This window comes from Pseudomonas sp. AC239 (genome assembly GCF_979258545.1).
On sequence record NZ_OZ409864.1, the window covers coordinates 2837551 to 3067451 of the forward strand.

General features: G+C 60.3%; 202 protein-coding genes, 1 tRNA gene and 1 pseudogene (2 of these 204 only partly in view). 107 read left to right on the forward strand and 97 right to left on the reverse strand.

The window, feature by feature from the left end; genetic code table 11:
* The 5 genes from truB to ACZ0AZ_RS12825 form a co-directional block, all read left to right on the forward strand.
* On the forward strand, positions 1 to 233 hold the end of the coding sequence (truB, locus tag ACZ0AZ_RS12805; RefSeq protein ID WP_024011571.1) for a tRNA pseudouridine(55) synthase TruB. 685 nt of this gene lie to the left of the window's left edge; 233 of the gene's 918 nt are visible here — the last part of the coding sequence; its start codon lies off the left edge, out of view; its stop codon occupies positions 231 to 233.
* 143 nt (positions 234 to 376) lie between these two features.
* On the forward strand, positions 377 to 646 hold the full coding sequence (gene rpsO, locus ACZ0AZ_RS12810; protein ID WP_016771751.1) for a 30S ribosomal protein S15: 270 nt from the start codon (positions 377 to 379) through the stop codon (positions 644 to 646).
* A 205-nt stretch (positions 647 to 851) separates the two neighbouring features.
* Positions 852 to 2957 (forward strand): polyribonucleotide nucleotidyltransferase, encoded by a 2106-nt coding sequence (gene pnp, locus ACZ0AZ_RS12815; RefSeq protein WP_016771750.1) that lies wholly within the window; start codon positions 852 to 854, stop codon positions 2955 to 2957.
* Positions 2958 to 3114: 157 nt separating this feature from the next.
* Positions 3115 to 3190, forward strand: a tRNA-Thr gene (locus ACZ0AZ_RS12820).
* 230 nt (positions 3191 to 3420) lie between these two features.
* Positions 3421 to 3720 carry a DUF6388 family protein gene (locus ACZ0AZ_RS12825; RefSeq protein ID WP_024011573.1) on the forward strand — a complete coding sequence of 100 codons (300 nt, stop codon included), beginning with the start codon at positions 3421 to 3423 and terminating at the stop codon, positions 3718 to 3720.
* Between the two features lie 89 nt (positions 3721 to 3809).
* Here the strand turns inward: ACZ0AZ_RS12825 and nadC are convergent, their stop codons facing one another.
* Positions 3810 to 4658 carry a carboxylating nicotinate-nucleotide diphosphorylase gene (gene nadC, locus ACZ0AZ_RS12830; protein WP_039759530.1) on the reverse strand — a complete coding sequence of 283 codons (849 nt, stop codon included), beginning with the start codon at positions 4656 to 4658 and terminating at the stop codon, positions 3810 to 3812.
* Between the two features lie 266 nt (positions 4659 to 4924).
* Here nadC and ACZ0AZ_RS12835 point away from each other — a divergent pair, with 266 nt between their 5' ends.
* From ACZ0AZ_RS12835 to ACZ0AZ_RS12850, 4 genes are all read left to right on the forward strand, one after another.
* Entirely contained in the window at positions 4925 to 7102 is a 2178-nt protein-coding gene (locus tag ACZ0AZ_RS12835) for a DUF1631 domain-containing protein (protein WP_463570840.1), read from the forward strand.
* Between the two features lie 64 nt (positions 7103 to 7166).
* Positions 7167 to 7727: a 1,6-anhydro-N-acetylmuramyl-L-alanine amidase AmpD gene (gene ampD / locus ACZ0AZ_RS12840; RefSeq protein ID WP_039759524.1), complete on the forward strand. Its 561-nt coding sequence runs from the start codon at positions 7167 to 7169 to the stop codon at positions 7725 to 7727.
* The gene (ampE, locus tag ACZ0AZ_RS12845; protein WP_463537506.1) at positions 7724 to 8563 is read left to right on the forward strand and encodes a regulatory signaling modulator protein AmpE; all 840 of its coding nucleotides are present in this window, start codon (positions 7724 to 7726) and stop codon (positions 8561 to 8563) included. The genes ampD and ampE overlap by 4 nt, the downstream gene beginning before the upstream one ends.
* A 210-nt stretch (positions 8564 to 8773) precedes the next feature.
* The gene (locus ACZ0AZ_RS12850; protein WP_463572209.1) at positions 8774 to 10804 is read left to right on the forward strand and encodes a methyl-accepting chemotaxis protein; all 2031 of its coding nucleotides are present in this window, start codon (positions 8774 to 8776) and stop codon (positions 10802 to 10804) included.
* Between the two features lie 123 nt (positions 10805 to 10927).
* On the opposite strand, the gene ACZ0AZ_RS12855 is transcribed toward ACZ0AZ_RS12850, so the two are convergent.
* Positions 10928 to 11704 (reverse strand): TatD family hydrolase, encoded by a 777-nt coding sequence (locus tag ACZ0AZ_RS12855; RefSeq protein ID WP_122610854.1) that lies wholly within the window; start codon positions 11702 to 11704, stop codon positions 10928 to 10930.
* A 3-nt stretch (positions 11705 to 11707) separates the two neighbouring features.
* The gene (gene cra, locus ACZ0AZ_RS12860) at positions 11708 to 12703 is read right to left on the reverse strand and encodes a catabolite repressor/activator (RefSeq protein ID WP_016771742.1); all 996 of its coding nucleotides are present in this window, start codon (positions 12701 to 12703) and stop codon (positions 11708 to 11710) included.
* A 305-nt stretch (positions 12704 to 13008) separates the two neighbouring features.
* Between cra and ptsP the strand changes: the two genes are divergently transcribed.
* The 4 genes from ptsP (at position 13009) to ACZ0AZ_RS12880 (ending at position 20345) form a co-directional block, all read left to right on the forward strand.
* Positions 13009 to 15870: a phosphoenolpyruvate--protein phosphotransferase gene (ptsP, locus tag ACZ0AZ_RS12865; RefSeq protein ID WP_243243020.1), complete on the forward strand. Its 2862-nt coding sequence runs from the start codon at positions 13009 to 13011 to the stop codon at positions 15868 to 15870.
* On the forward strand, positions 15870 to 16811 hold the full coding sequence (gene pfkB, locus ACZ0AZ_RS12870; protein WP_281877633.1) for a 1-phosphofructokinase: 942 nt from the start codon (positions 15870 to 15872) through the stop codon (positions 16809 to 16811). Before ptsP ends, pfkB begins: the two co-directional genes overlap by 1 nt.
* Before the next feature lie 11 nt (positions 16812 to 16822).
* Positions 16823 to 18556 (forward strand): PTS fructose-like transporter subunit IIB, encoded by a 1734-nt coding sequence (locus tag ACZ0AZ_RS12875; RefSeq protein ID WP_281120390.1) that lies wholly within the window; start codon positions 16823 to 16825, stop codon positions 18554 to 18556.
* A 247-nt stretch (positions 18557 to 18803) separates the two neighbouring features.
* The gene (locus ACZ0AZ_RS12880; protein ID WP_463537507.1) at positions 18804 to 20345 is read left to right on the forward strand and encodes an alkaline phosphatase D family protein; all 1542 of its coding nucleotides are present in this window, start codon (positions 18804 to 18806) and stop codon (positions 20343 to 20345) included.
* A gap of 119 nt (positions 20346 to 20464) precedes the next feature.
* Here the strand turns inward: ACZ0AZ_RS12880 and ACZ0AZ_RS12885 are convergent, their stop codons facing one another.
* Positions 20465 to 22993: a PepSY domain-containing protein gene (locus ACZ0AZ_RS12885; RefSeq protein ID WP_039759714.1), complete on the reverse strand. Its 2529-nt coding sequence runs from the start codon at positions 22991 to 22993 to the stop codon at positions 20465 to 20467.
* A 236-nt stretch (positions 22994 to 23229) separates the two neighbouring features.
* A complete protein-coding gene (locus tag ACZ0AZ_RS12890) occupies positions 23230 to 25545 on the reverse strand; it encodes a TonB-dependent receptor (protein ID WP_463537508.1) in 2316 nt (771 codons plus the stop codon).
* A 207-nt stretch (positions 25546 to 25752) separates the two neighbouring features.
* Here ACZ0AZ_RS12890 and ACZ0AZ_RS12895 point away from each other — a divergent pair, with 207 nt between their 5' ends.
* On the forward strand, positions 25753 to 26433 hold the full coding sequence (locus tag ACZ0AZ_RS12895) for a Fe2+-dependent dioxygenase (protein WP_434767689.1): 681 nt from the start codon (positions 25753 to 25755) through the stop codon (positions 26431 to 26433).
* Positions 26430 to 27188, forward strand: a complete 759-nt coding sequence (locus ACZ0AZ_RS12900; protein WP_130000132.1) for a tetratricopeptide repeat protein — start codon at positions 26430 to 26432, stop codon at positions 27186 to 27188. The genes ACZ0AZ_RS12895 and ACZ0AZ_RS12900 overlap by 4 nt, the downstream gene beginning before the upstream one ends.
* 186 nt (positions 27189 to 27374) lie before the next feature.
* Here the strand turns inward: ACZ0AZ_RS12900 and ACZ0AZ_RS12905 are convergent, their stop codons facing one another.
* The 5 genes from ACZ0AZ_RS12905 to ACZ0AZ_RS12925 all read right to left on the reverse strand — a co-directional run bounded on the left by ACZ0AZ_RS12905 (position 27375) and on the right by ACZ0AZ_RS12925 (position 32739).
* Positions 27375 to 28538 (reverse strand): type III PLP-dependent enzyme, encoded by a 1164-nt coding sequence (locus ACZ0AZ_RS12905; protein ID WP_034154440.1) that lies wholly within the window; start codon positions 28536 to 28538, stop codon positions 27375 to 27377.
* A 776-nt stretch (positions 28539 to 29314) separates the two neighbouring features.
* Complete coding sequence (locus tag ACZ0AZ_RS12910) at positions 29315 to 30472, reverse strand: osmoprotectant ABC transporter ATP-binding protein OsmV (protein WP_039759487.1); 1158 nt, start codon at positions 30470 to 30472, stop codon at positions 29315 to 29317.
* Positions 30469 to 31122, reverse strand: a complete 654-nt coding sequence (locus ACZ0AZ_RS12915; protein ID WP_024011588.1) for an ABC transporter permease — start codon at positions 31120 to 31122, stop codon at positions 30469 to 30471. The genes ACZ0AZ_RS12910 and ACZ0AZ_RS12915 overlap by 4 nt, the downstream gene beginning before the upstream one ends.
* A 13-nt stretch (positions 31123 to 31135) precedes the next feature.
* Entirely contained in the window at positions 31136 to 32029 is an 894-nt protein-coding gene (locus ACZ0AZ_RS12920) for a glycine betaine ABC transporter substrate-binding protein (RefSeq protein ID WP_016771730.1), read from the reverse strand.
* A 20-nt stretch (positions 32030 to 32049) separates the two neighbouring features.
* A complete protein-coding gene (locus ACZ0AZ_RS12925; RefSeq protein ID WP_166554532.1) occupies positions 32050 to 32739 on the reverse strand; it encodes an ABC transporter permease in 690 nt (229 codons plus the stop codon).
* A 357-nt stretch (positions 32740 to 33096) separates the two neighbouring features.
* On the opposite strand from ACZ0AZ_RS12925, the gene ACZ0AZ_RS12930 reads away from it, so the two are divergent.
* Together ACZ0AZ_RS12930 and ACZ0AZ_RS12935 are read left to right on the forward strand one after the other, a co-directional pair.
* A complete protein-coding gene (locus ACZ0AZ_RS12930) occupies positions 33097 to 34680 on the forward strand; it encodes a peptide chain release factor 3 (protein WP_039759481.1) in 1584 nt (527 codons plus the stop codon).
* 763 nt (positions 34681 to 35443) lie between these two features.
* Positions 35444 to 35707 carry a hypothetical protein gene (locus tag ACZ0AZ_RS12935; RefSeq protein ID WP_039759479.1) on the forward strand — a complete coding sequence of 88 codons (264 nt, stop codon included), beginning with the start codon at positions 35444 to 35446 and terminating at the stop codon, positions 35705 to 35707.
* A 219-nt stretch (positions 35708 to 35926) separates the two neighbouring features.
* Here the strand turns inward: ACZ0AZ_RS12935 and ACZ0AZ_RS12940 are convergent, their stop codons facing one another.
* The 9 genes from ACZ0AZ_RS12940 to ACZ0AZ_RS12980 form a co-directional block, all read right to left on the reverse strand.
* Positions 35927 to 36907 carry a peptide ABC transporter ATP-binding protein gene (locus ACZ0AZ_RS12940; RefSeq protein ID WP_039759476.1) on the reverse strand — a complete coding sequence of 327 codons (981 nt, stop codon included), beginning with the start codon at positions 36905 to 36907 and terminating at the stop codon, positions 35927 to 35929.
* Entirely contained in the window at positions 36907 to 37875 is a 969-nt protein-coding gene (locus ACZ0AZ_RS12945) for an ABC transporter ATP-binding protein (RefSeq protein WP_016771722.1), read from the reverse strand. Before ACZ0AZ_RS12945 ends, ACZ0AZ_RS12940 begins: the two co-directional genes overlap by 1 nt.
* A gap of 10 nt (positions 37876 to 37885) precedes the next feature.
* Positions 37886 to 38812 (reverse strand): ABC transporter permease subunit, encoded by a 927-nt coding sequence (locus ACZ0AZ_RS12950; protein WP_016771721.1) that lies wholly within the window; start codon positions 38810 to 38812, stop codon positions 37886 to 37888.
* Positions 38813 to 38823: 11 nt separating this feature from the next.
* Positions 38824 to 39834, reverse strand: coding sequence for an ABC transporter permease subunit (locus tag ACZ0AZ_RS12955; RefSeq protein ID WP_016771720.1), 1011 nt, complete (start codon positions 39832 to 39834; stop codon positions 38824 to 38826).
* A 73-nt stretch (positions 39835 to 39907) separates the two neighbouring features.
* Entirely contained in the window at positions 39908 to 41503 is a 1596-nt protein-coding gene (locus tag ACZ0AZ_RS12960; RefSeq protein WP_463537509.1) for an ABC transporter substrate-binding protein, read from the reverse strand.
* A 77-nt stretch (positions 41504 to 41580) separates the two neighbouring features.
* Positions 41581 to 42996, reverse strand: a complete 1416-nt coding sequence (locus ACZ0AZ_RS12965) for an OprD family porin (protein WP_130000134.1) — start codon at positions 42994 to 42996, stop codon at positions 41581 to 41583.
* Positions 42997 to 43173: 177 nt separating this feature from the next.
* Complete coding sequence (locus tag ACZ0AZ_RS12970; protein ID WP_415763646.1) at positions 43174 to 44772, reverse strand: ABC transporter substrate-binding protein; 1599 nt, start codon at positions 44770 to 44772, stop codon at positions 43174 to 43176.
* A gap of 300 nt (positions 44773 to 45072) precedes the next feature.
* A complete protein-coding gene (locus ACZ0AZ_RS12975; protein ID WP_016771716.1) occupies positions 45073 to 46698 on the reverse strand; it encodes an ABC transporter substrate-binding protein in 1626 nt (541 codons plus the stop codon).
* A 260-nt stretch (positions 46699 to 46958) separates the two neighbouring features.
* Positions 46959 to 48560: an ABC transporter substrate-binding protein gene (locus ACZ0AZ_RS12980; protein ID WP_463537510.1), complete on the reverse strand. Its 1602-nt coding sequence runs from the start codon at positions 48558 to 48560 to the stop codon at positions 46959 to 46961.
* An 856-nt stretch (positions 48561 to 49416) separates the two neighbouring features.
* Between ACZ0AZ_RS12980 and ACZ0AZ_RS12985 the strand changes: the two genes are divergently transcribed.
* A complete protein-coding gene (locus tag ACZ0AZ_RS12985; RefSeq protein ID WP_129999947.1) occupies positions 49417 to 49779 on the forward strand; it encodes a DUF6124 family protein in 363 nt (120 codons plus the stop codon).
* Between the two features lie 171 nt (positions 49780 to 49950).
* On the opposite strand, the gene ACZ0AZ_RS12990 is transcribed toward ACZ0AZ_RS12985, so the two are convergent.
* On the reverse strand, positions 49951 to 50667 hold the full coding sequence (locus ACZ0AZ_RS12990) for an SIMPL domain-containing protein (protein ID WP_463537511.1): 717 nt from the start codon (positions 50665 to 50667) through the stop codon (positions 49951 to 49953).
* Positions 50668 to 51033: 366 nt separating this feature from the next.
* Here ACZ0AZ_RS12990 and ACZ0AZ_RS12995 point away from each other — a divergent pair, with 366 nt between their 5' ends.
* From ACZ0AZ_RS12995 to ACZ0AZ_RS13010, 4 genes are all read left to right on the forward strand, one after another.
* A complete protein-coding gene (locus ACZ0AZ_RS12995; RefSeq protein ID WP_129999945.1) occupies positions 51034 to 52293 on the forward strand; it encodes an ATP-binding protein in 1260 nt (419 codons plus the stop codon).
* Complete coding sequence (locus ACZ0AZ_RS13000) at positions 52290 to 52850, forward strand: response regulator transcription factor (RefSeq protein WP_003221630.1); 561 nt, start codon at positions 52290 to 52292, stop codon at positions 52848 to 52850. Before ACZ0AZ_RS12995 ends, ACZ0AZ_RS13000 begins: the two co-directional genes overlap by 4 nt.
* Before the next feature lie 96 nt (positions 52851 to 52946).
* Complete coding sequence (locus ACZ0AZ_RS13005) at positions 52947 to 54674, forward strand: ABC transporter ATP-binding protein/permease (RefSeq protein ID WP_129999944.1); 1728 nt, start codon at positions 52947 to 52949, stop codon at positions 54672 to 54674.
* Between the two features lie 186 nt (positions 54675 to 54860).
* Entirely contained in the window at positions 54861 to 55607 is a 747-nt protein-coding gene (locus ACZ0AZ_RS13010; RefSeq protein ID WP_024011597.1) for a FadR/GntR family transcriptional regulator, read from the forward strand.
* Between the two features lie 3 nt (positions 55608 to 55610).
* Here the strand turns inward: ACZ0AZ_RS13010 and ACZ0AZ_RS13015 are convergent, their stop codons facing one another.
* Positions 55611 to 55964: a hypothetical protein gene (locus ACZ0AZ_RS13015; protein ID WP_129999943.1), complete on the reverse strand. Its 354-nt coding sequence runs from the start codon at positions 55962 to 55964 to the stop codon at positions 55611 to 55613.
* Between the two features lie 142 nt (positions 55965 to 56106).
* Positions 56107 to 56487 (reverse strand): hypothetical protein, encoded by a 381-nt coding sequence (locus ACZ0AZ_RS13020; RefSeq protein WP_463537512.1) that lies wholly within the window; start codon positions 56485 to 56487, stop codon positions 56107 to 56109.
* 298 nt (positions 56488 to 56785) lie between these two features.
* Here ACZ0AZ_RS13020 and kdgD point away from each other — a divergent pair, with 298 nt between their 5' ends.
* The 5 genes from kdgD to ACZ0AZ_RS13045 all read left to right on the forward strand — a co-directional run bounded on the left by kdgD (position 56786) and on the right by ACZ0AZ_RS13045 (position 63446).
* On the forward strand, positions 56786 to 57697 hold the full coding sequence (gene kdgD / locus ACZ0AZ_RS13025) for a 5-dehydro-4-deoxyglucarate dehydratase (RefSeq protein WP_039759443.1): 912 nt from the start codon (positions 56786 to 56788) through the stop codon (positions 57695 to 57697).
* A gap of 71 nt (positions 57698 to 57768) precedes the next feature.
* Positions 57769 to 59214, forward strand: a complete 1446-nt coding sequence (locus ACZ0AZ_RS13030) for an aldehyde dehydrogenase family protein (protein WP_463537513.1) — start codon at positions 57769 to 57771, stop codon at positions 59212 to 59214.
* A 153-nt stretch (positions 59215 to 59367) separates the two neighbouring features.
* Positions 59368 to 60732 (forward strand): MFS transporter, encoded by a 1365-nt coding sequence (locus tag ACZ0AZ_RS13035; protein WP_039759710.1) that lies wholly within the window; start codon positions 59368 to 59370, stop codon positions 60730 to 60732.
* A gap of 11 nt (positions 60733 to 60743) precedes the next feature.
* A complete protein-coding gene (gene garD, locus ACZ0AZ_RS13040) occupies positions 60744 to 62297 on the forward strand; it encodes a galactarate dehydratase (protein ID WP_463537514.1) in 1554 nt (517 codons plus the stop codon).
* A 207-nt stretch (positions 62298 to 62504) separates the two neighbouring features.
* Positions 62505 to 63446, forward strand: a complete 942-nt coding sequence (locus ACZ0AZ_RS13045) for an AEC family transporter (RefSeq protein ID WP_039759433.1) — start codon at positions 62505 to 62507, stop codon at positions 63444 to 63446.
* Between the two features lie 99 nt (positions 63447 to 63545).
* Here ACZ0AZ_RS13045 and ACZ0AZ_RS13050 read toward each other — a convergent pair whose 3' ends face one another.
* The 6 genes from ACZ0AZ_RS13050 to gatC all read right to left on the reverse strand — a co-directional run bounded on the left by ACZ0AZ_RS13050 (position 63546) and on the right by gatC (position 68831).
* Positions 63546 to 63926: a carboxymuconolactone decarboxylase family protein gene (locus ACZ0AZ_RS13050; protein WP_039759431.1), complete on the reverse strand. Its 381-nt coding sequence runs from the start codon at positions 63924 to 63926 to the stop codon at positions 63546 to 63548.
* The gene (locus ACZ0AZ_RS13055; protein WP_463538778.1) at positions 63923 to 64933 is read right to left on the reverse strand and encodes a calcium/sodium antiporter; all 1011 of its coding nucleotides are present in this window, start codon (positions 64931 to 64933) and stop codon (positions 63923 to 63925) included. The genes ACZ0AZ_RS13050 and ACZ0AZ_RS13055 overlap by 4 nt, the downstream gene beginning before the upstream one ends.
* A gap of 97 nt (positions 64934 to 65030) precedes the next feature.
* The gene (locus ACZ0AZ_RS13060; RefSeq protein WP_024011604.1) at positions 65031 to 65402 is read right to left on the reverse strand and encodes a septal ring lytic transglycosylase RlpA family protein; all 372 of its coding nucleotides are present in this window, start codon (positions 65400 to 65402) and stop codon (positions 65031 to 65033) included.
* A 217-nt stretch (positions 65403 to 65619) separates the two neighbouring features.
* Positions 65620 to 67065 carry an Asp-tRNA(Asn)/Glu-tRNA(Gln) amidotransferase subunit GatB gene (gene gatB, locus ACZ0AZ_RS13065; protein ID WP_016771702.1) on the reverse strand — a complete coding sequence of 482 codons (1446 nt, stop codon included), beginning with the start codon at positions 67063 to 67065 and terminating at the stop codon, positions 65620 to 65622.
* Between the two features lie 10 nt (positions 67066 to 67075).
* Complete coding sequence (gene gatA / locus ACZ0AZ_RS13070; RefSeq protein WP_024011605.1) at positions 67076 to 68527, reverse strand: Asp-tRNA(Asn)/Glu-tRNA(Gln) amidotransferase subunit GatA; 1452 nt, start codon at positions 68525 to 68527, stop codon at positions 67076 to 67078.
* A gap of 16 nt (positions 68528 to 68543) precedes the next feature.
* Complete coding sequence (gene gatC, locus ACZ0AZ_RS13075; RefSeq protein ID WP_024011606.1) at positions 68544 to 68831, reverse strand: Asp-tRNA(Asn)/Glu-tRNA(Gln) amidotransferase subunit GatC; 288 nt, start codon at positions 68829 to 68831, stop codon at positions 68544 to 68546.
* Between the two features lie 211 nt (positions 68832 to 69042).
* Between gatC and mreB the strand changes: the two genes are divergently transcribed.
* From mreB to tldD, 8 genes are all read left to right on the forward strand, one after another.
* On the forward strand, positions 69043 to 70080 hold the full coding sequence (mreB, locus tag ACZ0AZ_RS13080) for a rod shape-determining protein MreB (protein ID WP_002555108.1): 1038 nt from the start codon (positions 69043 to 69045) through the stop codon (positions 70078 to 70080).
* Between the two features lie 140 nt (positions 70081 to 70220).
* The gene (gene mreC / locus ACZ0AZ_RS13085) at positions 70221 to 71324 is read left to right on the forward strand and encodes a rod shape-determining protein MreC (protein ID WP_463538779.1); all 1104 of its coding nucleotides are present in this window, start codon (positions 70221 to 70223) and stop codon (positions 71322 to 71324) included.
* Positions 71324 to 71815 carry a rod shape-determining protein MreD gene (gene mreD, locus ACZ0AZ_RS13090; RefSeq protein WP_024011608.1) on the forward strand — a complete coding sequence of 164 codons (492 nt, stop codon included), beginning with the start codon at positions 71324 to 71326 and terminating at the stop codon, positions 71813 to 71815. Before mreC ends, mreD begins: the two co-directional genes overlap by 1 nt.
* A 37-nt stretch (positions 71816 to 71852) precedes the next feature.
* A complete protein-coding gene (locus ACZ0AZ_RS13095) occupies positions 71853 to 72449 on the forward strand; it encodes a Maf family protein (RefSeq protein WP_463537515.1) in 597 nt (198 codons plus the stop codon).
* 58 nt (positions 72450 to 72507) lie between these two features.
* Positions 72508 to 73965, forward strand: coding sequence for a ribonuclease G (gene rng, locus ACZ0AZ_RS13100; protein WP_016771696.1), 1458 nt, complete (start codon positions 72508 to 72510; stop codon positions 73963 to 73965).
* A gap of 75 nt (positions 73966 to 74040) precedes the next feature.
* Positions 74041 to 77844, forward strand: coding sequence for a YhdP family protein (locus ACZ0AZ_RS13105; protein WP_463570837.1), 3804 nt, complete (start codon positions 74041 to 74043; stop codon positions 77842 to 77844).
* Positions 77845 to 77902: 58 nt separating this feature from the next.
* Entirely contained in the window at positions 77903 to 78763 is an 861-nt protein-coding gene (locus ACZ0AZ_RS13110; protein ID WP_129999934.1) for a carbon-nitrogen hydrolase family protein, read from the forward strand.
* Between the two features lie 4 nt (positions 78764 to 78767).
* Positions 78768 to 80210 carry a metalloprotease TldD gene (gene tldD, locus ACZ0AZ_RS13115; RefSeq protein ID WP_463537517.1) on the forward strand — a complete coding sequence of 481 codons (1443 nt, stop codon included), beginning with the start codon at positions 78768 to 78770 and terminating at the stop codon, positions 80208 to 80210.
* 51 nt (positions 80211 to 80261) lie between these two features.
* On the opposite strand, the gene yjgA is transcribed toward tldD, so the two are convergent.
* Positions 80262 to 80786, reverse strand: a complete 525-nt coding sequence (gene yjgA, locus ACZ0AZ_RS13120) for a ribosome biogenesis factor YjgA (RefSeq protein ID WP_016771692.1) — start codon at positions 80784 to 80786, stop codon at positions 80262 to 80264.
* A gap of 108 nt (positions 80787 to 80894) precedes the next feature.
* Here yjgA and pmbA point away from each other — a divergent pair, with 108 nt between their 5' ends.
* The 6 genes from pmbA to ACZ0AZ_RS13150 all read left to right on the forward strand — a co-directional run bounded on the left by pmbA (position 80895) and on the right by ACZ0AZ_RS13150 (position 86250).
* Entirely contained in the window at positions 80895 to 82241 is a 1347-nt protein-coding gene (gene pmbA / locus ACZ0AZ_RS13125; RefSeq protein ID WP_415763636.1) for a metalloprotease PmbA, read from the forward strand.
* A 240-nt stretch (positions 82242 to 82481) separates the two neighbouring features.
* Complete coding sequence (locus ACZ0AZ_RS13130; protein WP_310408971.1) at positions 82482 to 82889, forward strand: FagA protein; 408 nt, start codon at positions 82482 to 82484, stop codon at positions 82887 to 82889.
* Entirely contained in the window at positions 82870 to 84246 is a 1377-nt protein-coding gene (locus ACZ0AZ_RS13135) for a class II fumarate hydratase (RefSeq protein WP_463537518.1), read from the forward strand. The genes ACZ0AZ_RS13130 and ACZ0AZ_RS13135 overlap by 20 nt, the downstream gene beginning before the upstream one ends.
* A gap of 27 nt (positions 84247 to 84273) precedes the next feature.
* Complete coding sequence (locus tag ACZ0AZ_RS13140) at positions 84274 to 84714, forward strand: hypothetical protein (RefSeq protein WP_129999930.1); 441 nt, start codon at positions 84274 to 84276, stop codon at positions 84712 to 84714.
* A gap of 1 nt (position 84715) precedes the next feature.
* Positions 84716 to 85327: a superoxide dismutase gene (locus tag ACZ0AZ_RS13145; protein WP_129999929.1), complete on the forward strand. Its 612-nt coding sequence runs from the start codon at positions 84716 to 84718 to the stop codon at positions 85325 to 85327.
* 29 nt (positions 85328 to 85356) lie between these two features.
* Positions 85357 to 86250 carry a ZIP family metal transporter gene (locus tag ACZ0AZ_RS13150; RefSeq protein ID WP_463537519.1) on the forward strand — a complete coding sequence of 298 codons (894 nt, stop codon included), beginning with the start codon at positions 85357 to 85359 and terminating at the stop codon, positions 86248 to 86250.
* A 94-nt stretch (positions 86251 to 86344) separates the two neighbouring features.
* Here ACZ0AZ_RS13150 and ACZ0AZ_RS13155 read toward each other — a convergent pair whose 3' ends face one another.
* The 10 genes from ACZ0AZ_RS13155 to ACZ0AZ_RS13200 all read right to left on the reverse strand — a co-directional run bounded on the left by ACZ0AZ_RS13155 (position 86345) and on the right by ACZ0AZ_RS13200 (position 93348).
* Positions 86345 to 86620: an HPr family phosphocarrier protein gene (locus ACZ0AZ_RS13155; protein WP_039759385.1), complete on the reverse strand. Its 276-nt coding sequence runs from the start codon at positions 86618 to 86620 to the stop codon at positions 86345 to 86347.
* A 15-nt stretch (positions 86621 to 86635) separates the two neighbouring features.
* The gene (gene rapZ, locus ACZ0AZ_RS13160; RefSeq protein WP_016771684.1) at positions 86636 to 87493 is read right to left on the reverse strand and encodes an RNase adapter RapZ; all 858 of its coding nucleotides are present in this window, start codon (positions 87491 to 87493) and stop codon (positions 86636 to 86638) included.
* Between the two features lie 2 nt (positions 87494 to 87495).
* Positions 87496 to 87960: a PTS IIA-like nitrogen regulatory protein PtsN gene (gene ptsN, locus ACZ0AZ_RS13165; protein ID WP_039759380.1), complete on the reverse strand. Its 465-nt coding sequence runs from the start codon at positions 87958 to 87960 to the stop codon at positions 87496 to 87498.
* Between the two features lie 12 nt (positions 87961 to 87972).
* Positions 87973 to 88281 carry a ribosome hibernation-promoting factor, HPF/YfiA family gene (gene hpf / locus ACZ0AZ_RS13170; protein ID WP_007912419.1) on the reverse strand — a complete coding sequence of 103 codons (309 nt, stop codon included), beginning with the start codon at positions 88279 to 88281 and terminating at the stop codon, positions 87973 to 87975.
* A gap of 73 nt (positions 88282 to 88354) precedes the next feature.
* On the reverse strand, positions 88355 to 89845 hold the full coding sequence (locus ACZ0AZ_RS13175; protein ID WP_463537520.1) for an RNA polymerase factor sigma-54: 1491 nt from the start codon (positions 89843 to 89845) through the stop codon (positions 88355 to 88357).
* 166 nt (positions 89846 to 90011) lie between these two features.
* Positions 90012 to 90737: an LPS export ABC transporter ATP-binding protein gene (gene lptB, locus ACZ0AZ_RS13180; RefSeq protein ID WP_024011621.1), complete on the reverse strand. Its 726-nt coding sequence runs from the start codon at positions 90735 to 90737 to the stop codon at positions 90012 to 90014.
* On the reverse strand, positions 90737 to 91282 hold the full coding sequence (gene lptA, locus ACZ0AZ_RS13185; protein ID WP_016771679.1) for a lipopolysaccharide transport periplasmic protein LptA: 546 nt from the start codon (positions 91280 to 91282) through the stop codon (positions 90737 to 90739). The genes lptB and lptA overlap by 1 nt, the downstream gene beginning before the upstream one ends.
* Complete coding sequence (gene lptC, locus ACZ0AZ_RS13190; RefSeq protein ID WP_039759708.1) at positions 91269 to 91841, reverse strand: LPS export ABC transporter periplasmic protein LptC; 573 nt, start codon at positions 91839 to 91841, stop codon at positions 91269 to 91271. The genes lptA and lptC overlap by 14 nt, the downstream gene beginning before the upstream one ends.
* Positions 91842 to 91849: 8 nt before the next feature.
* Entirely contained in the window at positions 91850 to 92374 is a 525-nt protein-coding gene (locus tag ACZ0AZ_RS13195; protein ID WP_016771677.1) for a KdsC family phosphatase, read from the reverse strand.
* The gene (locus ACZ0AZ_RS13200) at positions 92374 to 93348 is read right to left on the reverse strand and encodes a KpsF/GutQ family sugar-phosphate isomerase (RefSeq protein ID WP_039759372.1); all 975 of its coding nucleotides are present in this window, start codon (positions 93346 to 93348) and stop codon (positions 92374 to 92376) included. The genes ACZ0AZ_RS13195 and ACZ0AZ_RS13200 overlap by 1 nt, the downstream gene beginning before the upstream one ends.
* A 272-nt stretch (positions 93349 to 93620) precedes the next feature.
* Here ACZ0AZ_RS13200 and ACZ0AZ_RS13205 point away from each other — a divergent pair, with 272 nt between their 5' ends.
* From ACZ0AZ_RS13205 to hisC, 10 genes are all read left to right on the forward strand, one after another.
* Positions 93621 to 94430, forward strand: a complete 810-nt coding sequence (locus tag ACZ0AZ_RS13205; protein WP_310408986.1) for an ATP-binding cassette domain-containing protein — start codon at positions 93621 to 93623, stop codon at positions 94428 to 94430.
* Positions 94430 to 95227 carry a lipid asymmetry maintenance ABC transporter permease subunit MlaE gene (mlaE, locus tag ACZ0AZ_RS13210; RefSeq protein WP_039759366.1) on the forward strand — a complete coding sequence of 266 codons (798 nt, stop codon included), beginning with the start codon at positions 94430 to 94432 and terminating at the stop codon, positions 95225 to 95227. The genes ACZ0AZ_RS13205 and mlaE overlap by 1 nt, the downstream gene beginning before the upstream one ends.
* Positions 95227 to 95694: an outer membrane lipid asymmetry maintenance protein MlaD gene (gene mlaD / locus ACZ0AZ_RS13215; RefSeq protein ID WP_016771673.1), complete on the forward strand. Its 468-nt coding sequence runs from the start codon at positions 95227 to 95229 to the stop codon at positions 95692 to 95694. The genes mlaE and mlaD overlap by 1 nt, the downstream gene beginning before the upstream one ends.
* 11 nt (positions 95695 to 95705) lie before the next feature.
* Positions 95706 to 96359, forward strand: coding sequence for an MlaC/ttg2D family ABC transporter substrate-binding protein (locus ACZ0AZ_RS13220; protein ID WP_129999927.1), 654 nt, complete (start codon positions 95706 to 95708; stop codon positions 96357 to 96359).
* The gene (locus tag ACZ0AZ_RS13225) at positions 96356 to 96661 is read left to right on the forward strand and encodes an STAS domain-containing protein (RefSeq protein ID WP_039759362.1); all 306 of its coding nucleotides are present in this window, start codon (positions 96356 to 96358) and stop codon (positions 96659 to 96661) included. Before ACZ0AZ_RS13220 ends, ACZ0AZ_RS13225 begins: the two co-directional genes overlap by 4 nt.
* A gap of 115 nt (positions 96662 to 96776) precedes the next feature.
* A complete protein-coding gene (locus ACZ0AZ_RS13230) occupies positions 96777 to 97016 on the forward strand; it encodes a BolA family protein (RefSeq protein WP_016771670.1) in 240 nt (79 codons plus the stop codon).
* A 22-nt stretch (positions 97017 to 97038) separates the two neighbouring features.
* Positions 97039 to 98304, forward strand: a complete 1266-nt coding sequence (murA, locus tag ACZ0AZ_RS13235; protein ID WP_016771669.1) for a UDP-N-acetylglucosamine 1-carboxyvinyltransferase — start codon at positions 97039 to 97041, stop codon at positions 98302 to 98304.
* A gap of 128 nt (positions 98305 to 98432) precedes the next feature.
* Positions 98433 to 99068: an ATP phosphoribosyltransferase gene (gene hisG, locus ACZ0AZ_RS13240; protein WP_016771668.1), complete on the forward strand. Its 636-nt coding sequence runs from the start codon at positions 98433 to 98435 to the stop codon at positions 99066 to 99068.
* 125 nt (positions 99069 to 99193) lie between these two features.
* Positions 99194 to 100531 (forward strand): histidinol dehydrogenase, encoded by a 1338-nt coding sequence (hisD, locus tag ACZ0AZ_RS13245; RefSeq protein WP_463537521.1) that lies wholly within the window; start codon positions 99194 to 99196, stop codon positions 100529 to 100531.
* A gap of 3 nt (positions 100532 to 100534) precedes the next feature.
* On the forward strand, positions 100535 to 101587 hold the full coding sequence (gene hisC, locus ACZ0AZ_RS13250) for a histidinol-phosphate transaminase (protein WP_463537522.1): 1053 nt from the start codon (positions 100535 to 100537) through the stop codon (positions 101585 to 101587).
* 193 nt (positions 101588 to 101780) lie between these two features.
* Here the strand turns inward: hisC and ACZ0AZ_RS13255 are convergent, their stop codons facing one another.
* The 3 genes from ACZ0AZ_RS13255 to algW all read right to left on the reverse strand — a co-directional run bounded on the left by ACZ0AZ_RS13255 (position 101781) and on the right by algW (position 105864).
* The gene (locus tag ACZ0AZ_RS13255; protein ID WP_463537523.1) at positions 101781 to 102500 is read right to left on the reverse strand and encodes a DUF4198 domain-containing protein; all 720 of its coding nucleotides are present in this window, start codon (positions 102498 to 102500) and stop codon (positions 101781 to 101783) included.
* A gap of 12 nt (positions 102501 to 102512) precedes the next feature.
* On the reverse strand, positions 102513 to 104618 hold the full coding sequence (locus tag ACZ0AZ_RS13260; RefSeq protein WP_129999921.1) for a TonB-dependent siderophore receptor: 2106 nt from the start codon (positions 104616 to 104618) through the stop codon (positions 102513 to 102515).
* A gap of 88 nt (positions 104619 to 104706) precedes the next feature.
* Positions 104707 to 105864 carry a Do family serine endopeptidase AlgW gene (gene algW / locus ACZ0AZ_RS13265; protein ID WP_129999920.1) on the reverse strand — a complete coding sequence of 386 codons (1158 nt, stop codon included), beginning with the start codon at positions 105862 to 105864 and terminating at the stop codon, positions 104707 to 104709.
* 104 nt (positions 105865 to 105968) lie between these two features.
* On the opposite strand from algW, the gene ACZ0AZ_RS13270 reads away from it, so the two are divergent.
* The 4 genes from ACZ0AZ_RS13270 to cysN all read left to right on the forward strand — a co-directional run bounded on the left by ACZ0AZ_RS13270 (position 105969) and on the right by cysN (position 110300).
* Positions 105969 to 106727, forward strand: a complete 759-nt coding sequence (locus ACZ0AZ_RS13270; RefSeq protein WP_039759344.1) for a Nif3-like dinuclear metal center hexameric protein — start codon at positions 105969 to 105971, stop codon at positions 106725 to 106727.
* 257 nt (positions 106728 to 106984) lie between these two features.
* On the forward strand, positions 106985 to 107902 hold the full coding sequence (cysD, locus tag ACZ0AZ_RS13275; protein ID WP_007912374.1) for a sulfate adenylyltransferase subunit CysD: 918 nt from the start codon (positions 106985 to 106987) through the stop codon (positions 107900 to 107902).
* Positions 107903 to 108006: 104 nt separating this feature from the next.
* Positions 108007 to 108348, forward strand: a complete 342-nt coding sequence (locus tag ACZ0AZ_RS13280) for a four helix bundle protein (protein ID WP_039759341.1) — start codon at positions 108007 to 108009, stop codon at positions 108346 to 108348.
* 53 nt (positions 108349 to 108401) lie between these two features.
* Positions 108402 to 110300 (forward strand): sulfate adenylyltransferase subunit CysN, encoded by a 1899-nt coding sequence (gene cysN, locus ACZ0AZ_RS13285; RefSeq protein ID WP_039759339.1) that lies wholly within the window; start codon positions 108402 to 108404, stop codon positions 110298 to 110300.
* Positions 110301 to 110496: 196 nt separating this feature from the next.
* Here cysN and ACZ0AZ_RS13290 read toward each other — a convergent pair whose 3' ends face one another.
* From ACZ0AZ_RS13290 to ACZ0AZ_RS13300, 3 genes are read right to left on the reverse strand one after another with little or no spacing between them, the layout of a single operon-like run.
* Positions 110497 to 111402, reverse strand: coding sequence for an acyltransferase (locus ACZ0AZ_RS13290; protein ID WP_039759338.1), 906 nt, complete (start codon positions 111400 to 111402; stop codon positions 110497 to 110499).
* Positions 111403 to 113502 (reverse strand): phosphate acetyltransferase, encoded by a 2100-nt coding sequence (gene pta, locus ACZ0AZ_RS13295; protein ID WP_463537524.1) that lies wholly within the window; start codon positions 113500 to 113502, stop codon positions 111403 to 111405.
* A gap of 51 nt (positions 113503 to 113553) precedes the next feature.
* A complete protein-coding gene (locus tag ACZ0AZ_RS13300; RefSeq protein WP_073473919.1) occupies positions 113554 to 113880 on the reverse strand; it encodes a DUF3565 domain-containing protein in 327 nt (108 codons plus the stop codon).
* Here ACZ0AZ_RS13300 and ACZ0AZ_RS13305 point away from each other — a divergent pair.
* The 3 genes from ACZ0AZ_RS13305 (at position 113849) to ACZ0AZ_RS13315 (ending at position 116198) form a co-directional block, all read left to right on the forward strand.
* Positions 113849 to 114334: an FKBP-type peptidyl-prolyl cis-trans isomerase gene (locus ACZ0AZ_RS13305; RefSeq protein WP_016771661.1), complete on the forward strand. Its 486-nt coding sequence runs from the start codon at positions 113849 to 113851 to the stop codon at positions 114332 to 114334. The two genes, ACZ0AZ_RS13300 and ACZ0AZ_RS13305, sit on opposite strands and share 32 nt — an antisense overlap.
* A 123-nt stretch (positions 114335 to 114457) precedes the next feature.
* Positions 114458 to 114940, forward strand: coding sequence for a glutathione peroxidase (locus tag ACZ0AZ_RS13310; protein ID WP_129999917.1), 483 nt, complete (start codon positions 114458 to 114460; stop codon positions 114938 to 114940).
* 154 nt (positions 114941 to 115094) lie between these two features.
* Entirely contained in the window at positions 115095 to 116198 is a 1104-nt protein-coding gene (locus ACZ0AZ_RS13315; protein ID WP_463570834.1) for an NADH:flavin oxidoreductase, read from the forward strand.
* 127 nt (positions 116199 to 116325) lie between these two features.
* On the opposite strand, the gene ACZ0AZ_RS13320 is transcribed toward ACZ0AZ_RS13315, so the two are convergent.
* Together ACZ0AZ_RS13320 and cysZ are read right to left on the reverse strand one after the other, a co-directional pair.
* On the reverse strand, positions 116326 to 117525 hold the full coding sequence (locus ACZ0AZ_RS13320) for a glycosyltransferase family 4 protein (RefSeq protein ID WP_463537525.1): 1200 nt from the start codon (positions 117523 to 117525) through the stop codon (positions 116326 to 116328).
* A gap of 40 nt (positions 117526 to 117565) precedes the next feature.
* A complete protein-coding gene (gene cysZ, locus ACZ0AZ_RS13325; RefSeq protein WP_042607646.1) occupies positions 117566 to 118318 on the reverse strand; it encodes a sulfate transporter CysZ in 753 nt (250 codons plus the stop codon).
* A gap of 312 nt (positions 118319 to 118630) precedes the next feature.
* On the opposite strand from cysZ, the gene trxB reads away from it, so the two are divergent.
* Positions 118631 to 119593: a thioredoxin-disulfide reductase gene (trxB, locus tag ACZ0AZ_RS13330; protein ID WP_016771656.1), complete on the forward strand. Its 963-nt coding sequence runs from the start codon at positions 118631 to 118633 to the stop codon at positions 119591 to 119593.
* A gap of 190 nt (positions 119594 to 119783) precedes the next feature.
* Here trxB and ACZ0AZ_RS13335 read toward each other — a convergent pair whose 3' ends face one another.
* The 5 genes from ACZ0AZ_RS13335 to ACZ0AZ_RS13355 all read right to left on the reverse strand — a co-directional run bounded on the left by ACZ0AZ_RS13335 (position 119784) and on the right by ACZ0AZ_RS13355 (position 122308).
* Entirely contained in the window at positions 119784 to 120122 is a 339-nt protein-coding gene (locus ACZ0AZ_RS13335; protein WP_463537526.1) for a HopJ type III effector protein, read from the reverse strand.
* The gene (locus tag ACZ0AZ_RS13340; protein WP_039759325.1) at positions 120115 to 120411 is read right to left on the reverse strand and encodes a DUF1244 domain-containing protein; all 297 of its coding nucleotides are present in this window, start codon (positions 120409 to 120411) and stop codon (positions 120115 to 120117) included. Before ACZ0AZ_RS13340 ends, ACZ0AZ_RS13335 begins: the two co-directional genes overlap by 8 nt.
* 114 nt (positions 120412 to 120525) lie before the next feature.
* Positions 120526 to 120897, reverse strand: a complete 372-nt coding sequence (gene folX, locus ACZ0AZ_RS13345) for a dihydroneopterin triphosphate 2'-epimerase (RefSeq protein ID WP_016771653.1) — start codon at positions 120895 to 120897, stop codon at positions 120526 to 120528.
* Between the two features lie 72 nt (positions 120898 to 120969).
* A complete protein-coding gene (gene folM, locus ACZ0AZ_RS13350; protein ID WP_129999915.1) occupies positions 120970 to 121680 on the reverse strand; it encodes a dihydromonapterin reductase in 711 nt (236 codons plus the stop codon).
* 58 nt (positions 121681 to 121738) lie between these two features.
* Positions 121739 to 122308, reverse strand: coding sequence for a putative antibiotic biosynthesis monooxygenase (locus ACZ0AZ_RS13355; RefSeq protein WP_039759321.1), 570 nt, complete (start codon positions 122306 to 122308; stop codon positions 121739 to 121741).
* Positions 122309 to 122518: 210 nt separating this feature from the next.
* Here ACZ0AZ_RS13355 and ACZ0AZ_RS13360 point away from each other — a divergent pair, with 210 nt between their 5' ends.
* Complete coding sequence (locus ACZ0AZ_RS13360; protein ID WP_129999914.1) at positions 122519 to 123478, forward strand: MerR family transcriptional regulator; 960 nt, start codon at positions 122519 to 122521, stop codon at positions 123476 to 123478.
* 3 nt (positions 123479 to 123481) lie between these two features.
* Here the strand turns inward: ACZ0AZ_RS13360 and ACZ0AZ_RS13365 are convergent, their stop codons facing one another.
* Positions 123482 to 124087: a hypothetical protein gene (locus ACZ0AZ_RS13365; RefSeq protein WP_024011639.1), complete on the reverse strand. Its 606-nt coding sequence runs from the start codon at positions 124085 to 124087 to the stop codon at positions 123482 to 123484.
* 54 nt (positions 124088 to 124141) lie between these two features.
* On the reverse strand, positions 124142 to 124618 hold the full coding sequence (locus ACZ0AZ_RS13370; RefSeq protein WP_129999913.1) for a PAS domain-containing protein: 477 nt from the start codon (positions 124616 to 124618) through the stop codon (positions 124142 to 124144).
* A 153-nt stretch (positions 124619 to 124771) separates the two neighbouring features.
* On the opposite strand from ACZ0AZ_RS13370, the gene ACZ0AZ_RS13375 reads away from it, so the two are divergent.
* The 8 genes from ACZ0AZ_RS13375 (at position 124772) to ACZ0AZ_RS13410 (ending at position 138158) form a co-directional block, all read left to right on the forward strand.
* Entirely contained in the window at positions 124772 to 125227 is a 456-nt protein-coding gene (locus tag ACZ0AZ_RS13375) for a flavodoxin (protein WP_463537527.1), read from the forward strand.
* A gap of 176 nt (positions 125228 to 125403) precedes the next feature.
* Positions 125404 to 126186 carry a class II aldolase/adducin family protein gene (locus ACZ0AZ_RS13380; protein ID WP_039759314.1) on the forward strand — a complete coding sequence of 261 codons (783 nt, stop codon included), beginning with the start codon at positions 125404 to 125406 and terminating at the stop codon, positions 126184 to 126186.
* Positions 126186 to 127088: an alpha/beta fold hydrolase gene (locus ACZ0AZ_RS13385; RefSeq protein WP_463537528.1), complete on the forward strand. Its 903-nt coding sequence runs from the start codon at positions 126186 to 126188 to the stop codon at positions 127086 to 127088. The genes ACZ0AZ_RS13380 and ACZ0AZ_RS13385 overlap by 1 nt, the downstream gene beginning before the upstream one ends.
* A 153-nt stretch (positions 127089 to 127241) precedes the next feature.
* Complete coding sequence (locus ACZ0AZ_RS13390; protein ID WP_129999909.1) at positions 127242 to 128153, forward strand: SDR family oxidoreductase; 912 nt, start codon at positions 127242 to 127244, stop codon at positions 128151 to 128153.
* A gap of 506 nt (positions 128154 to 128659) precedes the next feature.
* Entirely contained in the window at positions 128660 to 130453 is a 1794-nt protein-coding gene (locus ACZ0AZ_RS13395; RefSeq protein WP_129999908.1) for a DUF1302 domain-containing protein, read from the forward strand.
* 23 nt (positions 130454 to 130476) lie between these two features.
* Positions 130477 to 131844 carry a DUF1329 domain-containing protein gene (locus ACZ0AZ_RS13400; RefSeq protein WP_039759308.1) on the forward strand — a complete coding sequence of 456 codons (1368 nt, stop codon included), beginning with the start codon at positions 130477 to 130479 and terminating at the stop codon, positions 131842 to 131844.
* Positions 131845 to 131982: 138 nt separating this feature from the next.
* Positions 131983 to 134538 (forward strand): helix-turn-helix transcriptional regulator, encoded by a 2556-nt coding sequence (locus ACZ0AZ_RS13405; protein ID WP_129999907.1) that lies wholly within the window; start codon positions 131983 to 131985, stop codon positions 134536 to 134538.
* 158 nt (positions 134539 to 134696) lie between these two features.
* Positions 134697 to 138158 carry a dermonecrotic toxin domain-containing protein gene (locus ACZ0AZ_RS13410; protein ID WP_463570831.1) on the forward strand — a complete coding sequence of 1154 codons (3462 nt, stop codon included), beginning with the start codon at positions 134697 to 134699 and terminating at the stop codon, positions 138156 to 138158.
* 27 nt (positions 138159 to 138185) lie between these two features.
* Here the strand turns inward: ACZ0AZ_RS13410 and ACZ0AZ_RS13415 are convergent, their stop codons facing one another.
* A complete protein-coding gene (locus tag ACZ0AZ_RS13415; protein WP_463537530.1) occupies positions 138186 to 138965 on the reverse strand; it encodes an IclR family transcriptional regulator in 780 nt (259 codons plus the stop codon).
* A 163-nt stretch (positions 138966 to 139128) separates the two neighbouring features.
* Between ACZ0AZ_RS13415 and hmgA the strand changes: the two genes are divergently transcribed.
* From hmgA to ACZ0AZ_RS13435, 4 genes are all read left to right on the forward strand, one after another.
* Positions 139129 to 140433, forward strand: coding sequence for a homogentisate 1,2-dioxygenase (hmgA, locus tag ACZ0AZ_RS13420; RefSeq protein WP_463537531.1), 1305 nt, complete (start codon positions 139129 to 139131; stop codon positions 140431 to 140433).
* 3 nt (positions 140434 to 140436) lie between these two features.
* Positions 140437 to 141741, forward strand: coding sequence for a fumarylacetoacetase (fahA, locus tag ACZ0AZ_RS13425; protein ID WP_039759299.1), 1305 nt, complete (start codon positions 140437 to 140439; stop codon positions 141739 to 141741).
* Between the two features lie 12 nt (positions 141742 to 141753).
* Positions 141754 to 142392 (forward strand): maleylacetoacetate isomerase, encoded by a 639-nt coding sequence (gene maiA, locus ACZ0AZ_RS13430; protein WP_129999904.1) that lies wholly within the window; start codon positions 141754 to 141756, stop codon positions 142390 to 142392.
* A 124-nt stretch (positions 142393 to 142516) separates the two neighbouring features.
* A complete protein-coding gene (locus ACZ0AZ_RS13435) occupies positions 142517 to 143887 on the forward strand; it encodes an MFS transporter (RefSeq protein ID WP_129999902.1) in 1371 nt (456 codons plus the stop codon).
* A gap of 90 nt (positions 143888 to 143977) precedes the next feature.
* Here ACZ0AZ_RS13435 and ACZ0AZ_RS13440 read toward each other — a convergent pair whose 3' ends face one another.
* Positions 143978 to 144781: a SirB1 family protein gene (locus ACZ0AZ_RS13440; protein WP_039759293.1), complete on the reverse strand. Its 804-nt coding sequence runs from the start codon at positions 144779 to 144781 to the stop codon at positions 143978 to 143980.
* 184 nt (positions 144782 to 144965) lie between these two features.
* Here ACZ0AZ_RS13440 and ACZ0AZ_RS13445 point away from each other — a divergent pair, with 184 nt between their 5' ends.
* On the forward strand, positions 144966 to 145985 hold the full coding sequence (locus ACZ0AZ_RS13445; RefSeq protein ID WP_039759291.1) for a Glu/Leu/Phe/Val dehydrogenase family protein: 1020 nt from the start codon (positions 144966 to 144968) through the stop codon (positions 145983 to 145985).
* Positions 145986 to 146140: 155 nt separating this feature from the next.
* Here the strand turns inward: ACZ0AZ_RS13445 and ACZ0AZ_RS13450 are convergent.
* Positions 146141 to 146395: pseudogene (locus ACZ0AZ_RS13450) on the reverse strand (YebG family protein); the annotation flags it as partial.
* A gap of 346 nt (positions 146396 to 146741) precedes the next feature.
* Between ACZ0AZ_RS13450 and ACZ0AZ_RS13455 the strand changes: the two are divergent.
* Entirely contained in the window at positions 146742 to 147242 is a 501-nt protein-coding gene (locus tag ACZ0AZ_RS13455) for a phosphate-starvation-inducible protein PsiE (protein ID WP_039759287.1), read from the forward strand.
* Here ACZ0AZ_RS13455 and ACZ0AZ_RS13460 read toward each other — a convergent pair.
* Both ACZ0AZ_RS13460 and ACZ0AZ_RS13465 read right to left on the reverse strand, forming a co-directional pair.
* Entirely contained in the window at positions 147239 to 147556 is a 318-nt protein-coding gene (locus ACZ0AZ_RS13460) for a DUF3509 domain-containing protein (protein ID WP_016771632.1), read from the reverse strand. The two genes, ACZ0AZ_RS13455 and ACZ0AZ_RS13460, sit on opposite strands and share 4 nt — an antisense overlap.
* A gap of 263 nt (positions 147557 to 147819) precedes the next feature.
* Positions 147820 to 149196: an L-serine ammonia-lyase gene (locus ACZ0AZ_RS13465; RefSeq protein ID WP_463537532.1), complete on the reverse strand. Its 1377-nt coding sequence runs from the start codon at positions 149194 to 149196 to the stop codon at positions 147820 to 147822.
* A 135-nt stretch (positions 149197 to 149331) separates the two neighbouring features.
* Here ACZ0AZ_RS13465 and ACZ0AZ_RS13470 point away from each other — a divergent pair, with 135 nt between their 5' ends.
* Together ACZ0AZ_RS13470 and ACZ0AZ_RS13475 are read left to right on the forward strand one after the other, a co-directional pair.
* A complete protein-coding gene (locus tag ACZ0AZ_RS13470; RefSeq protein WP_463537533.1) occupies positions 149332 to 150279 on the forward strand; it encodes a LysR substrate-binding domain-containing protein in 948 nt (315 codons plus the stop codon).
* 200 nt (positions 150280 to 150479) lie between these two features.
* On the forward strand, positions 150480 to 150887 hold the full coding sequence (locus tag ACZ0AZ_RS13475) for an HPF/RaiA family ribosome-associated protein (protein ID WP_039759281.1): 408 nt from the start codon (positions 150480 to 150482) through the stop codon (positions 150885 to 150887).
* A gap of 88 nt (positions 150888 to 150975) precedes the next feature.
* Here ACZ0AZ_RS13475 and fecA read toward each other — a convergent pair whose 3' ends face one another.
* The 3 genes from fecA to ACZ0AZ_RS13490 form a co-directional block, all read right to left on the reverse strand.
* The gene (gene fecA, locus ACZ0AZ_RS13480) at positions 150976 to 153309 is read right to left on the reverse strand and encodes a TonB-dependent Fe(3+) dicitrate receptor FecA (RefSeq protein WP_463537534.1); all 2334 of its coding nucleotides are present in this window, start codon (positions 153307 to 153309) and stop codon (positions 150976 to 150978) included.
* Between the two features lie 88 nt (positions 153310 to 153397).
* The gene (locus tag ACZ0AZ_RS13485) at positions 153398 to 154330 is read right to left on the reverse strand and encodes a FecR domain-containing protein (RefSeq protein WP_463537535.1); all 933 of its coding nucleotides are present in this window, start codon (positions 154328 to 154330) and stop codon (positions 153398 to 153400) included.
* Positions 154327 to 154815, reverse strand: coding sequence for a sigma-70 family RNA polymerase sigma factor (locus ACZ0AZ_RS13490; protein WP_129999898.1), 489 nt, complete (start codon positions 154813 to 154815; stop codon positions 154327 to 154329). Before ACZ0AZ_RS13490 ends, ACZ0AZ_RS13485 begins: the two co-directional genes overlap by 4 nt.
* A 188-nt stretch (positions 154816 to 155003) precedes the next feature.
* On the opposite strand from ACZ0AZ_RS13490, the gene ACZ0AZ_RS13495 reads away from it, so the two are divergent.
* The 6 genes from ACZ0AZ_RS13495 to ACZ0AZ_RS13520 all read left to right on the forward strand — a co-directional run bounded on the left by ACZ0AZ_RS13495 (position 155004) and on the right by ACZ0AZ_RS13520 (position 161411).
* A complete protein-coding gene (locus ACZ0AZ_RS13495) occupies positions 155004 to 155309 on the forward strand; it encodes a DUF3649 domain-containing protein (protein ID WP_415763605.1) in 306 nt (101 codons plus the stop codon).
* On the forward strand, positions 155306 to 156889 hold the full coding sequence (locus tag ACZ0AZ_RS13500) for a PepSY-associated TM helix domain-containing protein (protein WP_463537536.1): 1584 nt from the start codon (positions 155306 to 155308) through the stop codon (positions 156887 to 156889). Before ACZ0AZ_RS13495 ends, ACZ0AZ_RS13500 begins: the two co-directional genes overlap by 4 nt.
* Entirely contained in the window at positions 156889 to 157215 is a 327-nt protein-coding gene (locus ACZ0AZ_RS13505; RefSeq protein WP_039759271.1) for a DUF3325 domain-containing protein, read from the forward strand. Before ACZ0AZ_RS13500 ends, ACZ0AZ_RS13505 begins: the two co-directional genes overlap by 1 nt.
* Before the next feature lies 1 nt (position 157216).
* Positions 157217 to 157783, forward strand: a complete 567-nt coding sequence (locus ACZ0AZ_RS13510) for an RNA polymerase sigma factor (protein ID WP_463537537.1) — start codon at positions 157217 to 157219, stop codon at positions 157781 to 157783.
* Entirely contained in the window at positions 157780 to 158769 is a 990-nt protein-coding gene (locus ACZ0AZ_RS13515; protein ID WP_463537538.1) for a FecR family protein, read from the forward strand. Before ACZ0AZ_RS13510 ends, ACZ0AZ_RS13515 begins: the two co-directional genes overlap by 4 nt.
* A gap of 212 nt (positions 158770 to 158981) precedes the next feature.
* Positions 158982 to 161411 (forward strand): TonB-dependent siderophore receptor, encoded by a 2430-nt coding sequence (locus ACZ0AZ_RS13520; RefSeq protein ID WP_463537539.1) that lies wholly within the window; start codon positions 158982 to 158984, stop codon positions 161409 to 161411.
* Between the two features lie 116 nt (positions 161412 to 161527).
* Here the strand turns inward: ACZ0AZ_RS13520 and ACZ0AZ_RS13525 are convergent, their stop codons facing one another.
* Positions 161528 to 162403, reverse strand: a complete 876-nt coding sequence (locus ACZ0AZ_RS13525) for a helix-turn-helix domain-containing protein (protein ID WP_463537540.1) — start codon at positions 162401 to 162403, stop codon at positions 161528 to 161530.
* Between the two features lie 141 nt (positions 162404 to 162544).
* Here ACZ0AZ_RS13525 and ACZ0AZ_RS13530 point away from each other — a divergent pair, with 141 nt between their 5' ends.
* Positions 162545 to 163447 (forward strand): DMT family transporter, encoded by a 903-nt coding sequence (locus tag ACZ0AZ_RS13530; protein ID WP_129999890.1) that lies wholly within the window; start codon positions 162545 to 162547, stop codon positions 163445 to 163447.
* An 18-nt stretch (positions 163448 to 163465) separates the two neighbouring features.
* On the opposite strand, the gene ACZ0AZ_RS13535 is transcribed toward ACZ0AZ_RS13530, so the two are convergent.
* From ACZ0AZ_RS13535 to ACZ0AZ_RS13550, 4 genes are all read right to left on the reverse strand, one after another.
* Complete coding sequence (locus ACZ0AZ_RS13535; protein WP_463537541.1) at positions 163466 to 163975, reverse strand: DUF2165 family protein; 510 nt, start codon at positions 163973 to 163975, stop codon at positions 163466 to 163468.
* A 140-nt stretch (positions 163976 to 164115) separates the two neighbouring features.
* A complete protein-coding gene (locus ACZ0AZ_RS13540; protein WP_463537542.1) occupies positions 164116 to 165090 on the reverse strand; it encodes a 2-hydroxyacid dehydrogenase in 975 nt (324 codons plus the stop codon).
* 823 nt (positions 165091 to 165913) lie between these two features.
* Complete coding sequence (locus ACZ0AZ_RS13545) at positions 165914 to 166288, reverse strand: DUF6124 family protein (RefSeq protein WP_463537543.1); 375 nt, start codon at positions 166286 to 166288, stop codon at positions 165914 to 165916.
* Between the two features lie 391 nt (positions 166289 to 166679).
* Positions 166680 to 167648 (reverse strand): LysR family transcriptional regulator, encoded by a 969-nt coding sequence (locus ACZ0AZ_RS13550; RefSeq protein ID WP_039759257.1) that lies wholly within the window; start codon positions 167646 to 167648, stop codon positions 166680 to 166682.
* A 276-nt stretch (positions 167649 to 167924) separates the two neighbouring features.
* Between ACZ0AZ_RS13550 and ACZ0AZ_RS13555 the strand changes: the two genes are divergently transcribed.
* The 4 genes from ACZ0AZ_RS13555 to ACZ0AZ_RS13570 all read left to right on the forward strand — a co-directional run bounded on the left by ACZ0AZ_RS13555 (position 167925) and on the right by ACZ0AZ_RS13570 (position 172922).
* Entirely contained in the window at positions 167925 to 169424 is a 1500-nt protein-coding gene (locus tag ACZ0AZ_RS13555) for an efflux transporter outer membrane subunit (protein WP_463570829.1), read from the forward strand.
* A gap of 238 nt (positions 169425 to 169662) precedes the next feature.
* Positions 169663 to 171855 (forward strand): FUSC family protein, encoded by a 2193-nt coding sequence (locus ACZ0AZ_RS13560; RefSeq protein WP_463537544.1) that lies wholly within the window; start codon positions 169663 to 169665, stop codon positions 171853 to 171855.
* Positions 171845 to 172045 carry a DUF1656 domain-containing protein gene (locus ACZ0AZ_RS13565; RefSeq protein ID WP_041479478.1) on the forward strand — a complete coding sequence of 67 codons (201 nt, stop codon included), beginning with the start codon at positions 171845 to 171847 and terminating at the stop codon, positions 172043 to 172045. The genes ACZ0AZ_RS13560 and ACZ0AZ_RS13565 overlap by 11 nt, the downstream gene beginning before the upstream one ends.
* Before the next feature lie 10 nt (positions 172046 to 172055).
* Positions 172056 to 172922, forward strand: coding sequence for an efflux RND transporter periplasmic adaptor subunit (locus ACZ0AZ_RS13570; protein ID WP_463537545.1), 867 nt, complete (start codon positions 172056 to 172058; stop codon positions 172920 to 172922).
* Positions 172923 to 172969: 47 nt separating this feature from the next.
* Here ACZ0AZ_RS13570 and ACZ0AZ_RS13575 read toward each other — a convergent pair whose 3' ends face one another.
* The 3 genes from ACZ0AZ_RS13575 to ACZ0AZ_RS13585 form a co-directional block, all read right to left on the reverse strand.
* The gene (locus tag ACZ0AZ_RS13575; RefSeq protein WP_463537546.1) at positions 172970 to 174322 is read right to left on the reverse strand and encodes an NHL repeat-containing protein; all 1353 of its coding nucleotides are present in this window, start codon (positions 174320 to 174322) and stop codon (positions 172970 to 172972) included.
* A gap of 183 nt (positions 174323 to 174505) precedes the next feature.
* A complete protein-coding gene (locus ACZ0AZ_RS13580) occupies positions 174506 to 175330 on the reverse strand; it encodes an SDR family oxidoreductase (protein ID WP_463537547.1) in 825 nt (274 codons plus the stop codon).
* Between the two features lie 35 nt (positions 175331 to 175365).
* Entirely contained in the window at positions 175366 to 175830 is a 465-nt protein-coding gene (locus tag ACZ0AZ_RS13585; protein WP_129999883.1) for a multidrug transporter, read from the reverse strand.
* A gap of 169 nt (positions 175831 to 175999) precedes the next feature.
* Here ACZ0AZ_RS13585 and ACZ0AZ_RS13590 point away from each other — a divergent pair, with 169 nt between their 5' ends.
* Entirely contained in the window at positions 176000 to 178738 is a 2739-nt protein-coding gene (locus tag ACZ0AZ_RS13590; RefSeq protein WP_463537548.1) for an RHS repeat domain-containing protein, read from the forward strand.
* A gap of 80 nt (positions 178739 to 178818) precedes the next feature.
* On the opposite strand, the gene ACZ0AZ_RS13595 is transcribed toward ACZ0AZ_RS13590, so the two are convergent.
* The 13 genes from ACZ0AZ_RS13595 to yaaA all read right to left on the reverse strand — a co-directional run bounded on the left by ACZ0AZ_RS13595 (position 178819) and on the right by yaaA (position 196900).
* Positions 178819 to 180270, reverse strand: coding sequence for a mannose-1-phosphate guanylyltransferase/mannose-6-phosphate isomerase (locus ACZ0AZ_RS13595; protein ID WP_039759241.1), 1452 nt, complete (start codon positions 180268 to 180270; stop codon positions 178819 to 178821).
* Between the two features lie 102 nt (positions 180271 to 180372).
* Positions 180373 to 181029: an alginate O-acetyltransferase AlgF gene (locus ACZ0AZ_RS13600; RefSeq protein ID WP_016771605.1), complete on the reverse strand. Its 657-nt coding sequence runs from the start codon at positions 181027 to 181029 to the stop codon at positions 180373 to 180375.
* A gap of 14 nt (positions 181030 to 181043) precedes the next feature.
* On the reverse strand, positions 181044 to 182216 hold the full coding sequence (locus ACZ0AZ_RS13605; protein WP_016771604.1) for an alginate O-acetyltransferase: 1173 nt from the start codon (positions 182214 to 182216) through the stop codon (positions 181044 to 181046).
* Between the two features lie 10 nt (positions 182217 to 182226).
* Positions 182227 to 183792, reverse strand: a complete 1566-nt coding sequence (locus tag ACZ0AZ_RS13610; RefSeq protein WP_129999882.1) for an MBOAT family O-acyltransferase — start codon at positions 183790 to 183792, stop codon at positions 182227 to 182229.
* A gap of 211 nt (positions 183793 to 184003) precedes the next feature.
* Positions 184004 to 185128 (reverse strand): mannuronate-specific alginate lyase, encoded by a 1125-nt coding sequence (locus ACZ0AZ_RS13615; protein ID WP_463537549.1) that lies wholly within the window; start codon positions 185126 to 185128, stop codon positions 184004 to 184006.
* 8 nt (positions 185129 to 185136) lie between these two features.
* Positions 185137 to 186603 (reverse strand): alginate O-acetyltransferase, encoded by a 1467-nt coding sequence (locus tag ACZ0AZ_RS13620; RefSeq protein ID WP_039759233.1) that lies wholly within the window; start codon positions 186601 to 186603, stop codon positions 185137 to 185139.
* 11 nt (positions 186604 to 186614) lie between these two features.
* Complete coding sequence (gene algG / locus ACZ0AZ_RS13625) at positions 186615 to 188186, reverse strand: mannuronan 5-epimerase AlgG (RefSeq protein ID WP_463537550.1); 1572 nt, start codon at positions 188184 to 188186, stop codon at positions 186615 to 186617.
* Positions 188187 to 188212: 26 nt separating this feature from the next.
* The gene (locus ACZ0AZ_RS13630; protein ID WP_463537551.1) at positions 188213 to 189694 is read right to left on the reverse strand and encodes an alginate export family protein; all 1482 of its coding nucleotides are present in this window, start codon (positions 189692 to 189694) and stop codon (positions 188213 to 188215) included.
* Positions 189691 to 191199: an alginate biosynthesis TPR repeat lipoprotein AlgK gene (gene algK / locus ACZ0AZ_RS13635; RefSeq protein WP_463537552.1), complete on the reverse strand. Its 1509-nt coding sequence runs from the start codon at positions 191197 to 191199 to the stop codon at positions 189691 to 189693. Before algK ends, ACZ0AZ_RS13630 begins: the two co-directional genes overlap by 4 nt.
* A 9-nt stretch (positions 191200 to 191208) precedes the next feature.
* On the reverse strand, positions 191209 to 192378 hold the full coding sequence (locus ACZ0AZ_RS13640) for an alginate biosynthesis protein Alg44 (RefSeq protein ID WP_024011680.1): 1170 nt from the start codon (positions 192376 to 192378) through the stop codon (positions 191209 to 191211).
* A 35-nt stretch (positions 192379 to 192413) separates the two neighbouring features.
* A complete protein-coding gene (gene alg8 / locus ACZ0AZ_RS13645; protein WP_463537553.1) occupies positions 192414 to 193895 on the reverse strand; it encodes a mannuronan synthase in 1482 nt (493 codons plus the stop codon).
* Between the two features lie 99 nt (positions 193896 to 193994).
* Complete coding sequence (locus ACZ0AZ_RS13650; protein WP_039759224.1) at positions 193995 to 195311, reverse strand: nucleotide sugar dehydrogenase; 1317 nt, start codon at positions 195309 to 195311, stop codon at positions 193995 to 193997.
* Positions 195312 to 196120: 809 nt separating this feature from the next.
* On the reverse strand, positions 196121 to 196900 hold the full coding sequence (gene yaaA, locus ACZ0AZ_RS13655) for a peroxide stress protein YaaA (protein ID WP_076565964.1): 780 nt from the start codon (positions 196898 to 196900) through the stop codon (positions 196121 to 196123).
* Positions 196901 to 197225: 325 nt separating this feature from the next.
* Here yaaA and ACZ0AZ_RS13660 point away from each other — a divergent pair, with 325 nt between their 5' ends.
* From ACZ0AZ_RS13660 to ACZ0AZ_RS13685, 6 genes are all read left to right on the forward strand, one after another.
* A complete protein-coding gene (locus tag ACZ0AZ_RS13660; RefSeq protein WP_129999877.1) occupies positions 197226 to 198350 on the forward strand; it encodes a polysaccharide deacetylase family protein in 1125 nt (374 codons plus the stop codon).
* A 338-nt stretch (positions 198351 to 198688) separates the two neighbouring features.
* Positions 198689 to 200083 (forward strand): PhoH family protein, encoded by a 1395-nt coding sequence (locus tag ACZ0AZ_RS13665; RefSeq protein WP_024011685.1) that lies wholly within the window; start codon positions 198689 to 198691, stop codon positions 200081 to 200083.
* A 176-nt stretch (positions 200084 to 200259) separates the two neighbouring features.
* Positions 200260 to 200733, forward strand: coding sequence for a cyclic pyranopterin monophosphate synthase MoaC (moaC, locus tag ACZ0AZ_RS13670; protein ID WP_008080206.1), 474 nt, complete (start codon positions 200260 to 200262; stop codon positions 200731 to 200733).
* Positions 200730 to 200972, forward strand: coding sequence for a molybdopterin converting factor subunit 1 (moaD, locus tag ACZ0AZ_RS13675; RefSeq protein ID WP_039759217.1), 243 nt, complete (start codon positions 200730 to 200732; stop codon positions 200970 to 200972). Before moaC ends, moaD begins: the two co-directional genes overlap by 4 nt.
* A gap of 2 nt (positions 200973 to 200974) precedes the next feature.
* A complete protein-coding gene (gene moaE / locus ACZ0AZ_RS13680; protein ID WP_129999876.1) occupies positions 200975 to 201427 on the forward strand; it encodes a molybdopterin synthase catalytic subunit MoaE in 453 nt (150 codons plus the stop codon).
* A gap of 290 nt (positions 201428 to 201717) precedes the next feature.
* On the forward strand, positions 201718 to 202494 hold the full coding sequence (locus tag ACZ0AZ_RS13685; RefSeq protein WP_463537554.1) for an ABC transporter substrate-binding protein: 777 nt from the start codon (positions 201718 to 201720) through the stop codon (positions 202492 to 202494).
* A gap of 101 nt (positions 202495 to 202595) precedes the next feature.
* Here ACZ0AZ_RS13685 and ACZ0AZ_RS13690 read toward each other — a convergent pair whose 3' ends face one another.
* From ACZ0AZ_RS13690 to ACZ0AZ_RS13710, 5 genes are all read right to left on the reverse strand, one after another.
* Positions 202596 to 203222 (reverse strand): helix-turn-helix transcriptional regulator, encoded by a 627-nt coding sequence (locus ACZ0AZ_RS13690; RefSeq protein WP_016771588.1) that lies wholly within the window; start codon positions 203220 to 203222, stop codon positions 202596 to 202598.
* 84 nt (positions 203223 to 203306) lie between these two features.
* Positions 203307 to 204434 carry an NAD(P)/FAD-dependent oxidoreductase gene (locus ACZ0AZ_RS13695; protein ID WP_463537555.1) on the reverse strand — a complete coding sequence of 376 codons (1128 nt, stop codon included), beginning with the start codon at positions 204432 to 204434 and terminating at the stop codon, positions 203307 to 203309.
* Positions 204435 to 204583: 149 nt separating this feature from the next.
* Positions 204584 to 205528: an ornithine cyclodeaminase family protein gene (locus tag ACZ0AZ_RS13700; protein WP_129999873.1), complete on the reverse strand. Its 945-nt coding sequence runs from the start codon at positions 205526 to 205528 to the stop codon at positions 204584 to 204586.
* Positions 205529 to 205646: 118 nt separating this feature from the next.
* Positions 205647 to 207125 carry an ATP-dependent RNA helicase RhlB gene (gene rhlB, locus ACZ0AZ_RS13705; protein ID WP_310409337.1) on the reverse strand — a complete coding sequence of 493 codons (1479 nt, stop codon included), beginning with the start codon at positions 207123 to 207125 and terminating at the stop codon, positions 205647 to 205649.
* A 96-nt stretch (positions 207126 to 207221) separates the two neighbouring features.
* The gene (locus ACZ0AZ_RS13710) at positions 207222 to 207878 is read right to left on the reverse strand and encodes an alpha/beta hydrolase (protein ID WP_039759204.1); all 657 of its coding nucleotides are present in this window, start codon (positions 207876 to 207878) and stop codon (positions 207222 to 207224) included.
* A gap of 468 nt (positions 207879 to 208346) precedes the next feature.
* Here ACZ0AZ_RS13710 and ACZ0AZ_RS13715 point away from each other — a divergent pair, with 468 nt between their 5' ends.
* The 4 genes from ACZ0AZ_RS13715 (at position 208347) to ACZ0AZ_RS13730 (ending at position 212509) form a co-directional block, all read left to right on the forward strand.
* Positions 208347 to 209378 (forward strand): amino acid ABC transporter substrate-binding protein, encoded by a 1032-nt coding sequence (locus tag ACZ0AZ_RS13715; RefSeq protein WP_016771583.1) that lies wholly within the window; start codon positions 208347 to 208349, stop codon positions 209376 to 209378.
* A gap of 66 nt (positions 209379 to 209444) precedes the next feature.
* Complete coding sequence (locus tag ACZ0AZ_RS13720) at positions 209445 to 210626, forward strand: amino acid ABC transporter permease (RefSeq protein ID WP_463537556.1); 1182 nt, start codon at positions 209445 to 209447, stop codon at positions 210624 to 210626.
* Between the two features lie 10 nt (positions 210627 to 210636).
* The gene (locus tag ACZ0AZ_RS13725; protein WP_039759200.1) at positions 210637 to 211731 is read left to right on the forward strand and encodes an amino acid ABC transporter permease; all 1095 of its coding nucleotides are present in this window, start codon (positions 210637 to 210639) and stop codon (positions 211729 to 211731) included.
* Between the two features lie 13 nt (positions 211732 to 211744).
* Entirely contained in the window at positions 211745 to 212509 is a 765-nt protein-coding gene (locus ACZ0AZ_RS13730; RefSeq protein WP_016771581.1) for an amino acid ABC transporter ATP-binding protein, read from the forward strand.
* A gap of 62 nt (positions 212510 to 212571) precedes the next feature.
* On the opposite strand, the gene ACZ0AZ_RS13735 is transcribed toward ACZ0AZ_RS13730, so the two are convergent.
* Together ACZ0AZ_RS13735 and ACZ0AZ_RS13740 are read right to left on the reverse strand one after the other, a co-directional pair.
* A complete protein-coding gene (locus ACZ0AZ_RS13735; protein ID WP_129999870.1) occupies positions 212572 to 213060 on the reverse strand; it encodes a type II toxin-antitoxin system MqsA family antitoxin in 489 nt (162 codons plus the stop codon).
* Complete coding sequence (locus tag ACZ0AZ_RS13740) at positions 213057 to 213368, reverse strand: type II toxin-antitoxin system MqsR family toxin (protein WP_039759197.1); 312 nt, start codon at positions 213366 to 213368, stop codon at positions 213057 to 213059. Before ACZ0AZ_RS13740 ends, ACZ0AZ_RS13735 begins: the two co-directional genes overlap by 4 nt.
* 166 nt (positions 213369 to 213534) lie before the next feature.
* Between ACZ0AZ_RS13740 and ACZ0AZ_RS13745 the strand changes: the two genes are divergently transcribed.
* From ACZ0AZ_RS13745 to ACZ0AZ_RS13765, 5 genes are all read left to right on the forward strand, one after another.
* Positions 213535 to 214194, forward strand: a complete 660-nt coding sequence (locus tag ACZ0AZ_RS13745) for a FadR/GntR family transcriptional regulator (protein ID WP_129999869.1) — start codon at positions 213535 to 213537, stop codon at positions 214192 to 214194.
* On the forward strand, positions 214184 to 215488 hold the full coding sequence (locus tag ACZ0AZ_RS13750) for a CynX/NimT family MFS transporter (RefSeq protein ID WP_129999868.1): 1305 nt from the start codon (positions 214184 to 214186) through the stop codon (positions 215486 to 215488). Before ACZ0AZ_RS13745 ends, ACZ0AZ_RS13750 begins: the two co-directional genes overlap by 11 nt.
* A gap of 190 nt (positions 215489 to 215678) precedes the next feature.
* Positions 215679 to 216149: a nuclear transport factor 2 family protein gene (locus ACZ0AZ_RS13755; RefSeq protein ID WP_076565988.1), complete on the forward strand. Its 471-nt coding sequence runs from the start codon at positions 215679 to 215681 to the stop codon at positions 216147 to 216149.
* Positions 216150 to 216190: 41 nt separating this feature from the next.
* The gene (locus tag ACZ0AZ_RS13760; protein WP_039759190.1) at positions 216191 to 216493 is read left to right on the forward strand and encodes a GIY-YIG nuclease family protein; all 303 of its coding nucleotides are present in this window, start codon (positions 216191 to 216193) and stop codon (positions 216491 to 216493) included.
* Between the two features lie 84 nt (positions 216494 to 216577).
* Positions 216578 to 217513 (forward strand): glutathione S-transferase family protein, encoded by a 936-nt coding sequence (locus ACZ0AZ_RS13765; RefSeq protein ID WP_463537557.1) that lies wholly within the window; start codon positions 216578 to 216580, stop codon positions 217511 to 217513.
* A 118-nt stretch (positions 217514 to 217631) separates the two neighbouring features.
* Here the strand turns inward: ACZ0AZ_RS13765 and ACZ0AZ_RS13770 are convergent, their stop codons facing one another.
* A complete protein-coding gene (locus tag ACZ0AZ_RS13770) occupies positions 217632 to 217982 on the reverse strand; it encodes a glutaredoxin family protein (RefSeq protein ID WP_463537558.1) in 351 nt (116 codons plus the stop codon).
* Positions 217982 to 218986 carry a nucleoid-associated protein YejK gene (gene yejK, locus ACZ0AZ_RS13775; protein ID WP_039759184.1) on the reverse strand — a complete coding sequence of 335 codons (1005 nt, stop codon included), beginning with the start codon at positions 218984 to 218986 and terminating at the stop codon, positions 217982 to 217984. The genes ACZ0AZ_RS13770 and yejK overlap by 1 nt, the downstream gene beginning before the upstream one ends.
* A 395-nt stretch (positions 218987 to 219381) precedes the next feature.
* Between yejK and ACZ0AZ_RS13780 the strand changes: the two genes are divergently transcribed.
* On the forward strand, positions 219382 to 219663 hold the full coding sequence (locus tag ACZ0AZ_RS13780; RefSeq protein ID WP_003221909.1) for an HU family DNA-binding protein: 282 nt from the start codon (positions 219382 to 219384) through the stop codon (positions 219661 to 219663).
* Between the two features lie 195 nt (positions 219664 to 219858).
* On the opposite strand, the gene rlmF is transcribed toward ACZ0AZ_RS13780, so the two are convergent.
* From rlmF to ACZ0AZ_RS13805, 5 genes are all read right to left on the reverse strand, one after another.
* Complete coding sequence (gene rlmF / locus ACZ0AZ_RS13785) at positions 219859 to 220878, reverse strand: 23S rRNA (adenine(1618)-N(6))-methyltransferase RlmF (RefSeq protein WP_415763576.1); 1020 nt, start codon at positions 220876 to 220878, stop codon at positions 219859 to 219861.
* A 234-nt stretch (positions 220879 to 221112) separates the two neighbouring features.
* Positions 221113 to 223959, reverse strand: a complete 2847-nt coding sequence (locus ACZ0AZ_RS13790; protein WP_463537559.1) for a valine--tRNA ligase — start codon at positions 223957 to 223959, stop codon at positions 221113 to 221115.
* A gap of 128 nt (positions 223960 to 224087) precedes the next feature.
* Positions 224088 to 224495 carry a DNA polymerase III subunit chi gene (locus tag ACZ0AZ_RS13795; RefSeq protein ID WP_129999865.1) on the reverse strand — a complete coding sequence of 136 codons (408 nt, stop codon included), beginning with the start codon at positions 224493 to 224495 and terminating at the stop codon, positions 224088 to 224090.
* A gap of 8 nt (positions 224496 to 224503) precedes the next feature.
* Positions 224504 to 224932, reverse strand: coding sequence for a DNA polymerase III subunit chi (locus ACZ0AZ_RS13800; RefSeq protein ID WP_129999864.1), 429 nt, complete (start codon positions 224930 to 224932; stop codon positions 224504 to 224506).
* Positions 224933 to 224989: 57 nt separating this feature from the next.
* A complete protein-coding gene (locus ACZ0AZ_RS13805) occupies positions 224990 to 226480 on the reverse strand; it encodes a leucyl aminopeptidase (RefSeq protein WP_129999863.1) in 1491 nt (496 codons plus the stop codon).
* 297 nt (positions 226481 to 226777) lie between these two features.
* Between ACZ0AZ_RS13805 and lptF the strand changes: the two genes are divergently transcribed.
* The 3 genes from lptF to lepA form a co-directional block, all read left to right on the forward strand.
* Positions 226778 to 227899, forward strand: coding sequence for an LPS export ABC transporter permease LptF (lptF, locus tag ACZ0AZ_RS13810; RefSeq protein WP_039759170.1), 1122 nt, complete (start codon positions 226778 to 226780; stop codon positions 227897 to 227899).
* Positions 227892 to 228953, forward strand: coding sequence for an LPS export ABC transporter permease LptG (gene lptG, locus ACZ0AZ_RS13815; protein WP_039759168.1), 1062 nt, complete (start codon positions 227892 to 227894; stop codon positions 228951 to 228953). The genes lptF and lptG overlap by 8 nt, the downstream gene beginning before the upstream one ends.
* 173 nt (positions 228954 to 229126) lie before the next feature.
* On the forward strand, positions 229127 to 229901 hold the 5' end (the start) of the coding sequence (gene lepA / locus ACZ0AZ_RS13820; protein ID WP_016771564.1) for a translation elongation factor 4. The gene runs 1022 nt beyond the window's last position; the window shows 775 of its 1797 coding nt (coding positions 1–775); its start codon is at positions 229127 to 229129; its stop codon lies beyond the right edge, outside the window.

The following is a 229901-nucleotide window of genomic DNA, read 5'->3' on the forward strand; positions in this document are numbered from 1 at the left end:
AAGCGGTCGATCGCTTCCTGATGCCATCGGACAGCGGCCTGCAGGATTGGCCGTTGCTGCACTTCTCGGAAGCGAGCGCGTTCTACTGGCTCAACGGCCAGCCGGTACGTGCCCCGGATGCACCGAAGTTCGGCATGGTACGAGTACAGGATCACAATGGTCGCTTCATCGGTATCGGTGAAGTGAGCGAAGACGGGCGCATCGCGCCGCGTCGCTTGATTCGGTCAGAATGACCGGAACCGGTCTGCGTTAAGCGGGCCGGCGAGTGTGGCTGTTAACAGGCATGGTCACTACTCATTTATAGATACAGGGATTTGTCCCTGGCCTGTTGAAGCTGTTTCCCTGAAACAGTTTCCTGATAAGGAAGGATTGCCTCATGGCTCTCGACGTTCAAGAAAAAGCTCAAATCGTTGCTGACTACCAGCAAGCTGTTGGTGACACTGGTTCGCCAGAAGTGCAGGTTGCACTGCTGACCGCCAACATCAACAAACTGCAAGGTCACTTCAAGGCCAACGGTAAAGATCACCACTCCCGTCGTGGTCTGATCCGCATGGTTAACCAGCGTCGCAAGCTGCTGGACTACCTGAAAGGCAAGGACGTAAGCCGGTACGCCGCGCTGATCGCTCGCCTGGGTCTGCGTCGCTAATCAGCGATTGCGCTATGAGGTTGGTGGTCTGTCGGGCGTCAGCGGTTTTCCGCTGGCGCCTTGCAGGCTCCCAGCCTCAAGTTTTATCTGCAGCATGGCTTTAACCTGTAGCACCCGGACAATTGCCATCGGGCCGATTCCCGAGATTGCCCAAGAATTCGCAAGAAACCGTTTCCCCCAAGAGCCACAAAGAAGGTAGGACACCGTGAACCCGGTAATCAAAAAATTCCAGTTCGGTCAATCGACCGTTACCCTCGAGACAGGCCGTATCGCCCGTCAGGCCTCCGGCGCAGTATTGGTCACCGTTGACGACGACGTCAGCGTGTTGGTGACTGTTGTCGGTGCAAAGCAAGCCGATCCGGGCAAGGGTTTCTTCCCTCTGTCCGTGCACTACCAGGAAAAGACTTACGCTGCCGGTAAGATCCCTGGCGGTTTCTTCAAGCGTGAAGGCCGTCCTTCCGAGAAAGAAACCCTGACTTCCCGACTGATCGACCGTCCGATCCGTCCGCTGTTCCCAGAAGGCTTCATGAACGAAGTGCAGGTTGTCTGCACCGTCGTTTCCACCAGCAAGAAGACCGATCCGGACATCGCTGCGATGATCGGTACCTCGGCTGCCCTGGCCATTTCCGGCATTCCGTTCGACGGCCCGATCGGCGCCGCTCGCGTGGCTTTCCACGAAAGCACCGGCTACCTGCTGAACCCGACTTACGAACAGCAAGCCGCTTCGAGCCTGGACATGGTCGTTGCCGGTACTTCCGACGCCGTACTGATGGTTGAATCGGAAGCCAAAGAGCTGACCGAAGACCAGATGCTGGGCGCAGTACTGTTCGCTCACGACGAATTCCAGGTTGTGATCAACGCTGTTAAAGAACTGGCTGCCGAAGCCGCCAAGCCAACCTGGAACTGGGCTCCTGCGCCAGAAGCCACCGAGCTGCTGGGCGCGATCCGTGCCGAGTTCGGCGACGCGATCTCCCAGGCCTACACCATCACCATCAAGGCCGACCGTTACGCTCGCCTGGGTGAGCTGAAGGACCAAGTGGTTGCCAAGCTGTCCGGTGAAGAAGGCCAGCCAAGCGCTGCTGAAGTCAAGGCAGCCTTCGGCGAAATCGAATACCGCACCGTTCGCGAAAACATTGTTAACGGCAAGCCACGTATCGACGGTCGCGACACCAAGACTGTGCGTCCGCTGAACATCGAAGTCGGCGTTCTGCCGAAGACTCACGGTTCGGCTCTGTTCACCCGCGGCGAAACCCAGGCGCTGGTTGTGGCAACACTGGGCACCGCCCGTGACGCGCAACTGCTGGACACCCTGGAAGGCGAAAAGAAAGACCCGTTCATGCTGCACTACAACTTCCCGCCGTTCTCGGTGGGCGAGTGTGGTCGCATGGGTGGCGCCGGTCGTCGCGAAATCGGTCACGGCCGTCTGGCCCGTCGTTCGGTTTCGGCCATGCTGCCAGCCGCTGACGTGTTCCCGTACACCATCCGTGTGGTGTCGGAAATCACCGAATCCAACGGTTCGAGCTCGATGGCTTCCGTGTGCGGTGCTTCCCTCGCGCTGATGGACGCTGGTGTACCGATGAAAGCACCGGTGGCCGGTATCGCCATGGGTCTGGTTAAAGAAGGCGAGAAGTTCGCCGTCCTGACCGACATCCTTGGCGACGAAGATCACCTGGGCGACATGGACTTCAAGGTAGCCGGTACCGCCAAAGGCGTGACTGCGCTGCAGATGGACATCAAGATCAAGGGCATCACCGAAGAGATCATGGAAATCGCTCTGGGCCAGGCCCTTGAAGCGCGCCTGAACATCCTCGGCCAGATGAACCAGATCATTGGCCAGTCGCGTACCGAACTGTCGGCCAACGCTCCGACCATGATCGCGATGAAGATCGACACCGACAAGATCCGTGACGTTATCGGTAAAGGTGGCGCGACCATCCGTGCGATCTGCGAAGAAACCAAGGCTTCGATCGACATCGAAGACGACGGTTCGATCAAAATCTTCGGCGAAACCAAGGATGCCGCAGAAGCTGCTCGTCAGCGCGTTCTGAGCATCACGGCAGAAGCCGAGATCGGCAAGATCTACGTCGGCAAGGTTGAGCGCATCGTCGACTTCGGCGCATTCGTAAACATCCTGCCAGGCAAGGACGGTCTGGTGCACATCTCGATGCTGAGCGACGCTCGCGTAGAGAAAGTCACCGACATCCTGAAGGAAGGCCAGGAAGTGGAAGTGCTGGTACTGGACGTGGACAACCGCGGCCGTATCAAGCTGTCCATCAAAGACGTGGCAGCTGCCAAGGCTTCGGGCGTTTAATTACCCGAAAGCTTTAGCGCAATGAAAATGCCCCCGCCGTGCAAACGGCGGGGGCATTTTTTTATCTGAAATAAAGAAATTGTAGTTCTCAAAAGAAAACCATCAGGCAACCCACAAATTTGCCGCAGCTCGAGACCGGTGCTAGGTTTAGCCCACCGCCCGTGTAGCTCAGCCGGTAGAGCAGCGCACTCGTAACGCGAAGGTCGCAGGTTCGATTCCTGTCTCGGGCACCAACTCCTCAGCGCGCCACGTCGATACATGTTCCGCAGGTCAGCTTTTTTGTGCAAGAGATGTAAAGAGGCATGTAATTCGTCATGCAAACGTCCTATATTCGGTGCCTGCATGAGCATCGCTTAGCAGTTTTCAGATGATCCCGAATGGTTCCGAAGGCCGGCCAGTCCGCGTCAGAGAGATCCTTGATGATCCAGATCCATCCTCCATTCCTAAGATCAGCGAGAACCCCATGACTGAATTGACCCAAGAGCAACGCCACGAACAAGCGCTGGAAAAATACCTTCTGGATGTGCCGGACCTGAAGGAAGAGATCAAGGACCTGAGTCCCGATGATCAGAAAGACCAGATCCAGTGGGCCTTCGAAGACGAAGCCGAAGCGCAGGGCTTGCAGCCGTGGGAGCTGACGCTCAAGTACACCAGCACGCCGGAGGAGTTCGAGGCGCAGCGCCTCGTGCTGCACAAGGAAGCGGCGGAAGTATTGGGTGTCGAGTGGGAAGAGTACTGCGAGATGAACAATCTAGTCGTTTAAAAGCAGCTACAAGTTTCGAGCTGCAAGCTACAAGTCAAAGCAGAATCGCTCAGCTTGTAGCTTGTAGCTTGTAGCTTGTAGCTTGTAGCTCAGAGACTCAGTCTCATCGACAGATCCACCGCTTTGACATCCTTGGTCATCGCGCCAATCGAAATGTAATCCACGCCCGTTTCGGCGATCGGCAGCAGCGTGCTTTCGTTGATGCCGCCGCTGGCTTCCAGTTTCGCTTTGCCGGCGGTCAGGCGTACCGCTTCGCGCATGTCGTCCAGGCTCAGTTCGTCGAGCATGATGATGTCGGCGCCGGCTTCCAGCGCCTGCTTCAGTTCTTCAAGACTTTCCACTTCGATCTCCACCGGTTTGCCCGGGGCGATCTTGTGCGCGGCGGCCACGGCTTCGGCGATGCCACCGCTGGCGGCGATGTGGTTTTCCTTGATCAGGAAGGCGTCGTAGAGACCGATGCGGTGGTTGTGACAGCCGCCGCAGGTCACCGCATATTTCTGTGCCAGGCGCAGGCCGGGCAGGGTCTTGCGGGTGTCGAGCAACTTGACCTGCGTCTCGCCGACGAAGTCTGCCAGGTACTGCGCGCGCGTCGCCACACCGGACAGCAACTGCAGGAAGTTCAACGCGCTGCGTTCACCGGTGAGCAGTGAGCGAGCCGGACCTTCCAGGTGAAACAGCGGCTGATTGGCTTTCACCCGCAGGCCGTCCACCACTTGCCAATGCACCGCCACGCGCGGATCGAGCTGGCGGAACACCGCATCGACCCACGCGGTGCCGCAGATGACGGCGTCGTCACGGGTGATGATGGTGGCTTTGGCCAGGCGTTCGGCCGGGATCAGTTGCGCGGTGATGTCGCCGCTGCCGACGTCTTCGAGCAACGCACGGCGCACGTTGTTTTCGATTTCGGCGGTCAGATCGGCGAGACGTAGATTCGGCATAACGGACTCCACAAACAAAGTGGTTCGATTATAGGGGCAGGGCGCGAGCCAACCCAAGGCGAGAACGCGCGTGCCTGACGCATCTGGTCGATTTTCCTGAGCTGAGTGCGTGGTGCGTGGTGTATAGGGGAAACCCTGAGGCCTATAGCATCGCCGGCCACTTTTGCCAGATAATCCGCCTTGTATTTGACGTCATGGCTTTGACGAACGACTCCACGGGAGCAGTGTCAAAGCGACGAACCGAATCACCGTTCCAGGAGGCTTGGATGCGCAACGACGGGAAAGTGGTGCCTTTGCACCGGGCGACTGCCGATCTGGCGGACCACTCGCCACTTGCCCGCCTGCCGGTGATTCTGCTGCAGGTTCGCGACAAGGCCGCGCAGCAGCTACGCCACGATTTGCAGGAATTGTTCGATAACGCTGATGACACCCTGTTCGAAATGGCCGACCGGGCGCGCAACGACGTCGATCAGAACATCTTTTTCGAAGCCATGCGCGACCTGCGCCTCAAGCGCAAGAACATCGAGCGCGGTTTTCTTGAATTGTTTTTCGAAGCCTTTGCCGGGCTCACTCAATACGATCCTGCCGCCATTACCCTGCCACGCACGCTGGTGGTCGAAGATTCGGCGCCGCGCACCGATGCCATGGAGCGCACCGTCGCCGTGCAGACCATGGTCAGTCGTGTGCTCAAGCGCGACGGCTTCGCTCTCGATCAACTGACCGCACGTTTCAGCTCGATGCTCGGCAAGCGTCTCGATGATCAGCACAATCCCCTCAGCCCGGCGATGCTCTGCGAATACTTCCTGCAGGCCGGACGTAACCTCGGCGTCGAGATCAAGGTCAAGCTGATCCTGCTCAAACTGTTCGAACGCTATGTGCTGGCCGACACCGAGCAACTGTATGCCGAAGCCAATCAGTTGCTGCTCGCGACCGGCGTGTTGCCACATCTGAAACCCGCCGTGGCTCGTCGCATGGTCGAGCCTGCCGATAGCGACACATTCATTGAAGATCTCGACGAGCCGCCAGCGGACGAAGGCATCGAGGAAGTGTTCGCAGCGATGCAGCAATTGCTCGCCCACGTGCGCGGCCGCGTCACACCTACCCTGGAGCCCGGTGCCCCGGCGCATCCGATCAATACCCGCGACCTGCTGCGGTTGTTGTCGCACTTGCAGCAATACGTCCCTGCGCTCGAGGCTCAGGAGGATTTCGATCTGCGCCACCAGCTCGAGCAACTGCTGACCCGGGTCAGCGTCAGAAGCGGCAGATCCCGCGTCGTCGCGACCGCCGACGAAGACGTGATCAACCTGATCGCCATGGTCTTCGACTGCATCCTCGATGATCGCAACGTGCCTGACGCGCTCAAGACGCTGATCGGCCGATTACAGATTCCGATGCTCAAGGTCGCTGTACTGGACAAAAGTTTCTTCAGCCGTAGCACGCACCCGGCGCGGCGCCTGCTCAACGAAATCGCCGAGGCCGCAATGGGCTGGAGCGATTGCGACGGTGCTGAGCGCGACAGCCTCTACGTGCGCATCGAGCAAGTGGTACAGCGCTTGCTGAGCGAGTTTGTCGACGACCCGGCGATCTTCTCCGAACTGCTCGCGGACTTCCTCGCCTTCACCCAGGAGGAACGTCGCCGCACCGAACTGCTTGAACAACGTTTGCGGGACGCCGAGGAAGGCCGGGCGAAGGCCGAGCTGGCTCAGCGGCGCGTCGCGCAGGCGTTACAGCAGGCATTGCTGGGCAAAGTGCTGCCGGCGACGGTGGTGGGTTTCGTCCAGCAGGCCTGGAGCAAAGTGCTGTTGCTGACCTGTCTCAAGCACGGCGATCAGTCCGCCGAATGGCACGCCGACGTGCAGACCATGGAACAGTTGGTCTGGAGCGTGCAACGCCATGACGACGGCGAATCCAGCCTGCGCCTGCTGGCACTGGTCCCGGGGCTGCTCAAATCGCTGCGCGATGGCCTCAGCAGCACCGCGTTCGATCCGTTTGCCACCAGTGAATTCTTCAGCGAGCTGGAGGCTCTGCACGTACGCGTGCTGGAGCGTTCCGACGACGCCGATCACAGCGTTACGCCGCTGATCGAAGTCACGCCCGAGGTCTTGCAGCACAGCGCCGACCAAGCAGCGGCCACCCCGGCGCCGCGCCTGGCGCAAGACGCTGCCGGGCTGTCTCAGGTCGAGCAGTTGCGCGTAGGCAATTGGGTGGTGTTCGACGAGGACGACGAACAGAGCTTGCGTTGCAAACTCGCCGCGATCATCGAAGAGACCGGCAAATATGTCTTCGTCGACCGCACCGGGACGAAAGTGCTGGAGCGCAGCCGCACCGATCTCGCTCTGGCGTTCAGCCGTGGCGTGGCGCGTGCGCTGGATGACACCTTGTTGTTCGACCGCGCACTGGAATCGGTGCTGGGCGACCTGCGGCGACTCAATCGCGGCAAGTGATCGCGCGGTGGGGGCGGATCGCGGCATACTGGGCGCCCACATGGTCGGCGTTGAAGGAATCGGTATGCAGTTGGATCCCGCGAGCGGGTGGTGTCATGGCGTGCAGATCTGCCCGTCGCCCAACTTCAATGAGCGCCCGACGGGCGAAGTGTCCCTGTTGGTCATCCACAACATCAGCCTGCCGCCGGCGCAATTCGCCACGGGCAAGGTTCAGGAATTTTTCCAGAATCGTCTGGATGTCACCGAACACCCGTACTTTGCAGGCATCGCTGACCTGCGCGTCTCGGCGCATTTTCTGATCGAACGTGACGGCAAGGTCACCCAGTTTGTCTCTTGTCTGGAGCGGGCGTGGCACGCAGGGGTTTCAGTGTTCGAGGGTCGTGAAACCTGTAACGATTTTTCCGTCGGCATCGAGCTGGAAGGCACCGATGATCTGCCGTTCACCGACGAGCAATATCGCGCGTTGACTGCGCTGACCCGGCAGTTGCAGAAACGCTTTCCGGCGATCACCGCTCAGCGTATCTGTGGCCACAGCGATATCGCTCCGGGGCGCAAGACCGATCCGGGACCGGCATTCGACTGGGCACGCTACCGCGCAGCCCTGGCAAAAGAGGAAGGACAATGAGTTTTCTGGTGTTACTGCTGGCGGTGTGGATCGAGAAGTTTTCGGCCCTGCGCCATCGGCTTCAACGCGACGGCGGATGGATCCGCGAACTGCACAAACTCGAAAACAGCAATCGACTGGCCAGGCAGCCATGGCTGGTGCTGACGATTCTGGTGCTGTTCCCGGTGGCGTTGCTGGCGCTGTTGTTGCTGGTACTGGAACCGGTGGCTTACGGTCTGCTGGCGCTGCCGGTGCACTTGTTGGTGGTGATTTACAGCCTCGGGCGTGGCGATCTGCTCGGCGGCCTCGGGCCGTTCCGCGATGCCTGGCGTCGTGAGGATCTGCAAGCGGCGGCGCACGTGGCCAAGCGCGACCTGGACATCTGCGCCGACAGTGGCGAGCAATTGCTTGAGCAAGTGCAGGGGCATCTGCTGTGGCAGGCGTATCAGAGTTTCTTCGCGGTGATCTTCTGGTACTTCCTCCTCGGGCCGGTGGCGGCATTGGCTTATCGCTTGTTGGCGCTGGCCGAAGAGCACGGCTGCAATCCGGCGCTGGTCGAGCGTGCTGCGCAGTTGCGTCATGCCTTCGATTGGGTGCCGGTGCGCTTGCTGGCGGCGAGTCTGGCATTGGTCGGCAACTTCGTCGCGGTCAGCCGGGTGATGCTGCATGAGCTGCTGAACTGGAACATCAGCGCTGCGCAGTTGATCAACAAGGTCGGCCTGGCAGCCGGGGAAGTTCCACCGCCAGTGGTCGGCCCGGACGGCATCAACACCCTCGACTGCCTGTGGGAACTGCTGCTGCGTGCGGCAGTGCTGTGGTATGCCGGGTTTGCCTTGTGGACGGTTCTGGTTCACTGATGAGCCAGAGTGAAACTCATTGTGGCGAGGGGATTTATCCCCGATGGGCTGCGTCGCAGCCCTGAAAACCCTGTTCCACCATTCATCAGTAACCATAAGTTACAAAACCTCCCGCCGATTTACGCTATACAGAGATAGCGCCCGATAGTGGCTATCTGCTGTCGCCCCGCGCCTGCCAATAAAAACAAGAAAAACCAAGGGAGACTTCCAGTGAAGAGCTTGCTCTATCCCGCCGTCTCGCTGATGAACCGTCTGAGCTTCGGCATGAAGTTCAGCCTGATCAGCGTGCTGTTCCTAGTGCCGATGCTGGTGACCAATTTCTATCTGGTGCGCGACTCCTATCGCGAATTTCAGGGCACCCGCGTCGAACTGCAGAGCCTCGACCTGTTGGGCAGCAGCTTGAGCCTGCGTCGCGATCTGGAGACCCTGAACAATCTGGTGCAGATCGACGTCACCCTCGGCCAGTCCGGCAAGGCCGGCAACGTCGAAGCGCAGATCCAGACGCTGGAGCAGGCTTTGCTCGCGCGCCTGGAAGGGCTGGCGGCGATGACCGAGGACCCGGAGCAGATCAAGCAGTTCGAGGCGAAACGCGATGAAATGATCGCCGCGTTCAAGGCCCAGCAAGCGGAGAGCTCGCTGCAAAGCAAAAGCGCGTTGATTGGCAAGTTGCTGGCCAATGCGCAGATTTTCAGCCAGATCATCACCAGTCAGGCCGGCCTCAGTCGCGATAACCAGAGCGACATTCGCCAGCTCAGCGAACTGGTGACGCTGATCACCCCCAGCGTCACGCAAACCCTCGGCGAAGGCCGGGCGATGGGCTCGTATTCGTTGGGCCAGGGCTTTCTCAACAGTTCCTCCAGCACGCGTTTTGACGAGCTGCTGGTGCAGATTGAAAAACTCCAGGCCGAGTACGCTCTGAAACTGCAGGACGCCCTCGGTTCCAGCAGCGCTGCACGCGAATCCCTCAGCGCCCAGGCCGACAGCAGCAAGGCTTCGCTCAAACAGGCCAGCGAGCTGTTCGAAGAACAAGTGGTGATGGCCGACACCCTCGATGCGCCGTGGCAGGCATTTTACGATCAGGTCACCGGGCTGATGGAACACACCTACCAGCTCAATCAGGCCACGCTGAAATTTCTCGACAGCCAGTTGCAGCAGCGTCTGGCGCAGAACCGCACGCACATGATTCTGCAAGCCTCGGCGCTTTCGGTGGTGTTGGTGCTGATTTTCTATCTTTATGGCGGTTTCTACGCCTCGACCCGCACCACCCTGAAAAGCCTGGGCGCGATGATGAACAAGGTTGCGGCCGGTGACATGACCGTCAACTTCAAGGCCAGCAGCCGTGATGAGCTGGGCGAGTTGGGCGAGGTGTTCAACGGTACGGTGAAGAAGATTCACGACTTGATCGAACGCGTGGGCCACACCGTTGGCGAAGTCGAGCGACAGGCCGGACAGGTCGAAAGCGTCTCGGCGCAGAGCAATCAGGCCGTGGCCGGGCAGCGCTCGCAGATCGAACAAGTGGCGACGGCGATGAACCAGATGTCGGCGACCTCAATGGAAGTCGCTCGCAGTGCCGCCGCTGCGGTGAGCAGCGCCCACAGCGTCAATGACGAAACCCTCAGCGGGCGCGGCCTGGTGGAATCGCAACAGGGCAGCATTGCCGCACTGGCCAGCGAAATCGACCAGTCGGTGCTGGTGATCAATCAACTGGCCAGCGACAGCCAGTCGATCAGCCGTGTACTGGAAGTGATCAAGAGCATCGCCGAACAGACCAACCTGCTGGCGCTCAACGCCGCTATCGAAGCCGCGCGAGCCGGCGAGCAGGGGCGCGGTTTTGCCGTGGTCGCCGACGAAGTACGCACCTTGGCCAAGCGCACCCAACAATCGACCGAAGAAATCGAGCAGATGATCGCCAAACTGCATGGCGGCGTCGGCGCGGCGGTGAAGGCCATGGGCGTCAGCCATCAGATGGCCAACGGCACGGTGGGCCAGTCGGAAAAAGTCCAGCAGGCGCTGGAAAACATTCTTGGCGCGGTGGGCATGATCGTCGACCAGAACCAGCAGATTGCCGCTGCCGTGGAACAGCAGACCGCCGTGGCCCATGACATCGACCAGAACATCGTCGAAATCAACCGCGCCGGCGAACGCACAGCACAAGGCGCACACCAGACCGAAGATGCCAGCCGCGCGCTGTCGGCGCAGGTGGTTGAGCTCAAACAACTGATCAGTGCGTTTCGCGTCTGAAAGCTGGAACCGGATCAAAAATGTGGGAGCGAGCCTGCTCGCGAAGGCGGTGGATCAGGCACTGGCGATGTCACTGACAGACCGCTATCGCGAGCAGGCTCGCTTCCACAGGGGACGGCGGTGTTACCAGCCGAAGACTTCGCAGCAGTTGGCGGTGCTGGCGGCGGCGAGTTGTTCAGGCGTGATATTCATCAGCTCGGCCAACGCAGCGCAAATCGCCGGCAGATGCGCCGGGCTGTTGCGCTGGCCGGGGAACATGGCGGGGGCCATGTCCGGTGAGTCGGTTTCCAGTACCACCGATTGCAGCGGCAGTTCCGGCAGCACCCGATGCATGCGCAATGCCTGCGGCCAGGTCGGTGCGCCGCCGAGGCCCAGTTTGAACCCCAGCTTGAGGTATTCCCGCGCCTCTTCGCGGCTGCCGGCGAAGGCGTGGATGATGCCGGCGCGTTTGAGCTTGAAGCGCTTGAGCGTGGCGATCACCGCTGCGTGGCTGCGGCGTACGTGGATCAGCGCCGGCAACTCGAAGTCCGCGGCCAGTTGCAGCTGCGCTTCGAACAACGCCTGTTGCCGTTCGCGATCGAGGTTTTCGATGAAGTAATCCAGGCCGATCTCGCCCACCGCACACAACTGCCGATGTCCGCGCAAGCGCGTCAGCCAGTCCCCCAGCGCGCTCAAATCTTCGGGGCGATGCTGATCGAGAAACACCGGGTGCAATCCGAACGCCGCGTACAGGTGGGCATCGCTCTGCACCAGATCCCACACCCGTTGCCAGTTGCCCTGATGCACGCCCAGCACGACGATGCGCCGCACGCCGAGAGCGCGGCTTTCGGCCAGCAACTCGGCGCGATCAGCGTCGAAGTCGGGGAAGTCGAGGTGGGTGTGGCTGTCGATCAGCTCCACGCTTCAGTCCCGATGAATACGCTGCTTGAAGGTCCGCGCAATGGCTTGCACGCCCGGTTGGTAGTCGTCCTGCTCCACGGCGGCCAGCGCCAGTTCCAGCGCCTTGTCGGCGATCAACTGGTGTTGCTGGGACATGGCGTTGACCGGCAGCGGCAGGAAATCCAGCAACTGCGTGTCGCCGAACGTGCCGAGGCGCAGCGGCCGCGATTTCAGCGGGAAATCATGCAGCGCATCGAACACGCCTTGCAGCAGCACGTATGAGGTGGTCACCAGTGCGTCAGGCAAATGCCCCAGCCGCTGCAGGAGTTCTTCCATCAATTGCTTGCCGCACTCGCGGCTGAACGACTCGGCGTGCTCGACCAGCACCTCACCTTTGAAGTCTTTGAGCGCTGCGCGGAAACCGGCGGCACGCTCCTGGCTGATGCTCAGCTCCGGGCGGGCGCCGAGCAGCACGATCTGCTTTGGCTGCGGATCGAGCAGGCTCTGGGTCAGATGCAGGCTGGCCTCGCGGTCGTCGCTGATCACCGAGCAGAAATGCTCCGGCTCCATGACCCGGTCGATGGCGATGATCGGCAGACCCTTGGCCTGCAACTGCCGATAGCTGTCATCACCGGCCGGCAGGCAACTGGCGACGATCAGCGCATCGCAACGGCGGGCGCGGAACAGTTGCAGCAACTGGCGCTCGCTGTCCGGCGCATCGTCGGAACTGGCGATCAGCAATTGGTAACCGCGCGCCCGCGCGCCTTGTTCGAGCAACTTGGCGATCCGCGCGTAACTGGGGTTTTCCAGATCCGGCAGGATAAAACCCAGGGTGCGCGTATGCCGACTGCGCAGGCCGGCCGCTTGCGGATTGGGCGTAAAGCCATGCAGATCGACCACCGCGCGCACGCGCTCGACGGTCGCGTTGCTGATGCGTTGCTGTTCGGCCTTGCCGTTGATGACGTAGCTGGCGGTGGTGACGGAGACGCCGGCCAACCGCGCGATATCACTGAGTTTCAACCCGGTATTTCCTTGTTTTTTCGAGCATGCCGCGACATTTTCGCCAATCCTACCCGATAAGGGCAGTCGACTTATTGCCTGGGCAGATCCGACCAGTTGGACTTCAAGGATGAGACATTATCGAGTAACGTGCCGATCAATCTAGATTAAACGTTTCAGCAAGCGTATTTTCTACGTTTTAGACGCCTTTGGACGGTCCTGCCGTGAAACCGCCAAAACTGCCGCTGAAAAGCGCGGCAGAGCGCCTAAGCTGTGAACCATTCAAAACAATACCTGGCGTTGAACTGCGCCAAAAAGGAGATCGCATGCTCGAGCTCACTATAGAGCAGATATCCATGGGCCAGTCGGCCGTGGATAAACCCGCTGCCCTGCAATTGCTGGCCAGTCATCTGGTCGCCGACGGTCTGGTTGCCGACGGCTACCTCGCCGGCCTGCAGGCCCGGGAAGCCCAGGGCTCGACCTTTCTCGGTCAAGGCATCGCCATTCCCCACGGCACCCCGGAAACCCGCGATCAGGTATTCGCCACCGGCGTGCGCCTGATGCAGTTTCCCGACGGCGTCGACTGGGGCGATGGCCAGATCGTTTATCTGGCGATCGGCATCGCGGCGAAATCCGACGAACACCTGCGCCTGCTGCAACTGCTGACCCGCGCCCTCGGCGAGACCGATCTGGGCCAGGCCCTGCGTCGCGCCAGCTCCCCCGAAGCGCTGCTTAAACTGTTGCAAGGCGCGCCGCAGGAACTGGCGCTGGATGCGCAGATGATCGGCCTCGGCGTGTCGGCCGACGATTTCGAAGAACTGGTCTGGCGCGGCGCACGTCTGCTGCGTCAGGCCGATTGTGTGAGCAACGGCTTTGCCGGCGTGTTGCAGCAAGTCGAAGCGCTGCCACTGGGCGATGGCCTGTGGTGGCTGCACAGCGAGCAGACCGTGAAGCGTCCGGGACTGGCGTTCGTCACCCCGGACAAACCGATGCGCTACCTCGGCCAGCCGCTCAGCGGACTGTTCTGCCTCGCCAGTCTGGGCGAAGCGCATCAGGCGTTGCTCGAGCGTTTGTGCGCGTTGCTGATCGAAGGTCGCGGCCACGAATTGGGCCGCGCCACCAGCAGCCGCAAAGTTCTCGAAGTGCTCGGCGGTGAACTGCCGGCCGACTGGCCGAGTGCACGTATTGCCCTGGCCAATGCCCATGGTTTGCACGCACGACCAGCGAAGATTCTTGCGCAACTGGCGAAGAGTTTTGATGGCGAAATCCGCGTGCGCATCGTCGACAGCCAGGACAGCGCCGTGTCGGTGAAGAGCCTGAGCAAACTGCTCAGTCTCGGCGCCCGCCGCGGTCAGGTGCTGGAGCTGATCGCCGAGCCGAGCATCGCCGCCGATGCCTTGCCGGCCCTGCTCGCGGCGATTGAAGAAGGCCTCGGTGAGGAAGTCGAGCCGCTGCCGGCCGTGAGTCAGCAGCGCGAAGTGATCGCCGACATCGCCGAAGTATTGATCGCGCCGGCCTCCGGCAGCCTGTTGCAGGCGATTCCTGCCGCACCGGGCATCGCCATCGGCCCTGCGCACATTCAGGTGCTGCAAGCCATCGATTACCCGTTGCGCGGCGAATCTGCCGCGATCGAGCGCGAGCGCCTCAAGCAAGCGCTGAGCGACGTGCGCCGCGACATCCAAGGCTTGATCGAACGCAGCAAGGCCAAGGCCATTCGCGAGATTTTCATCACTCACCAGGAAATGCTCGACGACCCGGATCTGACCGACGAAGTCGACACCCGCCTCAAGCAAGGTGAAAGCGCCGAAGCGGCGTGGATGGCGGTGATCGAAGCCGCCGCCAAACAGCAGGAATCGCTGCAGGACGCTTTGCTCGCCGAGCGTGCCGCCGATCTGCGTGACATCGGTCGCCGGGTGCTGGCGCAGCTGTGTGGCGTGCAAACCGCGAACGAACCTGAGCAACCGTACATTCTGGTGATGGACGAAGTCGGCCCGTCCGATGTCGCGCGCCTGGATCCTGCGCGAGTGGCAGGGATTCTCACCGCGCGCGGCGGTGCTACCGCGCACAGCGCCATCGTCGCCCGCGCGCTCGGTATTCCAGCACTGGTCGGCGCGGGTGCAGCGGTGCTGTTGCTCGAGCCGGGCACGCCGCTATTGCTCGACGGTCAGCGTGGCCGTCTGCATGTCGACGCCGATGCCGCGACCCTCAAGCGTGCCGCTGAAGAGCGCGACACCCGCGAGCAACGCCTGAAGATCGCCGCCGAACAACGCCATCAACCGGCACACACCACCGACGGCCACGCCGTCGAAGTGTTCGCCAACATCGGCGAAAGCGCAGGCGTGACCAGCGCGGTGGAGCAGGGCGCCGAAGGCATTGGTCTGCTGCGCACCGAACTGATTTTCATGGCCCACCCGCAGGCACCGGACGAGGCAACCCAGGAAGCCGAATACCGTCGCGTCCTCGATGGTCTGGCTGGACGGCCGCTGGTGGTGCGCACGCTCGATGTCGGCGGCGACAAACCGCTGCCGTATTGGCCGATCGCCAAGGAAGAAAACCCGTTCCTCGGCGTGCGCGGCATCCGCCTGACCCTGCAGCGTCCGCAGATCATGGAAGCGCAACTGCGCGCCTTGCTGCGCTCGGCCGACAACCGTCCGCTGCGGATCATGTTCCCGATGGTCGGCAGCGTCGAAGAATGGCGCCAGGCCCGCGACATGACCGAACGCCTGCGTCTGGAAATTCCAGTCGCCGACCTGCAACTGGGGATCATGATCGAGGTGCCGTCCGCCGCATTGCTCGCGCCGGTACTGGCCAAGGAAGTCGACTTCTTCAGCGTTGGCACCAACGACCTGACCCAATACACCCTGGCCATCGACCGTGGTCACCCGACCCTGTCTGCACAAGCGGACGGCTTGCACCCGGCGGTCCTGCAACTGATCGACATCACCGTGCGCGCCGCCCATGCACATGGCAAATGGGTGGGTGTCTGCGGCGAGCTGGCGGCTGATCCGCTGGCGGTGCCGGTGCTGGTTGGCCTCGGTGTCGACGAACTCAGCGTGTCCGGGCGCAGCATTGCCGAAGTCAAGGCGCGCATCCGTGAACTCAGCCTGACCCAGGCGCAAACCCTCGCCCAACAGGCCCTGGCCGTGGGCAGCGCGAATGAAGTGCGCGCATTAGTGGAGGCCCTGTAATGGCCAAGATTCTTACCCTGACTCTCAACCCGGCACTCGACCTCACCGTTGAGCTGTCACGGCTCGATGCCGGTCAGGTCAATCGCAGCGAGGAGATGCACACCCACGCTGCGGGCAAAGGCGTCAACGTCGCCCAGGTGCTGGCGGATCTCGGCCATCAGGTCACCGTCAGCGGCTTTCTCGGCGAAGACAATCAGCAAGCGTTCGAAACCCTGTTCGCCAAGCGCGGTTTCGTCGACGCGTTCATCCGCGTGCCGGGCGAGACGCGCAGCAACATCAAAGTCGCCGAACAGGACGGGCGCATCACCGACATCAACGGGCCTGGCCCGGTGGTTGATGCAACGGCGCAGCAAGCCTTGCTTGATCGCTTGCAGCAGATCGCACCGGGGCACGATGCGGTGGTGGTCGCCGGCAGTCTGCCGCGTGGCGTCACCGCGCAATGGTTGCGCGAGCTGATTGAAAGGTTGAACGCGCTCGGCTTGAAAGTCGCCCTCGATTCCAGCGGCGAAGCCTTGCGCGCTGCGTTGCAGGCCAGCCCCTGGCTGATCAAGCCGAACACCGAAGAACTGGCCCACGCCCTCGGCTGCGAAGTGGTCTCGCCGATCGCCGAAGCACAAGCCGCCGCACGTTTGCATGCGCAAGGCATCGAGCACGTGGTGATCTCCCACGGCGCCGACGGGGTCAACTGGTTCAGTGTCGGCTCGGCCCTGCATGCCTCGCCGCCGAAAGTCAGCGTGGCCAGCACGGTCGGTGCCGGCGATTCCTTGCTGGCGGGCATGCTCCACGGTCTGCTTAGCGCCGACACCCCCGAGCAAACCCTGCGCACCGCCACCGCGATTGCGGCAATGGCGGTGACCCAGATCGGTTTTGGCATCAACGACGCAGCGCAACTGGCGCAGCTCGAACAGGGCGTGCGCGTGCGCCCCCTGACAGAACAATAAGAGGGTTTGTCATGAAGTTAGCCATTGTTACGGCTTGCCCGAACGGCATGGTCACCAGTGTGCTGTGCGCGCGTCTGCTCGATGCAGCGGCGCAGCGTCAGGGCTGGAGCACCAGCGTTGAAGTGGTCGATCCGGCACACCCGGAACGCGAATTGTCGGCGGCAACCATCGAAGCCGCCGAGTGGGTCTTGCTGGTCACCACTGGCGCGGTGGACATGAGTCGCTTCGTCGGCAAGCGCGTGTTCCAGATCGCTCCGGCGCAGGCCTTGCAGGATGTCGAAGCGGTGCTGCGTCGTGGTGCTGAAGAAGCCGAAGTCTACGTCGCCAGCGCAGTCGAACCGGCGATTGACGCGCCACGTGCGCCACGCATCGTCGCCATCACGGCCTGCCCGACCGGCGTCGCCCACACCTTCATGGCCGCCGAAGCGTTGCAGCAGACTGCCAAGCGCCTGGGCTATGAATTGCAGGTCGAAACCCAAGGCTCGGTGGGCGCGAAAACCCCGCTCAGCGCAACGGCCATCGCCGACGCAGACGTGGTGTTGCTGGCGGCGGATATCGACGTTGCCACCGAGCGTTTCGCCGGCAAGAAAATCTATCGCTGCGGCACTGGCGTTGCCCTGAAGCAATCCGAAGCGACCCTGAAAAAAGCCCTGGCCGAAGGCGCTGTCGAAAGTGCGGCAAGCGACGGCAAGGCTCCGGCCAAGTCGGAAAAAACCGGCGTCTACAAACACCTGCTCACGGGTGTGTCGTACATGCTGCCGATGGTGGTGGCGGGTGGTTTGCTGATCGCGTTGTCCTTCGTGTTCGGCATCACCGCGTACAAGGAAGAAGGCACGCTGGCGGCGGCGTTGATGCAGATCGGCGGCGAAACCGCGTTCAAGCTGATGGTGCCGCTGTTGGCCGGTTACATCGCCTACTCGATTGCCGACCGCCCGGGCCTTGCGCCGGGGATGATCGGTGGCTTGCTCGCAGGCACTCTGGGCGCCGGATTCATCGGCGGGATCATTGCTGGTTTCATTGCCGGTTACGCCGCCAAAGCCATCGCCCGCTATGTGAAATTGCCGCAGAGCCTGGAAGCGCTGAAGCCGATTCTCATCATCCCGTTACTGGCCAGTCTGGTCACCGGCCTGGTGATGATTTACGTGGTCGGCAAACCGGTCGCCGGCATGCTCGCCGCGCTTACGCAGTTCCTCGACAGCATGGGTACCACCAACGCGATTCTGCTCGGCGTGTTGCTCGGCGGCATGATGTGCGTCGACCTCGGTGGGCCGATCAACAAGGCGGCCTATGCGTTTTCGGTGGGGCTGCTGGCCTCGCAGAGTTACGCACCGATGGCCGCGACCATGGCCGCCGGCATGGTGCCGCCGATTGGTCTGGGCATTGCGACGTTCATTGCGCGGCGCAAGTTTGCCCAGACTGAACGCGAGGCCGGCAAAGCGGCTTTCGTGCTGGGCCTGTGCTTTATCTCCGAAGGGGCGATTCCGTTTGCCGCGAAAGACCCGCTGCGGGTGATTCCGGCGAGCATCGCCGGTGGCGCGTTGACCGGTGCCTTGTCGATGTACTTCGGCTGCAAACTCATGGCGCCGCACGGTGGCTTGTTCGTGCTGGCGATTCCCAATGCGATCAACCATGCACTGCTGTATCTGCTGGCGATTGTCGCGGGGAGCCTGGTCACGGCGGTGGTGTATGCGCTGCTCAAAAGGCCTGAGGCTGTCGAGTTGGCGCTGGAACCTGCCAAGGCCTGACCGACAACACCAAATCCCTGTGGGAGCGAGCCTGCTCGCGAAAGCGGAGTGGCAGATAAAAAGTATCGCCTGACACAACGTCTTCGCGAGCAAGCCCGCTCCCACATTCAGTCGCGGTTACTCAGACGGACCGCGATCAATGGTGGGAGCAAGCGAGCCTGCTCCCACATTGGAACTACGGGGTGTCTGGTGTCATGGCGAGTTCATATAGGCATGCTTAAGTTTTCCCTTTTGCAGGGAGAACACCATGAGCGATTTCAATCTCGGCCGGCGTCGCGTCATGCAAGCGGTGGGTGCCGGGCTGTTGCTGCCGGGGCTGGCGCCGGCGGTGATTGCTTCGGTCAAGGATCGTCCGCAGCTCACCGACGGCGTGCAGTCCGGCGACCTGCTCGGCGACCGCGCGATGATCTGGAGCCGCAGCGATCGCCCGGCGCGCATGGTGGTGGAGTGGGACACCGGCAGCCTGTTCGGCAACCCGCGCAAATTCGTCTCGCCGCTGGCCGATGCGCGCAGCGATTTTACCGCCCGCGTCGAACTCAACGGCCTGCCGGCCAACCAGGCGATTTTCTATCGCGTGCACTTCGAAGACGCCCAGAGCGGCGTCGCCAGTGAACCGTGGTTCGGCCATTTGCGCAGCGTGCCAACGACAAAACGCGACATCCGTTTTGTCTGGAGCGGTGACACCGTCGGCCAGGGCTTCGGGATCAACCCGGACATCGGCGGGATGCGCATCTACGAAGCCATGCGCTTGCGCTTGCCGGACTTCTTTATCCACAGCGGCGACACCATTTATGCCGACGGCCCGGTGCCCGCGCAACTGACCACCGAAAGCGGGCGCATCTGGCGCAACATCACCACAGAAGCCAAGAGCAAAGTCGCGCAGACCCTCGACGATTATCGTGGCAACTATCGCTACAACCTGATGGACGAAAACATCCGCCGCTTCAACGCCGAAGTGCCGCAGATCTGGCAGTGGGACGATCACGAAGTGGTCAACAACTGGTCACCGGGCAAGCAACTGGATGAGCGCTATCAGGAGAAAGATATCCACAAGCTGGTCGGTCGCGCCCGGCAGGCGTGGCTGGAATACGCGCCGATGCGTTTGCAGGCGGCGGACGCTGGCGGGCGCATTTATCGCAAGCTCAGCTACGGGCCGATGCTCGACGTATTTGTGCTGGATATGCGCAGCTATCGCGAAGCCAATGACGACAACCTTGGCGCGGCAAAACCGTTTCTCGGCCGTGAGCAACTGGATTGGCTCAAGCACGAATTGAAGGCATCGAAGGCGCAGTGGAAAGTCATCGCCGCCGACATGCCCATCGGCCTTGGCGTCCCGGACGGCGAGGTAAGCCCAGGCGTGGCGCGTTGGGAAGCCGTGGCCAACGGAGACCCTGGCCCGGCGCAGGGGCGTGAGCTGGAAATTGCCGAATTGCTCGGATTTCTACGTGCGCAGCAGGTGCGCAATTTCGTGTTTCTGACGGCGGACGTGCATTACTGCGCGGCGCATCACTACCACCCGGACCGTGCCGCGTTTCAGGATTTCGAACCGTTCTGGGAGTTCGTCGCCGGGCCGCTGAATGCCGGCAGCTTCGGGCCGAATCCGTTGGACAAGACGTTCGGGCCTGAGGTGGTGTTCGAGAAAGCACCGCCCGCACAGAACACCTCGCCGTTTGCCGGATTTCAGTTTTTTGGCGAGGTGAATATCGACGGGCAGAGCGGCGAGATGAGTGTGGTGTTGCGGGATCTGGATGGCATCGCTGTTTTCGAACAGAAACTCCAACCGGTCTGAGCACCGCGTCCCCTGTGGGAGCGAGCCTGCTCGCGAAAGCGGACTTACAGCCAACACCAATGTCGACTGTTAAATCGCCTTCGCGAGCAGGCTCGCTCCCACAGGGGGATGGTGTTGGGTCAGTAAACATCCCGGCGATAGCGGCCCTGTTCGATCAGGCGTTCGACTTCGGCGCTGCCGAGGATATCGTTGAGGGCCTGGTCGACGCCTGAGGCCATCCCCTGAAGGCTGCCGCAGATATAGATGACAGCACCATCTGCCAACCATTTCTTCAATTCATCCGCAGACTCACGCAAGCGATCCTGCACATAAACCTTTTCAGCCTGATCCCGTGAAAACGCCAGGTCCAGCCGCGCCAGATCACCATTGACCAGCCACTCTTCCAGCTCGGCGCGGCAGAGGAAGTCGTGCTCGCGGTTACGCTCGCCGAACAGCAGCCACTGTCGTTGCTGACCGTCGGCAATGCGTGCCTTGAGCAAGCTGCGCAGGCCGGCCAGGCCAGTGCCGTTGCCCAGCAGGATCATCGGCACCGGCTCGTTCGGCAGGTGGAAGCCACTGTTGCGCCGCACGCGCAGGCTGATGCTGCCGCCCACTGGCGCGTGTTCGGTGAGCCAGCCGGAGCCGATGCCGAGGCTGCCGTCGTTGTGCTGTTCCTGACGCACGATCAGTTCCAGCACGCCGTCAGCGGCAATCGAGGCAATCGAGTATTCGCGCATCGCCAGCGGCACCATCGCGTCGACCAGCGACTGCGCATGCAGGCCCACCAGATGCGCGCGGTGTTCGGGCAGTTGGCGTGAGGCGAGGGCCACTTCCAGTGGTTCGTCGATACCATTGACCTTCACCTGAGTTTCGCCACGGATGCCGAGGCCGTCGAGGAAATGCTCGATGGCCCACGGGCAGTTGCGCGGCAGCACTTCGACCAGGTCACCGGCCAGCCAGCTGCGCGTGTCCGGGGCTTTGAGGCCGAGCAGGTAGACCGGCGCGCCACTGCTGTCGGGGTTCATCAGGTCGCGCCGGACCAGTGTCCAGTTGTCGTAGCTGGGTGCTTGCCAGGTTTCGCTCGGCGCCTGTCCGGTGAGCTGGCCGAGTTGCGTTTGCCAGTGACGCAGCGCGTAAGGATCGCCGCTGTCGACTTCCACCGGGGCGAACAGAGTCTTGCCGCCGTGTTCGCCGAGCCATTGATGCAGGCGTTTGGCGAAGCCGCAGAAGTGCGCGTACTGCCGATCGCCGAGGCCGAGGACGGCGTAGTTGAGGCTGTCGAGTGTCGAGGCCTTGGCCAGCACTTTGCGTTCGAAACCGCGGGCGCTGTCCGGCGCTTCGCCGTCGCCGAAGGTGCTGACCACGAACAACGCGTTGTTCGAATCACGCAGATCCTGTTCGCTGAGATTGCCCAGCGGCTGCACGTTGACCGGCAGCCCGGCGGCCTGCAATTGCCCGGCAGTCTGCCACGCCAGTTGCTCGGCGAAACCGCTCTGACTGGCGAAACCGATCAGCCATGCCGAAGCATCGGCGGACGGTTGCGCGAGGCCTTGGCGGGCATCCTTGATCTGCTTTTTCTTGCGCCGGCGATCCAGATACAGCAGCCACCCAGTGATGAAAAACAGCGGCATGCACACCGCCGCAATCGTTACGATAATGCGCCCGACAAGGCCGAAATAGCTGCCGACGTGCAGCGCATAAATGCTGGTCAGCAATTGTGCCTTGAAGCTTTTGTCGGCATAGCGGTCGACGCGTTTGACTACGCCGGTGGCCGGGTCGAGGGTGATCTGGTTCAGCGCGCGGTCATGGGGCGAGCTGTCGAGCAGGTAGAACACCGTCGCCGGCTGGCCGGCCACCGCCGGCATGCGAATGTTGTACGCGGCCAGACCCGGGCCGGCAGCGCTGTAGATGCTGCTCCACATCGCTGCGTAGTCGGCGGTCGGTGCCGGACCTTCTGGCGCCGGGCCGCGACCGCCACGCACGCGTTCGTTTTGCGGTGCATCGGAAAGCAGTCGGGTCAGGCCTTTGTTGTACCACTCGTACGACCATGACAAACCGGTCAACGCCAGCAGCAGATACACCAGCAAACACCAAGTGCCGGCCACCGAATGCAGATCCCAATTGAACGCGCGGCCCTTCTTTTTCCAGTCCAGGGTCAACCACACGCGCCAGCTGTTCCACTGGCGTGGCCAGCGCAGATAAAGGCCGGAGAGGCAGAAGAACAGCAGCATCAAGGTGCAGGCGCCGGTGATGTTGCGCCCGGTGTCGCCCATGGCGAGGAAGCGGTGCAGTTGCAGCATCAGGCCGAAGAAGTCCTGGCCAGTGGCGTCGCCCTTGAACTCGGCGGTGTACGGATCGAAGTAGCGCATCTCGCCACGCCGTTCGCCTTTGGGTGGGGTGAAGTAAACGCGTGCGGCGTGACCGCTGTCGGTCTCGACCCAGAGCATCGCGACTTTCTTGCCGGAGGCGGCTTCAATGCGCTCCACCAGTTCCACTGGCGGCAGCACGCCGGCGACCTGTTTTTCCACCTGCAGAACGGACGGATTCAGCGCGCGCAAGATCTCGTCCTGAAACGAATAGGCCGCGCCGGTGATGCCCATCAGGGCCAGCACCAGCCCTGCAGTGATGCCAAAAAACCAGTGCAACTGGAACAGGGTTTTCTTCAACACGTCACTCGCCGTCCGTTCGGAAATTGTCATCACGGCGCGCATTATGCCGTGGGTTATCAAGAAGCGTTTTGCGTAACACACAAAAGCCCCGTTCAACTGAGTGAACGGGGCCTGATCCGTTTCGCAGATCTCATGTGGGAGCGAGCTTGCTCGCGAAGGCGTCGTGTCAGTCAGCATCGACTTCACTGAGCCACCGCTTTCGCGAGCAAGCTCGCTCCCACAGGTTCTCACATCGGTCAGAAGTGGAAATTGGTACTCAACAGCGCCGTGCGTCCCGCCGCCTGGTTGGCGAAGTGGGTCGAGAAGGCTTTGTCGTAATAGGTTTCGTCGGTCAGGTTCTGCACGTTGAGTTGCAGGTCGACGTTCTTGGTCAGCTTGTAGGCCGCCATCGCGTCGTAACGCACGTACGAATCGACCATCGTTGTGTTGGCGACACTGCCGTAGACGTCGTCGACGTAGAACGCGCCACCACCGATCGTCAGCTTCGGCGTGACCTGATACGTGGTCCACAGGCTGGCGCTGTTTTTCGGTGTGTTCGGCAGATCGTTGCCGTCGTTGGCGCGACCCAGCGGGCCACCATCAACCTGTTCGCTGTCCATGAAGGCGTAACCGGCGAACACCTGCCACTTGTCGGTGATCTTGCCGCTGGCCGACAGTTCGAAGCCTTGCACGCGGGTCTTGCCGGCGTTTTCGTAGGAACTGGTGTCGACCTGCACGCGAGCGTTTTCCTTCTCGGTACGGAAGATGTCGGCGGTCAGCGACAGGCGATCGTTGAGCAGGTCCCACTTGGTGCCGATCTCGTAGTTCTTGGTGGTTTCCGGCTCCATGTCGCTGCTCAGCAGGTTGCCGCTGCGATCCGGTGTGCCGCCCAGCGGGTTGCCTTCCTGGCCTTCGCCCAGGGTGTTGCCCGGCGGCGTCGCCGAGGTTGCATAGGACGCGTAGATGCTGCCGTTTTCCGCCGGCTTGTAGACCACGCCGAACTGGCCGGTGACGAATTCGCTGGTGTCATCACCCTTGGAGGTGGTGGTACCGGCGGCGTTGTAGGTCTTGTAGTCGGTGTCGAAATGGTCGTAGCGCAGGCCCATGTTCACCAGCCATTGTTCGGATAACTCCAGCGTGTCGAACACGTACAGCGCGTAGGTGTCGGCCTGGGTGTCGGTGCCGGCGTAGTTGCGCGAGATCGCGCCGTTCCACGGGTCGTTTGGATTCGGGTTAGACAGCGAGGTGCAGTTGTAACCGCTGGCCGCGCCGATCAGGCCCGGGTTGCAGTTGGTAGTGACAGCGCTGGTGCGCGGCGTGGTGTCGGTGTTGACGTTGTACGAGGATTTCTCGCTCTGCTCGCGGGTGTACTCAACCCCGGTGGAGAAGCTGTTCTTGAAACCGGCCACGTAAAAGGTGCCGAACAGATCGGTCTGGTTGGTGGTGGTTTCGGTGTTGCTCACCCGCGTGTTGGCCCGGCGCCAGACGCTGCCGTTGTTGACGTTGCCCTTGCTGTCGTCCGGCTGGGTCAGGATGTAATCCTGCATGCTGGTGCCGTGGCGCAGGGTGTTCTTGAGGGTCAGCGCGTCGTTGAGGTCGTGCTCGATGGCGAAGGTCGCGGTGTCGGTGCGGCCCTTGCGGAAGTCGCGATCCAGACCATAGAAATTGTCGTGATCGCCACCGGCGTACGGCTTGTCCGGGTTGGACTTGGTGCGCGCGGCCGATCCACCGGTAGGGATGGTGTAAGGGATACCCGAGTCCGGGGTGTCGTTGCTTTCCAGATGGTAGTAGTCGAGGTTTACGCGGGTATCGGTGCCCAGGCCGAAGGCCAGCGACGGCGCGATGCCCCAGCGGTCGTAATCGACCTTGTCGCGACCGGCGACGTTGCTCTCGTGGCTCATCAGGTTGAGACGGCCGGCAGCGCTGTCGCTGAACTGGTAGTTGCCGTCGAGGGTGTAGCGCTGGGTCTGGTCGGAGCCGTAGGTGAAGCCGCCGTCGAACGAGTTGCCCAGATGAGCTTTCTTGCTCACCAGATTGATGCTGCCGCCGGCGGCGCCACGACCGCCAATCGCCGAGTTCGGGCCTTTGCTGACTTCGATGTTTTCCACGGCGAAGATTTCGCGGCTCTGCGAACCGGTGTCGCGCACGCCGTCCAGATAGGTGTCGCCCTGGGCGTCGAAGCCGCGAATGAACGGACGATCGCCCTGCGGGTTGCCGCCTTCACCGGCGCCGAAAGTGATGCCCGGCACGGTACGCAAGGCGTCCTGCATGTTCAGCGCGCCGGTGTCCTTGAGCACTTGTTGCGGGATGACAGTGACCGAGCGCGGCGTGTCGACCAGCGGCGCGGTGTACTTGGGCGAGGAGGCTTTTTCGACCTGATAGGACGTCGAGTCCTGGGCTTCGCCGGTGATGGCGGTGGCGTCCAGGGCGATGGCGTTGCCGGACGCTTTGCTGTCGGTCTTTTCTGCTGCGAAGACCATCTGCCCAGCGGAGCCGGCGGTGATTGCGACACCGATTGCCGAGGCGAGCAGACGTGGTGAACTGACCGGTAATTGTGCGTGTTGACGTGCCATTTTTATTCCCCTCCCCAAGGATTTGAGGCGGCGGAATATAGGGTAAACAGGTATTCGTATCAATTGCGAAACATTGTTATTCGCATTGAATTTACATTCTTTACAATTTGCCCTTACGGTTTCTGCCCGTTCATTCGTCTTGCGGGTTTTACACGGTCAATAAGAATCAATACCATTGCCGCCTTCTTGCCATCAGGTGACATCGCCATGCTGTTGCACATTCCCGGGCTGTTCGCAAAAGACGAAGTGCAGCGTATCCGCCTGGCGCTGGAGCAAGCGGATTGGGCTGACGGCAAGATCACCGCCGGCTTCCAGTCGGCCAAGGCCAAGCACAATCTGCAACTGCCCGAAGGCCACCCCCTGGCCAAGGAAATCGGCGCGGCGATGCTCGAGCGGCTGTGGAAGAATCCGCTGTTCATGTCTGCTGCATTGCCGCACAAGGTCTTCCCGCCGTTGGTGAACTGCTACACGGCCGGCGGCAGTTTCGATTTCCACATCGACAATGCCGTGCGCCAGCCCAAGGGCAGCATCGAGCGGGTGCGCACCGATCTGTCGGCGACGCTGTTTTTCAGCGAGCCGGAAGATTACGACGGCGGCGAACTGGAGATTCAGGACACCTACGGCACCCAGCGAGTGAAGCTGCCGGCCGGCGACATGGTGTTGTATCCGGGCACCAGTTTGCACAAGGTCAACGCCGTCACACGGGGTGCGCGCTATGCGTCGTTTTTCTGGACGCAAAGCCTGGTGCGCGAAGACAGCCAGCGTGCGCTGCTGTTCGAAATGGACGGGGCGATTCAGCAGTTGACTCGGGACGTCCCCGATCACCCTTCGCTTGTCCGCCTCACCGGCACGTATCACAACTTGCTACGGCGTTGGGTCGAGGTATGAGTTTCCAGTTGCGCCGCGAGGAAGTCCTCGACGCCGCCGGGCTGGCGGCGATGCTTGAAGAAAGCCCGGCCCGCGCTGCTCAGGCGATTTTGCTCGCGGCGGGCGAGGGCGAGGTTGAAGCGCAGGCGTTGCTTGGGCAGATCCTGCTGGATGGCCATGGCATCGCCCAGGATCAGCCATTGGCGCTGCGCTGGTTCGCTATTGCCGCCGGTCGCGGGCACCTGATGGCGCGCAACATGCTCGGGCGTTGTCATGAGCATGGTTGGGGCTGTGCGGCGGATGCCTCGGTGGCGGCGCAGCATTATCGAATCGCCGCCGAGGCGGGGCTGGACTGGGCGATGTACAACCTGGCCAACCTGCAGGCGACCGGGCGCGGGGTGACGGTTGATCATCAGCAGGCGCTGGCGTTGTACCGGTGCGCAGCTGAGTTGGGCCATGCGAAATCGATGAATCTGCTGGGGCGTTATCTGGAGGAAGGGCAGGTGTGTCCGGCGGATCCAGTTGCGGCGCGTGAATGGTATCGGCGCTCGGCTGAGGGTGGGGATTTTCGTGGGCAATTCAGTTTTGCTGCAGTTTTAGCGGATGAGGGGCGGATTGATGAGGCGGTCGATTGGCTTGAGAAAGCCTTGGCCGCCGGAAATCTGAATTTTCTGCGGGTGGCGAGTCAGACGCTGGCTGATGCGACAGATTTGCGGATTCAGGCTTTGGCAACTCGGTACCAGCGGCGTGCAGATGAACTGACCCGCACCGCATAACCCTGTGGGAGCGAGCCTGCTCGCGAAGTCGTCGTGTCAGTCACCCACATCTGTACTGACTCACCGCTTTCGCGAGCAGGCTCGCTCCCACAAGGGATCTCCAGTTATTCATGGATCACAAAAAAGCCCATGACACGTCATGGGCTTTTCACTTGCAGCTAGCAGCTCAAAACTTGCAGCTGCTCCTTAAACGTAAAACGACTTCAGCGGCGGGAAGCCATTGAACTCGACCGCGCTGTAACTGGTGGTATACGCACCGGTCGACAGCCAGTACAGGCGATCACCAATCGCCAGGTTCAGCGGCAGACCATACTTGTAGTTCTCGTACATGATGTCGGCGCTGTCGCAGGTCGGGCCGGCGATCACCACTTCTTCCATCTCGCCTTTCTTCTCGGTCCAGATCGGGAACTTGATCGCTTCGTCCATGGTTTCGATCAGGCCGGAGAACTTGCCCACATCGGTATACACCCAACGCTCGACGGCGGTGCGCGACTTGCGTGCAACCAGTACCACTTCGCTGACCAGAATACCGGCGTTGGCAATCAGCGAACGGCCCGGCTCGAGGATGATTTCCGGCAGGTCATCACCGAAGTCTTCCTTCAGGAAGCGAATGATTTCTTCGGCGTAGGTTTCCAGGCTGTTGGTGCGGGTGATGTAGTTGGCCGGAAAGCCGCCGCCCATGTTGATCAGCTTCAGGTGGATGCCGTCTTCTTCTTTCAGGCGTTCGAAGATCACTTTGACCTTGGCGATCGCCGCGTCCCAAACGCTGATGTCGCGTTGTTGCGAGCCGACGTGGAACGAGATGCCGTACGGCACCAGGCCGAGGTCGCGAGCGAGAATCAGCAGGTCCATGGCCATGTCGGTCTGGCAGCCGAATTTGCGCGACAGCGGCCAGTCAGCAGTGGTCGAGCCTTCAGTGAGAATACGCACATAGACTTTCGAACCCGGTGCAGCCTTGGCGATGTTGCGCAGGTCGGCTTCGGAGTCGGTGGAGAACAGACGCACGCCCTTCTCATAGAAGTAGCGGATGTCCTTGGATTTCTTGATGGTGTTGCCATAGCTGATACGGTCGGCGCTGACGCCGCGATCCATCACCTTGTCCAGCTCATAGATCGAGGCGATGTCGAAGCTCGAACCTTTTTCCTTGAGCAGGTCGATGATCTCAACGGCCGGGTTGGCCTTGACCGCGTAGTAGACCTTGGCGAATTCGAAACCGGCGCGCAGGTCATCGTAGGCCTGGGCGATCATCGCGGTGTCGATCACCACGAACGGGGTTTCCTGTTTGTCGGCGAACGCCTTCATTTTGTCGAATGTAGCGCGCGCGAAATAGTCTTCGACCTGGATCGACATGCTGGGTGCTCCTATGGGCAAACTCGTAAAAACAATGGGTGCATGAACGCCCTCCGTATCCCCACTTTGGTTCGCCTACTTCCCAAGGCATTGCCGCCGAAAGCAAAAAGGCCATCCAGATCGCTTGAGAGCTACTGCGCTTGACAATCCTGCGTTGGGAAGAGGCTCGGAATGCTCATTTACAACCAGTAAACTCCGCTTCCTCGCCTCTTCCCGCCTTGTCTTGTCTGCGCTCGCTACGCTCTCAAACGATCTGGACCAAATGTCCCTTGGCCTTGCTGTCTCGTCGTCAGTACTTGAGCCGGATGGATCGTTTCCAGCATGGACGTTCGGCGCGAACTTTAGGGCGTGAGGGGCGCGAGATCAACTAAAAATGTCGCGTTTTTGCACGCTTCTGACGTGCGTCGCGTTCATCACTCCTTTTACCCGACCGAGATGACGGGGAGATGTTCCCGGCGAATTTTCGAGTGTTAAACATATCTGCACGTTCGTCGCTTTTGTCAGCTAGATCGCAGGTAAGTGTGATGGCGGCAACATCGGCGACGTTGGCGTCGAGAGAGGGTGTTGAAGGGGGATTTGGACCTTGAAGAAGCTGAATTGACGACGCGCTTGCAGGAGAGGCTGTTGAGATTCTTTGTCACCCAGTGAAGATCAGCAAAATTGCGTAGATCCTGTGGGAGCGAGCCTGCTCGCGAAGGCATTTTCACAGCCGCCATCAGCGTCGACTGATATTGCGCTTTCGCGAGCAGGGATCGGGTTTCAACCACGCAGACGGATTATGCGACCACCGTCTCAGCCGGCGAGACGATATTGGTCTTCATTCCCCGCGAACGTCCCGAGCTCAGGTACGCCGCAATCGACTCCTGCGTTACCTCGCCGAGGAACACCCGTTCGGCATCCATCACCGGCAGCCAGGCGCGGTTGAACTCGTACATGCGCGACAGCAGGATGCGCAGGTGCTCGTCGTACGCTGCGGTGGCGTTGAACTCACGCAGGAATTGCGCGCAGGTGCCGGTCTGGCGATGCAGGTCGCGACGGCGCACGTAACCCAGCGCCTTATTCTCGGCGCAAGTCACCACGACATAACGGCGATCATGCTCGTCCATCAATTCCAGCGCATCGGCCACCGGGGTTTCCGGGCTCACTGACGGCGCGTTGTCCGCCGCGTCTTCGGCCTTCACCAACAGCAGACGCTTGAGGGTGCTGTCCTGGCCGACGAAGTTGCTGACGAAGTCATCCGCCGGATGCGCGAGCAGGGTGTCCGGGTGGTCGATCTGCAGCAGTTTGCCGGCGCGGAAAATGGCGATCTTGTCGCCCAGTTTGATCGCTTCGTCGATGTCGTGGCTGACCATGATCACGGTCTTGTTCAGCGCGCGCTGCATCTCGAAGAATTCGTTCTGGATCATCTCGCGGTTGATCGGGTCGACCGCGCCGAACGGCTCGTCCATCAACAGCAGTGGGGCGTCAGCCGCAAGCGCACGAATCACGCCGATACGCTGTTGCTGACCACCGGACAATTCCCGCGGGTAGCGATGCAGATACTGCTTGGGCTCGAGCTTGATCATGCTCATCAGTTCGCGGGCGCGGTCGTGGCATTTCTGTTTGTCCCAGCCGAGCAGTTTCGGCACCACGACGATGTTCTCTTCGATGGTCATGTTCGGGAACAGACCGATCTGCTGGATCACGTAGCCGATGTTGCGGCGCAGCGTCACTTCGTCGAGATCGGTGGTGTCTTCGCCGTTGATGAGGATCTTGCCCGAGGTCGGTTTGATCAGGCGGTTGATCATTTTCAGCGTGGTGCTTTTGCCGCAACCCGATGGCCCGAGGAACACGCAGATCTCGCCTTCATTGACGGTCAGGCTTACCGAGTCCACGGCTTTGACGTCTTTGCCGTTGCTTTGGAAGGTTTTGCTGAGGTTTTGAAGTTCGATCATTTGAGGAGTCCTTTTGGAGTCAGCGAGCGTTGCAGCCACTGCAAAACGAGGTCGGCGAAAATCGCCAGAAGACTGACCAGCAGCGCGCCGACGATAAGCATCGACATGTCACTGCGGCTGATGGAGGCGAGGATCAACACACCGAGGCCGCCGGCGCCGATGGTCGCGGCGATGGTCATCACGCCGATGTTCATCACCACCGCCGTGCGTACGCCGGCGAGGATCACCGGCACCGCAATCGGCAACTCGACCATGCGCAGGCGCTGGCCGAAGGTCATGCCGATGCCGCGCGCGGCTTCGCGGATGCCCGGCTCGACGCCGGTGAGGGCGAGGTAGGTGTTGCGCATGATCGGCAGCAACGAATAAAGGAACACGGCAGTGATCGCCGGCAGCGGCCCGAGGCCTTGGCCGAACTTGGAGTAGAACGGCAGCAGCAGGCCGAACAGGGCGATCGACGGCACGGTCAGCAGCACCGTGGCGCTGGCCTGCAACGGGCCGGCGAGGGTGGGGAAACGCGTCATCAGAATGCCCAGCGGCACGCCGATGACGATCGCCAGCGTTACGGCGATGCCGACCAGAGTGATGTGCTGCCAGGTCAGGTGCATCACCTGCTGCCAGTCGAGATGGGAAAAGGCGTTCAGAAATTCCATGACTTCTCCTCTCTTAATTCAATGGATGCTGGCGCAGGAAATCGGCGGCAACGGACGATGGGCTCTCGTGGTCGACGTCGACCCGCGCGTTGAGCTGGCGCATGGTTTCGTCGTCGAACAGTTCGGCCAGCGGCTTGAGTTGTTCGGCCAGTTTCGGGTTGGCGTCCAGCGTGGCCTGGCGCACCACGGGAGCGGCGGTGTAGTCGGGGAAGTAATGCTTGTCGTCTTCCAGCAATTTCAGGCCGAAGGCGTTGAGGCGGCCGTCGGTGGTGTAGACCAGACCGGCAAACACCTGGCCGTTGCGCAGTGCGGTGTAAACCAGGCCGGCGTCCATCTGCCGGATGTTCTTGCGGGTCAGGTTCATGTCGTAGAGCTTGACCATGCCGTCGAGGCCGTCGGAGCGGTTGGCGAACTCGGTGTCCAAAGCCACCAGATGGTTGGTCTTGGCCTCGGCGCGCAGCACTTCGTTGAGCTGGCTGATGTTGCCGATCTGCGGGTATTGCTCGGCGACTTTTTTCGGCAGGGCAAGGGCATAGGTGTTGCTGAATTTTGACGGCGTCAGCCAGACCAGGCCTTTTTTCGCGTCGAGTTCTTTGACCCGGGCGTAGGACTGCGCGCTGTCGAGTTTCTCGGTGACATGGTTATAGGCCACCAGCGACACGCCGGTGTATTCCCAGAGCAGGTCCAACTGGCCGCTTTCGTGGGCACTGCGCGCGAGGTTGCTGCCCAGGCCGCCGGTGATCTGTGCGTCGTAGCCTTTGCTGCGCAGGTATTGCGCGGTGATTTCGGCGAGCAGGGTCTGCTCTGTGAAGACCCGCGCGCCGAGGCGGATGACCGGTTTTTCAGCGGCTTGCGCGATTCCTGCGAACAGCAGGACGCAGCCTAAGATCAAGCTAAGTCGTTTCATAAATATTCCTTCGCAAAGCCTTAAGACGGGCGCAGACCGCGTTCCAGCCAGAGACGGCTGGCGAGGGTGACCACGCCATCGAGCAGCAGCGCCAACAGCGCGGTGCACGCAGCGCCGAGCAGCAGTTGCGGCTGATTGTTCAGGGCGATGCCGGGGAAGATCAGGCTGCCGAGGCTGTTGGCGCCGATCAGGAAGGCCAGCGGCGCGGTGCCGACGTTGATTGCCAGCGCGACACGTACGCCACCGACGATGATCGGCACGGCATTGGGCAATTCGACTTTCCACAGCACCTGGCGCGGGGTCATGCCGATGCCGACAGCGGCTTCCTTCAGCGAGCCCTGGACATTTTTCAGGCCTTCATAGGTGTTGCGCACGATCGGCAACAGCGAGGCGAGGAACAGCGCGAAGATCGCCGGGCCGCTGCCGATGCCGAGGATGCCCAGCGCAATCGCAAGCACGGCCAGCGGTGGCACGGTGTTGCCGATATTGAAGATCTGCATGAAGCGTTCGGCGCGGCCGACCATACTCGGGCGGCTGAGGAAGATACCGGCGGGGATGCCCACGACAAGGGCGGCCAGCATGGAAGCGAGGACGAGAATCAGATGAGCTTGCAGGTAAAACAACAAATCGTCGCGGTAGTGTTCGATCGTGTTGATGCCGATCCAGTGGACCAGCAGGGCCAGGAGCGCGATCACCACCGCACCTCCCATCAGCCCTTTGCCATAGCGGATAGCCACAGGCGGACTCCTTTTTTTGTAGTCGGCGAGCGCTGCTCCGCGTGGCAAGCCATTCCTGGCTGCCGGAGTCAGCGTTCGCGAAAAGTAGCCGTTTTCCAGCACCGGCCAAGCGGTGCGAAAGCGAGCCATGAGCGCAGCCTCGTCAGGCTAACTTGCTGATTTTTCAGCCCCTGACGAAGATTCGTAACAGGGGATGGACGTCTCCATGCTTTAAAAGGTTCCCATCTGAGGCAGCATTTGGCCACCCTTAATGTGCTCAACGGTTCGGTTATTGTCCTGAGTTGGGCTATAATCGCGGCCCTTTTTTGAATCACCGCCAGGCGATTTCCCATGACCCAACAGGCCGCCGAAGTCGCGAAACGCCGCACTTTCGCCATTATTTCCCACCCCGATGCCGGTAAAACCACGATCACCGAAAAGCTCCTGTTGATGGGCAAGGCGATTGCAGTGGCCGGTACGGTGAAATCCCGTAAATCTGATCGCCATGCCACTTCCGACTGGATGGAGATGGAGAAGCAGCGGGGTATTTCCATTACCACGTCGGTCATGCAGTTCCCCTATCGCGAACACATGATCAACCTGCTCGACACTCCGGGCCACGAAGACTTCTCCGAAGATACCTACCGCACCCTGACGGCGGTGGACTCGGCGCTGATGGTGCTCGACGGCGGTAAGGGTGTAGAGCCACGGACCATTGCGCTGATGGACGTCTGCCGTCTGCGTGACACGCCGATCGTCAGCTTCATCAACAAACTCGACCGTGACATCCGCGACCCGATCGAACTGCTCGACGAGATCGAAGCGGTCCTGAAGATCAAGGCTGCGCCGATCACCTGGCCGATCGGTTGCTACCGCGACTTCAAGGGCGTGTATCACCTGGCCGACGACTACATCATCGTCTACACCGCCGGTCACGGTCACGAGCGCACCGAAACCAAGATCATCGAGAAACTCGACTCCGACGAGGCGCGCGCGCACTTGGGCGACGAGTACGATCGTTTCATCGAGCAGCTGGAACTGGTACAGGGCGCCTGCCACGAATTCAACCAGCAGGAATTCCTCGACGGTCAACTGACCCCGGTGTTCTTTGGTACCGCACTGGGCAACTTCGGTGTCGACCACGTGCTCGATGCTGTCGTCGATTGGGCGCCGCGCCCATTGGCCCGGGTGGCCAACGAGCGCACCGTCGAGCCGGTGGAAGAGAAGTTCTCGGGCTTCATCTTCAAGATCCAGGCGAACATGGACCCGAAACACCGCGACCGCATCGCCTTCATGCGCATCTGTTCCGGCAAGTACGAAAAAGGCATGAAGATGCGCCACGTGCGTACCGGCAAGGACGTGCGCATCGGCGACGCCCTGACGTTCTTCTCCTCCGAGCGTGAACAACTGGAAGAAGCCTACGCCGGCGACATTATCGGCCTGCACAACCACGGCACGATCCAGATCGGCGACACCTTCAGCGAAGGCGAAGTCCTCGGTTTCACCGGTATTCCGCACTTCGCCCCGGAACTGTTCCGTCGCGTGCGTCTGCGTGATCCGCTGAAGTCCAAGCAGTTGCGTCAGGGCCTGCAGCAGTTGGCGGAAGAGGGCGCGACGCAGGTGTTCTTCCCCGAGCGCAGCAACGACATCATTCTAGGCGCCGTCGGTGTGCTGCAGTTCGATGTGGTCGCCAGCCGGTTGAAAGAGGAATACAAGGTTGAGTGCTCGTATGAGCCGATCACGGTGTATTCCGCGCGCTGGATCGAGTGCGACGACAAGAAGAAGCTTGAGGAATTTTCCAACAAGGCGGTAGAGAACCTGGCGTTGGACGGCGGTGGGCATCTGACCTATCTGGCGCCGACGCGGGTGAATCTGGCGTTGATGGAAGAGCGCTGGCCGGACGTGAAATTCCGCGCGACGCGGGAGCATCACTAAGTTTTGAGTTGTTGTTCTGAAAGCCCTTGAGGTGTAGACCTTGGGGGCTTTTTTATGGGCTGCCGGTTTTGGTCTTGGCGGCCTTTGGGCCGACCAGGCGTTGGTTGATTTGGGTGAATATCCGTTTTTTGCTGTGCTGCAGCTGGCGGTTTCGCCCTTACGGCGAGTCCCTTTTTCAGACGCCAAAAAGGAACCAAAAGGCTTGCTCCTACGTTCGGCCCTCGCAGGCTCGGGTTCCTTCGCTGCGGGACTGATCCGGGCGCAGCGGCTACGGTTTGCTTCGCTGCACCTCCTTCCGCTGTGTCTGGCTGCGCCAGACGGTCGCTGCGCTCCCACGCCCGGATCAATCCCTCCACTCAGCCTTCCGACGTCGCCGGTGGATCAAGATCAAAAGCGGTACTCGAGCTTGCGCTCATCGTGTGTAGGAACTGCCGAAGGCTGCGATCTTTTGATTTAGCTTTTCTGTGGGAGCGAGCCTGCTCGCGAAGGCCGCCTGACAGCCGGCCGACATCTAGCAGACTGCATGCGAATCCATTTAGGCGAGTGAGTGCTGAGTGAAAGCTATACGCCCTTTGAAACCTATTCAGGCCACGTGTGGGGCTTAGCCGTTTCGGTTATTGCTGTTATTCGAAACCAATCTGTCCACCGATGGCATTTCTGCCCGCACCGCCGCGTCCTATGTGGTGAGCCGGGCGGATCGCAACTAGATTCACATCGAGCCAGTCCGGCAAGCATGTCTTAGCGCAACAGGATGGAGTCGGCCATGAAAAGCAGATTGCTACGGATTTTGATGTTGTTGAAAGTGATGGTGATGCTGTCCCTCGGTACCGCAACGGCGTGGGCCGAGTGTGAGGATCACGATTCGCAGGCGTTCAACGGCCAGGTCGGGCATAGCGGGCTGATGCTCGCCAAGTCCGAGTCGGAGCCCGGGGATATGAATCAGGGCGGCAGCGCCGATGATGACGACTCGACCACTGACGAGCCGGACAGCGATGATCCGGATGACGAAGGCGACAGCCAGACGTAGATCGCCGGGCAAAGAAAAACCCCTTCTGCCTCGACTGATGCGCAATCGAGGTGGAAGGGGTTTTGTTAACGCATTAATTCTTGAATCAACACGAACTCCCTGTGGGAGCGAGCCTGCTCGCGAAAGCGGTTAATCAGTCACCGATGATGTTGACCGAGATGACGCCTTCGCGAGCAGGCTCGCTCCCACATGGGGTTTTGTGTTGGCCTCCGGATCTGCTTACGCCGCGCCGTCGAGAAACTGCTCGGCGTAGTGACAAGCCACCTGCCGGTTATCCAGTTCACGCAACAGCGGCTCTTCCGTGGTGCAACGCTCGGTCGCGTACGGGCAGCGCTTGTGGAAGGCGCAGCCCGATGGCGGGTTCAGCGGGTTGGGCAGTTCGCCGACGATCTTGATTTTCGGCTTGTTCGGGTCCGGGTGAATGGTCGGGGTCGCTGACAGCAGCGCCTGGGTGTACGGGTGCAGCGGGCGCTCGTAGATGTCGTTCTTCGGGCCCAGTTCCACCGGGCGACCGAGATACATCACCATCACGTCATCGGCTACGTGCTGCACCACCGCGAGGTTGTGCGAGATGAACACGTAGGCGGTGTTGAACTCCTGCTGCAGGTCCATGAACAGGTTGAGCACCTGGGCTTGAATCGACACGTCCAGCGCCGAAGTCGGTTCGTCCGCGACCAGCACTTTCGGTTGCAGCATCATTGCTCGGGCAAGCGCGATACGCTGGCGCTGACCACCGGAGAACATGTGCGGATAGCGCTGGTAATGCTCGGGACGCAAGCCGACCTGCTTCATCATCGCCTGGACTTTCTCGCGACGTTCGCTGGCCGACAGCTTGGTGTTGATCAGCAGCGGCTCGGCCAGTTGATCACCGATTTTCTGCCGTGGGTTCAACGACGCATATGGGCTCTGAAAGACCATCTGCACGTCTTTGCGCAGTTGCTTGCGCTCGGCCTTGTCGGCGCCGGCGACTTCCTGGCCGGCGATCTGCAGCGAGCCCGACGACGGTTCTTCGATCAGTGTCAAAGCGCGGGCGAGGGTGGATTTGCCGCAACCCGATTCACCTACTACGGCGAGGGTCTTGCCGGCTTCCAGTTCGAACGACACGCCGTTGAGCGCGCGCACGGTGGCGTGGCCCTTGAACAGGCCACGGGAGACTTCGTAGTGACGGGTCAGGTCGCGGGCGGTGAGTACGACGGCCATTACGCCACCTCCTGGTTCAGCGGGTAGAAGCAGCGGGCGAGGCTGTTGGCTTTTGGATCAAGGCCTGGACGCTGGGTGCGGCAGTTGTCCTGCACATACGGGCAGCGCGGCGACAGCAGGCAACCCTGCGGTCGGTCGTAACGGCCCGGGACGATGCCCGGCAAGGTCGACAGACGCGAGGCGCCGAGGCTGTGTTCGGGAATCGCCTTGAGCAGTGCTTCGCTGTACGGGTGCGCCGGGATGTCGAACAGTTGCGGCACCTGACCGACTTCAACGGCCTGACCTGCGTACATCACGCAGACGCGCTGGGCGGTTTCCGCGACGACCGCCAGGTCGTGGGTGATCAGCACCAGGCCCATGTTCTGTTCTTTCTGCAACGCCAGCAGCAGATCCATGATCTGCGCCTGAATCGTCACGTCCAGCGCGGTGGTCGGTTCGTCGGCGATCAGCAGTTTCGGCTCGCCGGCAATCGCCATGGCGATCGCGACACGCTGGCTCATACCGCCAGACAGTTGATGCGGATAGGCGTCCATGCGGCTGGCGGCGCCCGGAATTTCCACTTTTTCCAGCAGTTCGATGGCACGCTTGCGCGCTTGCTTGCCGGACATTTTCAGGTGCAGGCGCAGCACTTCCTCAATCTGGAAACCGACGGTGTAACTCGGGTTCAGTGCGGTCATCGGGTCCTGGAAGACCATTGACAGGTCTTTGCCGACGATCTGCCGACGTTGACGGTTGCTCAGTTTGAGCATGTCCTTGCCGTCGAAGCTGAGCGAGTCAGCGGTGACGATGCCGGGATGCTCGATCAGGCCCATCAGCGCCATCATGGTCACGGATTTACCCGAACCCGATTCGCCAACGATGGCCAGCACTTCGCCTTTGTCGACCTTGAGGTCGAGGCCGTCGACCACCGGGGTCGCGGTCTTGTCGCCGAAGCGGACGTTGAGATTCTTGATTTCCAACAGTGACATGTGAATCTCCTCAGGCGGCGTTCTTGAGTTTCGGGTCCAGCGCATCGCGCAGGCCGTCGCCCATCAAGTTGATTGCCAGCACGCTGAGCAAAATGGTCAGGCCGGGCAGACTTACCACCCACCAGGCGCGTTCGATGTAGTCGCGGGCCGAGGCCAGCATGGTGCCCCACTCTGGGGTTGGCGGTTGTACGCCGAGGCCGAGGAAGCCCAGTGCGGCGGCATCGAGAATCGCCGAAGAAAAGCTCAGGGTCGCCTGCACGATCAGCGGCGCCATGCAGTTGGGCAGCACGGTGATGAACATCAGGCGCGGCAGACCGGCTCCGGCCAGGCGCGCGGCGGTGACGTAGTCGCGGTTCAGTTCGCCCATTACGGCAGCACGGGTCAGACGCACGTAGGACGGCAGGGAAACCACAGCGATGGCGATCACGGTGTTGATCAGGCCAGGGCCGAGGATGGCGACGATCGCCACGGCCAGCAGCAGCGACGGCAGGGCCAGCATGATGTCCATCAGGCGCATGATGGTCGGGCCGACCACTTTCGGGAAGAAACCGGCGAACAGACCCAGCAGGATCCCCGGAATCAGCGACATGACCACCGACGACAAGCCGATCAGCAGCGACAGACGCGAACCCTGGATCAGACGCGAGAGCAGGTCTCGGCCGAGTTCATCGGTGCCGAGCAGGAACTGCATCTGCCCGCCTTCGAGCCACGCCGGTGGCGTCAGCAGGAAGTCACGGTATTGCTCGCTTGGGTTATGCGGCGCGACCCACGGCGCGAAGATCGCGCAGAAGATGATCAGCAGCATGAACAGCAGGCCGGCAACGGCGCCCTTGTTCTTCGAGAACGCTTGCCAGAATTCTTTGTACGGCGACGGGTACAGCAGGCTTTGATCCACGGCGGACGTGGCGGTGGCTACTGAGGATGTTGGAGTGCTCATGGGTATTGACCTCAGCGCTGATGACGGATGCGTGGGTTGGCAAAGCCGTAGAGGATGTCCACCACGAAGTTGACCAGAATCACCAGGCAGGCGATTAACAGGATGCCGTTTTGCACCACCGGATAGTCCCGGGCGCCGATGGCTTCGATCAGCCATTTACCGATGCCGGGCCAGGAAAAGATGGTTTCGGTCAGGACCGCACCGGCCAGCAGCGTGCCGACTTGCAGGCCGACCACGGTCAGCACCGGAATCAGCGCATTGCGCAGACCGTGCACGAAGACCACGCGCGACGGCGACAGGCCTTTGGCCTTGGCGGTGCGGATGTAGTCTTCGCGCAGCACTTCGAGCATCGACGAACGGGTCATCCGCGCAATCACCGCCAGCGGAATGGTGCCTAGCACGATGGCCGGCAGGATCAGGTGATGCAGGGCGTCGAAGAACGCGCCGACGTCATCGGCCAGCAGCGTGTCGATCAGCATGAAGCCGGTTTTCGGCTCGATGTCATACAGCAGGTCGATGCGCCCGGACACCGGAGTCCAGCCCAGGCTCACCGAGAAGAACATGATCAGAATCAGGCCCCACCAGAAGATCGGCATCGAGTAGCCCGCGAGGGAGATGCCCATCACCCCGTGGTCGAACAGCGATCCTCGTTTGAGTGCCGCGATCACCCCGGCCAGAAGCCCGAGGATGCCAGCGAACAGCAGGGCGGCCATGGACAGTTCCAGGGTCGCCGGGAAAAGAGAGGTGAACTCGGTCCACACGCTTTCACGGGTACGCAACGACTCACCGAGATCGCCCTGGGCCAGTTTGCCGATGTAGTCCAGATACTGGGCATACAGCGGCTTGTTCAGCCCCAGGCGTTCCATTGCCTGAGCGTGCATTTCGGGGTCGACCCGACGTTCGCCCATCATCACTTCCACGGGGTCGCCCGGAATCATGCGAATCAACGCGAAAGTCAGCAAGGTGATGCCGAAAAACGTGGGGATCAACAACCCCAGTCGGCGGGCAATAAAACTAAACATCTTGTGTGGTACCTCATCAGCCGGTTAGGCGTGTCCGGCGTCCCTCAGGTCAGGGACGCCGGGCGTTTCTTATCTACTTCACCTGGGTGGTGGCGAAGTTATTAGTGGTGAGAGGGCTGATGTGGTAGCCCTCTACATTGTTGCGCATTGCAGTGAACATCCGAGTATGGGCCATGCTGATCCATGGCTGGTCCTGATTAAACAGCACTTGGGCCTGTTCGTAGAGCGCGGCGCGTTCAGCCGGATCTACTTTAGCCCGCGCTTCATCCAGCAGTGCCTGGAATTTCTCGTTGCACCAGCGTGCGTAGTTTTCGCCGTTCTTGGCGGCCTCGCAACTGAGCATAGGCGTCAGGAAGTTATCCGGGTCGCCGTTGTCGCCCGCCCATCCGGCCGAGACCATGTCGTGCTCGCCGGCCTTGGCGCGCTTGAGCATCTCGCCCCATTCCATCACGCGGATATCGATCTTGATCCCGACTTTCGCCAGGTCAGCCTGCATCATCTGTGCGCCGAGCATCGGATTGGGGTTGGTCGGGCCGCCGCCGTTGCGGGTGAACAGGGTGAACGTGGTGCCTTCCGGAACCCCGGCTTCCTTGAGCAGCTTGCGCGCTGCATCGAGGTCGCGTGGCGGGTTCTTCAAGTCATGGTTGTAGCCGAGCAAAGTCGGCGGGTACGGGTTGACCGCCACCGACGCGTTGCCCTTGCCGAACAGCGCGTTGACGTAGGCCTCCTTGTCGAAGGCGATGTCGATGGCTTTGCGCACGCGCACATCGCTCATGTACTTGTGCTGGGTGTTCATGGCGATGTACGAAACGGTCATCGCGTCCAGCTCGTCGACTTTCAGGTTGCTGTCTTTCTTGATGCTCGGGATGTCATCCGGTTTCGGATACAGCGCGACCTGGCACTCGTTGGCCTTGAGCTTTTGCAGGCGCACGTTGTTGTCGGTGGCGATGGCCAGAATCAACGCGTCGGCCGGCGGCTTGCCACGGAAATAATCCGGGTTGGCCTTGAAGCGCACCTGCGCATCCTTGGCGTAGCGCTGGAAGATGAACGGGCCGGTGCCGATCGGCTTGTTGTTCAGGTCGCCGGTCTTGTTGGCCTTGAGCAACTGGTCGGCGTATTCGGCCGGGTAGATCGACGAGAAGGCCATGGCGATGTCGGCCAGGAACGGCGCTTCGCGGCGGGTCAGGGTGAACTTGACCGTGTTGTCGTCGACTTTCTCGACGCTTTTGAGCAGTTCCTTGAAGCCCATGCTTTCAAAGTACGGGAAGCCCACGCTCGACAGTTTGTGCCACGGGTGATTCGGGTCCAGCTGACGCTGGAAACTCCAGACCACATCGTCGGCGTTCATGTCGCGGGTCGGCTTGAAGTATTCGGTGGTGTGGAACTTGACGCCTTTGCGCAGGTGGAAGGTGTAGGTCAGGCCGTCTTCGCTGATGCCCCAGGACTCGGCGAGTGCCGGGATCACCTCGGTGGTGCCGGGTTTGAAATCGGCCAGGCGGTTGAAGATGGTTTCGGCCACAGCGTCCGCCGTGACTGCAGTTGTGTACTGGACCATATCGAAGCCTTCCGGGCTGGCTTCGGTGCAGACCACCAAGGGTTTGGCCGAGGCGCCGACAGCGACACTCAGCAACGCAGCCGCGATGGCCGCACGTAGGGGAAGCATTTTCATCGATAACCCTCTGCAATCGGTTGAAGACAGAAAACCGAACGGCCGACTCATCATGAGTCAGCCGTCGGTTGGCGTTTTTACAGAATGTTGAACGGGATGGTGGTTACGAGACGGAATTCGTTGATGCTGCCGTCAGCCTGGTTTTCGCTGGCACGGTGCGCGGTGTAGGTGCCGCGAATCGTTGTGGCCTTGAGCGGGCCGCTCTGTACTGCATAGGTTGCACCGACGCCGTATTCATAGTGGTGCTCGCCGTCCATTGCCTGCACGCCATCGTAGCCGCCACCCTTGTAGTGAGTGCCGTCGATGCCCCAGCCGCGTGCCTGGTAGATGTTGAATTTCAGGCCTGGCACACCGTACTCGGCCATGTTGATGCCATAGGAAACCTGGAAGGATTTCTCGTTCGGGCCGTTGAAGTCCGAGAGCAGGGAGTTGGCCAGGTAGATACCGTTGGTTTCGTGCAGGTAGTCGAAGTACTCGTTACCGTTCACTTCCTGATAGGAGAAGGTCACGGTGTGGGCCTGGTGCGTCAGGCCGAACGACAGCGAGTAGGTGTCGTTGTCGATGTCACCGAGCAGTTTTTTGCCTTCGTCGACGGTCTTGTAGTAGTTCAGGCCGGTGGTCAGGCTCAGCACCGAGCTGTCGCCCAACACGTGGGTGGCGCCGAAGTAGTACTGGTTCCACAGGTCTTCGGCCTGGGTGCCCCACAGGCTGGTGGTCAGGCTGGCGAACGGCTGGTAGGAAATACCGGCGGTGTTGACGTGATCGGCTTCAGCGTTGATGTCACCGTATTCGGAGCGGAACTTGCTCAGGCTTTCTTCGGTACGTGGCGAAACGCGGTCGAAGGTCGCGACGTCGAATGCCAGGTTGTTCAGCTCTTCGCTGTGGATCGCGATGCCTTCGAAGCTCGATGGCAGCGGACGGTTGCCGATCACATCGACTTGCGGGCTGCTGAAGTTCATGCGGCCGGCGGTCAGAGTGGTGTTGGAGATGCGCGCCTTGACGTTGGCCAGGCCCAGCTTGCTCCACTGGCCGACAGCGTCACCGCCTTCGCGGGTCAGGGTACGGTTGTTGCCTGCGCCTGGGCGGGTGCCCGGAGCGCCGCCGTTGTTGGCGGCAAGGTTCTCGCGGTCGCGCTCAAGGGCGATCGCGTTGTAAGCAGCCACTTCGGTGCTGAAGCCGACGGTACCTTCGGTAAAGCCCGAGTTGTACTTGATGATCGTGCCTTGGACCCAGTTGATCCGGCGATCGGTTTCGGTGGACTGGCCGTTCTTGCGATACGCGAACTTGCCGCCACGCTTGAGTTGTTCGTTGGCGTACCAGTTACGGGTCGAACCGCTGATCGATTGCCCTTCGAGGAAGCCAGTGGCTTCGGCCTGGGCGCTCTTCTCGTTGACGGTCACCGGGGTGAACGCTTGGCTTTGGGTTTCCGCATAAGCCGTAGCGGTGATGCTGCTGATGGCCAGGGCCAGTATCGCGGTGCTGCTCAGTTTCATGGGTGAAGCTCCTTTACTTTCTTTTTATCCCGGCTTTTTTTGGTATGCCGGTTATTTGGTTTAGAACTCGTTCACACATCGCAAACGTTTGCAAAACGCCGGATTGGCGAATTTCGGCAAAGCGCTTGCGTGAGGGGAGTAGACGGCTCCCCTCAGCATTGCGGCTAATCGGTGGGTTTAATCGATACTGACACCCGAGAACACGTTGCGGCCGAACGGGCTGACTTTGAACCCTTCGACGCGGGTGCTTAACGGCTGGTTGACCGTCGAGTGGGCGACAGGCGTGATCGGCACTTGCTGTTTAAGCAATTGCTGGGCCTGTTTATAAAGCTCGGTGCGCTGGTCGCGGTCGGTGACGACCTTGGCCTGTTTGATCAGCTTGTCATACGCCGGATCGCACCACATGGAGTAGTTGTTGCCGCCGATCGCGTCGCAGCTGTACAGCGTGCCCAGCCAGTTGTCCGGGTCCCCGTTGTCACCGGTCCAGCCGATCAGGCTGACGTCGTGCTCGCCGTTCTTGGTGCGCTTGATGTACTCGCCCCATTCGTAGCTGACAATCTTCACTTTCAGGCCGATCTTGGCCCAGTCGGACTGGAGCATTTCGGCCATCAGTTTGGCGTTCGGGTTGTATGGACGCTGCACCGGCATTGCCCACAGGGTGATCTCGGTGCCTTCTTTTACGCCGGCAGCCTTGAGCAGTTCCTTGGCTTTTTCCGGGTTGTAGGCGGCGTCCTTGATGGTGTCGTCGTAGGACCACTGGGTCGGTGGCATGGCGTTGACGGCCAGTTGCCCGGCGCCTTGATAAACAGCGTTGAGAATGCCCTGTTTATTCACCGCCATGTCCAGCGCCTGACGCACTTCCAGTTGATCGAAGGGCTTGTGGCGCACGTTGTAGGCGATGTAGCCGAGGTTGAACCCCGGCTTGGAAATCAGTTGCAGCTTCGGGTCGGCCTTCAGCGCTTCAACATCGGCCGGACGCGGGTGCAGGGTGATCTGGCATTCGCCAGCCTTGAGCTTCTGCACGCGCACCGAGGCATCGGTGTTGATCGCGAAAATCAGGTTCTTCAGCTTGACCCGGCTCGGATCCCAGTACTGCGGGTTGCCGGTGTAGCGGATGTTGGAGTCTTTCTGGTAGCTCTTGAACACGAACGGCCCGGTGCCGATCGGCTTCTGGTTGATATCGCTCGGCTTGCCGTCGGCCAGCAGCTTGTCGGCGTATTCGGCAGACAGAATCGAAGCGAAGCTCATGGCGATGTTCTGGATGAACGCGGCATCGACGCTGTTGAGCGTGAACTCCACGGTCAGCGGCCCGGTCTTCTCGACCTTGGCGATGTTCTTGTTCAGGCTCATCCCGTTGAAATACGGAAACTCGGTGGGATAGGCCTTACGAAACGGCTGCTGCGCATCGAGCATGCGGTTAAACGTGAACACGACATCGTCAGCGTTGAAATCGCGGCTCGGCTTGAAGTAAGGAGTTGTATGAAATTTCACGCCTTCACGCAGGTGAAAGGTGTATTTCAGGCCATCTTCGGAAATGTCCCACTTGGTCGCCAGGCCCGGTACGACATTGGTCGCGCCTTTTTCGAACTCGACCAGGCGGTTGTACAGCGGCTCGGCGGCGTCGTTGTCGGTGGCCGTCGTGTACTGCGCGGTATCGAAACCCGCCGGGCTGCCTTCCGAGCAAAACACCAGGCTGTCGCTGGCGGCGTAGCTTGCAGACGTGGCGGCCAACAGGCCGGCGCCCAACAGAGCGGAAAAAACCAAGGTATGGCGCATGACGCTCCCTCTTTTTAGTGTTGTGCAATGCGTCAGGGTCCCTATCCCGGGACTTTCTGGTCGCATTGAGCTCAATCCAATACGTACGGCAAAACCGGTGGCCCACGCAGACACTGGTCAGTACGCGACGGTAGGCACCGTGCCTCTGGCAGTAAATACGTAATTGCCTTAATGCTCGTAGGAAAAGTCGACGCGCCTATACCGAAGCAATCATCTGCGGCGGATTTGGGTGTAGGCCTTTTCCTTTTTTCCCGGTAGATAAAGCAACGGCGACGTCAGAAACGCCGCCGTCGCGATGTCTTACTTGCTGACGCTGACGCCGTAGAAGGAATTCAGGCCAAATGGGCTGATCTTGAAATCCTGCACGTTGGCGCGCATGGGTTGATACACCGTCGAGTGAGCGATAGGTGTCATTGGAACTGCATCTTTGAGGACGTGTTGCGCCTGTTTGTACAGCTCGGTGCGCTTGCCCTGGTCGGTAGTGCGTTTGGCTTCTTTCACCAGGCCGTCGAACTTCTTGTCGCACCACTTGGAGAAGTTGTTGCCGCTCAGCGAGTCGCAGCCAAACAGAACGTTGAGCCAGTTGTCCGGATCACCATTGTCACCGCTCCAGCCAATGATCATGGCCTGGTTTTCGCCACCTTTGGAGCGCTTGATGTACTCGCCCCATTCGTAGCTGGTGATCTTCACTTTCAAGCCGATCTTGGCCCAGTCGGACTGGAGCATTTCAGCCATCAGTTTGGCGTTCGGGTTGTACGGGCGCTGCACCGGCATTGCCCACAGGACAATTTCGGTACCTTCCTTGACGCCGGCTTCCTTGAGCAGCTGTTTGGCTTTCTCAGGGTCGTACTTGGCATCCTTGATGGTGGTGTCGTAGGACCACTGGGTCGGCGGCATGGCGTTGACGGCCAGTTGGCCCGCGCCCTGGTAAACCGAATCGATGATCTGTGGCTTGTTCACAGCCATGTCCAGCGCCTGCCGCACGCGCAGGTCAGCCAATGGGTTGGCCTCGTTGCTGCCCTTGACCTTGTCCATCACGTTGTAGGCGATGTAGCCCAGGTTGAAGCCGGCCTGATCCGGCATCTTCAGCGACTTGTCTTCTTTCAGCGCTTTCAGATCCGCCGGACGCGGGAACAGGGTGACCTGGCACTCGTTCTTTTTCAGCTTCTGGATACGCACCGACGGGTCGGTGGTGATGGCGAAGATCAGGTTGTCGATCTTCACGTCTTCAGGTTTCCAGTAATCCTTGTTGCCGGTGTAACGGATGTTCGAGTCTTTCTGGTAGCTTTTGAACACGAACGGGCCGGTGCCGATCGGCTTCTGGTTGATGTCGGCGGCTTTGCCATCCTTGAGCAGTTGGGCCGCGTATTCGGCGGACTGCACGGACGCGAAGCTCATGGCCATGTTCTGAATGAACGCGGCGTCGACTTCTTTCAGGGTGAACTTGACGGTGTGGTCGTCGACTTTATCGATCTTGGTGATGTTGGTGTCCATCCCCATGTCGGTGAAGTACGGGAATTCGGTCGGGTACGCCTTACGGAACGGGTCGTCCTTGTTGATCATGCGGTTGAAAGTAAACAGCACATCGTCGGCGTTGAATTCACGAGTCGGCTTGAAATACGGGGTGGTGTGGAACTTGACGCCTTCACGCAGGTGGAAGGTGTAAGTCAGGCCATCATCGGAAATGTCCCACTTGGTCGCCAGGCCAGGAATCACGGCGGTGCCGCCGCGCTCGAACTGGGTCAGGCGGTTGAACATGGTTTCGGCTGAGGCGTCGAAGTCGGTTCCGGTGGTGTACTGGCCTGGATCAAAACCGGCCGGGCTCCCTTCGGAGCAGAACACCAGGTTAGTCGCAGCGGTGGCGAAAGGTGCGGAGGCTAACAAGCCTGCGCCGACTAGAAACGGAATGACCGCGTGTTTAAGCATGTTGGCCTCATGATTTGTTGTCATTTTTTAGTTGTGAGGTACGACCTCGTGAGTCGTGCCTGCGGATACTTATGCAGGGCCCATACCCAATGCAAGATCCAGAGCGGTCGACGGCGTTAAACCGTGGCACGAACGTACCTTAATGTCGCATCCATATAACTTTTGACGCATTTGACCGTTTGCGAGTGGTTTTTAAGGTGCAAATGCAGCCCCAAAACGGTGCGGCAGTCACCTGCTGCGCGCCGCCTTGGGGCCGGGTGTTACTTATTTATACCCACCCCATAGAAGGGGGTCAGACCGAAAGGGCTGATGCGGAAGTCGCTGACTTCCTTGCGCAACGGCTGGAACACTGTGGAGTTGGCGATCGGGGTGATCGGCACCTGCTGTTTAAGGATCAGTTGCGCCTGTTGATACAGTTTTACCCGTTGCGCTTTATCCGTGGCCACTTTGGCCTGCTGCACCAGTTTGTCGTAAGCCGGGTCGCACCATTTCGCATAGTTGCTGCCTTTGACTGCCGCGCAGCTGTACAGCACGCCCAGCCAGTTGTCGGGGTCGCCGTTGTCGCCGGTCCAGCCGTAGATCATCGCGTCATGTTCGCCATTCTTGGCGCGCTTGATGTACTCGCCCCATTCATAGCTGACAATGTTGGCCTTGATGCCGATCTTGTCCCAATCCTGCTGGATCATTTGCGCCGACATACGTGCATTCGGGTTCGACGCACGCTGCACTGTCATCGCCCAAAGGTTGATGGTTGTACCGGGTGCAACCCCGGCTTCCTTGAGTAGCGCCTTGGCTTTCACCGGGTCGTAAGGCGCGTCTTTGATGTTCGGGTCGAACGACCATTGCGCAGGTGGCAAAGCGTTCTGTGCCAACTGACCGGCGCCTTGGTAAACCGCCTTGATGATTGCCGGTTTGTCGATGGCCATGTCCAGCGCCTGACGGACCTTGAGCTGATCAAGCGGCGGGTGGGTGGTGTTGTAGGCGAGGAAGCCAAGGTTGAATCCGGCCTGTTTCAGCACGCGCAGGTTCGGGTCTGTTTCCATGACCTCGATATCGGCGGGGCGTGGATAACCGCTGACCTGGCATTCGCCGGCCTTGAGCTTCTGCAGGCGCACGGCGGCGTCGGGTGTGATCGAGAAAATCAGGTTATCGATTTTCACGTCTTCGGGTTTCCAGTAGGCCTTGTTGGCCGCGTAGCGGATCTGCGAATCCTTCTGATAGCGCTTGAACACAAACGGGCCAGTGCCGATCGGTTTCTGGTTGAGGTCGGCGGCTTTGCCGTCCTTCAACAGTTGTGCGGCGTATTCGGCTGACTGCACCGAGGCGAAGCTCATGGCGAGATTTTGCACGAAGGCGGCGTCGACGTTGTTGAGGTTGAAGCGCACGGTGTGGTCGTCGAGTTTTTCCACCGACTTGATCGTGGTGTTCAGGCCCATGTCGGTGAAGTACGGGGATTCGGCGGGGTAGGCCTTGCGGAAGGCGCTCTCCGGGTCGAGCAGACGCTGGAAGGTAAACAGGACGTCGTCGGCGTTGAAGTCGCGGCTCGGGGTGAAATAGTCGGTGGTGTGGAACTTCACGCCTTCGCGCAGGTGGAAAGTGTAGTGCAGGCCGTCGCTGGAGATGTCCCATTTTGTCGCCAGGCCGGGTTCGATGTCGGTGCCGCCGCGCTGGAATTGGGTGAGCCGGTTGAAGACGGTTTCGGCGGAGGCGTCGAAGTCGGTGCCGCTGGTGTATTGGCTGGGGTCGAAGCCGGCGGGGCTGGCTTCGGAGCAGTAGACCAGGGTTGTGGCGGCATGTGTGATCGGGGCGATGGCTGTAAGTGCGAGGGTGATCAGTAGTGGTTTGAGGGTGGATCTTGGCATGGAGTCCCCGGGGAATTTGCTGGTTATGCTTTCAGGGTAGCGGGGATTTGGAGGGCTTCGGAAATATCGTTTTTTGTGTTGGGGTGTCTGTCTCGGTATATAGCGGCTTGGTTTGGGGGTATCTCCGTTGCTTCGGGTGCTGCGGCTGACGGTTTCGCCTGACGGCGACTTACTTTTTTACAAGCGCCAAAAAAAGTAAGCAAAAAACGCTAGCTCCTGCGTTCGGCCCTCGCAGGCTCGGGTTCCTTCGCTGCGGGACTGATCCGGGCGCAGCGGCTCCGGTTTGCTGCGCTGCACCTCCTTCCGCTGTGTCTGGCTGCGCCAGACGGTCGCTGCGCTCCCACGCCCGGATCAATCCCTCCACTCAGCCTTCCGACGTCGCCGGTGGATCAAGATCAAAAGCGATACTCGAGCTAACGCTCATCGTGCAGGAGCTGCCGAAGGCTGCGATCTTTTGATCTTGATTTTGCTTTTCTGTGGGAGTGAGCCTGCTCGCGATGAGGCACGTCCAGGCACCCGAGGGCTTGAGTTTGTTTAATTCCGATGCCCAATAACCCGAACCTTCCCACAAGGTTTTCAGGTTGTCCGTCGGACGTCCGCTCTCTAGGCTTGGGTCGTCGCTGGTTGTTCAGCGATCGGGTGTGAGAACCCGACATTCATAGTCATTCAGTGCCCAGATCCGCATAATTGCCGCCAGCAAGTCTGCTGCCTGCAAAGTGCGTTATGGCGGCTCTGTGCGGGCGGGCTTATGTCCGGCCGGGTGCCTATGACCGGTTTTCTCACCCCGCACAAAGCTGCCACCTCTTCGCCGTGTGAGAAACGGCATCGAGATGGCTCAACCTCATAGGTGAAGCGCATGAGCAAACCAGTCCCCGACCCACCCGAAGAAACCCCAACCCCCCTCGAAGCCGCGCTGCGTGCCGACGATCTCGCGAAGAACCGCGAAGCCATCAAGCGTGCCCTCGATTTCTATCTCTGCCCGCCACCCGGCAAACCGCATCCACCAAGCACGATGTTTTCGATCCGGCCCGACATCGACACCGAAAGCCTGCTGGCTCACGCCTGTGAATCTCTCGCTTCAGCCAATACGCTGGCCAGCGATTTCGCCGATCAGCTCGGTCGGCCGCAGCGCAATACCGCGCTGGCGATCCAGCAGATCATCATGCTGGCGGAGCTGGCGGTGAATCGGGCGCTGGATCGGGTTGATCCGCACGCTTGAAACCACGTTATCGTTCTTCGCGAGCAGGCTCGCTCCCACAGGTGGAACGCATTTCAAATTGTGGGAGCGAGCTTGCTCGCGAAGACGGTGGTTCATTCACAGCAAATCCCAAGCACAAAAAAACCGGCAACCATTCACTGATTGCCGGCCTTTCATTCAGCCAGGCTCAAATCACTGCATCAACACTTCAATCGAGCCATCCGCGGTCATGCTGACCTGGCTGGTGCCTGCTTCAACTTCCGGCGTGACTGGCGCGGAATCCATGGCCGCGGCTTTCATCATCATCGGCGCACGCAGGTAGGGCTGTGGATAACCGTTGCTGTTGAGGTTCAGGTTGACGATTTTGTAACCCTTGCCGCCCAGCGCATCGGTGGCCAGTTGCGCGCGGGTCTTGAAGGCGATGACGGCTTCTTTGAGCAATTGGTCTTCACTGGCCTTGCGGGTCGGGTCGGCGATGGCGAAGTCCATGCCGCCCATTTTCAGCTCGGTCAGCAACTCGCCGGTGAGTTTCGACAGGGCGGCGAAGTCGGTGCTTTCCAGGCGCAGTTCGGCACGTTCGCGCCAGCCGGTGATCTTCTGGCCTTTGGTGTCGTAGATCGGATAACTGTTGCGGCTGCCCGTGCGCAGGGTGATGTCTTTGACTTGTTTAGCCTGGGCGGTGGCCTTGTTCATGGTGGTGCTGATCGCGGCGGCGAGTTTGGCCGGGTCGGTGTTCTGCTCTTCGGTGTAGAGCGTCACGATCATCTGGTCGCGGGCGACTTCCTGGCTGACTTCGGCGCGCAGGGAAATCTGGTTGTAATGCAGCTCATCGGCGGCCAGCGCCGGGAGGCTGACGACGCTGCCGACGGTCAGGGCGAGGAGGGCGGCGCTGCGGCGAAATGTGTGCATGAAGGCTCCTTGAATGAGGCGCAGAGGGCGCTGCGTGAACCATCAGACTCTATAAAGCAGCTGCAAGTTGCAAGCTTCAAGCTGCAAGTAAAGGCAAGAGCAAGAACTGCGGCGCTTTTGATCTTGCTTGCCGCTTGCCGCTTGAAGCTTGCAACTTGCAGCTGCCTTCCTTTCAAGCTTCAGCATCAAGCTGCAAGCTACATCAAAAGCGCCGCAGCTCTTGCTCTTGCTTTTGATCTTGCTTGCCGCTTGAAGCTTGCAACTTGCAGCTGCTCTCCTGTGGTCGTTTGCCGCACTTTCGCCTCTGAGCCCCGCGCCTTGGTTATACTCCGTGCGATCCGCCTGGAGCGCTCATCAGGAGAGCTCATGCTCGCCCCCGTACAACTGACTTCCGCCACTCGCCAGAACCTCTGGCGGCTGACTTTCATCCGCACCCTGGTGCTCGCCGCGCAGGCCGGGTCCGTGGGCCTGGCCTACTGGCTGCAATTGTTGCCGTTGCCGTGGGTGCAATTGGCGATGACCCTGGGCTGTTCGATTCTGCTCTGCGTATTCACTGCCGTGCGCCTGCGCACATCGTGGCCGGTGACCGAGCTTGAATACGCGCTGCAACTGGCCTGCGATCTGGTGATTCACAGTGCGCTGCTGTATTTCTCCGGCGGTTCGACCAATCCCTTCGTTTCCTATTATCTGGTGCCGCTGACCATCGCGGCGGTGACGTTGCCGTGGCGTTATTCGGTGATTCTGTCCGGCATTGCGCTGGCGCTGTACACGGTGATGCTGACGCGTTTCTATCCGCTGGAAACGCTGCCGGTCGCCCGTGAGAATCTGCAGATCTACGGCATGTGGCTGAGCTTTGCGCTGGCTGCAGCGGTGATTACCTTCTTCGCCGCGCGCATGGCTGAAGAGTTGCGGCGGCAGGAAGAATTGCGCGCAATCCGCCGTGAAGAGGGGCTGCGTGATCAGCAATTGCTTGCCGTGGCGACCCAGGCCGCGGGTGCGGCGCATGAGTTGGGTACGCCGCTGGCGACCATGAGCGTGCTGCTCAAGGAAATGCAGCAGGACCATCCCGATCCGATGTTGCAGGACGATCTGAAAGTGCTGCAGGATCAAGTCAAACTGTGCAAGGAAACCTTGCAGCAACTGGTCCGCGCCGCCGAGGCCAATCGGCGTCTGGCGGTCGAGATGCAGGACGTCACCGACTGGCTCGACGAGGCGCTGAACCGCTGGCACCTGATGCGCCCGGAAGCCAGTTATCGCTTCCAGCGTCTCGGCCAAGGCGCAGTGCCACGCATGGCGCCGCCGCCGGACCTGACGCAGGCCTTGCTGAATCTGCTCAACAACGCCGCCGACGCTTGCCCGGAAAATCTCCAGGTCACGCTCGATTGGGATGCAGAGACTTTGACCATCAGCATCCGCGACCACGGCGCCGGTGTGCCGCTGGCCATCGCCGAGCAGATCGGCAAACCGTTTTTTACCACCAAGGGCAAAGGTTTCGGCCTGGGCCTGTTTTTGAGCAAGGCCAGCGTGACACGCGCCGGCGGCTCAGTGAAACTCTATAGTCATGAGGAAGGCGGCACGCTCACCGAGCTGCGCCTGCCCCACGGCGCCCGAGGAGACCTAACATGAGTGACGAAATCCAAGTCGAAGGCGAAGAACTGCCGCATTTGCTGCTGGTCGATGACGACGCGACCTTCACCCGCGTGATGGCGCGTGCCATGGCCCGCCGTGGCTTTCGCGTCAGCACCGCCGGTTCCGCCGAAGAAGGCTTGACCATCGCTCAGGCCGATCTGCCGGATTACGCCGCGCTCGACCTGAAAATGGACGGCGACTCCGGACTGGTGTTGCTGCCCAAGCTGCTGGAACTCGATCCGGAAATGCGCGTGGTGATCCTCACCGGTTATTCGAGCATTGCCACGGCAGTCGAGGCGATCAAGCGTGGCGCCTGCAACTACCTGTGCAAACCTGCCGATGCCGACGACGTGCTGGCCGCGCTGCTGTCCGAGCACGCCGACCTCGACAGTCTGGTGCCGGAGAACCCGATGTCGGTTGATCGTTTGCAGTGGGAACACATCCAGCGCGTGCTCACCGAGCACGAAGGCAACATCTCCGCCACGGCCCGCGCGCTGGGCATGCACCGCCGCACCCTGCAGCGCAAACTGCAGAAGCGTCCGGTCCGTCGCTGAACCTGCGCTGAACGACTATCGCCAGCCCTCGCGATAAATCGCGCCGATCCTCTATGATCGGCGCGTGTCTGTTGTTTTCTATATCGAGCCTTATCCATGAATCAGAACGCTGAATATTCCGCGGTCAACGATGCTGTGCGCGGGCAGTTTTTTCGCAAAGTCTGGGCGATGACCACGCCTTACTGGCGCAGCGAAGAGAAGGGCAAGGCCTGGACGTTGCTGATTGCCGTGATCGCGCTGACGCTGTTCAGCGTATGGATCGCGGTGTGGTTGAACAGTTGGTACAAGGATTTCTATAACGCCCTGCAGAAAAAGGATGAGGCGGCGTTCTGGCAGTTGATCCTGTATTTCTGCGGTATTGCCGCTGTGGCGATTCTTGCTGCGGTGTATCGCCAGTATCTGACGCAGATGCTGACCATTCGCTGGCGGGCGTGGCTGACCGAAAAGCACTTCACCCGGTGGCTTGAACACAAGAATTACTACCAGCTGGAGCAGGGCGGTTACACCGATAACCCGGACCAGCGAATCTCCGAAGACCTTAATAAATTCACTGCGAACACACTGGCGCTTGGCTTGGGCTTGATCCGTACGGTCGTCAGTCTGGTGTCGTTCTCGATCATTCTGTGGGGCGTCTCCGGCAGCATCGAGGTGTTCGGTTTCACTGTTCCCGGCTACATGTTCTGGTGTGCACTGGTCTATGCGGCGGTCGGCAGTTGGCTGACGCATTTGATCGGCCGACGTCTGATCGACTTGAACAACAACCAGCAGCGTTTCGAAGCCGACCTGCGTTTCTCAATGGTGCGGGTGCGCGAAAATGCTGAAAGCATCGCGTTGTACAACGGCGAGCCGAATGAAAATCGGCGCTTGAGCAATCGTTTCGGGCTGGTCTGGCATAACTTCTGGGACATCATGCGCGTGTCCAAGCGCCTGACGTTCTTTACTTCGGGCTATGGGCAGATCGCGATCATTTTCCCGTTCATTGTTGCCGCGCCACGTTATTTCAGCGGCAAGATCGAGCTGGGTGAGCTGATGCAAATCAACTCGGCGTTCGGCAATGTGCAGGAGAACTTCAGTTGGTTCATCAGCGCTTACCAGGATCTGGCCGAGTGGCGCGCCACTTGCGATCGTCTGCTGAGTTTCCGCAATGCCATGAGCAACAACGAGGAGCGCGTGCCCGCCATCGATGTGCAGAACCAGGGCAGCGAATTGCAGGTGCACAGCCTCGGCCTGGATCTGGCCGATGGACGTCATTTGCTGACCGACGCCGACATGACTGTGGAGCCGGGTGAGCGCGTGATGCTCAGCGGCCGTTCCGGCAGCGGCAAGTCGACACTGCTGCGGGCGATGGGGCATTTGTGGCCGGCGGGCCACGGCAATATTCGTTTGCCGGCAGCGCGTTATCTGTTCCTGCCGCAGAAGCCTTATCTGCCCATCGGTACATTGCGTGAGGCGCTGAGTTATCCACAACCCGGTGACACCTATGCGCCGGAGCGTTATGCACAGGTGCTGGAAACCTGCCGTTTGCCACATCTGCTCGGGCGGCTCGATGAGGCCAATCACTGGCAGCGCATGCTCTCGCCGGGTGAGCAGCAACGCTTGGCTTTCGCCCGTGCACTTCTCTATGCACCGCAATGGCTGTACATGGACGAAGCGACTTCGGCGATGGATGAAGAAGACGAAGCGACCTTGTACCAGGCGCTGATCGATGAGATTCCAGGGTTGAGCATTGTCAGCGTCGGTCATCGAAGCAGTTTGAAACGATTCCATCCACGGCATGTGCGGATCGACAGCGGTCGTCTGGTCGAACAGGCCATAACTGTCTGAACACTCACCTGTGGGAGCGAGCCTGCTCGCGAAGGGGCCATATCGGTCGACGAATCTGTCGTCTGAACCACTGCTTTCGCGAGCAGGCTCGCTCCCACAGTGGGGTAATGTGATCTGCCCGGTGATCGTACAACCCGCTTGAGCTATGATGGCGCCAAGCCGAACTTTCGAGACAAGATACAAATCATGGAAAAGCTGATCGACACCCCGCGCCTCCCCCGCAAGCGCCGTAGCCTCGCCCAGGAATTGGTGACGGTGTTGAGCGAGCAGATCCGTGATGGCCTGCTCAAACGTGGCGACAAATTGCCCACCGAGTCGGCGATCATGGAAGCCCATGGCGTCAGCCGCACCGTGGTCCGTGAGGCGATTTCCCGTCTGCAGGCCGCCGGCCAGGTGGAAACCCGCCACGGCATCGGCACCTTTGTCCTCGACACGCCGAGCCCGAGCGGTTTCCGCATCGACCCGGCCACCGTCGTCACTCTGCGTGACGTGCTGGCAATTCTCGAATTGCGCATCAGCCTCGAAGTCGAATCCGCCGGCCTCGCCGCGCAACGCCGCAGCCCCGAGCAACTGGCAACCATGCGCGCCGCCCTCGACGCCTTGAACGAAAGCGCCTCCCATGCCAGCGATGCGGTGTCGTCGGACTTCGCTTTTCACCTGGAAATCGCGCTGTCCACCGGCAACCGCTATTTCACCGACATCATGACCCACCTGGGCACCAGCATCATTCCGCGTACGCGGCTGAACTCGGCGCGCCTGGCCCATGATGATCAGCAGCATTACATGGGCCGCCTGAGCCGTGAGCACGAAGAGATCTACGATGCGATCGCCCGCCAGGACTCCGATGCAGCCCGCGCCGCGATGCGGTTGCACTTGACCAACAGCCGCGAACGACTGCGCCAGGCTCATGAAGAAGCGCAGGCGCAGGGGTAGCGCTCAACGCACTATGGCGACTTTGAGTTCTTCAGACATTGCGGGAACTTGACCTTGCTTCGAGACGCTGTAACGCAATCGGGCATCTGCTGCCGGACTGAGACCTTTCTCAAAATGAGCCTTTTCAATTGCGAAAGGAATGTCCTTGCCCAGATCGGCGGAAGTCAGCGCTTTCAGGTATTCCCATTGCTTATCGCCGACGACGAGCATCAGTTTTACTCGGTCTCCTGCCGAGGCTTCAGCATATGGAGGTACCACCGCTTCGGTCGGGTCTTTGATTGTGCTCACGTAAAGGGTGCCTTTTGACGCTTCTGTGAGTATTGGTGCAGGCAGAGGGGGAAGCGTTGCATTAGTCATGTTCAAGGTCCTTTTGTCAGTATCAGTCGGCTAAATGCGCGTATTAGTCGCGCGCATTCATTAAAGGACCGCTGAACCTGCGCTCGCACCTGTAAGAAATACCAGTCCCGACCAACGGTCAGAGCGTCAAACCCGCAACCCATTACGCCTCGACCCGCAGCCTCAGCGGCAGCGAATACGGCTCCATACTCGACTCATCACGAAACTTGTAGCGCAGCTCCACCTCGCGGTTCAGGTACGGTTGCAGCGCCTCTTTCGGCAACTGCACCTCGATGTCGAGCAGCTTTTCCATTTCATCCTCGGCATCGTCCCAAGCGCCGGTGTCCACTTCATCACCTTCCCATTCAGGCTCGTCAGCATCACTGCCGAGAATCGCGTAGACGCTCCAGTTTGCTGCGAAATCGCTGGAATCCGGCACCTGCACGGTGAGGATATCCGGCATCTGCGAGAGCTGAAGCGTCACGCAATCGTCTTGAGCAGGGGCGGTGTGGGAGAGGGTAGGGGCGGCAAAATGCATCGACATAACAGCTTCCTTTGAGTGGTCCGCCACGATCCTTCGTGGCAGTCGACGTATTTTAGGAGCGGCTCGTCCCCTCGCAATTAAACGAATCCAGACCAGATATTTCCGCCAGCGAAGGCTTCAAGGACGGGCCTTCCAGCGATTTCAGCAAGCGCAAAAAGCGATTTTGTCCGACAAAAAATCGCTGGCAACGATGAAATGCAGTTGACGGTTATCTTTTAAGTTGTACGATGACCTACAACTTCAGCGAAGGCTGAACGGTCCACTCACAATAAAACGTTGCTACCAGGGTGTTCGAATAATGAATCCACAAGAACTGAAGTCCATCCTCTCTGCCGGCCTGCTGTCTTTCCCGGTGACCGATTTCAACGCGCAAGGCGATTTCAACCGCGCGGGCTACATCAAACGCCTGGAATGGCTGGCTCCGTATGGCGCTTCGGCTCTGTTCGCTGCCGGCGGCACCGGTGAGTTCTTCTCCCTGGCCGCCAGTGAATATTCGGAAATCATCAAGACCGCCGTCGACACCTGCGCGACCAGCGTTCCAATCCTCGCCGGCGTCGGTGGTTCGACCCGCCAGGCCATCGAGTACGCTCAGGAAGCCGAGCGTCTGGGCGCCAAAGGCCTGCTGCTGCTGCCGCACTACCTGACCGAAGCAAGCCAGGACGGTGTTGCCGCGCACGTAGAAGCCGTGTGCAAGTCGGTGAAGATTGGCGTGGTCGTCTACAACCGCAACGTCTGCCGCCTCACCGCGCCGCTGCTGGAGCGTCTGGCCGAGCGCTGCCCGAACCTGATCGGCTACAAGGATGGCCTGGGCGATATCGAGTTGATGGTGTCGATCCGTCGCCGCCTCGGTGATCGCTTCAGCTACCTGGGTGGTTTGCCGACCGCCGAAGTCTACGCCGCTGCCTACAAGGCGTTGGGCGTGCCGGTGTACTCCTCGGCGGTGTTCAACTTCATCCCGAAAACCGCGATGGACTTCTACCACGCGATCGCTCGCGAAGATCACGCCACCGTCGGCAAGATCATCGACGACTTCTTCCTGCCGTACCTGGACATCCGCAACCGCAAGGCCGGTTACGCCGTGAGCATCGTCAAGGCAGGTGCAAAAATCGCCGGCTATGACGCAGGTCCGGTGCGTGCGCCGCTGACCGACCTGACCGGCGAAGAGTACGAAATGCTCGCCGCGCTGATCGACAAGCAAGGCGCGCAATAAACGAGAAAAGCGAGGCCGCTGAGCAATCAGCGGCTTTTTGCGTGAAGGCTTTTAGAGTTGAGGGCTGCCCTGTGACAACTGCAAAACGCTACGACAACTACATCAATGGCGAATGGGTCGCCGGTGCCGATTACTCGGCCAACATCAACCCGTCCGAACTCAGCGACACCATCGGCAACTACGCCAAGGCCGACCTGAGCCAGGTCAACGCCGCCATCGACGCTGCGCGCGCTGCGTTCCCGGCGTACTCCACTTCGGGCATTCAGGCCCGTCACGATTCGCTGGATAAGGTCGGCAGCGAGATCCTCGCCCGTCGCGAAGAGCTCGGCACGCTGTTGGCCCGTGAGGAGGGCAAGACCCTGCCGGAAGCGATCGGTGAAGTGACCCGCGCCGGCAACATTTTCAAGTTCTTCGCCGGTGAGTGCCTGCGTCTGTCCGGTGACTACGTGCCGTCGGTACGCCCGGGCGTCAACGTTGAAGTCACTCGCGAAGCACTGGGCGTGGTCGGTCTGATCACCCCGTGGAACTTCCCGATCGCCATCCCGGCATGGAAAATTGCTCCGGCCCTGGCCTACGGCAACTGCGTAGTGCTCAAGCCTGCCGATCTGGTGCCGGGCTGCGCCTGGGCGCTGGCGGAAATCATCTCCCGCGCAGGTTTCCCGGCCGGTGTGTTCAACCTGGTGATGGGCAGCGGTCGCGTGGTTGGCGAGGCGTTGGTCAACAGCCCGAAAGTCGACGGCATCAGCTTCACCGGTTCGGTGGGCGTTGGTCGTCAGATCGCCGTGAACTGCGTTTCGCGCCAGGCCAAAGTGCAACTGGAAATGGGCGGCAAGAACCCGCAAATCATTCTCGACGACGCCGACCTCAAGCAAGCGGTCGAGCTGTCGGTGCAGAGCGCGTTCTACTCCACCGGCCAGCGTTGCACAGCGTCGAGCCGCTTGATCGTGACTGCCGGGATCCACGACAAATTCGTCGAAGCCATGGCCGAGCGCATGAAGTCGATCAAGGTCGGCCACGCGCTGAAGGCCGGCACCGACATCGGTCCGGTGGTCTCCCAGGCGCAGCTTGAGCAGGACATGAAGTACATCGACATCGGCCAGTCCGAAGGTGCGCGTCTGGTCAGCGGCGGTGGTGTGGTGACATGCGACACCGAGGGCTACTTCCTCGCGCCGACCCTGTTCGCCGACAGTGAAGCGTCAATGCGTATCAGCCGCGAAGAGATCTTCGGCCCAGTGGCCAACATCGTTCGCGTGGCCGATTACGAAACCGCGCTGGCGATGGCCAACGACACCGAATTCGGCTTGTCGGCCGGCATCGCGACCACTTCGCTGAAGTACGCCAACCACTTCAAGCGCCACTCCCAGGCCGGGATGGTGATGGTCAACCTGCCGACCGCCGGTGTGGATTACCACGTCCCGTTCGGTGGCCGTAAAGGCTCGTCCTACGGCTCGCGTGAGCAGGGCCGCTATGCACAAGAGTTCTACACGGTCGTGAAGACTGCCTACATTGGTTCCTGATACACGCAATACCTGTGGGAGCTGGCTTGCCAGCGATTCGGGCAACGCGGTGCTTCAGGCACGCCGCGCTGATGCCATCGCTGGCAAGCCAGCTCCCACAAAGACCAAAGAATGTTTTACCCGCATAAAAATAATCAGTGGGAGTACATCTGCATGCAATCCTCCAAGCCGACTCATGTCCGCTATTTGATCCTGCTCATGCTGTTTCTGGTGACCACGATCAATTACGCCGACCGTGCCACGATCGCCATTGCCGGCTCCAGCCTGCAAAAGGACCTTGGCATTGACGCCGTTACCCTCGGCTACATCTTCTCCGCATTCGGTTGGGCCTACGTCGCCGGGCAAATTCCCGGTGGCTGGCTGCTCGATCGCTTCGGCTCGAAAAAAGTCTATGCCCTGAGCATTTTCACCTGGTCGCTGTTCACCGTGCTGCAAGGCTTCGTCGGTGAATTCGGCATGTCCACGGCAGTGGTTGCGCTGTTCATGCTGCGTTTCCTTGTGGGCCTGGCCGAAGCGCCATCGTTCCCCGGCAATGCGCGCATCGTGGCGGCGTGGTTCCCGACCGCTGAACGCGGCACCGCTTCGGCGATCTTCAACTCGGCGCAATACTTTGCCACCGTGTTGTTCGCGCCGCTGATGGGCTGGATCGTCTACAGCTTCGGCTGGGAGCACGTGTTCATCGTCATGGGGATTCTGGGCATCATCTTCTCGCTGGTGTGGCTGAAGGTTATCCACAGCCCGCGCCAACACCCGATGGCCAACGAAGCTGAAGTCAACTTCATCGCTGACAACGGCGGCATGGTCGACATGGACCAGAACAAAGGCAAAAAAGCCGATGGGCCGAAGTGGGACTACATCCGTCAGTTGCTGACCAACCGCATGATGCTTGGCGTGTATCTGGGCCAGTACTGCATCAACGGCATCACCTACTTCTTCCTGACCTGGTTCCCGGTGTATCTGGTGCAAGAGCGTGGCATGACCATTCTCAAGGCCGGTTTCATCGCTTCGTTGCCGGCGATCTGCGGCTTTATCGGCGGTGTGCTCGGCGGGGTGATTTCCGATTACCTGCTGCGCAAGGGCCACTCGCTGACTTTCGCCCGCAAGGCGCCGATCATCGCTGGTCTGCTGGTGTCTAGCAGCATCGTTGCGTGCAACTATGTTGACGTGGAATGGATGGTCGTGGGCTTCATGGCGCTGGCATTCTTTGGCAAAGGCGTGGGTGCACTGGGCTGGGCGGTGGTTTCCGACACTTCGCCGAAACAGATCGCCGGTCTGAGCGGTGGCCTGTTCAACACCTTCGGCAACATCGCTTCGATCACCACGCCGATCGTGATTGGCTACATCATCAGCTCCACCGGTTCGTTCAAATGGGCGCTGGTGTTTGTCGGTGCCAACGCACTGGTCGCGGTGTTCAGCTACCTGGTGATCGTCGGCCCGATCAAGCGTGTGGTCTTGAAAGAGCCGCCAGCCAAGGGCGGTAATGAAGCCACCGGCAATTTGTCTCAAGCGCATTCCTGAGGAGCGGCGTCATGCAGTTGATTGAACATTCCGACTCGCCGCGCTACATCCGCCTGCACGAGCGGGACAACGTTGTAGTGATGGTCAACGATCAGGGCGTACCGGCCGGTACCGAGTTCGCCGACGGCCTGGTTACGCTGGATTTCGTACCGCAGAGCCACAAGGTCACCCTGGAGGATATTCCCGAAGGCGGCCCGGTGATTCGTTACGGGCAGATCATTGGTTACGCGTTGCAGCCAATCCGTCGCGGCAGTTGGGTCAAGGAAGATCAACTGCGCATGCCGACCGCGCCGCCGCTGGACAGCTTGCCGCTGTCCACCGACGTGCCGGCCGCGCAGGCACCGCTGGAAGGTTTCACGTTCGAGGGTTATCGCAACGCCGACGGCACCGTCGGCACGCGCAACATTCTCGGCATCACCACCACCGTGCAGTGCGTCACCGGCGTGCTCGATCATGCGGTCAAGCGCATCAAGGAAGAGCTGCTGCCGAAGTACCCGCACGTTGATGACGTGGTGGCACTGACCCACAGTTATGGCTGCGGTGTGGCGATTACCGCCACCGATGCCTACATCCCGATTCGTACCGTGCGCAATCTGGCGCGCAACCCGAACCTGGGGGGCGAGGCGCTGGTAATCAGTCTGGGCTGCGAGAAATTGCAGGCCGCGCAGGTGATGCACGAAGACGATGCCTCGGTGGATCTCAGCGATCCTTGGCTGTACCGCTTGCAGGATTCCAGCCACGGCTTTACCGAAATGATCGAGCAGATCATGGAACTGGCCGAAGTGCGTTTGAAGAAACTCGACCAGCGCCGCCGCGAAACGGTGCCGGCGTCCGAGCTGATTCTCGGTATGCAGTGCGGCGGCAGCGACGCGTTCTCCGGCATCACCGCCAACCCGGCGCTGGGTTATGCCTCGGACTTGCTATTGCGTGCGGGGGCGACGGTGATGTTTTCCGAAGTCACCGAAGTGCGCGATGCGATCTACCTGCTGACCTCGCGGGCGCAGACGCAAACTGTTGCCGAAGAGCTGGTACGCGAGATGGACTGGTACGACCGTTACCTGGCCAAGGGCGAAGCCGATCGCAGCGCCAACACCACGCCGGGCAACAAGAAAGGCGGGTTGTCGAACATTGTCGAGAAGTCGCTGGGCTCGATCGTCAAGTCCGGCAGCAGCGCGATCAACGGCGTGCTCGGACCAGGCGAGCGTTTCAAGCAGAAGGGGCTGATTTTCTGCGCGACGCCAGCCAGCGATTTTGTCTGCGGTACGTTGCAACTGGCGGCGGGGATGAACCTGCACGTGTTCACCACTGGGCGCGGTACGCCTTATGGGCTGGCCATGGCGCCGGTGGTCAAGGTATCGACGCGGACTGAACTGGCACAGCGCTGGCCGGACCTGATTGACATCGATGCCGGGCGCATTGCAACCGGGCGCGCGACCATCGAGGAGCTGGGCTGGGAGTTGTTTCACTATTACCTGGATGTTGCCAGTGGCAAGCAACAGACCTGGGCGGAGAAACACAAGCTGCATAACGACATCACCTTGTTCAACCCGGCGCCGATTACCTGAGACCGCGTCATCGTTCTTCGCGAGCAGGCTCGCTCCCACAGGGAAATGCATTGCAAATGTGGGAGCTAGCCTGCTCGCGAAAGCGATCTGCCAGACGCCGAAGGACTTGCGGTGCCTGTGATCGTTCCCACGCAGAGCATGGGAACGATCAGGGCGAAAGTGGCTTATCATTAGCCCCCTATCGACGCTCACCCAAGGCTCCCCGGCATGCTGGCAATCTTTCTTGAAACTCTGAACATCACCGCGCCGGTGTTTGCCATGCTGTTTCTCGGTGTGCTGCTCAAGCGCATCGACTGGATCAACGACAACTTCATCCACACCGCCTCGTCGCTGGTGTTCAACGTGACCATGCCGGCGCTGCTGTTCCTCGGCATCCTTCACGCGGATCTGCACGCCGCGCTGCAACCTTCGCTCCTCATCTACTTTTCCCTCGCCACCCTGGTGAGTTTCGCCGTGGCCTGGGGCTGGGCAATTTTCAAGTGTCCGCGTGAAGATCGCGGCATCTACACCCAGGGCGCGTTTCGCGGCAACAACGGCGTGATCGGCCTGGCGCTTGCCGCGAGCATGTACGGTGATTACGGCATTTCGCTCGGGGCGATTCTCGCGGCGCTGGTGATCCTGTTCTACAACACGCTGTCGACCATTGTGCTGGCCGTATACAGCCCGGTGATCAAGTCCGATCCGTGGAGCATCTGCAAAAGCGTGTTCAGCAACCCGCTGATCATCAGCGTGATTGCGGCGGCGCCGTTCGCCTATTTCAAGATCGGTTTGCCGGGTTGGCTGGAAACCTCCGGCCAGTATCTGGCGCAGACCACTTTGCCGTTGGCACTGATTTGTATCGGTGGCACGCTGTCACTGGCGGCGTTGCGCAAGAGCGGCAAGATGGCGCTCAGTTCCAGCCTGGTGAAAATGGTCGGTCTGCCGTTACTGGCAACCGTCGGGGCGTGGTTGTGGGGCTTTCGCGGGGCGGAGTTGGGGATTCTCTTTCTCTACTTTGGCAGCCCGACGGCGGCGGCAAGTTTCGTCATGGCCCGGGCGGCACAGGGCAATCATGAGCTGGCGGCGGCGATCATTGTGCTGACCACGTTGATGGCGGCGATTACCACCAACGTCGGGATCTTTGTGTTGCAGTGGGGTGGGTGGATCTGATCAAGGATTTGCGGTGTCTGGCAGGGCCTCTTCGCGAGCAGGCTCGCTCCCACAGGGAACGCATTGCAAATGTGGGAGCGAGCCTGCTCGCGAAGGCGGTCACTGCGGTTTCTGGTAGCTGTCGATCACTTCCTGCGCCGCGCGAAACGCATCGATCGCCGCCGGCACGCCGGCATACACCGCGCAATGCAGCAGGGCTTCGCGAATCTCCTCCACCGTGCAGCCATTGTTCAACGCGCCGCGTACGTGGCCCTTCAACTCTTGCGGACACTTCAACGCGGTCAGCGCGGCGAGGGTAATCAGGCTGCGGGTTTTCAGCGACAGACCTTCGCGGTTCCACACCCCGCCCCAGGCGTGTTCATTGACGAAATCCTGCAACGGCTGGGTGAACTCGGTGGCGTTGCCCAAGGCGCGATCAACGAAGGCATCGCCCATGACCTGACGACGGATTTCAACCCCGGACTGCTTCGACTCGTTCATGGCACATCTCTTTTGTGGTGTTGGCGACGCCAGGCGCGGATCGACGTGAACAGCAGAAACGTCAGCAGCGCCGGCAGGACATAAAACAGCATCAAGCGCTCGAGTCTGCCGGCCAGCGGCATGCCGGTGGTGAACGACACCACATGCAGCCCGTAGACCAGATACAAACCAAGCAGCAGCAAGCCTTCGGCCCGGGTCACGCGGTAGCCGGAATAGAACACCGGCAGGCACAGCGCCGCGACGCCGAGCATCACCGGCAAGTCGAAATCCAGCGCATTCGGGGAAACGGAAAGCGGCGTCGGTGCGAGTAGGGCGGTCAGCCCGAGCACCCCGAGCAGGTTGAACAGGTTGGCGCCGATCACGTTGCCCACGGCAATGTCGCGCTGCCCGCGCAACGCAGCGATCAGCGAAGTCGCCAGTTCGGGTAGCGAAGTGCCGACCGCGACCACGGTCAGACCGATGACCCGTTCCGACAGGCCCAAGTCGGTGGCCACGACCACGGCGGCGCCAAGCAGCAGACGCCCGGCGAACACCAGCATGGTCAGGCCAGCGAGAATCATCAGCCCACTGATCAGCCAGGATTGCTGCGTCTCGGTGGGTGGTTCTGTATGCGGTCGCGTCGAGTGGCGCGACTGGCGAAACAGCAAGCCGAGGTACAACGCCAAAGCGCCGAGCAGCAGAACGCCGTCGAAACGCCCGAGGTCTTTATTCCAGGCGAGGATGAATACCAGCAGGCTGGCGCCGATCATCAGCGGGATGTCCAGGCGCACCAGTTGCCGCGACACGCGCAGCGGGATGATCAGTGCCGACAGGCCAAGGGTTACAAGGATGTTGAAGATGCCGCTGCCGACCACGCTGCCGACGGCGATGTCGGGGTTGTCGGACAGCGCCGCTTGCAGGCTCACCGCCATTTGCGGGGCGCTGCTCCCGAGAGCGACGATGGTCAGGCCAATGATCAGCGGGCGCACATGCAGACGCTCGGCCAGACGCACGGCGGCGCGCACCATCAGCTCGGCGCCGATGAGCAAAAGACACAGGCCACTGAGCAATTCGATGACGTTGATCAGCGGCAGATCAGCTAGTCCGAAAATGGTCGGCGCTCCATCAGTCGAGGGCCTGCACGCGTACCCGGGCGGTGCCGCTGCGCAGCATGCCGATTTCGTCGGCGGCCTCGCGTGACAGATCGATCAATCGGCCACGGGTGTGCGGGCCCCGGTCGTTGATGCGGACCACGACCGATTCGTCGTTTTTCAGGTTGGTGACCTTCACCCGCGTGCCGAATGGCAACTGGCGGTGGGCGGCGGTCAGGGAATGCTGGTTGAACGCTTCGCCGCTGGCAGTGCGTTTACCGTGATGTTTGGCTCCGTAATAGGAGGCGACGCCGGTCTGGTCGTAGCCGTGCGGGTCGATGGTGTCGGTGCTGGCGCAACCGGCCAGCAGGGAGAGCAGGGCGCTGCTCAGCAACAGACGCTTCATTCAAAGGTATCCCGGATCAAATGTAGGAGTGACCTGTGGCGAGGGGATTTATCCCCGTTGGACTGCGCAGCAGTCCCAAAACTGAGAACTCGGTTTATCTGGTGCAAATCAAGCTCAGCAATTGGGGCCGCTTCGCGGCCCAACGGGGATAAATCCCCCGCCACAGGTCCCTTCCACAGGGGATGGAGCCAGGCTTTGGATCTGGCTCCATTGGTGGTCAGCCTTCGAGCTTGCTTTTCAGCAGTTCGTTCACCTGCTGCGGGTTGGCCTTGCCTTTGGAGGCTTTCATGGCCTGGCCGACGAAGAAACCGAACATCTTGCCGCGTTTGGCTTCGTCTGCCGCGCGGTACTGTTCGACCTGTTCGGCGTTGGCCGCGAGCATTTCATCGAGCACGGCCGAGATCGCGCCCGTGTCGGTGACTTGCTTGAGGCCGCGCTTTTCGATGATCTCGTCAGCACTGCCTTCGCCGTTGGCCATCGCTTCGAACACCACCTTGGCGATCTTGCCGGAGATGGTGTTGTCCTTGATGCGCTGCAGCATGCCGCCCAGTTGCTCGGCGGACACCGGCGAATCCTCGATGTCCAGGCCCTGCTTGTTGAGCAGGCTGCCCAACTCGACCATCACCCAGTTCGCCGCCAGTTTCGCATCGCCACCGATGGCCGCGACTTTCTCGAAGTAGTCCGCCTGCTCACGGCTGGTGGCGAGCACGTTGGCGTCGTAGGCCGACAGACCGAACTGGCTCTGGAAGCGTTCGCGTTTTTGCGGTGGCAGTTCCGGCAGCGTCGCGCGCACTTCACCGAGAAACGACTCTTCGATGACCACCGGCAGCAGGTCCGGATCGGGGAAGTAACGGTAGTCGTTGGCTTCCTCTTTCGAACGCATCGGACGGGTTTCGTCCTTGTTCGGGTCGTACAGGCGAGTCTGCTGGATGACCTTGCCGCCGTCTTCGATCAGCTCGATCTGACGCTGGATCTCGGAGTTGATCGCTTTCTCGATGAAACGGAACGAGTTGACGTTCTTGATCTCGCAGCGGGTACCGAACTCGACCTGGCCTTTCGGGCGGACCGAGACGTTGCAGTCGCAACGCAGCGAACCCTCGGCCATGTTGCCGTCGCAGATGCCCAGGTAACGCACCAGCGCGTGGATCGCCTTGACGTAAGCCACGGCTTCCTTGGCGCTGCGCATGTCCGGCTCGGAAACGATTTCCAGCAGCGGCGTGCCGGCACGGTTCAGGTCGATGCCGGTGGCACCGTTGAATTCTTCGTGCAGGCTCTTGCCGGCATCTTCTTCCAGGTGCGCGCGGGTAATGCCGACGCGTTTGACCGTGCCGTCTTCCAGGGCGATGTCCAGGTGGCCTTTGCCAACGATCGGCAATTCCATCTGGCTGATCTGATAGCCCTTCGGCAGATCCGGGTAGAAGTAGTTCTTGCGGGCGAACACGTTGTGCTGGCCGATCTCGGCGTCAATCGCCAGACCGAACATCACCGCCATGCGCACCGCTTCCTGGTTGAGCACCGGCAGCACGCCGGGCATGCCCAGGTCGATCAGGCTGGCCTGGGTGTTCGGCTCGGAACCGAAGGTGGTGGAACTACCGGAAAAGATTTTCGACCTGGTGGTGAGCTGAGTGTGAATCTCCAGCCCGATCACGACTTCCCATTGCATGTGTGTCTCCTCAGAAGCCGGTTGGGGTGCGGGTGTGCCAGTCAGTGTTGAGCTGATACTGGTGCGCAACGTTGAGCAAACGGCCTTCCTGGAAGTACGGCGCGAGCAACTGCACGCCCACCGGTAGACCGTCGACAAAACCGGCCGGCATCGACAGGCCCGGCAGGCCCGCGAGGTTGGCGGTGATGGTGTAGACGTCTTCCAGATAGGCAGCGACCGGGTCGCTGTTCTTCGCGCCGAGTTTCCACGCCGGGTTCGGCGTGGTCGGGCCGAGGATGATGTCGACTTCATTAAAGGCAGCCATGAAATCGTTCTTCACCAGACGACGAATCTTCTGCGCTTTCAGGTAGTAGGCATCGTAGTAACCGGCGGACAGCGCGTAGGCACCGACCATGATCCGGCGCTGCACTTCCGCGCCGAAGCCTTCGCCACGGGAGCGCTTGTACAGGTCGATGAGGTTTTCCGGGTTCTCGCAGCGATGGCCGAAACGCACGCCGTCGAAACGCGACAGGTTGGAAGACGCTTCTGCCGGGGCGATCACGTAGTAGGCCGGAATGGCGTGCTGCATGTTCGGCAGGCTGATTTCCTTGATCACCGCACCGAGCTTCTGCAACTGCTGGATGCTGTTCTGGATCAGCTCGGCAATGCGCGGGTCGAGGCCAGCGCTGAAGTATTCCTTCGGCACGCCGATGCGCAGGCCTTGCAGCGACTCGCCGAGGCTGGCGGAGTAATCCGGGACTGGCTCATCGATGCTGGTGGAGTCGTTCGGGTCGAAGCCGGCCATGCCTTGCAGGAGGATCGCGCAGTCTTCGGCGGTGCGCGCCAATGGGCCGCCCTGATCGAGGCTGGACGCGTAGGCAATCATGCCCCAGCGCGAAACGCGACCGTAGGTCGGCTTCAGGCCGGTGAGGTTGGTGAACGCCGCCGGCTGACGGATCGAACCGCCGGTGTCAGTGGCCGTGGCCGCTGGCAAAAGACGAGCGGCAACCGCCGCCGCCGAGCCACCGGACGAACCGCCTGGCACGTGTTCCAGGTTCCACGGGTTTTTCACGGCGCCGTACCAGCTCGACTCGTTGGCCGAACCCATGGCGAATTCGTCCATGTTGGTCTTGCCCAGGGTCACGGCGCCGGCAGCGGCCAGTTTCGCGACTACGGTGGCGTCGTAGGGAGCCTTGAAGTTGTCGAGCATCTTCGAGCCGCAGCTGGTGCGGATGCCCTGGGTGCAGAACAGATCCTTGTGGGCGATCGGCGCGCCGAGCAGGGCGCCGCTCTCACCGTTGGCCCGGCGTGCATCGGCGGCTTTCGCCTGCTCGATGGCCAGATCCTCGGTGAGGCTGATGAAACTGTTGAGCTGCGGATCAAGCTGGGTAATACGCGCCAGCAGGACTTTGGTCAGCTCTTCGGAGGAAAACTTTTTATCGGCGAGACCGCGGGCGATCTCGGCCAGAGTCATTTGATGCATTGCAGGCTCTTTCCCTTTAGTCGATGACTTTCGGAACCAGATACAGGCCGTTTTCGACCGCTGGTGCGATGGACTGGTAGGCCTCGCGATTATTCGTCTCGGTTACCACGTCGGCGCGCAGGCGCTGACTGGCTTCCAAAGGGTGGGCCAGCGGCTCGATACCGTCGGTATCAACGGCCTGCATTTCGTCGACCAGCCCGAGAATGCTGTTGAGGGCGGAAGTAATGTGCGGAAGATCGGCATCGTTGAGGCCAAGGCAGGCCAGATGCGCGATTTTTTCCACGTCGGAGCGTTCTAGCGCCATCGGGATTCTCCAGTGGAAAACAGAACGGACGGCGTCCGTGTGTTAGATTGTCGGAACACTACCGCACTTCTACGGTCATAAGGCCGCGATTGTGGGGCTTGGTGCACAGAAAAGCGGCCAATTTAACATATTGGCGCCTTGCCCAAAATCCCTGTCGTTGTTAGAGTTTGCCGCACTTTTTTACCCACGCGTTGCCTAGGGTCCCTTTCCCATGTTCAAGAAACTGCGTGGCATGTTTTCCAGCGATCTTTCCATTGACCTGGGCACTGCCAACACCCTTATTTACGTGCGCGAGCGCGGTATCGTCCTGAATGAGCCATCGGTTGTGGCCATTCGGACACACGGTAACCAGAAAAGTGTCGTCGCTGTCGGCACCGAGGCCAAGCGCATGCTTGGCCGTACGCCGGGCAACATTGCTGCCATTCGTCCGATGAAGGACGGCGTGATCGCCGACTTCAGCGTCTGCGAAAAGATGCTGCAGTACTTTATCAACAAGGTTCACGAAAACAGTTTCCTGCAGCCCAGCCCACGAGTGCTGATCTGCGTTCCATGCAAGTCCACCCAGGTTGAGCGTCGTGCCATCCGTGAATCGGCCCTTGGCGCCGGTGCCCGTGAAGTGTTCCTGATCGAAGAGCCGATGGCTGCTGCGATCGGTGCCGGTCTGCCGGTTGAAGAAGCGCGCGGTTCGATGGTCGTGGACATCGGTGGTGGTACCACCGAAATCGCCCTGATCTCCCTGAACGGTGTGGTTTACGCCGAATCCGTACGTGTCGGCGGCGACCGTTTCGACGAAGCGATCATCACTTATGTGCGCCGCAACTACGGCAGCCTGATCGGTGAATCCACCGCTGAGCGCATCAAGCAGGAAATCGGTACCGCCTACCCGGGCGGCGAAGTGCGCGAAGTCGATGTTCGCGGTCGCAACCTGGCCGAAGGCGTTCCACGCGCATTCACCCTGAACTCCAACGAAGTGCTCGAGGCTCTGCAAGAGTCGCTGGCAACCATCGTTCAGGCGGTGAAAAGCGCGCTGGAGCAATCGCCGCCGGAACTGGCCTCCGACATCGCCGAGCGTGGCCTGGTGCTGACCGGTGGTGGCGCGCTGCTGCGTGACCTCGACAAGTTGCTGGCCCAGGAAACCGGTCTGCCGGTGATCGTTGCCGAAGACCCGCTGACTTGCGTTGCTCGCGGCGGTGGCCGTGCGCTGGAAATGATGGATAAGCACACCATGGATCTGCTTTCGAGCGAATAAGCTTCGAATGCAATACGTGGGTGAACGCACAGGCAGCACTTTGCAGTGCTGCCTGTTGGCGTTTATCTTCTGTCAGTCTTCATCCAGGCCGGTTTGATGCCGTATGAATAAACAGAACATTTGCCTGGGAGGAGCGGCTTATTAAACCGCTTTTCACCAAAGGCCCTTCGTTGGGCGTGCGCCTGTTGGTGCTGGCCGTGCTCGCGGTCGCACTGATGGTGGTCGATGCACGTTTCGACCTGCTCAAACCCGCGCGCAAGCAAGCGTCGCTGGTGCTCATGGATGCCTACTGGATTACGGACCTGCCCGGCCGCTTGTGGGAAGGGGTCGCCAGTCAGTTCGGCAGCCGCACCGAGCTCGTCGCCGAAAACGAAAAACTCAAGACCGAAAACCTGCTGTTGCAGGGACGCATGCAAAAGCTCGCGGCCCTGACCGAGCAGAACGTTCGGCTGCGCGAGTTGCTCAACTCCTCCGCACTGGTCAATGAAAAGGTCGAAGTGGCCGAGCTGATCGGCATGGACCCCAACCCCTTCACCCATCGCATCATCATCAACAAAGGTGAGCGCGACGGCGTGGTGCTCGGCCAACCGGTGCTCGATGCCCGCGGGTTGATGGGCCAGGTGGTTGAATTGATGCCGTACACCTCGCGTGTCCTGCTGCTGACCGACACCACCCACAGCATTCCTGTACAGGTGAACCGTAACGGTCTGCGCGCGATTGCCAGTGGCACCGGCAACCCGGAGCGCCTGGAATTGCGTCATGTCGCCGACACGGCGGACATCAAGGAAGGCGATCTGCTGGTCAGCTCCGGCCTCGGCCAGCGATTCCCGGCCGGTTATCCGGTGGCGACGGTAAAAGAGGTCATCCACGATTCCGGCCAACCGTTCGCTATCGTCCGCGCCGTGCCCACAGCCGCCCTGAACCGCAGTCGCTACCTGCTGCTGGTGTTCAGCGACAGCCGCACTGCCGAGGAACGCGCCAATGACGCGGCCCAAGCCCAAGAACAGCTCGATGCCCACGGCGGTGGCCCGATGTTGCCGGCCAGCGTGCCGAAACCGTTGATCATGCCTGCCACGCCATCGACCGCTACCGCAGCGCCGGCCACTGAAGCCGCATCGCCTGCCGCCACGCCAGCCAAGCCCGCCGCGAGCAAGCCGCCCGCTGCCGCTCCGGCCGCTGCCAAACCACCGGCCACCAGCAAACCACCGGCGAAACCGCCAGCGACTACCGGGGGACGAGAATAATGGTCGGCGCGAAAAAATCCGGAAACGGCTGGATGATCTGGCTGACGTTCTTCGTCGGCATCCTGCTCAGCGTTTCACCGTTGCCGATCTTCATGGAAATCCTTCGCCCGCTGTGGCTGGCCTTGCTCGTGACGTTTTGGGCGCTGTACATGCCGCACACGGTCGGCATGGTGACGGCGTTCTGTCTGGGACTGGCCGAAGATGTCCTGCAGGGCGACCTGCTCGGGCAGAACGCGCTGATCCTGACCCTGATTACCTTCCTTGTATTGTCGTTGCAGCAGCGCCTGCGCATGTTCCCGATGTGGCAGCAGTGCCTGGTGATCCTGGTGATCTTCGGCCTCGCACAATTGGCGCAACTGTGGCTCAGCGCTCTGACCGGCAACCGTCAGCCAACCCTGGCGCTGGTCTTGCCGGCGCTGGTCAGTGCCTTGCTCTGGCCGTGGGTCAGCTTCGCCCTGCGCGGGATGTGCCGACGCTACAGAATCTATTGAGCCGGTGAAGCAGGGCACTGAACAGGGAGATGTTTTGATGACACTGCTTTACCTCGCCTCCGGCTCACCGCGTCGCCGTGAATTGCTCACGCAGATCGGCGTGCGCTTTTCCGCCATCAGTGCAGACATCGACGAAACCCCGCTTCCTGAAGAATCCCCTTCGGCCTATGTCGAGCGCCTCGCGCGTGGCAAGGCTGAGGCCGGGCGCCGCTCGGTCGTCTCTGGCCAGCCGTTCTGCGTGCTTGGCGCCGACACCGCTGTGGTGCTCGACGGCAAAATACTTGGCAAACCGGTGGACGAAGCCGACGCATGCGCCATGCTGATGATGTTGTCCGGCAACGAACACGAAGTGCTGACCGCCATCGCCGTGCTTGAAGGTGAGCGCTGCGAGTCGCGGGTGGTGCGCAGCCGCGTGCGTTTCCGCACCATCAGTCGCGAAGAGGCCGGCGCCTACTGGGCCAGTGGCGAACCGCGCGACAAGGCCGGCGGCTATGGCATTCAGGGCCTGGGCGCGGTGTTTGTCGCCGGGCTCGAAGGCAGCTATTCGGCGGTGGTCGGCCTGCCGCTGTGCGAAACCTGCGAGGCGTTGGGCCATTTCGGCATACCCTGTTGGCAAAACCTGAACACGCCCTGAGCGTCGTACGAATCCAGATGCGGCCACTATCGTGAACATGCCTGAACGAGATCCTGCCATGAGTGAAGAGATTCTGATCAACATCACGCCGATGGAGTCGCGCGTGGCGGTGGTCGAAAACGGTGTGCTGCAAGAAGTCCACGTTGAGCGCACGCAGAAACGCGGGATCGTCGGCAACATCTATAAAGGCAAGATCGTGCGCGTTCTGCCGGGCATGCAGGCAGCATTTGTCGACATTGGCCTCGATCGCGCGGCTTTCATTCATGCCGCCGAAATTTCCCTGCGTGAAGGCCCGGCCGTGGAAAGCATCAGTTCGCTGGTGCACGAGGGCCAGAGCCTGGTGGTACAAGTCACCAAGGATCCGATCGGCTCCAAAGGCGCACGTCTGACCACGCAACTGTCGATCCCTTCGCGTTATCTGGTGTACATGCCGCGCACTGCCCACGTTGGCATTTCCCTGAAGATCGAAGACGAAGCCGAGCGCGAGCGTCTCAAGCAGGTGGTCAGTGATTGCGTGGCCAAAGAAGGCATCAAGGAGGCCGGCGGCTTCATTCTGCGCACAGCCGCTGAAGGCGCGGGCGCTGATGAAATCCTCATGGACATCCGTTACCTGCGGCGCCTCTGGGACCAGATCAACGAGCAGATCAAGACCATCGCCGCGCCCAGCGTGATCTATGAAGACCTCGGCCTGGCCCTGCGCACCCTGCGGGATCTGGTCAATCCGAAGATCGAGAAGATCCGCATCGATTCCCGAGAGACCTTCCAGAAAACCACGCAATTCGTTGCCGAACTGATGCCGGAAATCGCCGATCGTCTGGAACACTATCCGGGTGAGCGACCGATCTTCGACCTCTACGGTGTCGAAGACGAAATCCAGCGTGCGCTGGAGCGCAAGGTGCCGCTCAAGTCCGGCGGCTACCTGGTGATCGATCCGGCGGAAGCCATGACCACCATCGACGTCAACACCGGGGCGTTCGTCGGCCATCGCAATCTCGAAGAAACCATTTTCAAGACCAATCTCGAAGCGGCCACGGCGATTGCCCGGCAAATGCGCCTGCGCAACCTCGGCGGGATCATCATCATCGACTTCATCGACATGGAAGATGAGGAGCATCAGCGGCAGGTCCTGCGCACTCTGGAGAAACAGCTGGAGCGCGATCACGCCAAGACCAACATCATCGGCATCACCGAGTTGGGCCTGGTGCAGATGACCCGCAAGCGCACCCGTGAAAGTCTTGAACAGGTGCTGTGCGAGCCGTGCAGCAGTTGTCAGGGACGCGGCAAACTGAAGACTGCCGAAACCATCTGTTACGAGATCTTCCGCGAGATCCTGCGCGAGGCCCGGGCCTATCAAGCCGAGGGTTATCGGGTACTGGCCAACCAGAAAGTGGTGGATCGCCTGCTTGACGAAGAATCCGGTAACGTCGCCGAGCTTGAAGGCTTTATCGGCCGCACCATACGCTTCCAGGTGGAAACCATGTATTCCCAGGAACAATATGACGTGGTGCTGCTCTGAAGCCCTGCATCACCCTTCATTCAACGCGGCTGGCCTCAGCTTTTCGCAGTATTTTTGCCATGGGAGCCAACTGACATGGAACGTCTGACACGCATATTGGCCGCACTCACCCGTTGGGGGCTGGGCCTGTGCGCGTTGGTTCTGGTGTTGATGGCTTTGTACGTCAGCCTCGGCCGCGAGCTGACGCCACTGGTGGCCGAATACCGCGCCGACATCGAAGACAAGGCCAGCGCCGCCCTCGGCATGTCTTTGCAGATCGGTGAGTTGGAAGGCAACTGGAGCGGTTTCGCGCCGATCCTGCTGGCCCATGACGTGATGATCGGCGACGGTGCCAACGCGCTGCGCCTCGACCGCGTGCGGGTGGTGCCGGATATGTGGGGCAGCGTGCTCGCCCGCGAAGTGCGCCTCGCGCATATCGAACTCAACGGTTTGAAGATCAGCCTCAAGGAAGCTGAAGACGGCACTTGGGCGCTGGAAGGGCTGCCGGTGCAGAAGGATCAACCGTTCGATGCGGTGCAACTGTTCCAGCGCTCGCAGATGATCAGGCAATTGTCGGTGCTCGACAGCCAGGTGACCCTGCAACCGCTCGACCACCCGCCCATGACGCTCACCTATGTCGGTCTGAATCTGCGTACCGGCGCCAGCCGCCAGCGTCTCGACGCGCGTCTGACGCTGCCCGATGGCCAGCCAGTGGCGCTGAGCCTGAAGACCCAATTGCGTCCTGATCAATGGCAGAACAGCGCCATCGAGGGTTATGCCAGCCTGCCGCAGAGCGACTGGGCGAAATGGCTGCCCGAGCGCCTGACCCAGCAATGGAATTTTTCCGAGATCAAGGCCGGCGGCGAACTCTGGGTCGATTGGGCCGAAGGCGCATTGCAAAGCGCCGCGTTGCGCCTGAATGCGCCGCAAGTGACCGGTGCCTACGCCGAGCGCAAGCCGATCCAGATCAACAATCTGGCGCTCAACGCCTATTACCGCAACACCGCCGAGGGCGCGAAGGTCACTCTTGATTCGCTGGCGATGAGTTTTGGCGAAACCCGCTGGGAATCCCGCGTGCAGGTACAGCAGACCCGGGCCAGCGCCAAGGCGGAAGAGCTCTGGCACTTGCAGGCCGATCGCCTCGATCTGACCCCGATCACGCCGCTGATCAATGCGCTGGGGCCGCTGCCGCAGAGTTTCGCCACGGTGGTCGAGCGTTTGAAGGTCACCGGCGGACTGCGCAATGTCCTGCTGGACTTCCGTCCGACCGCCACCGACGGCAACAAATTCGGCTTTGCCGCCAACCTCGACAACGTCGGTTTCGATGCCTATCACGGCGCTCCGGCGGCGCGAAATGTCAGCGGCAGCCTCAGTGGCAACCTCGACGGCGGCGAATTGCGCCTCGACAGCAAGGATTTCGTCCTGCACCTCGATCCGATTTTCGCCAAGCCATGGCAATACCTGCAGGCCAATGCGCGGCTGACCTGGAAACTCGACAAGGATGGCTTCACCCTGATTGCGCCGTACCTGAAGGTGCTGGGCGAGGAGGGCAAGATTGCCGGCGACTTCCTCATCCGCCTGCACTTCGACCATAGCCAGGAAGACTACATGGACCTGCGCGTCGGTCTGGTCGACGGCGACGGCCGCTACACTGCGAAATACCTGCCGGCGGTGTTGAGCCCGGCGCTCGATGAATGGTTGCGCACGGCAATCCTCAAAGGCGCGGTGGATCAGGGTTTCTTCCAGTATCAGGGCTCGCTGAGCAAGAATGCCGGCGAGGCTGATCGCAGTATCAGCCTGTTCTTCAAGGTACATGATGCCGAATTGGCCTTTCAGCCGGGCTGGCCGCACGTGAGCAAGGTCAGCGGCGATGTGTTCATCGAAGACAGCGGCGTGCGCATCTGGGCCAGCAAAGGCCAGTTGCTCGATACCCAAGTCAGCGATGTCTTCGTCAATATTCCTCACGTACCGGCCGGGCAGAACAGCCATCTGTTGCTCGATGGCGCGTTTGCCGGTGGCCTGGGCGATGGCTTGAAGATTCTTCAGGACGCGCCGATCGGCACTGGCGAAACCTTCGCCGGTTGGGAAGGCGCTGGTGATCTGAACGGCAAGCTCAAACTGGATATTCCGTTGGCCAAGGGCGAACAGCCGAAAATCCTCGTTGATTTCAAGACCGCCAATGCTCGGCTGAAACTGGCTGAGCCGAAACTGGAACTGAGCCAGCTCAAGGGCGATTTCCGCTTCGACAGTAACAAAGGCCTCAGCGGCCAGAACATCTCTGCACGGGCCTTCGACAAACCGGTCACTGCGCAGATCTTCGCCGATGGCAGCGCCAACCAGATCAAGACCCGGGTGGCGGCGTCGGGGCAGGTCGAAGTGAAAAAGCTCACCGACTGGCTGGGCGTGACCCAGCCGTTGCCGGTGTCCGGGACGATTCCGTATCAGTTGCAGCTGAATCTTTCCGGGGCCGACAGCCAGTTGCTGGTCAGCTCCAGCCTCAAAGGCGTGGCGGTGGATCTGCCGGCGCCCTTCGGCATGGCCGCCGATGTCGGGCGGGACACGGTGTTCCGCATGACCTTGCAAGGGCAGGAGCGGCGGTACTGGGTCAATTACGATCAACTGGCCAATTTCACCTTTGCCGCGCCGCCGAGCAATTTCGCCGATGGCCGTGGCGAACTGTTTCTCGGCACGGGCGAAGCGGTGCTGCCGGGTGCCAAAGGCCTGCGCATTCGTGGTGTGCTGTCGGAGCTTGACGTGGCGCCGTGGCAGGAACTGGCGAATAAATACGCCGGGCAGGATCCGGGCGGCAGTGCCAAGCAATTGCTCAGCAGCGCTGACATCAAGGTCGGCAAATTGACCGCGCTCGGCACCACACTGGATCAGGCCTCGGTGCAGATCAATCGCAAGCCCGGCGCATGGAATCTGGCCCTCGACAGCCAGCAGGCCAAGGGCACGGCCAGCCTGCCGGACGCCAAGGGCGTGCCGATCGCGGTGAATCTGCAATACGTGAAACTGCCGGCGCCGGACCCGGCGGTGCAGGCCGACGAGAATGCGCCCGATCCATTGGCGTCGGTCGATCCGACGAAAATCCCGGCCCTGGATATCACCCTCAACCAGTTGTTCCTGGGGCCCGATCTGGTCGGTGGCTGGTCGCTGAAAGTGCGACCGACCCCCAAAGGCATCGCCCTGAACAATCTCGACATGGGCCTCAAGGGCATCCTGCTGCAAGGCAATGGCGGCTGGGAAGGCACGCCGGGTGCGACCAGCAGTTGGTACAAGGGGCGGATCGGTGGCAAGAATCTGGCTGACGTGCTCAAGGGCTGGGGCTTTGCGCCGAGCGTCACCAGTGAAGAATTCCACATGGATGTCGATGGACGTTGGCCAGGCTCGCCGGCGTGGCTGGCGACCAAGCGCTTCTCCGGCACCCTTGACGCCTCGCTGAACAAGGGCCAGTTCGTTGAAGTGGAGGGCGGCGCGCAGGCGCTGCGGGTGTTCGGCCTGCTCAACTTCAACTCAATCGGCCGGCGCCTGCGTCTGGACTTCTCCGACCTGTTCGGCAAGGGCTTGAGCTACGATCGGGTCAAAGGCCTGCTGGTGGCGAACAATGGCGTCTACGTCACCCGAGAGCCGATTCGCCTGACCGGGCCTTCAAGCAATCTGGAATTGGACGGCACGCTGGATCTGGTCGACGACAAGGTCGATGCGAAATTGCTGGTGACACTGCCGGTGACCAACAACCTGCCGATCGCCGCGCTGCTCGTCGGCGCACCGGCGGTCGGCGGCGCGCTGTTCCTCATCGACAAGCTGATCGGTGACCGCGTCGCGCGCTTCGCCAGCGTCAAGTACACCGTCAAAGGCCCATGGAAAGAGCCGAAAATCACCTTCGACAAGCCTTTTTGAGCGGCCCGGCCTTGAAGCGATGGAGTAGCATGGCCAAATACCTCTTTGGGAGTTCGCCATGTCTTTAGCGGTGATTCAAATGGTCAGCCAGAGCGACGTGCCGGCCAATCTGGCCCAGGCCCGACGCCTGCTTGAACAGGCTGCCGCCAGCGGAGCGAAACTCGCGGTGCTGCCGGAAAACTTCGCCGCCATGGGCCGTCGTGATGTCGCCGATATCGGTCGCGCCGAGGCCTTGGGCGAAGGGCCGATCCTGCCTTGGTTGAAACAGGTCGCCCGCGACCTCACCTTATGGATAGTCGCCGGCACATTGCCGTTGCCACCATTGGGTCAACCCACGGCCAAAGCCAATGCCTGCTCGTTGTTGATCAACGATCACGGCGAGATTGTCGCGCGCTATGACAAGCTGCATCTGTTCGATGTCGATGTCGCCGACAATCGCGGCCGGTACCGTGAATCAGATGACTATGCTTATGGCGGTAATGTAGTGGTGGCGGACACGCCGGTGGGGCGCGTTGGTCTGAGCGTGTGTTACGACTTGCGCTTCCCGGAGCTGTACAGCGAATTGCGTGCCGCCGGTGCCGAGTTGATTACCGCACCGTCGGCCTTTACTGCCGTGACCGGCGCCGCGCATTGGGATGTACTGATCCGCGCGCGGGCCATCGAAACACAGTGTTATATCTTGGCGGCGGCACAGGGCGGCAGCCATCCGGGGCCACGCGAGACTTTCGGGCATGCGGCGATTGTCGACCCGTGGGGGCGTGTGCTGGCCCAGCAGGATCAAGGCGAGGCGGTGTTGCTGGCCGCCCGCGACAGCGATGAACAAGCGTCCATCCGGGCGCGCATGCCGGTGACGCGTCATCGGCGGTTTTTCTCGCAGGGCGCCCAGCGGCCTGCTTCAGAACACGAATTTAAGGCGTAAACCTATGAGCGAGTTGTTGTCCTCAGTCAGTGATCACCTGTTGGCACCCGGCGGTGTCACGATCGAGAGCCTGCAAGGCGTACTCGGCGATCTGGCCGGGCCGGGCATCGATGCCGCCGACCTGTATTTCCAGGGCCAGATTTCCGAGTCATGGGCGCTGGAAGACGGCATCGTCAAGGAAGGCAGCTTCAATCTCGACCAAGGTGTCGGCGTGCGTGCGCAGTCCGGTGAGAAAACCGGTTTTGCCTACAGCAACGCGATCACCCTCGAAGCCCTCGGTGCAGCGGCCCGCGCCGCGCGTTCGGTCTCACGTGCCGGGCAGAACGGCACCGTGCAGGCATTCACCAGCCAGGACGTCGCGCAACTGTACGCGCCCGATAACCCGCTGGAAGTGCTCAGCCGCGCGGAAAAAGTCGAGTTGCTCAAACGCATCGACGTCGCCACCCGCGCACTCGATCCACGGATTCAGCAGGTCAGCGTGAGCATGGCCGGGGTTTGGGAGCGGATTCTGGTCGCGTCCACCGACGGTGGCTTGGCCGCCGACGTGCGACCGCTGGTGCGCTTCAACGTTAGCGTTATCGTCGAACAGAATGGCCGTCGCGAACGCGGCGGGCACGGCGGCGGTGGGCGTACCGATTACCGCTACTTCCTCGCCGAAGACCGCGCCATGGGTTATGCCCGCGAAGCGCTGCGCCAGGCGCTGGTGAATCTGGAAGCGATTCCGGCGCCGGCCGGTACCTTGCCGGTGGTGCTGGGTTCCGGCTGGTCCGGCGTGCTGCTGCACGAAGCGGTCGGTCACGGTCTGGAAGGCGATTTCAACCGCAAGGGCAGCTCGGCCTACAGCGGGCGCATGGGTGAAATGGTTGCCTCCAAACTTTGCACCATCGTCGATGACGGCACCTTGAGCGGCCGTCGCGGTTCGCTGAGCGTCGATGACGAAGGCACGCCCACCGAGTGCACTACGCTGATCGAAAACGGCGTACTCAAGGGCTACATGCAAGACAAGCTCAACGCGCGGCTAATGGGCGTGGCGCGCACCGGTAACGGTCGCCGCGAATCCTACGCGCACCTGCCGATGCCACGGATGACCAACACCTACATGCTCGGTGGCGAAAGTGATCCAGCGGAAATCATCGCTTCGGTGAAGAAGGGCATCTACTGCGCCAACCTCGGCGGCGGTCAGGTCGATATCACCAGCGGCAAGTTCGTATTCTCCACCAGCGAGGCCTATTTGATCGAGGACGGCAAGATCACCGCACCGGTCAAAGGCGCGACGTTGATCGGCAACGGTCCCGAGGCGATGAGCCGGGTGTCGATGGTCGGTAACGATCTGGCGCTGGACAGCGGTGTGGGTACGTGTGGCAAGGATGGGCAGTCGGTGCCGGTGGGTGTCGGCCAGCCAACGCTGAAAATCGATGCGATTACCGTGGGTGGCACGGGCGCATAAGAGAGGCGGGGCTTTCGGGTGGCGCGCAGGACGGCCACCCGGTGGCGATTATCAACGCAGGCCGCGTTGAGTCTCGTCCAGCTCCCGAATGTATTTGAAGATCTTGCGGCTCGAAGCAGGTGGTTTGTTTTGCGCAACCTCATGCTGGGCCTGACGGATCAGGGAACGCAATTGCTGGCGATCGGCGTCCGGGTACTCGATGACGAATTTCTCCAGCACGGCGTCATCGCCCGCGATCAGGCGGTCACGCCAGCGTTCCAGATTATGGAAACGCTCGTTGTACTGGCGAGTGGAGGCATCGAGTTGATCGAGCAGAGTCAGAATCGCGTCAGTGTCCTGGTCGCGCATCAGTTTGCCGATGAACTGCAAATGCCGTTTACGCGCGATGTTCGCGGTGTGCTTGGGCGCATCGGCCAGTGCCCGGCGCAAAGCGTCGGTCAACGGCAGTTTGGCGACCAGATCAGGCTTGAGTGTGGTCAGGCGCTCGCCGAGGTCAACCAGCGCATGCAACTCGCGTTTGACCTGAGATTTGCTTTTTTCTCCCGTATCGAGGGAGTCGTCGTAAGAATCAACCATGGTGGCAGTCCGCAAAGAAACGCCGCCATGATAACCAGTCGGGGGCCGCTTGTCCGGCCCGGTCGCTCGATGACCCCAGCCGAAAGCAGAATTTGAGTGGAGATGAGCATGAGTGCAGTTCAAAGCGTCGGCCCGCAGGCATTGCCGGCACTGCAAGAACAGGTCGAGCAGATCATCGCCGAAGCCAAGCGCCAGGGCGCCAGCGCCTGTGAAGTCGCGGTGTCGCTGGAGCAGGGGCTGTCGACCTCGGTGCGTCAGCGCGAGGTCGAAACCGTTGAATTCAATCGTGATCAGGGTTTTGGCATCACCCTGTACGTCGGCCAGCGCAAGGGCTCGGCCAGCACCTCGGCCACCGGGCCAGAGGCGATTCGTGAAACCGTCGCAGCAGCACTGGCCATCGCCAAGCACACTTCCGAAGATGAAGCCTCGGGCCTCGCCGACGCCGCATTGATGGCCAGGGATGTGCAGGATTTCGACCTGTTTCACGAGTGGGACATCACCCCGGAGCAAGCTATCGAGAAGGCGTTGCTCTGTGAGGCAGCGGCGTTTGACGCCGATGCGCGGATCAAGAACGCCGACGGCACCACCCTCAGCACCCATCAGGGCTGCCGGGTTTATGGCAACAGCCATGGTTTCATCGGCGGTTACGCATCGACCCGGCACAGCCTGAGTTGCGTGATGATCGCTGAAGCCGAAGGCCAGATGCAGCGCGATTACTGGTATGACGTCAATCGCCAGGGCAGTCTGCTCGCCGATCCGGTGAGCATCGGCCAGCGTGCCGCGCAACGGGCAGCGAGCCGTCTGGGCGCGCGTCCGGTACCGACTTGCGAGGTGCCGGTGCTGTTTTCCGCTGAGCTTGCGGGAGGTCTTTTCGGCAGCTTCCTCTCGGCCGTGTCGGGCGGCAGCCTGTATCGCAAATCGTCGTTTCTCGAGGGCACGCTGGGGCAGAAGTTGTTCCCGGATTGGCTGACCATCGATGAGCGTCCGCATCTGATGCGTGCCATGGGCAGTGCTTCCTACGACGGTGATGGCTTGGCGACCTACGCAAAACCGTTCGTCGAAAAAGGCGAGTTGGTCTCCTACATCCTCGGCACCTACTCCGGGCGCAAACTGGGCATGCCGAGCACCGCCAACGCAGGCGGGGTGCACAACCTGTTCGTCACCCATGGCGACGAGGATCAGGCAGCGCTGCTGAAGCGCATGGGCCGAGGTCTGCTGGTCACCGAGTTGATGGGCCATGGTCTGAACATGGTCACCGGCGACTATTCGCGTGGCGCGGCGGGCTTCTGGGTGGAGAACGGCGAGATCCAGTTCGCTGTGCAGGAAGTGACCATCGCCGGCAACATGCGCGACATGTTCAAGCAGATTGTCGCGGTGGGTAATGATCTGGAGCTGCGCAGCAACATCCGCACCGGCTCGGTGTTGATCGAGCGGATGACTGTCGCCGGCAGCTAACCCCGGCCGTTACACAAAAAAGGCGCGCCACCTCATCGGGTGGTGCGCCTTTTTCATGATTGCATAAATCCCCTGTGGGAGCGGGCTTGCTCGCGAATGCGGTCTTTCAGGCAGAACATCTCCGGCTGGACACACCGCATTCGCGAGCAAGCCCGCTCCCACGGATTGCGTGCATGTCTGCTTGTGTTGGTTCTCATTATCATCTAATAATGAATCTCATCTCCGAACGAGTCCCGGATCATGAGTTCTGCCTTGCACGAGCAGCCCTACCTCGAAAGCTGGCGCTGGATGAGCCGCCAGATCCGTTGCGCGCTGGATCCCGACGAACCGCGCCTGATCGAACACTACCTCGCCGAAGGGCGCTATCTGTCCTGTTGCACAGCCACTTCGCCCTGGACTGTCGCCGAAACGTCTTTTCGTCTGCTGCTCGACACTGCCACCGATGTCGCGTTGCCGTGGCATTGGCGCAGCCTCTGTGTCGATCAAGCCTGGCGTCCCTTGCGTGAAATGGAACGCCTGTCGCTATGCCAATGCCGCTTGCGGCGCTGGCAACGCTACACCTGGCAGCTCGCCACTTGCGAGTTGCGACCGTCGATTCCTCTCATTGATTTGCTGCAAGGACATTCGCATGACCAAGACACGTATTGAACGCGACAGCATGGGCGAACTGCAGGTGCCGGTCGATGCGCTCTATGGCGCGCAGACCCAGCGCGCCGTGGACAACTTCCCGATCAGCGGAAAACCGATGCCGACGCAGTTCATTCGCGCATTGATCCTCGCCAAAGCCGCCGCCGCCCGCGCCAATGTCGAGCTGAACCAGATCAGCGCGGCCCAGGGCAAAGCCATCAGTGATGCCGCGCAGGGTCTGCTCGAAGGTGATTTCATGCAGCACTTCCCGGTGGACATCTTCCAGACCGGGTCTGGCACCAGCTCGAACATGAACGCCAACGAAGTGATTGCCACGCTGGCCAGCCGCATGCTCGATGAACCGGTCAACGCCAACGATCACGTCAATTGCGGGCAAAGCAGCAACGACATCATCCCGACCACCATCCACGTCAGCGCCGCGCTAGTGCTGCATGAACAACTGCTGCCGGCGCTGTTGCATCTGGTCCAGGTCATCGAGCGCAAGGCCGAGCAGGTGCATCACCACGTCAAAACCGGGCGCACCCATCTGATGGACGCGATGCCGGTACGCATGAGCCAAGTGCTCAACGGCTGGGCGCAGCAGCTCAAGGCCAACATTGCGCATCTGCAGGATTTGCTGCCGAGTCTGCAAGCACTGGCGCAGGGCGGCACGGCGGTGGGTACCGGGATCAATGCGCATCCGGAATACGCCGCTCGATTCAGTCGGCACCTGAGCCAACTGACCGACGTGCAATTCACTCCGGGCAAAAATCTGTTCGCGTTGATTGGCTCGCAGGACACCGCCGTCGCCGTCTCCGGGCAGCTCAAGGCCACCGCAGTATCACTGATGAAAATCGCCAACGACCTGCGCTGGATGAACTCAGGTCCCTTGGCCGGTCTCGGCGAAATTGAACTCGAAGCGCTGCAACCGGGGTCGTCGATCATGCCCGGCAAAGTCAACCCGGTGATCCCGGAAGCCACCGCGATGGTCGCTGCGCAAGTGATCGGCAACGACTCGGTGATCACCGTCGCCGGTCAATCCGGCAATTTCGAACTGAACGTGATGCTGCCGATCATCGCGCAGAACCTGCTGAGCAGCATCGAACTGCTGGCCAACTCCAGTCGCCTGCTCGCCGACAAGGCAATCGCTACTTTCAAGGTCAACGAATCGCGCCTGCAAGAAGCGTTGTCGCGCAACCCGATTCTGGTCACCGCGCTCAACCCCATCATCGGTTATCAGAAAGCCGCTGAAATCGCCAAGCAGGCCTACAAGGAAGGCCGCGCGGTGATCGACGTCGCTCTGGAACACACCGACCTGTCGCGCAGCCAACTGGCAGAGTTGCTCAACCCCGAGAAACTCACCGCCGGCGGCGTGTAAACCCCGCAACCGCTTTGGAGGCTCACCATGGAGCACTGGAAACGCACGATCGAACGGGCCAATCGCTGTTTCATGCTGGGCGAGCTGATCGACGCCCGTGAGGCTTACCTGCAAGCGCTGGCCCTGGCGCAAGTGTTGTTCGAACGCTGGGCGGATGCCGACGAAGCGGTGGCGGCCTGCGTCGTCTCTCACCACAACCTCGCCGACCTGCATCTGCGCCTGAATCAACCGGAGGAGAGCGCCGAATACCTCTGCGCCATCCACCAACGCCTGTTGCAGACCATGCAGGACGAACGGCTGCGTCCGGCCCTGCGTGAATCGGCATTGCGCCAGAGCAGCAAGACTTACGTCGAACTGCTGAATTTCATCGGCGAGCACGGCGAATACCCGCGCACCCAGCGCCTGCTGCATCCGGACACCGGCAATGCTCGCCGCGCCTCAAATTCTCATCAGTATGGAGTCCATTGAAATGGCTTTTACCTTGCCTGCCTTGCCTTACGCCTACGATGCCCTCGAGCCGCACATCGATGCGCAGACCATGGAGATCCATTACACCAAGCATCACCAGACCTACATCAACAACCTCAACGCCGCCGTAGAAGGGACCGAGTTTGCTGAATGGCCGGTGGAAAAACTCGTCGCCAGCGTCCAGCAGCTGCCGGAAAAACTTCGCGCGGCGGTGATCAATCAGGGCGGCGGCCACGCCAACCATTCGCTGTTCTGGGAAGTGATGGTGCCCAACGGTGGCGGCAAGCCCAACGGCGCTCTGGCCAAGGCCATCGACGAGCAACTGGGCGGACTCGACAGTTTCAAGGAAGCCTTCACCAAGGCCGCGCTGACCCGTTTCGGCAGCGGTTGGGCGTGGCTGAGCGTCACCCCGGAGAAAAAACTGATCGTAGAAAGCAGCGGCAACCAGGACAGCCCGTTGATGAACGGCAATACCCCAATCCTCGGTCTCGACGTCTGGGAGCACGCCTACTACTTGCGCTACCAGAACCGTCGCCCGGAATACATCAGCGCGTTCTACAACGTGATCAACTGGCCGGAAGTTGCTGCGCGCTATCAGGCCGCGCTGGTTTAAGCCTTCCATAAAAACAATCAGGGCTGAGTATGGGCACGGAAACACTGGCGATTGGCAGCGGGCGCATGTTTCGTTACGCGGTGGGTTCACTGTTGCTGTTGGCGGGGATGACTTTACTGGTCGCCCACGGTTTGCAATGGCTGAATCTGGAACCGAGGCTGTTGCGCGCCTTGCAGGGCGGTGCCATCTGCGCATTGGGTACGGCGCTTGGCGCGGTGCCAGTGCTGGTGATCCGGCGCATGCCGCAGGCACTCAGCGACACCTTGCTGGGATTTGGTGCCGGGGTGATGCTGGCGGCGACCGCATTTTCGTTGATCGTGCCGGGGATTGCTGCGGCCGAAAGTCTTGGTCTGACGCCGTGGGCTGCCAGTGGCCTGATCTGTTTCGGCATCCTGCTCGGCGCGTTTGGCCTGTATCTGGTAGATCGCAGGGTTTCCGGTGCCTCGCCGGAGATGCTCGTCGGCACGCTCGACCATCCGGTGATTCCACCGCGAATCTGGCTGTTCGTGTTCGCCATCATTGCGCACAACATTCCCGAAGGTATGGCGGTCGGCGTATCTGCCGGCGGCGGCATGCCGGACGCCGACAGCCTGGCGATGGGCATCGCTCTGCAGGATGTGCCGGAAGGACTGGTGATTGCTTTGGTGCTGGCCGGGGCAGGAATGTCACGGGTCAGGGCGTTTCTGATCGGCGCGGCGTCGGGGTTGGTTGAGCCGGTGTTTGCGCTGTTGTGTGCGTGGCTAGTGAGTCTGGCTCAGGTACTGTTGCCGCTGGGACTGGCACTGGCGGCCGGGGCGATGTTGCTGGTAGTGACCCACGAAGTGATCCCGGAGTCGCGCCGTCACGGACATGACAAACTGGCGAGTCTTGGCTTGTTGATCGGGTTTTGTCTGATGATGGTGATGGATACGGCGTTGGGTTGAAAGAAGATCAAAAGGTCGCAGCCTGCGGCAGCTACCACCCTGGAATGCGTTTCCTGTAGGAGCTCCGCAGGCTGCGATCTTTTGACTTTGGCTATCAGCCACCTTCGTCGAAGTAGTTGTTGATCAACGCTACCAGCGCATCCATGGCTTCCTGCTCTTGATGCCCTTCAGTACTCAAATAAATTTTGGTGCCCTTGCCCGCCGCGAGCATCATCATTGCCATGATGCTCTTGCCGTCGACAGTCGTTTCAGGTGTGCGTCCCACTCGGATCGTGCAGTCTGGATACTGACCCGCCACGCCGACAAATTTGGCCGATGCCCGGGCATGCAGACCCAGTTTATTGATGATTTCGATTTCACGAGCAGGCATCGCGGTGTGGATCCTTTAGGTGAGGTCGCGGTGGCGAACCTGGACGTTCTTCAGGGTTTTCTGCAGGGCCTGACCCAAACGTTCGGTCAGGTAGACGGAGCGGTGGTGCCCGCCGGTGCAGCCGATGGCAATGGTCACGTAGGCGCGGTTGCTGGCGGCAAAACGTGGCAGCCACTTGTTCAGGTAGGCGTAGATGTCCTGATACATTTCTTCGACATCCGGCTGCTGCGCCAGGTACTCGGCCACCGGTGCATCAAGGCCCGATTGCGCGCGCAGCTCCGGTTTCCAGTACGGATTGGGCAGGCAGCGCACATCGAAGACCAGATCGGCATCGACCGGCATGCCGCGCTTGAAGCCAAATGATTCAACCAGAAACGCCGTGCCGGGCTCAGGCTGATTCAACAGACGCAACTTCAGGGTATCGCGCAGTTGATACAGATTCAGGCTGGTGGTGTTGATTTTCAGGTCAGCCAGATCGGCGATCGGGCCGAGCAGGGCGGTTTCATCGTGAATCGCCTCGGCCAGCGAGCGATTGGCGTTGCTCAGCGGGTGACGACGACGGGTCTCGGAAAAACGCTTGAGCAGGGTTTCTTCATCGGCGTCCAGGTACAGCACATCGCACTTGATATGCTTGGCACGCACGTCTTCGAGCAACTCAGGGAAGCGTGACAGATGGCTGGGCAGGTTGCGCGCATCGATCGACACGGCGACCAGCGGCTGCGCCAGTTCCGTGTGAATCAGCGCCCGCTCGGCCAGTTCCGGCAGCAAACCGGCCGGCAGATTGTCGATGCAGTAGTAGCCGTTGTCCTCAAGGACATTCAGGGCGGTACTTTTGCCCGAGCCCGAACGGCCACTGACGATGATCAAGCGCATGATTAGTGCCCGTTCTGCTCGTCCAGCACAACCTGGTACAAGGCTTCGTTGCTCGCGGCGCTGCGCAGTTTTTCGCGCACTTCCTTGCGGTCGAGCATGCTGGCGATCTGGCGCAGCAACTCCAGATGCGCATCAGTCGCGGCCTCCGGGACCAGCAGCACGAAGAGCAGGTCGACCGGGGCGCCGTCGATGGCGTCGAAATCGATCGGGGCTTCCAGGTGCAGCAGGGCGCTGACTGGCGCCGTGCAGCCCTTGAGGCGGCAATGGGGAATGGCGATGCCGTTGCCGAAACCGGTGGAACCGAGTTTTTCACGGGCGATCAGCGCCTCGAAGACATCCTGCATCGCCAGATCCGGCACTTCGCGGTGGATCAGGTTGGCAATCTGTTCGAGGGCTTTTTTCTTGCTGCCGCCCGGCGCGTTCACTTGGGAACGGCCGGGGGTCAGGATGGTTTCAAGTCGGATCATGGGATAGGGGTGTTAACGACCGGTTGCGCCCTGGAGGAGGCTCTGGGTCTTTTCCTTATGCTTTTTGAGTTGGCGATCCAGCTTGTCGGTGAGTGAGTCGATCGCAGCGTACATGTCAGTATCTTCTGCGTTGGCGACCACTTCGCTGCCGGGGATATGCAAGGTGGCTTCGATCTTCTGCTTCAGCTTTTCGACGCACATCGTGACTTGCACGTTGGTGATCTTGTCGAAATGTCGCTCCAGTCGTTGGAGTTTTTCCTCGATGTAGGAACGCAGAGGTTGGGTCACTTCCAGTTGGTGTCCACTGATGTTGACTTGCATACAGCTTCTCCTTCGTTGCCAGTGCATAAAGCGGCAGGCCGAAAAGCCTGCCACTGGAACGCTGTAACGTGGCTTACATCAACCGCTTGCGTTCGCTCGAAGGCGCGATTCCGAGGGATTCGCGGTACTTGGCGACGGTGCGGCGAGCCACCTGAATGCCTTGTGCCTCCAGTAAACCAGCGATCTTGCTGTCACTCAACGGCTTTTTCTGATTTTCCGCGGCGACCAGTTTCTTGATGATCGCGCGGATCGCTGTGGACGAGCATTCGCCGCCTTCGGAGGTGCTGACGTGGCTGGAGAAAAAGTATTTCAGCTCATAAATACCGCGCGGGGTATGCATGAATTTTTGCGTGGTTACCCGGGAAATCGTTGATTCGTGCATGCCGACCGCTTCGGCGATGTCATGCAATACCAGCGGCTTCATCGCTTCGTCGCCGTATTCGAGGAAGCCGCGCTGATGTTCGACGATCTGCGTGGCCACTTTCATCAGGGTTTCGTTACGGCTTTGCAGGCTCTTGATGAACCAGCGGGCTTCCTGCAACTGATTGCGCATGAAAGTGTTGTCGGCGCTGGTGTCGGCACGCTTCACAAACCCGGCGTACTGGGCGTTGACGCGCAGACGTGGCACCGATTCCTGGTTCAGCTCGACCAGCCAGCGCTCGTTGTCCTTGCGCACGATCACATCGGGAATAACGTATTCGGCTTCGGTCGATTCGATCTGTGAGCCCGGACGCGGATTGAGGCTCTGCACCAGCTCGATGACCTGGCGCAACTCGTCTTCCTTGAGCTTCATGCGGCGCATCAACTGGCTGTAATCGCGGCTGCCGAGCAAGTCGATGTAATCGGTAACCAGACGCTTGGCTTCGCTCAGCCACGGCGTCTTGGCTGGCAGTTGGCGCAGTTGCAGAAGCAGGCATTCGCCGAGGTTGCGTGCGCCGATCCCGGCGGGTTCGAATTGCTGGATGCGATGCAGGACGGCTTCGATTTCATCGAGCTCGATGTCCAGTTCCGGATCGAATGCTTCGAGAATCTCTTCGAGCGTTTCGTCCAGGTAGCCCTGATTGTTGATGCAGTCGATCAGGGTCACGGCGATCAGGCGATCGGTGTCGGACATCGGTGCCAGGTTCAGTTGCCAGAGCAGATGGCTCTGCAGACTCTCCCCGGCGGACGTGCGGGTGGTGAAATCCCATTCGTCGTCATCGCTGCTGGGCAGGCTGCTGGCGCTGGTCTGGTAGACGTCTTCCCAGGCGGTATCCACCGGCAATTCGTTGGGGATGCGCTCGTTCCACTCGCCATCCTCGAGGTTGTCCACCGTTGGGGCGGTTTCCTGATAGGAGGGTTCCTGAATCTCGGCGGGCTTCTGTTCGGCGTTGTCGGCCAGAGGATCGGCGTTGTCGAAGTCGTCGCCTTCTTCCTGGCGCTCGAGCATCGGATTGGATTCCAGAGCCTCCTGGATCTCCTGTTGCAGGTCCAGGGTCGACAATTGGAGCAGACGGATGGCCTGTTGCAGCTGCGGCGTCATCGTCAGCTGCTGGCCCATTCTCAAGACTAGCGATGGTTTCATGGCAGGGGCTTAACACCTTATTCGCCGGCGCTTTGCGCCATCCACTACAGGGCGCCGAAGCGCCAAACTTAAGCAAATTATATGCCTGAAACTGAAGTGTTTGCCTAGAGCGCTGTAACAATTAAAGCGGATAAATGCGCCTTGAATCGATACAGCGCTGTCGCGCTTACAGGCGGAACTCGTGACCCAGATACACTTCCTTGACCAGATCGTTGGCCAGGATGGTCTCGGCATCGCCTTCAGCGATCAATTGACCGTCGTTGACGATGTAAGCGGTTTCGCAGATATCCAGTGTCTCGCGGACGTTGTGGTCGGTGATCAGCACACCGATGCCCTTGGCCTTGAGGTGGTGAATGATCTGCTTGATGTCGCCCACCGAGATCGGGTCGACACCGGCGAACGGTTCGTCGAGCAGGATGAATTTCGGCGCAGTCGCCAACGCACGAGCGATTTCCACCCGGCGACGCTCACCACCGGAAAGGCTCATGCCAAGGTTGTCGCGGATGTGGCTGATGTGGAATTCCTGCAGCAGGCTTTCCAGCTCCTTGCGACGACCGGCCTTGTCCAGCTCCGGACGCGTCTCAAGAATCGCCATGATGTTGTCGGCAACCGACAGTTTGCGGAAGATCGACGCTTCTTGCGGCAAATAGCCGATACCGGCCTTGGCGCGGCCGTGCATTGGCTGGTGGCTGACGTCCAGGTCATCGATCAGCACACGGCCCTGATCCGCCTGCACCAGGCCGACGATCATGTAGAAGCACGTGGTCTTGCCGGCGCCGTTCGGGCCGAGCAAGCCGACGATCTGCCCGCTGTCGATCGACAGGCTGACGTCACGCACGACCTGGCGGCTTTTATAGGCCTTGGCCAGGTGCTGAGCTTTCAGAGTTGCCATTACTGGGATTTCTCTTCGGTTTTCTTCTTCGGCTGGATCACCATGTCGATGCGCGGACGCGATTCGGTGACCTTGCTGCCCGTGGCGCGACCGGCGCTGGCCAGTTTCTTCACGGTGTCGTAGACGATTTTTTCGCCTTGGGTGACGTTGTTATCCTTGTCGATAACCTTGGCCTTGTCGATCAGCACCACCCGGTTCTGCTGGGCGTGGTATTGAATCGTCACGCCGTAGCCCTTGACCGGATTGGCGTCGCCCTGGGTCTGCAGCTGCTCGAAGTAAGCCAGGTTGCCCACCGAGGTCACCACGTCGATGTCGCCATTGGGCGCGCGCGTCATGGTCACGGTGTTGCCTTTAACGATCATCGAACCCTGGGTAATGATCACGTCACCTTTATAGGTGGCGATGCCATTCTTGTCGTCCAGTTGGGCGTCGTCGGCCTGAATGCGGATAGGCTGCTGCTGATCGTTCGGCAGGGACCAGGCGCTCGCGCTTCCCAGTGCTGCGCCCAGACTGAGCAAAATAGGGAGGGTTTTAACGAGCCTCATACTGTCCTCTTACGTTCGATTGCAGGTGTATCCTGCTGTCCTTCAGGTACGCTTTCATTCCGACGCCAGTCGATACGCCACCAGCGCCCTCGATTCTAACGGGTTGCGCAGTCTGCGCATATTCCTGCTGCGGGAACACGGTCATGCGCGTGCTGGTGATCAGGGTGCCGCGCTTTTTCTCATCGGTGCGCTGCACGCGGACCGAATCGATCAATTCCACTTCGGTACCGCCCGAGTTCACTTCGCCGCGTTCGCTGGTCACGTGCCAGGGGAAGTCGGTGCCGCGATACATGTTCAAGTCAGGCTTGGTCACCAGGGTGACATCGGTCGCCTTGACGTGCTCGGCCTTGTCGGAGGTCATTTCGTACTGCACCTTGCCGTCGGGCAGATACTGAATGGTGTGCGTGTTGGTCGCGTACCAGTCGATCGGATTCTCGGCAGCCGAAACCGGTGGCTTGTCGAGGAAGCGTTCAGGGCTGATGTTCCAATAGCCGACCGCAGCGAAAATCGCCGCGATGCAGCCGAACAGCAGGAAGTTGCGAAACTTTTTGCTAAACATGGTCAGGCTCACAGGTACGCGGCGTTGGCCGCTTCGAGGCGGCCCTGGGCGCGCAGGATCAATTCGCAGAATTCGCGGGCGGCACCTTCGCCGCCACGGGCGCGGGTAACGCCGTGGGCGTGTTCGCGGACGAAATCGGCAGCGTTGGCCACCGCCATGCCCAGCCCTACACGGCGGATCACCGGCAAGTCTGGCAGATCGTCACCGAGGTAGGCGACTTCTTCATAGCTTAGGCCCAGTTGTGCGAGCAGGCCGTCGAGCACCACCAGTTTGTCTTCACGCCCCTGAAACAGGTGCGGGATGCCGAGGTTTTTCGCGCGACGCTCGACCACTGGAGTCTTGCGACCACTGATGATCGCGGTTTGTACGCCGGCATTCATTAGCATCTTGATGCCCTGGCCGTCGAGGGTGTTGAAGGTCTTGAACTCGCTGCCGTCTTCAAGAAAGTACAGGCGGCCGTCGGTGAGCACACCGTCGACATCGAAAACTGCCAGTTTGATCGCTTTGCCGCGTTGCAGCAGATCGTTGCTCATTACATGACTCCTGCGCGCAGCAGATCGGAGAGGTTGAAGGCGCCGATCGGGCGATCCTCCTCGTCGACGACTACCAGGGCGTTGATTCGATGGTCTTCCATGATTTTCAGGGCTTCGGCGGCGAGCATGTCGGGCCGGGCGGTCTTGCCGTGGGCGGTCATCACCTGGTCGATGGTGGCGCTGCGGATGTCGATGGCGCGATCCAGGGTGCGGCGCAAATCACCGTCAGTGAAGATCCCGGCGAGCTTGCCGTCGGCTTCAAGGATAGCGGTCATGCCCAGGCCTTTGCGGGTCATTTCCATCAGTGCGTCCTTGAGCAGGGTGCCGCGTTGTACCTGCGGCAGCTCTTGCCCGGCGTGCATGACGTTTTCCACTTTCAGCAGCAGGCGACGGCCAAGGGCGCCGCCCGGATGCGAGAACGCGAAATCTTCAGCAGTGAAACCACGAGCTTCCAGCAGCGCCACGGCCAGGGCATCGCCCATGACCAGCGCTGCAGTAGTAGAAGAAGTCGGTGCCAGATTCAACGGGCAGGCTTCGTGCTCGACATGCACATTGAGATTGACCTCGGCAGCCTTCGCCAAGGGCGACTGCGGGTTGCCGGTGACGCTGATCAGTTGAATGCCCAAGCGCTTGATCAGCGGCAGCAGCGTCACGATTTCATTGGTCGAACCAGAGTTCGACAGGGCCAGAATCACGTCGTCGCGGGTAATCATGCCCATGTCGCCATGGCTGGCTTCGGCCGGATGCACGAAAAACGCCGGAGTGCCGGTGCTGGCCAGGGTGGCGGCGATCTTGTTGCCGATGTGCCCGGATTTGCCCATGCCGACCACGACCACACGGCCCTTGCTGGCCAGAATCATCTCGCAAGCGCGTACGAAATCGGCGTCGATATGGGCCATCAAGCCTTGGACGGCTTCCACTTCGAGGCGGATGGTGCGTTGTGCCGATTGAATCAGGTCGCGGGTTTTGCTCATGTCAGAATCGTATGGGCCGATGAAAAGGCGGCGATTATAGCGGTTATGTGGCAAAGCCTCACGCAAGTTCGACGTGCTTTGTCATTACTGGTTACCAAAACCCTCTGAAACTCGCTCAGGCCCTCTTCAGTCGGCGATCTTGGCCGGGTTCTCGCTTGGGCGCTCAGCCTTTGCAGTGATATAGTTCGCCGCCAGTTCGGCCTGCCCGGGATGCAGGTGTTTCCGAGGAAAGTCTGGCATCCCAGTGAGAGGCTGCATCGCAAGGAGTTTAGATGAGTGCCGATAACGCCTACGCGGTCGAGTTGAAGGGAGTCTCCTTCAAGCGCGGTGCGCGGAGCATTTTCAATAACGTCGATATCCGCATCCCGCGCGGCAAGGTCACCGGCATCATGGGGCCTTCCGGCTGCGGCAAGACCACGCTGTTGCGCCTGATGGGCGCGCAGTTGCGGCCGTCCAGCGGCGAAGTCTGGGTCAACGGGCAGAACCTGCCGAAGCTGTCGCGCAGTGATCTGTTCGATGCGCGCAAGCACATGGGCGTGCTGTTTCAGAGCGGTGCGCTGTTCACCGACCTCGATGTGTTCGAGAACGTGGCCTTTCCGCTGCGGGTGCACACCCAGCTGCCGGAAGACATGATCCGCGACATCGTCCTGCTCAAACTGCAGGCCGTGGGGCTGCGTGGCGCCATCGAGCTGATGCCGGACGAACTGTCCGGCGGCATGAAGCGCCGCGTGGCGCTGGCCCGGGCGATAGCCCTCGATCCGCAGATTCTCATGTACGACGAGCCCTTCGTGGGCCAGGACCCGATCGCCATGGGGGTGCTGGTGCGCCTGATCCGTCTGCTCAACGATGCGTTGGGCATTACCAGTATCGTGGTGTCTCACGATCTGGCGGAAACCGCGAGCATTGCCGACTACATCTATGTAGTGGGCGATGGTCAGGTGCTGGGGCAGGGCACGCCGGATGAGCTGATGAATTCGGATGAGCCGCGTATCCGCCAGTTCATGACCGGCGATCCCGATGGCCCGGTGCCGTATCACTTTCCAGCGACGGATTACCGCGCAGATCTTCTGGGGAAGCGCTGATGCGCAGAATTTCATTGATGGAACGCGTGCGTCGGTTCGGCGAATCGGCGATCGACGCGGTCGCGGTGTTTGGTCGAGCGACCCTGTTCCTGTTTCATGCCCTGCTGGGCCGTGGCGGTATCAGCGGTGGTTTCGGCCTGTTGATCAAGCAGCTGCATTCGGTCGGCGTCATGTCGCTGGTGATCATTGTGGTCTCGGGCATTTTCATCGGCATGGTCCTCGCGCTGCAGGGCTTCAGCATTCTTTCCAGCTATGGTTCAGAGCAGGCGGTGGGGCAGATGGTCGCCCTGACGTTGCTGCGTGAACTCGGGCCGGTGGTTACGGCATTGCTGTTTGCCGGTCGCGCCGGTTCGGCCCTGACCGCCGAGATCGGCAACATGAAATCCACCGAGCAGCTGTCCAGCCTGGAAATGATCGGTGTCGATCCGCTCAAGTACATCATCGCCCCGCGCCTGTGGGCCGGCTTCATTTCCCTGCCGGTGCTGGCGATGATCTTCAGCGTCGTCGGCATCTGGGGTGGTTCGTGGGTCGCGGTCGACTGGCTGGGTGTCTACGAAGGCTCGTACTGGGCGAACATGCAGAACAGCGTGACCTTCACCAGTGACGTGCTCAATGGCGTGATCAAAAGTGTCGTTTTCGCCTTCGTCGTGACCTGGATCGCCGTATTTCAAGGCTATGACTGTGAACCCACTTCCGAGGGAATCAGTCGTGCCACCACCAAGACCGTGGTGTTTGCCTCGCTGGCAGTGCTCGGCCTGGACTTTATTCTGACCGCTTTGATGTTTGGAGATTTCTGATGCAAAACCGCACCCTGGAAATCGGTGTCGGCCTGTTCCTGCTGGCAGGGATCCTGGCTTTGCTGCTGCTCGCCTTGCGCGTCAGTGGCCTGTCTCCGACTTCGTCTACCGATACTTACAAGCTGTATGCGTATTTCGACAATATCGCCGGTCTGACGGTCAGAGCCAAAGTGACCATGGCCGGTGTGACCATCGGTAAGGTCACTGCTATCGATCTGGATCGCGACAGCTTCACCGGTCGGGTCACGCTGCAAGTGGATAAAAAGGTCGACAACCTGCCGGTCGACTCGACAGCGTCTATCCTCACCGCGGGTCTGCTGGGCGAGAAATACATCGGTATCAGCGTCGGCGGTGAAGACACCCAGTTGAAAGACGGTGGAACCATCCATGACACGCAGTCGTCACTGGTACTGGAAGACCTGATCGGTAAATTCCTGCTCAATACCGTTAGCAAAGACGCCAAATGAGGAGCTTTTGAATGATCTCTATCTTGCGACGTGGCCTGTTGGTGTTGCTCGCGGCCCTGCCGTTGATGGCTAACGCCGCACCGGGGCAATCGGCTCATGACCTGATTCAGGACACCACGAACCGGATGCTTGCCGATTTGCAGGCCAATAAAGAAAAGTACAAGCAGGATCCGCAGGATTTCTATGCGGCGCTCAACAGCATTGTCGGGCCGGTGGTGGATGCCGAGGGCATCTCCAAGAGCATCATGACCGTGAAGTATTCGCGCAAGGCCACGCCTGAGCAGATGCAACGCTTTCAGGAAAACTTCAAGCGCGGCCTGTTCCAGTTCTACGGCAACGCGCTGCTGGAATACAACAACCAGGGCATCACGGTTGACCCTGCCAAGGACGAATCTGGCGACCGCACCAGCGTCAACATGACCGTCAAGGGCAGCAACGGCGCGATCTATCCGGTGCAGTACACCCTTGAGAAGATCGGTGGCGAGTGGAAACTGCGCAACGTGATCATCAACGGCATCAACATCGGCAAGCTGTTCCGTGATCAGTTCGCCGACGCCATGCAGCGCAATGGCAACGATCTGGACAAGACCATCGATGGCTGGGCCGGTGAAGTGGCCAAGGCCAAGCAGGAAACCGACAAAGCCGCCGCGAAGCCAGCGCAATGAGTGAGGCGGCAGTTCGCATGAGTGATGTCGACGAGCTGGTGCTCAGCGGCGTGCTGGATTACCGCACCGGGCCCGACCTGCGCAAGGAAGGGCAGGCGCTGATCAAATCGAGCAAGGCATCGGCGCTGGTCATCGATTGTTCGGCGGTGCAGAAGTCCAGCAGCGTCGGCCTGTCATTGCTGCTGTGCTTCATGCGCGATGCGCAGGCGGCCGGCAAGGCCGTCAGCATTCGCGCGATGCCCGAAGACATGCGCGAAATCGCTCAGGTCAGTGAACTGACCGAGCTGTTGGCGCATCCCTGAACCGACATCTATAAAGAAGCCCCCCGTCAGAGTCCTGCGTTGCGGGGTTCGCAGGCGCGGGGCTTTTTTGTATGATGTCCGACCCGTGCGCACAGGGCGCCGATTGAGGTTGAGCATGCAGGCCGTAGAAGTGAAGAGCTTCCTTGAAGGAAAGCTGCCAGGAACGCTGGTAGAAGTTGAAGGCGAAGGCTGCAACTTCCAGCTGAACGTGATTAGCGATGAACTGGCGGCGTTGAGCCCGGTGAAGCGTCAGCAGCAGGTCTATGCCCATTTGAACCCATGGATCACCGATGGCAGCATCCATGCGGTCACTATGAAATTTTTCAGCCGCGCGGCCTGGGCCGAGCGCACCTGAGCCCTAGGGCGTCGAGATACTAATGGATAAATTGATTATTACCGGTGGCGCTCGTCTTGATGGCGAGATCCGCATTTCCGGCGCGAAGAACTCCGCCCTGCCGATTCTGGCCGCGACCTTGCTGTGCGATGGCCCGGTCACCGTTGGCAACCTGCCGCACCTGCACGACATCACCACCATGATCGAGCTGTTCGGGCGCATGGGCATTGAGCCGGTGATCGACGAGAAGCTCAGCGTCGAAATCGACCCGCGCACCATCAAGACCCTGATCGCCCCGTACGAACTGGTGAAAACCATGCGTGCGTCGATTCTGGTACTAGGCCCTATGGTTGCCCGTTTCGGTGAAGCCGAAGTCGCACTGCCTGGCGGTTGCGCCATCGGTTCGCGTCCGGTTGACCTGCACATCCGCGGTCTGGAAGCCATGGGCGCGGTCATCGACGTCGAAGGCGGCTACATCAAGGCCAAGGCGCCTGAAGGCGGCCTGCGCGGCGCACACTTCTTCTTCGACACCGTCAGCGTGACCGGTACCGAAAACATCATGATGGCCGCTGCTCTGGCCAAGGGCCGCAGCGTGTTGCAGAACGCCGCGCGCGAGCCTGAAGTAGTCGACCTGGCGAACTTCCTCAACGCCATGGGCGCCAAGGTTTCCGGCGCCGGCACCGACACCATCACCATCGATGGCGTCGAGCGTCTGGGTTCGGCTTTCTACAAGGTCATGCCTGACCGTATCGAAACCGGCACCTACCTGGTCGCTGCTGCCGTCACCGGTGGCCGCGTCAAGGTCAAGGACACCGATCCGACCATTCTCGAAGCAGTGCTGGAAAAGCTGCGTGAAGCCGGCGCGGAAATCACCTGCGGTGAAGACTGGATCGAGCTGAACATGCACGGCAAGCGGCCGAAAGCGGTCAACGTGCGCACCGCGCCGTACCCGGCGTTCCCGACCGACATGCAGGCCCAGTTCATCTCGCTGAATGCCATTGCCGAAGGCACCGGTGCGGTGATCGAGACGATCTTCGAAAACCGTTTCATGCACGTGTACGAGCTGCACCGCATGGGCGCGCATATCCAGGTTGAAGGCAACACTGCGATCGTCACCGGCATCGAGAAGCTCAAGGGCGCGCCAGTCATGGCCACCGACCTGCGCGCATCGGCCAGCCTGGTGATCTCGGCGCTGGTTGCCGAAGGCGACACGCTGATCGACCGCATCTACCACATCGACCGTGGTTACGAGTGCATCGAAGAAAAACTGCAAATGCTGGGTGCCAAGATCCGTCGGGTTCCGGGCTGATCGCTGCATCGGGACACAGGGACGTGTCCGTTGAATTCGTTTCGAGTCGAGGGTGTACGCACCCTCGATGTGTGTCCGGCGCCGATTGCGACCGGGCATGAGTACCTTGATAAGGACTGACGTTTCCCATGTTGACCATCGCACTGTCCAAGGGCCGCATCCTTGACGACACCCTGCCGCTTCTCGCTGAAGCGGGCATCGTGCCGACCGAGAATCCGGACAAGAGCCGCAAGCTGATCATTCCCACGACCCAGGACGACGTGCGTCTGCTGATCGTGCGTGCCACCGACGTGCCGACCTATGTCGAGCATGGCGCGGCCGACCTCGGCGTCGCCGGTAAGGACGTGCTGATGGAATACAGCGGCCAGGGCCTGTACGAGCCGCTGGACCTGCAGATCGCCCAGTGCAAGCTGATGACCGCCGGCAAGATCGGCGCCGCCGAGCCCAAGGGCCGTCTGCGCGTGGCGACCAAGTTCGTCAACGTTGCCAAGCGTTATTATGCCGAGCAGGGCCGTCAGGTCGACATCATCAAGCTGTACGGCTCGATGGAACTGGCGCCGCTGATCGGGCTGGCCGACAAGATCATCGACGTGGTCGACACCGGCAATACCCTGCGCGCCAACGGCCTGGAGCCACAAGAATTGATCGCCACGATCAGCTCGCGTCTGGTGGTCAACAAGGCTTCAATGAAAATGCAGCACGCTCGTATCCAGGCGTTGATCGACACCCTGCGCAACGCAGTGGAATCGCGACACCGCGGCTGATCTACCAGCGCGGCCCGAGGCCGCGCCGTCTATCCGCCTCATAGCCAGAATTCTCAGGTGCCCAAGCGGATCGAATGCTAGTTTCGGGCGCCTGAGTTTTTGCCAATTCCTATGAGGCTCTCGCTATGACCGCAACCACTGCAATTCGCCGACTCAACGCTGCTGACCCGGATTTCGCGCATCATCTGGATCATCTGCTGAGCTGGGAAAGTGTGTCTGACGACTCGGTCAATCAGCGCGTGCTGGACATCATCAAGGCTGTGCGCGAGCGCGGTGACGCGGCGCTGGTCGAGTTCACCCAGAAGTTCGACGGCCTCGATGTCGCCTCGATGGCCGACCTGATCCTGCCGCGCGAGCGCCTCGAATTGGCCCTGACCCGCATCACCGTGCCGCAACGCGAGGCCCTGGAAAAAGCCGCCGCGCGGGTACGCAGCTATCACGAAAAACAGAAGCAGGACTCCTGGAGCTACACCGAAGCTGACGGCACGGTGCTCGGCCAGAAAGTCACGCCACTGGATCGCGCAGGCCTGTACGTGCCGGGCGGCAAGGCCTCCTATCCGTCGTCGGTATTGATGAACGCGATTCCGGCCAAGGTGGCCGGCGTGACCGAAGTGGTCATGGTCGTGCCGACCCCGCGCGGTGAAATCAACGAGCTGGTGCTGGCCGCTGCCTGCATCGCCGGTGTCGACCGGGTGTTCACCATCGGCGGCGCGCAAGCAGTTGCCGCCCTGGCTTACGGCACCGAAAGCGTGCCGCGTGTCGACAAGGTTGTCGGCCCGGGCAACATCTATGTCGCCACGGCCAAGCGTCATGTGTTCGGCCAGGTCGGCATCGACATGATCGCTGGCCCTTCGGAAATTCTTGTGGTCTGCGACGGCCAGACCGATCCGGACTGGATTGCCATGGACCTGTTCTCCCAGGCCGAGCACGACGAAGACGCGCAAGCGATTCTGGTCAGCCCCGACGCCGAGTTCCTCGACAAGGTGGCCGCGAGCATCGATAAATTGCTGCCGACCATGGACCGCGCGACCATCATCGAAACTTCGATCAATGGCCGTGGTGCGCTGATTCAGGTGAGCGACATGGCCCAAGCCATCGAAGTCGCCAACCGCATTGCCCCGGAACACCTGGAATTGTCGGTCGCCGATCCACAAGCCTGGCTGCCGCAGATCCGCCACGCCGGTGCGATCTTCATGGGCCGCCACACTTCCGAAGCGTTGGGCGATTACTGTGCCGGCCCGAACCACGTATTGCCGACTTCGGGCACCGCGCGCTTCTCCTCGCCGCTGGGCGTCTACGACTTCCAGAAACGCTCATCGATCATCTTCTGCTCCGAGGCCGGCGCTTCCGAGCTGGGTAAAACTGCATCGGTACTGGCCCGTGGCGAATCACTGAGCGCCCACGCGCGCAGCGCCGAATACCGCATCAAAGACCAAGACTTTCTGAAAGGGCAGGGGAACTGAGCGATGAGTAAATTCTGGAGCCCGTTCGTCAAGGATCTGGTGCCCTACGTGCCGGGCGAACAGCCGAAGCTGACCAAGCTGGTCAAGCTCAATACCAACGAAAATCCGTACGGCCCATCGCCAAAAGCACTGGCTGCGATGCAGGCCGAGCTCAACGACAACCTGCGCCTGTACCCGGATCCGAACAGTGATCTGCTGAAAAACGCCGTGGCCGAATACTACGGCGTGCAGACCAGTCAGGTTTTCCTTGGCAACGGTTCGGACGAAGTGCTCGCGCACATCTTTCACGGCTTGCTGCAACACGATCAGCCGCTGCTGTTTCCGGACATCAGCTACAGCTTTTATCCGGTCTACTGCGGCCTGTACGGCATTGAATTTGATGCGGTGCCGCTGGACGCGCAATTCCAGATCAACCCGGCCGACTACGCCAAACCGAACGGCGGGATCATTTTCCCCAACCCGAACGCCCCGACCGGGTGCCTGCTGGCGCTGGACGCGGTCGAGCAAATCCTCAAGGCCAGCCCGGATTCGGTGATAGTCGTGGATGAGGCTTACATCGACTTTGGCGGCGAGACGGCGATCAGTCTGGTGGATCGCTACCCGAACCTGCTGGTGACGCAGACGCTGTCCAAGTCACGCTCGCTGGCCGGCCTGCGTGTCGGTCTGGCGGTAGGGCACCCGGATCTGATCGAGGCGCTGGAGCGGATCAAGAACAGCTTCAACTCCTATCCACTGGATCGTCTGGCGATTGTCGGCGCGGCGGCGGCGTTTGCAGATCGCGAGTATTTCGACAAGACCTGTCGTCAGGTGATCGAGAGCCGCGAATGGGTGGTGGCGCAGTTGCAGGCAAAAGGCTTTGAAGTGCTGCCGTCGGCGGCCAACTTCATCTTCGCTCGCCACCCGAAGCATGATGCGGCGGGCCTGGCGGCCAAGCTGCGCGAGCAGGGCGTGATCGTGCGGCACTTCAAGCAGGAGCGGATTGCGCAGTTCCTGCGGATATCGGTGGGTACGCCGGAGCAGAATCAGGCGTTGATCGACGGCCTTGGCGACCTCTAAAAGCAAAAGCCCCTCACCCTAGCCCTCTCCCAGAGGGAGAGGGGACTGAATGGGGAATATTGCAGAATTTCACCGACCTGAATTTGGTTTACCGAATCCATAATCGACTCGGTCTTTCAGGTCGATGTATCCCGCAAGACAACTCGGTCGGCTCCCTCTCCCTCTGGGAGAGGGCTGGGGTGAGGGTGTGCTTTTATTCGTGATGCGGCTCGCCCAAGAAAGTCAGCGAACTGAACAACCCACGACTATCCACATCAGCGCTGCCCTTCACCGGCACTTCAACCTGCGCCGCAATCACATTCAACCCTTCATTACGCACCAGCACCTGCGCACGTCCATCCTTGTCAGTTTCGGTGCTCAACGTGTTCGGTGCGCTGCGGTAATCGCCAAACAACTTCACCCCCACCGCCGGTTTGCCATCGAGCAATACGCGCACCGGCAGCGAATTCCCCGGTCCGACCGTCAGCGGATCAATCTCGGGCACAATCAGCAACTTGATCTGATCGAGCTTCGGCAACTTCGCCCCCGGCTGATAGATCGCCAGGCTGTACTTGAACGTCTGCGTGGCCTCGGTGGCGCCGGGTACTTTGCTGCGTCCTTCGTTGACCCACTTCTTGTCCGCCGTCTGCGACCACATGCCATTGTTCAGCGCCACGGCCATCACCGCAGGCGACTTCAGCGGTTTCAAGCGTGCGTGATCGGTGAGCCGCTCAACGCTGACCGGAATCATCTTGCCGCCGGCGTCATAAGCCCAGGCGCCGCAGATCTTCCGCGCCTTGAACGCGTTGTCTTCTGCGCCATGGCCGTAGACCACTTCGATGTTGCCGCGTCGTTCTTCTGTCCACAGGCCATGGGCCGATACCTGACCAGTGAACAGCGCAGCGATGAGCAGAAGGGATTTGCCGTAGTGCATGGTGACGTCCTTTTACAGGTTGAGTGTCAGGCTGACGGTGAAATTGCGTGGCTCGCCGGGGTTGACCCAGTAGTTGCTGTAGGAGCGCTCGTAGTATTTCTCGTCGAATATGTTGTTCAGGTTCAGGCCGACGGTGACGTTGTCGCTGGCCTTGTAGTGCGCGAGCAAGTCGACGGTCTTGTAGGCCGGCAATTCGAAGTCGCTGCCGGATTCGCCCGAACGATCACCGACGTAGGTGAACGCTGCACCGACGTCTGAACCGCGCAGTCGGCCATCCTGAAATTCATAAACACCCAGCAGACTGCCGCTGCGTTTGGCCACGCCGAGGATGCGGCTGCCGGTAGGAATGGTCGCGTCGCCCTTGGTCACCTCGGCGTCGATGTAGGCGAAGGCGCCGATGACCCGCACTGCGTCGGTCACCTGGCCGCTCACTTGCCAATCGAAACCCTGACTGCGCGCCTTGCCCATGGCGCGGCTGGTGTCGGTGCCCGGATCGAGGGCGAGAACGTTCTCCTTGTCGATGTGGAAGAAGGCGAGGGTGCTGCTCACGCGCTCATCGAACAGCTCGTTCTTGATCCCCAGTTCGTAACCGACGCCTTCTTCGGGGTCGAAGGATTTGCCGGAAGCATCCAGGCCGTTGTTCGGTTTGAACGAGGTCGAGGCGTTGGCGAACAGGCCGGTGTTTGGCGTGAGCTGATAGAGCAGGCCGGCGCGTTGGGTCAGCGCGTCGTGGCGTTGCTGGCTTCTGGCGTTGCGGCTGTGATCGTCGATGCGCTGATCGAAATGCTCGAAGCGCGCGCCGAGCATGCCGCGCAGCTTGTCGGTGAAGATGATCTGGTCCTGCAGATTCAGCGCATGACTTTCGACGTGTTCGAAAAAGTCGGTGCCCGAGCGTGCGCCGTTGGGTTTCGGCTGGCCGTAGACCGGCTTATAGATGTCGATGGCGTAGGGGCCGCCAGCAATGGTGGTGACGCGTTCGTCCTTGCGGTAATTCTCGTACTCGGTGCCGATCAGCAACTCATGCTGCCACGCACCGAGGTCGAACAGACCGCGCAGTTCCAGTTGGGTGATGCTGTCGTGCCAACTCGTGTCGCGTTCGCGCAAGCGGCGGTTGACCGTATGGCCGTCGGCGTTCAGCGGTCGTGCTTCGGAAGCGTCGCCCCAGAGCTTGCCTTCCTTGTAGTGACTGGCCAGACGCAGTTTCCAGCTGTCGTTCAGATGGTGCTCAAGGGTGGCCTGGAGCAGGTTGTTGTGGTTGTCGATGTTGCCGTCGTTGGGTTCGCCCAAGAACGTCGAACGGGATACGCCGCTCCACTTGTTGTTCGGCGCCACCACGCCACGATCGAACGTCGAGTTGTGACGGACGATTTCGCTTTCCACCAGCAGCGAGGTGTTCGGGTTCAACTGCCAACTGAACGAAGGCGCGACGAATACCCGCTGGCTGTCGACGTGGTCGCGAAAGCTGTTGTTGTCTTCTACGGCGAGGTTGATACGCGAGAGCACATTGCCCTGTTCATCGAGGGGCGTATTGACGTCCAGCGCGGTGCGATAACGGTCCCAACTGCCGGCGCTGGTCTGCAATGTAGCGAATGCTTCAGGCTGCGGCTTCTTGGTGACGATGTTTACCGTGCCGCCGGGATCGCCCCGGCCGTACAGACTGGCGGCCGGACCTTTGAGCACTTCGATGCGCTCGATGTTGGCCGCATCCGGCGTGCTCGGGTAACCGCGATTGGCGCTGAAGCCGTCCTTGTAGAACTCGGACGTGGTGAAGCCGCGCACGCTGTATTCGTACAGGGTCAGGCCGCCGAAGTTGTTCTGCTTCGATACGCCGCCGGCAAAATCCAGCGCGCGCTCGACGCTGCTGCTGCCCAGGTCCGAGAGCACACTGGCCGGGACTACGCTGATGGCTTGTGGGATATCGCGAATCGCCGTGTCGGTTTTGGTCGCACTGGCCGAGCGAGTCGCGCGATAACCGCTGACCGGGCCGGTCGGGGATTCGTAGTCGGAGGTGACGCTGATGGCTTCCAGCTCAACGGGCTGCGGCTCATCGGCGAAGGCGGGATCGCAGAGCAAACCCAGAGTCAGGCCCAACAGCGAGGCCTTTTTGCGAGACGACATGTTATGTTGTTCCAATTGCTAGAATTGAAACAATATAACATGCCTGTTGAGAATGTCTGTTATTCGCGCCACTGGCGCGAAAACATTTTTACTCTTCTTTTTCTTTCATCGGTGCCGGTGGTGGACGCAGGCCGATTTCAGCGGTCAGCTTCAGCTCCTTGCCGTTGCGCATGACCTGAATCGTCACCTTGTCGGTCGGTTTGATCCGCGCCACCTGGTTCATCGAGCGGCGACCATCTCCGGCGGGCTCGCCATCGATGCTCAGAATCACATCGCCCAGTTGCAGGCCGGCTTTCTGCGCCGGGCCGTCACGGAAAATTCCGGCAACGACAATCCCCGGGCGCCCGGACAAGCCAAACGACTCGGCCAGTTCCTGCGTCAGCGGCTGCACTTCAATGCCCAGCCAGCCGCGAATCACCTGACCGTGCTCGATGATCGACTTCATCACTTCCATCGCCAGTTTCACCGGGATGGCAAAACCGATGCCCTGCGAGCCGCCGGATTTGGAAAAGATCGCCGTGTTGATACCGGTGAGGTTGCCGTTGGCGTCGACCAGCGCACCGCCGGAGTTGCCCGGGTTGATCGCCGCATCGGTCTGGATGAAGTCTTCGTAGTTGTTCAGGCCCAGCTGATTGCGGCCGGTGGCGCTGATGATGCCCATGGTCACGGTCTGGCCGACGCCGAACGGGTTGCCGATGGCCAGCGCCACGTCGCCGATGCGAATGCTGTCGGAGCGGCCGACGGTGATTGCCGGGAGGTTTTTCAGGTCGATTTTCAGGACCGCAAGGTCAGTCTCAGGATCGCTGCCAATCACCCGCGCGAGTGTTTCGCGGCCATCCTTCAGCGCCACGACGATCTGGTCGGCGCCGCTGGTGACGTGGTTGTTGGTGAGGATGTAGCCTTCCGGGCTCATGATCACCCCGGAACCGAGGCTCGATTCCATGCGCTTCTGTTTCGGCGAGTTGTCACCGAAGAAGCGGCGGAACTGTGGATCCTCGAACAAGGGATGCGCCGGTTTGTTGATGACCTTGGTGGTGTACAGGTTGACCACCGACGGCGCGGCGATGCTTACCGCGTCGGCATAGGACACCGGGCCCTGTTGCACGATCGTTGTCTGTGGCGCCTGTTGCAGATTGACATCGAGGCTCGGCAGCCCGACCCACTCGGGGTAACGCTGAATAATCAACAGAGCGATAAGCACACCGGCCAACAGCGGCCAGCCGAAAAAACGCAGCGCCTTGAGCATTAAGCACGTTCCTGGAAAGGTTGCAGGCGAGGTCAGACCGCCCATAATGTCGCGCATTATACGAGGCCGCGCGTGCCTCTGAACGGGATATTTAGGAGTCTTTCATGGCCGTTGCCCTCAGCACCCTCGTCGAAGAAGCCGACCGTTACCTGGCCAGTGCGAAAATCGCCGATTATTGCCCCAACGGTTTGCAGGTCGAAGGCCGCCCGCAGGTGATGCGTATCGTCAGTGGCGTCACCGCCAGCCAGGCGTTGCTTGATGCCGCCGTCGAAGCCGAGGCCGACCTGATCCTGGTCCATCACGGTTATTTCTGGAAAGGCGAAAACCCCTGCGTCACTGGCATGAAACAGCGCCGCTTGAAGACCTTGCTCAAGCACGACATCAGTCTGCTCGCCTATCACCTGCCGCTGGATCTGCACCCGGACGTCGGCAACAACGTGCAACTGGCGCGTCAGCTCGACATCACTGTCGAAGGTCCGCTGGATCCGAGCAACCCGAAAGTCGTCGGGCTGGTGGGTTCGCTGAATGAGCCAATGACCGCACGGGATTTCGCGCGCAAGGTGCAGGAGGTCATGGGCCGCGAGCCGCTGTTGATCGAAGGCAGCGGCATGATCCGTCGCGTCGGCTGGTGCACCGGTGGTGGCCAGGGTTATATCGATCAGGGCGTGGCGGCGGGTGTCGATCTGTTCATCAGCGGCGAGGCCTCCGAGCAGACTTTCCACAGCGCGCGGGAAAACGACATCAGCTTCATCGCCGCCGGCCATCACGCCACCGAACGCTATGGCGTGCAGGCGCTGGGTGAGTATCTGGCGAAGCGTTTTGCCCTGGAGCACATCTTCATCGATTGCCCGAATCCGATCTGAGGTTAAACATCTCTCCAATGTGGGAGGGGGCTTGCTCCCGAAAACGGTGTGTCATTCGACGATGATTTCGAATGACACAACGCTTTCGGGAGCAAGCCCCCTCCCACAGGAAAAGCAGCTGTTCGGCCGAACTGCCAGGCATATTCATATACCCTTTCGATCTAGTTGGCGTCCTGATTAGAAGAGGTCGCTGTGCTAGGATTCCCCGCTCGAACACGGCCCGCTGGCCGTTCATAAGAAAGCTTTCGTGAGTAGCCATGGTCGACAAACTGACGCATCTGAAACAGCTGGAGGCGGAAAGCATCCACATCATCCGCGAGGTGGCCGCCGAGTTCGACAACCCGGTGATGCTGTACTCCATCGGTAAAGACTCCGCCGTGATGCTGCACCTGGCACGCAAGGCGTTCTTCCCGGGCAAACTGCCGTTTCCGGTGATGCACGTCGACACCCGCTGGAAATTCCAGGAGATGTACAAGTTCCGCGACAAAATGGTCGAAGAACTGGGCCTGGATCTCATCACCCATATCAACCCCGATGGCGTGGCGCAGAACATCAACCCGTTCACCCACGGCAGCGCCAAGCACACCGACATCATGAAAACCGAAGGCCTGAAACAGGCACTCGACAAGCATGGTTTCGACGCAGCCTTCGGCGGCGCCCGTCGCGATGAAGAGAAATCCCGCGCCAAAGAGCGCGTGTACTCGTTCCGCGACAGCAAGCACCGCTGGGACCCGAAAAACCAGCGCCCCGAGCTGTGGAACGTCTACAACGGCAAGGTCAACAAGGGCGAATCCATCCGTGTGTTCCCGTTGTCGAACTGGACCGAGCTGGACATCTGGCAGTACATCTACCTCGAAGGCATCCCGATCGTGCCGCTGTATTTTGCTGCCGAACGCGAAGTGATCGAGAAGAACGGCACGCTGATCATGATCGACGACGAGCGCATCCTCGAGCACCTGTCCGATGAAGACAAAGCGCGCATCGTGAAAAAGAAAGTGCGGTTCCGCACCCTTGGCTGCTACCCGTTGACAGGCGCGGTGGAGTCCGAGGCCGAAAGCCTCACGGACATCATTCAGGAAATGCTCCTGACGCGAACTTCCGAGCGCCAGGGCCGGGTCATCGACCACGATGGCGCAGGCTCGATGGAAGACAAAAAACGTCAAGGTTACTTTTAAGCTTCGAGTTACAAGCGGCAAGCTGCAAGTTAAAGGCGGTATGAGTAGCTTTGCAGTTTGGCGCTTGCAGCCGGTTGCTGCGGGCCGGAATCGGATGACTCGTAATGGATTTCGAGAGACTGGTTGTATGGCAGCGAAGCAAATGTCTGGCGGTGAGGATTTTCAAAGAGTTTGCGCGGTGCGGGGATTTTGGATTCAAGGATCAGATCACCCGTTCTGCACTTTCAGTGCCTTCCAATATCGCTGAAGGCATGGAGCGTCGGAGTTGCAAAGAAAAGGTTCATTTTCTTTGGATTGCGAAAGCTTCTTGTGGAGAGCTGCGCACCCAGATCCTGATAGGCCGAGATATCGCTTACATCGCAGAACCACTGGCTGAAAATTGGATTATGGAGACCCGAGAGCTTTCTAGGATGCTGGTTGGGTTGATCAACAAAATTTCTGACTAGCTGTACGCCGACAAGCTTGCCGCTTGAAGCTTACAGCTTGGAGCTTGAATGCAATGAGCCATGCTTCTGATTTGATCAGCGAGGACATCCTCGCCTACCTGGGCCAGCACGAACGTAAAGAGCTGCTGCGCTTTTTGACCTGCGGTAACGTCGATGACGGCAAGAGCACCCTGATCGGGCGCCTGCTGCACGACTCGAAAATGATCTACGAAGATCACCTCGAGGCGATCACCCGCGATTCGAAAAAATCCGGCACCACCGGTGACGACATCGACCTGGCGTTGCTGGTCGACGGCCTGCAGGCCGAGCGTGAGCAGGGCATCACCATTGATGTGGCTTACCGCTATTTCTCCACCGCCAAGCGCAAATTCATCATCGCCGACACCCCCGGCCATGAGCAGTACACCCGCAACATGGCCACCGGTGCGTCCACCTGTGACCTGGCGATCATTCTGGTCGACGCTCGTTACGGCGTGCAGACCCAGACCCGTCGTCACAGCTTCATCGCTTCGCTGTTGGGAATCAAACACATCGTTGTCGCCATCAACAAGATGGACTTGAAGGACTTCGACGAGGGCGTGTTCGAGTCGATCAAGGCTGACTACCTGAAGTTCGCCGAAGGCTTGAAGATGAAGCCGACCAGCATGCACTTCGTGCCGATGTCTGCCCTCAAGGGCGACAACGTGGTGAACAAGTCCGAGCGCTCGCCGTGGTACACCGGCCAGTCGCTGATGGAAATCCTCGAGACTGTGGAAGTGGCGGGCGATCGCAACTTCACCGATCTGCGTTTCCCGGTGCAGTACGTCAACCGTCCGAACCTGAACTTCCGTGGTTTCGCCGGCACGCTGGCCAGCGGCATCGTGCACAAGGGCGACGAAGTCGTGGTGCTGCCGTCGGGCAAGAGCAGCCGGGTGAAGTCCATCGTCACTTTCGAAGGTGAGCTGGAACACGCAGGTCCAGGCCAGGCCGTAACGCTGACCATGGAAGACGAAATCGACATCTCCCGCGGCGACCTGCTGGTGCATGCCGACAATGTGCCGCCGGTCACCGACAGCTTCGAAGCGATGCTGGTGTGGATGGCTGAAGAGCCGATGCTGCCGGGCAAGAAATACGACATCAAACGCGCCACCAGTTACGTGCCGGGCTCGATTGCCAGTATCGTCAACAAGGTCGATGTGAACACCTTGGAAGAAGGCCCGGCGAGCGCGTTGCAGCTCAACGAAATCGGCAAGGTGAAGATCGCCCTTGACGCGCCGATCGCCCTCGACGGTTACGACAGCAACCGCACCACCGGCGCATTCATCGTCATCGATCGCCTGACCAACGGCACCGTGGGCGCCGGCATGATCGTCGCTCAGCCTGTAACGCATGGCACCGCCACCCACCACGGCAAACTGGCCCACGTGGCGACCGAGGAACGTGCCCAGCGCTTCGGCCAGCAACCGGCTACCGTGCTGTTCAGCGGTCTGTCGGGCGCGGGCAAAAGCACTCTGGCATACGCGGTCGAGCGCAAGCTGTTCGACATGGGCCGCGCGGTGTTTGTGCTCGATGGCCAGAACCTGCGTCACGATCTGAACAAAGGTCTGCCACAGGATCGCGCCGGGCGCACCGAGAACTGGCGTCGTGCTGCGCATGTCGCGCGTCAGTTCAACGAAGCAGGGCTGCTGACCCTGGCCGCGTTCGTTGCGCCAAGTGCCGAAGGGCGCGAGCAGGCCAAGGAACTGATCGGCAAGGATCGCTTGGTGACGGTCTACGTGCAGGCCTCGCCGACCGTGTGCGCCGAACGTGATCCGCAAGGTCTGTACGCCGCTGGCGGCGACAACATCCCGGGCGAATCCTTCCCGTACGACGTGCCGCTGAATGCCGATCTGGTAATCGACACGCAGTCGCTGAGCCTGGAAGAAAGCGTCAAGCAAGTGCTGGAGCTGTTGCGTCAGCGTGGCGCGATCTAAGGCAGAAGCAGCGGCAAGCTTTTAGCTGCAAGCGGAAAGAAAAAGCCCGTCGATGAGTGATCATCGGCGGGCTTTTTATTTCAGAGCGCTGCAATTAAAACTGTGGGAGCGAGCCTGCTCGCGAAAGCTTTATCTCATTCAACATCTTTGCAAGCTGATCCACCGCTTTCGCGAGCAGGCTCGCTCCCACAGGGGGTTATCGGTGACCTGGATATTCGCGGTGCATCTGCTCCAGCAACGCATCCTTGTCCAGCCACAGCTGGTTGATCCAGCCCTGAAACTGCAAGCGGTACTCGCCGTCCTGGTCGTAGTTCTTGCCGATGAAGGCCGGCGGAATTTTGATTTCTTCAAAGTGCACCACCACATCGCGCACATTGCCGCAGAGCAAGTCCCAGAACCCCGGACGCCCGGCCGGGTAATGAATCGTCACGTTGACGATCGACTCCAGCTGTTCGCCCATCGCGTCGAGCACAAAGGCGATCCCGCCGGCCTTGGGCTTGAGCAGGTATTTGAACGGCGATTGCTGCTGCGCATGCTTGCCTTCGGTGAAGCGTGTGCCTTCAACGAAGTTGAAAATTCCCACTGGGTTATGGCGGAATTTCGCACAGGTCTTACGGGTGGTTTCCAGGTCCTTGCCTTTCTTCTCCGGGTGTTTTTCCAGATACGCCTTGGAGTAGCGCTTCATGAACGGAAAGCCCAGCGCCCACCAGGCCAGACCGATTACCGGAACCCAGATCAGCTCCTGCTTGAGGAAGAACTTCAGCGGTTGAATCTTGCGGTTGAGCACGTATTGGAGCACCAGGATATCCACCCAGCTCTGGTGGTTGCTGGTGATCAGGTACGAGTGCTGATAGTCGAGACCTTGCAGGCCGCTGAGGTGCCAGCGGGTACGACGGACAAGATTCATCCAGCCCTTGTTGTTGCTGATCCACGCCTCGTGGGTGTGGCTCATCAGCCAACCGGCAATGCGCTGGGTAAAGGCAAACGGCAGGGCCTTGACGAGCGCCACGCAGAACAGGAACGAGCAGAGCAGAATCGTGTTGAGCGCCAACAGCAGCGAGGCGATCACGCCGCGCACGGGTGCGGGTAGAAAATCCAGCATTTACACATCCATAGGTCGGTTGGCGGCTTGAATCGCGGTGAGCGCGATGGTGTAGACGATGTCATCGACCTGCGCGCCGCGCGGCAGGTCGTTCACCGGTTTGCGCAGGCCTTGCAGCATCGGCCCGAGGCTGACGCAATCGGCGCTGCGTTGTACGGCTTTGTACGTGGTGTTGCCGGTGTTCAGATCGGGGAATACAAACACTGTGGCTCGCCCGGCGACCTGACTGTTCGGCGCCAGTTGCCGGGCGACGTCGGCGTTGGCGGCGGCGTCGTATTGCAGCGGGCCGTCGATCAAGAGCGAGTGCTGTTGTTCGTGGGCGAGCAGGGTGGCTTCGCGGACTTTTTCGACTTCCTCGCCAGTCGCCGATTCGCCGCTGGAATAGCTGATCATCGCCACCCGTGGGTTGATGCCGAATGCGGCCGCCGAGTCGGCGCTTTGCAGGGCGATTTCGGCCAGTTCGGCAGCGCTTGGGTGCGGGTTCATCACGCAGTCGCCGTAGACCAGCACTTCTTCCGGGAACAGCATGAAGAATACCGACGACACCAGCGTGCAGCCTGGCGCGGTCTTGATCAGTTGCAAGGCCGGGCGGATGGTATTGGCGGTGGTATTGATCACACCCGAGACCAAGCCGTCGACCTCGTCCAGCGCAAGCATCATGGTGCCGATCACCACGGTGTCTTCCAGTTGCTGCTCGGCCATTGGTGCATTGAGACTTTTGCTTTTGCGCAGGGCGACCATCGGTTCGACGTAACGCTCACGGATATGGTCCGGGTCGAGAATTTCCAGACCCGGCGGCAGCACGATCCCTTGAGCGCGGGCGACCGCTTCGACGTCTGCAGGTTTGGCCAGCAGCACGCAACGGGCGATCCCGCGCTCCTGGCAGATCGCCGCCGCTTGCACGGTGAACGGCTCGCTGCCTTCAGGCAGGACGATGCGCTTGTTCGCCGCCTGCGCGCGCTGGATCAATTGATAGCGGAACACTGCCGGCGACAGGCGCATCTCTCGAGGCGTGCCGCAGCGCTGATGCAGCCAGTTGGCGTCGAGGTGGCTGGCGACGAAATCGGTGATGATCTCCGCGCGCTCGCGGTCATCGATGGGGATTTCCTTGTTCAGGCCATTGAGCACATTAGCGGTGTCGTACGAGCCGGTGCTTACCGACAACACCGGCAGACCGGCCTGCAACGCGCCTCGGCACAAGTCCATGATGCGCGGGTCGGGCAGGGTGTCGCTGGTCAGCAGCAGGCCCGCCAGCGGCACGCCGTTGATCGCTGCGAGGCTGACGGCGAGGATGATGTCGTCGCGATCGCCCGGCGTCACCACCAGCACACCGGGCTTGAGCAGCTCGACGGTGTTGCGCATGGTCCGTGCGCAAATGATGATGTTGCTCATGCGCCGGGTTTCGTAGTCGCCCGCGTTGAGCACTTGCGCGCCCATCAGGTCGGCGACGTCACGCGTGCGCGGCGCGTTAAGTTCTGGCTGGAACGGGATGCAGCCGAGCAAGCGGAAATCGCCACTGCGCAACAACGGCGAATGCTCCTTCAGACGCGTGGCGAAGGCCTCCATGCTCTCGTCGGTCTTGACCTTGTTGAGGATCACGCCAAGGACTTTCGGATCTTTGGGGCCACCGAACAATTGCGCCTGCAACTCGACTCGACCGGACAATTCGGCGAGCACTTCGTTTTCCGGCGCCGAGACCAGAATCACCTCGGCATCGAGGCTTTTGGCCAAGTGCAGATTGACCCGCGCGGCGTAACTGGCGCTACGGGTCGGCACCATGCCTTCGACCACCAGCACGTCTTTGCCGATGGCCGCTTGCTGATACAAGGCGATGATTTCTTCGAGCAGTTCGTCGAGCTGACCGTCGCCGAGCATGCGCTCGACGTGCGCCAGCCCCAACGGCTGCGGCGGCTTCAGGCCGTGGGTGCGCGCCACCAGTTCGGTGGATCGCTCAGGGCCAGTGTCGCCCGGATGTGGCTGGGCGATCGGTTTGAAGAAGCCGACTTTCAGCCCGGCGCGTTCAAGCGTGCGCACCAGCCCGAGGCTGATGGAGGTCAGACCCACGCCAAAATCGGTGGGGGCGATAAAAAAAGTTTGCATGGGAATTCTCTATGCAAGGGTGTCAGCCTATGTCTGGCCGACTACCGAAATTCAGTCGCCAAGGTTAGCGCTAACCGAGCCTTGTGCACACCAACCGCAGGCAAAGGGTTGACCTGTTTTTTCAATACGTTGCGCCGGATCCAGGACCCAGGCGCGGGTTTGCCACGGCGGCTGATGGCGCAGGTGCTGGGTGTGACCACAGGAAAGCTCGACCACCCAATGGCCGTCTTCGTCCTGATGGAAGCCGGTGATGGTCGAAACCCGTTTGTCCGGGTTGTGGTCGCTTTCACGCGATTGCTTCGCTAAACTTGGCCTTTCTATATTCTTATGCAAAAGGTCTCGCCCCATGCTGATCGCCGCCAATAAGGCTGTCTCCATCGACTATACCCTGACCAACGACGCTGGTGAGGTCATCGACAGCTCCGCCGGCGGCGCTCCGCTGGTTTACCTGCAAGGCGCAGGCAACATCATCCCGGGCCTGGAAAAAGCCCTGGAAGGCAAAGCCGTCGGTGACGAGCTGAAAGTAGCCGTTGAGCCGGAAGATGCTTACGGCGAATACGCCGCCGAGCTGGTCAGCACCCTGAGCCGCAGCATGTTCGAAGGCGTTGACGAGCTGGAAGTCGGCATGCAGTTCCACGCTTCGGCGCCGGACGGCCAGATGCAGATCGTCACCATCCGTGATCTGGACGGCGACGACGTCACCGTTGATGGCAACCACCCTCTGGCCGGTCAGCGCCTGAACTTCGAAGTGAAGATCGTTGATATCCGTGACGCCAGCCAGGAAGAAATCGCTCATGGTCACGTCCATGGCGAAGGTGGCCATCACCACTGATTTTCTGCGCTAAGCTTCGAGTACTGGAGAGGCGCCTGTGGGCGCCTTTTTAGTCCGCGGCTGTCCTTGGTGGCCTCGCCAAGTGGCTGTTTCGAGTAGAACACGAGAATCCTGGAGTTCGGCATGAGTGCTTTTCACGACCTTAAGTTGACAGCCCTGGATGGTCAGGAGCTACCGCTGGCGCCGTTCAAGGGCCAAGTCGTGCTGGTGGTCAACGTGGCCTCCAAATGCGGCTTGACCCCCCAGTACGCGGCACTGGAAAACCTCTACCAGCAATATAAAGAGAAGGGCTTCACCGTGCTGGGCTTGCCTTGCAATCAGTTTGCCGGCCAGGAACCGGGCTCGGAGAAAGAAATCCAGGAGTTTTGCAGCCTCAACTATGGCGTGACCTTTCCGTTGTCGAGCAAGCTCGAAGTCAACGGCCACGAACGGCATCAGTTGTATCGCTTGCTGGCGGGCGAAGGCGCCGAGTTTCCCGGCGACATCACCTGGAACTTCGAAAAGTTTCTGCTCGGCAAGGACGGCCGGGTACTGGCGCGGTTCTCGCCGCGCACGGCGCCGGATGATCCGACAGTGATTGCCGCGATCGAAAAAGCCTTAGCCTGAATCAGAAAATCGCAGCGTTGAGCTGCGATTTTTTTACCTGACTTTTGACCCTTAATCATTCTGATCAATAGTGCTGTCACGGGGATGGCCTGCCGGATATTATCGCCGTCATATCGATCAATGTCCGTCGCCAACGTTTTCGTGGAGCCTCTCGATGCCCGTTCAAGCCCTGTTCAAACCGTTCCACCTCGGTGCCCTCGAACTGCCGACCCGCGTGGTCATGGCGCCAATGACCCGCTCGTTCTCCCCGGGCGGCGTGCCTAATTCCAAAGTCATCGAGTACTACCGTCGCCGTGCGGCCGCTGGGGTTGGCTTGATCATCACCGAAGGCACCACGGTCGGCCATATCGCTGCCAACGGTTATCCGAATGTGCCGCAATTTTTCGGTGACGCGCCGCTGGCCGGCTGGAAAAAAGTTGTCGACGCCGTGCACGCCGAGGGCGGCAAGATCGTCCCGCAACTGTGGCATGTCGGCAGCGTACGTCGCCTCGGCACCGAGCCGGACGCCAGCGTGCCGGGCTACGGTCCGTCGGAGAAACTCAAGGACGGCCAGGTCGTGGTTCATGGCATGACCAAGCAGGACATCCAGGACGTGATTGCCGCGTTCGCCCAAGCTGCCAAAGACGCGCAAGGCATCGGCATGGATGGCGTGGAAATCCACGGCGCTCACGGCTATCTGATCGACCAGTTCTTCTGGGAAGGCAGCAATCAGCGCACCGATGAATACGGTGGCAGCCTGGCCAACCGTTCGCGTTTTGCCATCGAATTGATTAAAGCAGTGCGCGCGGCGGTCGGTGAGGGTTTCCCGATCATCTTCCGCTTCTCGCAATGGAAACAGCAGGATTACACCGCGCGTCTGGTGCAAACCCCCGAAGCGCTGGGCGATTTTCTCAAGCCGCTGTCTGACGCCGGCGTGGACATTTTCCACTGCTCGACCCGCCGCTTCTGGGAGCCGGAATTCGACGGTTCCGACCTGAACCTTGCTGGCTGGACGCGCAAGCTGACCGGCAAGCCGACCATCACCGTCGGCAGCGTCGGCCTGGACGGCGAGTTCCTGCAGTTCATGGTCAACACCGACAAGGTCGCGCAACCGGCCAGCCTGGAGAATCTGCTGGAGCGTCTGAACAAAGAAGAGTTCGACCTGGTAGCAGTGGGCCGCGCGTTGCTGGTCGATCCGGATTGGGCGCAGAAAGTCCGTGACGGGCGTGAACAGGATATTCTGCCGTTTAGTCGTGAGGCGTTGATGACGCTGGTTTAAGCGGCGCCATTTCGAACCATTCGCGAGCAGGCTCACTCCCACCTTCGACCGCATTCCATCTGAAAGAATGCAGTACCCATGTGGGAGCGAGCCTGCTCGCGAAAGCTGTTTCTATGTCGCCGAAAATCTAAGGTTGTGCCTGAGCCCCAGTCACCACCAGCTCCCCCACACAAGCCCCACGCAAATACCCCTCGAACTGCTCGATAATTGCCCCCCAGCCCTGGCGACTGCCATGCTGCCTTGCATTCAGCCGCACGCAGCGCAACCGCTCATCCTCCTCCAGCAACCATGCCGCCGCTTCGCAGAACGCCTGCTCATCGCCGGGCATGGCTGACACGCCGTTGTAGCCGTGGCGAATATGCTGCGCCGCCGCTGCCTGATCATAGGCAACAACGCCGAGTCCCGAAGCCAGGGCTTCCAGCACCACATTGCCGAAGGTCTCGGTGAGGCTGGGAAATACGAACAGATCCCCTGAGGCGTAGTGCGCTGCCAGCGCTTCCCCGCGCTGTGCTCCGCAGAAAATCGCCTCCGGCATCTCTTTTTCCAGCGTTGAACGTTGCGGGCCATCTCCGACCACAATCAGCTTCAGATGGCGCTGTGGATAAGTTTCCCGCAGGGTGTCAAAGCAGCGTTTGAGCAGCCCCAGATTCTTCTCCGGGGCGAGCCTTCCTACGTGGATAACCGCGATATCCGTATCAGAGAGCCCCCATTGCTCACGCAACGCGCTCTGACGTTTGCTCGGATGAAACAACTGGCTGTCCACACCCCGCGACAATAACGCCAGCCGCTCGAAATGCCGCCGCTCCAGCTCCAGGCGCTGACTGACGCTCGGCACTAGAGTCATTGCCGAACGATTGTGAAACCAGCGCAAGTAATGGGTCAGCATCCGCGTCAGCAGGCCGAGGCCGTACTGGCTGGTGTATTGCTGGAAGTTGGTGTGAAAACCGCTCACCACCGCAATCCCCAGGCGCCGTGCCGCACGCAGTGCCGACAACCCGAGCGGCCCTTCCGTGGCGATGTACAGCACATCCGGACGTTGGCGTTTCCAGCGCCGCAGCAGCTTATGCATCGACGATTGGCCCCACTGCAACCCCGGATAGCCCGGCAACGGCCATCCGCGACACAGCAACAGTGCATCGTCTGTGCTGCGTTGCGGATCGCCGGCCTGGCGCGGACGCACCAGCTCCACCTGATGCCCACGTGCGCGCAGACCCTCGCACAAGTGGCCAAGGGTATTGGCCACGCCGTTGATTTCCGGAGGGAAGGTTTCGCTAATGAGGGTGATATGCAGAGCTGTCGTCATGGCCTCAGTGTCGGCTGAGGCCATGTCGACGTTGTGACGTTCGGATGATGGATTTGTGACGCGGTCAGTGTTGAATCACCAGATTCTCGGCACCGCGCTCGCGCACCCAGAACAGCGTAGCCCCGGCCACCGCCGCTGGCATCATCAGGATATTGACCACCGGAATCAGCAGCACCAGATAAACGATCCCGCCAAAACTCATGCTCTGCCAGCGCTTCTGCCGCAACCAGGCGAGCATCTCGTTCCAGCCGAGTTTGTGGTTGTCCGCCGGGTAGTCGATGTACTGGATGGCCATCATCCACACACCGAACAGCAGCCATAACGGCGCGGCGACAATATTCACCACCGGGATGAAGGAGAGGATGAACAGGCCGATGGCGCGCGGCAAGAAGTAGCCGAGCTTGCGCATTTCCCGGGCGAGGGTGCGCGGGATCATCGCGATCAGTTCGCCCCAGCTGAACGCCGGGAAATCATCGGTGCCGCGCACCACCACTTCGACTTTTTCCGCGAGGAAGCCGTTGAACGGTGCGGCAATAATGTTGGCGAGCATGGTGAAGGTGAAAAACACCATCAAGGCCACGAGGACCACGAACAGCGGCCAGAGGATATAGCTTAGGAAACTCAGCCATTCAGGCAACGACGGCATCAGTGTGTCGACCCACAGGCTGAACTGGTGGCCGGCCAGATAGATCAATCCGACGAACAGCACCAGGTTGATCGCCAGCGGCAACAACACGAACAGGCGCAGGCCAGGGCTCAGGACCAATTTGAGGCCTTCGCGCAGGTATTGCGGGCCTGACAGAACAGGGGCGGGCATAAGGTGCTCCGAAGCAAGGGAAAACGCGCCGACGTTACCGGCTTTGCCCCAGCGGCGAAAGCGCGGCAGAGCAATCGACATTCACTGTAACAAAGAGGTCTATGTCGTCAGCGTCTCGGCATAGAGACCACCTATGAGCTGGATTGTTAAACCGTATTTCCTTAATCTTGCCCCCCTCGATACGCTGCACCCAACTTTTTACAGGACTGTCGAGTTCAAGCCTTCCCCAAGGTGTCCACAGTCCTTTTTTATTCCGCCGGCCGTCCGGCGTCCGCGCCAGATTTTTCATGGCCGGCCAACAGGAGCAGATTCATGTCTGAAGTCCGTCATTCGCGAGTGATCATTCTCGGTTCCGGCCCTGCCGGTTACAGCGCTGCGGTCTACGCGGCCCGCGCCAACCTCAAGCCACTGCTGATCACCGGCATGCAGGCCGGCGGTCAACTGACCACCACCACCGAAGTCGACAACTGGCCGGGTGATGTGCACGGCCTGACCGGGCCGGTGCTGATGGAGCGCATGCGCGAGCACGCCGAGCGTTTTGAAACCGAGATCGTCTTCGACCACATCAACGCCGTGGACTTCGCTGCCAAGCCGTACACCCTGACCGGTGACAGCGCCGTCTATACCTGCGATGCACTGATCATCGCCACCGGTGCCAGCGCCCGTTACCTGGGCCTGCCTTCGGAAGAAGCGTTCATGGGTAAAGGTGTTTCGGCCTGCGCGACCTGCGACGGTTTCTTCTACCGCAACAAGCCGGTCGCCGTGGTTGGCGGTGGCAACACTGCTGTCGAAGAAGCGCTGTACCTGGCTAACATCGCCAGCACCGTGACTCTGATCCACCGCCGCGAAACCTTCCGCGCCGAGAAGATCCTGATCGACAAGCTCAACGCCCGCGTGGCTGAAGGCAAGATCATCCTCAAGTTGAACGCCAACCTGGACGAAGTCCTCGGCGACAACATGGGCGTCACCGGTGCACGCCTGCGCAACAACGATGGCAGCTTCGACGAGATCAAAGTCGACGGCGTGTTCATCGCCATCGGCCACACCCCGAACACTTCCCTGTTCGAAGGCCAGTTGACCCTGAAAGACGGTTACCTGGTGGTGCAGGGCGGCCGTGAAGGCAACGCGACGGCCACCAGCGTAGAAGGCATTTTCGCTGCCGGTGACGTGGCTGACCACGTTTACCGTCAGGCCATCACCTCGGCCGGCGCCGGTTGCATGGCGGCACTGGACACCGAGCGTTACCTGGACGGTCTGCAGAACGCCACGTTCTAAGACCGCAGGGCACAAAAAAACCGGCCAGAGATTGGCCGGTTTTTTGTGCCCGAGATTCGCAGCCGCCACGCATCCAGTATGGGAGCGAGCCTGCTCGCGAAAGCGGGGTATCAGTCGACATCAACGTTGAATGTCAGTCCGTCTTTGCGAGCAGGCTCGCTCCCACAGTGGGTAGGTGTGGCTATTGGGGTCAGCGGCGGTTCAGCGGTTGTGCGCTGAATTTAACCCCCGTCAGGCCGTGCTTGATCAACGCGCGGATATTGCCGTGATCGCTGCCTTCAGGGGTCGCCAGCACCGAGCGGTAATGCTCGCCAAACGCCAGTAGCGCTTCTTCATCGCTCAAGCCTTCGAGCAGGGCCAGCCCCAGGGTCTTGCAGGAGCCTTCGTTCTGCCCGGCAGCGTTTTCCACGCCGCCGTTGTTGAACGCTTGCGGCTGGTAGTCGTAACCGGCGGCGATGAACGCCAGGGTGTCGGCGAAAGCATGCTCGCCGCTCTTGAGGCTGGTGCGCAGGGTGTTCAGATCAGTCATTGGGTTTTCCTTTGGCAAACGCTGCTTGCTGCTCGGCGCTGGCTTCTTGCTGGTATTGGGCCTTCCACTCGGCGTAGGGCATGCCATACACCACTTCCCGGGCATCATCGAGGCTGACCTCGATCTGGCGTTGGTCGGCCTCGGCCTTGTACCACTTGGACAGGCAGTTGCGGCAGAACCCGGCGAGGTTCATCAGGTCGATGTTCTGCACGTCCTTGCGGCTGTCGAGGTGAGCGACCAGTCGGCGGAAGGCGGCGGCTTCGAGTTCCAGGCGTTGTTGCTCGGTCATAAGGGTCTCTTCGAGACAGCTTCAAGCGGCAAGCTACAAGCTGCAAGATTGAATTTTGGGGGCGTTAGATTAACGCTTACGGCTTGAAGCTTGAAGCTTGAAGCTTGAAGCTAGCTAGCGGCTCGCCGCGAGAGTAATCGATACCGACTCGGCGAAGCGCAGCGCGTGCGGCTTGTCGACCTCGACTTCGGCGTACAGCACCGATGCATTGGTCATCACCAGATCGAGCAATTCTTGCGTCAGGCGTTCGAGCAGCGCGAAGCGGTTGCCTTCGACATGCGCGATGATCGCTTTGGTGATGGTGCGGTAATTGAGCGCGTGGTCGATGTCGTTGTCACGCACGGCTTCTTGCGCCGCGTACAGGATGGTCAGGTTGATCAGCACGTCCTGCTTGTTGAGGATTTCATCCTCGTTGATGCCGATAAACGTGCGCAAGCGCAGATCCTTGACCCGGATGCGCGCCATTCCCGGTTGAAGTTGTGGCATTGATTTGCTCCGTCCAGTCTATTGCAGGCGTTCTGGTGGATATTACTCGACTCGCAGCCGAAGCGGGACGGCCTATTTGACGTGCCGGCCGCCGTTGAGGGTCAGGGTTGTGCCGGTGACATAAGGATTGTCGAGCAGATAGCGCAGGCTTTGATAGATCACCTCGCTGCCGGGTTCGATGCCCAGCGCGGATCTGGCCAGCGCCTTGGCACGGTAAGCGGCGTCATCGTCGGGGTTGAACAACAGCAGCGCCGGAGCAATGCCATTGACCTTGATGGCGGGCGCAAAGCGCGCGGCGAACGACAGGGTAAGGCTGTCGAGCCCCGCCTTGCTGGCGCAATAACCGATGTGCTTGCTGCTGCCCTTGCGGGTGACGTCGTCGCTGATGTGAACGATGTCGGCTGGCGCCGAACGCTGCAGCAACTCAGCGCAGTGCAAGTTGATCAAGTAGGGCGCGAGCAGGTGGATACTGAACATGCGGTTGAAGGCTTCAGCTTCGCTGCCCGGAGTTTCCGCCAGCCATTCAGAAGCGTTGTGCACGATCGCGCGCAAACTGTCGGTGTGGGCTTTAAGTGCATCGATAAAAGCCAGAATCCCGGCCTCGCTGGAAAAGTCCGCGTACAGACCTGTCGCGCCCAGATCGCGCAATTGCTGCACGCCGGGGCGTTCGGTTCGGTACGTGAAGATGACTCGATGGCCATCTTCGAGCAAGCGCTGCGCACAGTGCAGGCCGACCCGCTGACCGGCGCCGGTGATGAGGATCGGGGCTGCGGAATCTGGCATGGGCGGCTCGCTTCGCGGTTGAAGCGAAAACTATAACAGGCTCGCCGCCCGCTGGAGATCAGCGATTCTGCGCCGACGGTGTAGCCGCCAGTGGCCGCGTCGGTGGGCTGTTCAACCAGTTCGCCAGCAGCCGCGTCGATAAGGGGATGAAAAAATACACCATCAGCGGTGTCAGGCACGCCGTGCCGATCAATATCCGCGGCAACAGGCTCAACTCAGCCAGCAGCGGGCCGAGGATAAAGTTGAAAATAAGCGACACCGGGAAAAACGCCAGCCAGATCGCCACGGCTTGCTTCCAACGCGGTGGGCGTTGCCCGGCCGCACCGAACCAGCCTTCAATGCCACTGACCCGATGTTCTTTGGGATGCTCGAACAGATCGCTGCCACGGTTCAGCCAGGCTGTGCGCGATGCCGAGTACTCCCACGCATGCAGCGTCTGCTCATCGACAAAGCGGAAAATGATCTGGAATTCGTTGTCGCCTGGCGGCGGCGCAAGCACGCCGGAGCCCAAATAGCCGGGGAAGTCGGTTGCCAATTGTTCGCCTTCGCGCAGCCAGGCGATCAGATCGTGATAACGGCCATCGGCGACGCGACGCGCTACCATCAGCGTGACGGGGGAAGTAGACATTTTGTATCTCCGTATTTCGAGTGCGGCGCTCCGGGTAAGAGTCTCGCCTGACGCGGGCCGGGGTAGAGGCCTGCGCTTTGTAACAAGCAAGGATTATTCCTGATTTTGTCGATTAAACCAGCCACATTCGTCGTAGATCATTGCTTGGACGTTTGCGCCCCATCATGTTTAGATTGGGATCCAATTCACCGACATGGAAGTTGACCGCAGATGCCTGTAATCACGGACACTCGCCCGGCTTCGACAGCCCCCGGCGCGCTCGATCGCGAAGAGCTGTTTCCCATCCGCGAGGTGGCGCGGTTGACCGGTGTCAACCCGGTGACCTTGCGTGCCTGGGAACGCCGCTACGGATTGATCCAGCCGACCCGCACCGAAAGCGGGCATCGTCTGTATTCAATGAACGACATTGAGCGCGTTCGCAGCATTGTCGACTGGATCGATCGTGGCGTGGCGGTAAGTAAAGTCGGCAAGATTCTGGCGAAGACTGAACCTGCGAAGGTTCTCGCGAATTTTATTCCCGATGACCATGTGCAGGCCGATTACAAGCAATGGCAGGAGCAGATTCAGCAGGCGGTGAGTGCGTTCGACGACCAGCAACTGGATCGTGTCTACGGGCAGATTTTTTCGTCGTACACGCTGCCGGTTGTGTTCGAAGCCATCATCCTGCCGTTGTGGCGGCAACTGCTTCAGCGCCAGGACGCGTTCGGGCAGACCAGCGAATGGTTGTTTTTCGATGGTTTTCTCAGGGCGCGCGTATTGCAGCGCATCGTCATGCTGCGCGGCGCGCAACCGCGTCGAATCATCGTCAGTGCACTCGCCGGGCAGTGTCGTGAACTTGAGTTACTGGTGGCAGCGCTGTTTCTCAGCGGCAACGATTCCGGTGTACGGGTGCTGACCACCGGCCAACCCTTCGACGAGCTGACCCTGGTTTGTGAAAAGGTCAAACCTGCGGCGCTTGTGCTGTTTTCCAATCATGCCCCGGGGCCGGAACTGCCGCGACGCCTGAATCGTCTGGCGATGAGCCTCGACTGCCAATTGATGCTGGCCGGCGATGCCTCGGATTTGGCTGAGGACAGCCTGGCCGGCTCATCGGTGGCCTGTCTTGGTAACGAGGGCGCGACCATGCGTCAGCGCATGAAGCAATTCATGGCAGGCAAACTGGATACCTGAAACTCAGGCGTGCAGGGCGGGGTGAGTCAGGCGATGTTGTTGCAGGATGAACTGGCGCAGGCGCTCGGTTTCGTCGGCATCGGTCTGGCTCAGTTCGTAAGCGAAGAAACCTTGCTCGGTTTCCCGTTCGAAATGGCCGCGCAGGGATATCCGCTCATAACCGGAAGGGCTGAACCACAGGGCGAAATGCTTTGGTGGCTTGGTCTTGTTGCGCACTTCCAGCAACACGCCTTTATGAGATACCTCGTGCACCCAGAGAGTGCCGGGCTGACCTTTGGCATTTTCCAGTGCCACCGGCTCTTCAAGCACCAGGCGCCAAGGGCGCACCATTGGGCCGTCTTCGTAAATGCTCGGCACACCGAGACGCAGATGCAGCGCGTGAAACTCGTCTTCCACCAGATGCAGCGGAAAAGTCATCTGCTGATTTTCGAAATTGGCCTGGATCGTCACTTGTTCATGAGCAGCCAGACGTGTCAGCAGATCACGGATTTGCGAACCGCCATTAACCAGCAGACTCGACGTCGCATCCCGCACATTCAATTGCGGGTTGTGCTGCATGGTCTGGATGAAATCCAGCTCGTCCTGGGTGAGGAGGGCGTCGCGCTGCATGGTTAACTCGTAGTGAATAGTTACAAAGTCATTGGTGATTGTAGTTAATGACCATCAGTTCGCGGTTTTGTTTGCGCCGTTCGTCGCTTTGAGTGCTGCCAACTCGCTTTGCAGCGCCGCCACTTGTGCTTCCAGCTGCGCAACCCGCTGCTGCGCCTTGACCTGAACCGTCACATCCTTCTGCACACCGATGAAATAGGTCTGTCCGTCATCGGCATTTTTTATCGTCGACAATGACAATTCGTTCCAGAACGGCGTGCCATCCTTGCGATAGTTGCGCAGTATTTCCCGGCAGCGACCGCCTTCACGCAATGTCTCGCGAATCAGCTGCAGGCTTGGTTGATCACGGTCTCCAGCCTGCAAAAAACGACAGTCCTGGTAGAGAATCTCCTCACTGCTGTAACCGGTCATGCGCTCAAAGGCAGGGTTGACGTAAATAAGGATGTTGTCCTGCTCGCCTTCCTTTTCAGCGACCACGATTCCGTCATTCGACGCATTGATCACCATTTGCAGCAGGCTGGCGTTGATCATCCGAGAATCCCTTCCGTTGTGTCAGTGGCAGGCATTCTAGAAGAAAGCCGCGGACTGTCTATAGGCCAGCACCTTCCATTGAGAGCGAATCGCAACATCGCAGCGTGGGCTGTTACTATCGCGGCTCTTTTTTTCAGTTCCAGGATCAGATTGATGAAAGTCGCCATCCTCTCAGGTTCCGTCTACGGCACCGCCGAAGAAGTCGCCCGCCACGCCCAGAACCTGCTGAAAGCCGCCGGCTTTGCGACTTTCTACAACTCCCGCGCCACATTGGCCGATATTCAGGCGTTCGGCCCGGAGGCCCTTCTCGCTGTGACTTCGACCACGGGCATGGGCGAGCTGCCGGACAACTTGCAACCTTTGTATTCAGCTTTGCGCGATCAGTTGCCAGCTACCTTGCGCGGCCTGCCCGGCGCGGTGATCGCGCTCGGTGATGCCAGCTACGGCGACACCTTCTGCGGCGGCGGTGAACAGCTGCGAGAATTGTTTGCCGAACTGAGCGTGAACGAGGTGCAGGAAATGTTGCGCATCGACGCCAGCGAAAGCGTCACTCCGGAAACCGATGCCGAGCCGTGGCTGGCGCAACTGATCGACGCGCTCAAGGGCTGATCGCCCAGAGATGTCGCTGCACCTGGACAAGCGTCGTTGCGTTGGAAGTGGTTCAGGCTGTTTGCGCGACTGACTCGTTCAGTCATCAAGCTGGCTGCCAATGCAACTACGCGATGCCTTGCGCCTGACTAGACTGCTGACACGAGCAGAACAAGAAGAACGCAGAGGTGCATACAGTGAGCGTAGCCCCCGTCCAATCGTCGCCGAATGTCAAAGACCAGGTCAGCGCTGCCGAGTGGCAGACCCGCGTCGATCTTGCCGCCTGTTACCGTCTGGTCGCGCTGCACGGCTGGGACGATCTGATCTTCACACATATCTCCGCCAAGGTGCCCGGCACCGAAGATTTCCTGATCAATCCGTTCGGGCTGATGTTCCACGAGATCACCGCCTCAAGCCTGGTGAAAGTCGATCAGGCTGGCAACAAACTCATGGACAGTCCCTACGAAATAAACCCCGCTGGTTACACCATCCACAGTGCCGTTCACGAAGTCCGCCACGATGTAGTTTGCGTGCTGCATACACACACCGCGTCAGGCGTCGCCGTTTCGGCGCAAAAGCAGGGGGTGTTGCCGATCAGTCAGCAATCACTGTTCGTGTTGTCGAGCCTGGCTTATCACGCGTACGAGGGTGTGGCGCTGAATCATGAAGAAAAGGCGCGCCTGCAAGCCGATCTCGGCGACAACAATTTCCTCATGCTGCACAACCACGGTCTGCTGACCTGTGGCGGTACCATTGCCGATACCTTTCTGATGATGTTCACCTTCCAGCGTGCCTGCGACATTCAAGTCATGGCGCAAACCGGCGGGACGGAACTGATCGCCATCGAACCGCAGATCCTCGCCGGCGCCAAGGCAATGATTGCCGGCGTCACCAAGAGCGCTCAAGGCATGGGCGGCGCACTGGCGTGGCCGGCGCTGCTGCGCAAACTCGATCTCCAGGATCCGGGGTATAAATTCTAATGCCACTCGCCGAGATTCCCCTGTGTATCTGGCGCAAGCGCAGCCGGACCTTTGTTTTTCGTGGCCAGACGATCCATTACTGGGTGGCGGGACAGGGTGAGCCGCTGTTGTTGATTCACGGTTTTCCCACCGCCAGTTGGGATTGGCACTACCTGTGGCAGCCGTTGGCACAGCGTTACCAGGTGATCGCCTGCGACATGCTTGGCTTCGGCGATTCGGCAAAACCGCGCGGTCACACCTACAGCCTGCTGGAACAGGCCGATCTGCAACAGGCGCTGCTCGCCCATCTACAGATTGAACAAGCGGTGCACCTTCTTGCCCACGATTATGGCGACAGCGTCGCTCAGGAATTGCTCGCGCGGCACTACGAAAAACACCTCGACGTTGCCAGTTGTGTGTTTCTCAATGGTGGTCTGTTTCCGGAAACCCATCGTCCGCTGCTGATGCAGAAACTGCTGCTCAGCCCGATTGGCTGGCTGCTTGGTCGCGCATTCAGTCGTGAGGCGTTGGTCAAAGGTTTCCGGCAGATCTTCGGCCCGCAGACCCAGCCGACTGAAAGCGAACTGGATGATTACTGGAGCCTGGTCGAGAGCAACCACGGCCCGCGCATTCTGCACAAACTGATCACCTACATTCCCGAACGCCGGGTGCAGCGCGAGCGCTGGGTGGCGGCCATGCAGCGTGGCGACGTTCCTCTACGGGTCATTGACGGCGCAGTCGATCCGATCTCCGGCGTGCACATGGTCGAGCGTTATCGCGAACTGATCCCTGATCCGGACACCGTGCTGTTGCCGGGCATCGGCCACTACCCGCAGACCGAGGCGCCGGTGCAGGTGCTCAAGCACTATCTGGCGTTTCGTGATCGTCTGGTATTGCCTCCGCGCAAAGTGGCGTACTCCTGATTCCACCGGGAGCACTCGCTCTCGGCGCTATACAGTCTCGACCATCCCCCTACCTTATCGCGCACCATTCAGCCTCAGCCGTGTTCGTTGTGAGCCAAAGCGTCGTGCCTGACACTCGGGAGCATTAACCCTTGGCCTGCTGGAGTTGCTGCGATGAATGAACCCGTGCGTTTCGAAGATAAAGTCGTGATTGTCACCGGCGCTGGTGGCGGCCTCGGTCGTGCGCATGCGCTGCTGTTCGCCAGGCAGGGTGCCAAGGTGCTGGTCAACGATCTCGGCGGCTCGACGCAGGGTGAGGGCGCCAATGCCTCGGCCGCCGACCGCGTGGTGGCGGAAATTCGCGAGGCTGGTGGCATTGCCGAAGCCAACCATGACTCGGTCACCGACGGCGATAAATTGGTGCAGAACGCTCTCGATGCTTTCGGCCGCGTCGACGTCGTGGTCAACAACGCCGGGATCCTGCGCGACAAATCGTTTCACAAGATGGACGACGCCGACTGGGATCTGGTCTATCGCGTCCACGTCGAAGGCGCCTATAAGGTTACCCGCGCTGCCTGGCCGCATCTGCGCGAACAAAACTACGGCCGGGTGATTTTCACTGCATCGACTTCGGGCATTTACGGCAACTTCGGCCAGTCCAACTACGGCATGGCCAAACTCGGGCTGTACGGGCTGACCCGAACGCTGGCGATCGAGGGCCGCAAGAACAACATTCTGGTCAACGCCATCGCCCCGACCGGCGGCACGCGCATGACCGAGGGCCTGATCCCGCCACAGGTATTCGAGCAACTGAAGCCGGAACTGGTCAGCCCGCTGGTGGTGTATCTGGGCAGCGAGCAATGTCAGGAAACGTCTGGCCTGTTCGAGGTCGGCGGCGGCTGGATGGGCAAGGTGCGCTGGGAGCGCAGCCTCGGTGCCGGCTTCGATCCGCGCGAAGGGTTCTCGCCAGAGGATGTGGCGACGCACTGGCAGCAGATTTGCGATTTCGAAGGCGCGGCGCACCCCAAGGACAATATCGAAGCGTTGAAGGAAATGATGGCGAATTTGCAGAAGTATTCGATTTAAGCCTTCCCTCCGGTCACAGGGCTGCTGGGCCCTGATTCCCGCTCCCATGCGCATCGCACAAGAAATCGCCCATAAAAAAGGCCGCTGCAAACGCAGCGGCCAAGGTAAGACGTTGGATCAAGGAGCTACAAATCAACGTCAGTGAACAGCGGGGCGATAAATCGAAGATCGATTCATCCGAAATCGGTAGCCAATCGCTTGCGCTTTCAGCGTAGCGGGCTTCGTGTTTTCCAGCGTGTGCCGGGAAAGCGCGCTCAGGATAAGGGCTTGCGCCTGTAGGAAAAATACCGATTCCAGACATGCACTGTTACGGGGCGCGCAACAGTAGCGTGGGCATGCATGGCACTGATGATGTGCCATCCAGCCAGTCCATGAACCACTCCAGGCCCCGCCGTACATGGCCATTCATCCTTTCGAGCGACAACGCAAATACCTCCTTGGTGCGCTTATCGACCGCTTCACCCGGCAGTAGGGTGGGGCCTTCTGTCACTCACCGGGGAAGACGCATGACAAAAACAACAATGCGCGCCATCTTCACACCGCAGGCGCTGGCCGCTGCGGTGGCTCTGGGTTGCTGCGCCCAGGCGCACGCGGTCGCCTTCAACATCGGCGAAATCGAAGGCACCTTCGACTCGTCACTTTCGGTCGGCGCGAGCTGGGGCCTGCGCGATGCCGACAATTCGCTGGTCGGCACGGTCAATGGCGGCAGCGGACAATCGTCCACCGGTGATGACGGGCGCCTGAATTTCAAGAAGGGCGAAACCTTCTCGAAGATCTTCAAGGGCATCCACGACCTCGAATTGAAGTACGGCGACACCGGCGTGTTCGTGCGGGGCAAATACTGGTACGACTTCGAACTCAAGGACGAAGACCGCGAGTTCAAACAGATCAGCGACAGCGGCCGCAAGGAGGGCGCCAAGTCTTCCGGCGCGCAGATCCTCGATGCCTTCGTCTATCACAACTACGCCATCGCCGATCTGCCGGGCACCGTGCGGGCCGGCAAGCAGGTGGTGAGCTGGGGCGAAAGTACCTTCATCGGCAACTCGATCAACAGCATCAACCCGGTCGACGTCTCGGCATTCCGCCGTCCCGGTGCCGAGATCAAGGAAGGTCTGATTCCGGTGAACATGCTGTTCGGTTCGCAGAGCCTGACCGACAAACTTTCGGTTGAAGGTTTCTACCAACTGGAGTGGGACCAGACCGTTCTCGACAACTGCGGCACCTTCTTTGGCGTCGACGTGGCAGCGGACGGCTGCAACAACGGTTACACGGTCGGCAGTCCGGCGGTGGCGCCGCTGGTGCCGCTGACCACCGCGTTTGGCCAAGGCATTCAGGTCACCCGCGAAGGCGTTGTCATTCCCCGTGGCGGTGATCGTGATGCGCGCGATTCCGGGCAGTGGGGCACGGCGCTGCGCTGGCTCGGCGAAGACACCGAATACGGCCTCTACTTCATGAACTACCACAGCCGTACGCCGACGGTCGGCACCACCACGGCGGGGCTGTCGACGCTGGCGGCGTTGCCAGGTCTGGTCGGCATTGCCAACGGCCTTGCGCCTGGCAGCGGCGCGGGGCTGGCGCAAAGTGTGATGCTCGGGCGCGGTCAGTATTACCTCGAATACCCGGAAGACATTCGCCTGTACGGCGCGAGTTTCTCCACCACTCTGCCCACCGGCACCGCGTGGACCGGCGAGATCAGCTATCGGCCGAACGCACCGGTGCAGGTCAACACCAACGATCTGACCCTGGCATTGGTCAACCCGATTGCCGGCGGTACCGCATCGCCACTTGCGACTTCGCCGGGTGCCGACAACAAAGGCTACCGGCGCAAGGAAGTCACCCAGATCCAGAGCACCCTCACGCATTTCTTCGATCAGGTGCTGGGCGCCGAACGCTTGACCGTGGTCGGCGAAGCGGCGGTGGTACATGTCGGTGGTCTGGAGTCACGCAGTGAGCTGCGTTATGGCCGAGATTCGGTGTACGGCCAGTACGGGTTCGGCGGCGACACCGACGGCTTCGTCACCTCGACTTCGTGGGGCTATCGCGCCCGGGCGATTCTCGATTACGCGAACGTCATCGGCGGGATCAACCTCAAGCCCAACCTGTCGTGGTCGCACGACGTTGCCGGTTACGGCCCCAACGGTCTGTTCAACGAAGGTGCGAAAGCCATCAGCTTCGGCGTCGATGCCGACTACCGCAACACCTACACCGCAAGCCTGAGTTACACCGACTTTTTCGGTGGCGACTACAACGTCCTCGAAGACCGTGACTTCGTGGCCCTGAGCTTCGGCGTGAACTTCTGATCTGCCCGAGAAGGATGACTGCAATGCGCAAAACGATTCTGCAATGTGGCGTGCTGGCCTTGAGTCTGCTGGCCGCCAACGTGATGGCGGCGGTGTCGCCGGATGAAGCGAACAAACTCGGCACCAGCCTGACCCCGCTCGGTGCCGAGAAGGCCGGCAATGCTGACGGTTCGATTCCGGCCTGGACCGGCGGTATCCCGAAAAACGCCGGCGCGGTAGACAGCAAAGGCTTCCTCGCCGACCCGTTTGCCAACGAAAAACCGCTGTTCACCATCACTGCCGCCAACGTCGAGCAGTACAAGAGCAAGCTGTCCGATGGCCAGGTGGCGATGTTCAAACGCTACCCGGAAACCTACAAAATCCCGGTCTACCCGACCCACCGCACTGTGGGCGCGCCGGCGGAAATCTACGAGTCGGCCAAGCGCAGCGCGCTCAACGTCAACGCGATCAATGACGGCAACGGCCTGGCCAATTTCACCGGCAATCGCTACTACGCGTTCCCGATTCCGAAGAATGGCGTCGAGGTGCTGTGGAACCACATCACCCGTTATCACGGCGGCAACCTGCGGCGGATCATCACCCAGGTCACGCCGCAGACCAACGGCAGCTATACGCCGATCCGCTTCGAAGAAGAGATCGCCGTGCCGCAACTGATGAAGGACATCGACCCGGAAAAAGCCGCCAACGTGCTGACCTTCTTCAAGCAATCGGTGACTGCCCCGGCGCGGTTGGCCGGTAACGTACTGCTGGTGCACGAAACTCTCGATCAGGTGAAGGAACCGCGTCTGGCGTGGATCTACAACGCCGGTCAACGCCGCGTACGTCGGGCGCCGCAAGTGGCCTATGACGGCCCGGGTACCGCGGCTGACGGCCTGCGCACTTCCGACAACTTCGACATGTTCTCCGGCGCGCCGGATCGCTACGACTGGAAACTGGTCGGCAAGAAGGAAATGTACATTCCCTACAACAGCTACAAACTCGACTCGCCGAAGCTCAAGTACGACGACATCGTCAAGGCCGGGCACATCAATCAGGACCTGACCCGTTACGAACTGCACCGCGTCTGGGAAGTGATCGGCACGGTGAAACCGAACGAGCGGCACATCTACGCCAAACGCCACATGTACATCGACGAGGACAGCTGGCAAGTGGCACTGGCCGATCACTACGACGGTCGCGGGCAACTGTGGCGCGTCGCCGAAGGCCACGCTCAGTATTACTACGATCACCAGGCTCAGGCCTACACGCTGGAAGCGCTCTACGACATCATTGCCGGCCGTTACATTGCTCTGGGCATGAAGAACGAAGAGAAGCACAGCTTCGAATTCGGCTTCGAAGCAAAGGCTGCCGATTACACGCCATCGGCCCTGCGCGCCGAAGGCGTACGCTGACGATTGGGCGCCACCGCTGGACAAAAGGCGACCACACGGTCGCCTTTTTTATGGTCATCAATCAGCGTGCTGAATACTCGTCAACAAGGGCGCGGGAGAGGGCTAGGGTGAGCGCACAACGATAAGAAGGCTCACCCGATGACCGCCATGACCGCGTGCCTGGATCGACCCGGATTTCTGCCCAGGCTTTCTTCACATCATCAGCCTCGCAATCGCCTGAGCGAACCGTTGCTGGCATCAAGCGCGCGGGTCAGGCTGTTATGTGCCCCCGCAGGCAGCGGCAAAACCGCACTGCTGACCGAATGCCTTCTGCAGGTGCGCTCAGATTGCGAGGCCATTTGGCTGCCGCTGGCAGGAGCAGCGTTCAGCCCCGAGGAATTCTGCCTGCGTCTGGCGCGGGCGCTCGGACTGGTCGAAGGTCTCGACATACCGCAACTGATGACGGAGCTGGCGCATTGGTCAAGGCCGACTTCGCTGTTTATCGACGACTACTGTCGTCAGCCAAATCCGCCTCTGGATGCTCTGCTGGATCGCTTGCTGGCGGTCAGCAGCCCGATGCTCACATGGTGGCTCAGCACTCGCCGCCGGCCGCAGTGCAACTGGCCGCGGCTGTTGCTCGATGACGAACTCTACGAGTCCGAGCCCGCCAGTCTGGCGCTGACTCACGATGAGGTTGTATCGGTGTTGCGCCATTTGCCGCCAGATCAGGCGGACCGTGTCGCCGCTCGTATCCTTGAGCGTACCGGCGGCTGGTGCGCAGGCGCGCGCATGGCGATTTTGCAAAAGTGCGACTGGTCGCAGAACCCGCAGCCGCAGCAGCGGGTCGACACGTTGCTCGACTATCTGCAGCACGAACTCTTCAACCACCTGACGCCGGAGCAGGACGAGGCGTGGCGTGTTCTGGCTCACCTGCCACGGTTCAACGCGCCGTTATGCGAGCATTTGTTCGGCCCCGGCGAAGGCGCGCAATTGCTGCACGATCTGCAAGTGCTGGGCTGTTTTATCGAGCCATGGCAGGACTCCGCTGACTGGCTACAGGTCTTCCCCCCGCTGTCGCGAATCATGCAAGCCTCGCTTTGGCCGTGCGCGCGTTCCTGGCACCGGCGCGCCTGTCAGTGGTTTACCGCGACGCAGGATTGGCGAGCAGCGTTCGAGCAAGCGTTATTGGCCGAGGAATACGAAACCGCCGTAAGCCTGTTGCAGCATCTGAGCTTTGAGGACTTGTTCGAAGACCAGACCGTCGTCCTGCTGTTGCGCTTGCATGAGCAACAGAGTCAGGAGCTGACCTTGATGACTGCGCAGTTGATCGGGCTGGTCACCGGGGCTTTGTTGTTCGCCGGCCGATTCGAACAGGCCGGGGAATGCCTGGCCCATCTTGCGCGCTTCATGCCGCAGCCGACAGCGCATCTGCAACAGCAGTTGCTGGCGCGTTGGCAAGCGCAACAGGGCTGGCTCAGTCATCTGCAAGGGCAGATGGAGCCGGCGCGCGCCTGCTTTCAGGAGGCGCTTGCGGCGCTGGCGGATGATGCCTGGCAGGCCCGTTTGATGTGTCTGTCGGGGCTGACCCAGCAGGCGTTACTGTGCGGTGAGCTGGATCAGGCCCATGCCCTGAACCGCGAAGCGCTGTGCCTGGCGCGTGCTCACGGCTCATTGCTGTTCGAAGGGTTGCTTGAGCTTGACCACGCGCAATGGCTCGAGCAGCGCGGGGCGCCCCTGCGTGCAGAGAATCTGCTGGTGGACATCGAGCACCTGCTGCGCCAGCGCATCATGGTGCCCACGCCGCTGCTCGGCCGGATTGCCCTGCGCCGCGGACGGCTGGCGCTGTGCATGGGCCTTGAGGCGCAGGCCGCGGAGCTGTTCAGCCGCGGCCTTGAGGATTGCTCGCGCAGTGCTGACAAACGGGTCTTGTATGGCTACCTGGGGCAGGCGCAACTGGCCGGTAATCGCGGCGATTATGCCTGCGCTTTCGAACGCCTGCGCGAAGCGGAGAGGGTCATGCAACAGCGGCAGATTCCCGATACGGTTTATCGCGGCGTCGTGCTGCAGGTCAGTAGCCAGTTCTGGTTGCAGCAGGGCCGGCCGCAACTGGTGCAGGAGGCGCTGGGCCGGCTGTTACGGCATTACTGTGGACCTTCTGCGCTGCAGGCGCCTCCCGCGACGTTTGAGCTGATTATCCGCATTGAATACCTGCTCGCCTGTGCGCATGCACAATTGAATCGATCCGAAAATTGTCTGCCAACGATTGAGCGATTATTACGTCACGCCCATGCCAAAGGCATGCTGACGGCGGAAACGGAGTTACTGCTGGCCTGCGCCGAGTTGGCCGAATCGAGCGGTGACACGGCAGCGGCACAGCAAGCTTTCCAGCGCGCCGGGATGCTGGTGGAGCGCTGCCGGTTACAGCAGGCCCTGCGGGAATGGGAATTGCGCCGAGGCAATGCCGGCCAAATGTCCGGGGCGCAAGTTCCGCCTTTGCATTCCGAGCCGGGCGACCCTGCGCCGGGGCTGAGTCGGCGTGAACGCGAAGTGCTGATGCTTATTGCTCAAGGCGCTTCGAATCAGCAAGTTGCCGAGAAGCTCTTTATTTCATTACATACCGTCAAGACTCACGCAAGGCGTATCAATGGCAAGTTGGGTGTGGAGCGTAGAACCCAGGCTGTGGCGAAAGCCAAGGTAATGGGGCTAATTGTTTAGTGGGCTGTACAGATTAATAAAAGTTAGTTTGTTTCCGTTCGTTGTGCATGTTTTGTAAATTGTTTGATCTTTTGGTCGGTGGAAAAAGAATTTACCTTGCTGGCTATCTGCAGTGGCTGCAATCGCAGCTCTGGATAGTTATAAAACAAGGACAAGTTGTGAGTAAATTGTTTAAAAGCCTGATGCGCCATTCGCTCGGAGAGCAAGTTACATGGGCTGAAGAGTGGGAAAAGGCAAGTCAGGCAAAATCCAGACTTTTTGCAATCATCGATGCAGTGCCGACCGTGGCAGATACAGTGCGGAATTTGCTTGAGAGTGAGTTGGCACGGCTGCGCAAGAATATTGATATCGATAAGGTGTACATCAATACAGACCCTGCTTTTCCGGCTGATGAAAATCGACCGTCGGGCACGCTTTGGGAAGTGACTCTTTATTGCCTGGATAACAATGTCAGCCCGCTCTACATTGACGGCAGCGATGGAGTTTTCCTTCTCCCGGATACGTTTGGCGAGCAGTTCAAGGTCAAAACCCTCGATACGCTGATTGTCGAAGATCTGATTGCGGCAGTGTCTGCCGGACTGCCAACAGCGCTGCGCAGCGACATCGGAAAGTTCTGGGCGGCTTCGGTGCAATCCGCTCGTCCCGGCGCTGAGCCGTCGTCCAACAAGCAGGCATTCATCGAGGCCTACGCGTCGGTCACGAGTGCAGAGCTTTCGCTATCGGTCATGGCCAATAATTTTGACGCCAGTCTGGGTGAGAGATTCGCTTATCTTCTCGACGGCATGGGCCGCGGGACATTTGAAGTCAACCTCCGGCCTGTGCCGGATTATCTCCAGTCGTTGCAACCCTGCTTCGTTCTTGACAATGCCGAGCGTCCGGAAGCGGAAATGCCGCTGGTCAATGAGTCAACCAGCTATCTCCTGCATACGCCGGAAAACGGCTTTGAGCTATTTGAGAAAAACAGCGAATTGCACGAACATCTGCAAGGCCGACTCTCTGTGCCCGGCGACCAGATCCGATATCTGAAAGCCGGTCAGAGCGCTCATCGGTTCTGCGCAGAGGCACATCTCAAGGGCCAGCTTGACAGCGTGTCGGCATTGGTCGATGGCCGTGAGCAACTGGATACTACGCTGACCTCTGCGCTGCAGGAAAACCAGCAAATGCATGTCCTGCGCTATGGCATCAATACCCGCTTCTTCCTGCTTTGGCGCGCGTTGAAACGTACCGAATGGCCAAACTGGCTGGTGGCCGCCAGCAGTGACGTCCAAGAGCGATATACCGAACTCGAGGACTCCAGGGATCAATACCAGGCTGATTATTCAACTGCGTTCGATGCATGCTTTTCGTTCAAAGACTATGTTTTGCGTACCTTCGCTGGATGGGCCGGGCGGGTCCTCGGCGAACAGCTGGATCCAGAGGCGATCAGCGTCCATAGCTCTTACACTCTGCGCATTGCCGGTCGCACTATTGAGCAGGAAGATACCCGGACGCTGACAGAGTTTATTGTGTTCGGCCTGCATGACAATGATCACAAAGCCACCCTCACTATTACCGGCGCGCCCAATGGAAGCCGGTTCACGGCCGAAGCACTTGAGCAGTGGCTGGCGCACCGCAACGTTCGGTTGGAATATGCACAGGACCTCGCTTCAACACCTTCTGTCGACTATCAGGAGGCCTATCGTAACTATCTGTTCAGCCAGATGGAGTTTGCGGTTTTTGTTGCCCGGCACTCTGGGCGGCTGGATTCCACCGATGCGGAAATTATCCAGCGGGTCATGGCCAGTGATTCCTCGGTGACTATCCAGGGATTGAAAATCAGATTACATGGACCGGCGTTGAAAGATGTCCTGATGATCTCGGCCGGAGGATACGCACCGTCGCTGATGTTCATCAAAACCCCTGCAGGTGATTTCGAACTGCACAAGTTTTCCAATATTTACGCGGCGAACCGCTGGTTGGAGACGGCGCTGACGTCAAATCGTGAATACGCGGCGTTGTTGATCCACCCAGACTACCTGAACGGTGCGGGTGTTTTGCGCGTCAATGCTCTCTCACAGCTGGAATATAGCTATACGCTGGATGGTCAACCGGTCGAGCTGCATCTAGACTCTGAAGCCCCGTTGGCAGACTACGTGAATGTCGCCTACCGCGCTGAAGTGGCGCTGCATAAAGCCATTGCACCGGCAGCTTATCGGGCGATTGGTTTCGAAGGCCGCAAGCGCTACGCCGGTTTGACCACCGAGCTCAAGGCGCTGTCCACAGTGGATGCGCGGGACAACGGATTCCCGACGTTCGAGCAATTCACCTATGACGCCGTTAAAGCACAAATAGAAGAAATCCTGCGTTCTCGCGGGACTGACGTTGCGGTCAATCCCGACCATATTTTTGTGCAGACCGAAGATTATCGTAAGAGTGTGACCGACGTCTTGCTCGAGGGGCTCGCCTTTGAAGCGGTGCATCCGGCTTACGAAACAAAATTCAGCCCAAAATACTATCTGGTGAATGGGCATCCCAATATTGAAAAACTGGATATCCGCGACCTTTCTTCGCTGTCGAAAACATTCCGCCCCGGTGACCGATATGCCGCAATGCTGAAGGAACAGTATCTGGACAAGGCTCACCCGGATTACGCATTCAAACGTGCGGTGCACGCTCGAAAAATTCGTTGTGAAATGAACTGCAACGCGTTTTCCGACTTTTTTAACGGCAGATTGTCGTCTGAGACTTTTGCAGCGGTGCAGCGCGTCATTGATAGTCTGAAGGAAAGTGGTGGGTATCAGTCGATCGTTAATGACAACTTTGAGGGTGATGAGGGACTTTACAAGTTAAACGTTGGTAAGCTGGGTTTGGCAGCAACCTGGGACCGCACGGTGGGTGGCGTTTATATATTTCGTCTGAAACTGCTATCCGGTTTCCATGATTTGCTCTACACGCCCGACGCGCCAGATCTTGTCAGCTTCCGGCCGATCGCAGAGTTCATTCCTTCGATTCGTTTCCGATATGGTCCGTTCAGAGAGTATTACAGTGGGCGGATAATGCTGGTTGACAAGCAGGTGGTTGAAAGTTATTTCGATGACCTGGTTGCCACCCTTGATACCAGACCGGTCCTCCGCACGCAAAATCGCGCAAAGCTTCCTGATCTGTTTACTTTCCATGACGAGCGTGTACGCCGAGTACTCAGTGACATAGACGAACGCACCACCAGTCTCAATGAAGTAATCGCCAGCCTGATTTATGACAACCTGTTGAAGGCCGCAAACATTGTCAGCCTCGTGGTGCCACCGATAGGTACGGTGGTCGTCGCCGTTCAAATGATGAAGAGCATCTACGATGCATCACAGTCGCACCGACGCGGGGATTATTCCGCTGCGCTGGGACATGTACGCGATGTATTGACCGGATTGCTGACATTAGGCAAGGCTGCGGCGGCGGGCGCACCCGCAAAACAACTTACCCGGGTGCAGCGCTCGTTTCTCGACATGTTTGAAGACGCTCGGACGGTCGCCGAACTCGTTACGTATTACACCGGCCATGAAGACCCCCAGGATGAGCTGATCGGCTTCTTCAAGTCACTGATGGAAGATGCTGGCGCCGCATTGAGCAAGACCACAGTGCGCTGAGCCGTTTCGAGTGCTCATAGTCCGGACCTATCCTTCATAACCCATCCGCCAACTCACGGCCCGCGTCGCAGCCAACAACCGCTGCGCCGCCGGGCCGTTTTCGTCGGCGTGGAACAGCGAGGTCGGGCCGACGATGGTCAGTACCGCGGCGATCTGCCCGACCGCGTTGAACACTGGCGCAGAAAGCGCATCCACACCCGGCATCAACAAACCGTGCACATGATGCAGACCGCGTTCGCGGATCTGTTCGCACAGCGCTGCATAGGCTGTTTCGTCCTTGAGCGGATGCTCGGCGACTGCGATTTCCTGCTCGCGCAATTCATCGGTTTCCCGGTGCGGCAGGTAAGCGCTGAACACCAGCCCGGTAGACGAGCTGAGCAGCGGCAGCACCGAACCCAATTGCGTCACCACCGTCACTGCGCGCACCGCCGGTTCGATATGCACCACAGTTGCGCCCTGATTGCCCCACACCGCGAGAAAGCAGGTTTCGTTGAGTTCGTCGCGCAACTCGGACAGCGGCAGGGCAGCGACCTTCAGCACGTCCATGCTGTTGAGTGCGGCCAGGCCCACCCGCAGCGCTTCGCGACCGAGGCCGTAATGGTTGGTGGCGGCGTTCTGTTCGGCAAATCCCGAAGCAATCAACGCTTGCAGATAGCGATGCACCTTGCTCGCCGGCATCTGCACGTGTTCGGCCAGACGCGACAGCGAAGTCGACGGTGACAACTCGGCCAAAGCCTTGAGGATGTCGGTGCCGACCTCGGCGGAGCGGACTTTCTGTTTGCCGTTGCTGTCGCTGGTTTTTTCCATGGGGCTGGCGGTTCCGGTTCGAATGGGCGTCTTTATAGCTTGACGCTGGATAGCGAGCAAATTACGTTATGCGTAATCAGATTACGATAATAACAACCCCGGCGTGCCGAGACCTCTGAGCCAGAGCGATGGGCCATTGCCGACTCCCTGTTCAGGAGGCTCCATGAACCTCGATTCAACCGCTCAGGCTTTGGCGTATCAGTCCGGGTTCGGCAACGAATTCAGCTCTGAAGCGTTGCCCGGCGCGCTGCCCGTTGGCCAGAACTCCCCGCAAAAAGCCCCGTATGGCCTCTACACCGAATTGTTCTCCGGCACCGCGTTCACCATGCCGCGCAGCGAAGCGCGACGCACCTGGATGTACCGGATTCAGCCATCGGCCAATCACCCGGCGTTCGTCAAACTGGAACGGCAACTGGCGGGCGGGCCATTGGGTGAAGTAACCCCTAATCGCCTGCGCTGGAATCCACTGGAGCTGCCGACCGAACCGACGGATTTCGTCGATGGCCTGGTCAGTATGGCCGCCAACGCCGGGGCTGAGAAACCGTCCGGCATCAGCATCTACAACTACACAGCCAACCGTTCGATGGAGCGTGTGTTCTTCAACGCCGACGGTGAAATGCTGCTGGTGCCGCAACTCGGCCGACTGCGCATCGCCACCGAACTGGGCGTGCTTGAAGTGGCACCGCTGGAAATCGTCGTGTTGCCGCGCGGTCTGAAATTCCGCGTTGAACTGCTTGATCCGCAGGCGCGCGGTTACCTCGCCGAGAACCATGGCGCGCCGCTGCGCTTGCCGGATCTGGGACCGATCGGAAGCAACGGTCTGGCCAATCCCCGGGATTTCCTCACCCCGGTCGCCGCCTACGAAAACCTCCAGCAACCGACCACCCTGGTGCAGAAATTCCTTGGCCAGTTGTGGGCCACCGAACTCAATCACTCACCGCTGAATGTGGTCGCCTGGCACGGCAACAACGTGCCGTACAAATACGACCTGCGCCGTTTCAACACCATCGGCACGGTGAGTTTCGATCATCCCGATCCGTCGATCTTCACCGTGCTGACCTCGCCGACCAGCGTGCACGGTCTGGCCAACCTCGATTTCGTGATCTTCCCGCCACGCTGGATGGTCGCCGAAAACACCTTCCGGCCACCTTGGTTCCACCGCAACCTGATGAACGAATTCATGGGCCTGATCCAGGGCGAATACGACGCCAAGGCCGAAGGCTTCGTGCCCGGTGGCGCTTCGCTGCACAGCTGCATGAGCGCCCATGGCCCCGACGGCGAGACCTGCACCAGGGCGATCAACGCCGAGCTTGCACCTGCAAAAATCGATAACACCATGGCCTTCATGTTCGAGACCAGCCAGGTGCTGCGCCCAAGCCGTTTCGCCCTCGACTGCCCTCAATTGCAATCCAGTTATGACGCTTGCTGGGCCTCGCTGCCCGCCACGTTCGACCCGACCCGGAGATAACCCATGACACACAATTCCATTACCCGCAGCTGGGTCGCTTCGGCCAACGGTCACAGTGATTTCCCCTTGCAGAACCTGCCGCTGGGCGTGTTCAGCGTGAACGGTTCGACGCCTCGCGCAGGCGTGGCGATCGGCGAGCACATCTTCGATTTGCAAGTCGCGCTTGAGGCCGGTCTGTTCGACGGCGTTGCACGCAGTGCCGTGGAAGCCATGCACGGCGGGCAATTGAACGCGTTCTTCGCACTCGGCCGTGAAGCGCGGGTGGCCCTGCGCGAACGCCTGTTCGAACTGTTCAGTGAAGGCAGCACCCTGCGGGGCAACATCGAAGCGCAAGGTGCGACAGTGCTGCCACTGGCTGCCGATTGCCAAATGCACTTGCCGGCGCGTATCAGCGATTACACCGACTTCTACGTCGGCATTGAGCACGCGCAGAACGTCGGCAAATTGTTCCGCCCGGATAACCCGCTGCTGCCGAACTACAAGCACGTGCCGATCGGTTACCACGGCCGCGCATCCACGGTGCGAGCCTCCGGCACCGACGTGCGCCGGCCGAAAGGCCAGACGCTGCCGGCCGGCCAGACCGAACCGGTATTCGGCCCCTGCGCGCGTCTGGATTACGAACTGGAGCTGGGTATCTGGATCGGCCCGGGCAACGAGATGGGCGAGCCGATTGCCATCGCTGACGCCGCCGAGCACATCGCCGGTTTCTGCCTGCTCAACGACTGGTCGGCGCGGGATATCCAGGCTTGGGAATACCAGCCGCTCGGGCCGTTTCTGTCGAAAAGCTTCATCACCAGCGTCTCGCCGTGGGTGGTGACGGCCGAAGCGCTCGAGCCATTCCGCACGGCGCAACCTGCGCGCCCCGAAGGTGATCCGCAGCCGCTGCCGTATCTGCTCGACAAGCGTGATCAGGACGGCGGCGCCTTCGATATCGAGTTGGAAGTGCTGCTGCGCACCGAAGCCATGCGCGAGCAGAATCTACCCGCCCATCGCCTGACCCTCAGCAACACCCGTTATATGTACTGGACTGTGGCGCAAATGGTCGCGCATCACAGCGTCAACGGCTGTCAGTTGCAGGCGGGTGACCTGTTCGGTTCGGGCACTTTGTCCGGCCCGGAAAACGGCCAGTTTGGGAGCTTGCTGGAGATCACTGAGGGCGGTAAGAAACCGATCGAACTGGCGTCCGGCGAAGTGCGCAAGTTCCTCGAGGACGGTGACGAAATCATCTTGCGCGCCCGCTGCGCCCGCGAAGGATTTGCTTCGATCGGCTTCGGCGAATGTCGCGGCACCGTGATCGCTGCACGCTGACGGGAGCGTCTCATGGATCTCTTTACCTATTACCGTTCCACCTCGTCGTACCGGGTGCGCATTGCGCTGGCATTGAAAGGGCTCGATTACCAGGCGCTGCCGGTCAACCTGATCGCACCGTCGGGTGGTGAACATCGGCAAGCGGCGTATCTGGCGCTCAATCCGCAGGGTCGGGTGCCGACATTGCGCACCGATGACGGCGCGCTGCTGATTCAGTCGCCGGCGATCATCGAGTATCTGGAGGAACGTTATCCACAGGTGCCGTTGCTGCCGGATGATCTTGTCGCGCGTGCGCAGGTGCGAGCTGTCGCGGCGGTGATCGGCTGCGATGTGCATCCGCTGCACAACGTCAGCGTGCTCAATCGCCTGCGCCAGTCGGGGCAGGATGAGGCGCAGGTGGTGGAGTGGATCAGCCACTGGATCAGCCAAGGTCTGGCGACGGTGGAGCAGTTGATCGGCGACAGCGGTTTCTGTTTTGGCGAATGGCCGTGTGTGGCGGATGTGTATCTGATTGCGCAGTTGTATGCCGCAGAGCGGTTCAACGTCAGCGTGGAGGCTTATCCAAAGATTTGCCGCGTGGCTGCATTGGCGGCTGAACATCCGGCGTTCATCAAGGCGCATCCTGCCAACCAGCCAGACACCCCTAAATGAGCGTTCCCACGCTCTGCGTGGGAATGCATCTCGTGACGCTCTGCGTCACATTGGACGCAGAGCGTCCGGGGCGGCATTCCCACGCGGAGCGTGGGAACGATCAAACAAAAACAGGTACCTTGCGATGCATAACCAGATTGCCAGCTTCCGCGCGGCGCTCGACGCCCGGCCTGTGTCCCGCTATCAATGGGTGCTTCTGATCCTGCTGGCGTTGTTGCTGGTCACCGATGGCTATGACGCCCAGGTGCTCGGTTATGTGGTGCCCGCGCTGGCTCAGGACTGGGGTCTGGAAAAGTCTGCGTTCGGCCCGGTGTTCAGCGCCAACCTGCTCGGCCTCACCCTCGGGTCTCTCGCGGTTACGCCACTGGCTGACCGTTTCGGTGTGCGGCGAATTCTGCTCGCCTGCGTGCTGATCTACGCCACGCTGACGGTGCTGATGGTGTTCGCCGATTCGCTCAACACGCTGATGATCGCGCGATTCATCTGCGGCATCGGCATGGGCGGCGCAATGCCCAGCGCGATGGCCTTGATGTCGGAATATTCGCCACCGCGTCTGCGCACCTTGATGGTGACGCTGGCTGCCTGTGGGTTCTCGTTCGGTGGGGCGGCGGGCGGTTTTGTCGCGGCCGGTTTTATCGATCAGTTCGGTTGGCAGGCAGTGTTCCTCGCGGGCGGCGTGACGCCGTTGCTGCTGTTCCCGTTTCTCTGGTGGATGCTCCCGGAATCGCTGCCACGTTTGCTGCGTGATGCACCGCCGTATGCTCGGCTGCGCAAGGTCACCGCGCGGATGTTGCCGGACTGGCAGCCACCAGTGGCAAGCGTCGAGCAGAACGCGCGCGAGCAGGGCAGCAAACTGACGGTGGTCGAGTTGTTTCGCAACGGCTATGCGCGGCCGACCCTACTGATCTGGGCGACGTTTTTTGTCAGCCTGATTCTGTTGTATTTCATGATCAGCTGGCTGCCCACGCTGCTGCTGGAAAGCGGATTGAAACTCAACGAAGCCAACCTGGTGACGTCGATGTTCCTGTTCGCCGGGACCCTGGGCGCGATTTGCATGGCCTGGTTCGCCGACCGGTTGCAACGCAAGGTGCGCCTGTTGTCCGGCGTACTGGCAGGGGCGGCGCTGTGCACGATTCTGCTCGGGCTCAACCACGACGATCCGCGTTTTCTGGTGGCCTGTGTGTTTGCTGCCGGGTTCTGCATCATTGGCGGGCAACTGACGCTGAATGCCTTTGCCAGCAATTTCTACCCGGCTCATGTGCGCGCCACCGGTACCGGTTGGGCATTGGGCGTAGGCCGATTCGGTTCGATCCTCGGGCCGCTGTTCGGCAGTCTGCTGCTGGCGATGCACATTCCGGTGGAGCAGATTTTCTTCTTCTGCGCGATCCCGGCGGTGATTGCCGCGCTGCTGATCATTCAGGTGCGCTCGCCGACTGATGCCTCCCGAGCCACCGTGGGAGCGAGCCTGCTCGCGAAGAACGATAACGTGGTTTGACCGGAGACCGAGGTGCCTGCTTCGCGAGCAGGCTCGCTCCCACACAGGTTTGTGTGGGCTCAAGGATGGGGACAAGCCTGCGGAAGGTGGTCAATGCACGACGGAGTTGGGCGGCAGATGACCGAGGCGTTCGGTCAGGCGCAGGCGCTGGATCGGATCTTCGCTGAGCAACAGCGCGTGCTCCAGATCGAAGCGTTCAGCGTTCGGACAATCCAGCCGTTGATACAAACTGGCGCGAGCCATGTAATCGGCAGCCTTCGCGCCACCCAGTTCGAGCACTCGTTCCGCGTCGATCAGCGCGGCGATGTGATCGTCGTGGGTCAGATGCAATTGGCGCAGGTTGCGCGACAGGCGCTGGAGCATCTGCACTGGCGTCGCGGTGAGCAGATGCTCGGCGCTGAGCTGCATGTTCGGTCCGTATTGACGTTGCAACAGCTCGCGACAGTCGTTGGGATACAAGCGTCGACCTCCGCAAGGGTCGAGCAAGTGGTCGGCGCCGGGTACCCGCAACAGGAAATGCCCGGGGAAGTTGACCCCGACCAAAGGAATCTCGAGGCCATGCGCCAGTTCCAGTGCGATCAACGCCAATGCCAACGGCTGACCCCGCTGGGTGTGTAACACACGATGCAGCAGCGCTGCCTGTGGACGCAGCGGCAGGAAATCATCCTGGGCGAAGCCGAGATCGACCATGCGCCGCAACAGCGGTTGCGCCAGTTCGCTGACCGGCAGCATCGGCAGGCCGTAGCTGACGCGTAATTGCAGATCCTTGAAGGTACGCAACCATGTCTCGGGCTCGAGAGTTTTGTCGTGCTCGGCACTTATCCACAGCGCAGCTTCCAGCAGGGCTGGCGGTGAACGATGCAGGCATTCGAAAAAGCGTTGGCGCGCACTCATCTGAATCTCCCTCCAATGCCTCGTTTTAGCCCCGTCCGGGTTGTTCGTCCAGTACCGGGCGCGTTGAGCGCAAGTTATCGCGGCGTAACATTGTCCGCTCGGCGGCTCATGCCGGTGTGCGCCAGCAATTTTCAGGGGCAAGCCTATACTGGCGTTCTACAAGAAGTGATTCGGGAGCCTGTCGATGTTCGCTCTCATGCAAAGCACTCGCCTGGAATCGCTGCACCTTAGCGTCGACCCGGTCACCGGGTTGAAGGCGGTCATTGCCATTCATGACAGCCACCTGGGGCCAGCCCTGGGCGGCTGCCGTTACCTTGCCTATCCCAACGACGAAGCTGCGGTCGAGGATGCCATTCGCCTGGCGCAAAACATGAGCTACAAAGCGGCGCTCGCCGGCCTCGCGCAGGGCGGCGGGGTGGCGGTGATCGTGCGCCCGGTCCATGTCGAGAATCGCGCCGCGTTGTTCGAGGCTTTCGGTCGTTGCATCGAGCAACTCGACGGCCGCTACATCACCGCCATCGACAGCGGTACTTCAGTGGCCGACATGGACTGCATCGCCCAGCAGACCCGGCATGTCACCAGCACCACCTCGGCAGGCGACCCGGCACCGCACGCGGCCATGGGCGTGTTCACCGGCATTCGCGCCACGGCGATGGCGCGTCTGGGCAGCGACAACCTCGAAGGTTTGCGCATTGCCATTCAGGGGCTTGGCAATGTCGGTTACGCGCTCGCGGAGCAGCTGCACGCGGCAGGCGCCGAATTACTGGTCAGTGACATTGATCACGGCAAGGTGCAACTGGCAATGGAACAGCTCAACGCGCACCCGATCGCTAACGATGCATTGCTCAGCACGCCGTGCGACATTCTCGCGCCTTGCGGTTTGGGCGGGGTGCTTAATAGTCACAGCGTTTCACAGCTACGTTGTTCAGCAGTGGCCGGTTCGGCGAACAATCAACTTTCCCATCTGGATGTGGCGGATCAGCTGGAACGGCGCGGCATTCTTTATGCGCCGGATTATGTGATCAATGCCGGTGGGCTGATCTACGTTTCGCTGAAACATCGCGGTGAGGAATTGCCGACCATCACGGCGCATCTGTCGAAAATCAGTTCGCGGTTGACCGAAGTTTTTGCCCACGCGCAGGCGGAAAAGCGTTCGCCGGCGCGGGTGGCGGATGAGTTGGCGGAGAAGGTTTTGTATCGCTGAAAGCAAAAGATCGCAGCCTTCGGCAGCTCCTCCACTCGGAATGTAGGAGCTGCCGAAGGCTGCGATCTTTTTAATTACTTCGGCGCTTTCGCTGCTTTGGCTGGCTTCGTCGGCGTCTCATCAGGTTCTGTCGCTTCAGCTTTTTCGACAGGCTCGGCCGGCGCATTGATCAGCTCCGACAGCGCATCGGGCTGGCTCTTGAATGCTCGGGCGAACACATCACGATTCTTCGCCATGTAGATTCCGGCTTCTTCCACTTGCTGTTCAGTCAAGGACGGAACGGCTTTTTGCAAAACATCGGCCAGATATTCGGCCAGTTCGAGCATTTTGTCATGACGATCAGCTTCGGCTTTATCCATGAACAAGCGCTCCAGATCTCGGCTGCTGCGGTATACCACTTCGACGGCCATTCACCACCTCACATGCCTTCACATTAAGTTGTCTTGACGACTACTGTATCCATATACAGCGAAAAGGATAAGCGAATCCCTGCGCCATGGGTAGTGGCTTTTCAATGTAGACCGGATTTGGCGTTTGTCAGTGAGCCGTGGCGTTACTGTTCGCGAGCAGGCTCGCTCCCACGGGGATTGTGCAAAGCCGCGAGCCTGCGACCAAACGCCACGGCGCGGGATTTGCGGCGGATCGCCATGATGCGTGGCCCTGAACCTGCATGAAAACCGTTGCAACAAGGCGCGCGCGCAAAACCGTCACGTGCGATACGCATCATCCGCCCGAAACGGGCTAAGGAAACTCATCGTGAAAATAAACTGGGCCGAGAAACTGCGGCGTAACGTGCATCAACTGGCCGAGTCCCTGGGCAACCTGTTCGTCGAAACCTTCCACTATCTGGCGCTGTTCGCCATTGGTGCGGTGACGGCGTGGGCGGCGGTGATGGAGTTTCTCGGGATGCTCGAAGTCGGGCACATCAAGATCGATGACATTCTGTTGCTGTTCATCTATCTGGAACTGGGCGCGATGGTCGGGATTTATTTCAAGACCAACCACATGCCGGTGCGCTTCCTGATCTACGTGGCGATCACTGCACTGACGCGCTTGCTGATCTCCAACGTCTCGCACCACAACCCGCCGGACATGGGCATCATCTACCTGTGCGGCGGCATTCTGCTGCTGGCGTTTGCGATCCTGGTGGTGCGTTACGCTTCGTCGCAATTCCCTTCGGTGAAGATCGAGAACCCGCAGCGCAAGCTCGGCACGGGCTCCAGCGAACATCCTGAAGTGGAGAAGGGCGAGCTCTAAAGGCCCGCCGCCTGGCCGGGCTGGCCCTTGACGCGTGGCGGTGGCGGGGTCAGTCCGGCGCCGCTGGTCATGGCTTCGAGAATCGACATGGCGCTGTGGCCCTGTTCGATGGCGATGCCGAACTGGATGCTTTGCACCAGCCGTTTCAAACGCTCGGGATCGTTGCGCTGTTCGGCACTGATCATGCGCTTGGCCACGATGCGGCCGGCGTTGGAAAGCGTCAGCATGATGCTGCCGTCCAGGCCCTGAATGCTCAGATTGATCTGATAGTCCGGCGCGAAGGCATCGGTAATGATTTGAAATGGGTTGTCCATGATGCGTCACCGCCTGATTGAACGTGCAGTTGTTGACCGGCCATGATCCGATTTGGTTCGCAACACCAGACCACTGGCATCTCGTTCGCTGAGGTTTGCAATGTCCGTTTGCCTCAAGGGTGACGTAGCAAGGGGCATGCCGGAAAAATTGTCGAACAATAAACACGGCGAAAAAAACGGCGAGCCTCGGGGCTCGCCGTTTTTTGTGGCGCGTTTTCAGGGCAGGAATGAGCCGATGATCGCTGACAGTGCAATCAGGCCGATCAGCATTCGACCCAGTTCACCGCCAAGCCGCCCCGTGAAGTTTCCTTGTATTTGTCATGCATGTCGGCGCCGGTGTCGCGCATGGTGCGAATCACCCGGTCGAGGGAAATAAAGTGATTGCCGTCGCCGCGCAGGGCCATTTGCGTGGCGTTGATCGCCTTCACCGCCGCGATGGCATTGCGCTCGATGCACGGCACTTGCACCAGGCCACCGACCGGATCGCAGGTCAGGCCGAGGTTGTGTTCCAGGCCGATTTCGGCAGCGTTTTCCAGTTGCTCCGGCGTCGCGCCGAGCACGTCGGCCAGGCCGGCGGCAGCCATTGCGCAAGCCGAGCCAACTTCGCCTTGGCAACCGACCTCGGCGCCGGAGATCGATGCATTTTTCTTGCACAGAATGCCGACGGCAGCTGCACCGAGAAAGAACGCGACGACGTCATCATCAGACGCATCCGGATTGAATTTCATGTAGTAGTGCAGAACGGCCGGAATGATCCCGGCGGCGCCATTGGTCGGCGCGGTGACCATGCGCCCGCCAGCGGCATTTTCTTCGTTGACGGCGAGGGCGAACAGGTTGACCCATTCCATCGCCGACAGGGTCGAACTGATCACGTTCGGTTTGCCGATTTCCAACAGGCTGCGGTGCAGTTTCGCCGCGCGACGCGGTACTTTCAGACCGCCGGGCAGGATGCCTTCGTGGCGCAAACCTTGTTCGACGCACTCGCGCATCACCGACCAGATGTGCAACAGGCCCTGACGGATCTCGGTGTCGCTGCGCCAGGCGCGCTCGTTGGCCAGCATGAGTTCGGAAACGCGCAGATTGTGCTGTTTGCACAAAGCGAGCAGCTCGGCGGCGCTGGAAAAATCGTAGGGCAACACCACGTCGCTGGCGGGCGCCACACCGGATTCGGCTTCAGCCGCTTCGACGATGAAACCGCCGCCCACCGAATAATAGGTTTGCGCAAACAGCTCGGCGCTTTCGCCGAATGCAGTCAGCGACATGGCGTTAGGGTGGTAGGGCAGGCTTTCGTCGAGCAGCAGCAGATCGCTGTGCCAGTCAAAAGCAATTGAACGTCGACCGGCGAGGGACAGTTGTCCGGTTTCGCGCAGTTGTTGAATGCGTGGATCGATGGTCGAAGGATCGACGCTGTCCGGCCACTCGCCCATCAGGCCCATGACCGTTGCACGGTCAGTGGCGTGACCAACGCCGGTGGCCGAGAGCGAACCGTACAGGCGGATCTGCACACGTCGCACATCATTGAGCAGATGCTGATCGATCAGAGCTTGGGCAAAGGTCGCGGCTGCACGCATCGGACCGACGGTATGGGAACTGGACGGGCCGATGCCCACTTTGAATAGATCGAAAACACTGATAGCCATGCTAAACCCTTACAAGCAATGGAGTAGGAATCGCTGCCATTTTTTGTCGGACGAGCGCAATGTCGGCGATACTGCCTGCCTCGCTTCGAGGTGACCAACGAAACCTCCTAAGACAGCCTTTAGCAGGACTAAACAATGAGTCGTCAATTGCATGCCCAGACCTATGTCTGGCTGCAGGTGTTTGCCTGTGCCGCGCGGCACCTGTCGTTCACCCGTTGTGCCGAAGAGCTGCACATCACCCCGGGCGCGGTCAGCCAGCAGATTCGCCAATTGGAAGAACGCTTGGGCTTTCGCCTGTTTCATCGGCGCGCGCGGGGCGTTGAGTTGAGTGCGCAGGGGCAGCGGCTGGCGATGACCGTCAACGAAGCCTATGGCAGCATCGATGCGGAACTGCGCCGGCTGGACGCGGGGATGATCAGCGGGACGCTGCGGTTGCGGTCGATCCCGTCGTTTCTCGGCCAGTGGCTGACCCCACGCCTGCCGCGCTTGCAGCAACGTTTTCCGGATATCCAGCTGCGCCTGGTGGCCGAGGACAGCAGCGTGCCGTTGCACGAGGGCGATTTTGATCTGGCCATCGACCTCAACGATGGCAGCTACCCGGGATTGTTATCCACAGCCTTGCTCGACGAACAGATTTTCCCCGTGTGCGCGCCGAGCCTGCTGCGCGGCCGCCCGCCGCTGCACGGGCCGGCGGATCTGGTGCATTTCCCGCTGCTGCACGACATCACCGCCTGGCGTGGCAGTTACGAATACGCGGAATGGGAATTCTATTTGAATGCGATCGGCTTCGAAGGTGCCGATGTACGACGCGGCCACACGTTCAATCGCAATCACCTGACCATCGAAGCGGCGATTGCCGGCATGGGCGTGGCGATTGCCCGGCGCACGTTGCTCAACGATGAGCTGGAGCGCGGCACGTTGATCGTGCCGTTCGGCCTGTCGGTGCCCAATCACAAGCGTTACGTGCTGCTGTATGCGCCGGGGGCGTTGAGCCATCCGGGCGTGCGCGCTGTGCATGACTGGCTGGTGGAGGAGGCGGGAATTTTCCGCAGTCTGCACCCGCTGAATGACGGGCAATTGTGAACAGATTTTGCCAATGGGCGAGGCGACCCAACTCCCGACCTTAACAGCGCCTCGCTCGGTTGTCCGGCTTTTTTTGCGAATGAATATTTTTCTTTTTTCAGGGGTTGAAATGTTCGCCGCTCGGGCCGATTGTTGTAACCAGGAGGTCAGGAAATTCACTTCAAGGCCTCCAGCGAGCTAGCTGAAATAAGGGATGAACTATGCAAATCCAAGTCAACAGCGATAACCATATTCAAAGCAGTAAGCGACTGGAGGAGTGGGTACGTACAACTATTGAGAGCACGCTCGACCGTTATGAAGAAGACCTGACCCGTGTCGAAGTCCACCTCAGCGACGAGAACGGCGAGAAACCAGGTCCCCATGACTTGCGCTGCCAACTGGAAGCGCGGCCAAAAGGCCACCAACCGATTTCCGTGACCCACAAAGCCGATTCGCTGGAACAGGCGATCGACGGTGCTGCCGAGAAACTCGAGCACAAACTGGATCATCTGTTCGGCAAACTGCGAGGTAAACCACGCGCCGCTGTAGTGCCATTTAGCGGCAAAGCCAACGACAAGCTGTTGGCGGAAGAATTCGACGAGAACGAACAGGCAGCGATCAACAGTTGATGCGCTGATTTCACAAGTGACTAAGGAGAACGGGCCTGCTGATGCAGGCCCGTTTTTTTTCGCATGGGGAGAAGGCTTCAGAGTCTGTTCAGAACGCCACCGAAGTCTGCACATAAACCGTCCGCGGCTCCCCCACGTACTTGCCCTTGTTGTTGTCATCGAACGAGCGTGTGAAGTACTGCGTGTTGAAAATGTTCTTCACGCCCACCGCCACGTTCAGATCGGAAAGCTGCGGTCCGAAGTCATACCCGGCGCGGCTGCCGAACAGCATGTAGCCGGGAATCTTGCCGGTGCTGCCATCGGCGCTTTCCTTCGAAGTGTTGGCGTTGTCGGCAAATTGGTCGCTCTGGAAGCTGCTGTCCAGATTCAGCTTCCATGGCCCTTCGGTATAACCGACGCCAATCGTGCCTTTGTGTTTGGAGGAAAACGGCACGCGGTTGCCTTTGTTCGGACCATCCTCGCGAATAGTTGCGTCGACATAGGCATAACTGGCGTAGACATCGAAACCGGCCAGCGCCGGGCTCAAGTCGTCGAGCGCGTAATTGACGCTGGTCTCGATGCCCTGATGGCGGGTTTCGCCGCGCGCGATCACCGAATCGTTGGTCTGGTTGCTTTCGTACTGGTTGTCGAAGTTGATCAGAAATGCGCCGATCTCCGCGCGCAGGGCACCGTTGTCGTAGCGCGTGCCGAGTTCCCAGGTGCGGGCCTTTTCCGGTTTCACTTCGCCGCTGCTCACGCGATTGGGCATCTGGCTGTATTGCACGCTGCCGAACGAGCCTTCGGTATTGGCGTACACGTTCCAGCTGTCGGTCAGGTGATAGAGCACGTTCAGCGCCGGCAGCGCGGTGTTGTAGTCGCCCTTGTATTTGACGTTGGTCAGGTTGTTGGTCTGTTGCGACTCGATCATCTCGTAGCGCACGCCCGGGGTGATGGTCCATTTGCCGATATCGATACGGTCATCGACGAAGAATGCGTTGGCCTCGGTACCACCGCGAGTGTCGCGGTCGTTGCGGCTGCTGGTGGTCGGGTATTCGTTGGCGCTGATCGGCGTGCGATAGCGCAGTTCGTGGCCGGCCTCGTTGATGTAGCGGTAACCGACGCCGACTTCGTGGCTGCTCGGACCAAGATCGAAGCCTTGGGCGAAACGGGTTTCCAGACCACGCACCCAGTACTCGCGCGGCGATAGCGACAGGAATGTGCCCTGATCCAGATAACCGCTGCGCAGGGTTTTGGTGAAGAAGGTGTTGGCGGTGAACTCGCGGCGGTCTTCCTGATAGCGATAGCCGACGTTGAACATAGTCCGGCGGCCCCAGAACTGGTCTTTCGGCCGCGTCGACTGATACGGATCGGCATCGTAATCGGCGACGTTGAGACCGCCGGGCATGTCGGCCTTGCCTTCGTAATACTGGGCCATGGCGTTGAAGCTGTTGGCGTCGTCGAGCTGGTATTTGCCCTTGAGAATCAGGTCGTCGATCTCGGTATCGCTGTGTTCACGCCAGTCACCGCCACGGGTGCCGGAGTACAACAGCGCACCACCGAGGCCGTTGGCGTTGGTGCCGCCGGCCAGCAGATTGGCGCTGGTCTTGAAACCGTCGTGGCTCGACGATGGGCTGGTTTCAGTCTGGAAACCACCTTTGACTGTTGGCTCGTCGGGAATCGCCCGGGTCACAAAGTTGACCACGCCGCCGACGTTCTGCGGGCCGTAACGCACCGCGCCGCCGCCACGCACCACGTCCACGGCATCCATGTTGCCCATGCTGATCGGCGCGAACGACAACTGCGGCTGACCATAGGGCGCGAAAGGCACCGGGATGCCGTCCATCAATACGGTCGAGCGTGCGGCCAGGCGCGGATTCAAACCACGAATGCCGAAATTCAGTGCCATGTCATGGCTACCGGTGCCGTTGTTCTCCGGCGCATTCACACCGGGGATGCGGTTAAGTACGTCGCGGGCCTGGGTCGCGCCCTGCCGTTCGAACTCTTCGCGGCGGATCACATCACGCGCGCCGGGGTGTTCGAAGACATTGATCTGCGCCGCGTCGCCGAGCCAGTCGCCGACCACGGTCGAGGTGCCCAGCTCCAGCGCCGCGTCAGCCAGCGGTTGCAGGCTGAAGGCGTTGTCACCCTCGGCTCGGGCTTGCAGGCCGGTGCCTTCGAGCAAGGCATCGAGGCCTTGTTGCGCGGTGTAGTTGCCTTCCAGACCACGGCTCTGCACACCGCTGGTGACTTGCGAGCCAAAGGAAATCAGCACGCCGGCTTCACGGCCAAACTGGTTGAGCGCGGTTTCCAGTGGCGCCGGGGCGATGTGATAAACCTTGGCCTCGGCGCCCAACGCGGCGGGCAGGGCGGTGAAGCTGAGGCTAGCGCCGAGCAGAAGATTGCGCAGGCTGCGGGCCAGTGGTGTAAGGCGGGTGGGCTGCATGTGGATGATCCTGAGAAGGTGGAATCAAGGGGGCTTTCCTTCTCTGTCACGCCAGATCTGAAAAACGGCTCATGGTTGTGGCGTTTTTTTACACCCGCGCTTCGACGCTCACCCAATAACGGGTAAAGCGCTTCACTCTGACCGGCAGACTGATCTGCAACAGGTCGAGAATCCGCTCGCTGTCATCCAGCGGATACGTCCCGGAAATCAGCAGATCGGCAACCTGGCTGTCACACCGCAGTTGCCCGCGCCGGTAGCGGCCAAGCTCTTCGAGGAAATCGCCGAGGCGCATATGCGCGGCGACCAGCATGCCGTCAGTCCAGGCGCCGCTGTTGGCGTCCAGCGGCCTGGATTCGCTGACGGAGCTGGCAGTGAAACTCAACTGCCGCGCGACCGGCAGTAGCACGGGCGCGCGCTGGTTGGCGGTGAGTTCGACTCGTCCTTCGAACAGCGCGATCTGCGTGCGTTCGGCAAACTGCCGCACATTGAGGCGCGCTCCTTGGGTTTTCAGTACGCCGTGCGCCGTGCGTATTTCGAACGGACTCGCAGCGCTCAGCAGCATTTCGCCGTCGAGCAGACGAATCAACCGCTGCGCACCATCCACATCAACCGAGCTGGCGGTATTGAGCTGCAACGAATCGGCGCCACTCAGGGCAATCTTGCGCCGCTGTCCGACCGGCGTGCGGTAATCGGCGAGCAGCGACGGCAGCGGCGTGTGCTCGCGCAGGCCCCACGTCGCCGCTGAGCCGGCACCGAGAATCAGCAACAGTTTCAGCGCCTGACGGCGACTGCTCGACTTCGGCCCGTTCAGCGCAGCGTGGGCCAACGGCGAGGAAACACCACGCAGACGCTGATTGACCCGCTGCATGTGTTCCCACGCCCGGCGGTGTTCGCTGTGTGCGTCCAGCCACTGTTGCCAGGCTTGTTGCTGGCGCGGGGTGAGCGTGCCCTGCTGCATTTCCAGCTGCCAGTGCACCGCCTGTTCGGCGACCTGCGCGGAAAATTCCGGCACACGATTCATAACGCGAAATAGCAGCGCATGGCCGCTTTGTTCAAATGGCGTTTGACCGTGGCCACGGAAATACCCAGTTCGGCGGCGATCTGTGGATAAGTCAGACCATCGACCTGAGCGAGCAGGAAAGCGTGTTTGACCTGGCGCGGCAAACCGTCGAGCAGCTCATCGAGTTCGACCAGTGTCTGCAGGATGATCGCTTTGTGCTCTTCCGACGGCGCGACCATTTCCGGCATCTGCGCCAGGGTTTCGAGGTAGGCGCGTTCCAGATCCTGGCGCCGGTAATGATTGAACAGCACGCGCTTGGCCAGCGTGGTGAGAAAGGCGCGCGGTTCGATGATCACCGGTGGCTCGCGGGCGGTCAGCACCTTGATGAACGTGTCCTGGGCCAGATCCGCCGCGCTGTCCGGACAGCCGAGCTTGCGCCGCAGCCAGCCGGTGAGCCAACTGTGATGGGCGTTGTAGAGCGATTCGACGGGATGGGCGGGCGGCAACGAAATCACTCCGGACGCAAAACCTGCGTAGAGAACGTACGTTAGAGAACAAGAACGGTTCGCATTGTAGGGGTTGGCGACCGTGTCCGGCAATCAGATGCTTTTGCGTATGAGAATATTTATCATTAATATTGCTCGCCTGTAGATTCGGCTTGTTGGCCGAATGTTTTTCGTTTCAGGGTCGAAACATGAAAGGCAAACTCGTAACCCTTCCCATGTCCTATCGTCTGGCCGTCACTTCGCGAGTGCTGGCGGCGATTTTCGGCGGCTATCTGGTGGCGGCGCTGGCCAGTGTCACCCTGACGTTGTGGCTGCCGCTGAACCGCGCCGAAGCGGTGGTCACTGGCATGACCGTGTCCTTTCTGGTCTATCTGGTCGCGGTGCTCTGGTGTTTCGCCTGCCGCAGCGCATGGTCGGCATGGGTCGGCCTGTTGGTGCCGAGCGTGATCCTCGCCACCATTTCCGGTGCCGCGCGCGGTCTGGGGCTGGCATGAAAGAAGGTTTCCGCCAGGCAATGGCGTGGCTGCACACCTGGGCCGGGCTAGTGTTCGGCTGGTTGTTGTTCGCGATTTTCCTGACGGGAACACTCGCCTACTTCAAAGACGAAATCAGCCACTGGATGCAGCCGGAAATTGTGGCGCATCCACTCGATGCCGAAGCGAGCCTGACGCTCGCGCAAAACTATCTGCAGCAACACGCCGCCGGTGCCTCGCGCTGGCTGATCGATTTGCCCGATGCTCGCGATCCCGGTCTGACCGTGCGCTGGCAGCAGGCTTCGGGCAAACCCGGCGAGCGCGGCCGCTTCGAATCCCGGACCCTCGATGCTCAGACCGGAGCCGAAGTACAGGGCCGCGAAAGCATGGGCGGCGAGTTCTTCTACCGCTTTCACTTCCAGTTGCAGATGCCTTATCCGTGGGGCCGCTGGCTGGCGACCTTCGCTGCGATGGTGATGTTCGTCGCGTTGATCAGCGGCATCATCACCCACAAGAAAATCTTCAAGGACTTCTTTACCTTCCGCCCGCGCAAGGGCCAGCGTTCCTGGCTCGACGGGCATAACGCGGTGGGTGTGCTGGTGCTGCCGTTTCACTTGATGATCACCTACAGCAGCCTGGTGATTTTCATGTCGATGGTCATGCCAGCCAGCATCGTCGCCTCTTACGGCAGCGACGTGCGCAAGTTCTACGACGAGGTCTTTCCCGCCTCGAAGACGCCCGAGCGCGCCGCTATTGCCGCGCCGTTGAGCGCCATGGCGCCGTTGCTGGCGAAGGCCAGCGAGCAATGGTCGGGCGGCCACACGGCGCGCCTGTCGGTGAGCAATCCGGGCGATACCAGCGCCACGGTGGTGCTGTCCCGCGCGGGCGATCGGGTGGTGCATGATTTCGGCCGGGCGGTGACCTTCAACGGCGTCACCGGGCAGCTTCTGAGCAGCACCCCCGATCAGCCCATGGCGATGGCGGTGGGTGGCGCGTTTTACGGTTTGCACATGGGCCATTTCGCCGGGCCGCTGTTGCGCTGGCTGTATTTCCTTTGCGGACTGGCCGCCACGGCAATGATCGGCACCGGACTGGTGATCTGGCTCGGCAAGCGGCAGCTCAAGCACGCTAAAAGTGCGGCGATGCCGTTCGAATTGCGTCTGGTCGAAGTGCTGAATATCGCCAGTATGGCCGGGCTGGTATGGGCGGTGGCGGTGTTCTTTTTGGCCAATCGACTGCTGCCGGTGAGTCTGGGAGGGCGGGCCGATTGGGAAGTGAACGCGTTCTTCATAGTCTGGGGCCTGAGCGTGGTGCACGCGGTATTGCGTCCGGGACGCAAGGCGTGGATCGAACAGCTGACGCTCGGCGCCGCGTTGTTTATCGCGGTGCCGCTGATCAATGCGCTGACCACACCGTGGAATCTTGGCGCCAGCCTGATGCAGCGCGACTGGGCACTGGCCGGATTTGATCTGACTTGTCTGGCAACGGGGCTTTTTCTTGGCTGGGCTGCGCGCAAGATGCAGCGTACGGGCAACCACGCCAGCGTTCGCCAAGTAGGTTCTTCGCCTCGCTCGATCACTGTCGAACAGGGTGCCAACTGATGCTGCTGGCCCTGTTGCTCACCTATGCCGGCTTCACCGCGTTGTGCCTGTCGATGCCACGTCATCACGCCGAATTGCTCGGCGCCAAACCGTCGACGCGCCGCCGTCAGGGTCTGGCGTTGGCGGGATGGCTGTTGCTGGCGCTTTCGCTGTGGGCAGCGGTCGCGGCCAGTGGCTGGAGTTTCGGTCTGGTCGACTGGTTCGCGGTGCTGATGCTCAGCGCTTTGGCATTGGTGCTGTTGCTGCCGTATCGCCCGCGTCTGGCCATGGCCCTGGCCGGGTTGAGCCTGCTGGCGAGCCCGGTCGCCGCCTGGGCGCTGTGCTGAAGTGCTGATCGGTCTGCCGCCGGAATCGCGCGACGATGAAGCGCGTGGCGCGCGTGCGCATTTTCTCCAGGTGTTTCTGTCCCAGCGTGCGCAAATGGAGGCGCTGGTGAACCGGCGCGTCGGTTGTCGGGCGACGGCGGCGGATCTGGTCCAGGATCTGTTTTTGCGCTTCTGGCGCCGGCCGCTGATCCAGGTTGAAGAGCTCAGCACTTATCTGCTGCGCTGCGCCGGCAATATCGCCATCGATCATTTGCGCAGTGAAGGCACGCGCACGCGGGTCAACGAAGGCTGGCAGCCGGACGAACCCGACAGCCATGGCAGCGAACCCCAGGCTGCGCTGGAGGCCGGCAATGATCTGCGTCACGTCGAAGCAGCATTGCGCGCCTTGCCCGAGCGTACCCGGCAGATCTTTCTGCTCAATCGCATTCATGGGCGCAAGTACGCCGAGATCGCCAAGGCCATGGGCCTGTCCCAAAGTGCCGTGGAAAAACATATGATGCGCGCCCTCGAGGCCTGCAAGGCCAGCCTGCGCGACCCCGCGCCACGCCTGCCAGGGAAAGTACCGTGAAGCCATCAGACCCGATCACGCCGACACCGGCCCAGGAGCAGGCCGCGCTGGCTTGGCTGAGCCTGCTGCATGACCGCCCGAGCACTGGCGATCAACTGACCTTCAGCCAATGGCTGCGCGCCGACCCCGCCCATGCCGAAGCGTATGCGCAGGCGCAGGTGATCTGGGAACTCAGCGAAGCCCCGGCGCGCATGTTGGCCGAGGAAGATGCGCTCGCGCTGCATGGCTATCTGCAGGCAATGGACGCCCCGCGTCGCTCGCCGACGTGGCGTTGGTCAGGCGCGCTGGCGCTGGCCGCGTGTCTACTGTTGATGGTCAGCCTCGGCACGGGGTGGCAGGCGCAGCGCTGGCTCGACGATCTGCGCGCCGATCATGTCTCCACGCCTGGCGAAATTCGCACGGTGACACTGGCCGATCAGTCGCAAGTGACACTGGATGCCGATAGTGCGATTGCTGTGGATTTCAGCCGCGGTCAGCGCCGTGTGCAATTGATTCGTGGCGCTGCTTTCTTCAGCGTCACTCACACCGGCGATCCGTTTGTGGTGGCGGCGGAGCAGGGCGCGGCGCGGGTGCTGGGCACCCAGTTTGAAGTACGCCGACAACCCCACGGTGCGCAGGTGACGGTGTTGTCCGGACGTGTCGCGGTCACGGCGGACGAGCATGGCCAACAACAGATTCTCACGGCCGGCCAGCAAGTTGCCTACGCCGACGGCACGGCGGAAAAAATGCATGCCGTGGACAGTGAAGCGCAACTGGCCTGGCGTCAGGGCTGGCTGACTTACTACAGGACCGCGCTGGCCGATGTCGTTGAGGATCTGCGTCGGTATTACCCGGGGCGGATTGTGCTGCTCAACGATGAGCTGGCGGCGCGCAAGGTCAGCGGCAGCTTTCCGAGCAAGGACCCGCAGGCGGTGCTCAATTCGTTGCAGGGGGTGTTGGGATTTGAGCAGCATCGGGTGTTGGGGCAACTGATTATTCTGCGCTGAGGCTGCCGGCCTCTTCGCGAGCAGGCTCGCTCCCACAGGGAACGCATTCCAAAGGTGGGAGCGAGCCTGCTCGCGAAGGCGTCACTCCAGGCAACAAATCCTCCAAAAAATATTTTCAATTTAAAGGTGAGGTAACCCCGAGCGCCATCCGTGTAGTGACTGAAACTGCGAGCCATTCGCATCCGTTGCGGTTCTACACAGGTCATTGAGCAATGAAGTCCAGGGCAAAATCCGGTTCGGTCAAACAGTGGTTAAGCGTGTCGGCGTTGAGTTTTTCCGCGTTGGCATTGCTGCCGATGAGTGTGGCGCTGGCCGCTGAAACGGTGAGCAATCAGGCGCAACAGCAATTCAATTTTGCCCTAGCCGCCAAACCGTTGCCCCAGGCCCTGAGTGACTTCAGCCGTGTGACCGGGCAGAGCGTGGTCTACACCGACGAAGCGCCGTACGGCCTCGATGCTCCGGCAGTCAACGGCCGGATGAGTGCCGAGCAGGCCTTGCAACGGTTGCTCGGCAACTCCGGCCTGCGCTTTCGCCGCACCGACAGTCATACCTTGGCGCTGGAACCGATGCCGACCGCAGGCGCGCTCAATCTCGGCGCCACCACCATCACGTCCACGCGCGACGAATCGCTGAGTTATCAGCCGCCGGAAACCAGTTCGGTGATGCGCTCATCGGCGTCGCTGCAAGAGATTCCGCAGACGGTCAATGTCATCCCGGCGCAGGTCATTCGCGATCAGGCGCCGCGCAATCTCGACGACGCGCTGGCCAATGTCAGTGGCATCACCCAGGGCAACACCTTGGGCAGTACCCAGGACTCGGTGATGACTCGCGGTTTCGGTGACAATCGCAACGGCTCGATCATGCGCGACGGCATGCCGCTGGTGCAGGGCCGCGGCATGAACGCGACCGTGGATCGCGTCGAAGTGCTCAAGGGCCCGGCCTCGTTGCTTTACGGGATTCAGGACCCGGGCGGCGTGGTCAACCTGGTCAGCAAGAAGCCCGAACTGACCCAGTACAACGCCGTGACGGTTCGCGGTTCGACCTACGGTGACGGCAAGAACGGCAGCGGCGGCGCCTTCGACAGCACCGGCGCGCTGGGTGATTCCGGCTTCGCCTATCGCATGGTCGTCGATCATGAAGACGAAGATTACTGGCGCAACTTCGGCACCCATCGCGAGACGCTGATCGCACCGTCGCTGGCCTGGTACGGCGAGCGCACCAAGCTGCTGTTCGCCTACGAGCACCGCGAATTTCTCACCCCGTTCGACCGTGGCACCTTGATCGATCCGCGCACCAATCATCCGCTGGATATCTCGCGCAAGGAGCGTCTCGACGAGCCGTTCAACGACATGGAAGGGCGCTCGGATCTCTACCATTTCGAAGCCGACCATGAACTCAACGACGACTGGAAAGCCCACTTCGGCTACAGCTGGAATCGCGAGACCTACGACGCCAGCCAGGTGCGCGTGACTGCTATCGACACCAAAAAAGGCACACTGACGCGGAGCATGGACGGCACGCAAAACGCGATCAGCACCGATCGTTTCACCACCGCCAGCCTCGAAGGCAAAGTGAATGTGCTGGGCATGCAGCACGATCTGGTGTTCGGTGTTGATGATGAATACCGCAAGATCTACCGCGAGGATCTGATCCGGCAGAAAAGCCTGAGCACCTTCAGCTATCTCAACCCGGTCTATGGTCGCGAAGTGATGGGCACTACGGTGAGTGCGCCCGACAGCGCGCAGACCGACAAACTGCGCAGCGACTCGCTGTTCCTGCAGGACTCGATTCACCTCAACGAGCAGTGGATTCTGGTCGCTGGCGGACGTTTTCAGGAGTACGACCAATACGCCGGCAAAGGCGTGCCGTTCAAGGCCAATACCGACAGCAATGGGCAGAAGTGGGTGCCGCGTGCCGGTCTTGTGTACCGCTACACCGATGCCTTGTCGTTCTACGGCAGCTACACCGAATCGTTCAAGCCCAACTCGACCATCGCCCCGCTGAGCGGCAGCAGTACCGTGCTCGACGGCAGCATTGCGCCGGAAGAAGCCAAGTCGTGGGAGCTGGGCGCGCGGCTGGATATGCCGGGCAGCATCACCGGCAATATCGCGTTGTTCGACATCAAGAAACGCAACGTGCTGGTGGCCAATTCCGAAGGCCCTACCACGATCTACAGCGCGGCAGGCGAGGTGCGTTCACGCGGTCTGGAAGTGGATCTGAGCGGGCAACTCAGCGAGCACTGGAACCTGATCGGCAGCTATGCCTACACCGATGCCGAAGTCACCGAAGACCCGGAATACAAAGGCAAGCGCCTGCAAAACGTAGCGAAGAACTCCGGCTCGCTGTCGGCGGTGTATGACTTCGGCAATGTGTTTGGCGGCGACCAACTGCGTGTCGGTGCCGGTGCGCGGTACGTCGGCGAGCGTGCCGGCAACGCGGTGAACGATTTCGATCTGCCGAGCTACACCGTGGCGGATGCGTTTGCCACTTACGACACCACGGTTGAAGGGCAGAAGGTCAAGTTTCAGTTGAACGTGAAGAATCTGTTCGACCGCACCTATTACACCTCGTCGGCGAGCCGCTTCTTTGTGTCGATGGGGGATTCGCGGCAGGTTTCCTTGTCCAGCACCCTGGAGTTCTGATCCAAAACCGCATCAACGCTCTTCGCGAGCAGGCTCGCTCCCACAGGAGACTGCATTTCAAGGTGGGAGCGAGCCTGCTCGCGAAGGGGCCATCACTGTCGAAAAGGTACGAGTTTCTAACGCAAAAACGCCTGCCGATACTCGCCCGGCGTCCCACCCAAAACCTGCCTGAACCGATTAGTGAAATGGCTGGCACTGGCAAACCCGCACGCCAGTGCAATCTCCCCCAAGGGCAGCGCCGTGCCGCGCAACAATTCCCGTGCCCGGCTCAAGCGCCGCGCCAGCACATATTGATGCGGCGGCAGGCCGAAGCTCAGGCGAAACATCCGCGCAAAGTGATATTCCGACAGTGCACACAGCCCGGCCAGTTGCCCGAGGCTGATCGGCTCAGCCAACTGATTGTCGATGAACTCCACCAGTTGCCGACGCTGATGCGGCGCCAGTCCGCCCTTCAGGCGCAAGCCCTGACGCGCACCGACCTGGCTGAGCAGGGTGTGGCTGATCAATTCGTGGGCGAGGCTGCTGGTCAGCAAGCGTTCGGCTGGCTCTTCCCAGTTCAGGCTCAACAATCGGCGAAAGCGCTGGGCCTGCTCCGGATCTTCGAGAAAGGTCTGTTCGCGCAACTGCATCTCGCGCGGCTCGCGATCGAGCAACGTCACGCAACCGAGGGCGAATTGTTCGGCGCTGAAATACAGGTGCGCCAGACGGATGTCGCCATTGATCACCCAGCCCGATTCATGCTCGGCCGGCAGAATGCACAGTTTGTCCGGCCCGCCCTTGCGGCCCGGCTGGCCACGGCGAAATGTACCAGTGCCGCCGGCGATATAGCAGGACAAGGTGTGATGACTCGGCGCTTCATATTCCTGGGCGTCGTGGTGATTGGTCCACAAAGCCGCAGACAAGCCGTCGCCGAGCTCGGCGCTGTGCACCAGACGTGCATTCGGCGAGCGGTTGAGGGCTTGAAAGACTTGCAGGGTATCGATGGCGGCCATGTGCGGTTCTCTTCAACGCCTTCGCATCCTACTCCGTAGACGTGGCGCTGCCAGCCAGTTGGCAGACAAAAGCGCAAGATTCTGCAAGCGCCGAAGGATGGCCAAGGCAGACACTCAAGGCCTGTTTAAGGAGTGTCTGCCATGAACCTGTCGTTGTACCTGCTGACCGTGCTGATTTGGGGAACCACCTGGATCGCCTTGAAATGGCAATTGGGCGTGGTCGAAATTCCTGTGTCGATCGTTTATCGCTTCGGCCTGGCTGCATTGGTGTTGTTTGCGTTGCTGCTGCTCAGCCGACGTCTGCAACCGATGAATCGGCGTGGGCACCTCATCTGCGTCTTGCAGGGCCTGTGCCTGTTCTGCATCAACTTCATGTGCTTTCTGACCGCCAGTCAGTGGATTCCCAGCGGGCTTGTGGCGGTGGTGTTTTCCACGGCAACGCTGTGGAACGCGCTGAATGCGCGGGTGTTCTTCGGTCAGCGCATCGCGCGAAATGTGTTGATGGGCGGTGCGCTCGGCCTGTTCGGGTTGGGGCTGTTGTTCTGGCCGGAGCTGGCGGGGCATGAGGCCACTCCGCAAACCTTGCTCGGTCTTGGTCTGGCGCTGTGCGGAACCTTGTGTTTTTCAGCCGGCAATATGCTCTCCAGTCTGCAACAGAAAGCAGGGTTGAGGCCGTTGACCACCAATGCCTGGGGCATGGCCTACGGCGCGGCGATGTTGTCGGTGTGGTGTCTGCTCAAAGGCATTCCTTTCGACATGGATTGGTCGCCGCGTTACGTCGGCGCGTTGCTGTATCTGGTGCTTCCCGGCTCGGTGATCGGCTTTACCGCCTACCTGACGCTGGTCGGGCGCATGGGGCCGGAGCGTGCGGCTTATTGCACGGTACTGTTCCCCGTGGTGGCGTTGAACGTGTCGGCGTTTGCCGAAGGTTATCAATGGACCGCGCCAGCGCTCGCCGGATTGGTGTTGGTGATGCTGGGCAACGTGCTGGTGTTTCGTAAACCGAAACCACTGTTGTCCGCCGGGCAGGGAAAGTTGGCTTGATAAAACGAGCGCTGCTGTTCAGCGCTCGACTTTCAAGGTGATGTAGATCATTACCGGGAAGATAAAGTCGACAATGTGTCGTGCCCAGTCCTTGGCGTTCCATGATTGCGAAGTGTCCATGTCGAACCATTCAACACCGACAGTTTGCAGGCACACGTAATAAATGAAGATGGCGACCAATATGCCCATGATCGAAAACTTCTTGGCTTCATGAAACGCTGCAGCCGAAGCATCAATGTAGCGATATAACTGGTAGGTACCGATCAGACAGAGCACCGTGTAAGTGACTTCCATGGTGATGATGAACCAGTAGATCCGGTGGTGGATCATGGGCGAGTCAATGGCCCGGTACATGATGTTTCCGCTGGCGTTAGTGGTGTCCATACTCAGGATGTGCGCCACATAAGTGTAATTGGATTCGTAGTCGGTGAAGTTATGAATCATCACCAGCAAGCCGAAGAAGCTTATATAAGCCATCAAGATGACTTTGCTGTAACGGATGAGTTTGTCGGTGGTCAGGGTGTTCACGGTATAAGCTCTCCATGGCAATTAATCAATAAGTTGATAAGTTGCGAGAGCTTATATGGCTGTTACTTGGTCTGGCTTTTTTGTTCGGTTGCAAGTTATGTAAGGTGAAGGCCGGCGCAACGTTGCGCCGGCCCTTTTTTTCAGCCGCGCCAGGCCTGCGGATTGACCAGATCCTGCGGCCGTTCGCCGAGCAGGGCGCTGCGCAGGTTGGCCAGTGCGCGGTTGGCCATGGCTTCGCGGGTCTCGGTGGTCGCCGAGCCGATGTGCGGCAGGGTCACGGCGTTTTTCAATTGGAACAGCGGCGATTCGGCCAGTGGTTCTTTCTCGTAGACGTCGAGCCCGGCACCACGGATGCGGTTGTTTTGCAGGGCTTCGATCAGCGCCGGCTCGTCAACGACCGGGCCGCGCGAAATGTTGACCAGGATGGCGCTCGGCTTCATCAGCGTCAGCTCGCGATGGCTGATCAGGTGGCGGGTCTTGTCGCTCAGCGGTACCACCAGGCAGACGAAATCGGCTTCGGCGAGTAGCTCATCAAGGCCGCGGTACTGCGCGCCGAGTTCCTGTTCCAGTTCGGTCTTGCGGCTGTTGCCGCTGTAGAGGATCGGCATGTTGAAGCCGAAGCGCCCGCGCCGGGCGACGGCGGCGCCGATGTTGCCCATGCCGACGATGCCGAGGGTCTTGCCGTGCACATCCGTGCCGAACAGCGGGGTGCCGACGCTGGCCTGCCATTGGCCGGCCTTGGTCCAGGCGTCGAGTTCGGCGACGCGGCGGGCGCTGCTCATGATCAGGGCGAAAGCGAGGTCGGCGGTGCTTTCGGTGAGCACGTCGGGGGTGTTGGTGAGCATGATCCCGCGTTCGTTGAAATAGTCGAGGTCGTAGTTGTCGTAGCCGACCGAGACGCTGGAGACCACTTCGAGTTTTGTTGCGCTTTCCAGTTGTGCGCGGCCGAGTTTGCGGCCGACGCCGATGAGGCCGTGGGCGTGGGGCAGGGCTTCGTTGAACTGGGCGTTGATGTCACCGGCCTTGGGGTTGGGGACGATGACGTCGAATTCTTGTTGCAGGCGTTCGATCATGGGCGGGGTGATGCGGCTGAAGGCCAGGACTGTTTTTTTCATTGGGCTTGGACTCGTCGGGGCTTGATTGCAAGCACGCTAACATTTTCTTGTTCGGGTTGTCTTGGCGGCCTCTGGGCCGACCATGCCTTGGGTTGTCCGGTGTGAATATCCGAAGGTTTCAGTGCGGCGGCTGGCGGTTTCGCCTGACGGCGACTTACTTTTTTACAAGCGCCTAAAAAAGTAAGCAAAAAACGCTAGCTCCTACGTTCGGCCCTCGCAGGCTCGGGTTCCTTCGCTCCGGGACTGATCCGGGCGCAGCGGCTCCGGTTTGCTTCGCTGCACCTCCTTCCGCTGTGTCTGGCTGCGCCAGACGGTCGCTGCGCTCCCACGCCCGGATCAGTCCCTCCACTCAGCCTTCCGACGTCGCCGGTGGATCAAGATCAAAAGCACTCGAGCTTGCGCTCATTGTTGAGTGGGGCGGCTTCGCCGCGGGCAGCTGCGCTGCTTTGCCTTTGCTTTTGTAGGAGCGAGCCTGCTCGCGAAAGCGGCCTGCCAGCCGACCTGTTTCTCACTGAACGCACCCGATCAAACTGTGGGAGCTGGCTTGCCAGCGAAGGCGGCCTGCCAGCCGACCTGTTTCTCGCTGATGTACACGATCCAAACTGTAGATACTCTGTTCACGGCCAACCTCTCTCTGCCAGATTCACCCCGTCCCTGTGGCAGCTGGCTTGCCAGCGAAGGCGGTCTGACAGCCGGCTCATATCTTGCTGGATATACACGATCCAGAATTGTGGGAGCGAGCCTGCTCGCGAAAGCAGTTTATCTGACACCCGAATGTTGAATGTGCCGAAGCCTTCGCGAGCAGGCTCGCTCCCTCAGAGGCTTAATTGTGTGTCGGGGATTGGTCGATTTCGTAATTATCCAGTACCCGATTCACCGCCAGTTCCGCCAGCACGATCACCTGCTGGATGGCCAGTATGGTGTGCCGCTGTGGGCTGTCGACGTGGGCGGCGATGTCGCTGCTCATGATGCTCGCCGAGGCGAGGGATTCGCAGGCGTGGGCCAGCAGGCTTTCGTTGTCCTGGTCCGGGGCGACCTGGAACATGGTGCTGGGTTTGTGGTTTTGCTGGGCGCTGGCGGGCGGTTTGAGGTAGTGATCCAGCGCACGCTCGGCGGCGTCGTGGAGTTTCGTTGAGTCGGGGGATTGGTAGGGTGAGGTGCTTTCGGACTCGGGGGGATTGGGTGTGGGTTTGAACATGGTGAAACTCCATTCTGGAAGTGGAGTTCGCCACTGACTGCGACCAAGCAATCGGGTGGCGAACCGTACGCGGGTTGGTCGACCAGGGAATGGAAACCCGGCAGGGACGAGGCCCTCCCACGCACAGCTCGCCATTAAGCATGCTTGAAAATGTGCGCCATTCTAAACCCGGACGACCAAGTCCGGTCGCTGATTCGTCAGCAACCGCCAAATCCTAGCCAGCGCTCTTCCGACGGACAACCTGCAAAACCTGTCGGAAACTTCCTTGAAAACACCGCGATGTAGGAGCTGTCGTAGGCTGCGACTTTTTGATTTTTAAACAGCAAGATCAAAAGATCGCAGCCTCGTTGCACTCGTCAGCTCCTACACGAAACCTGCAAGTGTTTAAAACTCAGGTCGCAACGCGGACGCCTGCCAAACTCCCGGTCAGTTCATACGCGACCAATTCCGCCTGATGCGCCGCCAATATCTCCGGCAACGATCCGCGCAAATATTCCACCCAGGTTTTTATCTTCGCATCCAGGTACTGCCGTGACGGGTAGATCGCGTAGAGGTTGAGTTCCTGTGAGCGGTAGTTCGGCATGACCCGCACCAGGGTGCCGTTGCGCAGGCCTTCGATAGCGGCGTAGACCGGCAGCACACCGACGCCCATGCCGCTGGTGATGGCGGTTTTCATGGCGTCGGCAGAGTTCACCAGGAACGGTGAGCTGTTGATGGTGACCGTTTCCTGGCCGTCCGGGCCGTCGAAGGCCCATTTCTCCAGCGGGATCACCGGGCTGACCAGGCGCAGGCAGGCGTGGTTGAGCAGGTCGCTGGGTTTCTGCGCGGCGCCGTTGGCTTTTACGTAGGCCGGCGAGGCGCAGACGATGCTGTAGGTGATGCCCAGGCGCTGCGAGACGAAACCGGAGTCGGGCAGTTCGCTGGCCAGCACGATGGACACGTCGTAGCCCTCGTCGAGCAGGTCCGGCACGCGGTTGGCCAGGGTCAGGTCGAAGGTCACGTCGGGGTGGGTCTTGCGGTAGCGGGCGATGGCGTCGATGACGAAGTGCTGACCAATGCCGGTCATGGTGTGCACTTTCAACTGCCCGGCCGGGCGCGCGTGGGCGTCGCTGGCTTCCGCTTCGGCTTCTTCGACGTAGGCCAGAATTTGTTCGCAGCGCAGCAGGTAGCGTTTGCCGGCCTCGGTCAGGGCGATGCGCCGGGTGGTGCGATTGAGCAGACGCGTTTGCAGATGGGCTTCGAGGTTGGAGACCGCGCGCGAGACGTTGGCAGTGGTGGTGTCGAGTTGCACGGCGGCGGCGGTGAAACTGCCCGCTTCGGCAACACAACTGAAGGCGCGCATGTTTTGCAAAGTGTCCATGGGGTGCTCTCAAGGGAGATGGCAAATTGTGACACGAAGTTTCAGGGGCTGAGACCCCCGACCAAGGGATTATCTCGTTAACCGTAACAAAGATTCACAGAAATCCCAGCTTATCGCCGCAGAGGCAGCTCCATAGAATTGCGCCGATCCTGTGCCGGCGCTGCCGAAGGCTGCGGTCTTTTGATTTTGTTTTAAGGGAAGCAAGATCAAAAAATCGCAGCCTGCGGCAGCTCCTACACGGTCTTCGATCTATCCCTCTCTCAGGAATTCGCAGCTGTGCCGCGTCGCATCAACAGAGCGCTTTTGCCGCTCAGTGTTCTGGCTTTAACCCTGGCTCTCGGCGGCTGCATCTCTACCCAAGGCATTGCCCCTCACGGCGAGGCACTCGCGGCCGATTCACTGGCCACCGACGCTGCCATTGCCGAGGCCGCCAAAGACGCCCACTGGCCCAGCGCCCAATGGTGGCAGGCGTTTGGTGACGCGCAACTTGATCGCTGGATCGACCTCGCCGTGCAAGGCAGCCCGAGCATGGCCATGGCCGCTGCGCGGGTGCGTCAGGCCAAGGCCATGGCCGGTGTTGCCGAAGCGGCTGAGGCGTTGCAGATCAATGGCGAATCGACCCTCAAGCGCCACAACTGGCCGACCGATCAGTTCTACGGCCCCGGCGATCTGGCCAACACCACCACATGGGACAACAACGCCGCGCTCGGCTTCAGTTACGCCCTCGACCTCTGGGGCCGCGAGCGCAATGCCAGTGAGCGGGCGGTTGATCTGGCGCATGTGAGCGTGGCCGAGGCGCGACTGGCACAGCTGGAACTGCAGAACAACATCGTCCGCGCCTACATCGAACTGTCGCTGCATTACGCCCAGCGCGACATCGTCGCGGCGACGCTCCAGCAGCAACAGCAGATTCTCGATCTGGCGCAGAAGCGCTTGAACGGCGGGATCGGCACGCACTTCGAAGTCAGCCAGGCCGAAACGCCACTGCCGGAGACCCATCGCCAACTCGATGCGCTGGACGAGGAAATCGCCCTGAGCCGCAACCAGATCGCCGCGCTCGCCGGTAAAGGTCCGGGGGCGGGCGCGCAATTGCAGCGCCCGACATTGTCCCTCGGTGCTGCGCTGAAACTGCCATCGGCATTGCCCGCCGACTTGCTCGGCCAGCGGCCCGATGTGGTCGCCAGTCGCTGGCAAGTGGCGGCGCAGGCGCGTGGCATCGATGCCGCCCATGGCGGCTTTTATCCTAATGTCGATCTGGTCGGCAGCCTCGGCTATATGGCCACTGGCGGCGGGGCGCTGGAGTTTCTGACCGGCAAGAAACTCAACTACAACGTCGGCCCGGCGATCTCGTTGCCGATCTTCGACGGCGGCCGCCTGCGTGGCGAATTGGGCGAGGCGGCGGCCGGTTATGACGTCGCCGTGGCGCACTACAACCAGACCCTGATCAACGCACTGAAGAACATTTCCGATCAGTTGATCCGCCGCGAGTCGATGGACAAGCAGCAGGAATTCGCTGCCGAATCCGTGGCCGCAGCGCAGAAGACTTACGACATCGCGATGATCGCCTACCAACGCGGCCTCACCGATTACCTCAACGTGCTGAATGCGCAGACGTTGCTGTTCAAACAGCAGCAAGTGCAGCAGCAGGTGCAGGCCGCGCGCTTGAGTGCGCATGCCGAGCTGGTGACTGCCTTGGGGGGCGGCCTCGGTGCCGGTGATGACGTGCCGACAGCCGAGCAGACCCAAGCCCCGAAAACCCCGGCGCTGCTGCGTTGAACTCTAAATCTCTACTGGGAATTTCCTCCTTTGGAGTTGACCCCAAACCCTGTGGCGAGGGGATTTATCCCCGTTCGGCGGCGCAGCCGTCGCAAAGCCAGTGCACGCGGTGTGACTGTGGGAATCGGGTCGTAGTTTTTGGGGCCGCTTCGCAGCCCAACGGGGATAAATCCCCTCACCACAGGTTTTGCAGTGACCACAGAAAACTCTTCAGTTCTCGAACATTGAGCAGGATTTAATGACTCCCTTGCCCGCACCGTTGCGCTGGCTCCACTCCCTGGAATGGCGTCGCGGTTTTTTCGACTGGGCACGCAGCGATGGCGTGACCTGGGTGTATATCTTCAAGGTGTTGCTCGCCGCGTTTCTAACGCTGTGGCTGGCGATGCGGCTGGAGTTGCCGCAACCGCGTACGGCGATGATCACGGTGTTCATCGTCATGCAGCCGCAGAGCGGACAGGTGTTCGCCAAGAGTTTTTATCGCTTGCTCGGCACGCTGGCCGGGTCGGCGATGATGGTCACGCTGATCGCTTTGTTCGCGCAAAACACGGAGCTGTTTCTCGGCTCGCTGGCGATCTGGGTCGGCATCTGCTCGGCCGGTGCCGCGCGCTGCCGCAACTTTCGCGCGTATGGGTTTGTGCTCGCCGGTTACACCGCCGCGATGGTCGGTCTGCCGGCACTGGCGCATCCCGACGGCGCCTTCATGGCCGCGGTATGGCGGGTGCTGGAGATCTCGCTGGGGATTCTCTGTTCGACGCTGATCAGCGCGGCGATTCTGCCGCAGACCGCCAGTGCGGCGATGCGCAACGCCTTGTATCAGCGCTTCGGCGTGTTCGCCCTGTTCGTCACCGACGGCTTGCGCGAGCGCAGCAAAGCCGAGGCGTTCGAAGCCAGCAACGTGCGCTTCATTGCCGAAGCCGTCGGCCTGGAAGGCTTGCGCAGCGTGACCGTGTTCGAAGACCCGCACATGCGCCGGCGCAACGGTCGGCTGAGTCGTTTGAACAGCGAGTTCATGGGCATCACCACGCGCTTCAATGCCTTGCATCAGTTGCTTGAGCGCCTGCGCGGCAATGGCGAAGAGCACGTCGTGGCAGCGATCAAACCGGGTCTGCAGGACCTCGCCGAAGTGCTCGACGGCTTCAGCGGGCGTGCTCTGACCAGCCCTGATGCAGCCCGTTTGGCGACCGCGTTGGCCACCTACAAGGAAGGTCTGCCGGCACGTGTCCGAACGCTGCGCGGGATCTTTCAGGACACTGCTCCGAGCGAAGCCGAACAACTGGATTTCCACACCGCCTACGAATTGCTCTACCGCTTCGTCGATGACCTGCACAGCTATGCGCAGACCCATGCGTCCCTGGCCGAGCACCGCCACGAACGCGAGCGCTGGGACGAGCCCTTCACTCCGCAAACCAACTGGTGGGCGGCAGCCGCGTCGGGGATTCGTGCCTCGTTCATCCTGATCGTGTTGGGCAGTTATTGGGTCGCCACTGCATGGCCGAGCGGCGCGACCATGACCCTGATCGCCGCCGCTACCGTCGGCCTTTCCGCTGCCACACCGAACCCCAAGCGCATGGCTTTTCAAATGGCCTGCGGGACTTTTCTCGGCGCACTGATCGGCTTCGTCGAGATGTTTTTCATCTTCCCGTGGATCGACGGTTTTCCCTTGCTCTGCGTGATGCTCGCACCGGTCATCGTGCTCGGTTCGTTTCTCGCCTCGCGGCCGCAATACGCCGGTGTCGGCCTCGGTTTGTTGATCTTTTTCAGCACCGGTTCAGTGCCGGACAACCTGACCATCTACAACCCCTACACCTTCATCAACGACTACATCGCCATGGTCATGGGCATGCTGGTGTGTGCGGCGGCGGGGGCGATCATTCTGCCGCCGAACAGTCGCTGGCTGTGGCAGCGCCTGGAGCAGGATCTGCGCGGGCAAGTGGTCTATGCGATCAGCGGCAAACTCAAGGGCCTGGCCTCGCGTTTCGAGAGCCGCACCCGCGATCTGCTGCATCAGGCCTATGGCCTCGCTGCAGGGCAGCCGAAGGTACAAAAGAGTCTGTTGCGCTGGATGTTCGTGGTGCTCGAAGTCGGCCACGCGATCATCGAGTTGCGCAAGGAACAGGCGATCCTGCCGGTGCACCCGGCGTATGCCGAATCGCAGCCGTGGCGCCAGGCGATCCGTGTGATGGGACGGGCGCTGGTGCGCCTGTTCCTGCAACCGAACGCGAGCAATCTGCAGCGCGCACTGGTCGCTGTCGACCATGCGATCAGCCGCGTCGCCGCCACCGATGAACCGTTCGCGCCACACTTCGATACCTCCGCGTTGCGCCGGGTGAAGAGCTATCTGCACTTCATCCGCACTTCACTGCTCGATCCGCAATCACCGCTCGCCGAATTCGCTCCCGCCCGGCCCGAAGGACTCACCCATGCCTCGTGAAATCGCCTTCCATGGCGTGTACATGCCGACCATGACCCTGATGTTTTTTGTCGCTGCGGGATTGGCCTGGGCGCTGGACCGCTTCCTCTCGGGGTTCGACCTGTACCGTTTTTTCTGGCACCCGGCGCTGCTGCGTCTGAGCCTGTTTACCTGTCTGTTCGGCGCCATGGCGCTGACTGTCTACCGTTGAGAACATCTTGATGAAAAAGTTTTTCAGCCTGCTCGCGACCCTGCTGGTGCTGGCCCTGGCGCTGTGGATCGGCCGCACGTTGTGGGAGCATTACATGAACACGCCGTGGACCCGCGATGGCCGCGTGCGCGCCGACATCATCAACGTCGCCGCCGACGTCACCGGCGAAGTGGTCGAGGTGCCGGTGCGTGATAACCAGCTGGTGAAGAAGGGCGACCTGCTGATGCGCATCGATCCCGAGCACTACCGCATCGCGGTCAAGCAGGCGCAGTCACTCGTGGCTTCGCGCAAGTCGACCTGGGAGATGCGCAAGGTCAACGCCCATCGCCGCGCCGACCTCGACAATCTGGTGATCTCCAAGGAAAACCGCGACGACGCCAGTAACATCGCCGACGCCGCGCTGGCCGATTACAAACACGCCCAGGCGCAACTGGAAGCCGCCGAACTGAACCTGAAACGCACCGAAGTGCGCGCTGCGGTGGATGGCTACGTGACCAACCTCAACGTGCATCGCGGTGATTACGCACGCATCGGCGAGGCGAAGATGGCCGTGGTCGACATGAACTCGTTCTGGGTCTACGGCTTCTTCGAAGAAACCAAACTGCCCCATGTGAAGGTCGGCGATAAAGCCGACATGCAGTTGATGAGCGGCGAAGTGCTCAAGGGCCATGTCGAAAGCATTTCCCGCGGCATCTACGACCGCGACAACCCGGAAAGCCGCGAGCTGATTGCGGATGTGAATCCGACGTTCAACTGGGTGCGGTTGGCTCAGCGCGTGCCCGTAAGGATTCACATTGATGAGGTGCCGGCGGGGGTGTTGCTGGCGGCGGGGATTACTTGCACGGTGGTGGTGAAGCAGGACCTGGCAGACAATTGATCGACCGAGTCGCCCCTGAACCGGGCGACGCGCGAAGATCCTTGCATTTACTGAGTGATGTCGTAGCGATACACACAACCCACAGGGTTTTCTAGATTGAGGTTCAGGGCAAAAATCAGTTTGCCTGGGGTCTGCTGATAATGAAGTCTGGGGAGAGTCTCTGTGGGCTCCTGTCTGTGAATGTAGCTGTGCCCACCGTAAAAACCACTGGCGTAGCTGCCGTCAGCCGACGTCACGCAGCCAATGTAATTGTCCTTTTCGTCTCCACCGCAGAACACGAGATTATTATCGAAAGCGATGTGGTCTGCCCAGTTGACTGGTCTTTCACGACCAATATCGATATGGAGTGGCAGGATAATTGGACGGCTTCGATTGATCTCGAGATCTGGTTTACCTGTTTCGTCGAAGGCGAGCAACAGGCCATATCGGTTGCTGAAGGCGTTCGACTTGTTCTGGTAGCCGGATGCCGTAAATTTATTACTGACTCGCTGTTTTACAGTATTGAATTCGGTACCACTGTAGTTTTCCCGGAACACCAGATATCCGCGTCTTTCCTCGGGGCCGAAATCCTCGTTGAGGCTGCCGTCTGGATTCAACATCACGATGAGACCCTCCGGATTCACGTCGGGGTCAGACTTTTCATAGCCTGCAAATAGCAAGCGCCCGTCTTCGATCTCGCGACCGTCGCTGAATGAGGTAACTGCGGCCCGATGAATGCCCTCGATTACAACGCAGCCGTTTGTGCCGAATGCCTCAACGGGCTTGCCCTGTGCGTCAAACTTGTACAGGAGCGCCTTGTACACGTTCTTCTCGGACGCGTCACCGGCGTGATAATTCACGCCAACAATGACGCTGCCATCGATTGTCGTGAACACGAACCTTGGCCCTTGTACCGCGCGCCATTGTTCATTGGGGTGTTTGATGATGACTTTGCCTTCGTCGCCGAAGTCATCAACTATTTTGCCCTCATGATCAAGGCAAAGAATCACGGGCCATACCTCGCCCTCCTTGCCATTGGTTGTGCTGCCCGCCATGAACAGTCGCTTATTGGCATCTTTGGCATCTTTGGCATCTTTGGCATCTTTGGCACTTGTGGCAATCGGCCCGCCAAAAGCCTTTTCATCGAGACAGAACGTGCCCATGACCCGCCCTTCGAGACCGAAGTTTGCGTCTACGTCACCCAATACTGTCAGTTTCGAAATGAAATAGTTTTTTTCGTCGAAAGTACTGGTGACTATCAGCGATTTATCATCCAGCAGGAGCGACCCAGTCAGGGGGCGAGACTTCGCCGGGTCATCGCGGAATATTTCGTCCAGTCGAAGTTTGCCCTGGCCACTTCCCCAGGACGCGTCGATTGTTGCTTTAATTATGCTGGGTAGTTCTAAATCTGAGGTAGTCATACACGTCCCTGCGCCGGTTGTTTTGAGGTCGGTTTTCTCGCCGGGCTATGACAAGGTCTCAACCAGTCGCTAACCGGGCCTGACCCACATTAGGCTTTCGTCCATGGGTTGCCCACTGTCAACTCTGACAGGTCTGGATACCGCTGGTCGCATTGCGCTTTCGGCGGAGGGGGCAGTTGAGTATCAGAGCTTTGCGCGCAATCCGAAGCGCTTCATCAACGTCGATTCAAGCAAACCCTTCGGCAACAACGCCGCCAGCAACGGCAACGCCCGACTGCCGTTGCCGATGCGAACCAGCCGTGGCGGCTTGCTCTGCCGCACCGCTTTCAACAGCTCGGCAGCAAACTCACTGGCCGGAGTGGGTTTGTCCTGCGATGCCTTGGCCCGTGCCCGAATGCCTTCACGCAACGGAAACCACGGCGATTGCTCGTTGATCAACTGCTCGGCTTCATGCCCGGCGTTCTTCGCGAAGCTTGATTCGATCGCGCCGGGCTGAACCTCCATCACGCGGATGCCGAACGGTGCCAGTTCCATGCGCAAGGCATCGCTCAAGGCATGTACCGCCGCTTTCGACGCGCAGTAGGCGCCGGCAAACGGCGTGACCAAAACACCCGACACACTGCCGATATTCACCACCAGCCCCTTGGCCTGACGCAGCAGCGGAAACAACGCGCGGGTGACGCCGACAATCGAAAATACGTTGGTTTCGAACTGCCGTTGCATGGCCGTCACGCCGCCGTCGAGCAGCGGCCCCATGGCGCCATAACCGGCATTGTTGATCAATACGTCGAGGCCGCCATGTTGCTGGCCCAGACGTTCGGCGAGTTGTTCCAGCGCGACGCCATCGTTGACGTCCAGCTGAATCGCGGTGAAACCGGCGGCGCTGAGCGCGCTGACGTCTTCAGCCCTGCGCGCACTGGCCCAGACTTCGTATCCGGCCGCTTTGAAAGCATCGGCGAGGGCGCGGCCGATGCCGCTGGAACAACCGGTGATCAACGCAACGGGCATGGCGCATTCCTTATGCAAAAAATCGGGGAAGGGGATCAGTCGGAGAAACTACCCTGCAAATGCTCGGCGCGAAACTCCAGCGTTTGCGGGCGATAGCCGGGGCGCAGCGGCGGCAGCGGCAGGCAGTCTTCCCAAGTCGCGCCGGCCTGCAGTTCGCCGGGGCCGCGATAGCGTGGGGCGGTGTATTGGTTGTCGGCCAGATTGACCGTATCGCCCGGCGCGTATGCGGCGATGCGCCAGCGCAGTTCGGTCAGCGGCACATTGTTGCCGTTGTTCATTTTCAATTGGAGGGGGCGGTCGGCCGGACATTGTTCGGGGGCATAGGCAATGCGCAGTTCCAGGCGCGCCAGTTGCTTGATCTCGCGGTTGTCCAGCCACACCACCCACATCGCCATAAAGCCCAGGCCGATGGCTGCGGCCACCGACACCGGCAAGGCCTTGGCCGGATAGCGCAACAGCAGGATCAGCCAGGTGATGACCAGCAGGATGCCAATGAACATGCGCGAGTGCTCCATGGAGGATTGAAGTCCATCCTACCGAACGCCTCGCACGATAGGTATTGGTGAGAAGCGCCAGCCTACCGTCGGTCGGGACTGTAATTTCTGACAGTGGCCACGGGGGCTTGCGCTTGCTCAGATGGGCAGATGCTTACACGGACGTTGACTGATCATGGGTATCCACAGCAAAACGCCGACGCTTGCCGTGAACGATCCGCGCGGTCTGGCCGTCCTCACAGTCAATTACTGGCGCACCGATGCATCGTTGGCAAGCGAGCCCCGGATCGAGCGAACGCTGCGCGACGTTGCCGGGCGTGCGGTCAGACAATGGGATGCTCGACTCTGGGCGCTGCAAGCGATTGATCCGCAAACGCCTGCCTCTCTGTCATCGGTGTACTCCCTGGACGACAGCGTACTGCGCTCGGACAGCACTGATGCAGGCATTCAGGTCCGGTTGCCGGGTTTGGCGGGTGAGACGCTGTTCAGTTGGGACAGCCGTGGCGCACGTCGCGAGGACCAGTACGATAACTTGCTGCGCCCGGTTGCCGTGTTCGAACAGGGCACTGGCCTGCCCCGGCGGTGCACCGAGCGTTTTGCCTATGGCGTCCCCGGGGCGGGCGACGCGTGGCGCAATCAGCTCGGTCAATTGATCCGACATGACGATCCGGCCGGCAGCGTGCTGTTTGAGCAATTCGCAATCACTGGCCAGTGCAGCGAAAGCATTCGCCAATTCACGCTTGAGTCAGCGGCCCCGGATTGGCCGCAGGGCTTGGGTGATCGGCAGAAACTGCTCGAATCCGCAGCCGGGGCAACCACGCAGTGGCGCTATGGCCCGCTCGGAACCGTGCTCGAACAGTTCGATGCTGCTGGCAACCGGCAGGTGTTCGCACTGACACTCGACGGGCGGTTAGGCGGGGTGGGTCTGAGGCTGAGGTTTCAGACCCAGGACTATCCCGTCGTCAGCGATATTCGCTACAACGCCGACGGCCAGGTCATTCGGGAACTGGCCGGCAACGGCGTTTCGACCACGCTGAGCTACCGTCCCGAGGACGGCCGTCTGCTCACCCGCCATGCTCAGGATCAATACGGCAAAGTCTGGCAACGCCTACTGTATGCCTATGACGCGATGGGCAATGTACTGAGCATCGAAGACCAGGCATTGTCCGTGCGCTGGTTCGCCAACCAGCGCATCGAGCCAGTCAGTCGCTACCGCTATGACAGTCTTTACCAACTGATCCATGCGACTGGCTGGGAGGCCGGCGCCGCTGGTGGCGGGCCGATCGCTGTCGGTAACTACAGCCAAAGCTATCGCTATGACGCCGGGGGAAATTTGCTTGAGCTGACTCACACTGGCCAACAGAGTCCAGGTCATCAACTGCAGGCCGCGCGCCACAGTAATCGTTGCCTGCCGTGGCGCGACGGTAAGCCGCCCTCTGAGGCAGAGATCGCTGAAGCTTTCGATCCGCGGGGTAATTTGTTGTTGCTGGATCAAGGACGCCCGTTGCAGTGGAATCTGCGTAATCAGCTGGACTCGGTCGTGGTCGTGCAACGCGAATCAGGCGCCGATGATCGCGAAAGCTATCTCTACGACGGCGGCGGTCAACGTGTCCGTAAAACGAGGTCAGCCCAGACCAACGCGCGCAATCTGTTCGCCGATATACGCTATCTGCCCGCGCTGGAGTTGCGCATGGACACCGGCACTGCGCGGAGCTTGCAGGTGGTCAGCGTGCAGACCGGACTCAACAGCGTTCGCGTTCTGCACTGGGAAAGCCCGCCACCGACGGGCACCAACGATATCTACCGATACAGTTTCAGTGATCATCTGGGGTCGCTCAGTCTTGAGATGGACGCAGATGCGCGACTGATCAGCCGTGAATATTTCTATCCGTTCGGTGCGACGGCGTGGGCCGATGAGCCCGACGTCAGTTACAAGACCGCGCGCTATTCGGGAAAGGAACGTGATGCCACGGGGCTTTACTCCTTTGGGTTTCGCTATTACGTGCCGTGGCTGCAACGCTGGTTGAATACCGATCCTGGCGGGGCGATCGACGGCCATAATCGCTATCGCGCGATGCGCAATAACCCAATGACTTACACGGACAGCGACGGGCGCAAGCCCGACAAGCATGCTCCCGATCGGGTGTACCACGATCTTGCCGACAAGAAACTGGTCAATCCCGTGCAAGCCGCCGGCATGCAGCCCGTGCGCCGTTACTTCGAGAATGACCCCAATCCCGACGTTCAGGCCTACCGCCGCGAAATACCGGTAGCGCTGGCAGAGCTGGGAGCCCGGGACAACTCCGTGCTCAACACCCATCAGGCACATGTCATTGCCGCCGCCCGGACGCACACCGCACCCCCGTCGGGGGCCGTGCTGTACCACTCCGGTGAATTCGTTTCTTCGACAATGAATCGGGTGTTGGGGGAGGAGACCACCAGCCGGATCATGGGACCCATGTCCGTTGCGTTCAACAGCCCTGTTGAAGAACCGCAAGTACTTGCAGCCAGGCGCGGTGCCGTGGCCAAAAGCTTCCAGATCGGCGGAAATCTGCTGATGCACGCCGCCCACCCCGCCGTTCAGTTGGTTGGCTCTGTAAGTGTGGCAATGGGCAATGCCATGCAGGTTTCCGAGGCTCAGACGCGGATCCAGTACAAAATGCTCAGCACACCCGTCCCCGTACCTCCAGCCGTTTCCCCGAACAGCCCAGCGGTCGACTTGCGCTCCTTCAATCGATCGACCCCGCGCCGGTCATTGTTTCCGGAACCGACCGCAACCCGCACACCGTTGGCGCAGCAGCTGTTTGCCGCGGCGTTTACTCAAGATCCCGTGGCGGTGGCACAGGGGATGGAAGGCGAGTCGCTCGAGGAAGATCCAGCATTGGCGAGACGCCGTAATTCAGTTTTCGGCTAGGCGAAAAAAAGCCCCCGCCCAGCCCGCTGCGGATAGGGAACGCAACGGGCTGGACGAGGGCTTCTCGTTTTAGCGAGCGATCACTGCGCGATGGTTTTCACCGACACGCCGCGTTCGATCGGGGTGGAGCGACCGTAGATATCTTCGAAACGCTCGATATCGTCTTCACCCAAGTACGAACCCGACTGCACTTCGATGATTTCCAGCGGGATCTTGCCCGGGTTGCGCAGGCGGTGCACCGAGGCGATCGGGATGTAGGTCGACTGGTTTTCGGTGAGCAGGAACACGTTCTCGTCGCAGGTCACTTCGGCGGTGCCGCTGACCACGATCCAGTGTTCGGCGCGGTGGTGGTGCATCTGCAGCGACAGGCACGCGCCCGGCTTGACCGAGATGTGCTTGACCTGGAAACGCCCGCCCATGTCCACCGAGTCGTACGAGCCCCACGGACGATAGACTTCGCAGTGATTCTGGGTTTCGCTGCGGCCCTGCTCGTTGAGCGTGTTGACCATCTGCTTGACGCCTTGGACCTTGTCCTTGTGGGCAATCATCATCGCGTCTTTGGTTTCGACCACAACGATGTTTTCCAGACCGATCACCGAGACCAGTTTGCCGTTGCCGTGGATCATGCAGTTCTTGCTGTCCTGAATCACCACGTCGCCTTTGCTGACGTTGCCGTTGGCGTCTTTCTCGTTGACTTCCCACAGCGACGACCAGCAGCCGACATCGCTCCAGCCGGCGGTCAGCGGCACCACGCAGGCGCGCTGGGTTTTTTCCATCACCGAGTAGTCGATGGAGTTGTCTGGGCAGCAGGCGAAGGTGGCTTCGTCGAAGGTGACGCTGTCGGCGTCCTGCTGGCTGCGCTCGAGGGTCAGCAGGCAGGTGTCGTAGATGTCCGGATCGTGCTTTTTCAGTTCTTCGAGGAAGCGGCTGGCGCGGAACAGGAACATGCCGCTGTTCCAGTAGTAACCGCCGGATTCGACATACTCGGTGGCGCGCTTGACGTCCGGTTTTTCGACGAAGTGCGAGACGCGGCTGACGCCTTCGGGCAGCAGCGAATCAGCGGTGGATTTGATGTAGCCATAACCGGTTTCCGGTTTGGTTGCCGGCACGCCGAACAGGACCATTTCACCGTTTTCCGCCGCGACGGTGGCCAGAGCCAAGGCGCGCTGCAGGGCTTTTTGGTCTTCCAGCACGTGGTCGGCCGGCAGCACCAGCATCAGTTCGTCGCGACCTTCATTGACCAGCATCATCGCGGTCAGCGCGACGGCCGGCGACGTGTTGCGGCCAAACGGTTCCATCAGGATGCGCTGGCATTCCAGATTGCGTGCGGCCAGTTGCTCGTTGACGATGAAGCGGTGTTCCTTGTTGCAGACCACGATCGGCGTGTCCATGCCTTCGAACACCAGGCGCTCGAGGGTTTGCTGGAACAGGGTGTGTTCGCCGGTCAGGGCGAGGAATTGCTTGGGGAATTGCTTACGCGAAAGAGGCCACAGACGCGAACCGCTACCACCTGACAAGATCACCGGAATCATAATGTTTACTCCATAAAATGCAGTTGAGAGCTGCAAGCTGCAAGTGGTGAGTTAGAAGCACTTCACTTGCAGCTTGAAGCTAGTAGCTGATAGCTCGAGCGATTAGCGAGTCGACACCGGGCGTTTCACCCAGACTGGCGACAGGTTGCTGCCGTTGCCGGTGACGTACAGCACCGCTGCCTCACCACGCTCCAGGGCGACCGGTTTCACGTCGCCGACTTTCTTGTCGCCTTCGTACAGCGCCAGGCTGACTTTCACCGGGTTGATTTCACGTTCGCCACGGCCCTTGGCTGCCACGTTCGGCACCACCTCGGTCTTGCCATCGGCAGTCTTCAAGGTCAGTGGCTTGTCGCTGAGGTTCTGCACGCGAACCAGGGATTTCTGCTTGTTCTTGAACGGCGGCTCTTCGATCAGTTGTGGCGCGCCGGACGCGTTGTTGACCAGGGTGTAGTAGTGGTCGCCGGCGAGTTTCACCGGCAGGGTCTGGCTGCCGACTTTGGCGCTGTAGTCGCCGCCTGGCATGAAGCTGAAATCGCTGCTGGCCAGTGGCGCGATGTCGCTCAGGTTGGTGCTGCCGACAGTCGCGCTGACTTCAGCGTTGCTGGCGTTGTAGACACGCACGAAGGTCGAGCCTTTCGGTGCGGTCGGGCCGTACAGCGCGGCGTCGCCGCCGGCGAAGGCCGGGACGGAAAGTACGCTGAGGCCAGCAACCAGTGCGAAGCTTTTAGCGAGACGACGAGGAGTAGTAGTGAAAGTCATGGTGTACCTCTCTTTCAGTTTTGCGCCCGATCGGGCGTCTCGGATTTAGTGTTGATGGCTACGTTTTGTTGGCGGGCGCCGGCTTGTTTAAGCTCTGCGACCCACTGCGGGTCGGCGTCGCCGATTTCGTTGTTCACAGGCAGATATCGTTCAGGAAACTCCCAGATCAGCACTTGTGGCGGGCTGTTCTTGAAGTCATCGCTTTTCAGGTAGCTGAGCATCGGCAGAATCGGGCCATGGCCGTCTTCGGCGTAGTTGACGACGTCGCTGTGCAGCGCTTGTTTGAGCGCACCGACGAAGTTCCAGTTGGGGTTGGCGCTGTAGCTGGTGCCGATCAGCGCGACCGGTACTTCGCTGTTGGCGAACAGCGCGTCGTCACCGGCAGGTTGCTCGGCGGCAACGGTGTTGCGTTTGAGCAGTGGCTCAGGCGCCGGCATCATGTTTTCGAACAGCGGATCGAGTGGCAGGAACAGACGCAGATCGCCCTTGTGCGTAACCTTCTCCGCTGGCGTGGTGACGAAGCGCTGGGGCTCGCCGCTCAGCGGGAATTTCTCGGCAATGGTTTTCGCCAGCGTGTTGGCGGCGATCTCGGCGCCTTCCGGCGTCCAGTGGGTGTCGGTGCGCAGGAACACTTGCTGACCGTTCTGCTTGGCCTGTTGCAGCGGGCCGAGCAGGTCAGGGGCGAGGATCTTGTCGGCCGCAACACGTGCGTGGAAATCCTGATACAGGTTCTGGTGAATGCTCGAAGGCTTCACTTCATCCAGATGCTCCGGATACAGACGCACCTTGGCCGGCACGATCGCCATCACCAGTTTCACGCCTTTCTCTTTCAGGGTCTGGCGCACGCCTTCGACCAGCGCGTAGTTGCCTTGCAGGTTCTGTTGTTCGTTGACGATCGGGTTGAATTCCTCATCGCTGTACAACCACTGGTCGCGGCCGAGCACGACGCCCGGACGACCTTCGTTGAACAGTTTGAAATCCAGCGCGGCCCAGAGGTTGGTGCCCAGACGCTTGATCGGGAATTCATCGTCGTAGTGGGTTTCCACCGCTTTGGTCCAGCGGCCATTGAGCACCGTCGCGTCGGCGTTGGTGCTGAAGCCGAAGAAGCTGCGAATCGACCACAGGCCCAGGACCAACAGCGTCACCAGGAACAGGGCGATGTAGAAGATGCGTAATGAGCGGGTCATGTCAGATCCCTCAGAACTGGAAGTAAAGGAACGGCGAGAAGCTTTGCGCCGAGAGTTTGAGAATCGAGGCGATGAACAGCAGCAGGATCAGCCCGCGCATCACGTAGCGCGACCAGTCAGCGGTCCAGTAGGCCGGTTGCACCTGGGCTTCGACGCCGACGGTGAAGCCAGGTTCATGGATGCTCGCTGGATTTTCACCAGGCGCTGCCTTGATCATTCCCGGGGTCGCAGTGGCAGGGCCATCGGCCTTGACGTTGACTTCCGGTTTGGTCTTGGCGGGCGGCTGATTGGTGTACAGATCACGCAGGCCGAAGAACGCCAGGGTCACGTAAGCCACCACCAGGGTCGCCACTTGCAGACCGGTCAGGCTGGCCTGATTGAGTTCCGACAGCGACCAGTCGCCGAAGCTGAACATTGCACCGTACATGCGACCGGCAACGTGCAGGTTCTCGGCACGGAAGATCACCCAGCCCATCACCACCAGCAGGAAGGTCAGTGCCCAGCGGATCGGGTTGAGGCTGCGCGGCGAGGTGTTCAGGCCGAGCATTTTTTCGATCGCCAGCCACATGCCGTGCCAGGCGCCCCAGATGATGTAAGTGATGTTCGCGCCGTGCCACAGACCGCCGAGCAGCATGGTCAGGAACAGGTTGCGATAGGTCATCAGCGTGCCTTTACGATTACCGCCGAGGGTGATGTAGAGATAGTCACGCAGCCAGGTCGACAGGCTGATGTGCCAGCGGCGCCAGAACTCGGTGATCGACTGGCTGATGTACGGCTGCTTGAAGTTTTCCATGAAGCGGAAACCCATCATCAAGCCCAGACCGATGGCCATGTCGCTGTAACCGGAGAAGTCGAAGTACAGCTGCGCGGTGTACGCCAGCGCACCGAGCCAGGCATCGCCCGTGGTCGGGTTCTGCAGGGCGAAGCAATGGTCGGCGACCACGGCGAGGGTGTCGGCGATGAAGACCTTCTTGATGAAACCCTGCATGAACCGCGTGCAGCCCTCGGAGAACTTGTCGAGGGTGTGCGTCCGGTTGTTGAACTGATCAGCGAGGTCACGGAAACGCAGAACCGGGCCGGCAATCAGGTGCGGGAAGATCGCCACGAATGCTGCGAAGTCGATCAGGTTGCGCGTCGCCGGCGTGTCGCCACGGTACACGTCGATGATGTAGCTGATCGATTCGAAGATGTAGAACGAAATACCGATCGGCAGCAGCACGTGGGTCAGGATGAACGGTTCAAGACCGAACGAAGTCATGATCGCGTTGATGCTGTCGACGCCGAAGTTGGCGTATTTGAAGTAGCCGAGGATGCACAGGTCCACCGCCACGCCGAGCAACAGCCAGCGCTGCGCCGGTTTGGTTCGTACACCGGCGGCACCGACTTTCAGGCCGATCCAGTAGTTCCACAGCGTGACGCCGGCGAACAGTGCGAGGAAGTCCACTCGCCACCAGGCGTAGAACACGTAGCTGGCGATCAGCAGCAGCAGGTTGCGATAGCGTTGCCCGCTCAGGTAGTACAAGCCGAGAAAGATCGGCAAGAACAGAAACAGGAACACGTTGGATGAAAATACCATCCCGATCTCTCCATGTTTGAACCAACAGTCAAGGGCCAAAGCCCCCCCAAACCCCCCGTGGTAGTGGAGGGGTGAAACAGTCCTGCGATCGTTCCCACGCTCTGCGTGGGAATGCCTCAATGGACGCTCTGCGTCCGCTTCGGCATGGGACGCGGAGCGTCCCGGGCTGCATTCCCACGCGGAGCGTGGGAACGATCAGCCATCAGTGTTTTCAGGAACCCTTGTTGCCCTTTTCATGCGACGGGTCGTAGACCTTGGTCAGGTCGCCGCCAAGACGGAAGGTCTTGAACGGTTGCATGTCGCGCTTCTTCTCGATCACATCCGGCGCACAGGTGTAGAGCGTGCAGAACGGTTCGAGCCAGGCGAATTTCATGTCCTCTTTCAGGTCGGTCATGTCCTGCTTTTTGCCGTTCTTTTCTTCGAACTCGTCAGGGTCCTTGACGCCGGCCAACACGCGGTCACCGAGACGCTTCAGTGCGCCATTGTTTTCCTGACGCAGATCGACACCGTTGACCTGGGCGAAACTGGCGATCATTGCCAGCGGCGGCAGGGCGTAGTTGTGATAGGCGAGGGCGCGTTGCTGGCGCTTGAGTTCGTTGGGCAGGAAACCATCGGCATCGACTTGATTGACGCCGACCTTGTATTCCTTGACGGCCCAGTCGAACAGGTCGCGGCGGTTGGTGGCGACGGCGGTGGCCATCACCGACCAGGCGGCCCAGTACGAGTGGTTGTTGGTTTTTTCCAGCGGCAGGTTGTCCCAGTCGCTGACCACCTGATCGGCCATTTTGCTGAACCAGGCTTCGATCAACTGCGCTTCCTGCTGGTGCTGGGCCAGTGGGTGCGAGTCGGAGAACTTCAGGCGAATGTACGACGAGGCCATGCTGCCCAGCGCCCATTTGCGCATCGACTTGCCGGTGTGGTTGAAGTCTTTCGACATCAACGCGTCAGCCTTGGCCCACGCGGTCAGCCAGTTGAGCGTGCATTCGAGCTGCTCCGGGCGACCGTCGCGCATGAACTGCATAACCCGCTTGGCGGTGCCGCGTTCCAGCGTGGTGATGTCTTTGATAGTGTCGCGAAAGGCTTTTTCCGACTGCACGTTCAGCGTCGCGCGGGCCTTGTCCGAACCTTCGTATTTGCTGCGAAATTGCAGCGGACCGGTGTACGGCGCTGGCATCGCGTCGCAGCCGTCGCTCTTGTCACCGGTCTTGAATTTATCCACCGGGGCGAAGTAGCCCTGCGGTGGACGCAATGGCGCGGCGGCCTGAGTCGCCCCGGCGAACATCGCCAGGCTCAGGAGGGTCGGTGCCAACAGGGTTTTCAGTTTCGGATTTCGCATAGCAGACCTCATTGCCCGAGCTGCGCGGTTTGTTGACCGACGCCCGGGAATACGTTGCGTTTGCAGATTTTCGCTTCGACTTTTTGTGGCGCGGCGCCAGGTCCGGCTTCAGGACCCTGGACTTCAACGGCCAGCAGGTTTTGCGAGGCCCAGTCTTCGTCCGTGCGCAGCTCAAAGGCGAAACGACCGTCGGTGTCGGAGGTTTCCGGTTTCTCGATCTTGATGTCCTCGTGGCGACCGTTCATGTACCAGAGGGTGGCTTGCAGGGTTTTCACCGAGGTGTCGGCGAAGCGGATGTCGACCTGATGGTTGGCGTTTTGCAGGTTCAGGTTCTTGCTGTTGACCAGCAGTTCTTGCTTGCTGCCTGGCTTCAGCGTGGCACTGGCGGACATCTGCGCGTCTTTGCCTTCGCAACCGTTGTCGAGCAGGGCCATCATCTGGCGATAGATGGTTTCCTGGTCGAGGCGATACAGCGGCGAGAATTCCCAGATGAGAATCTTCGGCGGGGTCTTCTGGAATTCTTCGCTGCCCAGGTACTGCAGCATCGAACCTTCGAAACCGCCGCCGGGGAAGGCCACGTTGAGAATGTCGGCGCCGATGGCTTCTTCGAGGAAACCGGCGAAGTTGTAGTTCTTGCCGCTGTGCGACGTACCGACCAGGGTGATCTGCGGATTGCCGGAATCGCCGAACAGGTCGCCGTCGCCGGCCTCGCCTTTCGGCTCGGTGGTGAACTGGTCCATGTACTGGATCGCGTAGCTGGTGCCGCACAGCTGCCCGGCCATGTTGTGCAGGGTGCCGGTCTTGCCCATGCGCCCGGACTTCTTGGTCTCGAATTCACGCTTGGGAATGTCGGCGAAGGCCGGGATCTGCTTGACCTTTTCGGCGACGATTTTCGCCGTGCGCTGGGCACCGTAAGGCGTCCAGTGCTGGTCGCCACGGAAGTAGAAGTCGTGGGCGGGCAGGGTGTCCGGCAGCGATTCGTTGGTCAGCGGCGACAGGTCCGGCACCACGTAACCCATCTTGGCGAAACGGCCGAGCATGGTCTTGTAGTTGCCCAGGGCTTTCTCGTAATCGAACGCGGCTTTTTCCTGCGGGTTGAGCTTGTTGCGGTTCACCAGGCCACGGGTCGGCTGGTAGACGATCACCAGCTCAACGCCTTTGCTCTTGAACGCATCGTGCAACTGTTGCAAGCGCTTGTAGCCGGCTGGTGTGGTGTTGAACTCGGTGCGCAGGTCTTCCTGGGTACGGAACAGCCAGTCGCCTTGGGCCTGTACCAGGGTGGTGAAGTTCTGCTGATAACGCGTGGTGTAGTTCTTCGCGTCATGGGCCGCCGGGCACAGGTTGCAGCACGGCTCGGCGGTGAACTTCGGTGGCGTGACGCTTGCGCCTTCAGCGTCGGCGCGAGCGTTGCCGGCAGCGAGAATGCCGAGGGTCAGGGCCGAGAGGCTGAGCAGTTTGATCATGTGTGGGTGCATAAAAATTATCCTCAGTCCTGCAATTCGGTCTGGCGTTCGACAGGGTCGATCAGCACGGCTTTCTGCTGGCGCACCAACAGATCGAGAATTTCATCCTGGCGCTCGCCGAGGATGCCGTTGAAGCTGATCCCGCTGGACTTGGTCGGCGCCAGCATCGACACGCGATACAGCTCGACACTCAGCGGCGAGTCGATCGACAGCGGGCCGCTGCCGTTGGCTGCCAGCTCGCCGCCGACGACGATCAGCGAGACCTGCGCGTCGAACGGGTCGAGCTTGATGTCACGGTCGGTGTCGGTCAGGTCCTTGATGTGGCCGTAGATACCGGTCAGGCCGTTGGTCATGGCAACGTTTTCGTAGAGGCGGATGTTCACGCTGTTACGAATACGAATGCCGTGACGGGTATTGCTGATGACCTTGTTGCCCCACAGCAGGTTGTCGGCGGACTCGTAGAGCGTGATGCCGTCGGTGTGGTTCTTGTAGATCTCGTTGTAGGCAATGATGTTGTTGACGCTGTTACGGTCGATCACCAGGCCCGACAACTTGTTGTCGAAACTCTTATTGTTGAAGATGAAGCTGTCGTTGACCTCACGGGAAATGATGATCCCGTGCTTCTTCTTCGTGCCGTGAACGGTGTTCTCGGCAATGATCAGACGGTGCGAGCGGTCATGCGGGTCGATGCCGTAGACGATGTTGTCTTTGTAGGTGCTGCCCTTGACCACAAAGTCGCGGGTTTCGTAGCAGTAGAAGCCGTACCACATGTCCGAGAACTCGGAGCCGACGATCCAGCCGGTCGGTTCCGGGCGCTTGAGGACCTTGGCCATGTTCGGCGTGTACTGGGAAATACTCACCCCGTAGGACTTACTGTTGGCGTAACCGAAACTGGCCATCTTGCTGTTGACGATGTAGGTCTCGGTGCCGCCCCAGGAGAGCAGGAACGGACGGAATTCCTTCGGCGAACGGAAGGTCGCCGGGCCGTTTTCCTTCTCGCGCCAGCCGGTGACTTTGGTGTCACGCACGAACAGTTTGCCATCATTGACCAGGAACGAACCGGCCTCTTGGGACAGGCGCAGTTCCTGGGTCTGACCGTCGATTTCGAGGATACCTTTCTCGCCGACCACGATCGGCAATTTGGCCAGGTACACGCCCGGGGACGTCTCGCTGAAATACTGCTTGGGCAGTTTTTTCGCCAGATCCTTGAGGTTCATGTAGCCGTCGTCGATGAAGATCGCCTGCGGGATGCCGTGCTGACGCACCACCCATTCGGCCATCTTGTTATCGCCGCCGATGAAGTCCTTCAGAGCGTTTTCCTGCATCATCCGGCGCACGCTGATCTTGCCCGGCTTGCTGCGCACGATCTTCGCCGCAGCGGCTTCGGCGGTGAAGCCGGAGAGGTCGGGCAGTGTCGGCTTGGCCAGTTTCAGCGCGTCGGTCGGCGCGCTGCTGACGGTGTAGGTCTTGGCCTGTTGCAGTTCTTTGGCCACGTTCGCAGGTTTCGCCGGTTCAACATTGGCGAAGGCGCTGGCGCTGGCCAGCAGCATCGCGCCGGCCAGCAGGCTGAGTGAGCCTGTTCTGGTGCTGATCATGTCGGGCACTCCCTTGGCGGTTTGCATCAGAAGCGCCAGATCACGTCAATGAATGCGCGGTGCATGTAGGAATCAACCTGGCTGCCATAGGCATCGCCCGGTTTGAACACACCGCCACGGAAACGCACCAGTGCCGAAGGCTCGTCGATCGACTGGCTCAACGCCGCCGGCAACAGGCCTTGCTTGAAGTACTTGGTGACGACCAGGTCCATTTCCTGACCCAGGTCCTTGTTGCCATCTTCAAGCGGCAAGGATGTGCTGGAGAGGATTGCGCCGGTGACGTCGTCGGTGTTGTTTTCCACCGCGTTGATGCCGTTGCTGCCGACCGGCTTGTTGCCGTCGACACGCCAGAACTTGTGGTAGATCAGGCTGGCGTCGTACTCGTCGTTGACCATCCAGGAACCGAACAGGGTGGCGGTCTGCATGTTGTTCATTTCGCCACGGAACGCTTCGCCGAAACGGTGCACGCGCGAGCGGGTACCGGTGTAGTTGGAGCGGTTGCTCTCCAGACCGTTCTGTTCGTAATCGGCACTGGCGCGGGCGTAGGCACCGCCGACTTGCCACTGCGGATTGAGGCGCAGACGCACGCCGACATCGGCTGCCCAGCCGCTGATGTCATCGCTGCGCTTGGCTTGTGTCGGGCGCGTGCCGTCGGCGTTCAGCGCATTGACCGTGTCGCGGTCGCCGCTCATGCCGGTGATGCTGCCCCAGTAGTTGACGGTGTTGGTGTTGCGCCAGTTGTAGGCGTCGCTGTCGGCAGTCAGGCCGATCCAGCTGATGTCGCCGTTCTCGGTCTTGTCCAGCGAGTCGCGCGGGACGCCCGGCTCGGCGTAATCGAGTTTGCCGTCATCGTGAGTATGGTGGCCGCGAATGCCGACCCACTGCCCCGGTGTCCACTGGTAAGCGGCGTCGGCGTAGGCGTGCAGGCGATCCTTGTCTTTCGGCGCCAACTCTTTCAAGTCGGTGCGGTATTCGCTGAAGCGCTCGGCGACACCGGCGTTGGCCCGCAGCAGGGTGGTGTCGAAGGTCCAGTTCAGCGCTTCGATGTTGGTGTCGCGCCATTGGCCGTCGTCATTGCGCAGACGCTGACGACCGAACTTGAGGATCTCGCCAGGGTAGGGCGTGAAGCCGCTGTAGCCGACCCAGAATTCGCGCATCGCCAGATAGTTTTTCTTGGTTTCACGATCGCCGCTGTCGGTGGTCTGTTCGCCGTCCGATTGCTGCAGGGTGTCGGTCTCGATGATGTCGGTCGAGGTCACCGCCTGACCCATCGCATAAGCGCTCCACGCGCCGCTTTCGCCGTAGATCCACGGGCGCAGGTCGAGGCCCACGCCGTTGACGTCGCCGCCGCCGGCAGTGCCGAGGTCGCGGTCGTCTTCGGACTGGCCGGTAAGTTTCACTTCCAGACCGAAGTTCTTGCTTTCAGTCATCGCAGCCAGTGTCGGGCAAGACCAGAGCAGCGCGAAGGTGAGGCCAATACCGGCCTTCACGAATGGGTTCAGCTTCATAGTTTTTCCTCGCCGTCTTCTTCTTGCAGGGCGTGCAGTTGCAGCGTGTTCGAGTTCAGGGCGCCACGGCTGGCCTGTTCCTGTTGCAACAGGCGGCGGGCTTCGGGCAGGCGCTCGGGCGGCAGTTGCGCCTCGAGGGTCGCTGCCAGTTCATCGGCTTGCGGGGTGTTCTGGGCCTTGGCCAATTGGCTGAACACGTAGGCGTTCAGCGGGTCGGGCTTGGTGCCCTTGCCTTGCGAGAACAGCTGGGCGATGGCGAAGTCGGCACTGTTCTGGCCATTGCGCGCAGCGGTCAGCAGGTGGTCGAGAGCCTTCTGTGGATAGACCTTGCCCAGGTAGCCACGGCGGTAGATCTGGCCGAGGTAGTAATCGGCGGCGACTTCGCGGCCAACGGCTTTCTGGAAGTGTTCCTCGGCAACTTTCGCGTCAGCCGGAACCAGTTTTCCTTCGTAGTAGACCTTGCCCAGCAGCAGTTCGGCGCGCGGCTGGTCGGCGGCGCGGCCGTTGTCCAGGTACTTCATCATCTGGTCGACGTCGCCCAGTTCGGGGAAGTCGTAAAGCAATTGCGCGAGGGTGACCCACGACGCCGGGTAGCCCGGAGCGATCGGCTCGAGCAACGACTGCGCGGTTTTTTCGTCGGTCTTGCCCAGGGTCGAGTCGGCCAGCACGCGGGCCACGGAGTCGACACGCTGCGCAGTGACGGTGCCACGGCTGTAACCGGCCTGCATCTGCTTGATCAGCTCGGCCTGTTGCTCCGGCTGGCCACGTTTCTGGTAGACGGTGGCCAGTTCGACGTAGCAGATGTCGGTGGTGTTGAGCGCGGCCTTGCAGATCTTTTCCACGTCATCCAGGTGCTGGTCGTAGGTGCCCTGGGTGCGATACAGCAGCACCTGCGCCAGACCCGCTTCCGGGTAACCGGATTTGCGCCACTGATCGATCTGCTGCTGGGCGTTGATATTGGGGAAGCTGTGCGGGTATTGCAGATACAGCATCGCCAGTGGGATCAACGTATTGCCTTCGCCATTGGCGGCGGCTTTTTTCAGCAGGGTTTCGGCTTCGTGATGCTCGGCTTCGGTGGACCCGGGCTTGGCCACCAGCAGGCGACCGAGACGTGCCTGGGCACGCGGCGACACGCTGGCCGCTGCGCGGTAAGTCGCTTCGGCCTGTTTCATCTGCGCCGGGTCGCGGCTGTCGACCTGGATATCGGCCAGGCCGACTTGCGCCTCGCTGTAACCCAGATCGGCCAGTTGCTGGTAATTCTGCGCAGCGGTGGCGGTGTCGCCACGCTTGAGCGCTTCGTTGGCCAGACGCTGGTCGGGCAGCCCGGCGCAACCGGCTAGAGAAACTGCTAGTGCCAGCGAGCACACCATCAATCCCATGTGGGAGCGAGCCTGCTCGCGAAGCAGTCGACTCGGTACTTCAGACAAACCGCGCTGGCCCTTTCGCGAGCAGGCTCGCTCCCACAGGGTCGGCGGTGTGTTCAAGTTATGCGTAGTCACAGGCATGTCCTCGACTTAAAGACCGGCAGCCATGGCTTTGTCGATCAGCCAGTTCAGGTTCGGGCCACGGTCGCTGTTCACTTCCACCGGGCGGCCGGCCAGGCTGCTGTCGAGCGGCTCGTCTGGCTGGATCTGTACGCGGATGTCGGAGGACAGGTCGGCGCTCTTCAGGCTGGTGCTGCTGACGATCTTGCCGGTGCGGGTCTTGTCTTCGCCGGCGATCTGGAAGCTCACCGGAGTACCCGGGCGGACGTCGCCGAACTGGCGATAGGAGAAGCGTGCTTCAACGTTGGCCTGGGTGTTGCGCGGCACCAGTTGGAAGATCACGTCGCCCTTGCTCGCGTACTGACCGTCAGCCACCAGTTGCTGGGCCACGGTGCAATCGCACGGCGAGGTCAGGGTGCCGGTCATTTGCTTGCCGAACAGTTCTTCAACCTTGGCCGGGGCCAGTTGGTCTTCGGCCAGATGGCCCTTGAGTACGTCGAGCATGCTGGTGCTGAAGGTCGCCAGTGGGGCGCCTTTGGCGGCAACGCCGTCGGACTTGACCAAGCTCTGCACGGTCCCGTCACGCGGCATGGTGATGTTCATCCCCGGCACGCTGACCAGACCGGCCTGGGCGTGGCTGACGAAGTACATGCCGTACACCGACTTGAAGATGAAACCGGCAGCGACCAGGCCAACGGCGAAAATACCGGCGCTGAAGGTCACGGCTTTCAGACGGCCGAACGGGGTCATGCCGGTGTCGTTGGTCTTGTTCTTGCGCGCCTTGGTGAAGTTGTCGCGCTGCAGGGTCGCCAGCACTTCGCCGATGCTGACGATGTCGCCGGCCAGGTGCGAAGTGATCAGGTGGCGCAGGGTGGAAATGTCCTGCGGCTCGAGGTTCTGGAACTGGCAGCCGGCGCGGCCGGTGGCGCGATCGAAGGAACGCACCTGCAGTTCAACGTCCATGGCCAGGCCGAGGTTGTCGATGACAAATTGCAGACGCGCCTTGTACACCTCGCCGATGGTCAGCGGCATCTGCCCGGCGTTGAACGCCAGACCGCCAGCCGACAGATCGAGGACGCGCGCTTCGAGTGGCGTCCGGTCAGGGCCGAAGAAACGCAGCTTGGCCGGGATTTTCACGCGAGCGTGCTGGCGCTGGGCTTCGGATTCATGCACTACGTTGACGTTGACGGCGGTATTCATAGGGGCGATTTCCTTGTTAATTCAATAGGAGCGGGTCAGACCATCATCAGCAGCACGGCGACAAAAATGCTGCCGGCGGAGAAGGTCATGGTCCGAGACGACCAGGTGTTGAACCAACGTTGAAAGCTGGCGAGATCACGGGTCAGGGATGTGGGCTGGCGAGTCCAGGATTGTTGGTCGAGGCGGAAGAACACGTAGATCTTCACCAGGGCGCCAACGATCTGGTTGTAATACAGAATCGCCGGGTAAGCAGGGCCGATGCGGTGACCGGAACACGACAGCAACAGCGTCAGGATCAGGCGGGTGATACCGATCCACAGCAGGTACACGAGGATGAACGCGGTGCCGTACTTGAAGCTGGCGATCAGTGCGACGGTCAGGCCGAGCAGCGAAGTCCACATCGACACGCGCTGGTCGAACAGCACCACCGAGGTGAACACGCCGAGGCGGCGGATACCCAGACCCAGTGCGCGGGAGTTCTGGCGCAGGTTGTTGCCGTACCAGCGGAACATCAGCTTGCGGCTGGCCTTGATGAAGCTCTTTTCCGGCGGGTGCTCAACGGTATTGATCTCGGCGTCCGGCACGTAGAAGGTGTCGTAACCCAGGCGCATCAGGCTGAACCAGCTCGACTTGTCGTCGCCGGTCAGGAATTTGAAGCGGCCCAGACGCCAGTGTTGCAGCGAGTCGCTTTCAACGTCGGCGATGAATTCCGGATTGGTGACTACGGAAGCTTTGAACACCGACATCCGCCCGGTCATGGTCAGCACGCGCTTGGACAGGGCCATCGAGCACATGTTGATGTGGCGCTGGGCGAAACGCAGCTTGTGCCATTCGCTCATGATGTAGCCGCCGCGCACTTCGCAGAACTCGTTGGTGGTCAGGCCGCCGACATTGCCGAACAGCTGGAACCACGGCACGGTCTTGCGCACGACGCCTTCGCCGAGCACGGTGTCGCCGTCGATCACCGCGACCACGGCACGGTCGTCCGGCAGGTGACGGGAGATCGCGCGGAAACCGAAGGCCAGGCCATCGCGCTTGCCGGTACCGGGAATGCGCACGAAGTCGAGCTTGACCCGCTCCGGCGGATTCATCCGCGCCCACAGCGCCTTGACCAGCAACTCGTCGGACATTTCCACGATCGAGCAGACAATGGTGGTCGGCAGTTCGCAATCGATGGCTTCACGGATCACCGAGCTGTAGACCTGCGCGGTGGTCAGCGCGTCAATACGAAAGCTGGTGACCATCAGAAACACATGCGACGGGTCGGCCGCTTTGCCCAACTTGCGTACTTTGCGACGCAGGTGCGGGTAAACGATGTAGAGAAAAATCATGCCGCGCACAAAGTGCGTTGCACCCATCGAGTAGCGCCAGATACCCACGGCGCCAATCAGGAAAATGAAGTCCTTCGACTCGGAGTCGAATGTGGACGTGGGCAGCATCAAGGCCAGGCCCATCAGCAGACTGAGATAAAAAAGCCAGCCGGCTGATTGCAGAAAAAAATGTTTGAGCTTGGTCATAACCGTCATCCGAAGGTAAGGGAAGCTGCAAGTTGCAAGCTTCAAGCTGCAAGCCAATCGCGTTGACTTGCAGCTCGACGCTTGTCGCTTGGGGCTGCGTTACCAGCAAATACCTTCGGTGCGGCTACCGGCGCTGGTGGACTTGGACATGAAGCCCACCAGGTCGATGACTTGCTTGCCTTGCGGCGCTTCCTGGGCCAGCGAACGGAACTTCTCGTCGCGGTTGCCGAGGATGATCACGTCGGAGTTGTCGATCACCGAGTCGAAGTCGGAGTTGAGCAGGGACGACACGTGCGGAATCTTCGATTCGATGTAGTCCTTGTTCGCACCGTGGACACGGGCGTATTCGACGTTGCTGTCGTAGATGCTCAGGTCGTAACCCTTGCCGATCAGCATTTCCGCCAGTTCGACCAGCGGGCTTTCGCGCAGGTCGTCGGTGCCGGCCTTGAAGCTCAGACCGAGCAGGGCGACTTTGCGTTTTTCATGGCTTTCGACGATATCGAAGGCGTTCTGCACTTGCGATTCGTTACTGCGCATCAGCGAGTTGAGCAGCGGCGCTTCGACGTCCAGGGAACCAGCGCGGTAGGTCAGCGCGCGCACGTCTTTCGGCAGGCACGAGCCGCCGAAGGCGAAGCCCGGGCGCATGTAGTACTGGGACAGGTTCAGGGTCTTGTCCTGGCAAACCACGTCCATCACTTCACGGCCATCGACGCCCACGGCTTTGGCGATGTTGCCGATCTCGTTGGCGAAGGTCACTTTGGTCGCGTGCCAGACGTTGCAGGTGTACTTGATCATCTCGGCAACGGCGATGTCCTTGCGGATGATCGGTGCGTCGAGTTCTTCGTACAGCGATTGCAGAACGTCGCCCGACGCGGTGTCGAACTCGCCGATGACAGTCATTGGCGGGTGATCATAGTCAGCGATGGCGGTGGATTCACGCAGGAATTCAGGGTTGACCGCAACGCCGAAATCGACGCCGGCCTTTTTGCCCGAGCAGTCTTCCAGAATCGGAATCACCACGTTGGCCACAGTGCCTGGCAGCACGGTGCTGCGCACGACGATGGTGTGACGGGTGGTTTTTTCGCGCAGGACATAACCAATCTCGCGGCACACCGCCTCGATGTAGTTCAGTTCCAGATCGCCGTTCTTTTTGCTTGGCGTGCCGACGCAGATCATCGACAGGTCGGTATCACGAATCGCCTCGGCGAAGTTGGTCGTGCCGCGCAGACGACCGGTCTGAATACCCTGTTGCAGAAGTTCACCCAGGCCCGGTTCAACGATTGGCGATCGGCCGTCGTTAATCATGTCGATCTTGTCTTTGGCAACATCGACGCCAACTACGTCATGGCCACGTGCAGACAGGCAACCGGCACATACTGCGCCAACGTAACCCAAACCAAATATGCTGATGCGCATCGCAATTACCTCTGTATATATCAGGCCTTAGAAGGCCGGAGTTAATGGTGTTCAGCGGTCACTAGTGCACTCGGAAGTGCGGCTTACAGGCGCCACAATGCCGTGTGCAGGCATACAAAGTTCCGAGTGTCTAATAAGTGCACTCAAGATGTGCGCAACTAGGCCTTGTTGTTATGACTTGCCCTGTTATGCAGCCGATCTTCCGTGCAGGAAGACTCTAGTGCAGTCGTGTAGCCTGCTCGACGTCCGGTAGGGAGCCGGTAAATCAAGCAGTTAGGTGCTCAGGCGAGCACGTTTATAGGGGCGCGGCCTTGGCCTTTGTAGGGGATATTAATGGTGCGTATCTCCTGTCCTTCGATTGTTTTGAGACTCGTTAGTCACTCAGGCAAGTTGCTGTGACAACTTGGTTACATGGCTATCTGCTCTGCGTAAGTTATCTCGTACAAACTCGCCGAGAATCGTTACCGGTGGTATGAGCAACGCATTTGGACATAGTTCCAGCCCACTCATCGTGCCAGCCGAAATTTTTTGAAATATTGGTGGAGATGGCACTGGGTGCAATTTGATAGCACTAACGATTTCGTCCTTTAGTTGTCGGGGCGAAACCGGGGCCGATAGTTTTGTGCCACTACGGGTAAAAAATTTAGGTGCCACTACTGAAAAAAAACTTCAGCGTCGAGTGAAACTAAAATTAGAAAATGGAGTGTTGTTTTATTGGCGCCATGAATTTGGCGATATGTCGCGGGGGGATTTTGACTTCGGGCGGACTGCACGACTCCCGACTAAAAGAGTCGTGCAAAGGGCATGCTTTATTCCGGGGCGTGATCGCGCAAAAACACAAGATTGTCGGGTTTCGATTGCTCGGCGCTGTAGCGATAACCCTGCACATCGAATTGCTTGAGCTGAGCCGGGTCGTTGATGCGTTCCTGGATCACAAATCGGCTCATCAGACCGCGCGCTTTCTTCGCGTAGAAACTGATGATCTTATACTGGCCGTTCTTCTGATCCTTGAACTCGGTATTGATGATCCGCGCCTTCAACGCGCTGCGCTTGACCGCAGAAAAGTATTCGTTGGATGCAAGGTTGAGCAGTACGTCATCGCCTTGCTCGGCCAGCGCTTCATTCAGCCACTCGCTGATGCGCGTGCCCCAGAACGCATACAGATCCTTGCCGCGGCCGTTGGCCAGTTTGGTGCCCATCTCCAGGCGATAGGGTTGCATCAGGTCCAGCGGCCGCAGCAGGCCATAAAGGCCGGAGAGCATGCGCAGGTGCTTTTGCGCGTAATCGAATTGCGCTTCGCTGAAGGACTGCGCGTCGAGACCGGTGTACACATCGCCTTTGAATGCGAGCAGCGCCTGCTTGGCGTTCTCTGGTGTGAAGGCTGGCGTCCAGCTGCCGAATCGCGCGGCATTGAGGCCACCGATCTTGTCGGACACGTGCATCAACTCGCTGATCTGCGCCGGACTCAACTCGCGCAACTGCTGGATCAGTTCCTGGGAATGGTCGAGGTACTGCGGCTGGGTAAAGCGCTGGGTCGCCGGCGGTGTTTCGTAGTCGAGGGTCTTGGCGGGGGAAATCACCATCAGCATGAAGTCGTCTCCTTTAATCGTGGGGGCGATTCTAGGGGGTTGTCCTTGTTGACTCCAGCTATCAAGCCCATAGGTGATCGACGGCTTAACTCAGACCCCTTGTGGGAGCGAGCCTGCTCGCGAATGCGGATTCACATGATCGTTCCCACGCTCCGCGTGGGAATGCAGCCCGTGACGCTCTGCGTCACAGTCGTCGGACGCGGAGCGTCCGGGGAGGCGTTACCACGCAGAGCGTGGGAACGATCCACAGGGTATAGGTGTGGCTGCGGGGAACAGGACAGGATCAGCTATAGTGCCGCGCGGGTTTTGTTATGGAGACATCCCTTTGCGCATTGTTCTTTTATTCACCGCGTGGCTGCTGAGCTTCGCGGCCGTCGCGGCACCCGGTGATGCTGCGACGCTGGATCGCACGACCTGGCCGGAGCAGCTTAGCAATCCGACCCTGTTCGACGTCGCTTCGCGGGCGGAAATCCTTATGTTCGCTCGAGGCCTGCTTGGCACCGAATCCATCGACGAGGCGGCGCTGGCCCAGCGCCTGGGTCTGCGCACGGTCAATATCGATGCGGTCAATCAGCTGCGTCAGCGTCTCTGGCAGCGCTTGCTCGCCAACTACAACTACGCCCAGCAAAGCTGCGATCAGGACGCCTCGTTCTGTTTCCTCGTCGAAGACCTGCCTACCCTGCGCGAACAGGCGGCCAAGTTCGTGGTCAGCGACGACAGTTATTACACCAAATGGGCCGAGCCGAGCCGGATCTTCCATTTGCAGTACCTCGACGAGTTGATGCGCAAGGCCGCGCTGTCACCGCAAACGAGTAATGAATTCGATCGTTTTGGCGACTACGAGCGCAACGGCGACGAGATGCATGACCGGCTGTTTTTGCTGACCTTCGACAGCGCCGCCAACGTGCAACCGGACAACACCGACTGGCTGACCGAGTACCTGCGCAAATCGAATCTGAGCGGGACATTCTTTGTGCTGGGCAAGGATATTCAGGCGCGACTCGCCGGCCGTTCGGTCAGCAGCCTGCAGGCGAGTTTCTCCCGGCAGTGCGTTGGCGTGCAGGGCTGGGAGTTCCGCTCCCATAGCCATTGGCAGGACTGGCAGGATTCGGTACGGCGCAGCGCCGACCTGGTGAAAAACAAACTGCCGGAAAACTATGTGCCGCTATTCCGTCCGCCGGATGGCCAGCGCCGCAGTGACGCACAAGGTTTCTTCAATAGCCAGGGCCTGCAAGTGGCGCTGTGGGACATTGATGCTCAGGACGGCGCCGGCAAGCTCAAGGGCCCGGCGAGCGCGCAGCGAGTGTTGACCCTGATGCTGCTGTGGCGTCATGGAGTGATCAATTTCAACCTGAAACAGGATGCGGTGAAGACGTCCGTGCCGTGGCTGATCACGCAGACTGCGCAGAGCGGCATCGGCTGGGAAGACTGTCAGGACGCGTTTCGTTGAGAAACGACAAAAAGCCCGGAAACATTGGGCTTGGGGTGATTTTCAGGAGGAATTCGATGCAGGCGGACTTCCGACTTTAGCGGGGTACGGGGAGTCCGCCAAGGGCTTTTCGTCACTCTGCAAAATAAACTTAAAAAAACCGTCAAAGTGCTTTTTTATGTCATCGGTTTTGGAGTATTACGAAGACAGACCGCCGAAACCTGCAACACAGGTGGCGTCTTCCCAGACTCCTATTGTGTGCAGTTCATCCAGGCCCTCGTGGATGAATTCGGCAGTCACCTCGAGGCGCAGCACTGTCACGGTATTGCGTCGAATGGCTCCCACAAAGGTGACCGAGTATGGATGATCACGGACGCAGCCCTTCCTCCAACCAGCCAATCCTGTATGTACTCGATACCAACGTATTGATTCACGATCCAAATGCCCTGCTGAATTTCGAAGAACACCACGTCGCCATCCCGATGACCGTGCTGGAAGAGCTGGACAAGCTCAAGAGCGGCCATCACAGCGTGGCCGCCGAATGTCGCCAGGCGATCCGTCTGATCGACAAGACCCTGGGCGATGCGTCCCCCGAAGACGTCGAACTGGGCGTGCCGATCCAGCGTGGCAAGGGCGGGCCGAAGGGCTTGCTGTCAATTCTGATGAGCAAGCAGGCCGAGTCGAACCTGATTCTGCCCGAGCACCTGAACGACAACAAAATCATCAACCAACTGATTGATCTGCACACCCGCGATCCGCAGAAACCGGTGGTGCTGGTCACCAAAGATATCAACATGCGCCTCAAGGCGCGCGCCTGTGGCATCGACGCCGAGGACTACAGCACCGACCAGTTGGTCGATGACGTGTCGCTGCTGCCCAACGGCTACCACAACATGACCGGCTCCTTCTGGGACCGCGTGAGCAAGGTCGAAACCCGTCAGGACCACGGCCGCACCTGGCATCAGGTGCAACTGATCGACAACCTGCCGGCCGTGCACATCAACGAGTTCATCATAGACGAGCAGGGCTTTGTCGGCTGGATCAAGGAAATCCAGGAAGACCGCCTGCTGATCCTCGACCTGCATCAGGAACCGCTGCTGCATCAGGAGGCGTGGGGCCTGAAACCGCGCGACATCTATCAGAGTCTGGCGCTTTACGCGCTGCTTGATCCGGACATCCATCTGGTCAACCTCTCCGGCGCCGCCGGTTCCGGTAAAACCATTCTGGCGCTGGCTGCTGCGATCGAGCAGACCATGGTCAGCAAGCGCTATCGCCGCATCATCGCCACCCGCAGCGTGCAGGGCCTGGACCAGGAAATCGGTTTCCTGCCCGGCACCGAAGCGGAAAAAATGGAGCCTTGGCTGGGCGCCATCACCGACAACCTCGAAGCCTTGCACATGGATGACGAAAACACCCATGGCAGCGTCGATTACATCCTCAGCAAAGTGCCGTTGCAGTTCAAATCGCTCAACTACATTCGCGGTCGAAGCTTCCAGCAGAGCCTGATCCTGATCGACGAATGCCAGAACCTCACGCCGCACCAGATGAAAACCATCATCACCCGTGCCGGCGCCGGTTCCAAAGTGGTGTGCCTGGGCAACCTGGCGCAGATCGACACCCCGTACCTGTCCGCGACCAGCTCCGGGCTGACCTACCTGACCGAACGCTTCAAGGACTTCCCCAACGGTGTACACATCACCCTGCAAGGCGTGCCTCGCTCGATCCTGGCCGAATACGCCGAATCGCATCTCTAAAGAGGAGCAGCTATAAGCTTCAAGCCGCAAGCTACGAGTGGTCCGAGTGAACTTCACTTGCCGCTTGAAGCTTGCGGCTTTCGGCTGTTTAAATGCGAGCTTTCCTGACGCCTGCCTACCGCGCTTTAACTTGCCGCTTGTAGCTTGCCGCTCGCAGCTGCCTCAAGGAGGCCCTCGTGCTGACTCATCTCGATTCCCAAGGTCGCGCCAACATGGTCGACGTCACTGAAAAAGCCGTGACGTTCCGTGAAGCGACCGCGCAAGCGCTGGTGCGCATGCTCCCTGAAACCCTGCAGATGATCGTCAGCGGCGGTCATCCCAAGGGTGATGTGTTCGCTGTCGCGCGCATTGCCGGGATTCAAGCGGCGAAGAAAACCAGCGATCTGATTCCCCTGTGCCACCCGCTGATGCTCACTGGCGTCAAAGTCGAACTCAGCGCCGAAGGCGAAGATAGCGTGCGCATCGTCGCCCGCTGCAAGCTGTCCGGGCAGACCGGCGTCGAAATGGAAGCGCTGACCGCCGCCAGCGTCGCCGCTCTGACCATTTACGACATGTGCAAAGCCGTGGATCGTGGCATGACCATCGAAAGCGTGCGTCTGCTGGAAAAGGTCGGCGGCAAAAGCGGCCACTTCCAGGCGGAGCAGCCATGAAACTGACCGTGAAGTTTTTTGCTCGTTACCGTGAAGCGCTGGGCGTGGATTCGGTGAAGGTTGAAGGCGATTTCGCGACCGTCGATGACGTTCGCAAGCTGTTGGCGCAACGTGATGGCGCCGAGGTGTTGAGCGAGCAGAACCTGATGTGCGCGCGCAACGAAGACCTCTGCCAGCTCGACGAGCCAGTGGCCGATGGCGACGAAGTGGCGTTTTTCCCCACCGTGACAGGAGGCTGAACATGGCGATTCGCGTGCAGGCCACGCCGTTCGATCCGGGCGCTGAAGTCAACGCCATGCACGCGGCCAACGTCGGCGTCGGTGCGGTGGTGAGTTTTGTCGGTTACGTACGCGACTTCAACGACGGGCTCGACGTGGCCGGGATGTTTCTCGAGCACTATCCGGGCATGACCGAAAAAGCCCTCGGCAAGATCGCTGTCGAAGCCGAGCAGCGCTGGCCGCTGCTCAAGCTGGAAGTGCTGCACCGCATTGGCGCGCTGGAGCCGGGCGAACCGATCGTCTTCGTCGGCGCCGCCAGCGCCCATCGCCAGGCCGCATTCGACGCCTGCGCCTTCGTCATGGACTACCTGAAAACCCGCGCGCCGTTCTGGAAGAAAGAAAACACCAGTGATGGCCCGCGTTGGGTTGAGGGGCGGGACAGTGATTATGCGGCTGCGGATCGCTGGAAAAAATAATCCCTGCATCGCTCATTAGTCAGTCTTCGCGAGCAGGCTCGCTCCCACAGTTGAAATGCGTTCCCCTGTGGGAGCGAGCCTGCTCGCGAAGGCGTCATCTGCAATACCGAAAACCCTCCCCTCTCTACCCGATTGACGATTTGTACCTGAGAGTCCAGTATGGATTTCCAAGTACAAAAATGCTTCTGTCTTGCAGCTATCAGCTATCAGCTATCAGCTATCAGCTATCAGCTTGCCGCTTGTAGCTGCTCTTCTTCGCCAAACCTACAACAACCCGCGAGAGAACGAACATGAAGAAATTCCCCCTCATCACCGGTCTGGCCCTCAGCCTGTTGGCCTCCGCTAGCGTATTCGCCGCCGAGAAAACCCTGCGCATCGGCATCGAAGCGGCCTATCCGCCATTCGCGTCGAAAACCGACAAGGGTGAAATCGTCGGTTTCGACTACGACATCGGCAACGCCCTGTGCGCGCAGATGAAGGTCAAATGCGTGTGGGTTGAAGGTGAGTTCGACGGGCTGATTCCTTCGCTGAAAGTGAAGAAGATCGACATGGCGCTGTCGTCGATGACCATCAACGAAGATCGCAAGAAGTCGGTGGATTTCAGCCACAAGTACTACTTCACCTCCTCGCGTCTGGTCATGAAGGAGGGCGCCACGGTGGATGACCAGTACGCCAGCCTCAAGGGCAAGAACGTCGGCGTGCAGCGCGCGACCACCACCGATCGTTACGCCACCGAGGTGTTCGAACCCAAGGGCATCAACGTCAAGCGCTACAGCAACAACGAAGAAATCTACATGGACCTGGCAGCGGGGCGCCTCGATGCGATTTTCGCCGACACCATTCCGCTCAATGACTTTCTGTCGATGCCGCGTGGCAAGGGCTATGCGTTTGTCGGGCCGGAGTTGAAGGATCCGAATTACGTCGGTGAAGGCGCGGGTATTGCCGTGCGCAAGGGCAATGCCGAACTGGTCAGCCAGTTGAACAGCGCCATCGACGGGATTCGCGCGAATGGCGAGTATCAGAAGATTTCCGATAAGTATTTCAAAGCTGATATCTACGGCGATTGATCAAGCGCTTTCGCGAGCAGGCTCGCTCCCACAGGGGTAACGCATTCCAAATGTGGGAGCGAGCCTGCTCGCGAAGAGGCCAGCGCTAGCGAAGCAAATCTTCAGCCTTTCAATTCCTTCAAATGCTTGTACACCGTCGCCCGTCCCATGTTCAGCACATTGGCCACATAGTTCGAGGCGCTCTTGCCCTTGAACGCGCCCTCGGCGTGCAGCGCCAGCACCAGTTCGCGTTTGTGATCACGGGTCAGCAGGTTCAGGCTCAGCTGCCGCTCGCGCAACCAGGCGTGGAGGAAGGTGTTGATGCGTTCCTGCCAGTCATCACGGAACAGCGAGTCCGGCTGAGGAATCAGTTTGCTCGGTGACAGGAACAGGTCCAGCGCCGCTTTGGCGTTCTCGAACAGGGAGATATTCAGATTGATGCACAGCACTGCCAGCGGACGACTCTCGCTGTCGCGCAGCACGGTGCTCAGGCTGCGAATTTTCTGACCGTCCCAGTTAAGCTTTTCGTACGGGCCGATGTTTCTGTCGCTGACATCCTCGCTGAGCATGTCTTCCAACGACGAGTCGTCGCCGATCTCGCGCTTGGACAGGTTGTTGGCGATGTAGTCGACCTTCTGCGTGCGCAGGTCGTGCAGCACCACCTCCGCGTGGGGAAAGAACAGCGTGGCGATGGCGTCGGCGATGGCGCGGAAGTTATCCAGCGCCGGATCGAATTCGGGGGCAGTCATGACAGTGGAGCTCCAGGCAGCGTCAGCGCCCCTTGTGCCGGGGCGCTGCGAGTGTGCCGCAATCTTTTGGGCGAGTCGATGCGATCAAGCCAGTCGGGCCGGGGAGAGCATGGCGCTGTCCAGACCGAATTCATGCAGGTGCTCGGGAAGCGGCTCGCCGCGCACCAGCGCCGCACTGGCCTGGCCCATCGCCGGCGACGTCTGGATGCCGTAACCGCCCTGCGCGGCAACCCAGAAAAGCCCCGGCACCTGCGGATCGAAACCGCTGAGCAGGTCACCGTCGGCAACGAAACTGCGCAAGCCCGCCCAGATGCGCGTCGGCCGGCGGATGGTCAGCGTGGTGGCTTCTTCGATCTGATAAATACCCATGGCGATGTCGAGTTCTTCCGCCTGCACATCGTGCGGTTCGACCGGATCGGCGTTGGCCGGCGAGCCGAGGAACATGCCCGCGTCGGGCTTCATGTAGAAGGATTCGTCGAGGCTGACTAGCATCGGCCAATGGTGAGTGTCCACGCCTTCCGGGCCGGCAAAGATAAACGCCGCACGACGTTTCGGTTGCAGACCCAGCGGCTGCGCGCCAGCGAAAACGCCGACTCTGTCGGCCCAGGCACCAGCGGCATTGATGATGACCGGTGCGCTGAAAGACTCGCCATTGCTCTGCACGTGCCACAGGCCATCGGCATCGCGGCGCAGGCCAAGCACTTCGCAATCAGTGTGGATTTCGCCGTGATTGCGGCGGATACCGCGCAGGTAGCCCTGATGCAGCGCATCGGTGTCGATGTCGCAGGCCGAAGGATCGTAGATCGCGCCGTGGACTTTTTCCCGGCGCAGGATCGGCAGCCGCGCGCAGGCTTCATCGGCGCTGAGCAGTTGCATCTGCGGCACGGTGGCTTTGGCGCTGAGGTATTGGTTGTTCAGTTCGGCGGGATCACCGATGAAGTCGACGGTCATTTCGCCGCGCGGGGTCAGCAGCGGATGCTCGCAGAAGCCGCTTGGAGGGCTGTCGAAAAACGCGCGGCTGGCCTGCGTCAGTGCGCGGACCTGTGCGGTGCCGTAGGCGGCGGTGTACAGCGCGGCGGAGCGACCGGTGGAGTGATAGCCGGGATGGGTTTCACGCTCGAGCACGATCACTTTGCCGTGCGGCGCCAGCCAGAACCCGGTAGAAGCGCCGGCAATCCCGCCGCCGATGATGATGAAATCTGCGTGGCTCATGTAGGTCTCCAGTGGGTACGCAATATCAAGGCGTACGCTAGTCCCTTGTGGGAGCGAGCCTGCTCGCGAAGCGGTGTATCAGTCGACATCTTCGGTGAATGTCAGACCGCATTCGCGAGCAGGCTCGCTCCCACAGGGGATTTTTGGCGTTAGTGGGTTAAGTGATAAACCGCATTGGCGAGGGCAATGTCTTCCAGGCCCAAGCCGATTGAACGGAAGAACACGTGACGGTCGTAACCCGGGCGCTGCACTTTTTCGCTGAGCAAGTCGGCGAGGTCGCCGACAATCGAACCCTTGCTCCAGCCATGCTGTTCGGCGGCAATCAGCATCTCACCAGCCGAACCCGGCGTGGTCAGACGATAGTCGCAGAATACCTGCATGTCGTTGAGGCTTTGCGGCGGTACTTCATGGGCGCGCGGGGCGTTGGTGCTGATCGAGGTGATCAGCGCCGGTTTGCTTAACGTTGCAGGATCAATCACCGGCCCGGCCGACGAGGTGCAGAGCATGATCACCTCCGCGTCGGCAATGGCGGACTCGCGGCTGTCGGAAATCTTCACTTGCGGCGCGATGGTCCTCAATACGGCCTGTGTCTCAGGATCTTCCGGCAGCGACGGCGAGTACACGCTGATGCTTTGCCAGTCGCGCAAGGTTTTGACGTAATGCAGATGCGCCTGAGCAACTTTCCCGCTGCCGATGATCGCCAGTCGTTGGGCATTCAACGGGGCGAGGGCGTCGACCGCCACTGCCGTGGTCGCGGCGGTACGCGCGGTGGTCAGTTCGCTGGCGTCACAGAGCAGCAGCGGCTGGCCGGTTTTCATCGACATCAACAAAGTCCACGCCGTCACCAGCGCACCCTGCTCGCGCACGATGTACGGCGAGGTCTTCACTCCGTAGACACCATCCTCTGCCAGCACGCCCAAATAGTTGATGAAGTCGCCAGCACCCTGCGGGAACTCGACCACTTGCTGTGCCGGCTGCACGGCGTTACCGGCCGCCAGATCGCGGAACAGCTTGCGCAGGATCTGCGGCACATCGATACGCGCCAGCAGATCTCGGGCCCGGACTTGATCGATGACGTAAGGCGTACCAGACATTTTTGTGCTCCAGATCTGAACTTATTTTTCCATTATGGACATTTAGTTTATCTGGGCAACCTTCAGGCGTAAAAAAAGCGCAGTCCGTTTCCGGCTGCGCTTTTTCATTTCGTTGCGCTTACTGCGGGCGCTTGCGCTCAACCGCGCGCAACAGATGCGTCGGCGGCGTTTCGCAACTGATCTTGCGACCGAGTTTTTCTTCGATGGACGGCAACTGATAGGAGTCGTCTTCGCCGGCAAAGCTGATCGACACACCGTCAGCGCCGGCGCGACCGGTACGGCCGATGCGGTGCACGTAGTCGTCCGGGACTTCCGGCAGGGTGAAGTTGATCACGTGGCTGATGCCGTCGATGTGGATGCCGCGACCGGCGACATCAGTGGCCACCAGCACGCGGATCTTGCCTTCGCGGAAACCTTCCAGGGTCTTGATGCGCTTGTGCTGCGGCACGTCGCCAGACAGTTGCGCGGCATTGATGCCGTCGCGCACCAGGCGCTCTTCGATACGGCGCACTTCGTCCTTGCGGTTGGCAAACACGATCACCCGCTCCCAACCGTTATCGTTGACCAGGTTGTAGAGCAGTTTGTATTTGTCGGCAGCGGCCACGGCGTAGATGTGCTGCTCGACGTTCTCGTTGGCGACGTTGGTGATTTCGATTTCGACGATGGCCGGATCGGTGGTCCATTGCTTGGCCAGATTCATCACGTCTTCGGTAAAGGTCGCCGAGAACAGCAAAGTCTGGCGTTCGGACTTCGGTGGGGTCTGGCGAATGATCTGCCGGACTTGCGGGATGAAGCCCATGTCGAGCATGCGGTCGGCTTCGTCCAGCACCATCACTTCGACCATGTCCAGGTGCACGTCGCCACGCTGGTTGAAATCGAGCAAGCGGCCCGGGGTCGCCACGAGAATGTCGCAGTGGCGCGCTTCGAGGTGCTTGAGCTGTTTGTCGAAATCCATGCCACCGACGAACGTCATCACGTTGAGGCCGGTGTACTTGGTCAGGTCAGCGGCGTCCTTGGCGATCTGCACCACCAGCTCGCGGGTCGGCGCGATGATCAGCGCACGCGGTTCGCCCATGTAGCGCTCTTTCGGTGGCGGCGTCTGCAGCAACTGGGTAATGATCGAGATCAGGAATGCGGCAGTCTTGCCGGTGCCGGTCTGCGCGCGGCCAATGGCGTCTTTGCCGGCGAGGGTGAAGCCCAGCACCTGCGCCTGGATCGGCGTGCAGTACGGAAAGCCCAAGTCCTGGATGGCGTGCATCAGCTCGGGGGCAAGTTTGAAATCGTGAAAGCGGGTTTTGCCCTCCTGTGGCTCGACGACGAAGTCTTCGAGTTTCCACGGAATGACCGGTGCCTTGGGCTTCGGTTCGCGACGCGGTCTGGCCGGTTTCGGCGCTTCGCTGCGCACAGGCTCTGCAGCGATTGGTGCGGCCGCAGCAGGTTTTTCTTCTGGCTTCGGTGTCGCTACGGGAGCGGGGCGGTCGTCCTGCGGGGCATCGCTGCGATGACCGGGGGCGTGCGACGGCGCACTGGGAACTGGCGCGAGCTGCTCAGCCTCGCTTTTACCGAACATTTTCTTGAGTGCTTTGAGCACGGTCATCTCATCAGTTGGTTAAGGAATGTACGCCGGCCAGTGTAATGCAAGAATCGGGCGCGGCGTAGTAGGAGGGATCAATGGGCGGACATCACACGCCAATCAGCGCAGGCGTTCGCTCAGCCAGACGCCGATGTCGCGAATCTCTTCAGGTAACACTTCGTGCTCCATTGGGTATTCCTGCCATGTCACGGTGACACCATGCTTCTTCAAATGCTCATAAGCGCTGCGGCCCATCGAGTTTTGCACCACGTTATCGAACTGGCCATGCAGCGACAGCACCGGAATGCGCTGCTGACTGGCGGACAATTCCAGTTCATCGCTGAAAGTCGGTGCGTAAGTCGACAGCGCCAGCACCCCACCCAACGGTCCCTGCCATTTCAGAAAAGCGGTGTGCAGTACCACCGCGCCGCCTTGCGAAAACCCGGCAAGAAAAATCCGCGAGGCGTCTATTCCGCTGGCGCGCTCGTTTTCGATCAGTTCGACGATGCGATCCGCCGAGGCTTCCAGTTCGTCGCGATCGATCGCTCGGGCCGGACTCATGGCCTTGATGTCGTACCAGCTGGGCATGGCATATCCGCCATTTATCGTCACAGGACGGGTCGGTGCCTGCGGCAGCACAAAGCGTGTGCTCAACAGACTTTCCTGCAACGCCTCGGCTACCGGCAGGAAGTCATAGCGGTCGGCGCCGAGGCCGTGCAGCCAGATCACGCAGGCGTCTGCGGGCTTAACAGGCTGAAGAATCAAGGGCTCGGTCATGTCTGCTCCAAAAATGTGCGGGCGCTCTCATTGAGTGCGTGATTGAAGTGCGCGCCCGGTTGATCCGTTAACAAGATGTCGCAAGGTTACAAGTTTAGCTATTGACGTGTCGCGCAATCACTTTGGCAAGCAGTGTGGTACGGCCTTTGCTATGGAGGATTGCGTACGAAGCGTCCTACGCGTGGCGGTAACACTATCAGTCTACGTCGCGCGATGGGACAGCAACGAATCCGGTGATGGATGTTCGCCAATGGCCGCTACGGGCTTAGCGAACGTGAAAGGGCCACAGCCCGTTCGGCCGATTGGTGAGAAGTGAGTGATCCATGATGTGGATTCTCTCCTACTAGACTCATAGCGAAGGTCCTACGTCGGTTGACCCCAAAAAAAGCCAACACGGGTCAGCAACGCCTCAAAAGGGTGCGACAGGGCTCAAGCTCCGACACAACAAGAGCAAAACTGGAGGTTTGAATGAAGATGTTGAAATCCACTCTGGCAGTCGTGACTGCAGCAGCAGTACTCGGCGTCAGCGGGTTCGCTCAGGCGGGTGCAACCCTGGATGCGGTACAGAAAAAAGGTTTCGTGCAGTGTGGCGTGAGCGACGGTCTGCCGGGCTTCTCGGTACCGGATGCGACCGGCAAGATCCTCGGCATCGATGCCGACGTCTGCCGCGCTGTGGCCGCTGCTGTTTTCGGCGACGCCAACAAGGTCAAGTTCAGCCAGTTGAACGCCAAGGAGCGCTTCACCGCGCTGCAATCCGGCGAGATCGACATCCTGTCGCGCAACACCACCATGACCAGCTCCCGTGACGCGGGCATGGGCCTGAAATTCCCGGGCTTCATCACCTACTACGACGGCATCGGCTTCCTGGTAAACAACAAGCTGGGCGTGAAAAGTGCCAAAGAGCTCGACGGCGCGACCATCTGCATCCAGGCCGGAACCACCACCGAGTTGAACGTTTCCGACTACTTCCGTGGCAACGGTCTGAAATACACCCCGATCACTTTCGACACCTCCGATGAAAGCGCCAAGTCGCTGGAATCCGGTCGTTGCGACGTGCTGACTTCCGATAAGTCCCAGCTGTTCGCCCAGCGCAGCAAGCTGGCTTCGCCGAAGGACTACGTGGTGCTGCCGGAAACCATCTCCAAAGAACCACTGGGTCCGGTCGTGCGTAACGGCGACGACGAGTGGCTGGCCATCGTACGTTGGGTCGGCTACGCGCTGCTCAACGCCGAAGAAGCCGGCATCACTTCGAAGAACGTCGAAGCGGAAGCCAAGTCGACCAAGAACCCGGACGTGGCCCGTATGCTCGGCGCTGACGGCGAGTACGGCAAAGACCTGAAACTGCCGAAAGACTGGGTTGTGCAGATCGTCAAGCAAGTCGGCAACTACGGTGAAATCTTCGAGAAAAACCTCGGCAAGAGCACTCCGCTGGAAATCGACCGTGGCCTGAACGCCCTGTGGAACAACGGCGGCATTCAGTACGCACCACCAGTGCGCTAATGGTTCTATCGCCCGGCGGGCCAACCGCCGGGTGATGTTCTGGTTCCATTTCTTCCGGGGCACTTCATGCAAAATTCTATCGGCGCACCAAAGCAGAGGTTCAGCCTCAGCGATCCACGAGTGCGTGCGTGGCTATTCCAGATCATCACCGTTGTGGCGGTGGTCTCGCTTGGCTGGTACCTGTTCGACAATACCCAAACCAACCTTCAGCACCGGGGCATCACTTCCGGTTTCAGCTTTCTGGAGCGCAGTGCCGGGTTCGGCATCGCTCAACACCTGATCGACTACACCGAAGCGGACAGCTACGCGCGGGTGTTTGTCATCGGCCTGCTCAACACCCTGTTGGTGACTTTTATCGGCGTGATCCTGGCGACGATCCTCGGTTTCATCGTCGGCGTGGCGCGGCTGTCGCAGAACTGGATCATCGCCAAACTGGCGACGGTGTATGTGGAAGTATTCCGCAACATTCCGCCGCTGCTGCAGATCCTGTTCTGGTACTTCGCGGTGTTCCTGACCATGCCGGGGCCGCGCAACAGCCACAACTTTGGCGACACCTTCTTCGTCAGCAGCCGTGGCCTGAACATGCCGGCCGCACTCGCCGCTGACGGCTTCTGGGCCTTCGTGATCAGCATCGTGCTGGCGATCGTCGGCATCGTGCTGATGTGCCGCTGGGCCAACAAGCGCTTCGAAGAAACCGGCGTACCGTTTCACAAGTTCTGGACCGGCCTTGCGATTCTGTTGGTGATCCCGACCCTGTGCGCGCTGATTTTCGGTGCTCCGCTGCACTGGGAAAAGCCCGAGCTCAAGGGCTTCAACTTTGTCGGCGGCTGGGTGCTGATCCCGGAACTGCTGGCGTTGACCCTGGCACTCACTGTGTACACCGCAGCGTTCATCGCTGAGATCGTGCGTTCCGGGATCAAGTCGGTCAGCCACGGCCAGACCGAAGCGGCGCGTTCGCTTGGCCTGCGCAACGGCCCGACCCTGCGCAAGGTGATCATCCCGCAAGCCCTGCGCGTGATCATTCCGCCGCTGACCAGCCAATACCTCAACCTGGCGAAAAACTCCTCGCTGGCCGCCGGTATCGGTTACCCGGAAATGGTTTCGCTGTTCGCCGGCACCGTGCTCAACCAGACCGGGCAGGCCATCGAAGTGATTGCCATCACCATGAGCGTGTACCTGGCGATCAGTATCAGCATTTCCCTGCTGATGAACTGGTACAACAAGCGCATTGCGCTGATCGAGCGGTAAGGAAAAGCGCATGAGTACTCATACTTTCAAACCCGACATGCCTCCACCCAACAGCAGCATCGGTGTGGTGGCGTGGATGCGCGCGAACATGTTCTCCAGCTGGCTCAACACCCTGCTGACGCTGTTCGCGTTTTACCTGATCTACCTGGTCGTGCCACCGATCCTGAGTTGGGCGATTGTCGATGCCAACTGGGTCGGCACCACCCGCGCCGACTGCACCAAGGAAGGCGCCTGCTGGGTGTTCATTCAGCAGCGTTTCGGCCAGTTCATGTACGGCTACTACCCGACCGAGCTGCGCTGGCGCGTGGACCTGACCGTGTGGCTGGCGGTCATTGGCGCAGCACCGCTGTTCATCTCGCGCATGCCGCGTAAAGCGGTGTACGGCCTGAGCTTCCTGGTGGTGTACCCGATCATCGCCTTCACCTTGCTGCATGGCGGTTTCGGTCTGACCACCGTGCCGACCAGCCAGTGGGGCGGCCTGATGCTGACCCTGGTGATCGCCACCGTCGGCATCGCCGGAGCATTGCCGCTGGGCATCGTGCTGGCGCTGGGGCGGCGTTCGAACATGCCGGCGATTCGTGTGGTCTGCGTGACCTTCATCGAGTTCTGGCGCGGCGTGCCGTTGATCACGGTGTTGTTCATGTCCTCGGTGATGCTGCCGCTGTTCCTGCCCGAAGGCATGAACTTCGACAAGCTGCTGCGGGCGCTGATCGGGGTGATCCTGTTCCAGTCGGCCTACGTCGCCGAAGTGGTGCGCGGTGGCCTGCAGGCGATCCCCAAAGGGCAGTACGAAGCGGCTGCCGCGATGGGCCTCGGTTACTGGCGTTCGATGGGCCTGGTGATTCTGCCTCAAGCGCTGAAGCTGGTGATCCCGGGCATCGTCAACACGTTCATTGCGCTGTTCAAGGACACCAGCCTGGTGATCATCATCGGTCTGTTCGACCTGCTCAACAGCGTCAAGCAAGCTGCTGCCGACCCGAAATGGCTGGGCATGGCTACCGAAGGCTATGTGTTCGCCGCCCTGGTGTTCTGGATTTTCTGTTTTGGTATGTCGCGCTATTCCATGCATCTGGAACGCAAGCTCGACACTGGCCACAAGCGTTAGGAGTTCTCTGTAAATGAGCGAAGCAATCAAAAAGCCTGTGGGTCCGGAAGGCATCATCCAGATGCAGGGCGTGAACAAGTGGTACGGCCAGTTTCACGTACTCAAGGACATCAACCTCAACGTCAAACAGGGCGAGCGCATCGTCCTGTGTGGCCCGTCGGGCTCCGGTAAATCCACCACGATTCGTTGCCTGAATCGTCTGGAAGAGCACCAGCAGGGCCGCATCGTCGTCGATGGCGTGGAACTGACCAACGACCTCAAGCAGATCGAAGCGATCCGCCGCGAAGTCGGCATGGTGTTTCAGCACTTCAATCTGTTCCCGCACCTGACCATTCTGCAGAACTGCACCCTGGCGCCGATGTGGGTGCGCAAGATGCCCAAGCGCAAGGCCGAAGAAATTGCCATGCACTACCTGGAACGCGTACGCATTCCGGAGCAGGCGCACAAATACCCGGGGCAACTGTCCGGCGGTCAGCAACAGCGTGTGGCGATTGCCCGCGCCCTGTGCATGAAGCCGAAAATCATGCTGTTCGACGAACCGACTTCAGCACTCGATCCGGAGATGGTGAAGGAAGTGCTCGACACCATGATCGGTCTGGCCGAAGACGGCATGACCATGCTCTGCGTGACCCACGAAATGGGCTTCGCCCGCACCGTGGCCAATCGCGTGATCTTCATGGACAAGGGCGAAATCGTTGAGCAGGCGGCGCCGAATGACTTCTTCGACAATCCGCAGAATGACCGGACCAAGTTGTTCTTGAGTCAGATTTTGCATTGATCGAAGCCTCGCAGTGAGATAAACCCGGGCTGAGTTCCCGGGTTTATTTTTTTCTGATTTTCTCAGGACACCGGTGCCGTCTCCTGCTCCGGGAAGCGCGCGGTCAGCAGCCGCCGCAAGTCAGTGCCTTCGTTCATCGCCTGTATTTCGGCGAGCAGATGAGGGTGACGATCCAGCAGGCGCATAAGATTGAACAAGGGTTGAGGCGGTGGAAGCTCGCCGCGTTCGTAGCGGGAAAAAGCGTTGTGCCCTCCACCCGATAGCAATTTGACTGCCTCTTTTTGGGTGAGATGTAATTTACGGCGGATGCGTTTCATCTCGGCGCCCATCACTTGTAAGCACTCTTCGAGCAATTTATCGCCGGCGTCGCAATAGCGTTCGGCGCTGTCAGTGTTGTTATCAAAAATGATCTCACCGCAGGCTTTGCATTCCCATCCTGCAATGTCGTGCACCCGACGTGAGACGTTTTTGTAGTCGACAGTCATACTGCGACGTTCGAAATGCTGCATCGCATCTTGGGTGCCACAGCTCATGCATTGCCGTGTATTCATAGGTTCTTCTCCTTGAAAGAGATCACGGGAGGACCGCCGTTGGGGCAGTAGGTGATTTTTATGTACAGCTCCACGTCGTAAAGTCCAATGTGGTAAACGTCCTGCCAGTCTCGGTGATTGGTGTAGCAAGTCATGGACTTGTAGAACATCCGGCGCTCCAGCAAGCAGATAGCCTGCTGCATTCGTTTCAGGTTTAACCCCATGCGTTTGCCCGAGCTCATCGCAGTTCCTGTAAAAGCTTTCGCGCCCAGCCTGATGACCTCTTGTTTCACCGCTCCCAAATCGTAATGGGGTGTGTTCTTTTCCATAAGAAGCCAAAACCCTGCCCCTGAAATTACCCTTAAAGGGTAATTTTGACCAATCGAAAATGCCGCTCCATGTGTCTCCGATTGACCCTAGGTGGTTGCCGTCCTACATGGGTCTGACTAACATGTCGGAAAATTCATCCTATGATTGGATGAAAAGGCGAGGCTCATGTCTGAAATTTCCCCTTTGATCAAGCGATCCCTGGTCGATCAGGCGCTGGAACAGCTACGCCAGCGCATCAACAGCGGTGCGTGGCAGGTCGGCGAGCGCTTGCCTACCGAGCCGGAGCTGTGTGCCGAACTGGGCATCAGCCGCAATACCGTGCGTGAGGCGATGCGTGTTCTGGCGTTCTCCGGGCTGATTGAAATTCGTCAGGGCGACGGCAGTTATCTTCGTGCGGTGGTCGATCCGCTGGATACGCTGAAAGCGTTGTCCCGCTGTTCGTTGGAGCAGGCCCGGGAGACCCGACACATCCTTGAGGTCGAGGCCATCGGCCTGGCAGCATTGCGCCGTACCGATGAGGATCTGGCGGCGCTACGCGAAGCGCTCGGCACCAGCGGCAGCCACTATCACGGTGATCTCGACACTTACATCGCCTGCGATCTGGTGTTTCATCGGCGATTGGTCGATGCCGCGCACAACCCGACCCTCAGCGAGCTATATCGCTATTTCTCCAGCATCGTCGGCGCGCAATTGCGCCAGACCTTGAATATTTCCCCGCGCCGTCAGGACGTGTTCGACCTGCACATCGACTTGCTCGATGCGGTCGAACAACGCGACCCGGAGCGGGCCAAAGCCTTGTCGAGGCAGTTGATCAATGAACCTTGAAACCGAGAAAACCATGTCCCGCACTGAGTTATCCACAGCGTCGAAACGTTCGCCCGAGCTGGAGGAGTTGCTGATCGATGCCGAGGCTGATGACGAGCAGGTCCAGCAAAGCCATCCGTTGGTAAAACGCCCCTGGCTGTTGCTGCTCGGGCTGATTCTGGTGGCGCTCAACCTGCGCCCGGCGTTGTCGAGCATGGCGCCATTGCTCAGCGAGGTCTCCAGAAGTCTCGGGCTGTCTGCAGCGCAGGCGGGATTGCTGACCACGTTGCCGGTGCTGTGCCTGGGCTTGTTTGCGCCGCTGGCGCCGATTCTGGCGCGGCGTTTCGGTGCTGAGCGGGTAGTGCTGGGGATTCTGCTGACACTGGCCGGCGGGATCATCTTGCGCAGCAATTTCGGCGAGATCGGCCTGTTCGCCGGCAGCGTTCTTGGCGGCGCCAGCATTGGCATTGTTGGCGTTTTGCTGCCGGGTATCGTCAAACGCGACTTCGCCAAACACGCCGGGACCATGACCGGGGTCTACACCATGGCCCTGTGCCTGGGCGCGGCGATGGCGGCGGGTTCGACCGTGCCGCTGAGTGAACACTTTGGTAACAGCTGGGCCATGGGCTTGGGGTTCTGGGTGATTCCGGCATTGGTGGCGGCGGTTTTCTGGCTGCCACAAGTCGGCTCCAGACATGGCGCACACAACGTCGCCTATCGCGTGCGCGGGTTGCTTCGTGATCCGCTGGCCTGGCAGGTGACCTTGTACATGGGCCTGCAATCGTCGCTGGCCTACATTGTGTTTGGCTGGTTGCCATCGATCCTCATCGGGCGCGGGCTGACCCCGACCCAAGCCGGATTGGTGTTGTCCGGTTCGGTGATCATTCAACTGGCCAGTTCGCTGGCTGCGCCGTGGCTGGCGACCCGTGGCAAGGATCAGCGTCTGGCGATCGTCGTGGTCATGGCGTTGACCCTGGCCGGGCTGTTCGGCTGCCTGTATGCACCGATCGAAGGTCTGTGGGGCTGGGCGATTCTGCTCGGGCTGGGGCAGGGCGGCACGTTCAGCCTGGCCCTGACCCTGATCGTGCTGCGCTCGCGCGATTCCCATGTCGCGGCGAACCTGTCGAGCATGTCGCAGGGCTTTGGCTACACCCTGGCGTCCATGGGGCCGTTCGCCGTGGGCGTAGTGCATGACTGGACCGGCGGCTGGAATGCCGTCGGCTGGATTTTCGGCATCATTGGCACCGGCGCGATCATTGCCGGCCTCGGTGCCGGGCGCGCGTTGTATGTGCAGGTGCAAAGCGAAAAGATCTGAATGCACTGGGTGCAAATGTAGGAGTGAGCCTGCTCGCGAAAGCGGTGTTTCGGTCAACATAGATGTTGAATGTTGAATTGCCTTCGCGAGCAGGCTCGCTCCCACAAGGGTTTTGCGTATTGCCGATAGTGTTTCTGCGCGCGGCAGATTATCGTGCTGGCAATCTGTACCTATTTCTTTGGAGACTGCCTTGAGCGAAGCCCACAGCGCCCTGATCACTCGCTTCTACCAAGCCTTTCAGCGCCTCGACGCCGAAGCCATGGCCGCCTGCTACACCGATGACGTGGTCTTCAGTGATCCGGCCTTCGGTGAACTGCGCGGGCGCGATGCCGGCGACATGTGGCGCATGCTCACCACCCGTGCCAAGGATTTTTCCCTGACTTTTGATAATGTCCGTGCCGACGAGCGCACGGGCGGCGCGCATTGGGTGGCGACTTACCTGTTCAGCCAGACCGGCAACATCGTCATCAACGATATCCAGGCGCGCTTCGTGTTCCGTGACGGCAAGATCTGTGAGCATCACGACCACTTCGATCTGTGGCGCTGGTCGCGGCAGGCGCTCGGTTTCAAAGGCCTGCTGCTGGGGTGGACGCCGCTGGTGCGCAACGCCGTACGTGCCCAGGCGCGCAAGGGACTGAAGGCATTTCAGGCCGGGCGCTGATAAGATCGCCGCCTGTTTTCCTACACGTTCAGATCACCCAAGTGACCAGTCTTAGCGAACAATCCGTCGATGCTGCCGAGCCAGTGAGCAAATCCTGGTTCGTCTACCTCGTGCGTGCCGCCAATGGCTCGTTGTACTGCGGAATCAGCGACGACCCCGTTCGGCGTTTCGCCAAGCACCAGAGCGGCAAAGGCGCGCGGTTCTTTCTTTCCAGCCCGGCGATGGCGCTGGTCTACACCGAACTGTGCCGCGACAAAAGTGATGCTTTGCGCCAGGAACGGCTGATCAAAAAGCTCAAGAAGAGCGCCAAGGAATGTCTTGTCGCGTCTTATCAATCTGACTGATTGGTTCCCATCAGGCAGATCGGTAGGCCTGTCCGGCAATGCGCGTTAAGCTGCGGATTCACTTTTCCAGCGGCGGAGCCGAGCATGTCCGAGTTGATTCTGCACCATTACCCGACCTCTCCCTTTGCCGAGAAGGCCCGCCTGCTGCTGGGCTTCAAAGGCCTGTCCTGGCGTTCGGTGCATATTTCCCCGGTGATGCCGAAACCGGATCTGACCGCGTTGACCGGTGGCTACCGCAAGACCCCTGTGTTGCAGATCGGTGCTGACATCTATTGCGACACCGCACTGATCGCTCGACGCCTGGAACAGCAAAAAGCCCTGCCGGCGTTCTTCCCCGAAGGCCAGGAAATGACCAGCGCCAGTTTTGCGGCGTGGGCTGATTCGGTGGTGTTCCAGCACGCGGTGAGCCTGGTGTTCCAGCCAGAATCAGTGGCAGTGCGTTTCGGCAAATTGCCGCCGGAAGCGATCAAGGCTTTTCTGGCCGACCGTGCCGGTCTGTTCAGCGGTGGCAGCGCCACGCGTCTGTCCGCCGAGCAGGCCAAACATCAATGGCCAACGATCATGGCGCGGCTGGAACAACAGTTGCAGCGCGAGCAGGGCGATTTCCTCTTCGGCGAACCGTCGATTGCCGACTTCGCCCTGGCGCATCCGCTGTGGTTTCTCAAGGCGACCCACGTGACGGCGCCGCTGGTGGATGACTATCCTGGGGTTGCGGCGTGGCTGGGTCGAGTGTTGGGATTCGGCCATGGCGCAGCGAGCGAGATGTCTTCCGTCGAGGCACTGGAAGTCGCGCGTAACGCGACGCCAGCGGCATTGCCCGATGAGCAGTTCGTTGATCCGAATGGCTTCAAGGCGGGCCAGCAAGTGGCGATTGCCGCTATCGACTACGGCGTTGATCCGGTGGTCGGGGAGTTGCTGTTTGCTGGCAGTGAAGAGCTGATCATTCGCCGCGAAGACGAACGTGGCGGCGTGGTGCATGTGCACTTCCCGCGCTTTGGGTTCCGTATCGAAGCGCGCTGATTTATCGAGTCAGTTGCAAAACCTGTGGGAGCGAGCCTGCTCGCGAAGACGATGGATCATTCAACATTGTCGTTGGCTGATGCAGCGCTTTCGCGAGCAGGCTCGCTCCCACAGTGGATTATTTCAGGGCAGCGAGGATTTCTTCCGGATCAAACCCGCGAATCAACGTGCCGTTCACATCGATCAGCGGAATTCCGCGTCCACCCAATGCCTCATACGCCATGCGCGCATCGGCATCCTTCTCTATATCAAACTCTTTGAAAGGAATCCCCTTGCTGTCGAGAAAGCGTTTGGTCTGCTTGCAGTAGCCGCACCAGTCGGTGGCGTAGAGCACGACATTGGCCTGCGCGCGCGTCTGCTCCGAGACCATTTGCGCGGGATTGAACAGCCGCTCGATCTTGCCCCAGTTCTGGTAGACCACGACCACCAGCAGCACCAGGGCAACTTTTTTCAGCACATTGCCGAGCATCAGTTACGCCGCTTCAACTGATCGGTCAGCGAAGTCGGCAGGCCCTTGATGATCAAGGTGCCGTTCTCTTCGTCGTACTCGATCTTCGAACCCAGCAGGTGCGCTTCGAAGCTGATCGACAGGCCTTCGGCGCGGCCGGTGAAACGGCGGAATTGGTTGAGGGTGCGCTTGTCTGCCGGAATCTCTGGCGACAGGCCGTAATCCTTGTTGCGGATGTGATCGTAGAAAGCTTTCGGACGTTCTTCGTCGATCAGCTCCGACAATTCTTCCAGGCCCATCGGTTCGCCGAGTTTGGCCTGGCTGCTGGCATAGTCGACCAGGGTCTTGGTTTTTTCGCGGGCCGAGTCTTCCGGCAGATCTTCGCTCTCGACAAAGTCGCTGAAGGCCTTGAGCAGGGTGCGCGTCTCGCCGGGGCCGTCGACCCCTTCCTGGCAGCCGATGAAGTCGCGGAAGTATTCCGAGACCTTCTTGCCATTCTTGCCCTTGATGAACGAAATGTACTGCTTGGATTGTTTGTTGTTCTGCCACTCGGAGACGTTGATCCGCGCTGCCAGATGCAACTGGCCCAGATCGAGATGGCGCGACGGCGTTACGTCGAGCTCGTCGGTTACTGCCACGCCTTCGCTGTGGTGCAGCAGGGCGATCGCCAGGTAATCGGTCATGCCTTGTTGATAGTGGGCGAACAGCACATGGCCGCCCACCGACAGGTTGGATTCTTCCATCAGCTTCTGCAGATGCTCGACCGCCACTTTACTGAATGCGGTGAAGTCACGGCCGCCTTCCATGTACTCCTTCAGCCAGCCGCTGAAGGGGAACGCGCCGGATTCCGGGTGGAACAGGCCCCAGGCTTTGCCCTGTTTGGCGTTGTAGCTTTCATTGAGGTCGGCGAGCATGTTTTCGATGGCTGCGGACTCGGCCAGTTCAGAGTCACGAGCGTGCAGAACTGCAGGCGTGCCGTCGGGTTTTTTGTCGATCAGGTGGACGATGCAATGACGGATCGGCATGGGCTTCTCGGCTGTTGGAAGGGAGGAGGGCAGGCTCCCCCGAAAAAGCGCTCAGTGTACCGCAACCACTGGTTTTGGCGGGGGGCGAAGGGCAAAACCGGGGCAAGAGGCCGGCCTTATGCGGTTTTTTACCGATTTAGCGCAATAAAGCTGACCAAATGGGTAGCTAGAGGCGGATATTTCCTTGTCGCTGTGCTAGTTTTGCCCGGTCTTGCGCGAAGTCACTGCGTTAAGCGTGCATTCAGCATTTGTCAGGTCGAACCAAACCCTGATTTCGGCATCTATAACCCGACTCGTCGTGGTTATCGCCGAGGGTGCCAGATCCAGAAGATCGGGCTCGATGGCTGACACTGCACTCTGCAATCCATATGAATTTGATAGGGAAGGAACACTACATGGCTCTTACTAAAGACCAACTGATCGCCGACATCGCTGAAGCTATCGACGCGCCGAAAACCACCGCGCGTAACGCTCTGGACCAACTGGGCCAAATCGTTGCCGATCAGCTGGAAAACGGCGGCGAAATCACCTTGCCAGGTATCGGCAAGCTGAAAGTGACCGAGCGTCCTGCCCGCACTGGCCGTAACCCTTCGACTGGCGCTGCCATCGAAATCCCTGCAAAGAAAGTGATCAAGCTGGTTGTGGCCAAAGGCCTGACCGACGCTGTGAACAAGTAAGACGCAGCGATAAAAAAAACCGTGCTTCGGAGTGATCCGGGGCACGGTTTTTTTGTGTCTGTGATTTGCTGGCTGAATTGCAGGGCCAGTGTGGGAGCGAGCCTGCTCGCGAAAGCGGTGGGTCAGTCGATAATGAATCTGACTGACACGCCGCCTTCGCGAGCAGGCTCGCTCCCACAGGGAATCTACAGCGCCTTAGCGCACCCAGCGCTCACGCCGCCAGATCTGCTGCTCGGACTTGGTCTGGAATGTCCAGGCGACAAAGCGGCTCTGCTTCTGCCCCTGCGACATCTCCACGACTTGGCTTTCCAGCACGCCGGCCTTCTTCAGTGCCGTCTCGATGGCCGGCAGGTTCGAAGCTTTCGACACCAGCGTGCTGAACCACAACACCTTGTGCTGGAAGTTCGCGCTTTCGGCGATCAGCTGCGTCACAAACCGCGCTTCACCGCCTTCACACCACAGCTCGGCCGATTGTCCGCCGAAGTTCAACACCGGCAGCTTGCGTTTCGGATCAGCCTTGCCCAGAGCACGCCACTTGCGCTCGCTGCCCTTGGTCGCCTCTTCCATGGAGGCGTGGAACGGCGGGTTGCACATGGTCAGGTCGAAACGCTCGCCCGGCTCCAGCAAGCCAATGAGGATGTGCTTGCGGTTTTCCTGCTGGCGCAGTTGGATCACCTTGCTCAGATCGTTGGACTGAACGATGGCTCGAGCCGCCGCCACGGCTGTCGGGTCGATCTCCGAGCCGAGGAAGTGCCAGCGATATTCGCTGTTGCCGATCAGCGGATAAACGCAGTTGGCGCCCATGCCGATGTCCAGCACATTGACGATCGCGCCGCGCGGCACCTTACCGTCGTTCATGCTCGCCAGCAGATCCGCGAGGAAATGCACGTAATCGGCACGCCCCGGAACCGGAGGGCAGAGGTAGTCCGCCGGAATGTCCCAATGTTGAATGCCATAGAACGCCTTGAGCAGCGCCCGGTTGAACACGCGCACCGCGTCGGGGCTGGCGAAGTCGATGCTTTCCTTGCCGTACGGGTTGGTGATCACGTATTTGGCCAGTTCCGGCATGGTCTTGATCAGCGCCGGGAAGTCGTAACGACCCTGATGGCGATTGCGCGGATGCAGGCTGGCCTTCTCGCGCGGCTCGACGGCTTTGCTCGGGGACGCGGCGTCAGGCTTCTTGCGCGCAGGTTTGGGTGTGCGGGGGGCGGTCATGGGCGTGGTCGATTCGGGTATGGCTGAAAGTGGCGGGCATTGTCCCACATCTGAGGGCAACACCGTTCAAACTGTAGGAGTAAGCCTGCTCGCGAAGGCAGTTTCACATCCGGCAGATTTGTCGGCTGACACAGCGCTTTCGCGAGCAGGCTCGCTCGCGCAGGGGACTCGAGGTTTTGCAGGAATAAAAAAGGGAGGCCATTGTTGGCCTCCCTTTTTCACTGCGATCTGCCGTTACAGACTGGCGATCCGCGCATGCTGCTCGGCCAGTTTGCCCAGGGCCTGTTCGGCCTCGGCCAGTTTGGCGCGTTCCTTCTCGATGACTTCGGCCGGGGCCTTGTCGACGAAACCTGCGTTGGACAGTTTGCCGCCAACCCGCTGGACTTCACCCTGCAAACGCAGGATTTCCTTGTCCAGACGTGCCAGTTCGGCACCCTTGTCGATCAGGCCGGCCATTGGCACCAGCACTTCCATCTCGCCCACCAGTGCGGTGGCGGACAGCGGTGCCTCTTCGCCTGCCGCCAGAACAGTGATCGATTCCAGACGCGCCAGCTTCTTCAGCAGCGCTTCGTTCTCGGTCAGCCGGCGCTGGTCGTCAGCGCTGACGTTCTTCAGGAAGATCGGCAGTGGTTTGCCCGGGCCGATGTTCATCTCGCCACGAATGTTGCGCGTGCCGAGCATCAGTTCCTTGAGCCATTCGATGTCGTTTTCCGCCGCCGGATCGATGCGCTCTTCATTGGCCACCGGCCAAGGCTGCAGCATGATCGTCTTGCCCTGAATGCCGGCCAGCGGCGCAATGCGCTGCCAGATTTCTTCAGTGATGAACGGCATGAACGGATGCGCCAGTCGCAGCGCCACTTCCAGTACGCGCACCAGTGTACGGCGAGTGCCACGCTGACGTTCTACGGGCGCGTTCTCGTCCCACAGCACTGGCTTGGACAATTCCAGATACCAGTCGCAGTACTGGTTCCAGATGAACTCGTACAACGCTTGCGCGGCGAGGTCGAAACGGAATTGATCCAGTTGACGGGTCACTTCGGCTTCGGTGCGTTGCAGCTGCGAGATGATCCAGCGATCAGCCAGCGACAGCTCGTAGGCTTCGCCGTTCTGGCCGCAGTCTTCGCCCTTGTCCAGAACGTAACGTGCGGCGTTCCAGATCTTGTTGCAGAAGTTGCGATAGCCTTCGACGCGACCCATGTCGAACTTGATGTCGCGACCGGTCGAGGCCAGCGAGCAGAAGGTAAAGCGCAGGGCGTCGGTGCCGTAGCTTTCGATGCCATTGGCGAATTCTTCGCGGGTGGCTTTCTCGATCTTCTTCGCCAGTTTCGGTTGCATCAGGCCCGAGGTGCGCTTCTGCACCAGGGTTTCCAGGTCGATGCCGTCGATGATGTCCAGCGGGTCAAGGACGTTGCCCTTGGACTTGGACATCTTCTGGCCCTGGCCGTCGCGTACCAGACCGTGTACGTACACAGTCTTGAACGGAACCTGCGGCGTGCCGTCTTCGTTCTTCATCAGGTGCATGGTCATCATGATCATCCGGGCAACCCAGAAGAAAATGATGTCGAAACCGGTGACCAGCACGTCGGTGGAGTGGAATTTCTTCAGGAACTCGGTCTGCTCAGGCCAGCCCAGAGTAGAGAACGTCCATAGGCCGGAACTGAACCAGGTGTCGAGTACGTCATTGTCCTGTTGCAGCGCAACGTCCGGGCCGAGGTTGTGCTTGGCACGCACTTCGGCTTCGTCGCGACCGACGTAGACTTTGCCTGACTCGTCGTACCAGGCCGGAATCCGGTGGCCCCACCACAGCTGACGGCTGATGCACCAGTCCTGGATGTCGCGCATCCACGAGAAGTACATGTTTTCGTACTGCTTGGGCACGAACTGGATGCGGCCGTCTTCAACAGCGGCGATAGCAGGCTCGGCCAGTGGCTTGGTCGACACGTACCACTGGTCGGTCAGCCACGGCTCGATAACCGTGCCGGAGCGATCGCCTTTTGGCGTTTTCAGGTTGTGATCGTTGACGCTCACCAGCAGGCCGGCAGCGTCGAACGCGGCGACGATCTGCTTGCGCGCTTCGAAACGCTCCAGCCCGGCGAACTCGGCCGGAATCTTGCCGTCAATGCTCTCGTTCAGCGTGCCGTCGAGGTTGAATACCTGTGCAGCAGGCAGCACGTTGGCGTTCTTGTCGAAGATGTTCAGCAGCGGCAGGTTGTGGCGCTTGCCGACTTCGTAGTCGTTGAAATCGTGGGCCGGGGTGATTTTCACGCAGCCGGTGCCGAATTCAGGGTCGCAGTAATCGTCGGCGATGATCGGGATGCGGCGGCCAACCAGTGGCAGCTCGACGAATTTGCCGATCAGGGCTTTGTAGCGCTCGTCGTTCGGGTTAACCGCGACGGCGGAGTCGCCGAGCATGGTTTCCGGACGGGTGGTGGCGACGATCAGGAAGTCATTGCCCTCGGCGGTTTTCACGCCGTCAGCCAATGGGTATTTCAGGTTCCACAGGAAGCCTTTCTCTTCGTGGTTTTCCACTTCGAGGTCGGAAATCGCCGTGTGCAGTTTGGTGTCCCAGTTGACCAGACGCTTGCCGCGATAGATCAGGCCGTCTTCATGCAGACGCACGAAGGCTTCCTTGACCGCTTCCGAGAGACCGTCGTCCATGGTGAAGCGCTCGCGGCTCCAGTCGACGGACGAGCCGAGGCGGCGGATCTGCCGGCTGATGTTGCCACCGGACTGATCTTTCCATTCCCAGACTTTCTCAAGGAATTTTTCCCGGCCCAGATCGTGACGATTCTGGCCCTGGGCTTCGAGTTGGCGCTCCACGAGCATCTGCGTAGCGATCCCGGCGTGGTCGGTGCCCGGCTGCCATAGCGTATCGCGACCCTGCATGCGGCGGAAACGGATCAGGGCGTCCATGATCGCGTTGTTGAAGCCATGCCCCATGTGCAGGCTGCCGGTGACGTTCGGCGGCGGGATCATGATGGTGTAGGACTCGCCCGCGCCTTGCGGGGCGAAGTAGTTCTCGGACTCCCAGGTCTTGTACCAGGAAGTTTCAATGGCGTGCGGCTGGTAGGTCTTATCCATGCGCGGCGGGACCCTATTGGCATTTATTCAGGAAAAGCCGGGAAGTATAGCCGTGGGGACAGCCACAAGCCACAAGCTGCAAGCTTCAAGAGGAGCGCGGCGGATTTGCTTTGGCTTTGGCTTGCAGCTTAAAGCTTGCCGCTTGCAGCTGCGGCGAGCAGCCGCTCCATCCGCGCATCGAGGCGGCGTTTGATTTCGGTTTCGATGTGCGGGGCGAAGTCGTCGATCACGTCTTGCATGATCAATTGCGCGGCGGCGCGCAGTTCGCTGTCCAGGTGCAGCAGGGCGTCCGGTCCTTTGGCGACCGGTGCGGCAGTCTGGGCAGCCGGGGCTGGGGCGGGCGCTGGTGATGGTTCGACCGCCGCCGGCTGGTTGCCGACGGAATCGAACAGCATCGGAATCTGTTCCTGTTCGCTGTCATCGACCGTATCGGTCAACAGCGGTGGTTGCAGGTTGTCATCGCCGAGCAACTGACGGATCGATTCGAGATCGTCCAGCAGGTGAGCGGACTTCTGTTGCGGTTTCGGAGTGTCCATTGGAATGCTCAGAGTCGCTGTAAACGGTGGTCTTGCAGAGAATAGCCCTGTTCGCGGTAGAAACGGAAACTCTCCCGCGCCGCCGCTCGGATGGTCGGATCTTCCACCACTACTTCCGCCACGCGGGCGAATTTGCTGGCGAAGGCCGGGACTTTCAGGTCGAGATTGACCAGCAGATCCTGGTGCTCACCGCAGTCTTGCCCGAGTCCCAGCACGATCAACCCGCCCGGTTCGCTGTCGGCAGGGCCGTGGGGCACGAAGCTTTCGCCCTTGAATGCCCACAGACGCGCATCGAGATCATCACGCTGGGCCGCATCGCTGCAATGCAGGTAAATGCGGTGGCCCATGCGCCAGGCTTTCTCGGTGAGCTTGCAGGCAAAGTCCAGGCGTGCAGAAGGATCGGCGCTGGGCAGGATATAGAAGTCGACTTTGGTCATTGCGGTTCCAAGGCGGCAAGCGGCGTCACCCGAAAGTGACGCCGCCTTTCAGCAGTTTCAGGCTTTGGCGCGATCCAGCAGGTACTGGGTCAGCAGGGGTACCGGACGGCCAGTGGCGCCTTTGTCCTTGCCGCCGCTGGTCCACGCGGTGCCGGCAATGTCCAGATGCGCCCAGTTGAGGTTCTTGGTGAAGCGCGACAGGAAGCAGGCGGCGGTGATGGTGCCGGCCTTCGGCCCGCCAATGTTGGCGATGTCGGCGAACGGGCTGTCCAGTTGCTCCTGGTACTCGTCGAACAGCGGCAGTTGCCAGGCACGATCGTCGGCAGCCTTGCCGGCGCTGAGCAACTGATCGATCAGTTCGTCGTTGTTGCCCAGCAGACCGGAAGTATGAGCGCCCAAGGCCACCACGCAAGCACCGGTCAGGGTGGCGATGTCGATCACCGCTTGCGGCTTGAAGCGCTCGGCGTAGGTCAGCGCATCGCACAGCACCAGACGGCCTTCGGCATCGGTATTGAGGATTTCCACGGTCTGGCCGCTCATGGTGGTGACGATGTCGCCCGGACGCGACGCGTTGCCGCTTGGCATGTTTTCGGCGCAGGCGAGGATGCACACCAGATTGATCGGCAGTTTCAGCTCAAGTACCGCACGCAGCGTACCGAACACGCTGGCCGCGCCGCCCATGTCGTACTTCATTTCGTCCATGCCGGCCCCCGGCTTCAGGCTGATGCCGCCGGTGTCGAAGGTAATGCCCTTGCCGACCAGTGCGAACGGCTTCTCGGATTTCTTGCCGCCGTTGTATTGCATGACGATCAGCCGCGGTGGCTGGGCGCTGCCCTGGCCCACGGCGTAGAACGAGCCCATGCCGAGGGATTTGATCTTCTTCTCGTCGAGCACTTCGACTTTCAGATCCTTGAACTCTTTGCCCAGATTCTTCGCCTGTTCGCCCAGGAAAGTCGGGTGGCAGATGTTCGGCGGCAGGTTGCCCAGATCGCGGGTGAAGGCCATGCCGTTGGCGATTGCGGTGGCGTGGTTCACAGCGCGCTGCACTTCGGCCTGCGCAGCCTTGATCGTCAGCAGGGTGATTTTCTTCAGGGCGCGCGGTTCGGCCTTCTGGCTCTTGAACTGGTCAAAGGTGTAGCCGCCGTCGACCAGGGTTTCTGCCAGCAGGCGGGTCTTGCCGTAGCTGTCGCGGCCTTTGACGATAACTTCGTCGAGCGCCAGTACGGCATCGCCGCCGCCCAGACCTTTGAGAGTGTTGAGGATGCCGGCAACGATTTTGCGGAACGGACGATCGCCCAGTTCCTCGTCCTTGCCCACGCCGACCAGCAAAACGCGCTCGGCTTTCAGGTTCGGCAGGCTGTGCAGCAGCAGGCTTTGACCGACCTTGCCGGCCAGGTCGCCACGCTTGAGCACGGCGCTGATCGCGCCGCCGCTCGACTCGTCGACCAGTCTGGCGGCGACACCGAGTTTTCGGCCTTCGCCGACGGCAACCACCAGGGTGGCGGTTTTCAACGTTTCTGGGCTAACGCTTTTTACAACCAGTTCCATGTCCGGATCCCTGAATGAATGGTCAACACGCAGGCGTTCGACGTTGTCCGCAATCGCCTGCTTATAAAGAGAAGAGGCGCAGGCCGAAGCCTGCGACAAGGGCCGCAGTTTGAACCTCGCTCCCCGCGCCTGACAACCCTCGAGCAAAGGATTACAGAGATGGATGAGTGTGCGCAGTGACAGGCGCACCCAATCACAGGATAATGCCGCATCTTTTTTCGACCGCTCTGCATGGCGGGCCGGTCGATGTGTTTGCTTGTTTGGCCGCCTTAGCCTGACAACCCTGGAGTGTCTGGTTTGATCGTCTTCCGTTATCTGTCCCGCGAAGTCCTGTTGACCCTCAGCGCCGTAAGTGCCGTGCTGCTGGTCATCATCATGAGCGGTCGCTTCATCAAATACCTGGCACAGGCTGCGGCCGGTCAGCTCGATCCGGGCTCGCTGTTCCTGATCATGGGCTTTCGTCTGCCGGGTTTCCTGCAACTGATTCTGCCGCTGGGTCTGTTCCTCGGGATCCTGCTGGCCTACGGTCGCCTGTACCTCGAAAGCGAAATGACCGTGCTTTCGGCCACCGGCATGAGCCAGCAGAAGCTGTTTCGCATGACCCTGTTTCCGGCAACGCTGGTGGCACTGGTGGTGGCTTGGTTGAGCCTCGGCCTGGCTCCGCAGGGCGCCAACCAGTTTCAGTTGCTGTTGAACAAGCAGGACGCGCTGACCGAGTTCGATACCCTCGAACCGGGCCGCTTCCAGGCATTGCGTGACGGTACTCGGGTGACCTACACCGAAACCCTGAGCGACGACCGCGTCAATCTCGGCAGTGTGTTCATCTCGCAGAAGAACCTCGGTGCCGATAAAAAGGACCGCGGGATTTCCGTGCTGGTGGCCGAGTCCGGCCGTCAGGAAATCCGCCCCGACGGCAATCGTTACCTGATCCTCGACAACGGTTACCGCTATGACGGCAGCCCCGGGCAGGCCGATTACCGCGCCATTCATTACGAAACCTACGGCGTGCTGCTGCCCAAGCCGGACGTCAGCGAAGAAGTCACCGATCGTGACGCGATGCCGACCTCGTCCCTGTGGGGCAGTGATGACATCCGTTCGAGAACCGAACTGCAATGGCGCATGTCCCTGCCACTGTTGGTGTTCATCGTGACCCTAATGGCGGTGCCGCTGTCGCGGGTGAATCCGCGTCAGGGGCGTTTCCTCAAGCTGCTGCCGGCGATTCTTCTTTATATGGCTTACCTGACCATCCTGATTGCCGCCCGCGGCGCCCTTGAAAAAGGCAAGATCCCGCCGGCCCTCGGCCTGTGGTGGGTGCATGCGATCTTCCTGGTCATCGGTCTCGGCCTGCTGTATTGGGAGCCGATGCGCTTGAAACTGGCCAGCCGTCGCAGCGCTGCGCTGGAGGTGGCCCGTGGTTAAACTCGACCGCTACATCGGCAGCAGCGTATTCATGGCGATCATCGCCGTGCTGGCGATCATCCTCGGCCTGGCAACGCTTTTCGCCTTCATCGATGAAATGGGCGATGTCAGCGACACCTATACACTGGTCGACGTGCTCGGTTTTGTCTTGCTGACCGCACCGCGCCGGCTCTATGAAATGCTGCCGATGGCCGCATTGATCGGCTGCCTGATCGGCCTCGGGAGCCTGGCCAGCAGCAGTGAGCTGACCGTGATGCGCGCTGCTGGCGTGTCGATCGGCCGTATCGTCTGGGCTGTAATGAAGCCAATGCTGGTGCTGATGCTCGCTGGCGTGCTGATCGGCGAATACGTCGCCCCGGCCACCGAAAGCATGGCCCAGGCCAATCGCTCGCTGGCCCAGGGCAGCGGCGATGCGCAAAGCGCCAAGCACGGGATGTGGCACCGTCAGGGTGAAGAATTCATCCACATCAACGCGGTTCAACCGAACGGTCTGTTGTACGGCGTGACGCGTTATCACTTCGACAAGGAGCGCCATCTGCTCAGCTCCAGCTTCGCCAAGAAGGCCGAGTTTGACGGCACCAAGTGGCAGCTTACCGACGTTGCCACCACGCTGTTCAAGGAGCGCAGTACTGAAGTCGTCAATACCCCGAGCGAGGAGTGGGACGTGGCGTTGAGCCCGCAACTGCTCAGTACCGTGGTCATGGCGCCGGAATCGCTGTCGATCAGCGGTCTGTGGGGCTACATCCACTATCTGGCCGAGCAAGGCCTGAGCAATGGCCGTTACTGGCTGGCATTTTGGGTCAAGGTGTTGCAGCCGCTGGTGACCGCCGCGCTGGTGCTGATGGCGATCTCGTTCATCTTCGGCCCGCTGCGTTCGGTGACCCTCGGTCAGCGTGTGTTCACCGGCGTGCTGGTGGGCTTCACCTTCCGTATCGTTCAGGATTTGCTGGGGCCATCGAGTCTGGTGTTCGGATTCTCGCCGCTGTTTGCGGTGCTGGTGCCCGCCGCAGTCTGTGCATTGGCGGGCGTCTGGCTGCTCAGACGCGCGGGCTGATGAACAAGCTTTCATTCAGCGCTTGAACCCTGAAAACGCCTCGGTCGCCAGACCGGGGCGTTTTTGCATGCCATCCGGGTGACAGGCGAACGTGACGCTTGCGCCGTGTATCAGGTACAATTCCCGGCTATTTTTCGGCGGGCCAAGCCTGCAGCCTTTTTGAGTGTTGATCCGTGAGTGATTTGAGTCATATCCGCAATTTCTCCATCATCGCCCACATTGACCATGGCAAGTCGACGCTGGCTGACCGTTTCATCCAGATGTGCGGCGGCCTGGCCGAGCGTGAAATGGAAGCCCAGGTACTGGATTCCATGGATCTTGAGCGTGAACGCGGGATCACCATCAAGGCCCATAGCGTTACCCTCTATTACAAAGCCAAAGATGGCATCACCTACCAGCTGAACTTCATCGACACCCCGGGCCACGTTGACTTCACCTACGAAGTCAGCCGTTCCCTGGCCGCGTGTGAAGGCGCCTTGCTGGTGGTCGATGCGGGGCAGGGCGTAGAAGCCCAGTCCGTGGCCAACTGCTACACCGCCATCGAGCAGGGCCTGGAGGTCATGCCGGTGCTGAACAAGATCGACCTGCCTCAGGCCGAGCCGGATCGCGTCAAGGACGAGATCGAGAAGATCATCGGCATCGACGCTACCGACGCCGTCACCTGCAGCGCCAAGACCGGCCTGGGTGTCGACGAAGTGCTCGAGCGTCTGGTACACACCATCCCTGCGCCGACCGGCAACATCGAAGATCCGCTGCAAGCGTTGATCATCGACTCCTGGTTCGACAACTACCTGGGCGTTGTTTCCCTGGTACGCGTGCGCCACGGCCGTGTGAAGAAGGGCGACAAGATTCTGGTCAAGTCCACCGGCAAGGTGCACCTGGTCGACAGCGTCGGCGTGTTCAACCCGAAACACACCGCCACCGTTGATCTGAAGGCCGGCGAAGTGG

Coding starts and splice junctions, on each gene's coding strand:
- ACZ0AZ_RS13795 (WP_129999865.1), bottom strand. CDS start 224,495: ATGGACACTCCGAAACCGCAACAGAAGTCCGCTCACCTGCTGGACGAT.
- ACZ0AZ_RS13130 (WP_310408971.1), top strand. CDS start 82,482: ATGAGTTCTGCCTTGCACGAGCAGCCCTACCTCGAAAGCTGGCGCTGG.
- ACZ0AZ_RS13605 (WP_016771604.1), bottom strand. CDS start 182,216: ATGACCCGCTCATTACGCATCTTCTACATCGCCCTGTTCCTGGTGACG.
- fecA (WP_463537534.1), bottom strand. CDS start 153,309: ATGCAGCCCACCCGCCTTACACCACTGGCCCGCAGCCTGCGCAATCTT.
- folX (WP_016771653.1), bottom strand. CDS start 120,897: ATGCCACAACTTCAACCGGGAATGGCGCGCATCCGGGTCAAGGATCTG.
- moaD (WP_039759217.1), top strand. CDS start 200,730: ATGAAACTGACCGTGAAGTTTTTTGCTCGTTACCGTGAAGCGCTGGGC.
- mreD (WP_024011608.1), top strand. CDS start 71,324: ATGGTCGGCGCGAAAAAATCCGGAAACGGCTGGATGATCTGGCTGACG.
- ACZ0AZ_RS12950 (WP_016771721.1), bottom strand. CDS start 38,812: ATGAGCACTCCAACATCCTCAGTAGCCACCGCCACGTCCGCCGTGGAT.
- murA (WP_016771669.1), top strand. CDS start 97,039: ATGGATAAATTGATTATTACCGGTGGCGCTCGTCTTGATGGCGAGATC.
- ACZ0AZ_RS13770 (WP_463537558.1), bottom strand. CDS start 217,982: ATGCTCGGCAATGTGCTGAAAAAAGTTGCCCTGGTGCTGCTGGTGGTC.
- ACZ0AZ_RS13715 (WP_016771583.1), top strand. CDS start 208,347: ATGAAGATGTTGAAATCCACTCTGGCAGTCGTGACTGCAGCAGCAGTA.
- ACZ0AZ_RS13175 (WP_463537520.1), bottom strand. CDS start 89,845: ATGAAACCATCGCTAGTCTTGAGAATGGGCCAGCAGCTGACGATGACG.
- ACZ0AZ_RS13550 (WP_039759257.1), bottom strand. CDS start 167,648: ATGGACACTTTGCAAAACATGCGCGCCTTCAGTTGTGTTGCCGAAGCG.
- nadC (WP_039759530.1), bottom strand. CDS start 4,658: ATGCCGAATCTACGTCTCGCCGATCTGACCGCCGAAATCGAAAACAAC.
- ACZ0AZ_RS13600 (WP_016771605.1), bottom strand. CDS start 181,029: ATGACTTTCACTACTACTCCTCGTCGTCTCGCTAAAAGCTTCGCACTG.
- ACZ0AZ_RS13725 (WP_039759200.1), top strand. CDS start 210,637: ATGAGTACTCATACTTTCAAACCCGACATGCCTCCACCCAACAGCAGC.
- cysZ (WP_042607646.1), bottom strand. CDS start 118,318: ATGCCCGCCCCTGTTCTGTCAGGCCCGCAATACCTGCGCGAAGGCCTC.
- ACZ0AZ_RS13565 (WP_041479478.1), top strand. CDS start 171,845: ATGCCTCGTGAAATCGCCTTCCATGGCGTGTACATGCCGACCATGACC.
- ACZ0AZ_RS13385 (WP_463537528.1), top strand. CDS start 126,186: ATGCCACTCGCCGAGATTCCCCTGTGTATCTGGCGCAAGCGCAGCCGG.
- ACZ0AZ_RS13310 (WP_129999917.1), top strand. CDS start 114,458: ATGAGTGCTTTTCACGACCTTAAGTTGACAGCCCTGGATGGTCAGGAG.
- algK (WP_463537552.1), bottom strand. CDS start 191,199: ATGCCTGTGACTACGCATAACTTGAACACACCGCCGACCCTGTGGGAG.
- ACZ0AZ_RS13750 (WP_129999868.1), top strand. CDS start 214,184: ATGAACCTTGAAACCGAGAAAACCATGTCCCGCACTGAGTTATCCACA.
- mlaE (WP_039759366.1), top strand. CDS start 94,430: ATGCGCAGAATTTCATTGATGGAACGCGTGCGTCGGTTCGGCGAATCG.
- folM (WP_129999915.1), bottom strand. CDS start 121,680: ATGCCAGATTCCGCAGCCCCGATCCTCATCACCGGCGCCGGTCAGCGG.
- ACZ0AZ_RS12970 (WP_415763646.1), bottom strand. CDS start 44,772: ATGCGCCATACCTTGGTTTTTTCCGCTCTGTTGGGCGCCGGCCTGTTG.
- hisD (WP_463537521.1), top strand. CDS start 99,194: ATGACCGCAACCACTGCAATTCGCCGACTCAACGCTGCTGACCCGGAT.
- ACZ0AZ_RS13720 (WP_463537556.1), top strand. CDS start 209,445: ATGCAAAATTCTATCGGCGCACCAAAGCAGAGGTTCAGCCTCAGCGAT.
- rlmF (WP_415763576.1), bottom strand. CDS start 220,878: ATGACCGCCCCCCGCACACCCAAACCTGCGCGCAAGAAGCCTGACGCC.
- ACZ0AZ_RS13735 (WP_129999870.1), bottom strand. CDS start 213,060: ATGAATACACGGCAATGCATGAGCTGTGGCACCCAAGATGCGATGCAG.
- gatB (WP_016771702.1), bottom strand. CDS start 67,065: ATGCAATGGGAAGTCGTGATCGGGCTGGAGATTCACACTCAGCTCACC.
- rpsO (WP_016771751.1), top strand. CDS start 377: ATGGCTCTCGACGTTCAAGAAAAAGCTCAAATCGTTGCTGACTACCAG.
- gatC (WP_024011606.1), bottom strand. CDS start 68,831: ATGGCGCTAGAACGCTCCGACGTGGAAAAAATCGCGCATCTGGCCTGC.
- ACZ0AZ_RS13530 (WP_129999890.1), top strand. CDS start 162,545: ATGAACCTGTCGTTGTACCTGCTGACCGTGCTGATTTGGGGAACCACC.
- ACZ0AZ_RS13800 (WP_129999864.1), bottom strand. CDS start 224,932: ATGACCAAAGTCGACTTCTATATCCTGCCCAGCGCCGATCCTTCTGCA.
- ACZ0AZ_RS12935 (WP_039759479.1), top strand. CDS start 35,444: ATGAAAAGCAGATTGCTACGGATTTTGATGTTGTTGAAAGTGATGGTG.
- ACZ0AZ_RS13305 (WP_016771661.1), top strand. CDS start 113,849: ATGCTGATCGCCGCCAATAAGGCTGTCTCCATCGACTATACCCTGACC.
- ACZ0AZ_RS12910 (WP_039759487.1), bottom strand. CDS start 30,472: ATGATCGAACTTCAAAACCTCAGCAAAACCTTCCAAAGCAACGGCAAA.
- ACZ0AZ_RS13000 (WP_003221630.1), top strand. CDS start 52,290: ATGAGTGACGAAATCCAAGTCGAAGGCGAAGAACTGCCGCATTTGCTG.
- ACZ0AZ_RS13200 (WP_039759372.1), bottom strand. CDS start 93,348: ATGAGCAAAACCCGCGACCTGATTCAATCGGCACAACGCACCATCCGC.
- pmbA (WP_415763636.1), top strand. CDS start 80,895: ATGAGTGCAGTTCAAAGCGTCGGCCCGCAGGCATTGCCGGCACTGCAA.
- ACZ0AZ_RS13320 (WP_463537525.1), bottom strand. CDS start 117,525: ATGGCCTCAGCCGACACTGAGGCCATGACGACAGCTCTGCATATCACC.
- ACZ0AZ_RS13805 (WP_129999863.1), bottom strand. CDS start 226,480: ATGGAACTGGTTGTAAAAAGCGTTAGCCCAGAAACGTTGAAAACCGCC.
- kdgD (WP_039759443.1), top strand. CDS start 56,786: ATGAATCCACAAGAACTGAAGTCCATCCTCTCTGCCGGCCTGCTGTCT.
- hmgA (WP_463537531.1), top strand. CDS start 139,129: ATGAACCTCGATTCAACCGCTCAGGCTTTGGCGTATCAGTCCGGGTTC.
- ACZ0AZ_RS13690 (WP_016771588.1), bottom strand. CDS start 203,222: ATGACTGCCCCCGAATTCGATCCGGCGCTGGATAACTTCCGCGCCATC.
- ACZ0AZ_RS12980 (WP_463537510.1), bottom strand. CDS start 48,560: ATGCCAAGATCCACCCTCAAACCACTACTGATCACCCTCGCACTTACA.
- ACZ0AZ_RS12960 (WP_463537509.1), bottom strand. CDS start 41,503: ATGAAAATGCTTCCCCTACGTGCGGCCATCGCGGCTGCGTTGCTGAGT.
- ACZ0AZ_RS13590 (WP_463537548.1), top strand. CDS start 176,000: ATGGGTATCCACAGCAAAACGCCGACGCTTGCCGTGAACGATCCGCGC.
- ACZ0AZ_RS13110 (WP_129999934.1), top strand. CDS start 77,903: ATGTCTTTAGCGGTGATTCAAATGGTCAGCCAGAGCGACGTGCCGGCC.
- ACZ0AZ_RS13465 (WP_463537532.1), bottom strand. CDS start 149,196: ATGGCTATCAGTGTTTTCGATCTATTCAAAGTGGGCATCGGCCCGTCC.
- ACZ0AZ_RS13520 (WP_463537539.1), top strand. CDS start 158,982: ATGAAGTCCAGGGCAAAATCCGGTTCGGTCAAACAGTGGTTAAGCGTG.
- ACZ0AZ_RS13685 (WP_463537554.1), top strand. CDS start 201,718: ATGAAGAAATTCCCCCTCATCACCGGTCTGGCCCTCAGCCTGTTGGCC.
- moaE (WP_129999876.1), top strand. CDS start 200,975: ATGGCGATTCGCGTGCAGGCCACGCCGTTCGATCCGGGCGCTGAAGTC.
- ACZ0AZ_RS12920 (WP_016771730.1), bottom strand. CDS start 32,029: ATGAAACGACTTAGCTTGATCTTAGGCTGCGTCCTGCTGTTCGCAGGA.
- ACZ0AZ_RS12900 (WP_130000132.1), top strand. CDS start 26,430: ATGAGTTTCCAGTTGCGCCGCGAGGAAGTCCTCGACGCCGCCGGGCTG.
- ACZ0AZ_RS13650 (WP_039759224.1), bottom strand. CDS start 195,311: ATGCGCATCAGCATATTTGGTTTGGGTTACGTTGGCGCAGTATGTGCC.
- ACZ0AZ_RS13335 (WP_463537526.1), bottom strand. CDS start 120,122: ATGACTGATCTGAACACCCTGCGCACCAGCCTCAAGAGCGGCGAGCAT.
- ACZ0AZ_RS13780 (WP_003221909.1), top strand. CDS start 219,382: ATGGCTCTTACTAAAGACCAACTGATCGCCGACATCGCTGAAGCTATC.
- ACZ0AZ_RS12940 (WP_039759476.1), bottom strand. CDS start 36,907: ATGGCCGTCGTACTCACCGCCCGCGACCTGACCCGTCACTACGAAGTC.
- pta (WP_463537524.1), bottom strand. CDS start 113,502: ATGCAAACTTTTTTTATCGCCCCCACCGATTTTGGCGTGGGTCTGACC.
- hisG (WP_016771668.1), top strand. CDS start 98,433: ATGTTGACCATCGCACTGTCCAAGGGCCGCATCCTTGACGACACCCTG.
- ACZ0AZ_RS13005 (WP_129999944.1), top strand. CDS start 52,947: ATGAATCAGAACGCTGAATATTCCGCGGTCAACGATGCTGTGCGCGGG.
- yjgA (WP_016771692.1), bottom strand. CDS start 80,786: ATGGTTGATTCTTACGACGACTCCCTCGATACGGGAGAAAAAAGCAAA.
- maiA (WP_129999904.1), top strand. CDS start 141,754: ATGGATCTCTTTACCTATTACCGTTCCACCTCGTCGTACCGGGTGCGC.
- ACZ0AZ_RS13740 (WP_039759197.1), bottom strand. CDS start 213,368: ATGGAAAAGAACACACCCCATTACGATTTGGGAGCGGTGAAACAAGAG.
- gatA (WP_024011605.1), bottom strand. CDS start 68,527: ATGCATCAAATGACTCTGGCCGAGATCGCCCGCGGTCTCGCCGATAAA.
- ACZ0AZ_RS13365 (WP_024011639.1), bottom strand. CDS start 124,087: ATGCAGCGCGACGCCCTCCTCACCCAGGACGAGCTGGATTTCATCCAG.
- ACZ0AZ_RS13255 (WP_463537523.1), bottom strand. CDS start 102,500: ATGCACTACGGCAAATCCCTTCTGCTCATCGCTGCGCTGTTCACTGGT.
- ACZ0AZ_RS12955 (WP_016771720.1), bottom strand. CDS start 39,834: ATGTTTAGTTTTATTGCCCGCCGACTGGGGTTGTTGATCCCCACGTTT.
- ACZ0AZ_RS13610 (WP_129999882.1), bottom strand. CDS start 183,792: ATGGTATTTTCATCCAACGTGTTCCTGTTTCTGTTCTTGCCGATCTTT.
- ACZ0AZ_RS13505 (WP_039759271.1), top strand. CDS start 156,889: ATGCTGCTGGCCCTGTTGCTCACCTATGCCGGCTTCACCGCGTTGTGC.
- ACZ0AZ_RS12880 (WP_463537507.1), top strand. CDS start 18,804: ATGAGCGATTTCAATCTCGGCCGGCGTCGCGTCATGCAAGCGGTGGGT.
- ACZ0AZ_RS12930 (WP_039759481.1), top strand. CDS start 33,097: ATGACCCAACAGGCCGCCGAAGTCGCGAAACGCCGCACTTTCGCCATT.
- trxB (WP_016771656.1), top strand. CDS start 118,631: ATGTCTGAAGTCCGTCATTCGCGAGTGATCATTCTCGGTTCCGGCCCT.
- mreB (WP_002555108.1), top strand. CDS start 69,043: ATGTTCAAGAAACTGCGTGGCATGTTTTCCAGCGATCTTTCCATTGAC.
- ACZ0AZ_RS12995 (WP_129999945.1), top strand. CDS start 51,034: ATGCTCGCCCCCGTACAACTGACTTCCGCCACTCGCCAGAACCTCTGG.
- alg8 (WP_463537553.1), bottom strand. CDS start 193,895: ATGACCAAGCTCAAACATTTTTTTCTGCAATCAGCCGGCTGGCTTTTT.
- ACZ0AZ_RS13500 (WP_463537536.1), top strand. CDS start 155,306: ATGAAAGAAGGTTTCCGCCAGGCAATGGCGTGGCTGCACACCTGGGCC.
- ACZ0AZ_RS12895 (WP_434767689.1), top strand. CDS start 25,753: ATGCTGTTGCACATTCCCGGGCTGTTCGCAAAAGACGAAGTGCAGCGT.
- ACZ0AZ_RS13060 (WP_024011604.1), bottom strand. CDS start 65,402: ATGAAGCGTCTGTTGCTGAGCAGCGCCCTGCTCTCCCTGCTGGCCGGT.
- ACZ0AZ_RS13415 (WP_463537530.1), bottom strand. CDS start 138,965: ATGGAAAAAACCAGCGACAGCAACGGCAAACAGAAAGTCCGCTCCGCC.
- ACZ0AZ_RS13665 (WP_024011685.1), top strand. CDS start 198,689: ATGGATGATCACGGACGCAGCCCTTCCTCCAACCAGCCAATCCTGTAT.
- rhlB (WP_310409337.1), bottom strand. CDS start 207,125: ATGACCGTGCTCAAAGCACTCAAGAAAATGTTCGGTAAAAGCGAGGCT.
- ACZ0AZ_RS13595 (WP_039759241.1), bottom strand. CDS start 180,270: ATGATTCCGGTGATCTTGTCAGGTGGTAGCGGTTCGCGTCTGTGGCCT.
- ACZ0AZ_RS13370 (WP_129999913.1), bottom strand. CDS start 124,618: ATGATCAACGCCAGCCTGCTGCAAATGGTGATCAATGCGTCGAATGAC.
- lptB (WP_024011621.1), bottom strand. CDS start 90,737: ATGGCAACTCTGAAAGCTCAGCACCTGGCCAAGGCCTATAAAAGCCGC.
- ACZ0AZ_RS13790 (WP_463537559.1), bottom strand. CDS start 223,959: ATGGATAAGACCTACCAGCCGCACGCCATTGAAACTTCCTGGTACAAG.
- ACZ0AZ_RS13260 (WP_129999921.1), bottom strand. CDS start 104,618: ATGTCGTCTCGCAAAAAGGCCTCGCTGTTGGGCCTGACTCTGGGTTTG.
- ACZ0AZ_RS13435 (WP_129999902.1), top strand. CDS start 142,517: ATGCATAACCAGATTGCCAGCTTCCGCGCGGCGCTCGACGCCCGGCCT.
- ACZ0AZ_RS13155 (WP_039759385.1), bottom strand. CDS start 86,620: ATGCCTGCTCGTGAAATCGAAATCATCAATAAACTGGGTCTGCATGCC.
- ptsP (WP_243243020.1), top strand. CDS start 13,009: ATGCTCGAGCTCACTATAGAGCAGATATCCATGGGCCAGTCGGCCGTG.
- ACZ0AZ_RS13020 (WP_463537512.1), bottom strand. CDS start 56,487: ATGTCGATGCATTTTGCCGCCCCTACCCTCTCCCACACCGCCCCTGCT.
- ACZ0AZ_RS13765 (WP_463537557.1), top strand. CDS start 216,578: ATGTCCGAGTTGATTCTGCACCATTACCCGACCTCTCCCTTTGCCGAG.
- ptsN (WP_039759380.1), bottom strand. CDS start 87,960: ATGATCCGACTTGAAACCATCCTGACCCCCGGCCGTTCCCAAGTGAAC.
- ACZ0AZ_RS13290 (WP_039759338.1), bottom strand. CDS start 111,402: ATGCTGGATTTTCTACCCGCACCCGTGCGCGGCGTGATCGCCTCGCTG.
- ACZ0AZ_RS13470 (WP_463537533.1), top strand. CDS start 149,332: ATGAGTCGTCAATTGCATGCCCAGACCTATGTCTGGCTGCAGGTGTTT.
- ACZ0AZ_RS13195 (WP_016771677.1), bottom strand. CDS start 92,374: ATGAGCAACGATCTGCTGCAACGCGGCAAAGCGATCAAACTGGCAGTT.
- ACZ0AZ_RS13640 (WP_024011680.1), bottom strand. CDS start 192,378: ATGAATACCGCCGTCAACGTCAACGTAGTGCATGAATCCGAAGCCCAG.
- ACZ0AZ_RS13035 (WP_039759710.1), top strand. CDS start 59,368: ATGCAATCCTCCAAGCCGACTCATGTCCGCTATTTGATCCTGCTCATG.
- ACZ0AZ_RS12945 (WP_016771722.1), bottom strand. CDS start 37,875: ATGTCACTGTTGGAAATCAAGAATCTCAACGTCCGCTTCGGCGACAAG.
- ACZ0AZ_RS13225 (WP_039759362.1), top strand. CDS start 96,356: ATGAGTGAGGCGGCAGTTCGCATGAGTGATGTCGACGAGCTGGTGCTC.
- rapZ (WP_016771684.1), bottom strand. CDS start 87,493: ATGCGCTTGATCATCGTCAGTGGCCGTTCGGGCTCGGGCAAAAGTACC.
- hisC (WP_463537522.1), top strand. CDS start 100,535: ATGAGTAAATTCTGGAGCCCGTTCGTCAAGGATCTGGTGCCCTACGTG.
- ACZ0AZ_RS12965 (WP_130000134.1), bottom strand. CDS start 42,996: ATGAAACTGAGCAGCACCGCGATACTGGCCCTGGCCATCAGCAGCATC.
- garD (WP_463537514.1), top strand. CDS start 60,744: ATGCAGTTGATTGAACATTCCGACTCGCCGCGCTACATCCGCCTGCAC.
- ACZ0AZ_RS13010 (WP_024011597.1), top strand. CDS start 54,861: ATGGAAAAGCTGATCGACACCCCGCGCCTCCCCCGCAAGCGCCGTAGC.
- ampE (WP_463537506.1), top strand. CDS start 7,724: ATGAGTTTTCTGGTGTTACTGCTGGCGGTGTGGATCGAGAAGTTTTCG.
- ACZ0AZ_RS13710 (WP_039759204.1), bottom strand. CDS start 207,878: ATGACCGAGCCCTTGATTCTTCAGCCTGTTAAGCCCGCAGACGCCTGC.
- ACZ0AZ_RS12990 (WP_463537511.1), bottom strand. CDS start 50,667: ATGCACACATTTCGCCGCAGCGCCGCCCTCCTCGCCCTGACCGTCGGC.
- ACZ0AZ_RS13150 (WP_463537519.1), top strand. CDS start 85,357: ATGGGCACGGAAACACTGGCGATTGGCAGCGGGCGCATGTTTCGTTAC.
- ACZ0AZ_RS13015 (WP_129999943.1), bottom strand. CDS start 55,964: ATGACTAATGCAACGCTTCCCCCTCTGCCTGCACCAATACTCACAGAA.
- ACZ0AZ_RS13485 (WP_463537535.1), bottom strand. CDS start 154,330: ATGAATCGTGTGCCGGAATTTTCCGCGCAGGTCGCCGAACAGGCGGTG.
- ACZ0AZ_RS12835 (WP_463570840.1), top strand. CDS start 4,925: ATGCGCAACGACGGGAAAGTGGTGCCTTTGCACCGGGCGACTGCCGAT.
- rng (WP_016771696.1), top strand. CDS start 72,508: ATGAGTGAAGAGATTCTGATCAACATCACGCCGATGGAGTCGCGCGTG.
- ACZ0AZ_RS13280 (WP_039759341.1), top strand. CDS start 108,007: ATGGATTTCGAGAGACTGGTTGTATGGCAGCGAAGCAAATGTCTGGCG.
- ACZ0AZ_RS13135 (WP_463537518.1), top strand. CDS start 82,870: ATGACCAAGACACGTATTGAACGCGACAGCATGGGCGAACTGCAGGTG.
- cysD (WP_007912374.1), top strand. CDS start 106,985: ATGGTCGACAAACTGACGCATCTGAAACAGCTGGAGGCGGAAAGCATC.
- ACZ0AZ_RS13700 (WP_129999873.1), bottom strand. CDS start 205,528: ATGTCTGGTACGCCTTACGTCATCGATCAAGTCCGGGCCCGAGATCTG.
- ACZ0AZ_RS13570 (WP_463537545.1), top strand. CDS start 172,056: ATGAAAAAGTTTTTCAGCCTGCTCGCGACCCTGCTGGTGCTGGCCCTG.
- ACZ0AZ_RS12890 (WP_463537508.1), bottom strand. CDS start 25,545: ATGGCACGTCAACACGCACAATTACCGGTCAGTTCACCACGTCTGCTC.
- ACZ0AZ_RS13545 (WP_463537543.1), bottom strand. CDS start 166,288: ATGTTCAAACCCACACCCAATCCCCCCGAGTCCGAAAGCACCTCACCC.
- mlaD (WP_016771673.1), top strand. CDS start 95,227: ATGCAAAACCGCACCCTGGAAATCGGTGTCGGCCTGTTCCTGCTGGCA.
- ACZ0AZ_RS13560 (WP_463537544.1), top strand. CDS start 169,663: ATGACTCCCTTGCCCGCACCGTTGCGCTGGCTCCACTCCCTGGAATGG.
- ACZ0AZ_RS13205 (WP_310408986.1), top strand. CDS start 93,621: ATGAGTGCCGATAACGCCTACGCGGTCGAGTTGAAGGGAGTCTCCTTC.
- ACZ0AZ_RS13475 (WP_039759281.1), top strand. CDS start 150,480: ATGCAAATCCAAGTCAACAGCGATAACCATATTCAAAGCAGTAAGCGA.
- ACZ0AZ_RS12985 (WP_129999947.1), top strand. CDS start 49,417: ATGAGCAAACCAGTCCCCGACCCACCCGAAGAAACCCCAACCCCCCTC.
- ACZ0AZ_RS13390 (WP_129999909.1), top strand. CDS start 127,242: ATGAATGAACCCGTGCGTTTCGAAGATAAAGTCGTGATTGTCACCGGC.
- ACZ0AZ_RS13730 (WP_016771581.1), top strand. CDS start 211,745: ATGAGCGAAGCAATCAAAAAGCCTGTGGGTCCGGAAGGCATCATCCAG.
- ACZ0AZ_RS13445 (WP_039759291.1), top strand. CDS start 144,966: ATGTTCGCTCTCATGCAAAGCACTCGCCTGGAATCGCTGCACCTTAGC.
- tldD (WP_463537517.1), top strand. CDS start 78,768: ATGAGCGAGTTGTTGTCCTCAGTCAGTGATCACCTGTTGGCACCCGGC.
- yaaA (WP_076565964.1), bottom strand. CDS start 196,900: ATGCTGATGGTGATTTCCCCCGCCAAGACCCTCGACTACGAAACACCG.
- ACZ0AZ_RS13045 (WP_039759433.1), top strand. CDS start 62,505: ATGCTGGCAATCTTTCTTGAAACTCTGAACATCACCGCGCCGGTGTTT.
- ACZ0AZ_RS13230 (WP_016771670.1), top strand. CDS start 96,777: ATGCAGGCCGTAGAAGTGAAGAGCTTCCTTGAAGGAAAGCTGCCAGGA.
- fahA (WP_039759299.1), top strand. CDS start 140,437: ATGACACACAATTCCATTACCCGCAGCTGGGTCGCTTCGGCCAACGGT.
- ACZ0AZ_RS13575 (WP_463537546.1), bottom strand. CDS start 174,322: ATGACTACCTCAGATTTAGAACTACCCAGCATAATTAAAGCAACAATC.
- ACZ0AZ_RS13540 (WP_463537542.1), bottom strand. CDS start 165,090: ATGAAAAAAACAGTCCTGGCCTTCAGCCGCATCACCCCGCCCATGATC.
- ACZ0AZ_RS13375 (WP_463537527.1), top strand. CDS start 124,772: ATGAAAGTCGCCATCCTCTCAGGTTCCGTCTACGGCACCGCCGAAGAA.
- ACZ0AZ_RS12905 (WP_034154440.1), bottom strand. CDS start 28,538: ATGTCGATCCAGGTCGAAGACTATTTCGCGCGCGCTACATTCGACAAA.
- ACZ0AZ_RS13630 (WP_463537551.1), bottom strand. CDS start 189,694: ATGAAGCTGAACCCATTCGTGAAGGCCGGTATTGGCCTCACCTTCGCG.
- ACZ0AZ_RS13105 (WP_463570837.1), top strand. CDS start 74,041: ATGGAACGTCTGACACGCATATTGGCCGCACTCACCCGTTGGGGGCTG.
- ACZ0AZ_RS13495 (WP_415763605.1), top strand. CDS start 155,004: ATGAAAGGCAAACTCGTAACCCTTCCCATGTCCTATCGTCTGGCCGTC.
- ACZ0AZ_RS13585 (WP_129999883.1), bottom strand. CDS start 175,830: ATGTTCATTGGCATCCTGCTGGTCATCACCTGGCTGATCCTGCTGTTG.
- ACZ0AZ_RS13405 (WP_129999907.1), top strand. CDS start 131,983: ATGACCGCCATGACCGCGTGCCTGGATCGACCCGGATTTCTGCCCAGG.
- ACZ0AZ_RS13145 (WP_129999929.1), top strand. CDS start 84,716: ATGGCTTTTACCTTGCCTGCCTTGCCTTACGCCTACGATGCCCTCGAG.
- lptC (WP_039759708.1), bottom strand. CDS start 91,841: ATGTTTAGCAAAAAGTTTCGCAACTTCCTGCTGTTCGGCTGCATCGCG.
- pfkB (WP_281877633.1), top strand. CDS start 15,870: ATGGCCAAGATTCTTACCCTGACTCTCAACCCGGCACTCGACCTCACC.
- hpf (WP_007912419.1), bottom strand. CDS start 88,281: ATGCAAGTCAACATCAGTGGACACCAACTGGAAGTGACCCAACCTCTG.
- algW (WP_129999920.1), bottom strand. CDS start 105,864: ATGCTCAAGGCGCTGCGTTTTTTCGGCTGGCCGCTGTTGGCCGGTGTG.
- ACZ0AZ_RS13315 (WP_463570834.1), top strand. CDS start 115,095: ATGCCCGTTCAAGCCCTGTTCAAACCGTTCCACCTCGGTGCCCTCGAA.
- ampD (WP_039759524.1), top strand. CDS start 7,167: ATGCAGTTGGATCCCGCGAGCGGGTGGTGTCATGGCGTGCAGATCTGC.
- ACZ0AZ_RS12925 (WP_166554532.1), bottom strand. CDS start 32,739: ATGGGAGGTGCGGTGGTGATCGCGCTCCTGGCCCTGCTGGTCCACTGG.
- ACZ0AZ_RS13395 (WP_129999908.1), top strand. CDS start 128,660: ATGACAAAAACAACAATGCGCGCCATCTTCACACCGCAGGCGCTGGCC.
- ACZ0AZ_RS13615 (WP_463537549.1), bottom strand. CDS start 185,128: ATGCGAAATCCGAAACTGAAAACCCTGTTGGCACCGACCCTCCTGAGC.
- cysN (WP_039759339.1), top strand. CDS start 108,402: ATGAGCCATGCTTCTGATTTGATCAGCGAGGACATCCTCGCCTACCTG.
- ACZ0AZ_RS13440 (WP_039759293.1), bottom strand. CDS start 144,781: ATGAGTGCGCGCCAACGCTTTTTCGAATGCCTGCATCGTTCACCGCCA.
- ACZ0AZ_RS13745 (WP_129999869.1), top strand. CDS start 213,535: ATGTCTGAAATTTCCCCTTTGATCAAGCGATCCCTGGTCGATCAGGCG.
- ACZ0AZ_RS13140 (WP_129999930.1), top strand. CDS start 84,274: ATGGAGCACTGGAAACGCACGATCGAACGGGCCAATCGCTGTTTCATG.
- ACZ0AZ_RS12825 (WP_024011573.1), top strand. CDS start 3,421: ATGACTGAATTGACCCAAGAGCAACGCCACGAACAAGCGCTGGAAAAA.
- ACZ0AZ_RS13400 (WP_039759308.1), top strand. CDS start 130,477: ATGCGCAAAACGATTCTGCAATGTGGCGTGCTGGCCTTGAGTCTGCTG.
- ACZ0AZ_RS13095 (WP_463537515.1), top strand. CDS start 71,853: ATGACACTGCTTTACCTCGCCTCCGGCTCACCGCGTCGCCGTGAATTG.
- ACZ0AZ_RS13355 (WP_039759321.1), bottom strand. CDS start 122,308: ATGTCTACTTCCCCCGTCACGCTGATGGTAGCGCGTCGCGTCGCCGAT.
- ACZ0AZ_RS13055 (WP_463538778.1), bottom strand. CDS start 64,933: ATGGTGCGCGCCGCCGTGCGTCTGGCCGAGCGTCTGCATGTGCGCCCG.
- ACZ0AZ_RS13270 (WP_039759344.1), top strand. CDS start 105,969: ATGGCCGTTGCCCTCAGCACCCTCGTCGAAGAAGCCGACCGTTACCTG.
- ACZ0AZ_RS13340 (WP_039759325.1), bottom strand. CDS start 120,411: ATGACCGAGCAACAACGCCTGGAACTCGAAGCCGCCGCCTTCCGCCGA.
- ACZ0AZ_RS12915 (WP_024011588.1), bottom strand. CDS start 31,122: ATGGAATTTCTGAACGCCTTTTCCCATCTCGACTGGCAGCAGGTGATG.
- ACZ0AZ_RS13050 (WP_039759431.1), bottom strand. CDS start 63,926: ATGAACGAGTCGAAGCAGTCCGGGGTTGAAATCCGTCGTCAGGTCATG.
- lptA (WP_016771679.1), bottom strand. CDS start 91,282: ATGAGGCTCGTTAAAACCCTCCCTATTTTGCTCAGTCTGGGCGCAGCA.
- ACZ0AZ_RS13300 (WP_073473919.1), bottom strand. CDS start 113,880: ATGGAGACAGCCTTATTGGCGGCGATCAGCATGGGGCGAGACCTTTTG.
- ACZ0AZ_RS13620 (WP_039759233.1), bottom strand. CDS start 186,603: ATGCACCCACACATGATCAAACTGCTCAGCCTCTCGGCCCTGACCCTC.
- ACZ0AZ_RS13580 (WP_463537547.1), bottom strand. CDS start 175,330: ATGCCCGTTGCGTTGATCACCGGTTGTTCCAGCGGCATCGGCCGCGCC.
- algG (WP_463537550.1), bottom strand. CDS start 188,186: ATGATCAGCACCAGAACAGGCTCACTCAGCCTGCTGGCCGGCGCGATG.
- ACZ0AZ_RS13220 (WP_129999927.1), top strand. CDS start 95,706: ATGATCTCTATCTTGCGACGTGGCCTGTTGGTGTTGCTCGCGGCCCTG.
- ACZ0AZ_RS12975 (WP_016771716.1), bottom strand. CDS start 46,698: ATGCTTAAACACGCGGTCATTCCGTTTCTAGTCGGCGCAGGCTTGTTA.
- ACZ0AZ_RS13460 (WP_016771632.1), bottom strand. CDS start 147,556: ATGGACAACCCATTTCAAATCATTACCGATGCCTTCGCGCCGGACTAT.
- yejK (WP_039759184.1), bottom strand. CDS start 218,986: ATGCCGATCCGTCATTGCATCGTCCACCTGATCGACAAAAAACCCGAC.
- ACZ0AZ_RS12875 (WP_281120390.1), top strand. CDS start 16,823: ATGAAGTTAGCCATTGTTACGGCTTGCCCGAACGGCATGGTCACCAGT.
- ACZ0AZ_RS13525 (WP_463537540.1), bottom strand. CDS start 162,403: ATGGCCGCCATCGATACCCTGCAAGTCTTTCAAGCCCTCAACCGCTCG.
- ACZ0AZ_RS13360 (WP_129999914.1), top strand. CDS start 122,519: ATGCCTGTAATCACGGACACTCGCCCGGCTTCGACAGCCCCCGGCGCG.
- ACZ0AZ_RS13695 (WP_463537555.1), bottom strand. CDS start 204,434: ATGAGCCACGCAGATTTCATCATCATCGGCGGCGGGATTGCCGGCGCT.